General features: G+C 29.9%; 233 protein-coding genes, 8 tRNA genes, 1 other RNA gene, 2 pseudogenes, 1 riboswitch and 1 other annotated feature (2 of these 246 cut by a window edge). Of the genes and pseudogenes, 155 read left to right on the forward strand and 89 right to left on the reverse strand.

The window, feature by feature from the left end; all coding sequences use genetic code 11:
• The 4 genes from BLS00_RS10710 to BLS00_RS00525 all read left to right on the forward strand — a co-directional run.
• Window positions 1-316 carry the 3' end of a hypothetical protein gene (locus tag BLS00_RS10710; RefSeq protein ID WP_218119781.1) on the forward strand. It extends 347 nt beyond the left edge of the window, so only the last 316 of its 663 coding nucleotides appear in the window; its start codon lies off the left edge, out of view; its stop codon occupies window positions 314-316.
• 21 nt (window positions 317-337) lie between these two features.
• The gene (locus BLS00_RS00515; RefSeq protein ID WP_091401826.1) at window positions 338-598 is read left to right on the forward strand and encodes a DUF3783 domain-containing protein; all 261 of its coding nucleotides are present in this window, start codon (window positions 338-340) and stop codon (window positions 596-598) included.
• A 118-nt stretch (window positions 599-716) separates the two neighbouring features.
• Window positions 717-2870: a methyl-accepting chemotaxis protein gene (locus tag BLS00_RS00520; RefSeq protein ID WP_091401828.1), complete on the forward strand. Its 2154-nt coding sequence runs from the start codon at window positions 717-719 to the stop codon at window positions 2868-2870.
• Between the two features lie 195 nt (window positions 2871-3065).
• Window positions 3066-4868, forward strand: coding sequence for a TIGR03960 family B12-binding radical SAM protein (locus tag BLS00_RS00525; protein ID WP_091401830.1), 1803 nt, complete (start codon window positions 3066-3068; stop codon window positions 4866-4868).
• Window positions 4869-4905: 37 nt separating this feature from the next.
• Here the strand turns inward: BLS00_RS00525 and BLS00_RS00530 are convergent, their stop codons facing one another.
• Window positions 4906-6111 (reverse strand): acetate kinase, encoded by a 1206-nt coding sequence (locus BLS00_RS00530; RefSeq protein WP_091401833.1) that lies wholly within the window; start codon window positions 6109-6111, stop codon window positions 4906-4908.
• Window positions 6112-6180: 69 nt separating this feature from the next.
• Complete coding sequence (gene fba, locus BLS00_RS00535; protein ID WP_091401835.1) at window positions 6181-7119, reverse strand: class II fructose-1,6-bisphosphate aldolase; 939 nt, start codon at window positions 7117-7119, stop codon at window positions 6181-6183.
• A gap of 238 nt (window positions 7120-7357) precedes the next feature.
• On the opposite strand from fba, the gene BLS00_RS00540 reads away from it, so the two are divergent.
• Genes BLS00_RS00540 through BLS00_RS00550 form a run of 3 tightly spaced genes read left to right on the forward strand, consistent with a single transcriptional unit; the run spans window position 7358 to window position 19375 of the window.
• Complete coding sequence (locus BLS00_RS00540) at window positions 7358-9280, forward strand: hypothetical protein (protein WP_091401837.1); 1923 nt, start codon at window positions 7358-7360, stop codon at window positions 9278-9280.
• 1 nt (window position 9281) lies between these two features.
• A complete protein-coding gene (locus tag BLS00_RS00545) occupies window positions 9282-14108 on the forward strand; it encodes a hypothetical protein (RefSeq protein WP_091401839.1) in 4827 nt (1608 codons plus the stop codon).
• Between the two features lie 11 nt (window positions 14109-14119).
• Complete coding sequence (locus BLS00_RS00550) at window positions 14120-19375, forward strand: hypothetical protein (protein WP_091401841.1); 5256 nt, start codon at window positions 14120-14122, stop codon at window positions 19373-19375.
• Window positions 19376-19436: 61 nt separating this feature from the next.
• Here the strand turns inward: BLS00_RS00550 and ackA are convergent, their stop codons facing one another.
• Both ackA and glyA read right to left on the reverse strand, forming a co-directional pair.
• Window positions 19437-20651: an acetate kinase gene (gene ackA, locus BLS00_RS00555; protein ID WP_091401844.1), complete on the reverse strand. Its 1215-nt coding sequence runs from the start codon at window positions 20649-20651 to the stop codon at window positions 19437-19439.
• A 110-nt stretch (window positions 20652-20761) separates the two neighbouring features.
• Complete coding sequence (gene glyA, locus BLS00_RS00560; protein WP_091401846.1) at window positions 20762-22033, reverse strand: serine hydroxymethyltransferase; 1272 nt, start codon at window positions 22031-22033, stop codon at window positions 20762-20764.
• A gap of 248 nt (window positions 22034-22281) precedes the next feature.
• Between glyA and BLS00_RS00565 the strand changes: the two genes are divergently transcribed.
• The 9 genes from BLS00_RS00565 to BLS00_RS00605 are packed head-to-tail and all read left to right on the forward strand — an operon-like array spanning window position 22282 to window position 29877.
• Window positions 22282-23517: an aminotransferase-like domain-containing protein gene (locus tag BLS00_RS00565; protein ID WP_091401849.1), complete on the forward strand. Its 1236-nt coding sequence runs from the start codon at window positions 22282-22284 to the stop codon at window positions 23515-23517.
• A gap of 10 nt (window positions 23518-23527) precedes the next feature.
• Window positions 23528-24598, forward strand: a complete 1071-nt coding sequence (gene buk, locus BLS00_RS00570) for a butyrate kinase (RefSeq protein ID WP_091401851.1) — start codon at window positions 23528-23530, stop codon at window positions 24596-24598.
• A 1-nt stretch (window position 24599) separates the two neighbouring features.
• Window positions 24600-25499: a bifunctional enoyl-CoA hydratase/phosphate acetyltransferase gene (locus tag BLS00_RS00575; protein ID WP_091401853.1), complete on the forward strand. Its 900-nt coding sequence runs from the start codon at window positions 24600-24602 to the stop codon at window positions 25497-25499.
• Window positions 25500-25511: 12 nt separating this feature from the next.
• Window positions 25512-26579, forward strand: coding sequence for a butyrate kinase (gene buk, locus BLS00_RS00580; protein WP_091401856.1), 1068 nt, complete (start codon window positions 25512-25514; stop codon window positions 26577-26579).
• A 9-nt stretch (window positions 26580-26588) separates the two neighbouring features.
• The gene (locus tag BLS00_RS00585) at window positions 26589-27254 is read left to right on the forward strand and encodes a cobalamin biosynthesis protein CobQ (protein WP_091401857.1); all 666 of its coding nucleotides are present in this window, start codon (window positions 26589-26591) and stop codon (window positions 27252-27254) included.
• Window positions 27255-27266: 12 nt separating this feature from the next.
• A complete protein-coding gene (locus BLS00_RS00590) occupies window positions 27267-27491 on the forward strand; it encodes a 4Fe-4S dicluster domain-containing protein (protein WP_091401859.1) in 225 nt (74 codons plus the stop codon).
• A 15-nt stretch (window positions 27492-27506) separates the two neighbouring features.
• Window positions 27507-28565 carry a 3-methyl-2-oxobutanoate dehydrogenase subunit VorB gene (locus BLS00_RS00595; RefSeq protein WP_091401861.1) on the forward strand — a complete coding sequence of 353 codons (1059 nt, stop codon included), beginning with the start codon at window positions 27507-27509 and terminating at the stop codon, window positions 28563-28565.
• A 17-nt stretch (window positions 28566-28582) separates the two neighbouring features.
• The gene (locus BLS00_RS00600) at window positions 28583-29338 is read left to right on the forward strand and encodes a thiamine pyrophosphate-dependent enzyme (RefSeq protein ID WP_091401863.1); all 756 of its coding nucleotides are present in this window, start codon (window positions 28583-28585) and stop codon (window positions 29336-29338) included.
• Entirely contained in the window at window positions 29335-29877 is a 543-nt protein-coding gene (locus BLS00_RS00605; RefSeq protein WP_091401866.1) for a 2-oxoacid:ferredoxin oxidoreductase subunit gamma family protein, read from the forward strand. The genes BLS00_RS00600 and BLS00_RS00605 overlap by 4 nt, the downstream gene beginning before the upstream one ends.
• 33 nt (window positions 29878-29910) lie before the next feature.
• Here the strand turns inward: BLS00_RS00605 and BLS00_RS00610 are convergent.
• From BLS00_RS00610 to flgM, 9 genes are all read right to left on the reverse strand, one after another.
• Window positions 29911-29999, reverse strand: a tRNA-Ser gene (locus BLS00_RS00610).
• A 174-nt stretch (window positions 30000-30173) separates the two neighbouring features.
• Window positions 30174-30602: a hypothetical protein gene (locus tag BLS00_RS00615; protein WP_091401869.1), complete on the reverse strand. Its 429-nt coding sequence runs from the start codon at window positions 30600-30602 to the stop codon at window positions 30174-30176.
• A 73-nt stretch (window positions 30603-30675) separates the two neighbouring features.
• Window positions 30676-31479: a hypothetical protein gene (locus BLS00_RS00620; protein ID WP_091401871.1), complete on the reverse strand. Its 804-nt coding sequence runs from the start codon at window positions 31477-31479 to the stop codon at window positions 30676-30678.
• Window positions 31476-31724 carry a carbon storage regulator CsrA gene (gene csrA / locus BLS00_RS00625; protein WP_091401873.1) on the reverse strand — a complete coding sequence of 83 codons (249 nt, stop codon included), beginning with the start codon at window positions 31722-31724 and terminating at the stop codon, window positions 31476-31478. Before csrA ends, BLS00_RS00620 begins: the two co-directional genes overlap by 4 nt.
• A 1-nt stretch (window position 31725) precedes the next feature.
• Window positions 31726-32193, reverse strand: coding sequence for a flagellar assembly protein FliW (gene fliW / locus BLS00_RS00630; protein WP_091401875.1), 468 nt, complete (start codon window positions 32191-32193; stop codon window positions 31726-31728).
• Between the two features lie 71 nt (window positions 32194-32264).
• The gene (gene flgL / locus BLS00_RS00635; protein ID WP_091401877.1) at window positions 32265-33149 is read right to left on the reverse strand and encodes a flagellar hook-associated protein FlgL; all 885 of its coding nucleotides are present in this window, start codon (window positions 33147-33149) and stop codon (window positions 32265-32267) included.
• Between the two features lie 16 nt (window positions 33150-33165).
• Window positions 33166-35670, reverse strand: coding sequence for a flagellar hook-associated protein FlgK (gene flgK / locus BLS00_RS00640; RefSeq protein WP_091401879.1), 2505 nt, complete (start codon window positions 35668-35670; stop codon window positions 33166-33168).
• A 2-nt stretch (window positions 35671-35672) separates the two neighbouring features.
• A complete protein-coding gene (flgN, locus tag BLS00_RS00645; protein ID WP_091401881.1) occupies window positions 35673-36152 on the reverse strand; it encodes a flagellar export chaperone FlgN in 480 nt (159 codons plus the stop codon).
• Window position 36153: 1 nt separating this feature from the next.
• Entirely contained in the window at window positions 36154-36417 is a 264-nt protein-coding gene (gene flgM / locus BLS00_RS00650; protein ID WP_091401883.1) for a flagellar biosynthesis anti-sigma factor FlgM, read from the reverse strand.
• Between the two features lie 319 nt (window positions 36418-36736).
• Between flgM and BLS00_RS00655 the strand changes: the two genes are divergently transcribed.
• Both BLS00_RS00655 and BLS00_RS00660 read left to right on the forward strand, forming a co-directional pair.
• Window positions 36737-36813 (forward strand) — tRNA-Arg (locus BLS00_RS00655).
• 60 nt (window positions 36814-36873) lie between these two features.
• Window positions 36874-37143, forward strand: coding sequence for a stage V sporulation protein S (locus BLS00_RS00660; RefSeq protein WP_091401885.1), 270 nt, complete (start codon window positions 36874-36876; stop codon window positions 37141-37143).
• Between the two features lie 23 nt (window positions 37144-37166).
• On the opposite strand, the gene BLS00_RS00665 is transcribed toward BLS00_RS00660, so the two are convergent.
• Window positions 37167-38360 carry a hypothetical protein gene (locus BLS00_RS00665; RefSeq protein WP_091401887.1) on the reverse strand — a complete coding sequence of 398 codons (1194 nt, stop codon included), beginning with the start codon at window positions 38358-38360 and terminating at the stop codon, window positions 37167-37169.
• Between the two features lie 148 nt (window positions 38361-38508).
• Between BLS00_RS00665 and BLS00_RS00670 the strand changes: the two genes are divergently transcribed.
• From BLS00_RS00670 to rpmB, 10 genes are all read left to right on the forward strand, one after another.
• Window positions 38509-38793, forward strand: a complete 285-nt coding sequence (locus BLS00_RS00670) for a hypothetical protein (protein WP_091401889.1) — start codon at window positions 38509-38511, stop codon at window positions 38791-38793.
• 9 nt (window positions 38794-38802) lie between these two features.
• On the forward strand, window positions 38803-39108 hold the full coding sequence (zapA, locus tag BLS00_RS00675; protein WP_091401891.1) for a cell division protein ZapA: 306 nt from the start codon (window positions 38803-38805) through the stop codon (window positions 39106-39108).
• A 5-nt stretch (window positions 39109-39113) separates the two neighbouring features.
• Window positions 39114-39920 carry a glutamate racemase gene (gene murI / locus BLS00_RS00680; protein WP_091401893.1) on the forward strand — a complete coding sequence of 269 codons (807 nt, stop codon included), beginning with the start codon at window positions 39114-39116 and terminating at the stop codon, window positions 39918-39920.
• Complete coding sequence (gene rapZ, locus BLS00_RS00685) at window positions 39913-40767, forward strand: RNase adapter RapZ (protein ID WP_091401895.1); 855 nt, start codon at window positions 39913-39915, stop codon at window positions 40765-40767. The genes murI and rapZ overlap by 8 nt, the downstream gene beginning before the upstream one ends.
• Before the next feature lie 4 nt (window positions 40768-40771).
• Window positions 40772-41707 carry a gluconeogenesis factor YvcK family protein gene (locus BLS00_RS00690; RefSeq protein WP_091401897.1) on the forward strand — a complete coding sequence of 312 codons (936 nt, stop codon included), beginning with the start codon at window positions 40772-40774 and terminating at the stop codon, window positions 41705-41707.
• Between the two features lie 2 nt (window positions 41708-41709).
• Window positions 41710-42630 carry a DNA-binding protein WhiA gene (whiA, locus tag BLS00_RS00695; RefSeq protein ID WP_091401899.1) on the forward strand — a complete coding sequence of 307 codons (921 nt, stop codon included), beginning with the start codon at window positions 41710-41712 and terminating at the stop codon, window positions 42628-42630.
• A gap of 15 nt (window positions 42631-42645) precedes the next feature.
• On the forward strand, window positions 42646-43101 hold the full coding sequence (gene nrdR, locus BLS00_RS00700) for a transcriptional regulator NrdR (RefSeq protein ID WP_091401902.1): 456 nt from the start codon (window positions 42646-42648) through the stop codon (window positions 43099-43101).
• A gap of 17 nt (window positions 43102-43118) precedes the next feature.
• The gene (greA, locus tag BLS00_RS00705; RefSeq protein WP_091401905.1) at window positions 43119-43595 is read left to right on the forward strand and encodes a transcription elongation factor GreA; all 477 of its coding nucleotides are present in this window, start codon (window positions 43119-43121) and stop codon (window positions 43593-43595) included.
• Window positions 43596-43620: 25 nt separating this feature from the next.
• Window positions 43621-45135 carry a lysine--tRNA ligase gene (lysS, locus tag BLS00_RS00710; RefSeq protein WP_091401907.1) on the forward strand — a complete coding sequence of 505 codons (1515 nt, stop codon included), beginning with the start codon at window positions 43621-43623 and terminating at the stop codon, window positions 45133-45135.
• Between the two features lie 120 nt (window positions 45136-45255).
• Complete coding sequence (gene rpmB, locus BLS00_RS00715) at window positions 45256-45447, forward strand: 50S ribosomal protein L28 (protein ID WP_091401909.1); 192 nt, start codon at window positions 45256-45258, stop codon at window positions 45445-45447.
• Window positions 45448-45597: 150 nt separating this feature from the next.
• Here rpmB and BLS00_RS00720 read toward each other — a convergent pair.
• Window positions 45598-45675, reverse strand: a tRNA-Ile gene (locus BLS00_RS00720).
• Window positions 45676-45786: 111 nt separating this feature from the next.
• Between BLS00_RS00720 and BLS00_RS10545 the strand changes: the two genes are divergently transcribed.
• Window positions 45787-45957 (forward strand): hypothetical protein, encoded by a 171-nt coding sequence (locus tag BLS00_RS10545; RefSeq protein ID WP_167848898.1) that lies wholly within the window; start codon window positions 45787-45789, stop codon window positions 45955-45957.
• Window positions 45958-45965: 8 nt separating this feature from the next.
• On the opposite strand, the gene murJ is transcribed toward BLS00_RS10545, so the two are convergent.
• Together murJ and upp are read right to left on the reverse strand one after the other, a co-directional pair.
• The gene (murJ, locus tag BLS00_RS00725; RefSeq protein WP_167848936.1) at window positions 45966-47450 is read right to left on the reverse strand and encodes a murein biosynthesis integral membrane protein MurJ; all 1485 of its coding nucleotides are present in this window, start codon (window positions 47448-47450) and stop codon (window positions 45966-45968) included.
• Window positions 47451-47492: 42 nt separating this feature from the next.
• Window positions 47493-48122 (reverse strand): uracil phosphoribosyltransferase, encoded by a 630-nt coding sequence (gene upp / locus BLS00_RS00730; protein ID WP_091401913.1) that lies wholly within the window; start codon window positions 48120-48122, stop codon window positions 47493-47495.
• Window positions 48123-48237: 115 nt separating this feature from the next.
• Here upp and BLS00_RS00735 point away from each other — a divergent pair, with 115 nt between their 5' ends.
• From BLS00_RS00735 to BLS00_RS00745, 3 genes are read left to right on the forward strand one after another with little or no spacing between them, the layout of a single operon-like run.
• Window positions 48238-48945: a hypothetical protein gene (locus tag BLS00_RS00735; RefSeq protein ID WP_091401915.1), complete on the forward strand. Its 708-nt coding sequence runs from the start codon at window positions 48238-48240 to the stop codon at window positions 48943-48945.
• Window positions 48946-48990: 45 nt separating this feature from the next.
• Window positions 48991-49962, forward strand: a complete 972-nt coding sequence (murB, locus tag BLS00_RS00740; protein ID WP_176759804.1) for a UDP-N-acetylmuramate dehydrogenase — start codon at window positions 48991-48993, stop codon at window positions 49960-49962.
• A gap of 9 nt (window positions 49963-49971) precedes the next feature.
• On the forward strand, window positions 49972-50727 hold the full coding sequence (locus tag BLS00_RS00745) for an N-acetyltransferase (protein ID WP_091401917.1): 756 nt from the start codon (window positions 49972-49974) through the stop codon (window positions 50725-50727).
• Between the two features lie 16 nt (window positions 50728-50743).
• Here BLS00_RS00745 and BLS00_RS00750 read toward each other — a convergent pair whose 3' ends face one another.
• Genes BLS00_RS00750 through BLS00_RS00775 form a run of 6 tightly spaced genes read right to left on the reverse strand, consistent with a single transcriptional unit; the run spans window position 50744 to window position 57290 of the window.
• Window positions 50744-51925, reverse strand: a complete 1182-nt coding sequence (locus BLS00_RS00750; protein WP_091401920.1) for a M20 family metallopeptidase — start codon at window positions 51923-51925, stop codon at window positions 50744-50746.
• Window positions 51926-51974: 49 nt separating this feature from the next.
• Entirely contained in the window at window positions 51975-53501 is a 1527-nt protein-coding gene (locus BLS00_RS00755; protein WP_091401922.1) for an ABC transporter substrate-binding protein, read from the reverse strand.
• Window positions 53502-53517: 16 nt separating this feature from the next.
• Window positions 53518-54495 (reverse strand): ABC transporter ATP-binding protein, encoded by a 978-nt coding sequence (locus BLS00_RS00760; protein WP_176759805.1) that lies wholly within the window; start codon window positions 54493-54495, stop codon window positions 53518-53520.
• On the reverse strand, window positions 54480-55442 hold the full coding sequence (locus BLS00_RS00765) for an ABC transporter ATP-binding protein (RefSeq protein ID WP_091401925.1): 963 nt from the start codon (window positions 55440-55442) through the stop codon (window positions 54480-54482). The genes BLS00_RS00760 and BLS00_RS00765 overlap by 16 nt, the downstream gene beginning before the upstream one ends.
• A 13-nt stretch (window positions 55443-55455) precedes the next feature.
• On the reverse strand, window positions 55456-56361 hold the full coding sequence (locus BLS00_RS00770) for an ABC transporter permease (protein ID WP_091401927.1): 906 nt from the start codon (window positions 56359-56361) through the stop codon (window positions 55456-55458).
• Window positions 56362-56363: 2 nt separating this feature from the next.
• Window positions 56364-57290, reverse strand: coding sequence for an ABC transporter permease (locus tag BLS00_RS00775; RefSeq protein ID WP_091401929.1), 927 nt, complete (start codon window positions 57288-57290; stop codon window positions 56364-56366).
• A 934-nt stretch (window positions 57291-58224) separates the two neighbouring features.
• Between BLS00_RS00775 and rpmE the strand changes: the two genes are divergently transcribed.
• The 11 genes from rpmE (at window position 58225) to BLS00_RS00830 (ending at window position 69434) form a co-directional block, all read left to right on the forward strand.
• The gene (gene rpmE, locus BLS00_RS00780; RefSeq protein ID WP_091401931.1) at window positions 58225-58437 is read left to right on the forward strand and encodes a 50S ribosomal protein L31; all 213 of its coding nucleotides are present in this window, start codon (window positions 58225-58227) and stop codon (window positions 58435-58437) included.
• A gap of 206 nt (window positions 58438-58643) precedes the next feature.
• Window positions 58644-59012: a S1 RNA-binding domain-containing protein gene (locus tag BLS00_RS00785; protein ID WP_205742404.1), complete on the forward strand. Its 369-nt coding sequence runs from the start codon at window positions 58644-58646 to the stop codon at window positions 59010-59012.
• Between the two features lie 98 nt (window positions 59013-59110).
• Window positions 59111-60373 (forward strand): histidine--tRNA ligase, encoded by a 1263-nt coding sequence (hisS, locus tag BLS00_RS00790; protein WP_091401933.1) that lies wholly within the window; start codon window positions 59111-59113, stop codon window positions 60371-60373.
• 20 nt (window positions 60374-60393) lie between these two features.
• Window positions 60394-61212: a hypothetical protein gene (locus tag BLS00_RS00795; protein WP_091401935.1), complete on the forward strand. Its 819-nt coding sequence runs from the start codon at window positions 60394-60396 to the stop codon at window positions 61210-61212.
• A 10-nt stretch (window positions 61213-61222) separates the two neighbouring features.
• On the forward strand, window positions 61223-62473 hold the full coding sequence (locus tag BLS00_RS00800; protein ID WP_091401938.1) for a DegT/DnrJ/EryC1/StrS family aminotransferase: 1251 nt from the start codon (window positions 61223-61225) through the stop codon (window positions 62471-62473).
• Entirely contained in the window at window positions 62457-64295 is a 1839-nt protein-coding gene (locus BLS00_RS00805) for a polysaccharide biosynthesis protein (RefSeq protein WP_091401940.1), read from the forward strand. Before BLS00_RS00800 ends, BLS00_RS00805 begins: the two co-directional genes overlap by 17 nt.
• A 16-nt stretch (window positions 64296-64311) precedes the next feature.
• Complete coding sequence (locus BLS00_RS00810; RefSeq protein ID WP_091401943.1) at window positions 64312-65223, forward strand: glycosyltransferase family 4 protein; 912 nt, start codon at window positions 64312-64314, stop codon at window positions 65221-65223.
• Between the two features lie 16 nt (window positions 65224-65239).
• Window positions 65240-66520: a hypothetical protein gene (locus BLS00_RS00815; protein WP_091401945.1), complete on the forward strand. Its 1281-nt coding sequence runs from the start codon at window positions 65240-65242 to the stop codon at window positions 66518-66520.
• Window positions 66521-66587: 67 nt separating this feature from the next.
• Window positions 66588-67199: a DUF8042 domain-containing protein gene (locus BLS00_RS00820; protein WP_091401947.1), complete on the forward strand. Its 612-nt coding sequence runs from the start codon at window positions 66588-66590 to the stop codon at window positions 67197-67199.
• Window positions 67200-67212: 13 nt separating this feature from the next.
• Complete coding sequence (gene fliS, locus BLS00_RS00825; protein WP_091401949.1) at window positions 67213-67647, forward strand: flagellar export chaperone FliS; 435 nt, start codon at window positions 67213-67215, stop codon at window positions 67645-67647.
• A gap of 44 nt (window positions 67648-67691) precedes the next feature.
• Window positions 67692-69434: an LVIVD repeat-containing protein gene (locus BLS00_RS00830; RefSeq protein WP_091401951.1), complete on the forward strand. Its 1743-nt coding sequence runs from the start codon at window positions 67692-67694 to the stop codon at window positions 69432-69434.
• Between the two features lie 16 nt (window positions 69435-69450).
• On the opposite strand, the gene BLS00_RS00835 is transcribed toward BLS00_RS00830, so the two are convergent.
• The 9 genes from BLS00_RS00835 to BLS00_RS00875 are packed head-to-tail and all read right to left on the reverse strand — an operon-like array spanning window position 69451 to window position 80564.
• Window positions 69451-69750, reverse strand: a complete 300-nt coding sequence (locus BLS00_RS00835; protein WP_091401953.1) for an STAS domain-containing protein — start codon at window positions 69748-69750, stop codon at window positions 69451-69453.
• A 47-nt stretch (window positions 69751-69797) separates the two neighbouring features.
• Window positions 69798-71753 carry a glycoside hydrolase family 13 protein gene (locus BLS00_RS00840; protein WP_091401955.1) on the reverse strand — a complete coding sequence of 652 codons (1956 nt, stop codon included), beginning with the start codon at window positions 71751-71753 and terminating at the stop codon, window positions 69798-69800.
• A gap of 2 nt (window positions 71754-71755) precedes the next feature.
• A complete protein-coding gene (gene abc-f / locus BLS00_RS00845) occupies window positions 71756-73555 on the reverse strand; it encodes a ribosomal protection-like ABC-F family protein (protein ID WP_091401957.1) in 1800 nt (599 codons plus the stop codon).
• A gap of 13 nt (window positions 73556-73568) precedes the next feature.
• Complete coding sequence (locus BLS00_RS00850; RefSeq protein ID WP_240724313.1) at window positions 73569-74255, reverse strand: pseudouridine synthase; 687 nt, start codon at window positions 74253-74255, stop codon at window positions 73569-73571.
• Window positions 74252-75163, reverse strand: coding sequence for an ABC transporter ATP-binding protein (locus BLS00_RS00855; RefSeq protein WP_244885722.1), 912 nt, complete (start codon window positions 75161-75163; stop codon window positions 74252-74254). Before BLS00_RS00855 ends, BLS00_RS00850 begins: the two co-directional genes overlap by 4 nt.
• A gap of 11 nt (window positions 75164-75174) precedes the next feature.
• A complete protein-coding gene (smpB, locus tag BLS00_RS00860; RefSeq protein WP_375338209.1) occupies window positions 75175-75630 on the reverse strand; it encodes an SsrA-binding protein SmpB in 456 nt (151 codons plus the stop codon).
• On the reverse strand, window positions 75627-76718 hold the full coding sequence (disA, locus tag BLS00_RS00865) for a DNA integrity scanning diadenylate cyclase DisA (protein WP_091401962.1): 1092 nt from the start codon (window positions 76716-76718) through the stop codon (window positions 75627-75629). The genes smpB and disA overlap by 4 nt, the downstream gene beginning before the upstream one ends.
• A complete protein-coding gene (locus BLS00_RS00870; RefSeq protein ID WP_091401963.1) occupies window positions 76711-78072 on the reverse strand; it encodes an ATPase domain-containing protein in 1362 nt (453 codons plus the stop codon). Before BLS00_RS00870 ends, disA begins: the two co-directional genes overlap by 8 nt.
• Entirely contained in the window at window positions 78069-80564 is a 2496-nt protein-coding gene (locus BLS00_RS00875) for an ATP-dependent Clp protease ATP-binding subunit (protein ID WP_091401964.1), read from the reverse strand. The genes BLS00_RS00870 and BLS00_RS00875 overlap by 4 nt, the downstream gene beginning before the upstream one ends.
• Before the next feature lie 302 nt (window positions 80565-80866).
• Between BLS00_RS00875 and BLS00_RS00880 the strand changes: the two genes are divergently transcribed.
• The 15 genes from BLS00_RS00880 to BLS00_RS00950 all read left to right on the forward strand — a co-directional run bounded on the left by BLS00_RS00880 (window position 80867) and on the right by BLS00_RS00950 (window position 98114).
• A tRNA-Thr gene (locus BLS00_RS00880) sits at window positions 80867-80942 on the forward strand.
• 7 nt (window positions 80943-80949) lie between these two features.
• Window positions 80950-81036: transfer RNA gene (locus tag BLS00_RS00885), tRNA-Tyr, on the forward strand.
• Between the two features lie 29 nt (window positions 81037-81065).
• Window positions 81066-81230 (forward strand): 50S ribosomal protein L33, encoded by a 165-nt coding sequence (gene rpmG / locus BLS00_RS00890; RefSeq protein ID WP_091401965.1) that lies wholly within the window; start codon window positions 81066-81068, stop codon window positions 81228-81230.
• A 78-nt stretch (window positions 81231-81308) separates the two neighbouring features.
• A complete protein-coding gene (gene secE, locus BLS00_RS00895; RefSeq protein ID WP_091401966.1) occupies window positions 81309-81536 on the forward strand; it encodes a preprotein translocase subunit SecE in 228 nt (75 codons plus the stop codon).
• 21 nt (window positions 81537-81557) lie between these two features.
• A complete protein-coding gene (locus BLS00_RS00900) occupies window positions 81558-82625 on the forward strand; it encodes a transcription termination/antitermination NusG family protein (protein WP_091401967.1) in 1068 nt (355 codons plus the stop codon).
• Window positions 82626-82736: 111 nt separating this feature from the next.
• Window positions 82737-83165 carry a 50S ribosomal protein L11 gene (gene rplK / locus BLS00_RS00905; RefSeq protein ID WP_091401968.1) on the forward strand — a complete coding sequence of 143 codons (429 nt, stop codon included), beginning with the start codon at window positions 82737-82739 and terminating at the stop codon, window positions 83163-83165.
• Between the two features lie 16 nt (window positions 83166-83181).
• Window positions 83182-83883, forward strand: coding sequence for a 50S ribosomal protein L1 (gene rplA, locus BLS00_RS00910; RefSeq protein ID WP_135402557.1), 702 nt, complete (start codon window positions 83182-83184; stop codon window positions 83881-83883).
• Between the two features lie 6 nt (window positions 83884-83889).
• Window positions 83890-84035, forward strand: a sequence feature (ribosomal protein L10 leader region).
• A gap of 10 nt (window positions 84036-84045) precedes the next feature.
• Window positions 84046-84585 (forward strand): 50S ribosomal protein L10, encoded by a 540-nt coding sequence (gene rplJ / locus BLS00_RS00915; RefSeq protein WP_091401970.1) that lies wholly within the window; start codon window positions 84046-84048, stop codon window positions 84583-84585.
• Between the two features lie 20 nt (window positions 84586-84605).
• Window positions 84606-84989, forward strand: coding sequence for a 50S ribosomal protein L7/L12 (gene rplL / locus BLS00_RS00920; protein WP_091401971.1), 384 nt, complete (start codon window positions 84606-84608; stop codon window positions 84987-84989).
• Between the two features lie 160 nt (window positions 84990-85149).
• Window positions 85150-88713, forward strand: a complete 3564-nt coding sequence (gene rpoB / locus BLS00_RS00925; RefSeq protein WP_091401972.1) for a DNA-directed RNA polymerase subunit beta — start codon at window positions 85150-85152, stop codon at window positions 88711-88713.
• A gap of 89 nt (window positions 88714-88802) precedes the next feature.
• The gene (locus BLS00_RS00930) at window positions 88803-93731 is read left to right on the forward strand and encodes a DNA-directed RNA polymerase subunit beta' (RefSeq protein WP_091401973.1); all 4929 of its coding nucleotides are present in this window, start codon (window positions 88803-88805) and stop codon (window positions 93729-93731) included.
• 85 nt (window positions 93732-93816) lie between these two features.
• The gene (gene mtnA / locus BLS00_RS00935) at window positions 93817-94869 is read left to right on the forward strand and encodes an S-methyl-5-thioribose-1-phosphate isomerase (RefSeq protein ID WP_091401974.1); all 1053 of its coding nucleotides are present in this window, start codon (window positions 93817-93819) and stop codon (window positions 94867-94869) included.
• A gap of 151 nt (window positions 94870-95020) precedes the next feature.
• The gene (locus BLS00_RS00940; protein ID WP_091401975.1) at window positions 95021-95923 is read left to right on the forward strand and encodes an ABC transporter ATP-binding protein; all 903 of its coding nucleotides are present in this window, start codon (window positions 95021-95023) and stop codon (window positions 95921-95923) included.
• A gap of 6 nt (window positions 95924-95929) precedes the next feature.
• On the forward strand, window positions 95930-97066 hold the full coding sequence (locus BLS00_RS00945; RefSeq protein ID WP_091401976.1) for an ABC transporter permease: 1137 nt from the start codon (window positions 95930-95932) through the stop codon (window positions 97064-97066).
• A complete protein-coding gene (locus BLS00_RS00950; protein ID WP_091401977.1) occupies window positions 97059-98114 on the forward strand; it encodes an ABC transporter permease in 1056 nt (351 codons plus the stop codon). Before BLS00_RS00945 ends, BLS00_RS00950 begins: the two co-directional genes overlap by 8 nt.
• 10 nt (window positions 98115-98124) lie before the next feature.
• On the opposite strand, the gene BLS00_RS00955 is transcribed toward BLS00_RS00950, so the two are convergent.
• The 9 genes from BLS00_RS00955 to BLS00_RS00995 all read right to left on the reverse strand — a co-directional run bounded on the left by BLS00_RS00955 (window position 98125) and on the right by BLS00_RS00995 (window position 106625).
• Window positions 98125-100530 (reverse strand): helix-hairpin-helix domain-containing protein, encoded by a 2406-nt coding sequence (locus BLS00_RS00955; protein WP_091401978.1) that lies wholly within the window; start codon window positions 100528-100530, stop codon window positions 98125-98127.
• A gap of 10 nt (window positions 100531-100540) precedes the next feature.
• Window positions 100541-101461, reverse strand: coding sequence for an RluA family pseudouridine synthase (locus tag BLS00_RS00960; protein WP_091401979.1), 921 nt, complete (start codon window positions 101459-101461; stop codon window positions 100541-100543).
• Window positions 101433-101885 (reverse strand): signal peptidase II, encoded by a 453-nt coding sequence (lspA, locus tag BLS00_RS00965; RefSeq protein WP_091401980.1) that lies wholly within the window; start codon window positions 101883-101885, stop codon window positions 101433-101435. Before lspA ends, BLS00_RS00960 begins: the two co-directional genes overlap by 29 nt.
• A 1-nt stretch (window position 101886) precedes the next feature.
• Window positions 101887-102699: a CheR family methyltransferase gene (locus BLS00_RS00970; protein WP_091401981.1), complete on the reverse strand. Its 813-nt coding sequence runs from the start codon at window positions 102697-102699 to the stop codon at window positions 101887-101889.
• Window positions 102700-102714: 15 nt separating this feature from the next.
• Window positions 102715-103428 (reverse strand): hypothetical protein, encoded by a 714-nt coding sequence (locus BLS00_RS00975; protein WP_091401982.1) that lies wholly within the window; start codon window positions 103426-103428, stop codon window positions 102715-102717.
• 90 nt (window positions 103429-103518) lie between these two features.
• Window positions 103519-104274, reverse strand: coding sequence for a YebC/PmpR family DNA-binding transcriptional regulator (locus tag BLS00_RS00980; RefSeq protein ID WP_091401983.1), 756 nt, complete (start codon window positions 104272-104274; stop codon window positions 103519-103521).
• 11 nt (window positions 104275-104285) lie between these two features.
• Window positions 104286-105683 carry a PP2C family protein-serine/threonine phosphatase gene (locus BLS00_RS00985; RefSeq protein ID WP_091401984.1) on the reverse strand — a complete coding sequence of 466 codons (1398 nt, stop codon included), beginning with the start codon at window positions 105681-105683 and terminating at the stop codon, window positions 104286-104288.
• Window positions 105676-106044, reverse strand: coding sequence for a response regulator transcription factor (locus BLS00_RS00990; RefSeq protein ID WP_091401985.1), 369 nt, complete (start codon window positions 106042-106044; stop codon window positions 105676-105678). The genes BLS00_RS00985 and BLS00_RS00990 overlap by 8 nt, the downstream gene beginning before the upstream one ends.
• A gap of 5 nt (window positions 106045-106049) precedes the next feature.
• Window positions 106050-106625, reverse strand: a complete 576-nt coding sequence (locus BLS00_RS00995; protein ID WP_091401986.1) for a TIGR03936 family radical SAM-associated protein — start codon at window positions 106623-106625, stop codon at window positions 106050-106052.
• Window positions 106626-106785: 160 nt separating this feature from the next.
• Here BLS00_RS00995 and BLS00_RS01000 point away from each other — a divergent pair, with 160 nt between their 5' ends.
• The 53 genes from BLS00_RS01000 to rnpB all read left to right on the forward strand — a co-directional run bounded on the left by BLS00_RS01000 (window position 106786) and on the right by rnpB (window position 142559).
• The gene (locus BLS00_RS01000; RefSeq protein ID WP_091401987.1) at window positions 106786-108879 is read left to right on the forward strand and encodes a transglycosylase domain-containing protein; all 2094 of its coding nucleotides are present in this window, start codon (window positions 106786-106788) and stop codon (window positions 108877-108879) included.
• Window positions 108879-109673 carry a cyclic nucleotide-binding domain-containing protein gene (locus BLS00_RS01005; RefSeq protein ID WP_091401988.1) on the forward strand — a complete coding sequence of 265 codons (795 nt, stop codon included), beginning with the start codon at window positions 108879-108881 and terminating at the stop codon, window positions 109671-109673. The genes BLS00_RS01000 and BLS00_RS01005 overlap by 1 nt, the downstream gene beginning before the upstream one ends.
• Window positions 109670-110149 carry a hypothetical protein gene (locus BLS00_RS01010; protein WP_091401989.1) on the forward strand — a complete coding sequence of 160 codons (480 nt, stop codon included), beginning with the start codon at window positions 109670-109672 and terminating at the stop codon, window positions 110147-110149. The genes BLS00_RS01005 and BLS00_RS01010 overlap by 4 nt, the downstream gene beginning before the upstream one ends.
• Before the next feature lie 133 nt (window positions 110150-110282).
• Window positions 110283-110597 (forward strand): 50S ribosomal protein L21, encoded by a 315-nt coding sequence (gene rplU / locus BLS00_RS01015; protein WP_091401990.1) that lies wholly within the window; start codon window positions 110283-110285, stop codon window positions 110595-110597.
• Window position 110598: 1 nt separating this feature from the next.
• Window positions 110599-110889: a ribosomal-processing cysteine protease Prp gene (locus tag BLS00_RS01020; protein ID WP_091401991.1), complete on the forward strand. Its 291-nt coding sequence runs from the start codon at window positions 110599-110601 to the stop codon at window positions 110887-110889.
• Window positions 110886-111152, forward strand: coding sequence for a 50S ribosomal protein L27 (gene rpmA / locus BLS00_RS01025; protein ID WP_091401992.1), 267 nt, complete (start codon window positions 110886-110888; stop codon window positions 111150-111152). The genes BLS00_RS01020 and rpmA overlap by 4 nt, the downstream gene beginning before the upstream one ends.
• 2 nt (window positions 111153-111154) lie before the next feature.
• Window positions 111155-111691, forward strand: a complete 537-nt coding sequence (locus BLS00_RS01030) for an ECF transporter S component (RefSeq protein ID WP_091401993.1) — start codon at window positions 111155-111157, stop codon at window positions 111689-111691.
• Window positions 111692-111705: 14 nt separating this feature from the next.
• Window positions 111706-112155 (forward strand): 50S ribosomal protein L13, encoded by a 450-nt coding sequence (rplM, locus tag BLS00_RS01035; protein WP_091401994.1) that lies wholly within the window; start codon window positions 111706-111708, stop codon window positions 112153-112155.
• Between the two features lie 12 nt (window positions 112156-112167).
• Complete coding sequence (rpsI, locus tag BLS00_RS01040) at window positions 112168-112575, forward strand: 30S ribosomal protein S9 (protein ID WP_091401995.1); 408 nt, start codon at window positions 112168-112170, stop codon at window positions 112573-112575.
• A 61-nt stretch (window positions 112576-112636) separates the two neighbouring features.
• Window positions 112637-114385, forward strand: a complete 1749-nt coding sequence (dnaG, locus tag BLS00_RS01045) for a DNA primase (RefSeq protein ID WP_091401996.1) — start codon at window positions 112637-112639, stop codon at window positions 114383-114385.
• Complete coding sequence (gene rpoD / locus BLS00_RS01050; protein ID WP_091401998.1) at window positions 114372-115619, forward strand: RNA polymerase sigma factor RpoD; 1248 nt, start codon at window positions 114372-114374, stop codon at window positions 115617-115619. Before dnaG ends, rpoD begins: the two co-directional genes overlap by 14 nt.
• Window positions 115620-115638: 19 nt before the next feature.
• Window positions 115639-117609 (forward strand): ATP-dependent helicase, encoded by a 1971-nt coding sequence (locus BLS00_RS01055; protein ID WP_091402000.1) that lies wholly within the window; start codon window positions 115639-115641, stop codon window positions 117607-117609.
• A gap of 118 nt (window positions 117610-117727) precedes the next feature.
• On the forward strand, window positions 117728-118099 hold the full coding sequence (rpsL, locus tag BLS00_RS01060) for a 30S ribosomal protein S12 (protein ID WP_091402002.1): 372 nt from the start codon (window positions 117728-117730) through the stop codon (window positions 118097-118099).
• An 18-nt stretch (window positions 118100-118117) separates the two neighbouring features.
• Entirely contained in the window at window positions 118118-118585 is a 468-nt protein-coding gene (gene rpsG, locus BLS00_RS01065; protein WP_091402004.1) for a 30S ribosomal protein S7, read from the forward strand.
• 17 nt (window positions 118586-118602) lie between these two features.
• A complete protein-coding gene (gene fusA, locus BLS00_RS01070) occupies window positions 118603-120690 on the forward strand; it encodes an elongation factor G (protein ID WP_091402005.1) in 2088 nt (695 codons plus the stop codon).
• Between the two features lie 82 nt (window positions 120691-120772).
• Complete coding sequence (tuf, locus tag BLS00_RS01075; protein ID WP_091402007.1) at window positions 120773-121972, forward strand: elongation factor Tu; 1200 nt, start codon at window positions 120773-120775, stop codon at window positions 121970-121972.
• Window positions 121973-122070: 98 nt separating this feature from the next.
• Window positions 122071-122379 carry a 30S ribosomal protein S10 gene (gene rpsJ / locus BLS00_RS01080; protein WP_091402009.1) on the forward strand — a complete coding sequence of 103 codons (309 nt, stop codon included), beginning with the start codon at window positions 122071-122073 and terminating at the stop codon, window positions 122377-122379.
• A gap of 36 nt (window positions 122380-122415) precedes the next feature.
• A complete protein-coding gene (rplC, locus tag BLS00_RS01085) occupies window positions 122416-123045 on the forward strand; it encodes a 50S ribosomal protein L3 (RefSeq protein WP_091402011.1) in 630 nt (209 codons plus the stop codon).
• Between the two features lie 35 nt (window positions 123046-123080).
• Window positions 123081-123746, forward strand: coding sequence for a 50S ribosomal protein L4 (gene rplD / locus BLS00_RS01090; RefSeq protein WP_091402013.1), 666 nt, complete (start codon window positions 123081-123083; stop codon window positions 123744-123746).
• Complete coding sequence (gene rplW / locus BLS00_RS01095) at window positions 123746-124042, forward strand: 50S ribosomal protein L23 (RefSeq protein ID WP_091402015.1); 297 nt, start codon at window positions 123746-123748, stop codon at window positions 124040-124042. Before rplD ends, rplW begins: the two co-directional genes overlap by 1 nt.
• 16 nt (window positions 124043-124058) lie before the next feature.
• Window positions 124059-124886 (forward strand): 50S ribosomal protein L2, encoded by an 828-nt coding sequence (gene rplB, locus BLS00_RS01100; protein WP_091402018.1) that lies wholly within the window; start codon window positions 124059-124061, stop codon window positions 124884-124886.
• Between the two features lie 13 nt (window positions 124887-124899).
• Complete coding sequence (gene rpsS / locus BLS00_RS01105; RefSeq protein ID WP_091402020.1) at window positions 124900-125184, forward strand: 30S ribosomal protein S19; 285 nt, start codon at window positions 124900-124902, stop codon at window positions 125182-125184.
• A 13-nt stretch (window positions 125185-125197) separates the two neighbouring features.
• On the forward strand, window positions 125198-125638 hold the full coding sequence (rplV, locus tag BLS00_RS01110) for a 50S ribosomal protein L22 (RefSeq protein ID WP_091402023.1): 441 nt from the start codon (window positions 125198-125200) through the stop codon (window positions 125636-125638).
• 17 nt (window positions 125639-125655) lie between these two features.
• Complete coding sequence (gene rpsC / locus BLS00_RS01115) at window positions 125656-126288, forward strand: 30S ribosomal protein S3 (RefSeq protein WP_091402025.1); 633 nt, start codon at window positions 125656-125658, stop codon at window positions 126286-126288.
• Window positions 126289-126309: 21 nt separating this feature from the next.
• Window positions 126310-126738: a 50S ribosomal protein L16 gene (rplP, locus tag BLS00_RS01120; protein ID WP_091402027.1), complete on the forward strand. Its 429-nt coding sequence runs from the start codon at window positions 126310-126312 to the stop codon at window positions 126736-126738.
• The gene (gene rpmC, locus BLS00_RS01125) at window positions 126735-126935 is read left to right on the forward strand and encodes a 50S ribosomal protein L29 (protein ID WP_091402029.1); all 201 of its coding nucleotides are present in this window, start codon (window positions 126735-126737) and stop codon (window positions 126933-126935) included. Before rplP ends, rpmC begins: the two co-directional genes overlap by 4 nt.
• A gap of 6 nt (window positions 126936-126941) precedes the next feature.
• Window positions 126942-127244 carry a 30S ribosomal protein S17 gene (gene rpsQ / locus BLS00_RS01130; protein WP_091402031.1) on the forward strand — a complete coding sequence of 101 codons (303 nt, stop codon included), beginning with the start codon at window positions 126942-126944 and terminating at the stop codon, window positions 127242-127244.
• A complete protein-coding gene (gene rplN / locus BLS00_RS01135; protein ID WP_091402033.1) occupies window positions 127244-127612 on the forward strand; it encodes a 50S ribosomal protein L14 in 369 nt (122 codons plus the stop codon). The genes rpsQ and rplN overlap by 1 nt, the downstream gene beginning before the upstream one ends.
• Window positions 127613-127628: 16 nt before the next feature.
• Window positions 127629-127946, forward strand: coding sequence for a 50S ribosomal protein L24 (gene rplX, locus BLS00_RS01140; protein ID WP_091402035.1), 318 nt, complete (start codon window positions 127629-127631; stop codon window positions 127944-127946).
• A gap of 16 nt (window positions 127947-127962) precedes the next feature.
• Complete coding sequence (gene rplE / locus BLS00_RS01145; RefSeq protein WP_091402037.1) at window positions 127963-128514, forward strand: 50S ribosomal protein L5; 552 nt, start codon at window positions 127963-127965, stop codon at window positions 128512-128514.
• A gap of 17 nt (window positions 128515-128531) precedes the next feature.
• On the forward strand, window positions 128532-128717 hold the full coding sequence (locus tag BLS00_RS01150) for a type Z 30S ribosomal protein S14 (RefSeq protein ID WP_091402040.1): 186 nt from the start codon (window positions 128532-128534) through the stop codon (window positions 128715-128717).
• A 14-nt stretch (window positions 128718-128731) separates the two neighbouring features.
• Window positions 128732-129136: a 30S ribosomal protein S8 gene (rpsH, locus tag BLS00_RS01155; protein WP_091402041.1), complete on the forward strand. Its 405-nt coding sequence runs from the start codon at window positions 128732-128734 to the stop codon at window positions 129134-129136.
• A 15-nt stretch (window positions 129137-129151) separates the two neighbouring features.
• On the forward strand, window positions 129152-129706 hold the full coding sequence (rplF, locus tag BLS00_RS01160) for a 50S ribosomal protein L6 (protein WP_091402044.1): 555 nt from the start codon (window positions 129152-129154) through the stop codon (window positions 129704-129706).
• Between the two features lie 25 nt (window positions 129707-129731).
• A complete protein-coding gene (rplR, locus tag BLS00_RS01165; RefSeq protein ID WP_091402046.1) occupies window positions 129732-130100 on the forward strand; it encodes a 50S ribosomal protein L18 in 369 nt (122 codons plus the stop codon).
• Between the two features lie 17 nt (window positions 130101-130117).
• Complete coding sequence (gene rpsE / locus BLS00_RS01170) at window positions 130118-130651, forward strand: 30S ribosomal protein S5 (RefSeq protein ID WP_091402048.1); 534 nt, start codon at window positions 130118-130120, stop codon at window positions 130649-130651.
• Between the two features lie 4 nt (window positions 130652-130655).
• The gene (gene rpmD / locus BLS00_RS01175; protein WP_091402050.1) at window positions 130656-130841 is read left to right on the forward strand and encodes a 50S ribosomal protein L30; all 186 of its coding nucleotides are present in this window, start codon (window positions 130656-130658) and stop codon (window positions 130839-130841) included.
• A 19-nt stretch (window positions 130842-130860) separates the two neighbouring features.
• Entirely contained in the window at window positions 130861-131307 is a 447-nt protein-coding gene (gene rplO / locus BLS00_RS01180; RefSeq protein ID WP_091402476.1) for a 50S ribosomal protein L15, read from the forward strand.
• 2 nt (window positions 131308-131309) lie between these two features.
• Complete coding sequence (gene secY, locus BLS00_RS01185; protein WP_091402052.1) at window positions 131310-132587, forward strand: preprotein translocase subunit SecY; 1278 nt, start codon at window positions 131310-131312, stop codon at window positions 132585-132587.
• A gap of 5 nt (window positions 132588-132592) precedes the next feature.
• Entirely contained in the window at window positions 132593-133249 is a 657-nt protein-coding gene (locus BLS00_RS01190) for an adenylate kinase (protein ID WP_091402054.1), read from the forward strand.
• Window positions 133236-134003, forward strand: coding sequence for a type I methionyl aminopeptidase (gene map, locus BLS00_RS01195; RefSeq protein ID WP_091402056.1), 768 nt, complete (start codon window positions 133236-133238; stop codon window positions 134001-134003). The genes BLS00_RS01190 and map overlap by 14 nt, the downstream gene beginning before the upstream one ends.
• A 20-nt stretch (window positions 134004-134023) precedes the next feature.
• Window positions 134024-134272, forward strand: a complete 249-nt coding sequence (gene infA / locus BLS00_RS01200) for a translation initiation factor IF-1 (protein WP_091402058.1) — start codon at window positions 134024-134026, stop codon at window positions 134270-134272.
• A 13-nt stretch (window positions 134273-134285) separates the two neighbouring features.
• A complete protein-coding gene (gene rpmJ / locus BLS00_RS01205) occupies window positions 134286-134402 on the forward strand; it encodes a 50S ribosomal protein L36 (protein ID WP_091402060.1) in 117 nt (38 codons plus the stop codon).
• Window positions 134403-134418: 16 nt separating this feature from the next.
• A complete protein-coding gene (rpsM, locus tag BLS00_RS01210) occupies window positions 134419-134784 on the forward strand; it encodes a 30S ribosomal protein S13 (protein WP_091402062.1) in 366 nt (121 codons plus the stop codon).
• 14 nt (window positions 134785-134798) lie between these two features.
• Window positions 134799-135182, forward strand: coding sequence for a 30S ribosomal protein S11 (gene rpsK / locus BLS00_RS01215; RefSeq protein WP_091402065.1), 384 nt, complete (start codon window positions 134799-134801; stop codon window positions 135180-135182).
• 27 nt (window positions 135183-135209) lie between these two features.
• Window positions 135210-135839 carry a 30S ribosomal protein S4 gene (rpsD, locus tag BLS00_RS01220; RefSeq protein WP_091402067.1) on the forward strand — a complete coding sequence of 210 codons (630 nt, stop codon included), beginning with the start codon at window positions 135210-135212 and terminating at the stop codon, window positions 135837-135839.
• A gap of 94 nt (window positions 135840-135933) precedes the next feature.
• Window positions 135934-136986: a DNA-directed RNA polymerase subunit alpha gene (locus tag BLS00_RS01225; protein WP_091402069.1), complete on the forward strand. Its 1053-nt coding sequence runs from the start codon at window positions 135934-135936 to the stop codon at window positions 136984-136986.
• Window positions 136983-137372: a 50S ribosomal protein L17 gene (gene rplQ, locus BLS00_RS01230; protein WP_091402072.1), complete on the forward strand. Its 390-nt coding sequence runs from the start codon at window positions 136983-136985 to the stop codon at window positions 137370-137372. Before BLS00_RS01225 ends, rplQ begins: the two co-directional genes overlap by 4 nt.
• A 226-nt stretch (window positions 137373-137598) precedes the next feature.
• Entirely contained in the window at window positions 137599-138831 is a 1233-nt protein-coding gene (gene rho / locus BLS00_RS01235) for a transcription termination factor Rho (RefSeq protein ID WP_205742407.1), read from the forward strand.
• Between the two features lie 24 nt (window positions 138832-138855).
• On the forward strand, window positions 138856-139587 hold the full coding sequence (locus BLS00_RS01240; protein WP_091402076.1) for an alpha/beta fold hydrolase: 732 nt from the start codon (window positions 138856-138858) through the stop codon (window positions 139585-139587).
• 48 nt (window positions 139588-139635) lie between these two features.
• The gene (locus BLS00_RS01245; RefSeq protein ID WP_091402078.1) at window positions 139636-140913 is read left to right on the forward strand and encodes an amidohydrolase; all 1278 of its coding nucleotides are present in this window, start codon (window positions 139636-139638) and stop codon (window positions 140911-140913) included.
• The gene (locus BLS00_RS01250; RefSeq protein ID WP_091402079.1) at window positions 140861-141349 is read left to right on the forward strand and encodes a hypothetical protein; all 489 of its coding nucleotides are present in this window, start codon (window positions 140861-140863) and stop codon (window positions 141347-141349) included. The genes BLS00_RS01245 and BLS00_RS01250 overlap by 53 nt, the downstream gene beginning before the upstream one ends.
• Before the next feature lie 6 nt (window positions 141350-141355).
• The gene (gene mnmL, locus BLS00_RS01255) at window positions 141356-142261 is read left to right on the forward strand and encodes a tRNA modification radical SAM protein MnmL/YtqA (protein WP_091402082.1); all 906 of its coding nucleotides are present in this window, start codon (window positions 141356-141358) and stop codon (window positions 142259-142261) included.
• Window positions 142255-142559, forward strand: an RNA gene (rnpB, locus tag BLS00_RS01260) — RNase P RNA component class A. Before mnmL ends, rnpB begins: the two co-directional genes overlap by 7 nt.
• A gap of 29 nt (window positions 142560-142588) precedes the next feature.
• On the opposite strand, the gene thrS is transcribed toward rnpB, so the two are convergent.
• Genes thrS through prfA form a run of 3 tightly spaced genes read right to left on the reverse strand, consistent with a single transcriptional unit; the run spans window position 142589 to window position 146004 of the window.
• Complete coding sequence (thrS, locus tag BLS00_RS01265; protein ID WP_091402084.1) at window positions 142589-144508, reverse strand: threonine--tRNA ligase; 1920 nt, start codon at window positions 144506-144508, stop codon at window positions 142589-142591.
• Window positions 144505-144909, reverse strand: a complete 405-nt coding sequence (locus BLS00_RS01270) for a hypothetical protein (protein WP_091402087.1) — start codon at window positions 144907-144909, stop codon at window positions 144505-144507. Before BLS00_RS01270 ends, thrS begins: the two co-directional genes overlap by 4 nt.
• Window positions 144910-144933: 24 nt before the next feature.
• Complete coding sequence (prfA, locus tag BLS00_RS01275) at window positions 144934-146004, reverse strand: peptide chain release factor 1 (RefSeq protein WP_091402089.1); 1071 nt, start codon at window positions 146002-146004, stop codon at window positions 144934-144936.
• A gap of 197 nt (window positions 146005-146201) precedes the next feature.
• Here prfA and BLS00_RS01280 point away from each other — a divergent pair, with 197 nt between their 5' ends.
• From BLS00_RS01280 to miaB, 7 genes are all read left to right on the forward strand, one after another.
• On the forward strand, window positions 146202-146759 hold the full coding sequence (locus BLS00_RS01280) for a YceD family protein (protein ID WP_205742391.1): 558 nt from the start codon (window positions 146202-146204) through the stop codon (window positions 146757-146759).
• Window positions 146760-146792: 33 nt separating this feature from the next.
• Complete coding sequence (gene rpmF, locus BLS00_RS01285; protein ID WP_091402091.1) at window positions 146793-146975, forward strand: 50S ribosomal protein L32; 183 nt, start codon at window positions 146793-146795, stop codon at window positions 146973-146975.
• Window positions 146976-146977: 2 nt separating this feature from the next.
• Window positions 146978-147955, forward strand: a complete 978-nt coding sequence (plsX, locus tag BLS00_RS01290) for a phosphate acyltransferase PlsX (RefSeq protein WP_244885723.1) — start codon at window positions 146978-146980, stop codon at window positions 147953-147955.
• Window positions 147956-147971: 16 nt separating this feature from the next.
• Window positions 147972-149798 carry a glutamine--fructose-6-phosphate transaminase (isomerizing) gene (gene glmS, locus BLS00_RS01295; RefSeq protein ID WP_091402096.1) on the forward strand — a complete coding sequence of 609 codons (1827 nt, stop codon included), beginning with the start codon at window positions 147972-147974 and terminating at the stop codon, window positions 149796-149798.
• Window positions 149799-149809: 11 nt separating this feature from the next.
• Window positions 149810-150157, forward strand: a complete 348-nt coding sequence (rsfS, locus tag BLS00_RS01300) for a ribosome silencing factor (protein ID WP_240724318.1) — start codon at window positions 149810-149812, stop codon at window positions 150155-150157.
• A gap of 99 nt (window positions 150158-150256) precedes the next feature.
• Window positions 150257-151075 (forward strand): 30S ribosomal protein S2, encoded by an 819-nt coding sequence (gene rpsB, locus BLS00_RS01305; RefSeq protein WP_091402098.1) that lies wholly within the window; start codon window positions 150257-150259, stop codon window positions 151073-151075.
• Between the two features lie 66 nt (window positions 151076-151141).
• Complete coding sequence (gene miaB / locus BLS00_RS01310) at window positions 151142-152512, forward strand: tRNA (N6-isopentenyl adenosine(37)-C2)-methylthiotransferase MiaB (protein WP_091402100.1); 1371 nt, start codon at window positions 151142-151144, stop codon at window positions 152510-152512.
• 31 nt (window positions 152513-152543) lie between these two features.
• Here miaB and BLS00_RS01315 read toward each other — a convergent pair whose 3' ends face one another.
• The 11 genes from BLS00_RS01315 to BLS00_RS01365 form a co-directional block, all read right to left on the reverse strand.
• The gene (locus BLS00_RS01315) at window positions 152544-152816 is read right to left on the reverse strand and encodes a hypothetical protein (RefSeq protein ID WP_091402102.1); all 273 of its coding nucleotides are present in this window, start codon (window positions 152814-152816) and stop codon (window positions 152544-152546) included.
• Window positions 152817-153794 (reverse strand): flagellar basal body P-ring protein FlgI, encoded by a 978-nt coding sequence (gene flgI, locus BLS00_RS01320; RefSeq protein ID WP_091402104.1) that lies wholly within the window; start codon window positions 153792-153794, stop codon window positions 152817-152819. It abuts the gene before it with no gap.
• Window positions 153795-153814: 20 nt separating this feature from the next.
• A complete protein-coding gene (locus BLS00_RS01325) occupies window positions 153815-154375 on the reverse strand; it encodes a flagellar basal body L-ring protein FlgH (protein WP_091402106.1) in 561 nt (186 codons plus the stop codon).
• Window positions 154376-154421: 46 nt separating this feature from the next.
• The gene (flgA, locus tag BLS00_RS01330) at window positions 154422-155333 is read right to left on the reverse strand and encodes a flagellar basal body P-ring formation chaperone FlgA (protein ID WP_091402107.1); all 912 of its coding nucleotides are present in this window, start codon (window positions 155331-155333) and stop codon (window positions 154422-154424) included.
• A 13-nt stretch (window positions 155334-155346) separates the two neighbouring features.
• The gene (gene flgG, locus BLS00_RS01335) at window positions 155347-156132 is read right to left on the reverse strand and encodes a flagellar basal-body rod protein FlgG (RefSeq protein WP_091402109.1); all 786 of its coding nucleotides are present in this window, start codon (window positions 156130-156132) and stop codon (window positions 155347-155349) included.
• A 12-nt stretch (window positions 156133-156144) separates the two neighbouring features.
• Window positions 156145-156861: a flagellar hook-basal body protein gene (locus BLS00_RS01340; RefSeq protein ID WP_091402111.1), complete on the reverse strand. Its 717-nt coding sequence runs from the start codon at window positions 156859-156861 to the stop codon at window positions 156145-156147.
• A 17-nt stretch (window positions 156862-156878) separates the two neighbouring features.
• A complete protein-coding gene (gene mreB, locus BLS00_RS01345) occupies window positions 156879-157880 on the reverse strand; it encodes a rod shape-determining protein (RefSeq protein ID WP_091402113.1) in 1002 nt (333 codons plus the stop codon).
• A gap of 22 nt (window positions 157881-157902) precedes the next feature.
• Window positions 157903-158538: a Holliday junction resolvase RuvX gene (gene ruvX, locus BLS00_RS01350; RefSeq protein WP_091402115.1), complete on the reverse strand. Its 636-nt coding sequence runs from the start codon at window positions 158536-158538 to the stop codon at window positions 157903-157905.
• Window positions 158535-158795, reverse strand: coding sequence for a hypothetical protein (locus tag BLS00_RS01355; RefSeq protein WP_091402117.1), 261 nt, complete (start codon window positions 158793-158795; stop codon window positions 158535-158537). Before BLS00_RS01355 ends, ruvX begins: the two co-directional genes overlap by 4 nt.
• 1 nt (window position 158796) lies before the next feature.
• Window positions 158797-161916, reverse strand: a complete 3120-nt coding sequence (gene recJ, locus BLS00_RS01360; protein WP_091402119.1) for a single-stranded-DNA-specific exonuclease RecJ — start codon at window positions 161914-161916, stop codon at window positions 158797-158799.
• Between the two features lie 96 nt (window positions 161917-162012).
• Window positions 162013-162510: a dihydrofolate reductase family protein gene (locus tag BLS00_RS01365; protein ID WP_091402121.1), complete on the reverse strand. Its 498-nt coding sequence runs from the start codon at window positions 162508-162510 to the stop codon at window positions 162013-162015.
• Between the two features lie 78 nt (window positions 162511-162588).
• Here BLS00_RS01365 and BLS00_RS01370 point away from each other — a divergent pair, with 78 nt between their 5' ends.
• From BLS00_RS01370 to BLS00_RS01380, 3 genes are all read left to right on the forward strand, one after another.
• Window positions 162589-163563 (forward strand): asparaginase, encoded by a 975-nt coding sequence (locus BLS00_RS01370; protein WP_091402123.1) that lies wholly within the window; start codon window positions 162589-162591, stop codon window positions 163561-163563.
• A gap of 75 nt (window positions 163564-163638) precedes the next feature.
• Window positions 163639-164970, forward strand: a complete 1332-nt coding sequence (locus BLS00_RS01375; protein WP_176759806.1) for a hypothetical protein — start codon at window positions 163639-163641, stop codon at window positions 164968-164970.
• Window positions 164967-165611, forward strand: coding sequence for a tRNA threonylcarbamoyladenosine biosynthesis protein TsaB (locus tag BLS00_RS01380; RefSeq protein ID WP_091402126.1), 645 nt, complete (start codon window positions 164967-164969; stop codon window positions 165609-165611). The genes BLS00_RS01375 and BLS00_RS01380 overlap by 4 nt, the downstream gene beginning before the upstream one ends.
• A 30-nt stretch (window positions 165612-165641) precedes the next feature.
• Here BLS00_RS01380 and BLS00_RS01385 read toward each other — a convergent pair whose 3' ends face one another.
• The 13 genes from BLS00_RS01385 to BLS00_RS01445 all read right to left on the reverse strand — a co-directional run bounded on the left by BLS00_RS01385 (window position 165642) and on the right by BLS00_RS01445 (window position 175940).
• Window positions 165642-166175, reverse strand: a complete 534-nt coding sequence (locus BLS00_RS01385; protein WP_176759807.1) for a metal-dependent hydrolase — start codon at window positions 166173-166175, stop codon at window positions 165642-165644.
• Between the two features lie 60 nt (window positions 166176-166235).
• Window positions 166236-166877 (reverse strand): redox-sensing transcriptional repressor Rex, encoded by a 642-nt coding sequence (locus BLS00_RS01390; RefSeq protein WP_091402130.1) that lies wholly within the window; start codon window positions 166875-166877, stop codon window positions 166236-166238.
• Between the two features lie 4 nt (window positions 166878-166881).
• Window positions 166882-169365 (reverse strand): leucine--tRNA ligase, encoded by a 2484-nt coding sequence (gene leuS / locus BLS00_RS01395; RefSeq protein WP_091402132.1) that lies wholly within the window; start codon window positions 169363-169365, stop codon window positions 166882-166884.
• 74 nt (window positions 169366-169439) lie between these two features.
• Window positions 169440-170048 (reverse strand): hypothetical protein, encoded by a 609-nt coding sequence (locus tag BLS00_RS01400; protein WP_091402134.1) that lies wholly within the window; start codon window positions 170046-170048, stop codon window positions 169440-169442.
• Complete coding sequence (locus BLS00_RS01405) at window positions 170045-170656, reverse strand: sigma-70 family RNA polymerase sigma factor (protein WP_091402480.1); 612 nt, start codon at window positions 170654-170656, stop codon at window positions 170045-170047. Before BLS00_RS01405 ends, BLS00_RS01400 begins: the two co-directional genes overlap by 4 nt.
• A 112-nt stretch (window positions 170657-170768) precedes the next feature.
• Window positions 170769-170843, reverse strand: a tRNA-Gly gene (locus BLS00_RS01410).
• Window positions 170844-170850: 7 nt separating this feature from the next.
• Window positions 170851-170927 (reverse strand) — tRNA-Thr (locus tag BLS00_RS01415).
• Between the two features lie 53 nt (window positions 170928-170980).
• Entirely contained in the window at window positions 170981-171571 is a 591-nt protein-coding gene (gene pduL / locus BLS00_RS01420) for a phosphate propanoyltransferase (RefSeq protein WP_091402136.1), read from the reverse strand.
• A 14-nt stretch (window positions 171572-171585) separates the two neighbouring features.
• Window positions 171586-172695 carry a ribosome biogenesis GTPase YqeH gene (gene yqeH, locus BLS00_RS01425; protein WP_091402137.1) on the reverse strand — a complete coding sequence of 370 codons (1110 nt, stop codon included), beginning with the start codon at window positions 172693-172695 and terminating at the stop codon, window positions 171586-171588.
• Window positions 172685-173770, reverse strand: a complete 1086-nt coding sequence (locus BLS00_RS01430) for a YqeG family HAD IIIA-type phosphatase (protein ID WP_091402139.1) — start codon at window positions 173768-173770, stop codon at window positions 172685-172687. The genes yqeH and BLS00_RS01430 overlap by 11 nt, the downstream gene beginning before the upstream one ends.
• Window positions 173745-173990: a DUF4911 domain-containing protein gene (locus BLS00_RS01435; protein ID WP_091402141.1), complete on the reverse strand. Its 246-nt coding sequence runs from the start codon at window positions 173988-173990 to the stop codon at window positions 173745-173747. Before BLS00_RS01435 ends, BLS00_RS01430 begins: the two co-directional genes overlap by 26 nt.
• A 92-nt stretch (window positions 173991-174082) precedes the next feature.
• Complete coding sequence (locus BLS00_RS01440) at window positions 174083-175372, reverse strand: PhoH family protein (RefSeq protein WP_091402143.1); 1290 nt, start codon at window positions 175370-175372, stop codon at window positions 174083-174085.
• 1 nt (window position 175373) lies between these two features.
• Window positions 175374-175940, reverse strand: a complete 567-nt coding sequence (locus BLS00_RS01445; RefSeq protein ID WP_240724319.1) for a 3'-5' exonuclease — start codon at window positions 175938-175940, stop codon at window positions 175374-175376.
• 180 nt (window positions 175941-176120) lie between these two features.
• On the opposite strand from BLS00_RS01445, the gene BLS00_RS01450 reads away from it, so the two are divergent.
• A complete protein-coding gene (locus BLS00_RS01450) occupies window positions 176121-177317 on the forward strand; it encodes a pyridoxal phosphate-dependent aminotransferase (protein ID WP_091402146.1) in 1197 nt (398 codons plus the stop codon).
• A gap of 20 nt (window positions 177318-177337) precedes the next feature.
• On the opposite strand, the gene BLS00_RS01455 is transcribed toward BLS00_RS01450, so the two are convergent.
• From BLS00_RS01455 to BLS00_RS01465, 3 genes are read right to left on the reverse strand one after another with little or no spacing between them, the layout of a single operon-like run.
• Window positions 177338-177730 carry an ATP-binding protein gene (locus BLS00_RS01455; protein ID WP_091402148.1) on the reverse strand — a complete coding sequence of 131 codons (393 nt, stop codon included), beginning with the start codon at window positions 177728-177730 and terminating at the stop codon, window positions 177338-177340.
• Window positions 177727-178950: a DUF5693 family protein gene (locus BLS00_RS01460; protein ID WP_091402150.1), complete on the reverse strand. Its 1224-nt coding sequence runs from the start codon at window positions 178948-178950 to the stop codon at window positions 177727-177729. Before BLS00_RS01460 ends, BLS00_RS01455 begins: the two co-directional genes overlap by 4 nt.
• A gap of 2 nt (window positions 178951-178952) precedes the next feature.
• Window positions 178953-179852, reverse strand: a complete 900-nt coding sequence (locus BLS00_RS01465) for an RluA family pseudouridine synthase (RefSeq protein WP_091402153.1) — start codon at window positions 179850-179852, stop codon at window positions 178953-178955.
• A gap of 112 nt (window positions 179853-179964) precedes the next feature.
• Here BLS00_RS01465 and BLS00_RS01470 point away from each other — a divergent pair, with 112 nt between their 5' ends.
• Window positions 179965-180657 carry a hypothetical protein gene (locus BLS00_RS01470; RefSeq protein WP_091402155.1) on the forward strand — a complete coding sequence of 231 codons (693 nt, stop codon included), beginning with the start codon at window positions 179965-179967 and terminating at the stop codon, window positions 180655-180657.
• 134 nt (window positions 180658-180791) lie between these two features.
• Window positions 180792-182963 (forward strand): methyl-accepting chemotaxis protein, encoded by a 2172-nt coding sequence (locus BLS00_RS01475; protein WP_091402156.1) that lies wholly within the window; start codon window positions 180792-180794, stop codon window positions 182961-182963.
• 35 nt (window positions 182964-182998) lie between these two features.
• Here BLS00_RS01475 and BLS00_RS01480 read toward each other — a convergent pair.
• Window positions 182999-183073 (reverse strand) — tRNA-Val (locus BLS00_RS01480).
• A 298-nt stretch (window positions 183074-183371) separates the two neighbouring features.
• On the opposite strand from BLS00_RS01480, the gene BLS00_RS01485 reads away from it, so the two are divergent.
• The 19 genes and pseudogenes from BLS00_RS01485 (at window position 183372) to BLS00_RS01570 (ending at window position 203751) form a co-directional block, all read left to right on the forward strand.
• Entirely contained in the window at window positions 183372-185237 is a 1866-nt protein-coding gene (locus BLS00_RS01485) for an ABC transporter substrate-binding protein (RefSeq protein ID WP_091402157.1), read from the forward strand.
• A gap of 93 nt (window positions 185238-185330) precedes the next feature.
• A complete protein-coding gene (locus BLS00_RS01490) occupies window positions 185331-186368 on the forward strand; it encodes an ABC transporter permease (RefSeq protein WP_091402158.1) in 1038 nt (345 codons plus the stop codon).
• An 11-nt stretch (window positions 186369-186379) separates the two neighbouring features.
• Window positions 186380-186517, forward strand: a pseudogene (locus tag BLS00_RS10880) (ABC transporter permease); the annotation flags it as partial.
• A gap of 447 nt (window positions 186518-186964) precedes the next feature.
• Window positions 186965-187711: pseudogene (locus BLS00_RS10885) on the forward strand (ABC transporter permease); the annotation flags it as partial.
• A gap of 11 nt (window positions 187712-187722) precedes the next feature.
• Entirely contained in the window at window positions 187723-188754 is a 1032-nt protein-coding gene (locus tag BLS00_RS01500) for an ABC transporter ATP-binding protein (protein WP_244885724.1), read from the forward strand.
• On the forward strand, window positions 188747-189922 hold the full coding sequence (locus BLS00_RS01505; protein ID WP_091402160.1) for an ABC transporter ATP-binding protein: 1176 nt from the start codon (window positions 188747-188749) through the stop codon (window positions 189920-189922). Before BLS00_RS01500 ends, BLS00_RS01505 begins: the two co-directional genes overlap by 8 nt.
• 62 nt (window positions 189923-189984) lie before the next feature.
• Window positions 189985-190512, forward strand: coding sequence for an RNA polymerase sigma factor (locus tag BLS00_RS01510; protein WP_091402161.1), 528 nt, complete (start codon window positions 189985-189987; stop codon window positions 190510-190512).
• On the forward strand, window positions 190509-190937 hold the full coding sequence (locus BLS00_RS01515) for a SoxR reducing system RseC family protein (RefSeq protein ID WP_091402163.1): 429 nt from the start codon (window positions 190509-190511) through the stop codon (window positions 190935-190937). Before BLS00_RS01510 ends, BLS00_RS01515 begins: the two co-directional genes overlap by 4 nt.
• 220 nt (window positions 190938-191157) lie before the next feature.
• Window positions 191158-192435, forward strand: a complete 1278-nt coding sequence (locus tag BLS00_RS01520) for a Glu/Leu/Phe/Val family dehydrogenase (RefSeq protein ID WP_091402165.1) — start codon at window positions 191158-191160, stop codon at window positions 192433-192435.
• Window positions 192436-192533: 98 nt separating this feature from the next.
• Window positions 192534-192971: a hypothetical protein gene (locus BLS00_RS01525; RefSeq protein WP_091402168.1), complete on the forward strand. Its 438-nt coding sequence runs from the start codon at window positions 192534-192536 to the stop codon at window positions 192969-192971.
• Window positions 192971-194260, forward strand: coding sequence for an adenylosuccinate lyase (gene purB, locus BLS00_RS01530; protein ID WP_091402171.1), 1290 nt, complete (start codon window positions 192971-192973; stop codon window positions 194258-194260). Before BLS00_RS01525 ends, purB begins: the two co-directional genes overlap by 1 nt.
• Before the next feature lie 16 nt (window positions 194261-194276).
• A complete protein-coding gene (locus tag BLS00_RS01535; RefSeq protein ID WP_091402173.1) occupies window positions 194277-195536 on the forward strand; it encodes an adenylosuccinate synthase in 1260 nt (419 codons plus the stop codon).
• A 62-nt stretch (window positions 195537-195598) separates the two neighbouring features.
• A complete protein-coding gene (locus BLS00_RS01540) occupies window positions 195599-197053 on the forward strand; it encodes an NAD(P)H-hydrate dehydratase (RefSeq protein WP_091402176.1) in 1455 nt (484 codons plus the stop codon).
• The gene (locus tag BLS00_RS01545; protein WP_091402179.1) at window positions 197050-197697 is read left to right on the forward strand and encodes a thiamine diphosphokinase; all 648 of its coding nucleotides are present in this window, start codon (window positions 197050-197052) and stop codon (window positions 197695-197697) included. The genes BLS00_RS01540 and BLS00_RS01545 overlap by 4 nt, the downstream gene beginning before the upstream one ends.
• 5 nt (window positions 197698-197702) lie before the next feature.
• Complete coding sequence (locus BLS00_RS01550; RefSeq protein WP_091402181.1) at window positions 197703-198179, forward strand: metallophosphoesterase; 477 nt, start codon at window positions 197703-197705, stop codon at window positions 198177-198179.
• A gap of 12 nt (window positions 198180-198191) precedes the next feature.
• Window positions 198192-200567 carry an endopeptidase La gene (lon, locus tag BLS00_RS01555; protein WP_091402184.1) on the forward strand — a complete coding sequence of 792 codons (2376 nt, stop codon included), beginning with the start codon at window positions 198192-198194 and terminating at the stop codon, window positions 200565-200567.
• On the forward strand, window positions 200560-201138 hold the full coding sequence (yihA, locus tag BLS00_RS01560) for a ribosome biogenesis GTP-binding protein YihA/YsxC (protein ID WP_091402186.1): 579 nt from the start codon (window positions 200560-200562) through the stop codon (window positions 201136-201138). Before lon ends, yihA begins: the two co-directional genes overlap by 8 nt.
• A 93-nt stretch (window positions 201139-201231) precedes the next feature.
• On the forward strand, window positions 201232-203004 hold the full coding sequence (locus BLS00_RS01565; RefSeq protein WP_091402188.1) for a phosphoenolpyruvate carboxykinase (ATP): 1773 nt from the start codon (window positions 201232-201234) through the stop codon (window positions 203002-203004).
• Between the two features lie 9 nt (window positions 203005-203013).
• Window positions 203014-203751, forward strand: a complete 738-nt coding sequence (locus tag BLS00_RS01570) for an NAD-dependent protein deacylase (RefSeq protein ID WP_091402190.1) — start codon at window positions 203014-203016, stop codon at window positions 203749-203751.
• A gap of 42 nt (window positions 203752-203793) precedes the next feature.
• Here BLS00_RS01570 and tig read toward each other — a convergent pair whose 3' ends face one another.
• Window positions 203794-205086: a trigger factor gene (gene tig / locus BLS00_RS01575; RefSeq protein WP_167848942.1), complete on the reverse strand. Its 1293-nt coding sequence runs from the start codon at window positions 205084-205086 to the stop codon at window positions 203794-203796.
• 315 nt (window positions 205087-205401) lie between these two features.
• Between tig and BLS00_RS01580 the strand changes: the two genes are divergently transcribed.
• Window positions 205402-206118 carry a WecB/TagA/CpsF family glycosyltransferase gene (locus tag BLS00_RS01580; RefSeq protein WP_091402194.1) on the forward strand — a complete coding sequence of 239 codons (717 nt, stop codon included), beginning with the start codon at window positions 205402-205404 and terminating at the stop codon, window positions 206116-206118.
• Between the two features lie 15 nt (window positions 206119-206133).
• The gene (locus tag BLS00_RS01585; protein ID WP_091402196.1) at window positions 206134-207426 is read left to right on the forward strand and encodes an amidohydrolase family protein; all 1293 of its coding nucleotides are present in this window, start codon (window positions 206134-206136) and stop codon (window positions 207424-207426) included.
• Between the two features lie 25 nt (window positions 207427-207451).
• Here BLS00_RS01585 and BLS00_RS01590 read toward each other — a convergent pair whose 3' ends face one another.
• The 4 genes from BLS00_RS01590 to BLS00_RS01605 form a co-directional block, all read right to left on the reverse strand.
• Window positions 207452-208402: a hypothetical protein gene (locus tag BLS00_RS01590; RefSeq protein ID WP_091402200.1), complete on the reverse strand. Its 951-nt coding sequence runs from the start codon at window positions 208400-208402 to the stop codon at window positions 207452-207454.
• Complete coding sequence (locus tag BLS00_RS01595) at window positions 208399-208911, reverse strand: hypothetical protein (protein ID WP_091402202.1); 513 nt, start codon at window positions 208909-208911, stop codon at window positions 208399-208401. Before BLS00_RS01595 ends, BLS00_RS01590 begins: the two co-directional genes overlap by 4 nt.
• A complete protein-coding gene (locus tag BLS00_RS01600; RefSeq protein WP_091402205.1) occupies window positions 208908-209903 on the reverse strand; it encodes a DUF4097 family beta strand repeat-containing protein in 996 nt (331 codons plus the stop codon). Before BLS00_RS01600 ends, BLS00_RS01595 begins: the two co-directional genes overlap by 4 nt.
• Window positions 209904-209979: 76 nt before the next feature.
• Entirely contained in the window at window positions 209980-210354 is a 375-nt protein-coding gene (locus BLS00_RS01605) for a DUF2089 domain-containing protein (RefSeq protein WP_091402207.1), read from the reverse strand.
• Between the two features lie 255 nt (window positions 210355-210609).
• On the opposite strand from BLS00_RS01605, the gene BLS00_RS01610 reads away from it, so the two are divergent.
• The 10 genes from BLS00_RS01610 to eno all read left to right on the forward strand — a co-directional run bounded on the left by BLS00_RS01610 (window position 210610) and on the right by eno (window position 220117).
• Window positions 210610-211890: an alpha-amylase family glycosyl hydrolase gene (locus tag BLS00_RS01610; RefSeq protein WP_091402209.1), complete on the forward strand. Its 1281-nt coding sequence runs from the start codon at window positions 210610-210612 to the stop codon at window positions 211888-211890.
• An 85-nt stretch (window positions 211891-211975) separates the two neighbouring features.
• Entirely contained in the window at window positions 211976-212884 is a 909-nt protein-coding gene (ftsY, locus tag BLS00_RS01615; protein WP_091402211.1) for a signal recognition particle-docking protein FtsY, read from the forward strand.
• Window positions 212877-213542, forward strand: coding sequence for a DUF2225 domain-containing protein (locus BLS00_RS01620; protein ID WP_167848943.1), 666 nt, complete (start codon window positions 212877-212879; stop codon window positions 213540-213542). The genes ftsY and BLS00_RS01620 overlap by 8 nt, the downstream gene beginning before the upstream one ends.
• Window positions 213539-215326, forward strand: a complete 1788-nt coding sequence (locus BLS00_RS01625; protein WP_091402215.1) for a 3D domain-containing protein — start codon at window positions 213539-213541, stop codon at window positions 215324-215326. Before BLS00_RS01620 ends, BLS00_RS01625 begins: the two co-directional genes overlap by 4 nt.
• 2 nt (window positions 215327-215328) lie before the next feature.
• Window positions 215329-215784 (forward strand): RrF2 family transcriptional regulator, encoded by a 456-nt coding sequence (locus BLS00_RS01630; RefSeq protein ID WP_091402217.1) that lies wholly within the window; start codon window positions 215329-215331, stop codon window positions 215782-215784.
• Window positions 215774-216874, forward strand: coding sequence for a tRNA 2-thiouridine(34) synthase MnmA (mnmA, locus tag BLS00_RS01635; protein WP_091402219.1), 1101 nt, complete (start codon window positions 215774-215776; stop codon window positions 216872-216874). Before BLS00_RS01630 ends, mnmA begins: the two co-directional genes overlap by 11 nt.
• 2 nt (window positions 216875-216876) lie before the next feature.
• Entirely contained in the window at window positions 216877-217365 is a 489-nt protein-coding gene (coaD, locus tag BLS00_RS01640; RefSeq protein ID WP_091402222.1) for a pantetheine-phosphate adenylyltransferase, read from the forward strand.
• 80 nt (window positions 217366-217445) lie between these two features.
• A complete protein-coding gene (gene tsf / locus BLS00_RS01645) occupies window positions 217446-218039 on the forward strand; it encodes a translation elongation factor Ts (RefSeq protein ID WP_091402224.1) in 594 nt (197 codons plus the stop codon).
• 47 nt (window positions 218040-218086) lie between these two features.
• Window positions 218087-218785: a UMP kinase gene (gene pyrH / locus BLS00_RS01650; RefSeq protein ID WP_091402226.1), complete on the forward strand. Its 699-nt coding sequence runs from the start codon at window positions 218087-218089 to the stop codon at window positions 218783-218785.
• Window positions 218786-218818: 33 nt separating this feature from the next.
• A complete protein-coding gene (eno, locus tag BLS00_RS01655; RefSeq protein ID WP_091402228.1) occupies window positions 218819-220117 on the forward strand; it encodes a phosphopyruvate hydratase in 1299 nt (432 codons plus the stop codon).
• A 42-nt stretch (window positions 220118-220159) separates the two neighbouring features.
• Here the strand turns inward: eno and BLS00_RS01660 are convergent, their stop codons facing one another.
• From BLS00_RS01660 to BLS00_RS01715, 12 genes are all read right to left on the reverse strand, one after another.
• Window positions 220160-220927: an ABC transporter ATP-binding protein gene (locus BLS00_RS01660; protein ID WP_091402231.1), complete on the reverse strand. Its 768-nt coding sequence runs from the start codon at window positions 220925-220927 to the stop codon at window positions 220160-220162.
• Entirely contained in the window at window positions 220924-221940 is a 1017-nt protein-coding gene (locus BLS00_RS01665) for a FecCD family ABC transporter permease (RefSeq protein ID WP_311044498.1), read from the reverse strand. Before BLS00_RS01665 ends, BLS00_RS01660 begins: the two co-directional genes overlap by 4 nt.
• On the reverse strand, window positions 221937-222815 hold the full coding sequence (locus BLS00_RS01670) for an ABC transporter substrate-binding protein (protein ID WP_091402233.1): 879 nt from the start codon (window positions 222813-222815) through the stop codon (window positions 221937-221939). The genes BLS00_RS01665 and BLS00_RS01670 overlap by 4 nt, the downstream gene beginning before the upstream one ends.
• A gap of 66 nt (window positions 222816-222881) precedes the next feature.
• A riboswitch (cobalamin riboswitch) is annotated at window positions 222882-223042 on the reverse strand.
• 30 nt (window positions 223043-223072) lie between these two features.
• A complete protein-coding gene (locus BLS00_RS01675) occupies window positions 223073-225319 on the reverse strand; it encodes a POTRA domain-containing protein (protein ID WP_091402234.1) in 2247 nt (748 codons plus the stop codon).
• Between the two features lies 1 nt (window position 225320).
• A complete protein-coding gene (locus BLS00_RS01680) occupies window positions 225321-225872 on the reverse strand; it encodes an ATP-binding protein (RefSeq protein ID WP_091402236.1) in 552 nt (183 codons plus the stop codon).
• Entirely contained in the window at window positions 225860-226525 is a 666-nt protein-coding gene (locus BLS00_RS01685; RefSeq protein WP_091402238.1) for a PHP domain-containing protein, read from the reverse strand. The genes BLS00_RS01680 and BLS00_RS01685 overlap by 13 nt, the downstream gene beginning before the upstream one ends.
• 49 nt (window positions 226526-226574) lie before the next feature.
• A complete protein-coding gene (locus BLS00_RS01690) occupies window positions 226575-226919 on the reverse strand; it encodes a hypothetical protein (RefSeq protein ID WP_091402241.1) in 345 nt (114 codons plus the stop codon).
• Window positions 226920-226921: 2 nt separating this feature from the next.
• Window positions 226922-227878: a CBS domain-containing protein gene (locus BLS00_RS01695; RefSeq protein WP_091402243.1), complete on the reverse strand. Its 957-nt coding sequence runs from the start codon at window positions 227876-227878 to the stop codon at window positions 226922-226924.
• Window positions 227875-228243: a hypothetical protein gene (locus BLS00_RS01700; RefSeq protein WP_205742392.1), complete on the reverse strand. Its 369-nt coding sequence runs from the start codon at window positions 228241-228243 to the stop codon at window positions 227875-227877. Before BLS00_RS01700 ends, BLS00_RS01695 begins: the two co-directional genes overlap by 4 nt.
• Window positions 228244-228253: 10 nt before the next feature.
• Entirely contained in the window at window positions 228254-228937 is a 684-nt protein-coding gene (gene thyX / locus BLS00_RS01705) for an FAD-dependent thymidylate synthase (protein WP_091402245.1), read from the reverse strand.
• Entirely contained in the window at window positions 228927-230051 is a 1125-nt protein-coding gene (locus BLS00_RS01710; RefSeq protein WP_176759808.1) for a tetratricopeptide repeat protein, read from the reverse strand. Before BLS00_RS01710 ends, thyX begins: the two co-directional genes overlap by 11 nt.
• A 37-nt stretch (window positions 230052-230088) precedes the next feature.
• A protein-coding gene (locus BLS00_RS01715) for a flagellar assembly protein A (RefSeq protein ID WP_091402249.1) crosses the window boundary here: on the reverse strand, window positions 230089-230686 show its 3' end. It continues 776 nt past the right edge of the window; the window shows 598 of its 1374 coding nt (coding positions 777-1374); its start codon lies off the right edge, out of view — the gene reads right to left on this strand; it ends in the stop codon at window positions 230089-230091.

Consider the following 230686-nt stretch of genomic DNA (forward strand, 5'->3'; position numbering starts at 1 on the left):
AAAGACTATCAAATCACATGAAATTGAAAATAGAATAGGTTTTTTTGGAATGTTGACAGGTACAATTTCTACAGGCATGTCTTTGCTTAGAGAAGTAGACCCAACTTTAAAATCTGGTACTGCAGAAAATCTGATTTATGGATCAGGTATGTCTCTATTTTTGGGAGCCCCATTGCTTGCCATTTTGACGTTTCCTGCTTTAGCTTTGAAATCAGGGGATTCTATGCTCAATGTTTATGCTTTATTTAGTTTATTCGGATATGGGATTTTTTTATGGGTTTTATGGTTAGTAAACAACAGAAAAAGAAATAAATAATGTTTAAAAGGAGTGATATAAATGTATGAAAGCATAAAAGATAAACCTACAATTATAGTAAATGGTTTGTCAAATAAACAGTTATTGGAAGTAATGAAGAAAGTTAAAGAAATTGAAGGCTTACCAGAGATCGTTTTTGCATCTGTAACTCCAACAAGTTGTCAATGGACTGTTACCGATTTGATCAATGAACTTAATGCAGAACATGAAGAAATGAAAAAAGTAAATAAAAACTTAAAAGAAGGGGTTTATAAGAATCAAAAAGAAAAAGATAAAAAATGAAATATCATAATAAATATTAAATTAATATATCAAGCGTTATATTAATTATTGAATTTATTTGTTACTACTGATATAATTTTTATATATTATATAGTTTATTATCCTGGAGGTGGGCTTTTTGAAATTTTCTCAAAAGTTTATTTTTGTAGTACTTTTGTTCTCGATAGTACCTTTGCTGATATTTTGGTATTTCAGTTATAGCACTGCTGAAGAAGCCATAACAGATTTAACAATAAATCAACAAGAATTGGTTACACAAAATCTGGCTTCTAATGTTGAGTCTTACTACTTGGATTACTCAAAATCATTAGAAAGTATTGGAAAAATAGATTTTATAAATTCTTTTGTAAAATCTTTGTCAGGATATTTTAATTCAGCAGAAAATCCAACAGAACTATTCAAATATTCTTACAACGACTTAAATCCAGAGGAAAACTATGAGGATTTAAACAAACTCTCGAGAGATGATTATCAGACGCTTAATGATAAATTTGGTGATGAGTCTTACAAAGTAGAAGATTACGATCTTTTCCATTCAAGATACCATTCTTCTATGAGAGATTTTAAAGATGTTGAAAACTTGGAAGATATATACCTAATAGATAAAAATGGGTATGTTGTTTATTCGGTTAACAAGGCTGAAGATTATGGAATAAATGTAACTCAATCAAATAACCAACTATCTGAAATGTTTAATTTATTAAAACAGCAAAATTCAGAAAATCTAATGCCTCAGTTAATTGATTTTTCATATTATGCTCCAAAAAACAAGTATTTAGCTTTTTATGGAATGGTTTTATATAACTACGCAGTTGATGGCTATTTAGTTGTTTCTAAAGACGTCAGTACCTTGCAGTCTTTAGTTAGATTAGGAAGCGATTCAGAAGACAAGCTATTTTTAACAAAATTAGATGGAACTTTACTTAATAATGTGGGAGATAAAACAGCTTTCGAATCAAAGAAAGACGTTTCTTTTGTAAGTGGAGATAACGGCACACTTGATTATGAATCAGATGGTGAAATGGTTCTTGGAGCATATCAGAGGATTTCTCTTAACAAGGGCTATGATAAACTTGTTATAATGGAAAAATCTGAAGAAGTTGCTTATGCATCAATAAATAATTTGAATAGAATAAATATAATTTTAATTCTTATAGTTATTATTTCAGTATTCGTATCTATTACTTTATTTGCAAGATACTTGTTGAGACCAATAAAAGATATTCAAACAAATGTAGAATATATATCCAACGATGATCTATCTCATGAATTAAAAACAGATAGAAAAGATGAATTTGGTTTGATAAGTAGGCTTTTTGAAAACATAAGAAAAACTATTAGAGAGATTATTGAGAAAATAAGAAATGAATCTTCAACTATAAATAGAGGTGCAGATAGAATAGAAGAAAGTGCTGTTAAAAATGTTGAAGAAATTGAAGGAATAAGAAATTCTATCGAATCAATTCAAAGAAATACTGAATCAGTTGCGGCCTCCGTAGAAGAAACAACAGCATCAATTGAAGATGTTTCAGCTGGAGCTAAGAGTATATCTCAATCTGCAAATGAATTATCCGAAAGAACATCCAACATAGTTGAAAAAATTGATGGTTCTAAAAAAGAAATTAATTCAATGATGGAATCTGTTGATAAAATAGAAACTCTTATGAGCACAAATAACAGAAGTATACAACAGCTATCTGGTCAAACTGATTCAATAAGAGATATTACGGAATCAATACATGATATTGCCGAACAAACAAATTTACTCGCACTAAATGCTGCAATAGAAGCAGCAAGAGCTGGAGAAGCAGGAAAAGGTTTTGCGGTTGTTGCCGATGAAATAAGAAAATTGGCTGAAGAAAGTTCCGTTGCTGCAGGGAAAATTGAAAATAATATAGATGTGTTGGTAAACAATTCTTCAAAAGTTGCAGATGAGAGTAATAAGGTTACAAATAATGTGAAAGAGATGACAGATAGTATAAAAAATGTTGCGAAAAGTCTGGAGGATGTAATTACTTCTGTTGAAGAGATATCAACCATGATAGAAAACACTACAGCAAGCTCTCAAGAACAAGGAGCCTCAATTGAACAAATTAATGATTCAATAAATATGATAAACAAATCTGTTCAAGCAATTGTTGGCGAGGTAAACGATATTTCAGAAAAAGTTGAAAATCAATATGGTTCAATGAAAGAATTGCAAAAACTTTCAGCAGATCTAAATAACTCAATAGACGTTTTAGAAAATTATTCTAAGAAATTCAAATTCTAAGGAAATAGTTAACATTAGTAAATTATATAGTTACCCATTTCAATAAAAAGGTAACGTAGAATAGTTGAAGGTTAACACAATTTATTGTATTATATAAACAGAGATAGATCCCCCTATCCCCCCTGAAATAAACCAGAACATTATTTACCGGATCCCGCGATTAGGATCCGGTTTTTTTTATGGAGGTGTAATAGAATGACTATTCCACAATTTCTTTTCAATACAGGAGTTCTATATAAAGTTCAAAAACCAGGTAGATATCTTGGAGATGAATACAATCAAATAAATAAAAAAGGTAAACACACAATATCTCTTTGTTTCCCAGATTTATATGAAATAGGAATGTCTCATACAGGGTTTCAAATATTATATGATTATTTCAATAAATCAAATGACAGAGTTTCATGTGAAAGAGTTTTCCTTCCGTGGAAAGATATGATATATGAAATGGAGAAATCAGATATTGAACTATTTACTTTAGAAAGTTTTAAATCTGTAAAAGAAACTGATGTACTGGCTTTTACACTTCAATACGAACTGAGTTACACGAATATGCTTAAAGTTATAGAACTGTCAAAAATCCCTATTTATTCTAAAGAAAGAAAAAATGAGCACCCCATTGTAATTGCAGGGGGCCCCTGTACCACTAATCCTGAACCAGTAGCTGATTTTATCGATGTGTTTTTCATTGGCGATGGTGAAACAGTAATTGATGATATCACTTCTATAGTAGCAAAAGATATTTCCAGAGAAGAAAAGATAAAAGCTTTTTCAGAAATAGAAGGTTTTTATGTGCCTAAATATTATGAAACTTTCGAAAGCAAAAGAGGGTTAACCATACCTAAAATAGATGAAAATAGCAAAAGAGTAAAAGCTAAAAAAGTGGTAGATTTAAACGATTATGATTTTCCAACTGAACAAATAGTTCCTAATATTGAAGTAATTCATCACAGGGCAAACATTGAAGTAATGAGAGGGTGTAATAGAGGCTGTAGATTTTGCCATGCTGGTATGTTTTATAGACCAGTTAGAGAAAGAGATTCAAAATATATTTCAAGCAAAACAAAAGAAATAATTGAAAATACTGGATTTAATGAAATTTCTCTTTTATCTTTAAGTACTTTAGATTTTTCTGATCTAAACAATGTTTTGGATAGTATTCAAGATTATCTAAAAGATAATAGAATAAGTATATCCCTTCCTTCATCAAGAGTAGATAAATTTGGATTAGAGATTAGTCAAAAAGTCCAAAGCGGAAGAAAATCTGGGCTAACATTTGCTCCTGAAGCAGGAAGTCAAAAATTGAGAGACGCCATAAATAAAGGGATTTCCGAAGAAGATATAGATGAAGTTATGAAAATAGCAGTTGAAAATGGTTGGAGAAAGGTTAAACTATACTTTATGATAGGGCTCCCCAATGAAACTGATGAAGACGTAGAAGCTATAGTAGAATTAGCCAGAAAGATAAAAAAAGAATACAAAATTAAATCATTAAATGTAAATGTATCTATATTTGTTCCAAAAACTCATACCCCGTTTGAATATGCGGAATTTTTGGATATGGAAACTATAAAAAGAAGGATGAAGATTTTATACCAGATGAAAAATTATAAGATCAAATTGAGCATACATGATCCTTATGAAAGTTATATTGAAGTCATTTTGGCAAGAGGAGATAGAAAATTATCAGAGCTTATAAAATATATAACTTTTGAAGAAAATGGAATTTTCCAACAAAATGACAGAAATTTTAACTTCAATTCTTGGGGAAGAGGATTGCAAAAACTACATATCGATGCAAGAAAATATACAAATGAATTTGAGATATCAGAAGAAATGCCCTGGAAAGTCATTGATACATTAATCGAAGATAAATTCTTGCGAGATGAATGGGTAAAATCAAAGGAAAATTCTTTAACTCCAGATTGTAGATGGGGTAAATGTTCTATTTGTGGTGTGTGTATAAATAAAGAGTACAAATTAAAACTCAACAAATAAAAAAGTCCAGCCTTAGGCTGGACTTTTATATATATAATCATTTATTGTTTTCATCTACGATTTTTTTAGTATCTCTTGCGATCATGAGCTCTTCATTAGTTGGAATTATCATAACGGTGACTTTTGAATCTTTTGTAGAAATTATCCCCTCGCTACCGTTCAGTTCCTCATTTTTAAAATCATCGATTTCTACTCCAAAAACAGTTAAATATTCACAAACTCTCTTTCTAATTTCTGCTGTGTTTTCTGCTACTCCAGCAGTAAAAATCAATACATCTATTCCCTTCATAGCTGTAGCATATGAGCCTATATATTTAGCCATTCTATAAATATAAACATCTAAAGCCATAGCAGCCAATTTATTTCCTTCATCTCGAGCTTTTCTTATATCTCTCATATCTGAACTAACATAATCAGAAAGGCCGTAAACTCCACTTTTTTTGTTGAGCATTTCATCTACATCATGTTCAGAATACCCATGTCTCATCAAAAACAATGGTATTGCGGGATCAATATCTCCGCTTCTTGTTCCCATTACCAAACCTTCCAAAGGGGTTAATCCCATTGAAGTATCAATAACTTTAGCATGATCAATGGCGGCAATTGAAGCGCCGTTACCAATGTGAGCAGAAACAATTTTTAAGTCTCTTTTTTTCTTATTCAACAATTCCCCAGCTCTTTTACAAACGTATCTATGAGATGTACCGTGGAACCCGTATCTTCTTATTTTATATTTTTTGTACATTTCGTAAGGAATTGGGTACATAAATGCCCTTTCTGGCATTGTTTGATGGAATGCCGTATCAAAAACTGCAACTTGGGGAACTCCAGGCAATAACTTTTCTGCTGCTTTGATACCTGTGATATTAGCAGGATTATGCAAAGGTGCAAGATTTGAATTATCTTCCAGTGCTTTTATAACCTCATTATTTATCATAACTGAAGAGGCAAAATCTTCTCCGCCGTGAACAACTCTGTGGCCAACTGCTTGTATTTCTTTTATGCTTTTTAAGCATCCGTGATTTTCATCTGTTATTAAATCGATTACTACTTTCAACGCATCTTCATGATCTTTTACTTCTACATTTTTTTCGATTTCTTTTTCGCCACATTTTTGTTCAACTTTTGAATCTTCTAATCCAATTTTTTCTACAATACCTTTGCAAAGGAGTGTTTCATCCTCCATTCCCAAAATTTGATACTTTAGAGAAGAAGAACCACTGTTAATAACAAGTACTCTCATTTGACAACCTCCTAAAAATGTACAGTCCCCCTAAAAATAGGGGGACTGTAGGTTTTATTTAATACAAAATTATATTTTGTTTGCAGAACCAAGGATGTCAATTCTTTCCATTACCACTTTTTTAACATAGTCCATAGCTTTTCTTTGATATTTTCTTGGGTCAAACTGTTTAGCGTCATGGGCTAAGAATTCTCTCAATCCAGCAACATAAGCTATTCTTAAATCGGTATCTGTGTTAACTTTATTGATACCGTATTCAACAGTTTGTTTCAATACATCAGCAGGAACACCTTTAGAACCACCAAAATCTGCTCCGTATTCTTCAGCTATCTTAACGTATTCTTGAACTACGCTTGAAGCACCATGAAGAACAAGTGGTTTTCCAGTGACTTCTTTAACTTTTTTCAATCTGTCATAATCCAATTTTGCTTCACCTTTGAATTTGAATGCACCATGAGAGGTTCCGATTGCAGGAGCAAAAAAGTCGACCTCTGTAGTTTCACAGAATTCTTTTGCTTCGTCTACATTTACAAGAACATTTTCAGCAGCTTCTACGTTATCTTCAATTCCTGACAACTGCCCAAGTTCTGCTTCAACAGATACTCCAGCTGCGTGAGCAATTCTAACGATATCTTTTGTAATTCTCATGTTTTCTTCAAATACTTCGTGGGAAGCATCGATCATAACTGATGAATAACCTGCTTTGATTGCAGCCATAATGATATCAAAATTATTACCATGGTCTAAATGTAAAGCGATAGGAATATCAACTGTGTTAGCCATATCCTTGATCATGTTTACAAAAAACCTAGCCCCTCTGTAAGGGTCATTCATACCAGCGTATTTAATTGCACCTTCACTTGTTTCAATAATAAGTGGAGATTTCTTTTCAAGAGCACCTTCTAAGATTGCATGGAAAAACTCCATATTGTTAATGTTAAAAGCAGCAACACCATAATAACCTTCACTTGCTTTATCAAGAATATCTTTTGTATCGACATAAGCCATTTTTGATACACCCTCCCTTTTTATACGTGTAAAAATTTATGAGTTTAATTATTAATATTTCTTCCAATGTAATTATATCATTAAAACACTTAAATTTCTACAATACAATGTAAAAGAAAATCTTTATATGGTAATCAGGAATTTCGAATAAGAATATAGAAGAATTAATTGTGTTTAATAAAATTAATATATCAGTCGATTAATTAATAAAGAAAAATAAAAATTTTGGAGGGGTAATATGAAAAAAATAATTATTTTCTCAGCATTGATCATTTCAATAATTTTAGTCTTTAATAGCTGCACTACAGGGTTTAACAATGATTCTATAACTCTTAGTTTATCACTCACAAACGATGATTCAAAGTCTTATGTGACAGATATCCCTTTAGAATTCATATTGAAAATTAATTTACCACTCGCTAATAATTCTTTAAGCGGTTTTTATTTAGAAGTTTCATCTGATAATGGAGTTGTTAATAATGAAAGATATACAACTACAAGTTATAACCTTGGGGAGACTGCTGTTGCAACAGAAATAAATGCACAGGTTATAGACAGCAAAACAGTAAAGATTACTTATACCCCTGAATTTTCAGGTAAATATATATTTACAGGATATTACCAGTTGGCTAATAACCCAGAGATCTCTTCGAATTCTTATGAAAAAGATATTATTGGGGTAAACAACAAAATAGGCGATATTGAATTATTAACTCCAGAAAACAGTAAAAAAAGAGTTCTAGAAAATGAAACGGAATTTACTTGGGTAATTGGTGTAAATGAAAATCCGAAAATTAATTTAGATTTAGATTTAGAAGATTCAGTTACTGGAGATATCAGAATTGAAAAAGAAAATGGTGAACAAAAGAGAATTAATGAAGTGTCTGATCATCAATATACTTTAGATAGTTTTGAATCTGCGGGTTTTTATAGATTGAAAGTGAAATTATTTGATAGTAATAGTGAATATTCCAATATAGTGTATGATACAGAAGATGTTATTTTCATAGTTTCTGATGATCAAAACAAACCTGAAATAGAATTTGTTAGAAATGATAAAAATGAGATAATTGAAGAAAACAACATTACTGTAGAGACTTTATCTGATTTATACAATGTCACTTTTAATATTCTTGATGAAGAAGATTTTGGCAATTCAGGTATCTATTCAATCAAAGCAACTGTAGCCTCTGGAGACAGCACAGAAGTCGTATTTAAAAATGAGATTTATCCATATGGGACCTTCAATGATACAATCAGTTTAAATTTGGATACTGATATACAAAATCATAATATAAAAATTATCGTTGAAGATTATGTAGGCGAAAGAACAATTGAGAATTATTCAATAAATATTAAAAAAATAAGTTCTGAAACAAATTTAGAACCCCGATATTTAGATAATGAAATTTTAGAATATGACTATTCTAACAAAGTTTATAATTATGAAGGTGGGCAAGACAATTTAGTAAACCTTGTTTCTGAAATAATTACTAATAAAGAAATAAATGAAAATCATAAATATTTTTTCAAAATAACCGATAGATATGGTGAATTGATAGGTAGAAAAGATAGAGATGGAAATATTGTAGAGACTTTTGAAGCAACTAGACTTAGCCAAAATAGTTATACTTTTTCTGGATATCAATTGAGTGAGGGGTATAATTTGCTAAACTTACAGGCTAGTATTTATTCACCTGAAACAGGAGAAATATTTGCAAGGAATCAAGATAGTATTAATGTATTTGTAGAAGATATCACTCCTCCAAAGATTTATAATGCAATAATAAAAGTTGAGGGACAGCAGTTTGAAATTGATCCACCAAACATTGGAAATGTCAATTATATAGAAAATAAAGTGTGGAGGTTCGAGATAACAATTCAAGACACATCAGATATTGTTGTAAATACCGATGAATTGATAGCTGAAATCATAGATCCTAATGGCAACAATATATTAGACAATCCCCTTAGTTATACTTTGGAAGGTAATAAATTAATAATAACTCAGCCAAATACTTTTAGTAATACTTTGGTTAAAGGTATGTATGAGATTAAAATTTCTAGAGAATCTTATGATGGCACAGTGCAAATAGAAGATGAATATGATAATTCTATAGATGTTAGACAAAATTATATAATTAAATTTGAGGTGAACTGATATGAAAAAAATATCTTTGTATATACTTCTCCTCACATTATTTATGTTAGTTTTTAATAGTTGCATGCTTTTTGAAGATGATGTAAGTCCTGTATTCCTAGAAAATCCGCAATTGGTTGATGAAACAAGTTCTACCTTTTCAAAAGGATTAGGTTCTCAAGCAACTATTAAAATAAATGTTGAAGATAATAATGGTATAGATGAAATCGCATTGTTTAAGAGCAAAGAAAGTTCGCCGTTTCTAAAACTTTTGGAAAAATCCAATAGAAGTAAAATAAATGATGTTTTTTCATTTAATCTTCCTCCTTCAGATAATATATACAATATTTTTGTTAGAGTTATTGACACTAATGGAAATGCAGTGATGAAAGAAGTAACATTATCAAATAAAAATGTACCTGCATCTTTTAACACTAAAGATGATGTAAAACCATCTTTAATACAAGATCCTTATATTGAAAAATCAGAGTTAAAAAATAATAATGATTACATAATTTTCAGACTGGAAGACCAAGGTTTTGGCTTCCAGTCTGTTAAAGTATCTATTGCTGATCAAATAATAGACTTAAAAATTTCAGATCAAAAGAATTCAAACTCTTTTGTTATCGAAGAAAAAAATTATTGGAGAGAATCGGGTGTAGCTTATATTGAGAATAGATTTCCTCCTGGTGATTATAATATGAGAATAACTGCTACAGATAAGAAAAATAACCAATTTTCAGATGTAAAAAAATTGGAAGTTAGTCCTGATTATGATTTATTTGATGTTTTAGAAGTAGATTTAAATTATAAAAAGAATGTTTTACCAAACGAAGTTTATACATTAACAGTAATTGCAACTAGTATGAATTATGTTAAAGAAATATTAGTCGATGATAGGGAAATTTATCCAAAAGATGGCTTAACAAAAACACATGTAATAGCTAGAGAAAATAAAAAAGCACCGGGAAGTGTTCAAGATTTGCCTATTACTCATAATATAGAAGTTTCTACTTTTTTAACAAATAGTACTACTAATTATACTGCTGAAATTTTTGTTAAAGAAGACCAGATGCCAGAATATGAGTATTTCAATGTTTATAAAATAGATGGAGAAAATTTGATTCCATATGATGAAGCTGAAATATATGAAAACGATAAAATATTAGTTGATTTTAAAGTTTATGATGATATAGCACTTGAAAAAGTTTTTCTTAGATATGGTGAAAATAAATCAAAAGAATACAACACTTTCCAAAAAGAAATTTCGTCTAATAATTACAATGAGTTTTATAAAGGTGAAGAAACGATTATTGTTGATTATAATAACTTTCCTATTGAGCTTGAAGTTATTGATAAAAGTGGAAATAAATTGGACTATAACAGTGATAACAACTTGAAAAAAGAGATATCAATAAAAGATGAATCATTGCCAGTAATTGATGAGGTTAATATTATTGATGGCAATAGAAAAATAACAGGAAGTAAAACATTTAAAGTTGCAAAGAACAATGAAGTGTTTTTTAACGTCAGTATAAAAAGAAAACAAGCTTTGATAAGTTCTGTAAATATATATATAAAAGATAGTTCAGGGAATGTGACTTCAACATTAAATACTGAACCATCAAGTAATCCTTTTGTTTTTAATACAATCAACGGTTATCCAGTTCCAGATACGAATTCCATTTTTTTCGATATAGAAGTGGAAGATGTTGAAGGTAATAATGTATTAAAAGAAAATTATGAACTTATGATTTTTGATAATGAAGAGGATATATATGTTCCAAAAATTACTACAAATGATTTTAGCAAAATTATTGTTCCTGGAAACGAAATAGGTCCATTCAGTGCAAGTTTTACAGATGATGAATCTCTTAAAAATATTTATATACAAATTAAGAAAAAGAATATAGATGGAAGTACTTCTAGTATATTAAACGAAGAAGGAAATATTGATCCAGGCACTATTGTTAGTGATGGATCTGATGAAAATCCATTGAGATTAAAAAGAGCTTCTTTGTCCCTAAATAATTGGATTCCAAAAGAAGATGGTGAGTATATTGTCGAATTCTATGCAAAAAATATACAGAATTATAATACGAAATTACAAGTTGATTTAGAAGTCAGGGATATTTCTGTAGAATTAATAAATCCACCAGACCAAAATGCTTATTTGTATGGTGGTAACATCGATATTCAAGTTAACACAATACAGAATTCTAATAACAAACTCATAATTGTTTACGATAGTAATAATAACGGTTTATACGAAGAAACAGAAATAACTTACACAGAAAATTATGAAGAAATACCACCTGATGGGATTATTGAAGACAGACTAATCACAGCTAATTACAGTATATTCCCAAATGTTGGTAATTACAAAATTATGATAGAAAGAGAATATGCAGGTTTTGAAACAAGCGATCAAGTTTTTATAACTCTGGAAGATTTTGATGATTTTGAATTTTCAAGGAACGGAGTTATTTTCACAAGTGATGTTGGCATCAACAATTCTGTTGATAGTGGTGAATATAAACCAGATAATGACAGATATTATATTCCAATTACTTATGATGGACAAAATCAATCTCAAATAGATTTACAATTAACTATTAAAGGATATAGCTTGATCGACACTGTAAGTGTTAATGTAAACGGTAATAGCTATCAAATGAATCATATATCTACTAACACTCCAGATAATTTTGAAAAGAGAGAATTTGTATATGAAACATCTATTGATAAAGAAGATATAGATATTGAAAATAACAATATAATAATTACAATGGAGAGTTATTTTAGTGACGATTTCAATAATGAAACACAAACAAGTTTAAACCTTATAGCTATAGGTTTGAACAAACCTCGTGTTAAAAATTTTAATTTCAATATTTCTGATAATACATCGGAATTCATTTTAAATGAAGAAAATTACGAATCACCAGAAGATGAAATAATTTTCGAACAGGGGACTACTTATCAATTGGTTTTATCTAATATTTTATTTGAAGATGATTATAAATTATCTGAAGTGCATTATTATTGGAGAAACAAATCAAACAATCAAATAATTCCAATTAATGATTTTAATTTTAGTGGAAGTCCTTTAGTAAGCACTTCTCCTACTGATTTTGGAGGTTCAAGTTTTGATTTTAATGCCCCAGTAGAACAAGGAACTTATGAATTTGTTATGGAGTTGAGAAATGGTAATTATGAAGTAATTGATAATTCATCTTTATCAAGTTATATGGATACAATTAAAGAATATAACAATACGAAAATAATAATAGATTCTCAAGTACTTCAATTCCTTGATATGATAGCTAATATAGTTCATACAAAGGATAATATAAATAATGAAGGCATTGGAGTAATACCATCATCAACTTATGACATAGATTTGATAATACAAAATTCAGAATTTTTGAATGAAAAATCATTCAATGCTTACATAGATCAATTGGGTAAAACTTATAATTTATCTATAAACAGTGTTATAAATGCTGGTAAGAACGATACTCAAAAGAATTATACAGTTCAAGTTAATATTCCTACAAATGTTTTAGATGGCTATGCCGACTTGAGGGTTACTTTTGAAAATACCAAGGGAGAAACTTTCGAGACAACTGATAAAGTAATACTTGATAAAAAAACTGCATATGCTTTACCTAAACCTTATTATGAAAACGAAACAAATTCGATTTACTTATATTTGAACAAAGAACTAATAGAAAATGATATAAAAAATATATATTTCGAAGTAGAAGGGTACGGAGTAATTGGTAAGGATTATCTTGACAAGGAAGTAACCTCAAGTGAAATAATATATAGTTACAGATTAGATGAATTTTATCCTGGAATTACTTACAATATTAGGGCGCTAATAAGAGATATGAACTCAAATATATTTATTGGCGATAAACAAGAGATATCTGTTCAAACAAATAAGACGGTGATTAAAGGGTTAAACAATCTTGGAGTATATAAAGATATTTTGGCTATTGATGATTCAGACGAAATCATTGTCTATGATAATAATGAATTTGACTATATTAAATTAGAATCTAATGATGGTAATATGATTTTTGGAGCTTTAAATGAAAAAGAGTATGTAACAGATGTGAGCACTATAAGCTCTTCAAATGATTTAACTTTGACAGTTAGGGATACTATTGGTAATAAATCTATATTCAACTTTGATTTTTATAAGTATTCTGACAGTATAAATCCAAATTTAGTTTATGATGATATGCTGATTTATTCAAACAAAAATACTGGTATTTATCCATTAGAAGTATTTTTCGATACTGGAAATAAGTTGAGATCAGTTTCTGTCTATTCAAATAAATTCACAAATATTTTAGAACCCATATATATGAATAGAACTGCAGAAGATAATACATATGATTTGATACTACCAAAATTAGAAGAGGGATTGTCTGAAAAAGTTACTTTGACTGCTTCTATGATAGATATATCTGGTTATACTGAAGAGATTAATATTGATATAGAAGTAGACACAAAAGCACCAAGTTTTACATCATTTAGTCTTTCTGGAGCTGCAACACAAGTAGACAACAATTACGAAGTGTCTTATTCCAATGTAGATGGATTAGAATTAAGCTGGGAAATAAATGAGGATAACATATCAGATTCTTTAGGTGAAGTATTCGTTGTAGTGAATAATAATTATTATGAAATAACAAGCAGTAAAAAAGACAATACTTACTCTTTTGATGATGTTGACTTGTTTGTAGATAACGAATACGAAGTCTATGTTTACAGCAAAGATTCTGTTGGTAACTTCAATACCAGTGAAAAAATCATAATAAAAGTAGTCGAATAGGAGGTGGAGTTATGAAAAAAACAGTATATTTAATATTAATAACATTAATATCTCTAGCATTAACAAGCTGTATGATGTTTAACGATACTCAACCTCCTGAATTCTACGAAAAACCTACAATAGAAGGAAGCACTAGGGGGACTACTTTTTCTGATGCTGGGGATGAAATAATTATAAATTTTAAAGTTAGAGATAATCAAGCGATCAATTATATTCAACTTTATAAAAGTACTGATTTATCAAAGCCAATCCAAACAATATTAAACAATTTTCAAAAAAATAAATTTGAAGCAAATGGATTAAGAGTTAATCTGCCGTATGATATTCAAAAATATAAATTGTACCTTGTGGCTGCTGATATCGAAGGTAATAAAGTAACTCAACAAATCGGTGAAAATCATTATTTTGATGTAAAAGATAGTAATTCTCCAATTTTAGAAGAGAGATTTGAAGTTGAAAAAATAACCGATGAACTATATAAGATGAAATTCTTCTTTGAAGAAATTGGAAGTGGAATTGAAAACTTTACGGTTAATTATAAAAATAAAAATGTTATAACTAAAAAGTATAATTCGGCTGATGATTTTGAGGACATTACAGATAATTATTATGTTATAGAAGAAAGTAACAGTTGGAAACAATCTGGGTATTTAGTGTTTTTTTCTAATCTTTCTATCGGTAATAATAATTTTAATGTGTTTGCGAAAGATAAATATGGGAATACATCAGACAGCTATTTATTTACTGAAACAATTGAATCTGAAAACCCAGATTCTCAAATAACATTAGATATTAATTATCAAGAATTTTATATTATGGATGAAAGAACTAATGAAACGGAAGAAATTAATTTTAAAATATCAGCTTCTGATGAAGATTCATATATATCTAAGTTAGAAATTATAGAAAATGGGAGAAAGAAAGAAGTTCCCGTAAACCCAGCTGTACCTAGTTATAACTATGAGTACACCATTGGTAGAAAGTCCTCAATACAAAATATAAATCTAAAAGTCATAGCTTATAACACTAGCGATAATCAGGTGGAAAAAGATTTCACAATATCAGTTATTGAAGAAAAGAAACCGAATATTAGTTTAATTTTAGAAGAAATAGAAAAATCAGCTGGTTTTGTTCCTCCAAAAGATTTTATTATTGGAGACAATGTTTTCATAGAAAATGGAGATTCATTACATTTTTCATTAAAGGCGGAAGATCTTTTAGGATTAGATAACATAGTAATATATACAATAAAGGATTTTAATAAAGAGATAATTTACACTAGAGATTTTGTTGAAAATCCAAATCTTTATGAAGAAGATATTCAGATAACTTTTGATAGCAAAGGCGTGTATAAAATCTATGTATCTGCGGTAAATAAAAATGATTTATCAACAACTTATCAGTATGACAAAAACATAGTATACAGTGATGAGAATTATACAGTTGGAAATATAAAATTAAGAGCAAATTTTTATTATAACGGAAACGAAATCGATCAAGATATATTCTATAAATCTGTAGGTGGAGAAAAAACATTCACCGTCTCTGATAAAACAAATATCGAAATTGCTTCTGAAATAATTTCTAAGTATCAAAATATAAAGGCAGTATATTATCAATTAGATGCAACGGAGTTGCCTGCAGAGAATTATGATAGTAATTCTCTGGAATGGAGAAGTATAGATTACTACGAAGTTGATATAAATGAATCAACAAAATACCAATTATCAATAAAAATAGTGGATACTTTTGGGAAAGAATATCTTTTGAGCGACAATTATTATGTTAAAGTTTTGAATACTCCTGAGGAAGCTTACGGATCAGAAATTAACATTTTTGCGGATAACTATAATCCTGGAACAGGTGACGAAATAAATATTAGTTACAGCATAGACGATGATTTTGGTGTAGATAATTATAAAGTAGAACTATATGAAATTACAGAAGATGCATCTATTTTAATAGATGGGAACCCTTATATAAATAAAAAATTAGACGAGAGAAAAACTTATGACAATTCAAAGAATTGGACCCCATATAGAACATCAATATATAAATTCAAATTAACAGTTGAGAATATTTTGGGCGTAGTTAAAGAATACGAAACCAAAGAAATTGTTGTATCGGAACTGTATATAAATATTATTGAACCTTTACAAACTCAAATTACAAAAAGAAGATCAGATAGTTTAGTACCTTTTAAAGTAGACACTTCTGGAGGAGCAACTCTAAATGTTTATGTTGAAAATTTAGAGGGTAATAAGTATCAGATTATGAATAGATATATAGAAAACAATGAAAATATATTTACACGATACGATTTCACTCTTAATCTTGGTATGGAGTATCCTGATTACTCTTCGGGGAATGGAATAGTATTTGATAAGCCAGGAGAATATAGATTATTCTTCCAAGCAAAATATTCTGACAAAATCAAAGAAATTCAAAAAACATTACTTATAAGAGATGATACAGATACTATACTCGAGTCGTTTGAAATAACACCTGATTTTACTGGTTCATCTACTCCTACTGATAGCGAATTTGCTAGTTTAGAAAAAGGTGTTTATGAAGAATATGAATTTTCAAATAACAAATACTATATACCAGTGGATTATGACGGAGCTAACAAAACTAGGGTAGATATAGAAATAAAATTAATTGATTACAATGTATTGGATGATGTAATAGTTGAGATCAATGGTAATTCATTTACATTTGAAGCACCAACAAACATAGAAAATATTACTAGTGGAGCAAATGAAGGTAAAAAGATATTTACTTATCAAATTGGTCTAGCGAAAGAAAACATTAACGTTGGAATAAATAACATTGTTTTTTGGGTTGAAAAAGAAATCTATGATGAACCAAAGAATATTCTTGAATTAGATTTGGTAGCTCTTGAGTGGGAATCTCCAAACATTAATGATTATGATTTTGACATATCAAATGTAAATATTTCCAAGGGACAAACTTCAAATAAATATTTTGTTTTAGGACAACATAGAGTTAATTTTAATGAGGTAGATTTTTCAGATAACTTTGGGATAGGAGCTTTTGATCTTAGACTTTTTGAAAGAGATGGAAATAATAATTTTATTGATCTAGATAAATCTCTTTATGGAGTTATGAGAATTAGAAATGACCAAACTCAAAGTAAGCAAACTAATGTTTCCGAATCTGATCTTGAAACAGTTTTTGGGAGTAATGGCTTGAATCTTTCTAATTTCTCGTTTAATGAAAGCATAGGTTATTATAGATTAGAAGCAACTTTATACGATGAAACATATGTAATCGCTATGGAATCTGAAAAAGATGCAGTTAAAAATTATATAGAAAAATATAACAAAAAAACAGCACCAATTTATATATATTTAACAGAAAATGTTAAGGCAAAAAAGATTACTTTGTTACCAGGAGATATTGATTATATTAGAGAAAAAACTTTTAATTATGATCTTGAAATTGAATTATCTGAGAGTTTAGATGTTGAAGAAGTAGTGGATATAGATTCAATTGATGCTAAATTGATTGGTCCAAAAGAAATCCATTTGGATACAACTGCTTCATATGCTGGTGAGAATGTTTATAAAATAAAATCAATCATAGCCCAGAGTGAATCAGTATATGATGGTTTATATTCACTAGTTATTAATTTTAAAACAAAGTATTCAGATAAATTAGAAGAAATAAAAAAATCTGTAATTATTAATTTAGACCAAAGTAGAAGTTTAGGGAGAATTCAGAGAAAATACATTAATGGAAAAGGAAATACCAGTTTTGAAATAGAAATCACAACTCTGTACCCAGAAAATTTAATATATGATGTGGAGAACTATTACTTTGAATATAATGGAATTATTAAACAAGGAGTTTTGAATCCGAACAAGAAAACCGCTTCAGTCGATTTTTATGATGTTCCTAATGGAACTTATGAATTACAATTTCATCTGATTGACAAAATGGGTGAAGAATTAATAAGTACTCCAATCGAATTTGTTGTTGAAGAAAATCCTCCAATAATAGAAAATATAATAACTGATACCAAAGATAGAAATAGAAATGTATTGGCTTTAAATACTGATGAGAAATTTACTGATAAAAACATAGCTATCAATGATGATGTGAACCTTTATAAATCTATATTTACTTCTAATAATGATTTTATATCTATAAACGATAGATCAAGAGAACACATTGTAAATATCGCTTCTATGTTGAGTAATGTAGGAGATACAAATTCTTATACAAATGGAGCAAGTTTTTCTTTAAACTTAGATATTACAGACATTAACTCTAATGATACATATGAAAACATTACAGTATATAGAGATATAACAGCGCCATCTACAGTTATAGATAATGGAATACCAAATCTAATTGTGGAAGATGATAAAAATATTGAATTGCTTGTGAATGATAATGTTGCTACAAAAATTGCTGAATTAAGCATTTTGAATACTACAATTTTGGAAAGAACCATGGACCAAGCCGGCAATGATTTCGACATTCATGATTTTGAATATGAAATACCAAATTTACCAGCAATAGAAGGGGAATTTACATTAGAAGTTTTTGCAGAAGACTTAGCAGGTAATTCAACAACAATGCAACTACCAGATAAAATTAGAATAGATAATCAAAAGCCTTCTATAGAAGATTTCAATGTTACTGACAATGCAAATTTAAATGGAGGAAAATATTATATTAATGATACTAACAAGCACTTATTAGAATGGCAAGTATCCGACTTTACCATAGATGACTCTCAAGGTAAATTAAGTTTTTATGTAAATGGAACTTCAACTTTTGAAGCAACAAATACTAATAGAAATTCTGGATTCCTTAACTTAAATAGCCTTGGGATTAATTCAGAGAATGAATATGAAATTTATATGATCGCTACAGATGAAGCAGGATTAACAGATGAATCCAATTCATATAAAATAGTATATGATAAGACTGTGCCTAATATAATTTCAGCTTCTGCTGATAGCACTCCTATAAGTGCTGGAAATTCTTATTCTCTTGGAGAAGAATTTGTAAATATAGAAGTTCAATTTGAGGATATAAATTTTGGAACCTATAATGTAACATATCAAGGTAATAATCAAAATGCTACAGTCGATTTTAATCAACAAACTGGTATTGGTATTTTGAGAATTCAAAATTTAGAAATATTTAATACTCCTTATAATTTAGTTATCGAAATACTAGATTATGCTGGAAATACTACTGGAACAGTAACTTACACACTAAAAAAATAAAAAATTTGTAAAATAAAAAAAGAGACGGATTTTAATCCGTCTCTTTCATTTATGAGTTTAATTATTTTAATTCGTTAAGATTATTTTCAACGATTTCTTTTGTATCTCTTGCGATCATTAATTCTTCATTAGTAGGAACAACCATTAATTTTACTTTGGAATCGTCAGTAGAAATAATTTTTTCTTTACCTTTAAAATCATTAACTTCTTTATCTATTTTAACTCCTAAATAGCCAAGATATCTTTCTGCAATTTCTTCTCTCATTATTGGAGAATTTTCTCCAACTCCTGCTGTAAATACAATTGCGTCTACACCATTCATTGCAGCTGCATAAGCACCAATATATTTAGCAATTCTATATTCATATATATCAAATGCCATTCTTGATACTTTTTCTCCTTCAATTGCATTATCTTCAATATCTCTCATATCAGAATATTTTTTTGTAACTCCTAACATTCCAGATTTTTTGTTTAGGATATTTAGCATTTCTTTTGGAGTTATATTTTCTTCTTTGCAGATAAATTCAATTATCGCTGGATCCAAATCTCCACTTCTTGTTCCCATTGCTAGTCCTTCTAAAGGAGTGAACCCCATTGAAGTATCAATTGATTTTCCATTTTTAACTGCAGCAACAGAAGCTCCATTTCCTATATGACAAGTGATTATTTTTAAATCTTCAGGTTTTTTGCCTAATACTTCTGCAGTTCTTTTTGCAACATATCTATGAGAAGTACCGTGGAAACCATATCTTCTTACTTTATATTTTTCATAATATTCATATGGAATAGCGTATAAATAAGATGTTTGTGGCATTGTTTGATGGAATGAAGTGTCGAATACACCAACTTGCTCTGCATTAGGTAATAATTCCATAGAAGCTTTTATTCCCATTACATTTGCAGGGTTGTGTAAAGGAGCTAAGAAAGACATCAATTCAATAGTATCTAATACTTCTTTGTTGATTCTAACAGAAGAAGCAAATCTTTCTCCACCATGAACAACTCTGTGACCTACAGCATCTATTTCTTCTAATGATTCTAGCACTCCGTGATCTGAAGAAACTAATAAATCTAAAACCATTTTTAGACCTTTTTCATGGTCTGGAATGTTGTCTTCAATTATATTTTTTTCTCCATTAACTTTGTGTACAATTCTAGAACCATCAATACCTATTCTTTCAACTAAACCTTTGGCTAAAACATTTTCATTATCCATGTTTAATAATTGGTATTTAATTGAAGAACTACCTGAGTTTATTACTAATACTTTCATTTCAAAACCTCCTTAAAATTTTTTCAATAAAGTTTATCATATTTTGTTTAACTTAATTTTACTTAATCGTTTATTAATAAGAAAAAAGGGAGAAAATCTCCCTTTTTAAATTAATCTAATAATTCTTTATATAATGGAAATTTGTCAGATAATTCTTTAACTTCTTTAATTATTTCATTTTTTATATTTTCATCAATTGTACCTTCATCATCTTTAACATTATTTGCAACTTTTACTATTAATTTAGCAATAATTCTCATTTCTTCTTCTTTCATTCCTCTTGTTGTTAATGCTGGAGTTCCAACTCTGATACCTGAAGTAACAAAAGGAGATCTTTTTTCTTTTGGAACAGTATTTTTATTAACTGTTATATGACATTTTTCTAATCCTTTTTCTAAAGCTTTACCAGTAACTTCCATATCAGATAAATCTAATAATAACAAATGGGAATCAGTACCCCCAGAAACAATTTTCATTCCATTTTTTTCTAATTCATCTCCTAAGGTTTTTGCATTCATAACTACTTGTTTTTGATAAATTTCGAATTCAGGTTCTAAAGCTTCTTTAAAAGCTACAGCTTTTGCTGCAATTACATGTTCTAAAGGTCCACCTTGTATTCCTGGGAAGATAGCTTTGTTTACAGCTTTGTATATATCTTTATCATTAGTTAAAATCATACCGCCTCTTGGACCTCTTAAAGTTTTGTGAGTTGTTGTTGTAACTACGTCAGCATAGTCCAAAGGGTTAGGATAAATGCCTGCAGCTACTAACCCAGCAAAATGAGCCATATCAACCATTAAATAAGCACCAATTTCATCAGCAATTTCTCTGAATTTTTTGAAGTCTATGATTCTTGCGTAAGCACTTCCGCCCGCAACAATTATTTTTGGTTTGTGTTTATGAGCTACCTCTCTAACTTCATCATAATCTATTATTCCAGTATCTTCATTAACTCCGTAAGAAACAACGTTATATATGTTTCCTGAGAAATTAACTGGAGATCCGTGAGTCAAATGACCACCATGAGACAAAGACATTCCCATAAATGTATCTCCTGGTTGTAATAAAGCGAAATATACTCCCATATTAGCTTGAGAACCGGAATGAGGTTGTACATTTGCATATTTGGCGTTGAATAATTCTTTTGCTCTATTTCTTGCTAAGATTTCACCTTTGTCTACAACTTGACATCCACCATAATATCTTCTTTTTGGATAACCTTCTGCATATTTATTTGTTAAAACACTACCCATAGTTTCCATAACTGCTATTGATGCAAAATTTTCTGACGCAATAAGTTCTAAACCAAATTCTTGTCTTTCTAATTCTTCTTGGATAATTTCATAAATTTCAGGATCGGAATTTTTTACATTTTCCCACATGGTTTTCACCCCTTCTTATTTAATATAGATTATTCATTATTATTATAAACCAAAGGTTAAAAAAATAAAACTACTGAATTAATGTGAATATGAAATCTCTTTCATGAAATTTTTTTCATATCGGGTTTATTTAACCATAATCCTATTTAATTCCCCGTATATAATCTACATGGCTTTTGTGATTTAATGTAAATTTGACTATAATAAATATAGTAGGGAAAAAATATTCATAAGGAGGTAATTCTATAATGAATTATGAATCAAAATTATCATGTGTGGCTCGTGGAATTAAATCAAGTATTATCAGAGAACTATTAAAGGTAGCAAATGACCCTGGTATGATCAGTTTTGGAGGAGGAGTACCTGATCCAGATACTTTTCCAAGACATAAAATGGCAGAAATTGCAAAAGATATCATTGAGAACGAATATAAATTTGTTCTACAATATGGCACAACAGAAGGCGATCAAGAATTAATGCAAGGATACATCGATTTATTGAAAAAATACGAAAATATCGATTGGTTAAACTATGACAATATGGTTATAACTGTTGGTTCTCAACAAGCATTATACCTTATTGGTATAACCCTTTTAGATGAGGAATCATATTGTGCCGTAAGTAGACCTATTTATCTTGGTGCTGCGAGTGCATTTGTTCAAAGAAATCCTCATTTTATAAACGTGCCGTTATTAAAAGATGGTATAGACCTTGACTATTTGGAAAACGAATTAGAAAAACTTAAAAAAGAAGGAAACATAGACAAATTTAAATTTACATACGTTGTGTCTAATTTTCATAACCCTGCTGGAGTATCAATGGGCTTAGAAAAAAGGAAAAAATTGGTTGAGTTGGCAAAAAAATATGACTTTTTAATTATTGAGGATGACCCTTACGGTGCATTGAGATTTGAAGGAGAAAAGGTTGATACAATTTATTCACTAGCTCCAGATAGAACTATTCTTTTGAACACTTTTTCGAAAGTGTTATCACCTGGTTTAAGACTGGGGGTTGTAATAGGTCCAAAAGAAATAGTTAGAAGAGTTACTATGGTTAAACAAGCAGCTGATTTGGCAACACCATCTTTAACACAAAGATTGGCGGCTAAATTTATAAACGAAAACGATCTAATGGAAGAAATCAAACCAACAATAAAACTTTACCGAGAAAAGAAAGATTCCATGATGAAAGCTATGAAAAAGCATCTTGGAGATATCAAAGGAATAGACTGGACATATCCTGAAGGTGGATTGTTTACCTGGGTAACCCTTCCAAAAGAATTTGATACTATGGAAATGTTTGAAATAGCAAAAAAAGAAAAAGTTTTATACATACCGGGTGTAGCTTTCTATGTTGACGAACCAGATAAAAATACTATGAGAATATCTTTCTGCTTACCAACTCATGAAGAAATCGATGAAGGAATGAAGAGATTGAGAAACTCCATAAATAAATATGCTGAACAAAAAGGAATTGAATTATAGGAGGTCAACAATGTATAAAATTCTTACAATAAATCCTGGCTCAACCTCAACAAAAGTTGCTTTATTTGAAGACAATAATATGATAGCTTCAGAAAATTTGGAGCATAAAGCAGAACAACTAAAAAAATATGATGATCTAATTGACCAAACTGAATTTAGAAAAAAAGCTGTTATTAATTTTATCAATAAAAATGGTATAGAAATAAATGATTTACATGCAATAGCTGCAAGAGGTGGTATCTTACCACCTCTTAAAAGTGGTACTTATAGAGTTAACAATGAGATGGTCCATTATTTAAAATATGACGCTGAAGTTGAACATGCTTCAAATTTAGCTGCCATTATTGGTTTTGAAATGGCGAAGAACAATATCCCTGTTTTTATAACTGATCCTGTTTCTGTAGATGAATTTATAGATGAAGCTAGAATTTCTGGAAATGCTAATTTGGAAAGATACAGTCACCTTCATGCTCTTAATATGAAAATGGTGGCAAGAAGGGCTGCGGACGAAATTGGCAAAAATTATTATGACTCCAATTTTATTATTGTACATCTTGGAGGGGGTATATCTATTGGAGCCCAAAAAAAAGGTAGAATAATAGATGTAAATAATGCTAACGACGAAGGTCCATTTAGCCCTGAAAGAAGTGGAGAACTTCCTATGGGGGATGTTGCTAAAATTGCATTTTCAGGGAAATATACATATAAAGAGTTAAAGAAAAGGTATGTTGGAAACGGGGGACTAGTAGCTTATTTGGGAACAAATGACTTGAGAAAAGCCTTTGAGAAATCTAAAAAAGATGAAAGGGCTAAACTTGTTATTGAAGCAATGGCCTATCAAATTTCAAAAGAGATAGGGGCTATGGCAACAGTATTAAAAGGTGAAATAGATGCGATAGTTATAACAGGGGGTTTAGCTAATTCAGAAAGATTTGTTTCGATGATTAAAGAAAGAATTTCAAAGTTGGGATTGATTATGGTTTATCCTGGTTCTTATGAAATGGAAGCTTTATGTCAAGGTGCTTTAAGAGTGCTAAACAATTTCGAAAAACCGTTAACCTGGAATAAAGAGGTGAAGTGAAATGATAAAAAAACTTAGAGAACTCATTGATTTAGCTTCAAAATTTGAAAGAAAAAGAAAGGTTGCAGTTGCAGTTGCTGAAGATGAAGTGGTACTTCAAGCACTCAATGAAGCTGTGGATCTTAATGTTTGTGAAGCAGTACTTTTTGGTAATAAGGACAAAATCAGAAGCCTTTTGAAAGAAATGAAAATAAATGAAAATAAATTTGAAATCAGAGGATATGAAAATAAAAAAGAAACTATAAAAGCAGCTATAAAATCGGTATCAGACGGTGAAACTGATCTTCCTATGAAAGGTAAGATAACAACTGGAGAATTACTTTCAGTTTATCTTAAAGAGGAATATGGGTTAAGACAAAAAGGAACTATGAATTTGGTTAGTGTTTTTGAAATCCCAACTTATCCTAAACCAATTATTATGACAGATGGAGGAATGGTTATAGCTCCCACATTAGAACAAAAAGTTGATTCTATAAATAACGCCGTAAGCATTTCTCATAAATTAGGACAGGGAAATCCAAAAGTAGCTGTAGTAGGAGCTCTTGAAAAAGTCAACCCAAAAATGCCAGCAACCTTAGATGCTGCTGTTTTAGCTCAAATGAATAGAAGAAATCAAATAAAAGGTTGTATAGTTGATGGACCTTTTGCTATGGATAATGCTATTTCAAAAGAAGCAGCTGAACATAAAGGTATAGTTAGCGAAGTAGCAGGAGATGCCGATATACTTATCATGCCAGATATTGAAGCGGGGAATATCTTTTATAAATCTATGGTTTTTTTAGGTAATGCTAAAATTGCCAGCACTATTCTTGGAGGTAAAAAACCTGTCGTTTTAACTTCCAGGGCAGATTCTAATGAAGCAAAATTATTGTCTATAGCCTTATCAGTGGTTATGTCATGAGGAGTGATTTGAATGTTTAAAATTTTAGTTATAAATCCAGGTTCAACGTCTTCAAAAATTGCTATTTATGATGATGATCAAGAAATATTAAATGAAACAGTGAGGCATTCAAGTGAGGAAATAGGCAGATTCCATGACATACCAAGTCAATACGAATTCAGAAAAAAAGTTATTGAGGAATTTTTAAATAAATCGGGTTACCCTTTAAGTAGTTTTTCCGCAATTATTGGCAGAGGAGGGCTTTTGAGGCCTATATCAGGTGGAATATATTCGGTAAACGAAAATATGATTAAAGACTTGAAGTCTTCAAAATATGGAGAACATGCCTCTAATTTAGGTGGATTAATAGCTTATGAATTGGCAAAAAGTGTTGATATAGAAGCTTTTATTGCTGATCCTGTTGTTGTGGATGAGATGATGGATATAGCAAGGATCTCTGGGCACCCCGATATTGAAAGAAAATCTATATTTCATGCTTTGAATCAAAAATCAATAGCAATGCAATTAGCTGAAAAGCTGAACAAAGATTATAAAGATTTGAATTTGATAATTGTTCATATGGGTGGAGGTATATCTGTTGGAGCCCATAAAAAAGGGAGAGTTGTTGATGTCAACAACGCTTTAGATGGAGATGGCCCTTTTACCCCAGAAAGATCCGGAACTTTGCCTTTAACAGGATTTATGAAATTATGTTATTCTGGGGAGTATGAATTAACAGAAGTTAAAAAAATGCTGAAAGGCAAAGGGGGTCTTGTTTCATATTTAGGTACTAATGATGCCCAAGAAGTTCAAAAAATGATAGAAGCTGGAGACAAAAAAGCAGAAACTATTTACAAAGCTATGGCTTTTAAAATATCAAAATGGATTGGTAAAATGTCTACGGTTCTTAACTTTGAAGTTGATGCTATAGCTTTAACTGGTGGAGTTGCTTATGATCAAATATATATGGATAAATGGATAAAAGAAAGAGTTGAGTTTATAGCACCAGTTTACATCTTCCCTGGAGGAGATGAAGAAAGAGCTCTTGCCATGTCAGCTTATAGAGCGTTAAAAGGTGAGCAAGAGATTAAATCATACTGAGGTGTTTAAATGATCAATAAACATAAAGTTAATGTATTCATTGGAATGTTTGGTTCTGGTAAAACTGAAATTTCAATAAATACAGCATTAAAGCTTAAAAGTGAATTTGAAAATGTTGCTATAGGTGATATAGATACTATAAGCCCTTATTTCAGGACAAGAGATGAAATAGATTATTTAACAAATCAAGGAATAAAAGTTATTACTCCACCAAGAGAATATATGCATGCAGATGTTCCAATAATTCCACCAGCAGTTGGAGGATATATACAAAACCCTGATTTTAAAATGGTTTTAGATGTTGGAGGAAATGATGATGGAGCAATTGTTCTTGGGTCATTGAATAATTTTATAAAAATGGTTGATTCAGCAGTGTATTTTGTTGTTAATACCTATAGACCTTTCACAGATGAAAAAAATAAAATAATAGGACATATTGAAAGATTATCGGCCAAAGCAAGATTAAACATCGACTATTTAGTATCTAATTCAAATGTAATGGAAGATACAAATGAGGAACATATTCAAAGAGGTGAAAGTATATTGGGAGAAGTTTCCAAAGAGTTGAATATTCCAATAGCTTTTACTGTTGTAGAAGAATGGGAAGAAAATATAAATACAAAATATCAAAAATTTACAATAAAAAGGTTTATGAAAAAAACATGGGACCTATAAGGAGGGAAAGCAATGGAGCATAAATTTCTCGTTGAAGTTGACCAAGAAAGATGTAAGGGTTGTAGTTTGTGTATAGATGCTTGTCCAACAAATGTTCTTGGTTTTTCAAAAGGGTTTAACGCTAAAGGTTACCATCCGGCTGAAGTACAAGCACTGGATGATTGTATAGGATGTGGATTTTGTTATCAAATGTGTCCTGATGTTTGTATAGAAGTAAAAGCTTTAGCTAAACAATAAGGAGGGGACATTCAAATGGCTGAAAAAGTAATGGTAAAGGGTACAGAAGCGATAGCTGAAGCTGCTCTTAGAGCAGGATGTAGATTATATTATGGTTACCCTATAACACCACAAAGTGAACTAACTGAATATATGGCAAGAAGAATGCCAGAAATTGACGGAACTTTTTTACAAGCAGAAAGTGAAGTAGCGGCAGTCAACATGATTTATGGTGCAGCGTGTACTGGAAAAAGAGTAATGACATCAACTTCTTCACCAGGTTTCTCTCTTATGCAAGAAGGAATATCTTATATTGCTGGAGCCGAACTTCCTTCAGTTTTTGTAAATGTTGTAAGAGGTGGACCTGGTCTTGGAGATATTCAACCAGCTCAAGGTGACTATTTTCAAGCAACAAAAGGAGGAGGACACGGAGACTATAAATTAATAGTTTATGGGCCAGAATCACTTCAAGAAGCAGTGGAATTAACAGGTAAATCCTTTGATGTAGCGGATAAATACAGAACACCTGTTCTCATCTTGGCAGATGGTATGTTAGGCCAAATGATGGAACCAGTAAGCTTTCCGGATTTTGTTGATGAAAAAGAATTACCTGATCATTCAGATTGGGCTATGACTGGTACAAAAATGGAAAGAGATGCTCATAGAGTTACTTCTTTTAATATAGACCCTTATGGTTTAGAAGAAATGAATAAAAGGTATCAGGCTAGATATAAAGAAATAATAAAAAACGAAAAGATGTATGAAGAATATATGTTAGAAGATGCAGATGTAGTTATTGTAGCTTATGGAACAATTGGAAGAATTGCAAAATCTGTTGCTAAGATGGCAAGAGAAAAAGGAGTAAAAGCTGGCGTATTTAGACCAATTACTCTATGGCCATTCCCTTATGAAGAATTGGCAAAATACAATGATCAGGCAAAATTGTTCTTCACTGTGGAAATGTCAGCAGGGCAAATGATTGAAGACGTTAAATTAAGTGTGAATGGTAAGAAACCTGTTGGATTTTATGGAAGAATGGGTGGAGTTGTACCAACACCAGGTGAAATTTTTGCTAAATTAATGGAATTAGTATAATTAAGGAGGGGAAAATAATGGCTTATATAGATAGATTTAAAGGCCCTCATGCATTAAGTGGTAAAGAATTCACTTATTGCCCAGGTTGTCATCACGGAATTGTACATAGACTTGTGGCAGAAGTTATAGATGAATTGGGTATAGAGGGTAAAACAATGATGGTAGCACCAGTTGGCTGTGCAGTGTTTTCTTATGAATTTTTTAATGTAGACGGAACTGTTGCTGCCCACGGAAGGGCTCCAGCTGTAGCTACTGGAATGAAAAGAGCAACTCCAGAAAAAACAGTGTTTACATACCAAGGTGATGGAGATTTAGCAGCTATAGGTACTGCAGAAATAGTTCATGCTGCAAATAGAGGAGAAAAAATTACAACAATATTTATAAATAATGCAATTTATGGAATGACAGGTGGTCAAATGGCACCTACAAGTTTATTAGGTATGAAAACAACCACGTCGCCATATGGAAGAAGGGCTGATCGAGAAGGACATCCCATTCATGTATCAGAAGTTTTAAAAGAATTAGATGGTGTAGCATATCTTTCAAGAACAAAAGTAAACACTCCGCAAGATGTAATAAAAACTAAAAAGGCGATAAAAAAAGCTTTTTTAGCTCAAGAAAAAGGCATTGGTTTCGGAATAGTAGAAGTTCTTTCAACATGTCCAACAAATTGGGGATTAACCCCTGTGGAATCTAACAAATGGTTAGAAGAAAACATGACCAAAGAATATCCTTTAGGTGTTTTTGTAGATAAAGTTGGTGATGGCAAATGAGTATGCATAATTCAATAATTGCAGGGTTTGGTGGTCAAGGTGTAATGCTTTTTGGTCAGATATTGTCTTATTCAGCAATGATTGATTCCAAATATACAACATGGTTACCTTCATATGGTCCAGAGATGAGGGGTGGAACTGCTAATTGTACGGTTGTTGTTTCTGATGAGTATATAGCTTCACCAGTTGTAGATAAACCAAACGAAGTTGTCGCATTCAACATCCCTTCTATGACTAAATTTGAACAAGAAATGGAAGAAGGAGGGCTTTTGATTATAAACTCATCGGTTATTGACAGAGAGCCAAAAAGAACTGATATCAAAACAATAAAAGTACCTGCAAACGAAATGGCTGATAAATTGGGAAATACCAAGATTCAAAACATGATTATGTTGGGGGCTTATTTGGGAGCAACTAATGCAGTTTCTTTAGATGCGGTAAAAAAAGCATTAGAAAAGAAATTAACAGGTAAAAAAGCAGCACTAATTGATATAAATATGAAAGCTATTAAAGAAGGAATGTCAATAGCTACAAAATAAAAAATGGATGTGCTAAGCACATCCATTTTTATTTGGCGGAGAGAGTGGGATTTGAACCCACGGATGGGGTTGCCATCACACGCGTTCCAGGCGTGCGCCTTCGGCCGCTCGGCCATCTCTCCCAAACAGAGATTATTATACCATATTTATAGAGAATCGTCAATAAAAAAGGACATGCAAAAAAATGCATGTCCAATCTTCAATCTATAAAGATCCCCTAAAATCCCCCTGTTTCAATAATATTAATTGCTTACCTTATTGTAATAATTTTATCATTTTTTGTAATAAATGTCAAACTAAAATAGAAAATTTAGACCTAAAACAATATCTGGTTTAAACCCATCATTGGAGAAAGTATCAATAGATTCTTTCATAGAAGCTTCAATGAGGATATTATTTGTAAAAAATGCACCCACTCCAAATAATAACTTGTACTCTTTATAATCAAGTAAATCAATAACAGAATTTTCTACAGCAAATTTTAATTCTAAAAATGAAATTTTTTCTCTAATGAAATAAATCCCCAAGTGCACATCATCTAATTTGAATTCGTTATTTGGATAAATTGTGATTGATTCAAAGTTTTCTGTAATTATATTATCTTTTCCTACAGGAAAATATGTATATAAAAAGCCAAGATCAGCCCTTAAATTTAAGTTGAATTTAGATAATTGCTCAATTTCTGAATTTTTAAAATCACTTTCAAAAGCGATTCCCCAATCCATTGAAAAAACGATAAACTCATAATTAAAATAATAAATAAAACGATGAATCGTTTCATAGTTATCACTCCTATTTTTATATTTTCCCTTCTTTTAGAGTTTTTTTATAAGCATCAAAAGCAAACTCATGAGATTTTTTAATATTTCTTTTAGTTATAATATAATACAAAAAAACTGTTTGATAAGCAGAAATAGCTTCTTCGTAATATTTACCCACTAAATCTAAATTATATTTTTCATCATTTATTTGAATATTTTCCTTGTTGAAGATAATTTTATAATCTGAATTAATGTTTTCTAAGACTGAAAGCTCTTTATTTTCAAAATTTGATACAAATAAAAAGTTACATCTAAATGAAGAGTTTGATTTTATTTCTGACAAGTCTATATCTACAAAAGTTTTTTTATCAGTATAAAAAAGAACATCTATTAAATTATCCATCCACTTTTCATAAGCAAAAAATAAGTTATTAACATTACAAACATATTCTTCTATATATATAGGGTCTACTCTTGAATCTTGGGAGTAATTAGTTGTGTAACATTTGTTTTCATCAATGATTCTTATCTTTCTTTTATTTTGCTTACCATTTGGGCTCCATGTTAGCGGGATGTTATTAACTTCGTAAGTGCTTAATATGAAATTTAGAAATTCATCTTCAGCTAAAAAGGAAAAAGCAATGGGGTTTAATTTATATTTTTTCAAATAAAATGATAGTCTTCCACCTCTACCACCTATTTCGGTTTTTATTTCAGATTTTTCACGGATTTTTTCATGAATATGTTCTATCACTATTCCACCGATTATAGCCAAATCAGGAGAATGATCTTGAGAAAAAATTGAGAGAGTTTTTTCTTTATACTCATATTTTATTCTCAATCCTTGTCACCTCTTGAAAAAGCGTTTTTGAACTCTTTAACTAAATCGAAAGATGAATTTATAGACGATTTATTCTCTTTAGCAATTTCTTCGTAAAGTTCGCCTCTATAAATTTTAATTTCTTTTGGTGCATCAAATCCTAATTTAATATGTCCCATTTGATTTTCTAATAACTTAATTTTTATAGTTTTATTATCCATTTTTATGACAATATCTTCTCCAATTTTTCTTGATAAAATAAGCAAATCAATCGCCTTCTTTATCTTTTAATAGCTTTTCATTTCTTTTCATTTCATCTTTTATATAATGTCTTGTTGAATATTCTTCCGATTCAACCATATATTGTATTCCTTTATTGTTTATAGTAGAAATAATTATAGGCGCCACTAAATTGGCTGTTATTTTTGACTGATCTTCTGGTATTGACAAAATAGACAAGGTGATAGCTTGATCACTTTTTTCTATTTGTAGGTAATCTACAATGTCTGAAGGAACATCAATATGATAATCATATCTAATCATTTCTGGATGTATTACAGGGAAAGCGACTTCTTTATCTTCTAAAGAAACTAACCACATTATAGGTTTTGTTTCCTCTGGAGTTATAAGAGAAAATTTAGTCAAATCATCAAACCCAGGTAGTCCAAATTCAAATTTCAAAACTTTGTCGTTATCTATGTTTATTTCACCAATTTTTGTTTCATATTTTGCCATAAAATTACCTCCTTGATAAATTAAAAGGGAGGAAATCATCCTCCCTTTAATTATATCAGATTATTTATTTTTTATAAAAAGTCTACAAGTGTTGGCGGTATGATTTTAGCTGTAGTTTTCAAAGCGCTTTGCATAACAACTTGTTGCATTGATAAATCAGTTAATACTTTTGCTAGATCCGCATCAGATTCTTTTGATAAAAATTCTGTGTTAAATTGTTCAAAATCTTCCATTCTGCTTTCTGACAATTCTAATAATCTGTCATTTCCACCTACTTCAGCTAAACCTTTTAAAGCTGATCTTTGAATATCCTCAATTGCTCCCATTTCTCTATCAATTGCGTTGTTGTTTCCACTTGCTATAGCGTCTTTCATCCTGTCTAAGTGCTTAAATACTGACGTCCCAGAATTTGTAGTAAAAACATCATAAACAGTTAATCCATAATCAACTTTATATCCCCCAACGGAGACAGATTTTTTAATATTGGCCTTGGGAGATGTTTGTATTTCACCATTTTTATCAACAGGGGCTTTATCTGATTCTGCACCACCGTAAATATATTTACCACTAACTTGAGAATTAGCTAATGATTTCATATGATCGTTTATTTTATCTATTTCGGTAACTATTGCTTGTCTATCTTCATCGCTTAAACTATCGTTAGCTCCTCTAACTGATAATTCTTTCACTCTTTGATAGATAGAGCTCATTTCCTGTAATGAAGAATCATACATATCTGTATAACTTCTGGCAAGAGAAATGTTTGATTTATATCTTTGAACTTCTCTAATTCGCGAATCAAGGTCTGAAACTCTTGCAGCAACAGTAGCGTTATCTGAAGGATAACGTACTTTTTTCCCTGTTGTTAGTTGTTCGTTTAATTTGCCATATCTTCTCAAAACATTTTGAATATCGTTTAGTGCTTGAGTATTCATTAAATTACTGGTTACTCTCATTTAGAATCACCTCTTATTATCTTCCGACTATTCCTAAGCTATTTACAACTTTGTTCAACATTTCATCTACCGCAGTGACTACTCTTGCAGAAGCATTAAAAGCTTGTTGATATTTAATCATATTTGACATTTCTTCGTCTATTGAAACGCCCTTTACTCTTTCTCTTTCTATATCAATTTGATCATTCAAAGCCTTAGAATTTAGATGCATTTTATTCGCTGTTTCTCCCCTAATACCCATTTCTGCAATTAAATTGGATAAAAAACCGTTGAATCCATCTTTTCCATCATTCAATAAAGGAGTGTCTTTTATGTTAGCCAATTCTTCCCATACAGAAGGATTATTTGGGCCAGTAAATTCAAATTCTCCGGTAGTATAATCAAAACGTCCCAAGTCTATAGCAATGTTTGAAGGATTATTTCTTATCCCATCAACTACACTCAATTTGTTAACAATACCTATTTCCGGATCTAGTTTTAAAATATCAGCATTTTTTAATGTTGAATTTATTGAATCTAAATTCATATCAGGAGATACCAAAGTCATTTTTGTATTAGCTGGGTCTGTTGTATTATTTGTTATTCCTAACGCGTTAAAAAAACCAACAGAACCTTTTATTGTTGAGTTCCTTAAATCCATATCAATACTTTGGCTACCTTTTAGTACGAATCTTCCATTTGGAGTGATAAAAGCAGATACACCAGTATTAGAAGAGTTTATTTTGTTTACTACATCATCAATAGTGTCAGTATCTAAATTTATATCAATTCCTATTCCGTTAATTTCCAGTTGTGGATCTCCACCATATATATTTCTCATTGGAGGATTACTAAAGTCTAAAACATCCACTTCTTTTTCCTGTATATTCATTGAAGAAAAAGCTCCATCTGGATCATCAAAAACAATATTTGATATATCTCCATTTTCTACTCTTTCAGTTGCGGATATATAAACTGCTCCATCATGTCTAAAAGCTCTGATAAAATTATTACTTGGAGCATTATTAATTGACGATACAAAATTATCGGCACTTGAACCGTCTAAATTTATAGTTATATTAGAACCATCTATATTAAAATTAACAATTCCTGATTCTATGTCACTTTGTTCAATTCTGTAAGCACTAACAGATTTCGTGTTAAAACCATAATCGTTCAAAAAACTTTTGTCAACATCTATAATCATTTTTTCTGATAAAGGATTTCCACCACTGTTTTCAAAAGTTAATAAGTCTTCACTTGTATTATAAGAAAAAAGATTTTCTGTAAAATTTGTATTAAATTCGTCTAACCCATTTCCAGCTAAAGCACTGGATATATTTACGCTATTAGCTGGAGGGGTGTTCGAACTATCTATTGCCACTAAAGTAGCATCTCTTAATAATTGTATATCTGATAAACTACCAGCATTGAATTTTCTATTACTTGATAACAAATTAACTTCTGGGTTGTTCAAATGTGTTCTAAAAGTAGATGCTATTCTGTAAAGCCTCGACATTTCCGTTTCTTTGTTTGTTCCTATATCTTTGAAAAATTGAGCTCCAGTTATGCTGCCAGAACCGTCAAAACCTTCTTCATGCACAAGGTTCATTGTGTCAGCTAATGTTATTGCAAATTCATCTATTTTACCCCGGTATTGAGGAACTATAGAATCTCTTAGTTCAAAAAGTGCAGCCATTTTCCCATCATTGAATTTCACTGGATTGTTGTTAGCGAATATATTATAAAAACCCTTTGTACCTGGGACAGTATAGGCTTTTAATTCTTGATAAGTATTCCCGTTTAATAAAGTTCTATCGCCTATTCTTATAGAAATATCTCCAGATGAATAATGGTTAACATGAATGTCAGCTAATTCAGATAATTGATCTAAAATTCTGTCTCTTTCATCTAACAAATCGTTTGGAGAAGATCCAGAAACTTTTATGGACCTAATTTTCCCATTTAAATCAGTAATTCTTTTAAAGTAGTTATTTATTTCAACAACTCTATTTCCTATTTCTGTATTGAAGTCTTCTTGAAGCTGTGAAAGTCTAAAATCCAAATCTTTTAAAGTATTGGCTAACTCATCAGCCCTTGAAACAATTTGACCTTTCGCTCCTTCGTTTGTTGGATCTGAGCTTAGTTCTTGCATGGCTCCCCAAAGATTGTCAAAAAGATTTCTTATTCCAGTTTCACCAGGTTCACCAAATAATTGTTCTACGTAATGCATATTTCCATATATGTTGTCCCAGTAAGAAACTCTGTTGTTGGTTTGCCTATACTGTATATCAAGAAATTGATCTCTAACTCTTTTAATGTCTTCTATTTTAGAACCAGTCCCAAACTGCATTGGAGCTGAAGTCTGGGTAAGCGTATTCATTGGTAAAGATGGAGTTGATACAATTTCAGGCCTTTGCCTGGAAAATCCTGGTGTGTTAGCATTTGCAATGTTGTGTCCAACAACACTCATCGCAGATTTTGCTGTATAAACTCCTAATAATCCTGTGTTCAGTAATCCGTATAATGACATTCCTGGCATTATTATCCCCTCCAACCAGTTGAACTATTATCTGAGCTGTTATTAAAGCCGTTTCTTCCATAAGTTGATTTCCCCGTATTTTGTACATTAAATAGCTTAAAAATACTGTTGTTTAAATTGTTTTGAAAAGAAATAATTTCTCGTAATTCGTCTAATTTTAAAGCGAATTGGTTAAGTTTTTCTATAAATTCAGCTATTTCAATAGCTCCTTCCTTATTATATTTCGAGAGATAGTCGACTATATCCTTAAGACTGAATGCTATATTATTTTCTTCGCAGTATTCTTTTGTAAGTTTGTCTCTTTCGATATCTATCTTTTCAAATTCAGAGCTACTTTTAGAAATTTCCGTTAATTTAGCATTGATTTTATCAGTAGATTCTTTTTTTATCAAAAGATCTTCCAATTCGTTTACCATATCAAAAAAATCCGAAAGGAGTTTTTTCTCCTTACGGATTATATCTATTAAATTATTAAATTTCATATTATAATCCTCCAAGCATTTTCTTGCTAATTTTTTCTGCATCTATTTTGTATGTCCCATTTTCAATTGCTGATTTCATTTCATTGACCAATTTTTTCCTTACACCAGGGAGCTTAGAAGCTAATTCTAAATATTTTTTTGAATTACCTTCTAATTCAAAAACATCTTTGTTATTTACTTGGGCTTGTTTTTTATTATTTTTTATATTTTGTTGTATTTTTTGTATGTTGACGTTTGCATTGTTGTTTATTTTGTTTATATCCATGTTAATCCCTCCTTGTCATTAAAATTATCGTCTGCTACCAAATAAAGATTAACTTTTAATATGAATTATTTTTTAAAATAACATAAATATAAATATACTTTTAAAATGCAAAAAGAACTGCTATTATACGAAAATAGGCAATAATTTTTAAATTTTGAGTCAATACCGATTTAAATACAAAAAACTTTGATATTTTTATATGGCAATCCAAATGAAGTGTAAAAAATATAGTAATTTATGTGTTTAAACTAAAGAGTATTTAAATATATATAAACTTGATAAAAACTTTAAATTAATGTATAATTTAATATGGCTTTGAGCGTTTGTAGCTCAACTGGATAGAGCGTCGGACTTCGGATCCGAAGGTTGTGGGTTCGAATCCCGCCAAGCGCGCCAAGATAGACAGATTGACTATTAATTACTCCAAACATCAAAATATCAAAGGGGGTAGTATTCATGGCAGAATTAGAAGTACTTAAAGTTGCAGCAAATTCTAAACCAGTTGCTGTTGCCGGGGCATTAGCAGCAATTATTAGAGACAAACACCAAGCTGAACTACAAGCTATAGGGGCTGGTGCTGTAAACCAAGCTGTGAAAGCAGTTGCTATAGCAAGGGGGTATGCGGCTCCAAGTGGTGTTGATTTAGTTTGTGTTCCAGCTTTTTCAGATGTTGAAATAGAAGGAGAAGAAAGAACCGCAATTAAATTTGTTGTAAAGCCTAAATAAGAATACATAAAAAAGAAGGGAGTTTATATCCCTTCTTTATCTATATTAAGTAATGTTTCATAACTTTCCAAGATCAAAGAAAATAAATTCATCAATTCTAAATTATTTTCCCTTATACTTTCGTTCAAATTAATACACATTTCTTTTTTGTGCTCAATATTTTCTTCAGAAGGATAAATTATCAAAAAATCACATTTTATATCTTCGATTTCTTTATTAGAATATACACCTACTGGTAAGTTTTCATCATGATCATATTTTGTTAAAGAATGTACTTCTGATAAATTTTTTATACCGCTGACGAATTTATTTTCTATCTCTGTTGGATCTTTGAGCATTTCCAAAAGCTTGTCAAAAATTTGGAATAGTCGTAAGGTTTTTAAATTTATTTGTTCTTTAAAATCTATTAGTTCTAAAAATTGTTTGATATAAAAATGTTCTATTATTTTATGTATAGTGCTTATAAAAAGTCTTTCTTCTTGCTCGATAAAGGTGTCTCTCAAAATAAATATTAAATAAGCATCATTTTCTAAACTACCCACAGGGAAAACTGCTTTGATTTTTTTATCTTTATATGCATCCAAACCATCGACATCTTCAAGCAGAAGGATGCTTCCCATTTCAACTGTAGAGAGTAATATTTCATCTAAACATATAGAATTCCAATCGAGTTCATAAAAACCTATTTTAGAAAATAAATTAGCCTGCATTCCTGATATTTTATAAGTATAAACCCCACCAAAAAGCATTTCTGATAAAGTGCTTTGTATTATTTCGATAAAATCGTCTTCTTTTAGAGGTTCAGATAAATTAAGTACCAGAGATTTTATTGCTGATAATTGATACGATAATCTGTCGATTACAGTTTCTAATCTGTTTTTTTCATATAAATTTTCTTCTTTTGCAAAAGCATTGTTTAAGTACTGGATATTGTTTTCATCTTCAAATCTACCATCACACAAAATAAAAGTACTAAAAGAAAATTCAAAAGGAAACAAGTCAGGATATTCTTGAAGTAATTCTTCCAAGTCATTGAATTCAAGTTTTTTAGGAGTCACATCTTGAGCATCTAATATTACCCATGATTTTTCTATATTCCTAACAATTAATAATTTAGAACTTTTAGTTTCTGTAATCAATAATTCTCCCAAAAGAGAGTGAAATGAAGGTGTGCCTATTGTTGAAACTAACTCAAGAATTTTGTTGATATATTTCATTATCCCCCACCCCTTTAATAAATTCAAAACAATTATATCATATACAAAGGCTTTTATTCTTATTTTTAATTAATTAATTAAAAAAAATAATATTGTTTATGATATAATAATAATATGAATATTGTATATAAGCATTGGGGGGTTAAAGATGGAGATAATTAAGGAATTAGAAGAAATGATTGAAAATTTAGCTCAAAAATACAACAAACTAAAAAGTGAAAAAGATGAATTAAAAACTGAATATGATGAATTATTTCAAGAATATGAAAAAGTAAATGAAGAAAAGGACAGATTAAATGGTAAAATAGAAGAACTTTCAAATAAAAACAACCAAATTGAAAGCTCTTTAAAACAAATTAAAAATGATTTAATGAGTAAATTTGGAGATGCAATTTCAAAAGAAGAAAACAATCATAATTCGTTTAACCAGTAGGTGTTTTAATTGCCAAATTTTAGAGATGTACAAATTGAAATATTAGGTGAAAAATATAAATACAGAGTTGATGAACCCGAAGAAATTATAAATAAAATACTTAATGAGATAAAATCTGAAGTTGAGAATATGGCAACTAACTTTGGAAAAGATAAAATTAATTATATATTATTATTGTTATTATTGAATGAGCGGCTAAATGTAATAAAGACAAAAGATGAAATCAAAAATATAATAGATAAGTTTGAAACTATTATTAAAGATGGAGATTATGAAGAGCAAAAAGATACAGACAGTTTTATTTCTTGGGAGTGAACAAGATGAAAATAGGGTTCTTTGATTCTGGAATAGGTGGGCTTACGGTGTTAAAAAAAGTGGTTAGGAATTTCAACAACCACGATTTTTACTATTTTGGTGATACTTTGAATGTTCCTTATGGTTCAAAACCAGAATATTTTTTGGTTAATATGCTAGAAAATATTTTCGATTTTTTTGAAAGCGTAGATGTAGATATTCTTATTTCAGCTTGTAATACTACGGATTCTCTTGTGAAAAAGGGTTTAGTTTCCTTGGACGATAGAAGTTTTAAATATATAAGTATAATAGATAATGGTATAGAACAGATCAATAAAGGAGAAGAAGTTTTGTTATTGGCTACTTCTAATACTGTAAGATCTGGCAGTTATAGAGGACTTCTTGTTGATAAAGTAAAAGTAAAAAAAGTTACTGAAAAGGCGTGTCCGTTATTTGTACCACTTATTGAAGAAGGTTATTGGTATGGGCCAATGGCTGATTCTATTATAAATTATTATTTGAGAGATTGCGAAGGTCGTTATGATAAAGTTATACTTGGTTGTACACATTATCCTATATTGAGCAATCATATACAAAAAATAGTCAAAAGTAAAATAGTTGATCCGGCGGATGGAATAGTTAAAACACTTTTAAATATGAAATTACCTTATCTAAAAGGTTATCCGGAAATTAATTTCTATATAAGTGGAAGCTTAGAACAGTTTAAATGTTTATCCAAGAGATTTTTAGGCAGAATGAGATATAAATCTAAATATACCCAATTAATTATGTATTCTTATTACGAAAAAGAGGATGTAGATATTTATGAATAAACCAATAATATTTTTAATTACAGGTCTTTCTGGCGCAGGAAAGACCTTTTTATTAAAAACTTTAGAGGATGAAGGTTATTATACAGTTGATAATGTTCCCCCTCATTTGATCAAATATTTTGTTGATATGATCTGTTCAAGTGATGTTGATAAATTGGCAATAGTTAGTGATCTAAGGTGGAAAAAAACAGAACAGTTAAGAGAAGCTTTTTACGATATTGGTGAAAATTTACCTTGTAATTTGCAATTAAAAAAAGTATTTTTAGAAGCCGATGCCACTTCGCTAATAAACAGATTTAGAAAGTCCAGAAGAAGTCATCCTTTAGATTTACCTATAGAAGAGGCTATAGTAAAAGAAAAAGAAATTTTAAAAGATATTAAATCTATCAGTGATATTATAATTGACACATCCAACACAGAACCATATGAATTCAGAAAAAAGTTTTTTCAAATAATAAAACAGAAAGAAAGACCTTTAAAATTAAATATTGTTAGTTTTGGTTTTAAAAATGGAATTCCAAATAGTGCCGATTATGTTTTTGATGTAAGGTATCTGCCTAATCCTTTCTATATCTATGATATATATAAATTTACAGGGTTAGATCAAGAAGTATCTGAATATTTAAAAGATTTCGAAGATACAAAAAAAACGATAAATAAATTAACTTCTTTTGCAAAGTTTGTCCAGGATAAGTACTCTGAATCAGGAAGAGTAGAAGCTTATTTTTGTATAGGTTGTACTGGAGGGAAACACAGATCTGTTTACATTGCTCAACAATTATATGAAAGATTATTGGATGAAAAAAGAGACGTAAGTATTACTCATAGGGATATTGAAAAGGAGTGATACTTTGAAAAATATAGTTGTAATAGGTGGGGGAACTGGATTAAGTCAACTCCTCAGGGGATTAAAATGGTTAAAAGAAGTAAACTTAACATCTATAGTTGCTGTGACTGATGAAGGAGGTAGTTCCGGAATAATAAGAAACGATTTTGAAATTCCACCCCCTGGCGACATACGGAACAACATAATTGCTTTAGCCGAGAAAGAATCGTTAATAACTGAATTATTAGGGTATAGATTTAATGAAGGGTTTTTGAAAAATCATAATCTTGGTAACATTATTTTGTTAGCATTAACCAGAATCAATAACAATAATTTTCCGTTGGCAATTAAATCATTATCTGAATTCTTGAATATAAAGGGTAGAGTTCTACCCTCGTCTTTTGAATTGATAAGAATAGTAGGAGAATTTGTAGATGGAACAGTTGTTTTTGGGGAGAAAAACTTAGTTTCACAAAATAAAAAGATATCGAGAGTATGGCTTGATGGTAACTCTGAAGCGTATGAAGAGAGCATAACTGCTATAAAAAATTCAGATTGTATTATATTTGGCCCAGGTAGTCTTTATACAAGTATAATAACAAATTTGCTGGTAAAAGGGATAAAAGAATCCATAAAAGAAAGTAAGTCAAAACTAATTTATATATCCAATATAATGACTCAACCAGGAGAAACAAATGAATACAATCTTTCAGACCATGTAGAACAAATAGAATACTATTTAGATTATGAAGTTGACTATATAATTGCCAATTCTGGAAAAATACCTAATTTCATTCTAAATAGATATAAAAAGAGAAATTCTTCGGAAGTAAAGATAGATATGATTGATGACAGAATAATAAAAGATGATTTAGTTTATTTTATCAATGAAGAAAAAACTATAGTCAGGCATGATTCCACAAAATTATCAAAAATAATAAAAAATATAATCGGTGATTAAAAATGGCTACATTTTCTGAAGAAGTAAAGATGACTTTAGTCTCAACAAAAATGGAATTTCCTGAAATTGAACTCTACGGAGCAATAAAAGGGAAGGGAGACTTTGTAATAGATGGTTATAGAAAGTATATAAAAATAACTGTTAACTCACTCAGCTCAATGAAGAGAATCTACAAATTGAGCAAGCTTCTTTTTGGTGATTATATTAGCGCATATGTTAAAATGGAAAGAAGATTGAGACTGGGAAGGGTAGGAGAAATACTTCTTGATTTGCCCTCTGTAGAGAAGATAGTTGGCAGGGAAAATATTGATATATATTCTTCAACACTTCCTAAAAAGATAAAAAACGATCCATTTTTATTTGGAGTTTTTTTAAAAGGGATGTTCTTAACGACTGGTTCGGTATCTTTCAAGTCTTCTTATCATTTGGAATTCTTTTTAGATATTTCAGAAGAGTTTGCAGACGACATTGTTGAAACATTTTACAATTTATTGGGCATAAAATCCAATTATATAATAAAAAACAACAAAGTTAAATTATATATTAAATCCAGTAGAGATATTTTGAATGTTTTAGAAGTAATGGATTCACACGAATCAGTTGAAAAATTAAATGATATAATAAAGGTTAGAGAATTGAAAGGAAATGTGACCAGAACAATAAATTTTTTAACAGCAAATGCGATGAAGACAGCGGAAAGTTCTTCAAAACAAATAAATGATATACTTCTTATACAAGAAAAAATAGGATTGGATAATTTGGATAAGAATTTAAAACAGATAGCAGAACACAGACTTGAAAATGAAGATCAAAGTTTGAAGGAAATGGCAGAAGACTTGAATATAAAAAAATCTACTCTTTATAGCAGAATTAAAAAGATAAAAGAAATTGCAAAGGATTTAGAACAAGGGGATAAAGAATAAGGTGGGTGGTTTTCTTTGAAATGTCCATTTTGTGGAAATGAAGAAACAAAAGTCCTTGACTCAAGACCTGCAGGAAATGGCAATTCTGTAAGAAGAAGAAGAGAATGTTTAAAATGTGATAGTAGGTTCACAACATATGAGAGGTATGAAGAAAATAAGATAAGAGTAATCAAAAAAGAAGGAAAAAGAGAATTATTTGATAGAGAAAAAATAAAAGATGGATTAATAAAAGCTTGTGAAAAAAGATCAGTTACTTCAGAACAAATTGAAGAAATAGTTGAAAATATAGAAGATGAAATAAGAAGAACTGGAAAATCTGAGATACCTTCAACAGAAATTGGAGATAAGGTAATGAACAGGCTAAAAGATATTGATCATGTATCTTATGTTAGATTTGCCTCAGTTTATAAAGAGTTTAGAGATGTTGACAGTTTTTTAGAAGCTATAAAAGAGTTAAAAAATAATAGATAGATTGGGAGGTATATAAAATGGTTGAAGAAAATTATCAATTAACCAAAGAAGGATATGAACGTTTAAAAAAAGAAAAGGATGAATTAAAGAAAAAACTCATGGGAGAAATTGCCGATAGAATAAAAGAAGCTCGAGAGCTTGGTGATCTTTCCGAAAATTCTGAATATGAAGAAGCAAAAAATGAACAAGGTAGAATTGATTCAAGAATAAAAGAAATAGAATATATACTTGAGCATGCTGAAATTATTGAAGACCAATCAGACAATTCGGAAGTTAGACTTGGAAAAGTTGTGAAAATTTATGATTTTAAATTAAAACAAGAAAATGAATTCATGCTTGTTACTCCTCAAGAAGCGGATTTAAAAGATAACAAATTGTCTTCAGATTCAGCAATAGGAAGCGCTATTTTAGGTAGAAAAATAGGAGAAAAATTGACTATAAAAACTGCCAAAGGTACTACAAAAAAAATAGAAATTAAAGATATAATTTCATAAGATTAAAGAATCAAACGGAGGTGTACTGGTGAGTGAAGTAAAAAAGCAAAGGTTACAAATGATAAAAGAATTGAAAGAACAGGGTATTAACCCTTATCCTTATAAATTCGAAAAAGATTTTAAAGCTCAAGAAATTAAAAATAAATATTCTTCTAAACTTGAATCAGGTCAATTATTAGAAGATGAAGTTTTTTCTTTTGCCGGTAGAATAATGACTATAAGAAGTCATGGTAAATCAGCATTTATGCATATAAAGGATGATACAGGAAGGATACAGGCGTATATAAGGAAAGACAAGATTGGAGAAGATGCTTTTAATATTTTTAAAAAATATATTGGCAGTGGTGATTGGGTTGGTATTAAAGGATTCCCATTTAAAACAAAAACTGGAGAATTAACTATTTTAGTTTTAGAAATCCAGTTGCTAACAAAAACAATCAGACAAATGCCAGAAAAATGGCACGGGTTAAAAGACAAAGAAATAAGATATAGGCAAAGATATGTTGATATGATATCAAATGATAACGTTATAGAAGTATTCAAAACAAGATCTTTAGCTATCAGATATATGAGAGAATATTTAACAGAACAAGGCTTCTACGAAGTTGAAACCCCAATCCTTGAAAATATCATGGGTGGCGCAAATGCAAGGCCGTTCATCACTCATTTAAATGTTTATGACCAACCTATGTATTTAAGAATAGCAACCGAGTTACATTTAAAAAGGTTAGTTGTAGGTGGAATGGAAAAAGTTTACGAAATTGGAAGGATTTTTAGAAATGAAGGAATAGACTATAAACATAATCCTGAATTCACTACAATAGAGTTATATCAAGCATATGCAGATTATAACGATATAATGGAGTTAACTGAAAATTTGTTGGCATATGTAACAGAAAAAATTCACGGGACGACTAAAGTTAATTATGGTGAATTAGAAATAGATTTTAAACCACCTTTTAAAAGAGTTGATATGAGAGAATTCATCAAAGGACATTTGGAAATAGACATATTAGAAGATTCAATGGAAACAATGGATCAATACTTGAAAAAGCAAGGCATAGAAGTTCCAATAAAAGAAAGAGGGAAATATATCGATGAACTTTGGGATCTCGTAGAAGATAAAATAATTCAACCAACATTTGTTATGAATCATCCTGTAGAAATTTCTCCTCTTGCCAAAAGGCATAGAGAAGACCCAAGATTATCAGAAAGGTTTGAATTAATTGTGAATGGATCAGAACTTGCAAATGCATTTAGTGAATTAAACGATGCAGAAGACCAAATGTCCAGATTTAAAGCCCAAGCAGAATTAAAAGATTTAGGAGATGATGAAGCTCAGTTGATGGATATGGATTTTTTAAGAGCATTAGAATATGGGATGCCACCAACAGGAGGACTTGGGATAGGTATAGATAGATTCTGTATGTTTTTAACAAACACTCAAACAATAAAGGATATAATCGCTTTCCCACTTTCAAAACCAATGAAGTTCGAAGAAGAAGAGAAAATGATGGATGAAGAACAAGATCAAGATTAATATTAAGTTTAATTAAATTTAAAGTAAAAATATTTTAAGTACATATAATGTTATTGTATAATAGAAAAGGCTTAATAAAATATAATATTATTTTTTATAAAAATGGGAGGAGGAACTGATATGGCTAAAAGATGTGCTATATGTGGGAAAGAGCCTGTTGCTGGTAATAATGTTGCCCATTCTAAAAAGGCAACAAGAAGATGGTGGAAACCAAATGTACACAAGGTAAAAGCTGTTATGAAAGATGGATCAGTTAAAAGAATCAAGGTGTGTACTTCTTGCTTGAAAGCAGGAAAAGTTAAAAGAGCATAAAATTATCGACTCTGATTTTTCAGAGTCGATTTTTTTTATGTTATAAAATATCTTAATGTTAATAAATGATAAATATATTTGACAAATATAATAAATGGTTATACAATTATATTTGAAAATAAAAAATACCAGGAAAATCCTGGTATTTTATGGTGGGCTCGGGTGGACTCGAACCACCGACCACTCGGTTATGAGCCGAGGGCTCTGACCAAACTGAGCTACGAGCCCAAATCCGTAAATAATTATAACACGGCACATCATTATTGTCAACTACTTTTTTATACAAAATAAAAATATAATAAAATGTTTATAAATTTGAAAAAAAGTGGGGTGTTAATTTTGAATATCCAAATGAAAGATAGAGTGGACAGAGATGACCCGGTTCAAAAATTAATGAAAATTTATCCAAGATTTTTTGTTATCAAAGCAGTATTAAAAACATTACAGTCAAAGGAAAGAATAGAAAGAAAAATATTAGAAGAAAAAATCATAGAAGAATTGAAAAAATAAGGAAGTGATCACTTCCTTATTTTTATAACTCTTAATGCTTTATCTATATATTTTATTTTTGTAATATAAGCGAACAAAAAGTAAATTAATATACTACTCAAAACTAAGAATATTGTGTATATTCTTCCTTCTGTTAAATTCCTCATCAATAGAATATAAAAGACCATTGCTATTGTCGACGCCATAACTTTCATTATTTCCAATATGTCATTTGGTCCCAGTGATTTAAAGGCTAAGTGTCCCGACATGACCATCCCTACAAATCCCGAGATTGCTGTTGCCATTGCTATTCCTTCTATGCCATAAAGTCTAACTAATAAAACATCTAAAATGGCATTAATTGCAAGCATAACAATCGAAACAATTGTTGGAAATTTTGTATTTAGATCTGAATGAAAAGTTCTTACAAAGATGCCATGTAAAGAATAAAAAGGTAACCCAAATGAGTAAAAAGCCATTGTACTTGCAGTTATTATTGTATCTTGTGAAGTAAAGCTTCCATGTTGGTAAATTAAAGAAATTAATTGATTATTTAAAAAGATCAAACCAGCCATAGAAGGAAGTGAAAAAAATAGAGTTAGATGTATGCTTTCTTTTAAAAAATTATTATACTCATTTTTATCATTTTTTTCAATTGCTTTAGATAATTTTGGTAATAAAGCATTTGCAACACTTACTGCAAAAATTCCTAAAGGTAATTGGTACAGCCTCAAGGCGTACTGAATTGTAGATACTCCTCCTGTTCCTGTCCATGTTGCTATATTGGTGTCTATTAAAGTATTAAAAGTTGAGACCGCAACACCTAATAAAGCTGGTCCAAATAAACCCATAATTTGTTTCACATGTTTTATGTTAAAATAAAATTGAACTTTAAATCCAGTTTTCTTTAGAAAAATAAAAACAAATATAAATTGAGCTATACCTCCAAGAGTGAACCCTATAGTAGGTCCTAAAATTCTTGGTAAAAATAAAAAAGATAAAAAAATGAAGATGATAGTTAATATATTGGTCAAAGCCGGTGCCAAAGCAGGTACAAAATATATATCTTTAGTATTTAAAACTCCTGAAATAATTGCCCATAGGGAGATAAATATTATGAAAGGATATGTAATCTTCATTAAACTTCCTGTTAAGGAAAGAGTTTCTTCGCCTAACCCTGATCCTAATAAAAAAGCAAATCCATCAGAAAACAAAAAAACTGGAATATATAACAAAATTGTAACAATTAAAGTTAACCAAAAGGTGGTACTTAAAAAATTTTGAGCTTCTTCAGGCTTTTTTCTTGAAAAAAGTGGTATGAAAGAAGACGACAAAGCACCTTCGGCAAAAATTCTTCTTAAAAAGAATGGCAAAAGAATTGCTATTAAATATGCATCATATTCTGAACTTCTTCCAAAATAATGGGCAAAAGTTGCATCTCTAAAAAGTCCAAGCACCCTACTAATTAAAGTTGCTAGCGCAAATAAAAAAGAATGCTTAAAAAGTAAAGACATTAACATCATCCTTTAAAAATGAGGATGCAGAAAAGCACCCTCTTATTTTGTCCTGTATAATCTATCTCCTGCATCACCTAACCCAGGTATTATATATGCTTTATCATTTAGCTTTTCATCTAAAGATGCCGTATAAATATCTATTTCAGGGTGAGCTTCGTTGACTACTTTTATCCCTTCCGGTGCTGAAATCAAACTCATGACGGTTATGTTTTTTGCCCCATGTTTTTCAACAACTTCAATTGCGTAATTCATTGAATGCCCAGTAGCTAACATAGGGTCTACTATATAAACATGATGGTTTTCAGTAAACTCGGGAAACTTGACGTAATACTCAACTGCATTCAAACTATCCGGATCTCTGAAAATACCCAAAAAGCCAACACTTGCATTTGGAACTAACGATAATATTCCATCCAACATACCTAATCCTGCTCTTAAAATAGGAACAATAGTTACTTTTTTATCGTCAACCATTTCACCTTCTGTAAGTTGAATTGGCGTTTTTACTTCTGTTTTGTAAGTTGGGAGTTTCCTTGTTGCCTCATAAGTTAATAATGAGGTTATTTCTGTAAGGAGTTCTCTGAACTCCTTTGGACCAGTATCCTCGTTCCTCATAATAGATATTTTATGTTTAATAAGCGGATGATCAACCACATGAACTTTTTCCATTCAAAAGACACCTCCATTTCTTTATTATTTTATCATAAATAAACATCCATTGCCATGAATTTACATTATTTTATTATAAAATATTTTGAGTTATAATATTTATGAGGTGAGAAAAATGAGCAAAAAAATATCAATGTTATTTGTGATCCTTACGTTTGTCGTGTTAACTTTTGGAGAGGTTACTACCGAATTTAAATTCTATTTCGTTTTTGGTGACAAGATTGATTCTGGAATAAAAGCTAATATCAATTACCAGTATTCTTCAGAAGAATGGGCGTTTTTAAGTATTAAGTCAAATTTTTATCCAGTCACTATAAAAATCAACGATCAAAAATTAGTATTAAGATCAGATAAACAAACGATTGTTGTAAGGCCCGGAAAGATCAAGATAACATATAACAACAATTCATTTTTTTACCAAGCAAAAAGAGGTGATAATGCAATTTCATTGGTAAAAAATATTCAGTTGAAACCTAATATAACATACATAGAGTTTCGAGATGAAGTATCTCCAAACGGTGATTGGGACAGAGATAAAATGAAATTAGTTATTAATTCGAACACTTATGCAAAATTAAGGCTTGATGTAGGCAACGAGTCTTTTGAAAAAGAAATATTTCCCGGAGATAACCAGTTGTATTTTGATTTTAAAAATATAGATGATGGAATTTATAAGGCATACGTCAAAATATACAATGAAAAGGGTAGTGTTGAAAAAGAAAAAAATATTTTGATAGATAGAACCCAAAAAAGTTATGGTAAAGAAATCTTATTTGGTTTTATAGCTTTTTTTGCTGGATTAATTATATGGGATTCGCTATGATATTTATGTTATTATATAATTAAAAATAGTTAAAGGAGTTTTTTTATGATAATTGATGAAAACTTGTTAGAAAATTTATATTGCAATGGGTGTGATATTCGTAAAGATGAGCCACTTAAAAATCACACCAACTTTAGAATAGGGGGTCCCACTCCATATATGTTTTTCCCCAGAACTAAGAAAAGTTTTGTATATACTTTAAGAACTATTAGAAAAAATGGAATAGATTATAGAGTAATTGGTGGGGGAGCAAATATATTAGTTAAAGATGAAGCTTTGGATTTTGTAGTTATATCAACAAAATATCTTTCCAACCTTTCTTTGAGAAATGAAGATATAACGAAATATTTGTTAATGGAAAACTCAAAGTTAATTAATATTGGATTCAAAGACGAAGATGTATACGCTGAAACAGGAGTAAATCTTTCAAGAGTGGCAAATTGGTGCTCAGAAGATGGATTATCTGGCTTGGAATTTGCTTCAGGAATTCCTGGTACTGTTGGTGGGGCTGTATTCATGAATGCTGGAGCTTACGAAGGTGAGATGAAAGATATCGTTAAAAGTGTTGAAGTGTACGATGTTTACAATGACAGTGTGGAAATTTTATCCAATGAAGCTTTAAATTTTTCTTACAGACATAGCATTCTGCAAGAAAAAGAACTGATAGTATTATCAGTAATTTTTAAACTTGAAAAAAAAGATATAAATGAAATTTTTAATAAAATAGAAGAACTATCTCAAAAAAGATGGTCAAAACAACCTTTAGATTTGCCTTCAGCTGGCAGTATATTCAAAAGGCCTCGACAAGATTTTTATGTTGGCACAACTATAGATAAATTAGGTTTGAAAGGTTTTAGTCTTGGAGATGCAATGATTTCAAAAAAACATGCTGGATTTATAGTTAACAAAGGTAATGCTACTTTTAAGGAAGTTTTAGGAGTTATTAACGAAGTTAGGAAAATAGTAAAAGAAAAATATGATACAGAATTAACAGTTGAACCTGAAATATGGGACTAGGAGGATTAAATGAGCTATATATCAGATAAATCAAAGATTGGGGAAAACTTAAAAGCTGGAGAGAATGTTGTAATAGAATCTGACGTTCAAATTGGAGATAATGTTACAATAGGTAATAATGTGGTAATTAAAAAAGGAACTGTTATAGGAAATAATTGTGTTATAGCAGATAACACAGTTCTTGGGAAAGAACCTTTTAAAGCCTCTAATTCTGCTGTAACTGAAAAAATTGAGTTACCTCCTCTTGTAATTGGAAATGCTGTTACAATAGGAGTATTATCTGTTGTATATAGGGGAGCAAAAATATCTGATGAAGCTTTCATTGCGGATTTAGCAAGTATTAGAGAAAATGTAGATATTGGTATAAAAACTATAATAGGAAAAGGTGTAACTGTTGAAAACAAAACAAAAATAGGAAAGTATGTAAAAATTGAGACAGAGGCATATATAACAGCCCTATCAGAAATTGGGGATTATTGTTTTATAGCCCCTCAAGTTACTTTTACCAACGATAACTTTTTAGGGAGGACCGAAGATAGGAAAAATCATTTCAAAGGACCTGTTATTAAAAAAGGAGCAAGGATTGGTGCAAATGCTACAATACTTCCAGGAGTAGTAATAGAAAAAGATACCCTCATTGCTGCTGGGTCTGTAGTAACAAAAAACACCGAACCAAAAAAAATATATTTAGGTTCACCAGCAAAATATTTTGGAGAAGTTCCCGAAGAACAGTTGCTTAAAAATCAAACATATTATAAAAAATAAAGAAGTTTAGCAAAAACTAAACTTCTTTATTTTTTTCAAAATCTTCTTTAATATTTTTAAGCAAATTTGGTTCATACAATAAATCTATTGTTGTAAAAGCAATCGCTTTAGCAGCTTGTAAAGTAGCTTCTTTACCCTTTTTAGATAAAGTTGCATCCCTAAATTCAACAGTATGACCTGATATGGAGTGCTTGGGAGCTATAGAAATATACGGATGAACTGCTGGAATCCTATGACTTACATTTCCAACGTCTGTAGACCCTCCCCCTTCTGAATCTGGTTCTATATTTTTTATACCGAGTTCCATGTAATTTTTTCTGAAAGTTTCTGATAATTTTTTTGAAGGTCTTAAATCATCGTTTGAAAGTTCATAATAATCCCAAGATAATTCCGCTCCAGTCATTTTAGAAGCTCCTTCAGCTATGTTTATACCTTTTTTCACTACATCGTCTAAATATTCTCTCGTTTTTGCTCTGAAGTAGAATTTAGCTTCTGCATAGTCTGGAATTACATTTGGAGCTTCGCCACCATTTGAGATTATCCCGTGAATCCTTGTTCCATCTTTTAAGTATTGTCTTAAATAATTTATTCCGTTAAATAGATGAATAACAGCATCTAAAGCGTTAACTCCTTTTTCTGGAGATGCTGAAGCATGAGTTGTTTGACCTTTGTAAGAAAACTTAATTGCATCTAATGCCAAGGAGGTTGAATAAACTTTATTTTCTGTTGAAGGATGAATCATCATGGCAACATCAAAATTGTCAAAAATTCCTTCATTGGTTAAAATAACTTTTCCTCCCCCATTTTCTTCACCCGGACACCCAACAACATAAATATCCCCTTTTAAATCATCAATTTTGGATAATGCGAGAGAAGCACCGTAACTAATAGCTGAGATCATATTATGTCCACAACCATGTCCTATTGTTGGTAGTGCGTCGTATTCAAATAAAATTGCTATTTTTTTGTAATGGGATAAACCAGACTTCTTCCCAAGAAAAGAAGTTGGAAGTTTCTCTGTTGGGTTGTCGATTTCAAAACCTAAACTACTTAATTTTTGTGTGAGAAAATCATATGCTTTTTCTTCTTTGAAACCTATTTCTGGATTGTCTTTAAGATATTTTGAAACACTAAAAATATCTTCTTTATTTTCATCTATTATTTTAGATATATATTTTTTAATATCATTAATATTCATTCTAAAACTCCTTTATAAAAAGGCAGCAATTAAGCTGCCTTAAAAATAATTATTTGAATGACCATTCATTTACATAGTAAATAGGTCTTTTGAATACATTCCAAAGGTACTCTGGTATTTTTATTTCATTGTTATAAGCTTCTCCAGCAATTGGCCAGTATAAAGGAACACACACAGCATCTTCCATCGCAATTCTTTGCACTTCTCTGTACAATTCCCATCTTTTTTCAGGGTCAACAGTTACTTTGATTTGGTCTACTAATTTATCAACTTCATCATTATGATATGTCCCAAAAATTGAATTCCATGAAGATTCACTGTGCCAACTTTCTACAAAACTAAATGGAGAAGGTGATGTAGCAGACCATCTTTCTCTAAACATAGGAGCTTCTCCTTCAGCTGTTACGTCTAGATAAGTTCCCCATTCTATAGCAACCACTTCTGCTTGAATTCCAACGTTTGCTAATTGCCTTTGAATTTGTTGTACTTCTAAAACTCTTTCTCTATAGTTTGAGGGCGCAAAAATTTTTGTGGTAAAGCCGTTTGGATAACCAGCTTCTTTTAACAATTCTCTTGCTTTTTCCGGGTCATATTCATATGCTGGTATATCAGGTGAATAAGCTTCGTGGAAGTTAGGAATTCTTCCAACAGCTGGAACAGCCATATCCCCCATAGTCAAAGTTATTATTTCCTCTCTATTTATAGCATAAGCAACAGCTTGTCTAACTTTTACATCTGAAAAAACTGAATCTGGTCTTCTGTTAAATACAATTCTGTGATCTTCAAATTTTTGATAGGTTCCATACCCTAAATCTAAAGAAGGGTTGTTTTGAAGAGCTTTAAATTCTTCTGCTGGTAATTCTGCTATAAAATCAATTTGTTTTGCTTGTAAAGCCATTATAGCTGATGTTAGTTCCGGGAAGAATCTAAATTCCAAATTAGGAATTTTTGCTGGTCCTTGCCAATAATCATCAAATCTTTTCAAGACAATTCTCTGTCCTGGGTCATGTCTAACGAATTCATAAGGTCCTGAGCCTATTGGATGTTGTTCATAACCTTCCCATCCTACTTCTTCAATATAATCTTTTGGAAGAACCTTGTTCCTTAATCTTGCTGAAGTTAAAAACGTAACGTTTCTGTTTTTAAGTCTTACTTCAACAGTGTAATCATCTATAACAACTACTTCATCAATATCAGAATAGTAATCTCTATGGGGAGATCCTAAAGTTTCATCCATAAAAGACTCGTAACTGAACTTAACATCTTCGGCGTTTAATTCTTCTCCATTATGGAATTTAATACCTTTTTTAATCTTAAAAGAATATGTTTTACCATCTTCTGATAAAGAATAAGATTCTATTACAGCACCTTCAGATGTATAATCTCCACTCTCAGTTAGTTCTACCAGTGGGTCATGGATTTGGCTGAGTACAAAATCGGCTTCTGTATCCTGATAAGTTATAGGATTAAGCTTGGATGGCTCTGCTTGTATAGCGATTAATACAGTATCTCTTGCCAAACCAAGTGTTGATAACAACAAAATAGACAATAAAAATACAAAAAATAATTTTCTCATGTTTTACCCCCTTAATTTATTTTAAATAAAGGTGGCAGGCAATTAATCTACCATCTTCATAACTTTTTAATTCTGGTTCCTTTTCTTTACAGATAGACTTTGCATATGGACATCTCGGATGAAAGTTACAACCGTTCGGTGGGTTTATTGGAGATGGAACCTCTCCAGTCAACATATCTTCAGGAAGCTTTTTGTCAGGGTCGGGCTCAGGAACTGATTTAAATAACCCTTGTGTATATGGATGTAAAGGTTTTTCAAATATTTTTTGAGTTTGACCAGTTTCAACCATTTTTCCTAAATACATAACCCCAATTTTGTTCGAAACTACCCTTATCAAGTTGATATCATGCGAAATATAGAAATAGGTTAAATCTCTATCTTTTTTGGCTTGTTCCAATAATTTTAATATTTTGGTCTGTACAGAGACATCTAAAGCAGAAGTTGGTTCATCCAAAAATACTATTTCAGGTTCAACTGCTAAAGCACGAGCTATAGCTATTCTCTGTTTTTGTCCACCACTCAATTCGTGAGGGAATCTTATCATATGCTCTGCTTGTAACCCCATCGATTTCAACAATTCGACAATTTTTATAGTCGTATCTCGTTTGTTTTTAGTAATTTTATGAATTAACAAAGGTCTAGAAATAGTGTCGTATACTGTCATTCTTGGGTTTAATGAAGAATGAGGATTTTGAAAGACCATACCCATAATCTTTCTTAGTTTTCTTGAAGTATTCTTATCAAAAGATGATATGTCTTCATTTCTAAAGAAGATTTTCCCATCTGTTTGATTAATTAATTTCAGAATAGTTCTGACAAAAGTCGATTTTCCACAACCAGATTCTCCAACTAATCCAAAAGTATCGCCCTTCTCAATTTCTAAAGATATGCCATCAACGGCTTTTACTATCCCTTTGGTACTTTTAAAATATTTTTTGAGATTCTCAATTTTTAAAATAGTATTATTTTCCACATTAATCACCTTCTGTGACATGCTACAATATGATTTTCTGATATTTCTTTTAAATAAGGTCTTTCTTTAGAACAAATATCTACAGCTTCTTCGCATCTTGGATGAAATCTACAGCCTTTAGGGGGATTTATAAGCCTTGGTACTGATCCTGGAATTTCTTCAAGGTCCTCCAAAGTGGTTTCAACACCAAGTATACTGTGTATCAATTTATTTGTATAAGGGTGCTGTGGGTTTTTAAATATATTGTGTACAGAAGCTGTTTCCACAATTCTTCCTGCATACATAACAGAAACCGTATCGCAAATTTCACTTACAACGGCTAAATTATGCGTAATATACAAAATTGTCATTTTAAATTTTTCTTTTAATTCTTTTATTACTTTTAAAAATTGAGATTGTATAGAAACATCTAATGCTGTTGTTGGTTCGTCAGCAATGAGAAGCGAAGGACTGCAAGCCAACATCATGGCGATCATAACTCTTTGTTTCATTCCTCCTGAAAGCTCATGGGGATACTTTGATAAAAGATTTTCAGCATCAGGTAATTTAACTTTTTTAAGTTCTTCAATGACTATATCTTTAAATTCTTTTTTAGAAGCTTTTCTATACATTTTTAAAACTTCTTCAATTTGATTTTGAATTGTGAATACTGGATTTAAAGAAGAGGAAGGATCTTGAAAGATCATAGCTATTTCATTTCCTCTTATATTCCTTTGAAATTCTTTTTCTTTCAAATGTAAAATATCTTTACCTTTATAATAAATAGACCCTTTTTCTATCTTTGCATTATTGTCTAATAAACCAATTATTGTTTGGCCTGTTACACTTTTTCCACATCCTGTTTCTCCTATTAACCCGTGAAATTCACCTTCTTTTATTGAAAGGTTAACTTCGTCTAAAGCTTCTACTTTACCCTCTTCTGTATCAAAAGACAATTTCAGATTGTCTATTTTTAAAATATCATTCATGGCTATAACTCCTTTAATTACGTTTAGTTGTTGGGTCAAGTGCATCTCTTAAACCATCACCTATAAAATTAAACCCAAGTACGGTTACCATGATGAACAAACCTGCACTTGTAGATATCCAAGGAGCTCTTATTAAATAATCTCTTCCTGCAGATATCATAGAACCCCAATCAGGTGTTGGAGGTTGTACACCTACTCCTAAAAAGCTTAAAGTGGCTGATGCTATCAATGCAGTTGGCATCATTATAGCCATCATTATAATTGCAGTTGGGATTGCATTTGGGAGTACATATCTCCAAATTATAGATGGTGTTGATTCTCCAATAGAATAAGCGGCTTCTATATAGTCTGAATTCTTAATGGTTAAAATTTTACTTCTAATCATTCTTGCGTATGTTGTCCATCCGACGATTCCTAAGGCAATAACAACGTTGTAAACGCCTTGCCCCATTATTCCTGCAATGGCCATGGCAAGAATAATAACGGGGAATGATCTTAATATGTCCACTAATCTCATTATAATCCAATCGGTCAATCCTCCAAAAAATCCTGCTAAAACACCCAAAAATATTCCAATTGCCCCTTCAAATAAGACAATTAATAGACCTATTTGTAAAGCAATTCTTGAACCATAAAAAGTTCTTGATAATACGTCTCTGCCTAATTCATCAGTTCCTAACCAATGCTCTTTTGAAGGAGCTTGTAATCTGTTAATAGGATCGGTATCTAAAGGATCATAGGGACTTATAAGAGGAGCGAATATAGCTATAAAAATAATTATAAAGATAATAATAAAGCCTATCAGAGCTAATCTATTCTTCTTGAATCTAGCCCATACTAAAGAAAGTTGGGAGCTTTTTTGTTTTTTTAAATTACTTATATCATTAATAATTTCATTATAATTTTCGCTATTAGCCATATTCATCCCTCCCCTTTTATTCTTGGATCTACTACTGCGTATATTATGTCAGCTAATAAATTGGCTAAAACGACGGTAATCGAAATCAGTAATAAAATTGATTGAACTACAGGATAATCTCTGGCTAAAACACTGTTGACTAATAGACTTCCTAAACCTCCCCATGAAAAAACTACTTCTATTACTACTGCTCCGCCTATTATCCAAGGGAGTCTCAAAGCAAGCATAGTTACTATTGGTATAAGAGCATTTCTTAAGGCATGTTTCATTACAACTACGGAATATTTTAATCCTTTTGCTTTGGCAGCTTTTATATAATCTTGATTCAAGACCTCTAACATTTCAGATCTCATTGGTCTAGCAAACCAAGCTTCTTCCCTTAATCCTATTGACAAAGCAGGTAAAATTAGTGAAGAAAACCCCATTAATCCAGCGATTGGAACCCACCGAAGCTGTAACCCAAATATATATAATAAAAGAATACCAAGCCAAAAAGATGGAATTGATATCCAAAACATTGCTTGAAAAGTAGTAAAATAATCAAGGAATGAATTTCTCTTTAATGCTGCTAAAATTCCCAGAAGAACACCAAAAATTACAGCTATTAAGAGGCCACTCCCGGTTAAAATCAAGGTAGGACCAGCTCTTTCTGCAATCAATTGACCAACATCTCTGTTATATCTTATAGATGTTCCAAAATCACCCTTAAATACATTACCCATCCAGCTAATGTATTGAGTATATAAAGGTTGATCTAACTTATATTTTGCTCTTACCGCAGCTAAATTTTCTTCAGAAGCATAGGGGCCTAGCATTATCCTTGCAGGGTCTCCAGGCGTAAGATGTAAAATCAAAAATGCTATTAAAGTTACACCAAAAGCTGTAATTATGGTTCTCAAAATTCTCATTACCCAATATTTATTCTTCATACTTATCCCCCTTGAACGTTAACTACATTTATTTTAATACAGAAGAAACCTATATTAATAAGACATTTATTATGTTAATATTAATATATATTATATAAAATGATTATTTTTTTATGAATAAAATATTACTAAAATTATTATACCATTTAAAAATAGAAACACAAAATTAATAATATAGGAGTTTTTAGTTATGAAATATCCATTATTTGAAGAAGAAAAAAATGAAGTAGTTGAATTAACTAAAAATTTGATAAAAATACATAGTCCAGTTTAGGGATGATGAAAGTATTTACTCTTATGTATTTAAATATTAGCGGGATAAAAATCTCCTCCAAAAAATGGAATAAAGATGAATATCCTCTGGATAAAAGTAAAAATTTTTTATATACTAAGTGAATATTAAAATGAAAGGGTTTAAAATTAATAAAAGGCAGATTAGATATTTTTACTACAAAGAGAGAATGGTTTTACCATAAATACTCTGCAAAAGGAGTAGAAGGTAAAATATATGGACTTGGTGATGCAGATATGAAAGCAGCTTATGCAATAGAAATTTCAGTTTATGAAAAGAAAAGAATAACAGACGAATTGCAAAAGTATCAATCAGAAAACAACTTTGCATAAGCGAAAAACTTTCTACTGTTGAAAAAAAGTTCCAGTCTATATCCTGTAGTGTTGGAATTTTGAATCTTTTTAGAGTCAGAACAAATAATGTGAATATACGAATTATAAAATAACATTTAATATAATGTATATATTTTGTAGGGTTTTTTATGTTATAATTGTTTTTGTAAAATAAATAAATATAAAATAAAGTAATTTCTACTTAATTCGAGGTAAAATAATTATTAAAATAATCTTTTGCCTTGACAGTAGATTTTGTAATATGCTATAATAATTCAGAAATAAAATAGATATAAGAGGTGGAGTAAAGATGAAAAAAGGAATTCATCCTGAAATGAAATTAATAACAGTAAAATGTGCATGTGGAGCTGAACACAAGATTTATTCAACAGCAGACAATTTTAGATTAGATGTTTGTTCTGAATGTCATCCTTTCTACCAAGGAGAAGGATCAGGATACTTAGATACAGAAGGTAGAATTCAAAAATTCAAGAACAAATATAAAGATTATCTTAAAAAATAATTTTAATAAAAGGGAGCTTTGCTCCCTTTTAAAAAATATAAAAGAGGTAGGCGGATGGGCCTTGCTCCCTAGTGGAATCCATCTGTCAAATTAAAAGAAATTTTCGGAGGTGAAGTCCATAGCCTGGACCCGGGCCGTCAAACGACGATATCACGACTTAGCAAGGTTATCGTGAAAAATCTAAAAAATTGGAAGGGCGGGGTATTATTGTGAGCGAAAGTATTGCCCAAGGAACAGTAATTAATGCCAAAGTAAAGGATATAAAAAAATTTGGCGCTTTTTTGGAAATTGAAAATGGAGAAGAGGGATTTGTCCATATTTCAAAGCTATCCAAAAAGTATGTAAAGAACGTGTCAGATTTTTTAGAAGTAGGACAAGAAGTTAAAGGTAAAGTTATTGGAAAAACAAAAGATGGGAAATACGAAATATCTTTAAAAGACACTGATGAAGACACGGGAAGAGAAAATTCAGAAAATTTTGAAAAAAAATTGAGCCGATTCTTAAAAGATAGCGATAGAAAAATATCCGAATTCAGAAAACATATGGATAAAAAAAGAGGAAATAAAAGAAGATAAAATTACAGGGGAGCCATTGGCTCCCTTTTTATTATTATATGTATGGTTTTTTGTGTTAAAATATAGATGGAAAAACAAAATCAAGGGAGGTTTCGGGCTTGAAATATTCTAAAATCAAAGGCACACAGGATATTTTTGGTGATGATATTAAATATTGGAATTTCTTAGAAAAAAATTTGAGAGAAATTTTAATAAAATATGGTTATCATGAAATAAGAACCCCGATTTTTGAAAATACTGAATTATTCTACAGAAGTATTGGAGAAAATACTGATGTAGTACAAAAAGAAATGTATACTTTTAAAGATAAAGGCGAGAGGTCAATAACTTTAAGACCCGAAGGTACTGCTCCAACTGTAAGAGCTTATGTAGAAAACTCTATGATAAATTTTGGGCAACCTTATAAACTTTTTTATATTGGGCCAATGTTTCGTTATGAAAAACCACAAAGTGGTAGATATAGACAATTTCATCAAGCAGGAGCAGAAATATTTGGGACAGACTTTCCCGTGGCTGATGCTGAAGTTATTGCTATGCTTGATAAATTTTTTAAGAAAATTGGGCTTAGAGAATATTCTATAAAAATAAATTCTATAGGATCTTTAGAGAGTAGAAATAAGTATAGGGAAGTCCTTAAAGAATATTATTCAGATAAAATAGATAATATGTGTGATGACTGTAAAAGGAGATACAATACGAATATAATGAGACTTTTAGATTGTAAAGTTGATAAGGAGTATTCTAAAGATGCTCCCTCTATTCTTGATTCATTAACGGATGAGGATAAAGAGCATTTTGAAAATGTAAAATCTTTTTTAGATTCTTTTGAAGTTGAATACGAAATTGATTCATCAATAGTTAGAGGTTTAGATTATTATAATTTGACGGCTTTTGAAGTTGAACACAATAAGCTTGGAGCTCAATCTGTAATTGCTGGAGGAGGAAGATATGATGGTCTTGTCAAAGAATTAGGCGGTCCAAATACTCCAGCTATAGGTTTTGGTATTGGCATTGAGAGAGTTATATTGGCAATAAAAGAAGAAAAAATAGAGATAAACAATCCTGAAGAGGTAGATGTTTATATAGCTTATATTGGTAAAAAATCTGCTAAAACAGCTATAGAAATTGCCAATATTTTAAGAGATAGAGGAATAAAAACATATTTAAACATTTCAAAAAGAAATGTGAGCGGCCAACTAAAACATGCAAATAAAGTGAACGCAAAATTTTCAGTTATATTTGGTAACGAAGAAATTGAAAAAGATATAGTTACGTTCAGAGATATGGAAAGTGGAGAACAAACACAAGTAGAAAGAAGCTGGTTTGTCGATTTGATTATAGAAAAATTAAACAATAGATAAAATTAATGGAGTTGTTATAAATGATTTTAATAAGACCTTTTTTAGTTTTTATTGCATTAATGCTTTTTTATATACCAAATTTACAATTTATTGGTATAGCCATACTGCTTTATATATATCATATATTAACAAAAAACAGGAATTCACATATTGAAAAGATGAAAGAAGTATATAAAGCAAATGGAATTGATTTTCCAATAAAAGATAGTGGCAAAAAAACTTTTGTTTGGTTGTATTTATATATATTTTCATTAACTGTTTTGTTTTATATGGCAAACACTTTAACATCGGAAGTGTTGGCTTTAGACATTAATCAAATTGAGCAATTTCAAGTGGAACCATGGGAAAGTTATCTTTTAATAGGAAGTTTTATTTTAATGTGGGTTTCATATACTTTTATGATAAATAAAATAATTAAAGATCAATGGATTTTACAAGAGTCAGAAATCAACAATAATATTGTTAAATATAGGTTTATAAGCTTAAGAGAAGGGAATTTTTCCATGCTTTTAAGAATATTGACCTTCAATCTGTATGAATGGTATCTTATATACATGCTATTAAGAGAAACTGCAATGCACTATATTGAAGATGGAACTGCGACAGGGGTATACAAAAAACATATAGAAAAGCCTAAAAAAGAAGAAATAAAAAAAGAAAGTCCTTTTGAAAATTTAATTAATAAAATAAAAAACTTGGATAAGGAAGAAAAGTATTCAGTTATATTTTATGAAGTTACAAATATGCAAGCAGAAAAAGCAGAAGAAGTTTTAAAAAAGTTGCTTGAAGAAAATTATATAGATCAAGAAGAGTATGATAAGATAAAGTCATTTTTATAGGGGGGATTAGATGATTCCGTTATCCTCTCCAAACATTGGAGAAAAAGAAATAGAATATGTTAATAATGTCCTTAAATCAAGGCATTTGGCTTTAGGACCTTATCTTCAAAAATTTGAAAAAACATTTAAAATTTTTATAGATTCTAAATATGCAATAGCAGTAAACAGTGGTACGTCTGCTTTACATCTTCTTTTAAGAGCTATAGGATTTCAAAGAGGTGATGAATTAATAACATCTTCTTTTACGTTTATATCCTCAGCAAACATTGCGGTTTTTGAAGGGGGAAAGCCCCTTTTTATAGATATAGATCCCTTTGATTATAATATTGATATAAAAAAATTAGATAACTACATAAAAAATAAAGATATACAGAAAGTAAAAGCATTTGTAGGCGTAGATATTTTTGGGCAACCAATAGATTGGGATTTTGTTGAAAAAACACTAAAAAACACCAAAATAAAAATTATAGAAGATTCATGTGAAGCGATAGGCTCAGAATATAATGGTAAAAAAATTGGGAAGTATGGAGTAGGTGGAACATTTGCATTTTACCCTAATAAACAAATAACTACCGGAGAGGGTGGGATGATAGTAACCGACAATGAAGAAGTCTATGAACTTACTAAATCCATGTCAAATCAAGGACGTAGTTTGAACTCAGAATGGTTAGAACACGAAAGGCTGGGTTATAATTATAGATTAGATGAAATGTCTGCAGCAATGGGCGTGGCTCAGATGGAAAGGATAGAATGGATATTAAATGAAAGAAGCAAAAAAGCAGATTATTATAACAAACTCTTTAAAGAAAATAAAAACATTGTTATTCCTAAAATAAACTATTTTACTACAAGAATGAGCTGGTTTGTTTATGTTTTAAGATTAGATTTAGACTGGGTATCTAAAATTATAAAATTACCTCAATGGGTAAAAAATTTTGATTTGCCAAATACTTTAAAAAATGAAAATGTTGAAGAATGGGATGGTATATTAACTTCAATAAAAAAAATATTGAATACTTTAATAGAAAGGCTAAATGAAAAAGGTGTTCAATGTAAAAACTATTTTTCTCCCGTTCATTTACAACCTTTTTATAAAAAAAATTGGGACTATAGTTTAGGCGATCTTCCAGTTACAGAGCTAATATCCTGCTTAACAATAGCAATACCTTTTTACACTTCAATAAATGAAAAAGACCAAAATACAGTTTATAAAATGATCGTTGAAACCATGGGGGAAATAGAAAATGAATCAAAAAAATAAAAGAGTTGCTTATTTAATTTTAATAGACTGTTTTTTATTTCTAATATCCTATGGATTGGCATTGCTAATAAGGTTTCAAACGGACTTTGAAGAAATGAGTAAGTATGTTTATCCAGCCTTATTAGTCCCGGTTATTAATGTTGTGATTTTTTATTTCAATAATATTTATAAGTCAATTTGGAGGTTTGCGACTTTAAAAGATTTGTCTCCTATACTTTATTCGTCAATTATCGGTTTTATGATGAATATTTTTATATTTGTTTTTATTCAGAGATATATTTTTGATTTTGTCATATTGCCTTTTAGTGTTGCAGCGATAACTTCCTTAATGGGAGCATTTTTGATAATTTTAAGTAGGGTTATATGGTTTTCAAGAGCCAACACTACCAGCAACATAAAAATTAACAACAAAAAAAATATATTGATAATTGGCGCAGGAGATGCTGGAACAGAACTTTTGGGAGAATATTTAAGGAATCCTAATCAAGGACAAGTTTTAGGCTTTTTAGATGATGATTCATCTAAAATTGGCAGAAATATAAGGGGTGTAAAAGTTTTAGGCAGTATAGACAAAGTGAAGCATTATTCTGATAAATATAATGTAGACGAGATTATTATAGCCCTACCTTCTGCAAGTTCTGAACAAATGAAAAGTATTATGGAAAAATTAAAAAATTTAAATTTGAAAGTAAAAACATTACCGCCAATTATAGAAATAATAAACAATAAATTATCTTTAGGTGCTTTAAGAAAAGTTAATATCTCTGATTTATTAGGTAGAAAAGAGGTTGAAGTAAATACAGAAGAAATTAGAGAATATATTTTTAATAAGAATATAATGGTTACAGGGGCCGGTGGAAGCATAGGTTCAGAAATTTGCAGGCAAGTCGCTTCTGTAAAGCCTAAAAAAATATATCTTCTTGGAAGAGGAGAAAATAGCATCTTTAAAATCAGCAAAGATCTAAAAATGAATTACCCTGACATCGAAACTGTTAATATTATTTGTGATGTAACAAATAAAAAAAGAATAGATTATATTTTTAAAACTCTGAAAATTGATGTAGTTTTTCACACTGCTGCTCATAAACACGTCCCATTAATGGAGGAAAATCCGACTGAAGCTTTTAGAGTTAACTCATTAGGTACCTACAATGTTGCTAAGGCGTCAGGAGAAAATAATGTAGAGAGATTTATATATATTTCTACAGATAAGGCTATAAATCCAACTTCTATTATGGGATCTTCAAAAAGGTTAGGTGAAATAATAGTTCAAACTATTTCAAGTTCATATAATACAAAATATGGGATGGTTAGATTTGGTAATGTTCTTGGAAGTCGAGGAAGTGTTGTGCCAATATTCAAAGAGCAAATTAGAAATGGTGGCCCTGTTACAGTTACTCATCCTGAAATGAAAAGATATTTTATGACAATACCAGAAGCTGTTTCTTTAGTTCTTCAATGTGGTAAATATTCAAATAAAGGAGAAATTTTTGTTTTAGATATGGGTGAACCGGTAAAAATAGTTGATTTAGCGAAAGAATTAATCAGATTATCTGGTTTGATTCCAGATCAAGATATAAAGATAGAGTTTACAGGAATAAGAAAAGGAGAAAAGCTTTACGAAGAATTGATGCATGAAAAAGAGGAAAAGCTTAAAACTCCAAATGATAGAATTATCATATTAAAAAACAAAAAAATACTTGATAATAAATCACTTGAAACTTTATTAGAGCTTTTATATCAAGGAACTGAATTTAACAATTTAGAGCTATTAAAAGCAATAATCAAAAAACACATTCCAGAAGCAAAAGTAATTTTATAAATAGAGGTAGGCAATTATGGAAATAAAATACATATTGGTATTTTCACTTTCAATAGTTTTAACTTTTTTGATGATGAAAGTAGCTAAAAAATTCAATATAGTAGATAAACCAGATAAAATATTAAAGCAGCATGAAAAAGCTACTCCTTATTTAGGTGGAGTGGCTATATTACTATCATTTTCTTTATTTGTAGATCATGGGTTTTATTTTTTGCTTTTTTCATCGATAATAACTTTATTAGGTGTGATTGATGATATAAAAGGGATATCGGCTTTATTCAGATTTATTTCTGAATTTATAATATCCTTTTTCACTGCATATTATATTCTTGATTATTCAAACATAATTTTGACTTTATTTTTGGCTTTTGTAGGGGTTAGTATGATAAATTCTTTCAATATGATAGATGGAATGGATGGATTGTCATCGGGATTAGCTATGATAAGTTTGATGATTTTTTATTATTTTCTTGGATTTCAATCAATTATAATAATAATATTAGCAATTTTAGGCTTTTATTTTTATAATTATCCCCCAGCAAAAATTTTTTTGGGAGATGGTGGTTCTTACCTAATTGGTTTCATATTGTATTATTATATATTACTGATGACAAATAATTTTGGATATGGAGGTTTTTTCGTATCGCTCGTTATACTGGGTTTTTTCTTAACAGATTTAGTATGGGCATTTATAAGAAGAATTCTAAACTCGGGTAAAGTGTTTGAGGGGGATAAAGACCACATATACGATAAAGCAAGGGTTTTCTTTAAAAATGATAAAAGAATTTTAACTTTGATGTATTTAATAAACATTGTTTTTGGATTATTCTCAGTTATCACATGGAATTTTAAATATTTTGGTGTTATAATTTCATTGATAGCATTTATTTTAATCGGGTACCTATTTAAATTATATAAGAAAACTTGAAAAGAGGTGTTTTTAATTGGCTTTTTTAAAAGGCCTTAATAATACAAATTTAAAAATCAAGCCAAAATCGGTAGAACAATTATTTTTTGACGAATATGAAGATTCAAAAAACACTATAGAAATCTATGAAAATTATTCTTATTCTGTAGATTTTAAGTCAGGGAATTACAAATGGTTTGATGATGAATTTAATTTGTTAACAAATGAAAGTGAAGATAAACTAAGTATAGAGATAGAATACATACCTCTTATTTTAACTTACATGAGAATTAATGAATTTATGGAATCAGGCAAAAGGTCAATGCTTTCTTTTTTATCTACTGAGCTTACAAAGGTAACCAATGAATTGATTAATAAAGAAAGTATTGCCTATACTTTTGATCAAAGTGGAAGAAATGTCATGTTGTTTATCAAAAAGTTAGAAAAAGATTTATATGAACATCACATTATTGTTAATTTTGATGGTCATGATAATTATTTTGATTTGATGGCTCTTTCAAATGAACAAAAAATAAAAAAATTTTATTCAGATTTGATAGATGAAACAAATAAATTGAGGATAAAAATATTACCAACAATAATAGAAAATATGACACAATTTTCTAACAACATTATAGAAAAAATAAATGTTATAAAATCTCAAGATATAAAAGACATTAGAGACAAATATTTTAATATCTTTGATTTTGATATACTTGAATTTATTGAAAGAGAAGTTCACAGAACAATATTAGATGATTTAAACGAGTACATTTATTATGTGAAAACTAATTCTTATGATGAAGATTCTGAATTTAAGCCCAAAGTAGAACTTGATTTTTTAATTGAAGATATGGATTCTTTGGAAAAAGAATTAAGACAGGTTATAAATGATGCACATATTTTTAATAACAGCGAATCAGAAGAAGTTAACTACGAATTATACGATGAAATTGAGGAAGAACTTATGGAACATATGGATAAATTAATTTCAGATGAGATAATTGATGAAGATGATTTTATCATTGAAGGAAAAAGTATAATAGAAAGTTTGCAATTTGTTTACGATGATATAGATGCGGAAAAAGTAGAAATAGAAAGAAAGATACTTTTAAATATAATAAATGCTTATGGTATATCAATTATAAATGAAAATTTTAACTTGATACAAAAAATCTTTTACAAACTCAATTTAGAAGAAGAACTTGAAAAGTTGTATGAAGTTTCAGAAGATAAAAAAATCAGTGATTACAAAAAATGGTATAATAAATTATTTGAATTAACAGGTAGAAATTTAAAAAAAGAAATCAACAATTAAAGCCTTTTTTTAAAGGCTTTAATTTTTTAGACGATTAATATAATGAATCTTTCCAAGGAGGATTAATATGAGTGAAGAAAATATAAACTTATCTATATCAGGAATAATTAATGAGAAAAAAGAGATCCCAAAAGAAGAATATAAAAATTTTGATACAATGGTACAAAGCTACATTAATGAAACACGTGGTATTTTGACAAATATAAAGATAAATGGGAAAGAAATTCCTTTAAATTATTATAATGAAATTAAAGGTGCTTTTTTTGAAGGAGGAGAAACTGTAGAGTTAGAGTTTTCTTCTAAAAAAGATGTTTTAAAGGATTTGATTACCCAAGGATTTGAATATATTGAAAAACTTGAAATGAATTTAGAAAATATATCAAAAGAAGTATTGATGAACACTGAAGAAGGCCATAAAATGCTAAACAGTATAGCAGAGGGCTTTGAAGCTTTATTGAATATTTTATCCCAAGTTACAAAATTTACTGAAGATAAACTTTATACAGACGAAGATTTAGAGAAGATAAAAGAAGTAGTAACTACTATAGTAAAAGCTCAAGAGGATCAGGATTATTTAGAAGTATCAGATATAATAGATTTTGATCTTCCAGAAGTAATTAAAATTTTTGAAAAAGGATTTAAAGAAGCTGACAGAATTTTAAACGAAACATCAAATTAAGAGGTGGTATAAAATGTACGAGAATCCCAATTCATCAAAATATTTAGAAAATTCGGTAAATACTGCAAGCCCTGCAAAATTGGTAGAAATGTTATACCAAAATTCTATTGAAAGATTAGAAAAATCAAAAAATATGATTAAGAACAAAAATTTTTCAGAGGCAAACAAACAAATAATCAGAGTGCAAGATATTATAACAGAATTAAATGTTTCTTTAGATTTAAAAGCTGGAGGAGAGATATCTCAAAATCTTAGAGCCTTATATAATTACATGAACAGAAGACTTATAGAAGCTAATTTGAAAAAAGATGTTGACATCTTAGATGAAGTTAAAACAATGATAAAAGATCTTTTAGAAACATGGAAAGAAGCAATGATAAAAGCAAATGAGACAGTAAAAGATTTAAATAAAAATTCTCATCAATCAAAGTTTGATGTTCAAACATAAGGGACTTAAAAAGTCCCTTTTATATTACTATAAGGAGTAGAAAAATGAATATAAAATTTAAAAATATACTCTTTCTAATAATTTCTGTAATTCTTTTATTAATATTTTTAACAATTTCTTTTAATGGAACAAAATCTCAGCCTGATAAAGTTCTTGCAGAAGATATAAATAATTTTGGGGTTATAAATGGTGGCTATGAAGGATTTTATTTATTCGATTTAAATACGAATGAAATAATAAAAAAAATATCAACAGGAAACTATATAAATAAAATAGAGTTACATGAAAAATTAATATACCTAACTGATTCTGAAGGCTTGAAGATTTATTCAATCACTGATGATTTTGAAATTGAACTTGTCAACACATTTAAAACATATGGTGAATCACTTTCATTGGTTAAAAATGATAAATATATTTATTTGGCAGATGGAAATAATGGAATAGTAATTTTTGAATTGGATAAAGATATATTTATAAGATTTTTGCATCATATTAAGATTGATGGAATAGTCATAGATTTAATAAAAAAGGACGACTATATTTTTGCCTTGGGTCCTAAGTTTGGTTTAAAAGTATATGAAATAGTGGACAATGGCTTAAAAGAAATCACGTCTTATAATTCTCTAATATCCCCATCTAAAATTTATACAAATGAAAATACTTTGTTTATAAAAGATGATATTTTAGGACTATTGGCTTTTGATATTCAAAGTATAATTAACAATATCAATTTCAAAAGTTTGTACAAATTAAACTTTCAAATAGGAGATCTTTCACCTATATCAAGAGATATTTTCTATTTCACAGATTCTGAAGGCTTGAAAAAGTACGATGCTGGAAATATAGAATTAATTCATTCGGATAATTTATTGAGAGCAAATATCAACTATAAGAACGAAAGAATATATATATCTAAAAAAGAAAAAGGATTTGAAATTTTTGATCTAAAAAAAGAAAAAATTATTTACGAACATAATGTTTTATCTTATATCAACAATTTTAATATAAACGAAGAAGGTATTTATGTTGAAGATAGCGGGGTAATTCATTTTTTTGATCGAAAATATAATTTAAAATGGAGTAAAGAAATAGAAGGGAAAGTATTAAAAGTTGATGATGGTTTGATTGTTTATAAAGGTGACTCTGTTTCTGTAATTAAGAACGAGAATATTAGTACAAAAAATTTTGGCATCCCAATTTATAAAACAGTAAATGATAATGAAAAAATATGGATATTGTCTGAAAAAAGTATAATTTCATTTGACGAAGAAAAAGTTATTTTGAATGGATTTTATACAGATATTATGACTTATAATGGTGAAACGTATGTAACTGATCAAAATTATATGTACAAAATGGATCCTTTAACTAAAAATCTGAAAAAAATATTTTACAGTGCTAATGAAATAAAATCTATAGAAGCTTACAAAGGGAATATTTTTATAATGACTGAATATGGAATACAATATTTGGATAAAGAATATAATCCAACAAAATTTTTTTCTTACTCCTACTATCCAGATAATTATGTTTTTGAAAATGGTATTTTTTACATGACTATTCAAAATAAGGTCATACTGTTAAATACACAAATCAATAATCTATTTTCTGAATACGAATTTAAAATCCCAATTGTAGATATAGATATTTTTAAAGGTGAGGTTTACATATCCCATTCTTCATATGGTATTGAACGTTTTAAAATAAACGATAATCTGGAATTAGAATTAATAGATAGCTTTCAAATTTTTAACGCAAATAATTTTTATTTACAAAAAAAATAATGGTGCTTAAGCACCATTATTTTATAGTAATAATTTTATCTAATTTTACAATTTCTACCACTTTTTTGACATTTGGGTTGTTAATATTGTGTATTTCCATTACACCATTTTCTTTTTTATAATCTGCAAAAAAGTAAAAAATCCTTCCTAAACCACTACTGTCAATGTATTCCAAATTACTCATATCAAGAATAATTTTTCTAACACCAGCTTCTTTTAATTCGTAAAGTTTTTCTTTCAATTCGTTTGAGTTTGTTATGTCAATTCTACCATCGAGAACAATTTTACCTGTATTTCCTAAAATTTCTTTTTTCATATTATAACCTCCTGAAAATTATTTTACCCATCATATTATAGCATAGATTATATTTTTACAACAACTCCAATTTTTTCTGGTAGGTTTAAAGACAAAATTTCGTTTTCATTTTTTATATTTATATTTTCGTTTCTTGTTTGAAAAACAATTTCTGGATTTCTTATCTCACCAATTAAATTATGATGTATTTTTATTTCTTTTTTATGATTTGAATTAACCAATACCAAGTAAGATTCTTTTTCATTCCATAAAACAAATGATACATAGCCATCAAACCATTGTATAAATTTAAAGCTACTGTATTTAAAGACATCAGAACTTTTATAAAATTTAACCAAACTTTTTGTAAAATCAAGATTTTGCTTATTCAATTCATTCATATTATCCCAAGGATAAGGCCTTCTATTATCGGGATCTGTAAATCCTGATAGACCTATTTCATCTCCATAATAAATCCCAGGTGAACCAGGTATTAAAAACATTAGCAATAATCCCACTTTAAAAATATCTATATCATAACCTGCTGAAGCTTCATCATGATTCCCTTCTTTTAATCTTTGAACTTTTTGAGTTGTTCTTGTTAACCATCTGGAGTGATCATGATTGCTTAATTGATTTAGAGCTGCATATTTACTGTTCATAGGAAGCTGTGATAAAGCCCAGTTTACAGCTGAAACGAAATATTCTGAGTTTTGATACAAATCTTTTCTGAAATTATCATTATGTTTTTCGACTCCTGTTAAAAAATAACTTATAGGGTCCATTGCAGTTATATAATTCATTATTGTATGCCAACTTTTTTTCTCCAACCATGGTAACGGCGACTTGTATATTTCTGAAAAGATGAGTTTATTTGGTGAATTTTGTTCGACTTTTTTCCTAAAAAAATTCCAGAAAGATGAATTTGTCTCAAAATCCTTAGCTAGCTCGTCTGCTACATCTAACCTCCAACCGTCTACGTTATATTCTTTTGTCCATTTTATTCCGACATCAGCAATTTCATTCCACAAATCCATATTTTCATAATTCAACTTTGGTAAAGTTGCGTAACCCCACCAACCTTCATAAAAATCCCCATGCCAATAAAAGTACTTTTTAAAAGGGGAATCTTCATTATTCATAACACCTTCACCATAGAGATTTTTCTCATCTATCCATTTATTGAAAGAACCACAATGATTGAAAACACCATCAATTATTATTTTGATGTTTTCTTCATGAAAAGCATCTACTAAATTCTTGAAAAGCTCGTTGCTTTTATTAAGATTTTTTTTTGACGTTGTTCTAACTTTATATTTATCCTTCCCATCAACATCTTCTTCTATAATTCCAAAATGGGGATCTATATTATAATAATCCTGTGTATCGTATTTATGAGGTGAAGGACTTACAAAAAGTGGATTAAAATATATAGCTTCTATTCCCAAATCTTTTAAATAATCTTTTTTATCTAAAACGCCCTGTAAATCTCCACCGTAAAATTCTCTATGTCCATTTAAGTGGTCAGGCATTTCATTCCATTCCTTTTTTACTATAGGTTTTCCGTCATAAATATATTCATTATTTACTGGATCATTGTTTTTATCACCATTATAAAATCTATCCACAAATATTTGATAATAGACTCGACCATAAGACCATTCAGGAACTTTAAAATCAGGTATTAAAATAAAATCATGTAGTGATCTATGCTCACAAATGCCCATTGCATCATATTTTATTTTCTTTTTCTGATCTATACTATTAATTTCAAAGTGATACCTCATTATTCTATTCGGCATTTTAAAGCTATAAGAGAAATAGTTAAAAAATTTGGTACTATATTCTTTTATCATTTCAGCGTGAGAATATCGTTTAGAATTCTTTTCTGGGGTAAAGAAAACATTTCCTTTTACTTGCCCCAATATTTTAGGAACTCTTATCTTTATCTTTACTAAGTCACCAACTTCTGGCTCTGTTGGATCCATAAAATTTATAGTTTGATCAGAATGTATGTTATACATAGTTACCCCTCCGAATTTTCTATTTCAGCTAATTCTTTAATAATTTGTTCTTCTCTAATTTCGTAATAATTTATCTTTTTTTCGATTTTTATTTTTTCATCCATTAATTCTTTCACTTTAGTATAGTTATCGCCTCTTTCTATCATTTCTTTTTCTAAATTATCTAATTTTAAAAAAAGTGTCTCACTTTCATTTCTAAGTTTATCTAATTCTGAATTTAGCGATTTTATTCTATTCCTTAGTTTCTTTTCTTTTTCATAGTCTTTATTTGGTTTATTTTTCTTTTTAATTTTAAAAGAATCATTTTTTATGTTCGTTAATATATTATTTAAGTCATCTGTTATTAAATTTTTTCCATTTTCTATTAGCATGTATTTATCAGATATATTTCTTATAAGTTCTTCATCATGAGATACCATTATTATAGATCCTTTGAATTCTTTTAATGTATCTTCAAGAACTTCAACAGTTAGAATATCCAAGTGATTTGTTGGCTCGTCTAAAATGAGAACATTAGGTTTCTTTAGTAATACTTTGGCTATAGCCAGTCTTGTTAACTCTCCACCAGATATTGTATTGATTTCTTTAAAAACATCGTTTTGAACAAATCCAAATTTTCCAATATACCGTCTTACTTCAAAATCTTTCCAATCAGGAACTAAAGACCACATTTCAGTGAGAATATCGTTTTCTTGGTTAAAAGATGATATTACTTGGTCTATATAGCCTATATCTATATTGTATCCCCATTCAAATTTTCCTTTATAATTTTTTATCTTACCAGTTAATATTTTTAATAAAGTACTTTTACCAGATCCATTTTTACCAAGAATTGAAAGTTTTTCCCCTTCTTTTAAATTGAAGCTTATATCTTTTAAAAGAGGTTGCGACTCATAGTATGAAAAAGATATATTTTTTACATTGATAACTTCATACCCTGTTTCCCTTGGTTCTGGTATCTTTAGTTTTATTGAATTTTCTTTTTCTATATTTTTTATTGATTCATAATCTTCTTTTAATTTTGATAAAGTTCTCTCTCTAATAATGGCCTGCTTAACCATTTTTTCAGTACCCCATTTTCTATATCTTTGAACCATATCTTCCAGTCTCTTTATTTCTTTTTCAAGATTTTCTTTTTGAGCTTGAGTTGAATTGATTAAATTTTCTCTATTAGATAAATATTTTTCGTAATTTCCCTTGAAATCCCAAACTTTGAAACTGTTGATTTCCCAAAATCTATTACAAAGACTTTTTAAAAATTCTCTGTCATGAGAAACAAGAATAATAGCACCTTTGTAATTTTTTAAATAGTTTTTCAACCAATTTATAGAGTATAGGTCAAGATGGTTTGTAGGTTCATCCAATAATAATAAGTTATGGGTTCCTACTAAAGTCTTTCCAAGAGATAATCTTGTTAACTCTCCACCACTTAAAGTACTTACTTTTCTATTCCATTCATCATCCTTAAAACCTACACCAACTAAAGTGCTTCTGACTCTTTTTTCCAACATAAATTCATCTATATCTTCTTTTATTTCTTCTCTAACAAAATCGTATAAATTTATATGAGGATCATCCATTCTGAACTGTGTTAAAAAGTTTATTTTTAATTGGTTGTTTTTATGTAATTTCCCTTCAGTAGGCTCTAATTTATCAGAAATAATATTTAATAAAGTTGTTTTACCTGATCCATTTTTCCCTATTAAAGCTATTCTATCTCCGGGGTATACTGATAGATTCACGTTATAGAACAAATCTTGATCAGCAAAATTATGTGAAACATCTTCCAATCTTAGCAACATATCTTTCCACCTCTTACTTCATAAAAATCTTTTCGATATCTTGATTGTCTAGAAGTCTCCATTCCCCAATATCAACGTCTAATGATAAATCACCAATGCTTTTTCTGTGTAAATTTACAAGTTCTAAATCAATATAATCAATCATTCTTTTAATTTGATGAAACTTGCCTTCACAAATTTCTATTTGTAAAAAATTATCGCTTAATTTTTTTACCTTAGAAGGTTTGGTGATAAAGTCTCCTAAGTCAATTCCTTCAATTAGTTTATTGATCTTGTCTTCTGTTATATTTCCTTTGTATTCGACTATATATTTTTTAAAAATTTTGTTTTCTGGTGAGATGACTTTGTGTATAAAGTCTCCATCATTTGACAATAAAATTAAACCAGTTGTATCTATATCAAGTCTACCAGCAATTGAAAGGTCATTTTTATAAGGATGATCAATCAAATCTGTTGCTATAGAATGAAATTTATCATCTGTAGCTGAGACATAGTTTTTTGGTTTATTCAACATTATATATATATTATGATAAGGAATAATTCTTTCATCATTATAAAAAACTTCATCCTTCTTAGTTATTTTATAAGAAGTTTTTTTAATAATACTGCCATTAACTTTTACTTTTCCTTTGTTGATTAATTTTTTAACTTGGCTTCTTGTTCCAATTTTTGCATTTGATAAAAATTTATCCAATCTCATAATTTCTTATCTTTTTTTACTATATAAGAATAAACATCTTCTAAATTAGGTGTTATTTTTCTCTTTTCAACATAATCAGGAAAAACAAAATCATTATTCTTTAATTCAACGATAATTTTTTTAGTTGATATAGTTTTGAAAGATAAAATTTCATCTTTAAATCCTTCAAGATATTTAACTATATCTTCAAATTTATCTTTTGGGATTAAAATTTCATAAATAGACATTAATTTTTGAAATTTGTCGTATATATTTTCTGTATTATCTTTAAAAGCTATTTTGCCATCAACTATTACTCCTATAGAATTGCAAATTTGTTCTACTTCCCAAATATAATGTGAAGATATTATAATTGTGGTATTGTATTTTTTGTTGTTTTCAATTATATATTCTCTAATAAACCTACTGGTTTCTACATCAATGGCATTTGTAGGTTCGTCCAATAACAATATGCTTGGTTTTTTTATTAGAGCTCTGGCGATATTGAGTTTTTGTTTGTTTCCAGACGAAAGATGTTTGGTTAACTTGTTTTTATAAATATTAAGTCCAAAATCTTTCATCAAATCGTCTAAAGTATCTTTATAATTTTTAATATTAGAAATTTCTGCAAACATTTTTAAGTTTTCAGTTGGAGTTAAATCATCTTCTAAAACATTGTAATCAGATACCAATGATATGGACTTTTTTACTTTATAAAGGTTTTTGTTAATAAAGTTACCGTTAATTTTTATGGTACCCAAAGTAGGTTTTAACAAAGTTGATATCATTTTCATAATAGTAGATTTTCCAGCACCATTAGGCCCAAGAAGACCGAATATTTCTCCTTCTTTTATCGTCAAGTCAACATCTTTAACAGCATAAAAATTACCAAATTTTTTGGATAAATTATTTAATTCTATTGCATTCATAATCATGCTCCTTACAACCTATCATATTTTTTGACTTTTCTCATTTTTCTATCAAAGTCTCTTTTTGCAATGGTTTCTCTTTTATCAAATTTTTTCTTACCTTTTGCTATAGCTATATCGACTTTAATTAAACCTCTATCATCTACATAAACCTTTAAAGGTATAATTGTACATTTATCTTGCTTTATTTTTTGATTAATTTTTATAATTTCATTCTTATGTAATAATAATTTTCGTGGTCTCTCAGGTTCGTGGTTAAACATTGCAGATTGCTTATAAGGTGCAATGTTTACATTATATAGAAATATTTCATTTTTTTTTATTTTTGCATAAGAATCTTTGAGGTTTATCCTTCCATCTTTAATGGACTTTACTTCTGATCCCAATAACTCTATTCCAGCTTGATAAGTTTCTTCTATAAAATAATCATGCCTTGCTTTTTTATTATTTACAATTATTTTCATTATTGTTTGTTCACCTCTTTTTCTTCAAAATCGTTCTCTTTTTTCTTCCTATTGAGAGCTCCTAAAATTATTTCAGCTCTTCTTTTACCTATTCCAGTTACATTTGTTAGATCTTCAAAGGATGCCTCCATAAGATTTGGTAAATTCTTAAAGTTTTCAACGACATTTTTAACTGCCACAGGGGGTAATTTTGTTGAATATAAAATTCTGTATCCCCTTGGGACAATGTTCCTTTCTTCAAGTTCATCATCAGAAGAGACCTCATATCCAAGCATTCTTGATATAGTATAGAGATTTACCAAATCATCTAATTTTATATCTTTGAATATTTCTATTGAATCTTCAGATTTTTGATATTTCAAGTCCTCAATATGATAATCCATTATAATTGCCCCAACAAATTTTGGAATAGATCTTAATATTTCTTCATATTCAAGTTTTACACTTCCTGATATTTCTCCTAATTCACTTAAATATTTGTCAACACCTTGTGTAATTTTTATTGTCAACAAACCTTTAGATAAAATTTCTGCAACGTCAGATAAAGAAACGGTCTTTCTTGATTCTTCGTTATTTAAATATTCAATTTGGTTAAAAAAAGACTGTTTATACCTTTGAGCAATTGTTATTTCTTGATTTAACCTTTCAAAAATTATCCCTTCAGGTAATAATTCGTGTTTCTTCTTCTTATAAAAAACTGAAACAGAATTTCTTCTTTTTGAAACAGCTATGGTTAAATCATCAGTTTGATTTGAAATTTTTTCTGCAGTTCTATGTCTCATTCCAGTCTGAGAACTGGCTATATTTTTGTCGGGATTAAGTTGTACGTTAGCAAAGAGAATTTTATTAGCCTCACTATTGAGGACGATTGCACCATCCATCTTTGCTAATTCATACACTTTTTCAGGTAAAAAGTCAGAATTTAAATTGAAGCCCAACTGAATAATACCATTTTCTAAATATTGTTCAGGCTTAGACGCTAAAAAAATTAAAGCCCCTAAATTTGCCTCTATAATTCTATCAATACCTTTTCTTAGCGGTTTTCCAGGAGCTAAGAAGTCCATAATCCTATTGAAGCCCTCATCAGTCATAATATTGTCCCCCTTTAAACATTTTAACAATATCTGAAATATTATCGAGTTTAATTATGTTCTTACCATTTATTTTTGCTCTCTTAGATATGCAAATATTTTCTATTCCTATTTTTTTAGCCATTTCAACTCTTTTTTCAATATGAGAAGTGTTCCTTATTTTTCCATCTAGTCCTATTTCACCTATAAAAATAGTTGATTTATCTAAAGTTTGTTCAAAAAGAGATGAAATTATTGTAAATGCAATAGCAGAATCTATGGAACTATCGGATATTCTAAATCCTCCAGATGTATTCAAAAAAATATCTTTTGATTCAACAGGGAGTTTTAATTTTTTAGATAATACAGCTGTAATCATAAATACTTTATCAATGCTAATTCCAGAACTCACCCTTCTTGGAGATCCATAAACGGGTTTTGATACTAAAGATTGAATTTCAATTGGTATTAATTTGTTACCTTCTTTTATTATTGACAATGTATTTCCTGGCTCATTGGAATAATCTGATAAAAAATAATTGGTTAAATCGTTTATTGGATAAAGCCCTCTTTCAGTCATTTCCATCAAAACAATCTCGTCAGTTGGACCATATCTATTTTTATTAACTCTAAACATTCTTAACCCAGAAGTTTTTTCAAGTTCAAAAGAAATTACACAGTCGACAACATGTTCCAACAACTTTGGCCCTGCTACATTACCTTCTTTTGTGACATGACCTATCAAAAGTGATGAAGTTTCAGTTCGTTTAGAATATTCTACAATTTTTCTTGTACTTTCCTTTACTTGTAAAACACTTCCAGGGTTAGAATCTACGTCATCGCTTTTAATAGTCTGTATAGAATCAAAAATAAGAATTTCGGGTTTTTCTTTTAATTTAGAAATAGACTTGAAAATGCCTTCCAGTGAATTTGAAAAAATCAAACCAATATTTTTGTTGTTTATTCCTAATCTTTTAAACCTTTGCATTACCTGACTTTTTGATTCTTCAGCAGAAATATATACAACACTGTTTTCCGAATCAGAAAGTTGAGAAACCAATGTGCTTTTACCTATACCAGGCTCACCACTCAGTAAGTAAACAGCACCTTTAACTAAACCATCGTTGAGAGCTTTGTTAATTTGAATTGATTTTATTTTTAATCTTTCAGGTTCCTCAATTTTAGAATCTAAATAAGTTATTTCATTACTATTAATTTCATCATCATTTGAAGAATCCATATAATTAATATCCGCGGTGAATTCCACCGCGGATCCCATTTCATTACATATTGGACATTTAGCAAACCATTTATCTGATTCATATCCGCATTCGTTACAAACATAATATTTTTGTTTTGCTTTTTTCTTGCTCAAGTCTTAACCACCTTTTTCTTTCTACCAGGTGATTTTCTAAAAGTCAACTCATCTTTTTTAATATCAATGATAATCTTATCCATTTCTTCAAATCTACCTTTTAAAATTTCTTCTGAAAGAGGATCTTCAATATATTTTTGAATGGTTCTTTTTAAAGGCCTTGCACCAAAAATTTTATCATATCCTTTATCCAGAATAAATTCAATGGCTTTTTCTTTTATTTTTATATCAATATTTTTTTCATTAAGCCTTTCCTTTAACTCATCTAGCTGAATTTGAATAATGTTTTTAATGTTATCTTTTGTTAAAGGATGGAAAACAACAACATCATCTAATCTATTGATAAATTCAGGTTTAAAAGCCTTTTTAATTGCAGAGTCTACCTCACTTTTAATGCTTTTGTACTCTGATTCTTCGTTTTCCCCTTCAACAAACCCCAAAGATCTTTTTGACTTGTTTATGTGTTCTGACCCAAGGTTTGAGGTCATTATAATAATAGAATTTCTAAAATCAACAGTTCTTCCTTGTGAGTCAGTCAGTCTTCCTTCATCCATTATTTGTAATAATATGTTAAAGACATCTGGATGGGCTTTTTCTATTTCATCTAATAAAATTACTGAATAAGGTTTCCTTCTTACAACTTCTGTTAACTGACCTCCTTCATCATAACCAACATAACCTGGGGGAGCTCCAACTAATCTTGAAACGTTAAATTTTTCCATATATTCACTCATATCAATCCTTACAAGAGCAGTTTCATCACCAAATAAATATTCAGCTAATGTTTTAGCAAGTTCCGTTTTACCAACTCCTGTAGGGCCTAAGAACATGAATACACCGTTTGGCCTTTTAGGATCTTTTAGGCCACTTCTTGATCTCCTTATGGCTTTTGAAACCGATACAATAGCTTCGTCTTGGCCAACAACCCTCTCGTGCAATACAGCTTCAAGATTGAGTAGCCTTTCCATTTCTGAACTTTCAAGCCTTTTTAGAGGGACGCCAGTCCAGTTAGAAACAACATCAGAAATATCTTGTTCAGTGACAATTATTCTTTCAGTTTCGGCCTTTTTTCTCCATTTAGAATATTTGTCTTTGTAATCCTTTCTTAGGTCTTCTATTTTTTTGTTAAGTTCTTCAACTTCATCAAATTTATTTTTAGAAATCATAAGATTTTTTTCTTCTTCAAGTTCTTCTATTTCTTGATTTTTCTTCTTAAGATCATTTGGTAGTGTTAATGCTTTTAATTTAGACCTAGCTCCAGCTTCGTCTATAATGTCTATAGCTTTGTCTGGTAGAAATCTATCTGTTATATATCTCAAAGATAAATTTACCGCATTTTCTAAAGCTGCTTTTGTGTATTCAACATTATGATGTTCTTCATATTTAATTTTTATACCTTTTAAAATATTTATTGCGCTTTCAAAATTAGGCTCATTTACATATATTTTTTGGAACCTTCTTTCTAACGCAGGGTCTTTTTCTATAAATTTTCTGTATTCATTAGAAGTTGTTGACCCAATGACAGTTATTGTTCCATTTGCTAAAGCTGGTTTTAATACATTAGCGGCGTCCATTGAAGATCCCTCAGCAGCACCGGCTTCAACAATCATATGAAGTTCATCAACGAATATTATTATATCTTCTGTCTTTTCTAATACTTGCATTAGTTTTTTCATTCGTTTTTCAAATTCGCCTCTGTATTTTGTTCCAGCTACTAACGAAGTAATATCTAAAGCAAAAATTGTTTTAGTTTTTAAAACCTCGGGTACATCACCAGAAACTATTCTCATTGCTAATCCTTCAACTATGGCAGATTTTCCTACTCCTGCTTCACCAATTAATACTGGGTTATTTTTCTTTCTTCTTGCCAATATCTCCATAAGTCTTGTAATCTCAACTTCTCTACCAATTACAGGATCCAATTTGTTTTTTCTGGCTTTTTCTGTAAGATCTGAACCAAAATCTTCTAATTGTCTTAAAGCTGTTTGTTTTTGCCTTTTTTTCTCTTCTGAAACTTCGCTATTTTGTTTTAATTCTTCATTAGGTTTAATATCACCTTTCATCATAATATCAGCAAGTTGTTTTCTCATATTTTGAAGATTAATCCCCAATCTTTTCATTATATGAGAAGCAATGCCTTCAGCCTCTCTACAAATGGCTAAAAGAAGATGTTCGGCATCAATTCTTGAAGAACCCATAAGTTCTGATTCGTCATAAGCCAATTCAATTATTCTCTTTGCTCTAGGAGTTGGCTGAGGAGAACCAATAATTCCTTGAGATGAGTTGGTCCCTACAACATTTGTTATTTCAGCTTTCATCCTATTATAAGAAATATTGAAATCACCGAATATTATGTCAAGATATTTTCCTTTGACTTTCAAAAGGCCTAAAAGAATGTGTTCAGTGCCAACATATGGGTGCCCCATATCTTTTGCATCATTTTGAGCTTCTATGAATACTTTTGCAGCTCTTTCTGTAAAATTATCAAACATATAATACACACCTCCAAAACGAGGGAATTAAAATAATTTACCTCATTTATATTTTATCATGAAAACGTATGAAAACAAAAAAATATTTAAAGAAATACATCTTTAATTATATCAGATAAATATTATCTTATTTTAATTAAAAAAAGATTAATGATATAATAAGAACAAGGGTGAGTTTTTTGTAATGTATTTTCAATTTTGTATTTAATTTAATTATTTGTTAACGTAAATGCAATTGACAACAGTCTTGTCGTTTGATATAATCATTCACGGTTGTCGAAGAGAATAATAAAACATGTGATGCCGATGTAGCTCAACTGGCAGAGCGGCTGACTTGTAATCAGCAGGTTGGGGGTTCAAGTCCCTTCGTCGGCTCCATAAAAGTGGTGAGATGCCCGAGTGGCCAAAGGGGGCGGACTGTAAATCCGCTAGCAGATTGCTTTCGAAGGTTCAAATCCTTCTCTCACCACCATAATTTTATACCATTGAGAGGTGAAACAAATGGCTACAAAAAGTCAAGTAATTAACTTTTCTTTAAAATGTGAAGAATGTGGCACTAAAAACTATTACAAAAAGAAGAATAAAACAATTAAAGAAAAAATTGAGCTAAAAAAATATTGTCCAAAATGTGGAAAACATACTTTGCATAAAGAAGCAAAATTATAATAAGAAAATAAAAAAGCCCTTCTTCTACAGGAGGGCTTTATTTCTTTAAAGAAACTTATTTTACAGGAGGTACTAATTATGTCAAAATTCTGGATCTTTTTGAGTTCGGTATGGCAAGAAGCTAAAAAAGTAAGTTGGCCATCAAGGAAAAACTTATTTAAATCAACAGGGATAGTTCTTATCATTATAGCTTTCGTTGCTGTATACCTTTTTGCAATTGACTTTGGTTTACTCAATGCATTCACAAAACTTGTATACCCTATATTCTTGGGAGGGTTAGCTGGTACTTCTACACCAAGTCAATAATAAAAAAGTCGGTGATATAATATGAGAAAAGAATGGTACGTATTACAAGCTTTTTCAGGGATGGAAAACAAAGTAAAAGAATTAATAATTGAGAAATCCAAAGTTTTGGATCTCGATCGTTATATAGGGAGAATAATAGTTCCTGAAATAGAGGAACTAGATTATTCTAATAGAAAAGTTGAAAAAATATTTGTTAGTCAAGATTCTACAATATATGTTAAAAAAGGAAAAGATGTAAAAAAAGGCGATATTATAGCTAAAAATCCTGAAACAACTATTAAACATTCTGGAGTTATAAAAGAAATGAAAAACTACAGAAGAATAATAGTAGAAACCAAAGGTAAAAAGTATTCAAAAACATTTTTAATACCAGAAAGTGCAAAAGTATTATCTGGGTTAAGAATTGGTAAGACGGTTAAACCTGGTATGCCTTTTACAAATGATGGTTCTTATGAATGTGATGTAGAAGGCGAAATAGGCACGGTAGAAAAAGTAAAAAGAATTATTGTTGAAAACAGTAATTCAGAAGAAGATGTTTATATTGTTCCTGTAAAACTCTTTGATTCAAGGACTTATAAAACCGGGGTTGAAGTTAGCGAAGGTGAAGCAATAGCTTCAGGAAAAGAGTTCAAGTCTAAATCTTCAGGTAGAGTTGATATAAAAGATATGCCTCTTAGAAAAGAAATAAGGATCATTAAAACATCCAGAAAAAAACTTTTTCCGGGTTATATTTTTATTGAAATGATGCACGTAAAAGAAGTCGAGAAAATGATAGTCAATATTCCTTATGTTTCTTCCTTTTTAAATGTTGGCGGAAGGCCTTTAAAGTTAAAGAGAAAAGAGATCAGGGTTATTTTAAGACTTATTGGTGAAGAAGAATATGATTCAGCTAAACCAAGAAAAGAAATTAGAACTGATTATGAATTAGGAGAACATGTGAAAATAATCAGCGGTCCATTTGAATTTTTTACTGGTAAGATTAAGTCAATAGACTTGGAAAAACAAGAAGTAAAAGTTTCTGTTTCTATGTTTGGTAGAGAAACTGAAGTTGAATTGGGTTTAACTGAAATAGAAAAGATTGTGGATTGAGAATAAAAATATTAACTTTATATTCTTTTCCAATTAATAATAATGGTTTAAAATAATTTTGTGAATACTGTGGGAGGGTTATCCCGCTATAACCACAAGGAGGTAAATTATATGGCTAAAAAAGTATCAAGAATTTTGAAGTTACAGTTGCAAGCTGCTAAAGCTACTCCTGCCCCTCCGGTAGGACCTGCGTTGGGACAAGTTGGAGTAAACTTGATGGAATTTTGTAAAAGGTTTAATGCTGAAACTGCTGATAAGGCAGGACAACTCTTACCAGTTGAAATTACAGTGTACGAGGATAGATCGTTTACATTTAATGTAAAAACCCCTCCAGCTTCATTTTTGATCAAACAAGCTGCTGGTGTAAAATCTGCTGCTAACAATCCTGGTAAAGAAATAGTTGGTAAAATCAAAAAGAGCCAGGTAAAAGAAATAGCAGAAACAAAAATGCCGGACTTGAATGCTATGACAATTGAAGCTGCGATGAAAATAATCCAAGGTACTTGTAGAAATATGGGTATCGAAGTAGTAGAAGGATAAAAGAGAGGGGGTAATTATAATGGCAAGAGGGAAAAAATATTTAGAAGCTAAAAAAAATATTGATGCAGAAAAGACCTATTCTATTGAAGAAGCAGTAGATTTGGTTAAAAAAGTTTCTTATACTAAATTTGATGGAACTGTTGAAATTCATGTTCAATTAGGAATAGATTCGAAGAAAAGCGATCAAAATGTTAGGAATACAGTTTCTTTACCTCATGGAACAGGTAAAGACGTAAAAGTTTTAGTATTTGCTGAAGGTGATTTAGCAGAAAAAGCTAAAGAAGCAGGAGCAGATTTTGCTGGTGATGATGAACTTATTGAAAAAATAAATAATCAAAATTGGTCAGATTTTGATATTGCTATTGCAACACCAAACATGATGAAAAAAGTTGGTAAATTAGGTAGAGTTTTGGGGCCTAAAGGTTTAATGCCATCACCTAAAGCAGGAACTGTGACTGAAGATATAGAAAAAGCAGTAAAAGAATTCAAAGCAGGAAAAGTTGAAGTAAGAAATGATAAAAGTGGAAATGTGCATTTCCCTGCTGGTAAGGTTTCTTTTGATAATTCAAAATTAGTTGAAAATATCAAATCAGGAATGGAACAATTATCTAAATTGAAACCTCAAACAACAAAAGGTAAATTCTTTAAAAAAGTTGTAGTTGCTCCTACAATGGGTCCAGGAGTAAGACTTGACATAAACGAATTTCCTGTTGTATAATAACTTAGAAAAATAAATATTGTACCAGAGACGGTAGGTTCACGAGAGTGATTAAATAAGCCTGCTTAGGTACGTGGATAAAATAACGATGATGTTTTTATAAACATTATTGTTCTAACCACGGCCTAGTGCCGTGTTTTTTATTTAAGGAGGTGTACGTTTTTGCTAACTAGAGCTCAAAAAACAGAATTAGTAAAAGAATTTGTTGAAGCTTTTAATGATTCTCCAATAATTGTTTTCACTGATTTCAAAGGATTGGGAGTGGATGAATCCAATGAATTAAGGCAACGATTGTTTAAAGAATATGGAGATAAAGCTTTTTATAAAGTAATGAGAAATTCTTTGTTAAAAACAGCCATAAAGCAAGCGGGAATGAATTTAGAAGATTATGAAACATTTTTAGAGGGGTCAACAGCTATTTTTTATATTAAAGAAGGAGATCCCATTTCAGGGTTAAAAGTATTAACTGATTTTGCAAAAGATCATAATGAATTACCCGCTATAAAAGGTGGAGTACTTGAGGGTAAAATATTTGATGCTGAAAGGGCAGAAGAGCTTTCAAAATTACCTTCGAGAGAAGAACTTATTACTATGTTTGTGCGTGGCATAAACGCCCCTATTTCAGGCTTAGTTAATGTATTATCAGGTTCAATAAGAAACTTTATTAATGTTTTAAATTCTATAAAAGATGAAAAATCATAAATTTTCGGAGGTGTCTTTAAATGACAAAAGATGAATTAATTCAAGCAATTAAAGAAATGACAGTTTCTGATTTAGCAGAATTAGTGGAAGCATTGGAAGAAGAATTTGGAGTATCAGCATCAGCACCAGTAATGGCAGCTATGCCGGGAGCAGGAGCAGCAGCAGGAGCAGTTGAAGAAGAAAAAACAGATTTTTCAGTTGTTCTAAAAAGCTTTGGAGCTAAAAAAATCGGCGTAATAAAAGTAGTTAGAGAAATTACAGGATTGGGATTAAAAGAAGCTAAAGATTTAGTAGAAAAAGCTGGAACTCCTGATGCAGTGATTAAAGAAGCAGCACCAAAAGACGAAGCTGAAGAAATCAAGAAAAAATTAGAAGAAGCTGGAGCAGAAGTAGAACTCAAATAATTAACTTAAAACATTGATTTCGTTAATAAAAATTTTAGATAATAATGATAAAATTGTATCCGCATTGGACTTTTTAGTCTGATGCGGTTTTGCTTTGCAATAAAATAGAAAAAATTTGTAACATTTTACATATATATTTTTTAAAGCCGAGGTGATTCCATTGAACACCCGCACATTAAAAGTGGGAAAAAGAGAAAGAGATTTTTTCGGGAAAGTACATGAAGATTTTAGAATGTATGATGATTTAATCAAGATTCAAAAGTCTTCATTTGATGAATTTTTAAAGCACAGATTGAAAGAGACAATTAAAAAATTCATGCCTTTAACTATTCCTGTGAAAACCTCTTCAAAAAAGACTAAAGAAATTTTATTGGACTTCACAGATGTAAAACATGAAGATCCAATCATGAGTGAAGATGAATGTAAGGCAAAAAACCTTACTTATTCTGGCAGAACTTTTTTAACAGTACAATTGACTGACACATCAACAGGTGAAACATTAGAAAAAGAAGATGTTTTTCTTTGTAATGTACCATATATGACTGATAGAGCTGTTTTTATAATTAATGGTGCTGAAAGAGTTGTTGTTAACCAATTGGTGAGATCTCCAGGAATTTATTTTGTTAAAGAAGAAGAAAAAGATTCAAATAAAGAGATGTTTATTGCTCATTTTTTACCTGTAAAAGGGGCATGGTTAGAAATAATTTTTAATCCAAATCCAGGTAAAGAAGTTTTACAAGTAAGAATAGACAGAAAAAGAAAATTTAATTTTTTCTTATTTTTGAAAGCGTTAGGATATGAAAATGATTTGGATATATTAGATTTATTTCCAAAGAAAATTTCATTAGATGATGAATTCGATGTAGAAAATTATGCTGATTGTACAGTTTTATCTGACCATCATTTTAAAGAATTAGAAGAGATGGAACCTGCTAGAACTACGATTAGAGGAATGAAATTATCAGAAGCAAAAGAATTATTAAATAATTATGGAATAGAAGAAGTAAAAGTTTCTCATAAAGTTGCACAATTGACTTTAGATAAGATGAAAAAAAGATATGAAAAAGAAGGCAACTTAACTTCATTAGAAGCTTACAAAGAAATGTTTATAAAGTTAAGACCCTCAGAAATACCAAGAGGTCAAAAGGCAAAAGAAGAAATTGATGAAATGTATTTCAATACAGAAAAGTTTGATTTTTCTGAAATTGGAAGGCAAAAAGTAATAACAAGCTTAAAAGAAGAATACTACAAATATATTAAAGAAGTAGAAAACAGAGATTTATCTGAAGATGAATTAAACAATTTAAAATATCCAGTAGAATCAATGGCTATAGAAACCATAGACATTATTTTATCTGCAAGACATCTATTGGAATTAGAAGAAAATTCTGAACTTTTAGATACAAGAGACCATCTTGGAAATAAAAGAGTTAGATCTGTAGGTGAATTAATGCAGCTTGAATTTGAAAAAGCTTTCTCAAAAATGATACAACATATTCCTGAAAAAGTTGCTATGTCGCAAACACTTAATAAGATAAACCCTCAATCATTAATAAATTCAAGAGCTATAATGACTGCATTCCACCAATTTTTTGCCACTTCTCAGTTGAGTCAATTTATGGATCAAATAAATCCTTTATCCGAATTAACTCATAAAAGAAGACTTTCAGCAATAGGACCTGGCGGTTTGAAAAGAGAGCATGCCAAATTCGAAGTTCGTGATGTTCATCATTCGCATTACGGAAGAATGTGTCCTATTGAAACTCCTGAAGGAGCTAATATAGGTCTTATTACGTCATTAGCTATACTCGCCAAAACTGATGAATATGGATTTTTAAAATCGCCTTATTTTAGAGTAAAAAAAGGTAAGGTTTTTGATGATAAGATAATTTATCTATCTGCTGATGAAGAGGAAAATTATAAAATTGCATCTGCTTCAGCTGATAAAGATAAAAATAAAAATTTAACTTCAGAATTTGTAGAATGTAGATATCAAGGAAAAGTTTCTTTTTATCATAGAGATGAAGTTGAATACATAGCTGTTACTCCAAAACAGATAGCTTCAGTTTCTGCATCGTTAATACCGTTTTTAGAACATGATGATGCTAATAGGGCATTAATGGGTTCTAATATGCAAAGACAAGCTGTACCAGTTTTGTATCCTGACGCTCCTTATGTAGGAACAGGTGTAGAATGGTTGGCAGCAAGGGATTCAGGTTATTTAATTTTAGCAAAACATAAAGGTATTGTTGAGAGTGTAGATGGTAAGCATATTGTAATAGCAAGAACTGATGAAAAAGATGAATACATAACAGATGAAAATGGCGAAAAAGTTTTCGATGAATATAGAGTTGTTAAATATACAAGATCAAACCAAGATAGCTGTATAAATCAAAGACCTATAGTTGTTCCGGGAGAGAAAGTAGAAGAAGGGTCTGTTTTAGCAGATGGCCCATCTACAGACATGGGTGAATTGGCTTTAGGCCAGAATATACTCGTGGCATTTGTTCCATGGGAAGGATATAATTTTGAGGATGCTATCGTTGTTTCTGAAGAGTTATTAGAAAAGGATAAATTTACTTCAATCCATATAGAAGTTTATGAAACAAAATCTATGGATACACAATTAGGACCTGAAGAAATAACGGCAGATATTCCAAATGTTAAAAAAGAGCTATTAAGAAACTTAGATGAAGATGGAATAGTTAGAGTAGGTTCTTATGTTTCGTCTGGAGATATACTTGTTGGTAAAGTAACTCCAAGAGGAGAGTCAGAAACGTCACCAGAAGAAAAATTGATAAAATCAGTATTTGGAGATAGAGGTAGAGATGTAAAAGACTCATCTTTAACCTTGCCACATGGTATTGAAGGAAGAGTTCTTGATGTACAAGTTTTTGATAGAAGGGACATACCTAATTTAGATATAGGGGTAAATAAATACGTAAAAGTTTATATAGCAACTAAAAAGCCACTTTTAGCTGGGGATAAATTGGCTGGAAGACATGGTAATAAAGGTGTTGTTTCTAACATATTACATAAAGAAGATATGCCTTTTCTGCCTGATGGAACTCCTGTACAAATGATGTTATCTCCTTTGGGTGTTCCTTCACGTATGAATATAGGACAAGTATTAGAATTGCATCTTGGATGGTTATCAAAATTAACTGGAAATGTATATGCTACACCTATTTTTGATGGGGCTTCTGAAGAAGAAATAATGAATGAATTACATAGAAAAAGGAAAGAACTGGGAATAGATTTAGGCGAAACAGATGATGATATCACTGGAAAAGTAGTATTAAGAGATGGTAGAAATGGGGAACCATTGGATTCTCCTGTTGATATAGGCTATATGTATATGCTCAGATTATCTCATATAGCTAAAGATAAATTACATGCAAGAGCTACCGGCCCTTACTCTTTAATTCATCAACAACCATTGGGTGGTAAAGCCCATTTTGGTGGACAAAGATTCGGAGAAATGGAAGTTTGGGCTTTAGAAGCATATGGTGCCGCACATACTTTAACAGAAATGTTAACGTATAAATCTGATGATATCAGAGGTAGAAATGAAGTCTATAAAGCAATATTAAAAGGTGAAAATCTACCGGAACCTGGGATTCCAGAAAGCTTTAAAGTTTTGGTTAAAGAATTACAAGGACTTATGTTAGATGTTAAATTATTTGATGAAGAGGGTAATGAACTAGACGTTGATAAACTTTAAAAAATTCAATAAGTTGCCATGGACTTTTCTATGGCAACTATTTATATAAATTATAATATATGAATAAAAACCCTCAAGGAGGGAAGAGAATGGCTAAAGTTTCTTCATTTCAGAGAAAAATTGCAAAGGTAAAAGTTGGATTAGCTTCTCACGATACAATAAAAAGTTGGTCAAATGGTGAAGTAAAGAAACCAGAAACGTTAAACCACAGAACAAGCAAACCAGAAAAAGATGGATTATTTTGCGAAAAGATATTTGGTCCTACAAAAGATTATGAATGTTCATGTGGAAAATACAAAGGTAAAAAATATGAAGGTACAGTATGTGAAAGATGTGGAGTAAAGGTAGAGTCAAAAGATGCAAGAAGAAGAAAGATGGGACACATAGAATTGGCAACTCCAGTATCACATATATGGTATTTAAAATCATCACCTTCAGTATTATCAATAATATTGGGAAATACAGTAAAAGATTTAGAAAACATAATATACTATGGTTCAAAGAGAATTATAGAAAGAGCATACTTAACGTTAGTAAATGAAAATCAAGAAAAAGACCTGGATTATTATCCAGGAGAGATATTATATCAAAGAGAATATGAAATATATTCTCAATACATAGACATAGCAGTAGCTCCCGCTATAAAAATAGCGAGAGTAAAAGGTATGCCAACATCAAAAATAGCAGGTACAGTAGAAATCAAAACTGAAATGACTCACACAGATAGAGAACTAACCTGGGTTATAGTAAAGGGAGAAGATGGGACAGAAATTAAGTACCCTATTTTTGAAGGTGCATCTCTAATGGTAGAAGATGGACAAGAAATAGAAGAGGGAACGCCACTTGCAGATAGATTTCTATTTGAAGAAGATTTTCTAACACACGATGAATACACAATATTTTCAGAATACTATCCTGGAGACATTGAAATAGAGAGAGACATAGAAAGAGATACACCAATAGTTGTAATAACGGATATAGACAGGAGATTCTCAAAAAGAATAGGTAAAAAAATAGGTGACATCCTATTAGAAGATGAAGCAAGGGCATATGACGAGATAATGAGAATCTTAAACACAAAGATAAAAAACCAAAGAGAAGATATAGTTGGAAAAACAATAGTAGACGATATAAAAATAAAAGACAAAATAGTAGAAAAAGGAACTGAAATCACCCAAGACTTGTTGGAAGAATTTCTCGACTTTGGAATAAAAGATGTATATGCAAAAGATGAAAACAATGTAGAAAAAATATACCAGATAAATAGATATGACACATTCAAAGCATATTATGGAGCAGAAGCTATACAAGATTTGTTGAAAAAAATAGACCTTGAAGTTTTAAAAGCAAAACTCGAAGCAGAAATAGAGAAATTAGACAAAAGAAGTCAAAAAGCTTTAAAACTATTAAAAAGACTTAAACTAATAAAAGACTTTATAAACTCAGGCAACAGACCAGAATGGATGATAATTGACTTACTACCGGTAGTTCCACCAGATCTAAGACCTTTAATACAAATAGATGGTGGAAGATTTGCTGCTACCGACTTAAACGATTTGTACAGAAAGGTCATAAACAGAAACAACAGACTAAAAAAATTAATAGAGATGGAAGCTCCAGAGATCATAGTAAGAAATGAAAAAAGAATTCTACAACAGGCAGTAGATAGTCTAATTTACAACGGTAGAGTAGGAAAGGCCATGACAGATAGATCCAAAAGGCCACTCAGATCACTTACAGACTTGTTAAAAGGTAAAAAGGGTAGATTCAGAAGAAATCTTCTTGGAAAACGTGTAGATTACTCAGGAAGAGCTGTTATAGCAGTCGGCCCAGATTTAAAGATACACGAATGTGGATTACCTAAAAAAATGGCTCTTGAACTATTCAAACCATTTGTACTTGCAGAACTACTTAAAGATTCAAACGTTGCAAGTAAAAACGCGAGAAAATTGAAAAAAACAATAATCGAAAAAGAAATGCCACAAGCATGGGAAATACTTGAAGAAGTAATAAAAGGCCACCCGGTAATGCTCAACAGGGCACCCACACTTCATAGGATATCAATACAGGCATTTATTCCAAGGCTTATAGAAGGAAACGCGATAAGATTACATCCATTGGTATGTCCACCATTTAACGCAGACTTTGATGGAGACCAAATGGCAGTACATGTACCATTATCCACAGTATCACAAGCAGAAGCAAAATTCTTGATGTTATCCAGATACAACATCATATCGCCAGCAAATGGGAAACCAATTTCCATGCCAGGTAAAGATATGATAGCAGGATCATTCTATTTAACAATGCATGAAGATAAAGTATTCAACAAAGCAAAATTACCAAAAAAACTCAGTGACATTGGCAAAAAAGGTTATGTAAAAAGATTATATTCAAACGCATCCGAAGCAATATATGAACATGAATACTCAAAAGTAGTTGATTCTGGAGTATATTACAACGACGGTAAATTTGAATGGAAAAAACCGAGAGTAACATTGCACGATGTAATAAGTTTCAAATCAGATGAAGGAAAAGTAATAAAAACAACAACAGGTAAGATAATATTCAATTCATTTGTTCCTGAAGAAATGAAAGACTATGAAACAAAGATGGATAAAAAGGGATTGAAAAACTTAATATTCAAAACATTTAAAAAGTTTGGTATAGATAGAACAGCAGATCTATTAGACGATATAAAATCATATGGATTCCATTATTCAACAATATCTGGATTAACAATATCCATAAGAGATGTATTGGTATCACCAGAAAGACAAAAGATCATAGACAGTTCACAAGAAGAAGTATTCAACATAGAACAACTTTTTGAAGAAGGATACTTAACAGATAATGAAAGATATAAGGAAGTAGTAAAAGTATGGGAACAAACAACTTCTAATGTTACAGATGCAACCGCAAAAGAGTACAGAAAACATACATACAACCCAATATGGATGATGGTTGATTCTGGTGCAAGGGGTAACATTGACCAGCTAAAACAACTTGCAGGTATGAGAGGACTCATGGCCGATCCATCTGGTAAAATCATAGAAGTTCCTATAAAATCCAACTTCAAAAATGGATTATCTGAACTTGAATTTTTTACATCCACACACGGTTCAAGAAAAGGATCAGCAGATACAGCCCTAAGAACGGCTACAGCTGGTTATTTAACAAGAAGACTTGTAGATGTTGCACAATCAATGACCATAAACGAAACAGATTGTGGAACACACAGGGGAATTGTTGCCGAAGAATTATGGGCTGATGATTCGAGAATAGAAAAACTATCTGATTTCTTATTTGGTAGAGTTCTTTCAGATAATGCTTTAGATCCTGAAACAGATGAAATCATAGAAAATCCTGAAAATGGGAAATCATATGTTAGAGACACAATGTTGGACGAAGACGACGCTATTTTTCTATCAAATTATAAAAAAGAAATAAAAGTATCAGAAGAAAAAGAACTAAACCTTAAAAATCTAAGTCAAAATCTTTATTACGAGTCTCTTGAAGAAAAAGAAGTAGATGGAGAAGTAATAATAGAAAAAGGTGAACAACTAACCAAAGAAACGGCAAATGAGTTAATGATGCATGGAATTAAAACATTAAAAGTAAAAGAATACAAAGCAGTAGACTTTGTTTACGTTGGAGAAAATATAAAGGTAAAAGACGAAAACGATAACGAAATAGCAATACTCAAATACCAAGAAAAGATAGATATAAAAACTGCAAAAATACTAGAAAAATACAAAGTACAAAAAGTTGAGGTAAGACCTCTTGTTTACATAAGATCACCTTTAACTTGTGAATCAGAAACAGGAATCTGTGCAAAATGTTACGGTATGGATTTAAGTAACCATGAAATAGTAAGTATAGGTGAATCTGTTGGAGTAATAGCAGCTCAATCAATTGGAGAACCAGGAACACAACTTACAATGAGAACATTCCATACAGGTGGAATAGCAACCACATCAGATATTACACAAGGGCTTCCAAGGGCTGAAGAATTGTTTGAAGCAAGGAAGAAACTAAAAGGTCCTGAGGGAATATTTGCAAATATAAAAGGTGTGGTAAGAGACGTAACAAGGGAAGACACAGATAAGAGAAGTAAAAAACTAAGATTTATTGTTGAAGGAATAAATGGAGAACTCGAAACTTACGAAGCAGATTACAGGACAAAACCAGTAGTTGCAATAGGAGATAGAGTACTTCCAGGAGAAAGGTTGACATCTGGAAACATAAAACCAAGAAGAGTATTGGGAGAACTTGGAGTAGAAGCAGTATCAACATACTTACTAAAAGAGATCAAAAAGATTTATGCAGAACAGGGTGTTGATATCCACGACAAACATTTTGAAATAATAATAAGACAAATGTTGAACAAAGTAGAGATAACAGATGGTGGAGATACAGACTACATGCCAGGAGACCTAATCTCTTATCATAAAGCAAGAAAGACAAATGAAGCAGTATTAGAAGAAAATTCATACATAAGTGAAAATAGAAAAGAAATAATTGGTAAAAAACTTTCACGAAGGGTAATAATACCAACAGAAAATGAAGATGAAGAAGACATAATCTATTCAGTAGGTGAAGAGATAACAAAAGATATATTAGAACAAATAATAGACGCCAAAATAAAAGAAGTAGAAGTTTACGAAGAATACGAAGAAATAATAAATGAAGACGAAGAAATAGAAATAGTGGGAACTAAAAAGACCTATTTGGTAAATCCAAAAAATACAGTGAAATACGATAGAAAGCTTTTGAGAATAACAAAAGCATCACTTGAAAGAGAAGGATGGTTGTCAGCAGCTTCATTCCAACAAACAGTTCAAATATTGACAGAAGCAGCTATAGAAGGGAAAGAAGATTCCTTAAAAGGGCTAAAAGAAAACGTAATCGTTGGACAACCGATTCCTGCTGGTACTGGTTTGAAAGTTTATTCTGATTTAGGATATGAAAATGTACCAAAAAAAGACATAAAAGAACAACAAAAAGATGTAGGATAAAATAAAGAAAGGGGCAGCGAATTTTAGCTGCCCCTTTTTGTTATGATATAATATTTTTAGTTGCAAAAAACAAGGAGGTTATTATATGAATGAACATATTAAAACAAAAACTATGGAATGGAATGGGGATGAATTAATTTTAATTGATCAAAGATACTTACCTTTAGAAGAAACGTATGTAACTTGCAAAAATCATATAGAAGTTGCTGATTCTATAAGAGATATGGTCGTTAGAGGAGCTCCTGCGATAGGTGCTACTGCTGGATTTGGTATGGCTATTGCATCTTCAGAATTTGAGAGTTTGGACAAAAAAACATATGTTGAAAAAATGAAAAAAGCTGAAGAACTTTTGGCTTCAACTAGACCAACTGCAGTTAATCTTTTTTGGGCTTTAAAAAGGATGAGTAAAATAATAGATGAAAATATAGAAAAAACTAATTTAAATGAATTAACAAGGTTATTAAAAAAAGAAGCGCTTGAGATTGCATATGATGATATCAAAATCAACAGAAAAATGGGTCAAAATGGAGCTAAACTATTGAAAAATGGAGACACAGTTTTAACCCATTGTAATGCAGGGGCCTTGGCAACAGTTGATTATGGTACAGCATTAGGGGTAATAAGGGCAGCAATAGAAGATGGTAAAAAGATATCTGTTTATGCTGACGAAACAAGACCTTATTTACAAGGAGCTAGATTAACTGTTTGGGAATTGGTTCAGGATGGAATAGAGACTACTTTAATATCAGATAATATGGCTGGTTGGGTTATGAAACAAGGCAAAATAAATGCTGTGATAGTTGGAGCTGATAGAATAGCTGCTAATGGAGATGTTGCCAATAAAATAGGAACTTATTCAGTTGCTATTTTAGCAAAAAAACATGGTATCCCCTTCTATGTTGCTGCCCCATTATCTACAATTGATTTGGAAACACCTACAGGAGAAGAAATACCTATTGAAGAAAGAAATAGAAATGAAGTTAGATACTGTCATAAATCTCAATTAGTGGATGATTCAATTAACGTATACAATCCAGCTTTTGATGTTACTCCAAATGATTTGGTAACAGCTATAATAACTGAAAAAGGCGTTGTTAAGGATAATTATAAAACCGAACTTCCAAAATTATTTGAATAAAAAAATTCTTCCTTCGGGAGGAACTTTTTTTATTCCTTGTAATGACGGTTCATTTATTTATAATACATTTTATTATATAATAATAGAAATTAAAAAAATATTATAATATAATATACAGATATGTGTTTTTTAAAAAAAGGGGGGTGTAAAAATGGGAAAAGTGATAGAAATTAAAAATCTAAAAAAATATTATAAAAATGTCAAGGCAGTTGATGATGTAAGCATTGAAGTTGAAAAGGGGGATATAGTAGCCATTTTGGGTCCAAATGGTGCAGGGAAAACCACTACCGTTGAAACTTTAGAAGGACTTAGAGAAGCTACTTCTGGGGATATATATTATTTTGGCAAAAAAGTAAAAAAAATAGATCACGAAATAAAAGAACAAATAGGGGTTCAACTTCAAAATAATTCATTCTTTGAAAATTTAACCGTTAAAGAAATAATAAAAGCTTTTGCTGGATTGTATAAAAAATCTGTACCAGTTTCATCACTTTTAGAAAGATTTAAATTAGAAGAAAAAAAGAATTCCAAAATTAAAAATCTATCTGGTGGGCAATTGCAAAGAGTTGCTTTAGCGGTATCAGTTGTAAATGATCCTGAAATAGTTTTTTTAGATGAACCCACAACAGGCTTAGATCCCCAAGCCAGAAGAAACTTATGGGAAGAGATAGAAAAATTAAAAAATGAAGGGAAAACAATAATTCTTACAACGCATTATATGGAAGAAGCAGAAAAGTTGGCTGATAAAATATACATCTTTGATATGGGAAAGATTATTGCCGAAGGAACACTTAATTCTTTAATTGATTCATTGGAAATGTCTTCAGTAATACAGTTTGAAACTGAAGAAAATAATAATCTAAAAAAATATTATCCAAAAATAAAAATTATTGATAACAAATATGAAATAGAGACAAATAATGTTGAAAAAGATTTGATAAAAATAATGGAAATATCAAAAGAAAAAGGCCTCAGAATAAATAATATTTTTATTAGAAAACCCAACCTTGAAGATGTTTTTCTGCATTTGACTGGCAGAAGCTTAAGGGAATGATGTCATATGAATAAAATAATTAATTTAACGAAGACTTTAACCAAAAATCTATTTAGGCAACCAGATATTGTTTTTTTCACTTTAATTTTTCCGTCCTTATTACTTATGTTTTTTATATATGTATTTGGAGGGCTTTATGAAGCCGAAAGTAATATACAGGTAACTGTTGGAGTAGTTTATCGAGAAGAATTGAATGGATTTACAGAACAAATTTTTGATAATGTTTTTTCGGAATTTAAAAAAAATATGAGCAGTTCAAAAATTGAAATTTTAGATTCAGGTGAAAATATTGAACAGATTATTAAAGATGGAGATTATGACATAATAATCGAATTTCCAGCCAATATAAATAATTTGAATTTAAAGATGATGACAGGGTTAAGTGAAGTAGATAAAATAAAATTTTATCACTCACCAAATTCTCAATCTATTCTTTCAAGAGATATAATGAGTTCTGTTTTTGAACAAATTAATCTGATGATTAATGCTCAGGGAAAAGATATTGATTTGGTAACACAGTACAAAAACATAAGTACAGAGAATGATGATTTTGATTATAATCAATTTATATTCCCAGGTATTATAGTTATGTCGATATTTACAGTTTCAATTTTTAATTTACCTATTGCATATGTATCTGATATAGAAACAAAAATTATAAAAAGAATAAAATCAACACCAGTTAAAGGATATCAATATTTCCTTTCTTTATTGATTTCAAATTTATTCATATTACTTTTGTCTTTTATAATAATATATGTTGTAGGATACTATAATGGAATTGAAAATATATTCAATATAAATTTTATGATGCTAATAATTTACTATTTGATATGTGGAATTTCATTTGGGCTTTTAATAGCTTCATTTTTTAAAAAAATAGCATCCGTTTCTGTTTTTACAAATATTATTTATTTTTTAACAATATTTCTAAGCGGATTATATTTCCCTGTTAAAGATGTTCCATGGGCAATAAGATGGTTTGTATATTTTAATCCTGGAACTTATATGGTAGATGGTCTTAGAAATTTTCTCGATAATAATATGATAGATTTAAACCAGATTGTCATTCCACTTATATGGGCGATATTAGGAGTAACTATTTTTAGTGTAAGTTATAGGAGGCTAATAAAAGATGAATAAAAACATCCATTTATTAAAAACATTTATTAAAGAAACATTTAGCAATAAAGTAGATGTTTTTTTTACTATAGCTTTTCCACTACTTTTTTTGCTTATTTTTGGAATGGTGTTTGGAAATACTTCTGCTTCATCTGAAAACATAGTAAATATTGGACTTTATAATATTGAAATTGATAATTTAAAAGCTTATTTTGAAAATTCGGAATTTGTTGAAAGTAACAACTTAGAAGATTTAAAAACTCAACTAAAATCACAAAAAATCGATGCCATAATAACAAAGCCAGATAATTACGAAATTTTTATTAGAGAAGGTAGCATAGATCCTCAAGAAACTAGTTTTATAAAAAATACTATAAGCAATGGTTTAAGTTATGCTAAATTAAACAGAAAAGAGATCTTTTTAGAGCAAGAATTTATTTCAGTAAGTCTTGGAGATACAGATTCTGGTCAGACGGAATATTTATTAACAGGAATTTTATCAATATCTCTCCTTTCTGGCGGGATGTTTTCTGTAATTGGAATCTTTGGGAGATACAAAAAAAATGGAATTATAAAAAAGTTCATGTCAGCTCCTGTTAGCCCGTCTTCTTTTGTAGTGAATGCAAGTATAAGCAAGTTGATATTAAATATTTTTTCAGTCATTATATTAATTATTTTTGCAAAATTAATGTACAATTTAAATTATCAATTTAATTGGGCTGAATTTTCTTTGGTCATATTGACATCTTCTCTCGGAATGATGGGATTTGGTGTCATTTTGTTAATCATTTTTAAAAGAATAGAGACAGCATCTACTGCAGCATCATTATTATTTGTCATTATGACTTTTTTCTCTGGGATATATTTCCCTTTAACTTTAATTCCAGAACAAATTAGATGGATATCCTATTTTATGCCTGTTACTTATGTTGTGAATTTGGTGAGGCATTCTGCAAACGTTGAAAATATTGGTAACATAGAATTTTTATTGACAAACTTAGTTCTTTTAACAATAGGGGTTGTATTTTTAATAGTAGCTTCTAATAAATATGTTAAACAAGAGATATAAAGGTAGTTCTTTATATCTCTTTTATAATTTTTTTTGGTTTTTTATAATAGAAATTGTTTTTAATTATTCCAGAGTTGTCAAATAGATAGTTATTATAAGCATATCCATTAAAATAAATATTTTCATATCTATTAAAATATTTTTTTATGATCGATTTAGATAATTTTTCGTTATTTATTATTGAAAGTGGATATTTTATTGATTCGAATTCATATTCTATAATTAAATATTCATTAGTATTAACTTCTTTATGCTCTTGGCTTCTTTCACCAAAAACACTGTTTTTAAGGTCTTCTATTTCTGGAAGCTGTCCTTTTTTATACGCAGTCATTTTTCTGAGAAGATTTCTTCGATTGTTGTTTAGTTTATCTAGAGCTCCAGATTTTATGATATTTTCTATTAGGGTTCTACTAAAATTATTTCCATATACAAAGTGAAAAAAATCATCTATTGAATGAAAACTTTCTTTGTCAAATATGGATATTTGTTTTTGAGATACTCCGTTTATAAAAGTCATTGGGATGATAATATATTTTTCTTGAAAATCACCTTTAGGTTTTTGTATGTCGGGGTTTAAAATTGTAATTCCCAAATAATTACATTCATTTATAACATCTATATCAATACCTTTGTGTAAGATATAGTTGAAGAAAAACTTTGAAGGATTGTTAAATTTTTCCTCTAAAAGCCATTTTAAAATATAAGAATAGGCAACTGAATGAGACTTATTAAAAGAATACTGAGAAAAATTTTCTATTTTTTCAAATAAATCTAAAGCACTTTTTTTACCTATTTGTTTTGAGGCATTAAATATGAATTTTTCCTTTAGTTTTGATATTTCTTCAGTTTTTTTCTTTGATAGAGCTCTTCTAAGAATATCTGATTCTTCAAAGTTGAGATTTCCTAATTTTTTTGCCAAAAACATTATTTGTTCTTGATACACGATTACACCTTTTGTCTCCGGAAGGATTTTTTTTAAGAAATCTTCAGAGTGGGAAGTCACATAGTCTTCAACCATTCCACTCTCTAAAGGCCCAGGTCTATTAAGAGCTATAGAAATGGAAATTTCATCAAAATTTTTTGGTTTTATCTTTTTTACAATATTTTTTCCCGAATAAGAATCCAATTGAAAAATTCCTTTCGTAAGTCCATATGAAAACTTTTTTAACAATTTTGGTTCAATATGTTTTTCATAGTTTTCTTTATAATCCAATTTTTTTAAAAAAGTAAGGGTATCTAAAGATAAAATATCAAATTTTTCAACCCCTATCTCTTTCAAGTCTTCCATTGTCCATTCAATTATTGGTATTTCTTTAATTTCCAAAGGTATATAATCTATTAAAGAATTTTTTGATATTATAACACCAGCGGCATGAGTACTTTCTGCTTGTTCCATGCCTTCAAAAAAATAAGCTACTCTGAAAAAAACATTGTCCTCTTTAGAGGCATTTTTAATTTTTTTAAAGTTTTCTTGATTTCTTATTGGCATTGATATTTTTATATTTGGTTTGTAACCCAACAATTCTTGAGCTTTTTTAATAGAAGATTTGTATTTCATCGTGGAGAGGGTTCTTATAAAAGCTACATTATATCTGCCATAAAAGCCTTGTAATTTTTCAATTAATTCATTTCTTCTTTCTGATTCTATATCCAAGTCTATATCAGGCAGCTGTTTTCTATTGATGTTTAAAAACCTTTCAAAATAAAGGTTAAAATCCAAAGGGTTAATTTTATTTATTCCCAATTTAAAAACTACTAAAGAACCCACGGAGGATCCTCTTCCTGGGCCTATAATTATTTGATTTTCTTTGGCTATATCAACAATTTTTTTAACATTTAAAATATAGTTGGGAACTTGCATTTGTTTTATAACTTTTAATTCATGATCAAGTCTTCTTTTTTCATCTAATGATATTTTATTTTTTTTAATTTCATTTTCTAATTCTTCATCTCCACCTAAATTAGGAAAAGAAATTTTAAATTTGTTTAAATCAATATTGCTAATTATATTTTCAAAGTACTTCATTTTTTTTGTTAATTCTTTTGAATCAGCTAATACATACCCTTCTTTTTTAATTAATTCCTTCAAAATTCTATGCGGATAGATGATATTTCCTGTGTTCATTCTTATTTTTTTAAGGTCTAAAATTTCGTTTTTATTGTAAGCTTTAATTGCTTTCATCATTGAAACATTATCTGTTATAAGATATGAAGTTTTTCCAGAATTAAGTAGAATGATAGGATCTATATCGTTTATTTTACATAGCAAAATGAACCTTATCCAAGATTTTGGATGAGGTTCATTTAATATTATTTTTTGAAAATTATTTTTTTTTGCATAAGAAATAGCATCTTTTAATTGTAAATAAGATTTCCCTATAGTTCTAGAGGTAATAATAGGTCCAAGTATTTTCATAAACAAAACCTCATTTATATAAGTTGTTAATTACTCTCTTAAAATCATCTTTCAATGGGGCTATTAAAGTCATTCTTTCATTTGTTATAGGATGGAAAAAACTTATTTTTGCTGCATGAAGCATTTGCCTGTATGCTTCTTTTTCACCAACAGTTTTAGAATTATAAACGAAATCTCCTATTATTGGGCTTTTAATATACTTCATATGAACTCTTATCTGATGAGTTCTTCCCGTTAATATTTTTAACCATAATAAATTGTAGTTTTCTTTGAAAGATTTAAGCACTTTATATTTAGTTACAGATTCTTTTGCTCCGCCTATAATAGCCATTTTATGCCTTTGATTTGGATTTCTACCAATAGGCTTGTTGATAATTCCCTTCGAGTTTTTTATTTTTCCCTTGGTAATTGCAAGATAATATTTATCGGTAACTCTATCTTTAAATTGTTTTGAAAGAATTTCTCTTACTTTTGGGTTTTTTGCAATTAAAAGGATGCCAGATGTATCTTTGTCTAATCTATGAACTATACCAGGCCTTTTTTCATCATCAAAATCATCTGTAAAATCGTAGTTATATTTTAAGCTATTTACTATAGTCCCTTTCCAAACATTTCCAGCTGGGTGTACTATTATGCCTGGATCTTTGTTTATAGCAAGAATTGAATCATCTTCATATATAACGTCCAAATTGATATTTTCTGGTAATATTTCCTTTTCTGTTGTATCATTTTTTTCATATTCAAAACTAACAACATCATTTTTTTTTAACTTATAGTTTTGTTTCTTTATTTGGTTATTAACAAGAATTTTTCCTAATTTTATTGCTTCTTGTATTGAGGCCCTGGAATAACTACTTGGGCTTATTTCTGTACAAAACTTATCTAATCTTTGATTCAAAAAATCATTTGAAACGATAAATTCTTCTTTCATATTTATTGCTCCTTAAAAAATAAATAGCCAATAAAATTCCGCCTACTGTAACGAAAGAATCAGCAACATTAAATATAGAAAAATATGGTATATAAAATATATCAACCACATAACCAATCCTGAGTCTATCAAATATATTACCCATAGCCCCAGATATTATAAAAATCATACCAACATCTAAATACATAGATCTTATCTTTTTAGTATAAAATTCTCTTACAAAAAACAAAACACTTACTATTATAGAAGAAATAATACCAAGTAAAAAAGAATTATCCTGGAACAAACCAAATGCCATTCCAGTGTTTTCTGTATATGTCAATTTAAAAAACCATATATCTATAGAATTATTAACTAAATATTTTTCCCCAAGTATTTTTGTTATTTGATCTAACAAAATAATAAGTGGAATTAAAAAACTCATATTAACCTTCTTTTTGATAGAAGAATGGAGCAACGGTTTTCAAGCCAATTTCTCTATAATTAAAAATTCTCTCAGTTGATCCAACAAAAAGAATTCCCCCAGGTTTTAAAGCTTCAGAAAATTTTCTGTATAGAGTTTCTTTTGCCGGGTTATCAAAATAAATAACAACATTTCTACAAATTATTAAATCATAATCTTTATCAAACCTATCTGTCAATAGGTTAATTTGTTTAAACATAACGTTTGATTTCACTAATTGTTTGACTTTAAACTTACCCTCCGCAGTTTTTTCAAAATATTTATTTCTGAAATTAGGAGAAAGATTTATCATTGATCTTTCTTCATAAATTCCATTTTGAGCTTTTTTTAACACAAATTTATCTAAATCAGCTGCTATAATATCAGCTTTATTAGACTTGTTCATTTCTTCAAGAACCATTGACAATGTATAAGGTTCTTCACCAGTAGAACAACCAGCTGACCATAATTTTAATCTATTCGATCTTGTAAACAAATCAGGTAAAATATTTTTTTGAAGATACTCCCACTTTTCTGGATTTCTAAAGAATTCTGTAACGTTTATAGTTAGTTTATCGAGAAATTCATCCCATAGTTGCTCATCATTCTTCAATTTATCGAAATAATCTGGATAAGTATTAAAAGCATGTTTTCTCATCAACATATCAATTCTTCTTCTTACTCTATGCTGTTTATAACCAGTTAAATCCATTTGAAATCTCTTTATTAAGTTCTTCAAAAACTCTTCATAGTCTTTATCATCATAAGGTGATGAATATATGATTCTATCTGACACCTGTGCACCTCCGAGTTAAATTTTTATTCTGAAAGATATTCCTGGGCCGTATGTAGAGTAAACTAAAAATAAATTCTCGTTAATTGGTATTCTAAAATAAAAAACATCGTCATATTTTTCAAAGTAAATAGATTCTACATATAATTCTTCTTTTTCATCATCATATTTTAATATATAGTCATCTGATCTTATATATATTTTATCAAATAAGGGATATAAATTTAAATAAAGATTTTTATAATTCATTAAAATTCTTTTATCATCACCAAGTTGTAAGCTAAACCAAAAATCATTAAATTTATAACCTATTGAATAATAGGAATCAATAAAATCATTTATTTTAAATGTAAAGGATGAGATAAGGTTGTTGTTTTCAAAATAAATCCCAGCATATAAGTTTTTCAAAGTAATATAAATATATTGATCTATTGTGATTGTAAAACTGGAAGAGTTGCTATATACAAACATTTCATCTTTTATGTATTTTGGCTTTTGATATGAAATATTAAAACCAGGTTGGTCAAATTCAAAATAGTTGATAACTTCATCAATTTCTGATGTATAAAAGTTTTTTTCATCCAAAATAAAATTGTATTTTATTGAAGTCTGGTAAACATCTTCTATAGAAAAGTCAAATAAGAATTTACTTTTTAAATTTTCTGTATAATCTTGTATTAAAAATTGTTCTGAAAAAGATATGGATATAGATATCAATAAAATTATAAACAATACAATTCTTTTAATAAAGATCAACTCCCATATATAAAATTAAAATGGGGCATACACCCCATTTTAATTTTATCAGATAAACTATATTTTTTAAAGTGACTCGGAAATTCTTTCAAATTCTGCATCATCAATGTCGTAATTTCCATAAACATCTTGGACATCATCGTTATCATCTAAAACATTTAATAGTTTTATTAACTTTTCTGCGTCATTCCCTGTAATTGTAACTGTATTTTTTGGTATGTAAGTTAACTCTTCGTCTGCCGAATATCCAGCTTCTTTTAAAGTATCTCTCACTTGAGCCATTAAATCTGGATCTGTGGTAATTTCTACTGGGTCACTGTTTTCATCAATGTCTTCTGCTCCAGCTTCGATAGCTTCCATCATGAATTCTTCAAAATCTTCAACTTCTTCTTTTGGAACTTTGATTAAAGCTTTTCTTTCAAAATTCCAAGATACAGCTCCATTTTCTGCTAAAGAACCACCATGTTTTGATAGAATATGCCTAATTTCTTGAGCAGATCTATTTTTATTGTCTGTTACAACAGAAATGATCAATGCAATACCTGCAGGGCCGTAACCTTCATAAAGAAGTTCATGTAGTTCTTCTCCTTCTAATTCTCCGGTACCTTTTTTTATTGCAGTCTCAATTTTATCTTTAGGCATGTTCGCATCTTTAGCTTTATCCATAGCAGCCCTTAACCTTGGGTTTGCATCAGGATCTCCACCAGCATCCCTCGCTGCTATAGTTAGTTCTCTGATAATTTTCGTAAAGACCTTAGATCTTTTGGCGTCTTGAGCACCTTTTCTGTGTTTAATGTTGGCCCACTTATTATGCCCGGACATTTATATCCCTCCTAAAAACCTTTTATTATAAGTAAAGTTATATCATCGTGTTGAGGTGTTTCTTTTACAAATTGGTCCACAGAGTCTATTATACTTTTAACTATTACATTGGTATTTTTTTTACTTATCTCTTTTATTACATTTTCAAGTCTTTTTTCTCCATACTCCTCTTTATATTCATTTCTTGCCTCTGTTACACCATCTGTGAAATTTGCTATTAAAAATTCTTTTTCGTACTCGATTGCTTCTATTTCATAACCAAAATCTTCTGAAACTCCTAATGGCAAACCAGTTGAATCAATATAATGCACTTTACCATCTTTTAAATATGGAGTTGTGTTATGGCCTGCGTTTATTACTTGTACTTTTTTAGTTTTTGAATTTATCAATACAAAAATAGCGGTTACAAACCTATCATCTGGAATATTTTTGTTTAAATATTTGTTTAAATAATTTACCATTTCCATTAAGCCTTTATTTTCTTCTGCTTTGCTTCTCACTATAGCTCTAAGAGAGCTCATTATTAAAGCCGCTGGAACGCCTTTACCGGAAACGTCAGCAACTAATCCTAAAATTTCGTGATTACTTATCTTTATTATATCATAATAATCTCCGCCCACTTCGTAAGCAGATCTATAAAAAGCAGATGTAGAAACATTGGCTATTTCTGGAATTTCATCTGGAAGTAAAGATGATTGGATTTCTCTTGCAAGTTTCATTTGTTCGTTTATCTTTTGTTGTTCAATTTTTTCATCTAAATAGTTAATTGTATCAAAGCCAAAAGCTATTTGTTCTGTAACTGATTCCATTATTTTTTTATCAGAGGCTAAATAAAAAGAGTTATCAGTTTTTCCGTACAAAAGAATAAAACCCCATGTTTTTATTTGTGACTTAATAGGCAAAAGTATAAATGATGTATCTTTAGAATTTATCTCATCAGTCTCTTTTAAAATAGTTTTTGGTTCTTCGTTTTTTTTAAATAAATTGATCAATGGGTTGATGTTTTCATAATCTAAATCAACCAAATCAAGAAACAAAGGCTTGAAGTCCAATGATTTGTCAAAGTTCACAAATTCTCCGACTACAATATTTTTAAAAATTATTGAGCTTTTTAATCTTTCTACAATTGTTTCTATCGATAATCGAGGGTCTTTATTGGCAAAAACAAGCTTAGATATCTCTAAAACGGTTGTAAGTTCTTCATAAATTCTTGATATTTCTTCGTATTGAGCTTCTAAGATCAAAGTATTTTCTTCCATTTGAATTTTGTAGTTGTTCAATTCTTTTAAATACTTATCAATTAAATATTCACTTCTCTTTTTTACTATTTTTTCATCAGAAACTTTATCTTTGTATATATTAAGTGTTTCATTTAATTTATTATATATTTTATCATAGAAATTATCCATCGTTATCTCCAAGAAGTTCTGACACGGTGTCTACTAAAAATTTTGGACTAAAAGGTTTAGTTATAACTTTTTTGGCCCCAAGGTTGAGAGCCATTTCTTCATCTGATTCTCCACCTTTTGCAGTCAAAACAACTACTGGTATTTTACAATTGATTTTTTTAAGTTCTTTTAAAACAGTAAAACCATCCATAACAGGCATCATGATATCCAAAAAAATCATATCAGGATTTTCAGACTCAATTTTATCTAACCCTTCTTTCCCGTTAACAGCTTCCATTACTTCATAACCAGCTGATTTTAAATTAAAAGTTATTATTCTTCTTAAAACATTAGAATCATCGACAACTAAAATTCTTTTCATGAATATTACCTCCAGTAAGTCTTATCACAAATTGGAAAACATAAAAATTCTTTATAATCTTGTATATTAAATATCTTTAAAATGTTATAAATCATATTGTAATCTTGATAATATTTTAACATAAAAACATTATTTTTATTTTTATGTATTCTTAGTTCTTCAAAAATAGCTTCCTTCTTGTATTCTGACTTCCCTTTTTGAATAACTTTTATATTTTCAAAATCATAGAAAAGATTTTCAGATAGATATACTTTAAAGTCAAAACCTTTAAGTGCTTTTGAAAGCCTGAACTTATCGTCTACTTCCTTATAAAAATTTAGATTTAAACCCCTTGGTGTATAAACATCAAAAGATGAAAAATCAAATGATTTTTTAGTCTCAACAGTTAGGAAAAAATTTCTATTTATATATCCGAATGGAATGGGATTTGAAAAAGAAAATAAAGGCTTGGGGTTGAATCCTTTAGAAAATTCAAAAGGGCATTTTGCTCGTCTCAATGATTCTTCAATTATTCTTATAGTATCCAGATGACCATTGTAAATCAATTTCCCTGATTTTTTAAAGCTTAAAAGATATTTCATTTATACCTCCATATAAAATGTTTTGATATAAATATATTAACTTAAATATGTATTTTTGATTTAAATAATATATTATTTTTATTTAACAATTAAAATTTTTTATAGTAATATATGATATAATTTTTTTGATTATGTTTACTTAGTTTCAGGAGGAAATCAGATGAAAAGTTTTTTATTTGGATTTATAATAACAATTTCAATATTAATGATTGTATTTTTTTATTCTAAAGATTTTTATGAAGATACTTCTTCAATATTTTTGGTTAACTCAAATTATAATACATATCTTTTTGATGATGGAGATATGATACTCCCCACAAAATATAAGTATGAATATTTAGAAGATATACCAAACGATCTCTTGTATTTGTTATTATGGAGCGAAGATAGAGATTTTTATAAACACAACGGTATAAACCCAAAGACTATGATGAGGGCTATGTTGATCAACCTAAAAAATTTTAATATTTCTCAAGGAGGGTCAACCTTAACTCAACAATTGGCAAAAACACTATATCTAACTTATGAGAGAACGGCAAAGAGAAAAGTTCTTGATATAATGCTTTCATTTTTTATAGAGAGAAGCTATACGAAAGATGAGATTTTAGAAGCTTACGTAAATAGTGTTTATTTGGGGAACGATATTTCTGGGTTTGCAGCAGCATCCAGAAGATATTTTGAAAAAGATGTTGATGAATTAAATATATATGAAAAAGCACTCTTGGTTGGCATTATAAATAGGCCCGTCTATGCAAACCCATATAAATACCCAGAAGAAGCAAGAAAAGAAGCCAAGATATTACTTGAATCATTAGATGAGAATAATCCTATATTTAAGCCAGAGTCAAATTTTGAATCACAGGTTAATGCCATAGATATATATCCTCTTAACTACAATGAAGAATATTTAGATTTAATATATTCCATAAAAGAAAAAGAAGAAGAATTGAATTTAAAAGGCGGAGGTTATACTATAAAAACCACTTTCAATAGAGATCTTTTTAATTCTATTACTCCTAATTCAAGTCAAACAGCTATAGTAATTAACAATAAATCTGGAGAGATAAAAAGCTTTTGGGGAGGAGAATATTCAGTATACCAGTCGAAAAAACAAGTTGGGTCTAGTATAAAACCTTTTTATTATGTTCTTGCGTTAGATAAAGGCTTTAACTTAAATACTATACTACCTGATAAAGAGATGTCTTTTGGTGGTTGGAAACCTGAAAACTTTGATAAGCAGTTCCGTGGAGAAGTTGAACTAAGTCAAGCTTTAATACATTCTATAAATATTCCTTCTATATATTTAGCTTCTCATATAGAAAATTCTCCAACAAAATCAGTTGAAAGAATCAAAAACTTTTTGAAAGAGGATCTGGAAATCGAGGCAAATTATCCAGATGATTTAACAATAGCTTTAGGTACTTTAGAAACTAACCCCTTCAATATGGTTAGAGCAATAAACATTTTTCCGAATTATGGTATAATTCCTGAAATATATGCTATTGAAGAGATATATGATAGAAAAGGCAATTTAATATATAAAAATTATCCTTCTATTCAAAAAAGGATAGATGAAATATCTGTTGAAACATACTCGGCAATGAATCAACTTTTGAGAAGGGTGGTAACAGAAGGATCCGCACAACGAGCCAATGCTGAGGGAATTGACTTGCACGGTAAAACGGGTTCTCCAGAATTATCTACATGGTTTGTTGGTTATACGGGAAATAAAAGTATTTCTGTAAGAATTGATGGGAAAGATTTATTATCTTCAAGTTCTTCCGTTCCATTTGCAAAGCAAATAGCAGAGAATTTTATATATACTGGATACAATTCAGAAGTTCCAACTTACATTAATACGTCAAACTTTGAACAAAAAGCTGATTTCTTCAACGAACCTGTTATCTTTTTAAGTAAAGGATACGATTTTGAAGAATATCTCGAAAAGAAAAAATTTCAAGAAGATCCAGAAGTTTTAAAAGAGAAAATAGAAAATATTATTGATGAATTAGAATATATTTATCCTGATATTTCAAAAAAATTAAAGGATTGGATGAATTTAAATTTGGTAGATTTTATAAAATCACCGTATTCTTTTATACAAAACGGTTATGATCTTGAAACTTATTTAGAAAATATTGAGATCAATCCAGAAATAGTTCACAAATTAAAACAACTCTCAAATGAATTAAGCTATGTATATCCATATGAATCTCAACTAATAAATAAATTTTTAAAAGAGAAGGGATATTGATGAAAGAAGTTAAAAAAAATGAAATTCTTATAAAAAAAGATGAGATTCCTAAAAAGTTTTATTATATAGTAGATGGAGAAGTTGAAAACAACAAGAAAATATATAGAAAGGGTAATTTTATCGCTCTAATTCATTGCTTAATTCAAACAAAAGTTTCAGATAATTATAAAATCCGAAAAAACGCCAAATTGATGGAATTTTCAGACATAAATGATATTGATAAGGATTATATTGATGATTTTCTTAAATATGTTTCTAAGTATACAAACAACATAATCTTTAAAAATTCAATAGGTGAAAAAATTTCAATTAACGAGTTGGTAAAAAATAAGGAATCCTTCATAAAAGGTGATACTGGAGATTTAGATTTTTCAAATGATGAAGAGTTGAACGAACTTTTAAATACTTTTGATTATTTCGTTAACGATAAACAACTGCAAATTACTTTACCTGAATCATTTGAAGAGTATAAAAAAGAATTAAAAGATGCCATTATAGAATTAAACATATCAAAATTTATAAATTATTCTAAAATGGGGCTTTATAACTACGAAGAAAATTGGGATGACTTTTTAGATGAATTGATCGATATAGCAATAACGATAAATGATAGAGCTCTTGTTTTATATTTGCTATATATTGCAGGGATGAAAATGAGAGATTATAAAAAAATAAATGATTTGATAAAAAAAAATTGGGAATTTTTAAGATTTAACAACAACAACATTTGGATAGATTATGCAATGAGATTTGTAAATAATCAACTCCTTTTTGAAGAGGTGTTGAAAAAGTGACATATCCATACTTAAAAAATTTTGCAACTAAAAGCAACAGCATTTACTATATTAAAAGTGGTATAGTAGCAGCCTTATTATATTCTAAGAAAAAACCTTTTTTATGCCATATATATACAACTGGGGACTTTGTTGGGATTGACAAATATCAAGATGATGTAGGTATTATAGATTACTACATGCTAACTGAATGTGATTATGAGATAGTTTCTGATGATCAATTAAATAGCGAAAAATACAAAGAATCATTCCGAGAATTTATGAAAACTTTTTTACAAGAAATTACCGCATATAGGACAGAGGATTACGATAAAATTTTGGAATATAATTTAGAAAAGATATCAAGATTTTCTAACGAAATTGAAGGGATACCTTTGTCTTTTGTAAAAGAAATGGGCATTAAAAATGATTTAGATAAATTATTAGAAAAAGATAAAGTAGTTCTTGAAAATCAGGTATATAAAATAATAAAATAAAAAAGTAACATACAATTAATCAAAAAAATCAGTAAGAATGATAAAATACTGAAATGGATTAAGGTCTTAAAGCTTTGATTTTTTCAAGGTACCTATAATCCGGGCTTTTTATTTCAAAACAGGAGGTGACAGTATGTACGCTATTATTGATTTTGGTGGAAGACAATACAAAGTAGAAGAAGGCCAATCATTATTAACTGAAAAAATCAATGGAGTAGAACCAGGAACAGACTACGAATTTGATAGAGTAATTTTAGTTAAAAATGATTCTGAAGCAAAAGTTGGGAAGCCTTACGTTGAAGGGGCAAAAGTAGTTGCTGAAGTTGTGGAACATGGAAAAGATAGAAAACTTAAGATAATTAAGTTTAAAGGAAGAAAACAATATAGAAAAGTTAAAGGCCACAGACAGCAATATACTGAAGTAAAAATAAAAAAAATAGACATGTAAGATGGTTAAAGTTTCTTTCTATAACAAAAAAGTTATTTTAAAAGGTCATGCCATGCATGGCGATTATGGTCAAGACATAGTTTGTTCAGCTATAAGCTCTATTTCTCAGTATACAGCTGAATTTTTAAAAAAAGAAAAATTGGGTTCCTATAAGAAAAAAAATGGATATTTAAAAATCGAATATTCAAATGATGAATTGTCTTTAAAAATAATAGAGCACATGAAAGAAGCAATGATCAGTATCGAAAAAGATTATCCTGGAAATGTTAAGGTGGAGGTGAAAAACAAATGAAATTAGATCTTCAACTCTTTGCTAAAAAAAGTGGTTCAGATCAAAATAAACACGATAGCAATCCAAAATACTTAGGAATAAAAGCTGGAGAAGGTAGAAAAGTAAATGCTGGCACAATAATAATGAGACAAAGAGGAACTAAAATTCATCCAGGTAAAAATGTAGGATTGGGTAGAGATTTTACATTATTTGCCACAAAAGATGGAGTAGTAAGATTTACTACTAAAAATAATAGAAAATATGCAAACATTTACGATGAGTAATCATGAAAGCTAAAAGAATTGCAACCTCTGGAATTTTTGGAGTAATTGCTTTTTTAATAACATTTATAGAATTTCCTATATTTCCAGTGCTTCCATTTTTGAAATTTGATGCAAGTGATTCCATAATAATTTTTTCAAATTTGGTTTATGGTTTTGTACCTTCGTTACTAACTTTAATAGTAAAGAGTTTTTTGTTCTTGTTTAAAAGTGGTGACGGTGGACCAATTGGAATTCTAATGAATTTCATTTCTGGATTTGTATTTATAGGAGTTTTTCAACTAATAAAGAATAAGATCAATATTTTTATTTCTTATTTTATAGCGTCAACATTTGTAGGGTTAGCAATGTATATTGCAAATTATTACATAGCAATTCCAATATATACAAATGCCAAAACACCAGATTTTATTAACTCATTAGGTTTAACCATTACAAATTTTTTTATACTAATAATATTATTTAACATAATCAAATTTATGGTTGACTCGTTAATAGCTTATTTTTTTGACAAAAAATTAGAAAAATATATAAATCCGTGAAAGGAGGATGAGAAATGAACTCAAAAATGATTCAAAAATCATATATGGCTAATCAAGAAGATTCAAGGAACAAAAAATGGTTCATAATAGATGCTGAAGGGAAAACTTTAGGTAGATTAGCTGGACAAATTGCAAAAGTTTTACAAGGCAAACACAAACCTACATACACTCCACACATAGATATGGGAGATTTTGTAGTTGTAATAAACGCTGAAAAAGTTGTTTTAACTGGAAGAAAAATGGAGCAAAAAACATATTTCAGACATACAGGCTACCCAGGCGGAGGAAGAACATCTCACATAAAGGATGTAATGGAAAAACATCCTGAAAGAGTTATCGAACACGCTGTAAAAGGCATGTTACCTAAAACAATATTGGGTAAGAAAATGATCAAAAAACTAAAGGTTTATGCAGGAGAAAAGCATCCACACGATGCACAAAAACCTGAAAACCTTGAATTATAGGAGGGTAGTTAAATGGCTGAATTTGTTGATTACTACGGAACTGGGAGAAGGAAAACATCTGTTGCTAGAGTTCATTTAAGACCTGGCACAGGAAAAGTAAAAATTAATGGAAAAAATTTCGATAATTTTGTTGAATATTTTAATGGAAATAAAGTTTGGGCTCAACACGCTCATGAACCAATTTTAACAGCTCAATCAGAAGGTAAATTTGATTTTGTTATAAGAGTTCATGGTGGTGGTTACAATGGACAAGCTGGAGCAGTAAGATTAGGAATTGCAAGAGCCTTATTAGAATATGATCCTGAATTAAGATCAGAACTCAAAAAAGAAGGTATGTTAACAAGAGACCCAAGAAAAGTAGAAAGAAAAAAGTACGGTCTCAGAAAAGCAAGAAAACACGCTCAATTTTCAAAAAGATAATTCTTTTTTATACAAAAACGGCTCATTTGGGCCGTTTTTTTTCTCAAGATGGTGATTTTTTATGGCAGAGAAATACAATAATTTTAGGCAAATAACTGAAAAAATAAAAGAGAACCTTAGTATTGAAGATGTTTTGTCTTCTTATATAAATGTAAAAAAAGCTGGGAAAAATTACACAGCTTTATGTCCATTTCACGCTGAAGACACGCCTTCTTTTTATATTTTCCCTGAAACACAAACATATCATTGCTTTGGCTGTAGTGCACATGGAGATGTAATTAATTTTATAAAAGAATATGAAAATTTGAGTTTTGTTGATGCATTAAAAAAAGCTGCTTCCTTAGCTGGTGTTAAATTAGATTTAGATATAAAAACCAAGCCTAAAGAAATAGAGCTAAACGAATCATATCTAAAAATCACTCATGAAAAATTATTGAGCTTAAAAAAAGGCCACAAAGTTTGGAGATTTTTGGAAAAAAGAGGGATAAATGAAAATACTGTAAAAGAATTTGAACTAGGATTCTCTTCAGGTAATGAAGTTGAAAAATCATTAGATGATACATTATTCGAAACAAAGATGGCTGTTGAAATGGGATTGATGAATAATGGTAAAGAATTCTTTTACAATAGATTAATAATACCTATAAAAGATCCAAAAGGAATGATAGTTGGCTTTGCGGGAAGAGCTATTGATGAAGACACAAAGCCTAAATATGTTAACTCAAAAGAGAATAAATTTTTTAAAAAATCCAAAATATTGTATTTATTTGATAAATCAAAAAAATACATCGAAGAAAATGATATGGCTATTATAACAGAGGGCTTTTTTGATGCTATTGCTATGCATAACTCTGGTTATAAGAATACAGTTGCCGTATTGGGATCAAACTTAACAAAAGATCATGCCTTTGAGCTTATGAAAAAAACAAACAAAGTAATAACTATGTTTGATATGGATTCAGCAGGAGAAAAAGCAACTTTATCTGCCATAGATACTTTATTTTCAAAAAATTTTCAAATAGCTGTAGCTAATTATGAGGCAAAAGATCCTGATGAACTCATAAGGAAAACAGGAAAAAAAAATCTTGCAGAAGTTTTAAAAAAATCCTATAAATTTCATGAATATATTATAGATGTTAATAAAAAACATTATAATCTTGATAATGAATTTGCCATGGAGCAGTATCTGAAAGAGATGGCAAGATGGTATAAAAAATTTGAAACCTATAAAAGATATGAAATTATGGATGCATTTATAACAAAAATTTCAAAAGATTTTTTGAAAGATAAAGAGTTAATAGAAAAAATATTGCGAGAACATTCAAAAAGATTAAGAGATAGCAAGGTAATCATAAAACAAAATACACATAGTCCTCAAAATATCGAAAAACAAATAAGATATGATTTAGGTAAGTCTTTTATATATTTATGGTTAAAATATCCTGAATATAGAGAAAAAATAATGGAAATTGCCGACGAAGAAATGCCTGAAAATCCGCTCAGAGAATTTATTTCTTTGTTAAAAGAAGGGAAAAAACTTCCAGAAATATTAGAAGCATCTTCAGATGAACTATCTGAAATTGTTTCTGAAATTTGGAAAGTTGATTATTCATTCAATCCTGAAAGGATAATGTACGAATTAGAAAAAACTTTTAAAAAGATAAAAACAAATCGAGAGATAGAAAAATTAAAATCTAATCTCAAAAATGAAGAAGATTATACTAAAAGAGCAGAGTTGACTAAACGAATTATTAAATTATATTCAAAAATAAAGAATAATGGAGGGAATAACCCATATGGCCAAAAGTGAGCTAAAACAACAGAAAGTAGATGATGCAATTAAAAAATTAGGAAATATTGAAATTGTTGATGATGATAAAGTTAAAATCAAAAGAGAAAAAGAAAAATACACAAAAAAACTTTCAAAAATGCTTCAAGACATAAGAAAAAAAGCAAAACAAAACAATAAAACGCTCACATATGAAATGATAGATAAATACATCCCACAAGAAATGTCAGATATAATAGATAGTGATTTTATAGAAAAACTATATACTATATTAGAAGAAGATGGTATAGAAATAATTGAGGATGACAATATTGATGAAGCTAAAGAACAATTAGATAACGAGGATGAGGATGATTTAAAAAAGATATTTGGAAATACATTAGAAATGTATGATAATATATCATTAAACGATCCTATAAAAATTTATTTAAAAGAAATTGGAAGAATAGGACTTTTGACTCCAAGGAGAGAAAGACTCATAGCTCAGAGAGCTAAAAAAGGAGATAAAAAAGCAAGAGATCTTTTAATAAAGGCTAACTTAAGATTAGTTATAAGTATTGCTAAAAGATATACAAATAGAGGTTTGAGTTTTTTAGATTTAATACAAGAGGGAAATATAGGTTTAATCAAAGCAGTAAATAAATTTGATTGGAAAAAGGGATTCAAATTCTCTACATATGCAACTTGGTGGATTAGACAAGCAGTTACAAGAGCAATAGCTGATCAAGCTAGAACAATTAGAATACCAGTACATATGGTTGAAACTATAAACAGGCTAAACAAAGTTATAAGAGAATATTTACAAGAACATGGAGAATATCCTTCTAACGAACAACTATCAAAACTAATGGATAAACCAGTTGAAAAGATAGATGAAATATTGATGGCTGCCAGAGAAACCATATCAGCTGATTCTCCCATTGGAGGTTCTGATGATGATGACACATCTATAGGTGATTTTTTTGCCGACAACAATGCCGATCAACCAGAAGAAGCTGCGGTTAAAATGATTCTTAGAGAAGAAATAGAAAAAATATTAGATACATTACAGCCTAAAGAAGCGACTGTCTTAAAAATGAGATATGGTTTATTAGATGGTAAAGTAAAAACACTTGAAGAGGTAGGAAAATTCTTCAACGTTACAAGAGAGAGAATAAGGCAAATCGAAGTAAAAGCTCTCAGAAAATTAAGACATCCAAGTAGAAGCACACAATTAAAAGAATTGAGCAATATGTTAGGAAGGAAAATACTTTGAAATAAAGGGGCTTTTCTAAATGGAAGAAGACAAAAAAATATTTGAAATAAAAAAAGAGATACCTAAATTTTTAAAAGATAATCTGGATGAAGAACAGCTTGATGCCGTTATTAATTCTAATGGTAATTCTTTAATAATAGCAGGTCCAGGCTCAGGAAAAACAAGAGTAATCACTTATAAAATTGCTTACTTATTATCTCAGGGAGTAAAACCAAGTGAGATAATGCTTGTGACATTTACAAGGGCAGCAGCAAAACAGATGACTGATAGAATTAGAAATGTAACAGATCAGGATTTAACAGGCATAACCGCAGGCACTTTTCATCATGTATGTAATGGGATTTTGAGAAGATATGCTAAAGCAATAGGTTATGAAAACAATTTTTCTATACTCGATTCAGAGGATTCGAAAGACTTGTTAAAAATCATTAGAAATGAATACAAAGAGGGGATGGGAGAAGACGCCAAAAAATTCCCGAAGGAGTCTGTAATTCAAAAAGTTATATCTTATGCATCTAATACTTTGAAGTCTATTAGAGAAAGCATTTTAGAAATAGCCCCTTATTTAATTGATTATGAAAACGATATAGAACACATTTGGGGTAATTATCAAGAAATGAAAAAGAACATCAATGCAATGGATTATGATGATTTACTTGTTAATACTGCCCATTTGTTATCTTTTAATAAAAAGGCTTTAAATGATATTGCTTCTAAATATAAATATGTTTTAGTTGACGAATTTCAAGATACCAATAAAATCCAGCTTGAAATAGTTCAAGCAATAAGTTCTTATTCAAAGAATTTGATAGTTGTTGGAGATGATTCTCAAAGTATTTATTCATTTAGAGGAGCAAGATACGAAAATATCGAAGAATTTATAAAAAGAGATGATACAAAACTTTTCAAAATACAAACGAATTATAGGAGTACACCTAATATTGTTTCTTTTATAAACAATATGCTTCCAAATAATTCTGTAGAAAAAAATCTTAAATCTGTAAGAAAAGAATATGTAAAACCAAATATCATAGAAACTTTTGATGATTTAGAACAATCGGAAGCCGTAATAAAGATCATCGAAGAAAAAATAGATCAAGATGTTGATCTAAATGAAATAGCTGTTTTATATAGATCGCATGCTTTATCTATGACTTTACAGCAAAAATTAGATTCTCAACAAATTCCCTACAGACTTTTATCGGGAAAAAGGTTTATAGAAACTAAACATATTAAAGATGTTTTATCTTTCTTAAAAATATTATACAATCCCTATGATAATATCTCTTGGAATAGATCACTGAAATTGTTCAGTGGCATAGGTGTGAAAACTGCAACAGATATTTATAAATCAATAACCTCACAATTTAAAGAGGGAATAAATATGCTGGAAGCATTTAAAAATAGTAAGTTGAAAAAATTCAAAGAAGCCTACGAATTTTATAAAAAGCTTTTTGAAAAAGATAAAAATAAACCCGATGAAATAATAAACTTCATATTTAATGAATTTTACAAAGAGTATTCTAATTTGACATTCAGAAACTCTGCCTCAAGAAACATGGATATAGAAAGGTTTCAGGATATATCTTCTCAATACGAATCTTTGATGAAATTTTTAGAAGAAATGACTTTAAGCGAAAATATAACTGTCAAATCTGCTGAAAGAGACCAAAAAGAAGATCAAATAACATTGACAACAGTTCATGGTGCAAAAGGATTAGAATGGAAAGTTGTGATATTGTTATCGGTTAATCCAGGGGATTTCCCAAATGGGATGGCCATAAAAGAGAAGAAATTAGATGAAGAAGAAAGGTTGTTCTACGTAGCTATAACAAGGGCTAAAGACGAATTATATATTCTAAAACAAATAACTGGATCGACAAATCCATTCATGAGTAATTCCTATGTATTTGTAAAAAAGGAATACGATTTTATCAAAAATATTCCAGAAAATTTAGTAGAAACATTCAAAACAAGTTATAAATATTAATTTCTTTACAAACAATTAAAATATAATGTTAACCCAATTTAATTGAAATTTAAAATTTAATAATGTAGAATATAAGTTGGTATTTTAAAAATAAAAAAGGAAGGAGGGCAAATATTTAATGCCTACAATTAATCAATTGATTCGTTTTGGTAGAAAACAATCAACAAAAAAAACAAAGTCACCAGCTTTGAAATCTAATCCTCAAAAAAGAGGAGTTTGTGTTAGAGTTTCAACAATGACTCCTAAAAAGCCAAACTCTGCTTTAAGAAAAATAGCAAGGGTTAGACTATCAAATGGAATTGAGGTTACTTCATATATTCCGGGTGAAGGACACAATCTTCAAGAACATTCTAACGTATTGTTAAGAGGTGGAAGAACAAGAGATCTTCCAGGGGTAAGATACAAAGTAATCAGAGGAACATTGGATACAGCTGGAGTGGAAAGCAGAAGACAATCAAGAAGTAAATATGGTACTAAGAGACCTAAATAATAAGGAGGGTTGAACTGAATGAGAAGAAGAAGAGCTGAAAAAAGGAAAATAATTGCTGATCCAATTTATAACGATGAATTGATCACTAAATTAGTAAATAGAATAATGTTAGATGGGCAAAAATCAAAAGCTCAAAAAATAGTTTATGGAGCGTTAGAAATTTTGCAAGAAAAAACAGGAGAAAATGCAGTAGAAGCTTTTCATAAAGCTATAGAAAACGTAAAACCATTAGTTGAGGTTAGATCAAGAAGAATTGGTGGTGCAACTTATCAGGTTCCATTCGAAGTGCCTGAAAGAAGAGCATTATCATTATCTTTGAGATGGATTGTTACTTCAGCGAGATCAAAACAAGGGAAATCTATGATTGATAGATTATCACAAGAATTATTGGATGCTTACAATGGTGTAGGTGCTGCTGTTAAGAGAAAAGATGACGTTCACAAAATGGCGGATGCTAATAAAGCATTTGCTCACTACAGATGGTAATTTAGGAGGGAGTAGACTTGAAAGAGAGAAAATTAACCCTCGATAAAATAAGAAATATCGGGATAATAGCACATATAGATGCAGGTAAAACAACTACAACAGAAAGAATATTATACTATACTGGGTCAAAACATAAAATTGGATCTGTTGATGATGGAACTGCAGAAATGGACTGGATGGAACAAGAAAAAGAAAGAGGTATTACAATTACATCAGCTGCAACAACTGCTTTCTGGAAAGACCACAGAATAAATATTATTGACACACCCGGTCACGTGGATTTCACAGTTGAAGTTGAAAGAGCTTTAAGAGTATTAGATGGGGCTGTTGCAGTATTTGATGCACAAGTTGGAGTTGAACCTCAATCAGAAACAGTTTGGAGACAAGCCGATAAATATAGTGTACCAAGAATAGCCTTTATGAACAAAATGGATAAAATTGGTGCAAACTTCTTTAACGCAGTACAAACAATGATTGACAAGCTTGGAGCTAATCCAGTTCCTATTGTTATTCCAATTGGTGCAGAAGCTGATTTTAAAGGTGTAGTTAACCTTATTGAGATGAAGGCTTATTTATGGAATTCTGATGATGGAATGGATTTTGAAATTACAGATATTCCAGAAGATTTAAAAGAAATAGCAGAAGAAAAGAGAGAAGACTTAATTGCAGCTGCTGCTGAATTTGATGAAGAATTAATGGAATTGTATATTGGAGAAGAAGAAATTAGTAATGCTCAATTAAAATCAGCAATTAGAAAAGGTACATTAGATAATAATCTTATACCTGTTTATTGCGGAAGTGCATTTAAAAATAAAGCAGTACAACCAGTTTTAGATGCTATAATTGATTTTTTACCTTCTCCTTTAGATATGCCTCCAGTAAAAGCTTTTGATGAACAAACAGGTGAATTTATTAAAGAGATAGAACCGACTAAAAATGAAGATTTTTTAGCCTTAGCTTTTAAAATAATGGTGGACCCTTACGTAGGTAAACTTACTTTTATGAGGGTTTATTCAGGTTCGTTGGAAAAAGGAAGCTATGTTTTAAATACAACAAAGGGTAAAAAAGAAAGAATTTCAAGATTGATGTTCATGCATTCAGATAAAAGAGAAGAAGTGGATTATGTAAGAGCTGGAGATATAGTAGGTGTTGTTGGATTGAAAGACACAGCTACTGGTGATACTTTAGCTTCAGAAAATTCAGACTTGATTCTTGAAAAATTAGAGTTCCCAGAACCAGTTATCAGTGTTTCTATTGAACCAGAAACTAAAAATGATGAGCAAAAATTGTCAAAGGCATTAGCAGCTTTAACTGATGAAGATCCAAGTTTAACTGCTTATGTTGATCACGATACTGGGGAAACAATTCTTTCAGGCATGGGCGAATTACATCTTGAAATAATTGTAGATAGAATAAAAAGAGAACATAAAGTAGATGTTAAAGTTGGTCAACCACAAGTAGCTTACAAAGAAACTATAAAGCAAACCGCAGATGTTGAGACTAAATATATAAGACAATCTGGTGGTAAAGGTCAATACGGACATGTAAAAATCAAAATTGAACCTTTAGTTACTGAAGAAGAGAAAACCTTTGAATTTGTAGATAAAATAGTTGGTGGAGTTATTCCTAAGGAATACATCCCAGCAGTTGAAAATGGAATTAAAGAAGCAATGCAAACTGGTGTATTAGCAGGATATCCAATGGTTAATATTAAGGCTACACTTTATGATGGTTCATACCATGAAGTTGACTCTTCAGAAATGGCGTTTAAAATAGCTGGTTCTATGGCTTTTAAAGATGCTGCTAAAAAAGCAAAACCAGTTTTATTAGAACCAGTTATGAAAGTAGATGTTACCACTCCTGAAGAATATATGGGAGATATTATAGCTGATTTAAATTCAAGAAGAGGTAGAATTGATGGATTCGATAATGTTAGTGGTTCAAACACCAGAATAGTTCATGCTATTGTTCCATTATCTGAATTATTTGGATATGCTACAGCCATGAGATCTTTATCTCAAGGAAGAGCTACCAACTCAATTCAATTTGCAAGATACGAAGAAGTTCCAGCTAATGTCGCTGAAAAAATTATTAATAAAGACTAATCAGCTTGAAGTCTATATAAAAATAATGTATAATTTGTGATGATGTAAAATTTTTTATTAAATATAAGGAGGGAATCCTAGAATGGCAAAAGAAAAATTTGTAAGAGACAAAGTCCATATGAACATTGGTACAATTGGACATATTGACCACGGTAAAACAACATTAACAGCAGCTATAACAAAAAGCTTATCTTTAAAAGGTGGAGCTGATTTTACTCCATTTGACATGATCGATAAGGCTCCTGAGGAAAGATCAAGAGGTATTACTATCAACGTTACTCACGTTGAATATCAAACAGAAAAAAGACATTATGCACATATAGACTGTCCAGGACATGCTGACTATATCAAAAACATGATTACAGGTGCAGCTCAGATGGATGGTGCTATATTAGTTGTTGCAGCAACTGACGGTGTAATGCCACAAACAAGAGAGCACGTTCTTTTGGCAAGACAAGTTAACGTACCTGCTATAGCAGTGTTTATCAATAAAGTGGATATGGTTGAAGATGAAGAATTAATTGAATTAGTAGAAATGGAAGTTAGAGAATTATTATCAAGCTATGAATTCCCAGGTGACGATGTTCCAGTAATTAAAGGTTCAGCTTTAAAAGCATTAGAAGAGCCAGATGATGTAGACGAATGGAAATCACATATTTATGAATTAATGGATGCAGTAGACGATTACTTCCCAGAACCAGAAAGAGCTGCAGATCAACCATTCTTAATGCCAATAGAAGATATTTTCACAATAACAGGTAGAGGAACAGTAGTTACAGGAAGAATTGAAAGAGGTAAAATACACACTGGAGATGAAATTGAACTTATAGGTGTAGGTAAAGAAATTTCTAAAACAGTTTGTACTGGTGTAGAAATGTTCAGAAAAGAATTAGACGAAGGTACAGCTGGAGATAACGTTGGTATACTTTTAAGAGGTAAAGGAAAAGATGACGTTAAAAGAGGACAAGTCTTGGCAAAACCAGGCTCAATTACTCCTCATAAAAAATTTAAAGCCGAAGTTTACGTTTTAAAGAAAGAAGAAGGCGGAAGACATACTCCATTCACAAAAGGATATAGACCACAGTTTTATATCAGAACAGCGGATGTTACTGGTACATTAATTGATTTTGATGGTGGAGCAGAAATGGTAATGCCTGGAGACAACATAACAATGACAATTGAATTAATCTACCCAGTTGCTCTTGAAAACAACATGAGATTTGCTATAAGAGAAGGCGGAAGAACTGTTGGTGCTGGTGTTGTTACAGAAATAATAGAGTAATAAAACAGAATTGAAATAATTTAAAGTTAAAATAATTAAGGATTCCGGGGAGCGGATAGCTCCCCTTATTATTGCAAAAAGGAGGCATAGAATACCGTATGGGTAAAAAATTTATAAAAATTAGATTGAAAGCTTATGATCATAGATTGTTGGATGATTCTTCTAAAAAAATAATCGATGCAGTAAAAGATTCAGACGTAAAATTATCTGGACCTATTCCATTACCAGTAGAAAAAAGTGTTTATTCAGTAATCAGATCACCACATAAATATTCATACTCAATGGAACAATTTGAAAAAAGAGTTCATAAAAGAGTTATTTACATATATGATGCTTCATCTGAAACTGTTACAAAATTATTGAAAGTTAAATTACCAGCAGGTGTTGCAGTAGATATAAAAGCGTAATAAAATTTAATAGATCGGGCTCTGGAGGTGTAATTAATGAAAGGTATTTTAGGAAAAAAAGTAGGTATGACTAGAGTGTATAAAGACGGAAAGGCTATCCCGGTCACAGTTATAAAAGCTGGACCTTGTTTTGTCGTTCAAAAGAAAAATGTTGACAACGATGGATATAATGCTATTCAAATTGGTTTTGAAGAAATTCCTGAAAGAAAAGTAAAAAAACCTCTCGCAGGACATTTCAAAAAAGCAGAAGTTAAACCAATGAGGCACTTACACGAAATTAAAGTTGAAAACATTGACGATTATGAAATTGGACAAGAAATTAAGGTTGATCTTTTTGAAGAAGGTGACAAAATTGATGTTATTGGTACTTCAAAAGGAAAGGGAACAGCTGGTCATATAAAAAGATGGAATTTTAGTGGAGGAGAAAAAACTCACGGGTCTAAATTTCATAGAGCATTAGGATCAACTGGTAACGCATCATATCCTGCAAGAGTATTCAAAGGTAAAAAGATGGCAGGACAATACGGTAATGCAAAAACAACAGTTCTAAATTCAGAAGTTGTATATTTAGATGTAGAAAATGATATAATAGCGATCAAAGGTGGAGTTCCAGGAGCGAAGGGCGGATTAGTGTTTGTAAGAAACGCTGTTAAAGTTAAAAAATAATAAACGCCCGAAAACGTGATAAGGAGGTAAGATGTATGGCTAAAGTTGATATATTGAATACAAAAGGCCAAAATGTTGAAACTTTAGAATTGAATGACAATATCTTTTCATTAGAGCCTCACAAAGATCTAATGTACAGATACTTGGACATGCAATTAACAAACAGTAGAGCAGGAACCGCTTCTACTAAGACAAGGTCTGAAGTAAGAGGTGGAGGAAGAAAGCCTTGGGCCCAAAAACATACTGGTAGGGCAAGAGCTGGATCAATAAGATCTCCTTTATTCAGAAAAGGTGGAGTTATTTTTGGTCCAAAACCAAGAGATTTTAACAAAAAACTAAACAAAAAGATGAAAAGATTAGCTCTTAAATCAGCATTAAGTTTAAGACTAAGTGAAGGGAACATGATCATTTTAGATGATATCAGTTTTGATACACCAAAAACAAAATCAATGAAAGAAGTTTTGTCTGCATTAGATTTAACAAGTAAAAAAGTACTAATGCTTTTACCTTATAAAGAAGAAAAATATGAAAATGTTAAATTATCTGCTAAGAATATCTCTAAAATAAAGGTAATTATTGCTGATAATCCTAATCAAGGTAAAACAAATGTCGATGGTTTAAACCTTTTTGATTTAATTAACAATGAAAAAATCATTCTTACTAAAGATATGGTTAAGAAAATTGAGGAGGTGCTCGTCTAATGGAAAAAACAAGAGCATATGATATAATTATAAAACCTATCCTCACAGAAAAAAGCTATATGATGATGCAAGAAAATAAATACACATTTAAAGTAGCAAAAGATGCAAATAAATTAGAAATAAGAGAAGCAATTGAATTATTATTTAATGTTAAAGTTGTTGACGTGAAAACTATGAACTATAAACCAAAACCTAAGAGATTGGGTAGAAGTGAAGGTTATAGAAGTAGTTGGAAAAAAGCAATAATAAAACTTGCGGATGGCTATGTAATTAGAGAATTACAAGGCAACATGTAATGAGAGGTGATAAATAATGGCTCTTAAGAAGTTTAAACCATCAACTCCTTCTAGAAGATTTATGGTGATGGTAGATCAATCCGACTTAAGTAAAAAAGGACCAGAGAAATCTCTATTGGCTCCTCTTAAAAAATCTTCCGGTAGAAACAATTACGGTAGAGTAACTATGAGACATAGAGGTGGAGGTCATAAAAGAAGATATAGAATAATTGACTTTAAAAGAAATAAAGTTGATGTTCCTGCAAAGGTAGTTTCTATTGAATATGATCCAAACAGAAGTGCAAGAATTGCATTGTTATATTACATTGATGGCGATAAAAAATATATTTTAGCACCAAAAGGATTAAAAGTTGGATCAACAGTAATGAATGGCCCAAATGCAGAAATCAAACCTGGTAATGCGATGCCGTTAGAAAATATTCCTTTAGGTTCTATCATACACAACGTTGAGTTTGAACCTGGAAGAGGCGGAAAAATAGCAAAATCTGCTGGGACTTATGCTCAGTTAATGGCAAAAGAAGGTAAATATGCATTATTAAGAATGCCATCAGGAGAACTACGAAGAGTAAGAACTACTTGTATTGCTACATTAGGGATGGTGGGAAATGAAGACCACATAAACGAAGTAGACGGTAAAGCAGGTAGAAAAAGATGGAAAGGTTGGAAATCTAAAGTTAGAGGTATGGTTCAAAACCCAGTTGATCATCCAATGGGTGGTGGTGAAGGAGCTTCAAAAGGACATCTTCCAAGATCACCATGGGGAACACCATCAAAAGGATTTAAAACAAGAAGAGGAAAAAAACAAAGTGATAAATTTATAGTAAGAAGAAGAAAAGGTAAATAAGGGGGTGTAATGAGTGAGTAGATCATTGAAAAAGGGACCATATATACATAAAAGTCTCATAAAGAAAATAAGTTCAATGAACGAAAAAGGCGAAAAAAAAGTAATAAAAACATGGTCAAGAGCATCAATGATAATCCCTGAAATGGTAGGACATACAATAGCTGTTCATAATGGAATGAAACATATTCCAGTTTATATAAGTGAACAGATGATCGGACATAGATTAGGTGAATTTGCTCCAACTAGAAGATTTGGGGGTCACGTAGACAAAAAAGCAGCTAAAGGAAAGATGAAGTGAGGAGGTAATTCAAATGGCTTCTAATGTTTCAAGAGTTAAAGACGGAAAAAGATTAAAAAGATCCGTTTATCATAAATTGAGAAAAGAAGAAGAAGCAGCAAAACCAAAGGTTGAAGCAAAAGCAGTTGCAAAGTACATAAGAATGTCGCCAAGTAAAGGTAGATCAACTGCAAATGCAATAAGAGGAAAAGATGTTTCAGAAGCACTTCAAATATTAATGTTCAGTCCTAAAAAAGCGGCCAGAATAATATATAAAGTTTTAATGAGTGCTATTGCTAACGCTGAAAACAACTTTGGTTTGAAAGCAGAAAACTTAATCGTATCTGAAATAATGATAAATGAAGGTCCAAGAATGAAAAGACTATGGGCCAGAGGAAGAGGAAGAGCCGATATTTTACAGAAGAGAATGTCTCATATACAAATTACAGTTAGGGATAAAAACGCTGAAGAATAATAAGCGAGGTGAAATTTGTGGGTTCAAAAGTACATCCATACGGGTTCAGAGTAGGTGTTTCCAAAGAATGGAAGTCAGTTTGGTTCAGTGAAAAGAACTATGATGAATACCTAAGTGAAGATAGACAAATTAGAGATCACATATATAAAAAATATGAAAGAGCAGGAATCGCTGATGTTATTATTCAAAGACCTGGTGATTCTTTAGTAAAAATAGATATACATGCTTCAAGAGTAGGCATGGTTATTGGTAAAAAAGGTTCTGAAATTAAAGCACTTAGGGAAGAATTAAGCAAGATGATAAACAACAGGGCAATAAAAGTCTATGTTGAAGAAGTAAAAGTGCCTTACACATCTTCACAATTAGTAGCTGAAGATGTAGCTGGACAGCTTTTAAGAAGAGTTTCTCATAAAGTAGCTATGAAAAGAGCTATATCTAATGCTATGAGAAGAGGAGTAAAAGGAATCAAAATAATGGTTTCAGGAAGATTAGGTGGAGCAGATATTGCTAGAACTGAATGGTATATGGAAGGAAGACTACCTTTACAAACTTTAAGATCCGATATAGATTACACATCAAAAGAAGCTCAAACAAAGTATGGAACCATTGGAATAAAAGTGTGGATCTATAAAGGTGACACACACTTATGAACCAAAGGAGGTAAATAAGCAATGTTAATGCCAAAAAGAGTTAAATATAGAAGAGTTCATAGAGGAAACAACACCGGTATGACAAAAGGTGGAAGCTTAGTTCATTTTGGTGAATATGGGTTAAAAGCTTTAGAAGGGCAATGGATAACAGCTCAGCAAATTGAAGCATGCAGATTAGCTATGGTAAGAACTTTAAAAAGAAATGGAAAAATATGGATTAGAATATTCCCTGATAAATCAATTACTTCCAAAGGAATTGGTACAAGGCAAGGTAAAGGTAAGGGAGATGTAGAAGGTTGGGTTGCAGTAGTAAAACCAGGTAAAGTTCTTTTTGAAGTTGGGGGTGTAGACTCAGCAACAGCTAAAAGAGCACTTCATTATGCAGCAACAAAACTCCCAATAAGAACCAAGATTGTGCCCAGATATAAAATAGGGGGTGAAAAGTTATGAAGGTAGCTGAGTTAAGAAACTTAACAGATGTTGAATTAACCCAAAAATTTGAAGATACAAAAAAGAAATTATTCGAATTAAGATTTCAAGCAGAAATGGGTCAACTAACAAATACATCTTCTATTAAGGAAGTAAGAAGAGATATAGCAAGGATAAAGACGATTTTAAGAGAAAGGGAATTGGGCATAAGGAGGTAATGTGCAATGCCAAAGAAAAAAATAGTTGGAAAAGTAATCAGCGATAAAATGGATAAATCTATAACTGTAGAAGTTAAAGATTTGGTAAAGCATCCTGTTTATAAAAAAACAATTAGAAGAACCAAAAAGTACCATGCACATGATGAAAATAATGAAGCAAGCATTGGAGATATAGTTCAAATTCAAGAATCCAGACCATACTCAAAATTAAAAAGATTTGAATTAATAAAGATTGTTAAAAAATCAATCTTTGGAGAAGAAGAGGAAACACCCGAGTCTGTGGATGAAATTCTCGGAGGTGAAAGCTAATGGTTCAAGTAGAGACAAAGTTAAGAGTAGCTGATAACTCTGGAGCAAAGGTTATAAAAGTTATTAGAGTTTTAGGTGGGTTTCACAAAGCTACAGGATCATTAGGAGAAATAATTGTTGCTGCAGTTCAAGAAGCTATTCCACATGCTGATATAAAAAAAGGTCAAGTGGTAAAAGCTGTAATAATTAGAACCAGTAAAGAAGTAAGAAGAAAAGACGGATCATACATTAGGTTTGATGATAATGCTGCTGTATTGATTGATAAAAACAACTTACCAATTGGTACAAGAGTTTTCGGACCCGTTGCAAGAGAAATAAGAGATGCAGGTTACACAAAAATAGCATCACTTGCAAAAGAAGTTTGGTGACGAGGTGGTGAATTCAATGAGGATAAAAAAAGATGATACTGTGCAAGTTATATCTGGAAAAGATAAAGGTAAAAAAGGTAAAGTTTTAAGAGTTATACCAAAAGCGGAATCGGTTATTGTTGATAATGTTAATGTTGTAAAAAAACATCAAAGGCCAACTCAACAAATGAGAGAAGGCGGCATTATAGAGCAACCTTCCCCAATTCATGTTTCAAAAGTCCAAGTAGTATGTCCAAGTTGTGGTAAAAAGACAAGAGTTGGATATGAAACATTGGATGACGGTAAAAAAGCAAGATACTGTAAGAAATGTGAAGAAATAATCGATAAAGTGTAATTGAGGAGGAAATAAAATGGCTGAATATATCCCACTCAAAGACAGGTACAAAGAACAAGTTGTTCCTGATTTGATGAAGAAATTTCAATATAAAAATTTAATGCAAGTACCTGAAATTGTAAAAATAGTTGTTAACATGGGTATATCAGAAGGTGCAAGAAATAAAGGTGTTCCTGAAAAACATGCGCAAGAATTATCAACTATAGTTGGACAAAAGGCAGTAGTAACAAAAGCAAGAAAATCTGTTGCTAATTTCAAACTAAGAGAAGGAATGCCAATTGGTGCAAAAGTCACTTTAAGAGGGTTAAATAAATACAATTTCTTATACAAACTAATTAATATTGTATTACCTAAATTAAGAGACTTTAGAGGATTACCTTCTGATTCATTTGATGGAAGAGGAAATTATACATTTGGTCTAAGTGAACAAGTGGTTTTCCCAGAAATAAGACATGATGATGTGAATAGAATTCAGGGAATGGATATCACAATAGTTACATCTGCTAATTCAGACGAAGAAGCAAGGGAACTTTTAGCAGGCTTTGGATTCCCATTCAAAAAACAGTGATTGGAGGGATTTTTTAAATGGCTAGAAAGGCGTTAATAGAAAAATGGAAAAAACAGCCTAAATATAAAACAAGAAAATACTCAAGATGTAAAGTTTGTGGAAGACCAAGAGGTGTAATAAGAGAATTTGGTCTATGTAGAATATGTTTCAGAAAAATGGCATTAGAAGGTAAACTTCCTGGTGTCAAAAAGGCTAGCTGGTAAGGAGGGAAACGTTAATGTGGTCTGATCCCATAGCAGATATGCTAACAAGAATCAGAAACTCAAATTCAGTTTTTAAAGAAAGTGTTGAGATTCCTGCATCTAATATGAAAAAATCAATTCTTGATATATTAAAAAGAGAAGGATACATTACTGATTATAAATTTATTGAAGATGGTAAACAAGGAGTACTCAAAGTAAATTTGAAATACAAAGGTGAAAGAAGAAATAAAGAAAAAGTAATAGATGGCATATTAAGAGTGTCAAAAGCTGGTAGAAGAGTATATGTAAAATCAGATGAAATCCCATCAGTAAAAGGCGGCTTAGGTATAGCTATAATTTCAACTTCTAAAGGAATAATTACAGATAAAGAAGCCAGAGATTATAAAGTTGGTGGAGAGGTAATCTGTTATGTTTGGTAAGGAGGTGTTTTAATAATGTCTAGAATTGCAGATAAACCAACAACTATCCCTAATGGTGTTGATATCAAAAAAGAAGGTATGAGCATCATAGTAAAAGGGAAAAATGGCGAACTAAAGATTGATTTAGACGAACAATTTGATATTGAAATAAATGAAAATGAATTAATGGTTGTTTCAAAATCATCAGAAAGCAAAAGAAAATCAAACATGAAAAAACAAACAGCTTTAAGAGGAACTTATACATCAATAATCAGAAACATGATAAAAGGTGTAACAGAAGGGTTTGAAAAAAACTTAGAAATATTAGGAATTGGATATAGAGCACAAATGCAAGGTAATAAATTAATATTAAACCTTGGGTATTCTCATCCAATTGAAATAACACCTCCAGAGGGAATAACTATTGAAGTTCCACAGCCAAATAAAGTTAACATAAAAGGCATAGATAAACATGCAGTTGGTCAAGTTGCAGCAAAAATAAGAAAAATAAGAGAACCTAATGCATATTCTGGTAAAGGTGTCAAATACTTAGATGAAGTGATAATCAAGAAAGAAGGTAAAAAGGTTTAATAGTTAAAGGAGGGCTGTAAAAGAGATGATAAAAAAAGCCAATAAAAAAGCTCTTAGAAATAAAAGAAGAACAAAAATTAGAAAAGTTCTAAGGGGCACTGCTGAAAGACCAAGAATGGTTGTTAATAAATCGGAAAAACATATTTATGCTCAAATTATCAATGATGAAGAAGGTAAAACTTTAGTATCAGCTTCAACTTTAGACAAAGAGTTAAAAGATAGTTTGGAAAAAACATGGAATATTGACGCTGCTAAAAAAGTTGGAGAATTAATAGGTAAAAGAGCAAAAGAAAAAGGAATATCAAAAATTGCTTTTGATAGAGCTGGATATAAATATCATGGAAGAATAAAAGCCCTTGCGGATTCAGCCCGTGAATCAGGGCTAGAGTTTTAGGGAGGTGCGGAAAACACATGGCTAAAGATAAAAATATTAAAGCTACTGATGTTGCTCAGGAATTTGAAGAAAGAATTATAGAGATCAGGAGAGTTACCAAAGTAACCACTGGTGGTAAAACTATATCTTTTAGAGCTGTATCAGTTGTAGGAAATAAAAAAGGTAAAGTAGGAGTTGGAATTGGGAATGCAAGAGAAGTTCCTCAAGCAATTAGAAAATCAATTGACGATGCAAAAACCAATTTAACAGAAATACCAGTTAAAAATTCTACAATTCCATTTCAGGTAATGGGAGTTCAAGATGCTTCAAAAATATTGTTAATTCCAGCTGCACCAGGTACAGGTATTATTGCATCAGCTCCAGTTCGTGCTGTAGTAGAATTAGCAGGGGTTCACAATATTTTGACAAAAGCACTTGGATCTACAACAATTTTAAACTTAGCTCAAGCAACATTGAATGGTTTAAAAGAGTTGAAATCTATTGAAAAAATAGCTGAACTTAGAGATATCTCCGTAAAACAAGTTATCCACGGCGCACACGGGGAGGTTTGATTTTATGAGTAAAGTTAAAATTAAATTAGTTAGAGGAAGAGCAGGAAAAACCAAAAGACAATTGGCTACTTTAGATTCATTAGGTTTAAATAAGCCAGGAAAAGAAGTAGTAAAAGAAGTAAACGATGCAATAAACGGTATGATAAAAAAAGTAAAACACCTTGTTGCAATCGAAGAAATTGAAGAATGAGGGGGTAAGAGTAATGTCAATGAATATAGAAGATCTCAGACCCACACCAGGTTCAAGATTTAAAAAGAAAAGATTAGGAAGAGGGCCCGGTTCTGGCTTAGGTAAAACAGCAGGCAAAGGTCACAAAGGTGCAAAAGCAAGATCAGGTGCTAGTCAAAGAGCAGACTTCGAGGGTGGACAAACACCTTTATATAGAAGAAGTCCAAAATTTGGATTTACAAACGCACCTTTCAAAAAAATACATTCATATGTAAATATTGAAACTTTAGAAAAGAGATTTAATGATGGTGATGAAATAACAGTAGAATTGTTATTAGAAAAAGGAATCATCAAAAAAGTAAATGATGGGTTAAAAGTTTTAGGTAAAGGAGAGCTTACAAAAAAATTAACTGTCAAAGCCAACGCTTTTTCTGAATCAGCAAAACAAAAGATTGAAGCGAATGGCGGTAAGGCAGAGGTGATATAATAATGGCTAATGCTTTCAGGAATATATTTAAGATCCCGGAACTCCGGGATCGCGTCATTTTCACACTTTTAGCCTTAATTGCATTCAGAGTAGGTATATATATTCCTATTCCTGGCATTAATGTAGAAGCATGGCAAGGTGCTTTAGGTGGAGCTCAAAGTGGCGCTGCAGGGGGATTTATTGGTTTTTTTGATGTATTTGCAGGAGGAGCTTTGCAGAATTTTTCTATTTTTGTTATGAGTGTTACTCCTTATATTAATGCATCAATTATTTTGCAATTACTTTCTTCTGTACTACCAAGTTTAAAAGAAATGATGAGAGAAGGAGAAGCAGGGAAAAAGAAATTTGCTTCATTAACAAGAAGGCTTACTTTGGCAATTGGTGGAGTTCAAGGATTGATGTTATCAATCGCTGCTTCTAATTATAGTGCAAAAGCTTTACCAAATGTTATATTTGTTTTATTATCAACAATTTCTATAATGGCTGGAACTATGTTTTTGTTATGGTTAGGTGAAATGATAACAGAAAAAGGTATAGGTAATGGTATATCTGTACTAATATTTGCTGGTATAGTATCAAGATATCCAAGTTATGCTGCACAAGCCTTTGTTGGTATGACACCAATTGAATGGATTTTATTATTAATCATTGTAATAGTAATCGTTGTTGCTACAGTTGCTGTTCAAACGTCTGAACGTAGAATAAATATCCAGTATGCAAAAAGAGTAGTTGGTAATAAAATGTACGGTGGTTCATCTACTTACATTCCAGTAAAAGTAAATGGTGGAGGAGTTATTCCTGTAATTTTTGCTTCTGCTATAATGACATTACCAAATTTAATTTCAGAAATGACAGAAACTACTGTTGATAATACATTATTTGGAATTGGTGCACCATTGTATTTGATACTATATGGATTATTAGTATTTTTCTTTACCTATTTTTATAGTTCAGTGGTATTAGATCCAAACGAAGTGGCTAATAATGTTAGAAGCTATGGAGGATTTATCCCTGGTATAAGGCCAGGTAAACCTACACAAAGATATATAAGAAATGTTATGAATAGAGTTACTTTTATAGGTGCTTTATTCTTGGTAATTATAGCATTACTTCCTTATATTATAAGAAGTGGAGCAGGAGTTAACATTTGGATTGGAGGTACAAGTACTCTCATTGCAGTAGGTGTTGCTTTAGATATTTTACAACAAATGGAACAACATATGATTGCTAGGCAATACGAAGGATTTATGAAAAAAGGGAAACTTCGCGGAAGGAGATGAACCAAATGAAGTTAATTTTTTTTGGGCCTCCAGGAGCTGGTAAAGGCACACAAGCACAGAAAACATCTGAAGAATTTGGTATTCCACAGGTTTCTACAGGCGATATTTTAAGAGAAGCTGTTAAGAATGAAACTGAATTAGGTAAAAAGGTTAAAGACATATTAGAAAGAGGCGATCTTGTTTCTGATGATATAATAAATAAATTAGTAAAAGAAAAAGTTGTTCATATGGATTCATTTATTTTAGATGGTTATCCAAGAACAATAGATCAAGCTAAATTTTTAGATAAAGCTTTAAGTGAAGCGAATAAAAATATAGATTCTATAATATTGATAGATGTATCAGAAGAAGAGGTTGTTAAAAGGATTTCTAACAGAAGAGTATGCCCAGTTTGTGGAAAAGTCTATAATCTTATTACCTTAAAGCCAAAAGAAGATATGAAGTGCGATATAGACGGTGCTAAGCTAATACAAAGAGAAGACGATAAAGAAGAGACAGTAAGAGACAGATACAGGGTTTATAAAAAGAACACCGAACCCGTAATTGAATATTATAAGAAAAATAAAAAAATATTTACAATAGACGGCTCGAAAGATATAAATACTGTAACAAAAGAATTGTTTAATATACTCAGAGGAGCATCATCTGATGATAATAATTAAGACAGATAAAGAAATTGAGAAAATGAGACGGGCCGGAGAGCATTTAGCCCGTCTCCTTGATGTGGTTTTACCACAGATAATTAAACAAGGGAACAACGCAGAACAAGTCGAAGAATTTGTTTTACAATTTATTGATGAAATTGGAGGAACTCCAACGTTTAAAGGATATAATGGTTACCCTTATGCAACTAACGTTTCAGTGAATGAAGAAGTTATACATGGTTTTCCTACAAAAGATAAAATTTTTAAAAATGGTGATATAGTTTCTGTTGATTGTGGAATTACCCTTGATGGTTATATTGCTGACAGTGCCAGGACTTATTATGTTGGTGAAATTAGCGAAAGTGAAAAAAAATTAATCAATACTACATATGAAGCACTATTAGTAGGAGTAGAAAAGGCCATTATTGGAAATAGAATTGGAGATATAAGCAATGCAATACAAAAGTATGTAGAAGATAAGGGTTTTTCCGTAATAAGAGACTTTGTAGGTCATGGTGTTGGTAGAAAGCTTCACGAAGATCCTCAAGTTCCAAACTTTGGAAAAGAAGGTAAAGGTCCAAAGCTAAGAAAGAATATGACTTTAGCAATTGAACCTATGGTTTCTATGGGTGATTTCAACGTTCAGATTCTTGAAGATGGATGGACTACAATCACTGAGGACAAAAGTAAAGCAGCACACTTTGAATATACAATAGTTGTTACAGAAGAAGGACCTGAAATTTTATCTGGATCTCCAAATCTAAAGCCCTAATTAATAAAAGGGGGAATATTATGGCTAAGAAAAAAGATGTAATTACAATGGAAGGAAAAATATTAGAATCTCTTCCGAATGCAAGATTTCGTGTTGAGTTAGAAAATGGTCACGAAATTTTAGCTCATATATCTGGTAGAATGAGAAAAAACTTTATAAGATTATTACCAGGTGATAAAGTTACCGTAGAAGTTTCAATATATGATTTAAATAAAGGTAGAATAGTGAGGAGAGAAAAGATTAAAAGAACTGATGATAACAATAACTAAGGAGGAAACTATTATGAAAGTTAGAGCATCAGTAAAAAAAAGATGTGAAAATTGTAGAGTTATTAGAAGAAGAGGAAGAGTTTGGGTTGTTTGTGACAAAAATCCAAAACACAATCAAAGACAAGGTTAATAAAGGAGGTATATAGATGGCTCGTATTTTAGGTGTTGAAATACCAAATAATAAAAAAATATTTGTATCATTACAGTCAATTTATGGTGTTGGAGAAAAAACAGCTTATGATATTTTAAATGCTTTAGAAATAGATCCTGAAATGAAAACTAAAGATTTAACAGATGATCAAATTTCTAAACTATCTCATTACATCAACGAAACATATTTAGTTGAAGGTGATTTAAGACAAGAAATAAATAAAAATATCAAAAGATTAATCGATATTGGATCTTACAGAGGAAAAAGACATAAAGCTAAGTTGCCTGTTAGAGGTCAAAAAACTCATGCAAATGCAAGAACAAGAAAAGGTCCAAGATTAACAAAAATAAGGAAAAAATAAGGGAGGTTAACTGAATGGCTAAAAAGAAAGCTAGACCAAAGAAAAAGAAGATATCTGTTGAAAAAGGTGTTGTTCATATAAATTCAACGTTTAACAATACAATAATAACATTAGCTGATCCTAATGGAAATACCGTAACTTGGTCAAGTGGAGGAAACGCTGGTTTCAAAGGCACTAAAAAAGGCACACCTTATGCATCTCAGCTTGCAGCCGACAAAGTAGCAAAAGAAGCGATGAAATTAGGAGTTAAAAGAGTAGATGTAGAAGTTAAAGGGCCAGGTTCTGGAAGAGAATCTGCAATTAGATCAGTTCAAGCTGCTGGTTTAACTGTAGAAGGAATTAGAGATGTAACTCCTATTCCTCATAATGGATGTAGACCTAAAAAGAAAAGATTTTAATTAGAGATTTAAAGGAGGTTAACAATAATGGCAAGATATAGAGGCCCTCTTGAAAAACTTTCAAGAAGAGAAGGAATCAATCTTCTTTTAAAAGGGGAAAGAAGTTATTCAGAAAAGTCATCAGCTGTTAAGAGAAATTTTGCTCCTGGACAGCATGGTAAAGAAAATAAAAAATTAACACAATACGGAAAACAATTAAGATCAAAACAAGCAGTAAAAAGAATCTATGGAGTTTTAGAAAAACAATTTAGAAGATATTTTGAAGAAGCTGCAAAAAAAGAAGGTCAAACTGGTGAAATTTTAATGCAAATATTAGAATCAAGATTAGATACAGTTGTATTTCAAATGGGATTTGCAGTAAACAGAAGAACTGCCAGACAAATGATACGACACGGCCATATTTTGGTAAATGGTTCGAAAGTTGATATTCCTTCTTACAGAGTTAAAGAAAATGATACAATTGAAGTTAAAGAAAGTAGCAGGAATATTCAACAAATTAAAGAAGGTGTTGATTTAGCTGAAAGATTAGGTAGAACACCAGCATGGATCGATGTTAACAAGGATCAATTTAAAGGGATATTTGTTAGAATACCATCAATTGATGAAATGGACGTACCTGTTGATGTACAGGATATTATCGAACTTTATTCAAAATAATATTTTTGTTTTGGATATACTAAAGAGGATCACCTCGTCCAAAATCAAGGAAAGGAGGTGTACCCGGTTAAAATAGTTTAATCCGGGGAAGCATATGGAATTATTAATTAAGCCAAACAAATTTGAATTGGTTGAGGAAAGGCAAGAAAAAGATTATAATTTTTCAAGATATGAATTATATCCTTTAGAAAAAGGTTATTCTATAACCATTGGCAATGCTTTAAGAAGAGTGTTATTATCTTCTATACCTGCAATGGCGATAACAGGATTAAGAGTTCCAGGGAAATTACATGAATTTGATACCATAGAAGGTGTAAAAGAAGATCTTTTAGAAATAGCTCTTAATTTAAAACAAGTGCAAATAGCTGCAGAAAATATTGAAGAAATTAAAGAGTTAGAAGAACCAGTAACTTTTAATGTAAGCAAAACAGGACCTGGTGAATTACTTGCAGGTGACATTGACACTCCTGCTGGTATTGAGATAGCTAATCCAGATTTTGTTATTGCAACAATTACTAAAGATATTGAAGTTGAAATGGAACTATTCGCTGAACCAGGTAAAGGATTTATACCTTCAAATGAATTAGATCATCCAACAGATATAGAATATATCTTTATCGATGGAGTTTTTAGCCCTGTTACAAAAGTTAATTATCTAACTGAAAATATTCGTGTTGGTAAAAGGACAGATTACGATAAATTGATTTTGGATATTTGGACTAAGAAAAATATCACTCCTGAAGAAGCTTTAAAAAAAGCTACAGAAATACTAATGGAGCACTTTCTTTTTATAACTAAACTTTGGAAAGATACAAACATTCTTGAATCGCTCGAACCTGTCCAGGATATGGGTGGAGCTGAAAAAGAGGAAGAATCTGAAGATTCTGAATCAAACATGTTTGGTCTTTCTACTGAAATTGTTGAAACATCTATAGATAATTTAGACTTAACAAAAAGAGCTAAAAATTGTTTAAAGAGAGAAAGGATCAACAATGTTGGTGAACTATTAAATAAAACTCCTGAAGAATTAATGAAAATTAAAAACTTTGGAAGAAAGTCTCTTGAAGAAATAAAAAAAGAGTTAGAAGAAAAATTTAATATTGAATATGAAAAATTGTATGAGGAAGGGAGGAACTCTGAAGAATGAGACATAGAGTAAAGAGAAATAAACTCAATAGATATGCTTCACATAGGAAAGCCCTTGTTAAAAATATTGCCAGAAGTGTTTTTGAAGAAGGTTCAATAGTAACAACTACCGTAAAAGCTAAAGTTGCTAGAACTTTGGTAGAAAAAATAATTACAAAGGCAAAAAAAGCTAATGCTGCAGAAAATCCAGTAAGAAAAATGGCTTTAAGCAGAGAAATAAACAAAAATTTCAACGATAGAAAGTTAGTAGATAAAATCGTAAATGAAATTGCTCCAAAATACCAAGATAGAAATGGCGGATACACAAGGATTTTGAAAATAGGTTTCAGAAGAGGAGATGCTTCTGAAATGTCATTATTTCAATTATTACCTGTAGACGAAAAGTAATTTTTTTAAATATGAGAAGGGGGTTATTATAACCCTCTTTTTTTACATGAATAAAGATTTATCAAGTCAAAAATTTATTTAATTATGATACAATATTAATAGTAGCCTTTCCATAAATTTCTTTCCAAATTCTTCAATAAAAACTACGGAGGTGTGTTTTTTGTCAGATAACACAAAAAAAGATGATATTAGAGCTGTTGATTTTGATATAGCCAAACTTAGTGAAATGACAAGAAAAGAATTGTATAACTTTGCAAGGCAGTTCAATATATCAAATTATTCAAAAATGACTAAGAATGAACTTATGTTTTCAATATTGAGAAAGCAAACTGAATCGATAGGTTATTTTTTCTATGAAGGGGTAATAGAGATACTTCCAGATGGATATGGCTTCCTTAGAAATGTGGATAATTCACTTCTACAGGGTCCTGATGATGTTTATGTTTCTCAATCTCAAATAAGGAGATTTAATCTCTTCACTGGAGATGTTGTTGCAGGACAAGTTAGACCACCAAAAGAAGGGGAAAAATTTTTTGCCCTATTAAGAATAGAAGCTGTAAATTCACAAAAACCCAGTAGGAGTAAAGATAGAGTCTCTTTTGAAAATCTAACTCCAGAATATCCCACTAAACTGATGGATCTTGAATATGAAAATGGCCCTGTAAGTTCAAGAATAGTTGACATATTTTCACCTATAGGATATGGACAAAGAGGATTAATAGTTTCACCTCCCAAAGCGGGTAAAACTACTTTGCTAAAAGATATTGCCAATTCTATTGCTAAAAATCACCCTAACACAAAAAGATATGTATTGTTAATGGATGAGAGGCCTGAAGAAGTTACAGATATTAGAGATACTGTAAACGCAGATGTTATAGCTGCTCCATTTGATATGGATCCAAAAAATCAAATAAAAGTTTCTGAAATGGTTTTGAATTTGGTAAAGAGACAAGTTGAATTTGGGCATGATGTAGTAATACTTATGGATAGTTTAACAAGATTTGCGAGAGCTTATAATTTACATGTACCTTCTAGTGGAAAACTTTTGAGTGGCGGTGTTGATCCTGCTGCTTTGACATTCCCTAAAAAATTCTTTGGTGCAGCAAGAAAAATACGTGAAGGTGGTTCATTAACAATTATAGCCACAGCATTAGTTGATACAGGATCAAAAATGGATGAAGTTATTTTTGAAGAGTTTAAAGGGACTGGCAATATGGAACTTATCTTGTCAAGAGAAATTGCAAACGACAGAATATTTCCGGCCTTGAATATTAAACAATCTGGGACAAGAAAAGAAGAACTATTAATTGAAGAAGATAAATTAAAAAACATTTTTGTTTTGAGAAAGATAATTAATGATCTTAACAATAAAGACGCATTAGAGTATGTTTTAAACATATTCAAAAAACATAAAACAAATGAAAAAATGTTTAAAGCTATAGAAAAGCAAAAGATATAAAAATATTTTTTTGGGGGGACAGCTATGCTTTATAAAAAAACATATTTAGTCGATGATCCAGTGAGTAATTTGTTTTTAGTTCATGGATTGGGAGAGTATTCAGGTAGGTACATTGATTTCATAAAAAAATTAAACGATTTGAATATCAATGTATATACTTTTGATCTACCAGGACATGGTAATTCTCCAGGTAAAAGAGGTGATATCAAAAGTTTTTATGAAATTTATTCTTTCATTGATGAATTTGCACCTGATGACTTTATTCTTTATGGGCATTCTTTAGGTGGATTAATTAGTGCTAGATATAGTGAAATGAATTTAAAAAAGCCAAAAAAATTGATTTTATCTTCTCCAGCATTAGGGGATATTGCACAAAAGAAGTTACTTTTAACAATAATGTCTGTTTTCCCTTCTTTAAGTTTTTCTAATGGTATACCACCAAAAGAAATATCAAGCGATGATACAGAAAATAAAAAATATATTGAAGATCCAATGATTCACGATAGAATAACTGTAAGAACTGCAAAGCAGATGTTTGATGAAGCTGAAAAGGCTTTAAAAGAAATAAAAAAAATAGAAATTCCAACAATTTTGCTCTATGGTGAAGAAGATAAAATCATTAACAAATTTGAATACGAAAAAATTAATAATGATAAGATAAAAATATTCAATTTCAGACTTGGTAAACATGAGTTGATGAATTGTAAATATAATTCTGATAAGTATTTTGAAAAAATTAAAGATTTTATAATATAGAAGATCGGGATAAAATCCCGATTTTTTGAATGATTGGAGATGAAATTTTTGAAATATACAATTTTTAAAAATCCTTATATTTTAAAAAGTGCTGATAGTGAAATAAAAATTAAATCAATTGTTTTAAAAGATGATGAAATATATGAAATAATGGATTTTCAAGATATACCTCAAGAAATAATAAAACAATCAAAAATAATAGATTTACAAGATAAATTGGTACTACCTGGGTTTATAAACACTCATTCACATTCGGTAATGTCATTTTTTAAAGGTATGGCTGATGATGTTGATTTTGAATCCTGGTTATATAAAAATATGCTGCCAAGAGAGGAATTATTGAATGAAGAAATGGCATATTGGGGAAGTTTGTTATCCCAAATGGAAATGGTGAAAAATGGCATAACTTCTTTTGCAGATATGTATATGTTTACTGACCAAATTGCAAAAGCCACAATAAAAACGGGGATGAGAGCTTTTATATCCAGAGGGCTTGCTTCTGATAATGACGAAGAATGGAAGAGAAAAATAAAAGAAAATATTGATACAATAGAAAAATATAATGGTTTTGAAGATAGAATAATTATAGGGTTTGGACCTCATGCACCATATACAGTTTCTGAAGAACATCTAAAAGAAACAGCAAAATTAGCTGAAAAGTACAATACTCACATTCAAATACATCTTTTAGAATCTAAAAATGAGAATTACGATTTATCATACATAGAAAAAACCCATATTTTTGATGTTCCGGTGATTGCTGCACATTGTGTTCATGTATCGGATGAAGATATTAAAATACTTTCAAAACACGAAGTAACTGTTTCTCACAATCCATCCAGTAATTTGAAATTAGGAAACGGAATGATGCCTATGAAACAAATGTTGGAAGAAAATATAAACATAACTGTTGGTACAGACGGAAGTGCAAGCAACAATTCTTTAAACATACTGAAAGAAATTCAGCTTTCTTCTCTTTATTATAAATCTAAATATAAAACCGATAGCATAAAAAACGAAGAGTTTTTGAGAATGATGTGGGAAAATGGAGGGTTTGCATTTAATCAAAAAATTGGTAGACTGGATGAAGATTTTAAAGCCGATTTGATAGTAGTAAATTTAAATGCTCCTGAATTCAAACCATTTGATTTACAAAGGCTCAAATCACATATACTTTATTCCATGAACACTTCTAATATTGAAGCTACCATGGTTGGTGGAAAATGGATATATAAAGATTATGAGTTTGTTAATATAAAGGAGGATGAGGTGTATGAAAACTTTAGCGAATGTTATAAAGAAATGGAAAATTCTCTTAATAATTAACCTTTTTTTAGTTTCTACACTGTCTTTTTCTGCAAATTTTGAAGAATATATTGAATTCAATCCTGCTTTATATGAGGTAAAAAGTAGAGAAATTACCTCTGAAAGCACTTTTTTACATTTTGAACTTCCAGAAGAAACAAGTAAAATGACCATTTTATTGGAAAGAAACAATTCAACCTATAAAATTTACATTCTTAATTTCAAAAGTATATACAAGTTAAATAGCTTCTGGTATAATTTTGTAGAAGAATTATCATCGGAGTTTAATTCTTTTTTATCTACAATACCGGTTTTTTATGGAAGATATAATGGCCTTTTAGACGAGGATGTTTTATATAGTTGGTTTATAGGTATTGACAAAAATATGTTTGTGATAATAGGTCCAGACAAAAATATTGTAGAAGATTTAAAATATAAGGTTGATAAATTTAGGTGATTTTTAGTGAAATACTATAACAATTTAAGTTCCTATTTAAAAAAAAGATATGGACAAAGAGTACAGAGATTACCAATAAATGCCGGGTTTTCTTGTCCAAACAAAACTGGAGAAAAAGGTTTTGGGGGTTGTATTTTTTGTGAGAAAACAGGTAGTGCTTTTTCTTCAACCAGTGCGGATGTGTCAATTTCAAAACAGTTAGAGTTAATGATGAAAAGATATGAAGGCAAGGCGTCAAAATACATGGCTTATTTCCAATCTAACACAAATACTTATGCAAAAGTTGAAAAACTCAAAGAATTATACGATCATTCACTAATATCTGAAGACATTTTGATTTTGGATATATCCACAAGACCAGATTGTGTCGAAGAAGAAAAGTTAGATTTAATAGCTTCTTACAAAGAAAAAGTCGATGTGTTTTTGGAATTTGGAGTAGAATCAACCAATACAAGAACTCTATCTTACATGAATAGAGGACATTATCTATCAGACGTCATAGATGCAACATTGAGAGCTAAAAAGAGAAATATAGAAATTATATACCATTATATTATAGATTTTCCTACAGATGATAAAAACGATGTTGTTGAAATGGCTAAATTTGCTAATGTAATGAAAGTTCAGGGAGTTAAATTACATTCACTCTATATCACAGAAAACACTGTTTTGGGCGAAAAATATAAAAATAATGAAATTAAAATTTTGACTTTAGAAGAGTATGTTGAAAGGATTATTTTATTCCTCGAATATTTAAACCCTGAAATAGTAATTCATAGATTAGCTGCTGATCCACCAAAAAATGGTACCTTACATGGTAATTGGGGAAAAAGGAAAATAGAAATTATAAATATGATAGACAAAGAAATGAAAGAAAGAGGAACATATCAAGGTATAAAATACAAAGAGTAGAACGATCGATCGCAATTTTTTGAGGAAAGTCCAGACTCCATAGGGCAGGATGCCAGGTTAAATCCTGGAGAGAGAAATCTCTGGTATAGGGCCATAGAAATCAAACCGCCTTATATTAGGCAAGGGTGGAAAGGTGAGGTAAGAGCTCACCAGTGTCAGGGTAACCTGATAGCTTGGTAACCCCCATCTGGAGCAAGACCAAATTTGAAGGTGAGTTGCCCGCTCGTTAACTTCAAGGTGGGTCGCTTAGATAGATGATCGATTAATACAGAATCTGGCTTATAGTTCTACTTGAAAAATCCCCCCTAAAAAAGGGGGGATAATATTTTAGTAACTTAAATTAAGAGCTCTGTTTTTAATTTCTTTTTTTATGGTATTAATGAAATCTTCTATTTTTACATCGTTGATATTTTTATTGTTTCGTGTTCTTATGTTTATTGTGTTTCCTTCGGCTTCCTTTTCTCCATAAACAATCATATAAGGGATCTTTTTCATTTGTTCTTCTCTTATTTTATAACCAACTGTTGCATTTGTTGTGTTAAGACTAACCCTTATACCTTCTGATTTTAATTTGTTTGCAAACTTTTCAGCTTCTTCATTGAATTTTTCAGATACGGATATAATTGATACTTGTTCTGGAGATAACCAAGTTGGGAAAGCACCTTCAAAATTTTCAATGAGAATCCCAAAAAACCTTTCAATTGAACCAAATATAGCTCTATGCAACATAACTGGTCTTACGTGTTCATTGTTTTCATCTATATAGGTTATATCGAATCTCTCTGGCATTTGAAAGTCGAGTTGTAGTGTAGCACATTGCCATTTTCTTCCCAGTGAATCTGTAACATAAAAATCTATTTTAGGTCCATAGAAAGCACCGTCTCCGTCATTTATCACGTATGGGACATTTTTTTTCTTTAAGGCCCCTTTTAATGCATCTATTGCTTTATCCCAAGTTTCTACATCTCCCATATGATCCTCAGGCATAGTTGAAAGGTTTGCTTCATATTCAAAACCAAAGGTGGAATATAACTCTTCTGTTAAATCCATCACACTAACTAATTCTCTTTCTATTTGCTCATTAGTACAGAATATGTGCGCATCATCTTGAGTAAAGTATCTAACTCTAAATAACCCATGTAATACCCCACTTCTTTCATATCTGTGCACTTTTCCAAATTCAAACATTCTAATTGGTAGGTCCCTATAGCTTTTCATATCTCTTTTGAATACGACAATATGTCCAGGGCAGTTCATGGGTTTTACAGCCATTTCAACGTCTTCTTTTTCGGTAAAAAACATGTTTTCTTTATAATGATCCCAATGACCAGATTTATGCCATAAATCAACATTCATTATTAAAGGAGTTTGTACTTCAAAGTATCCATATTTTTCGTGAATTTCTCTTGAAAAATTCATCAATTCACTTAGTGCCCTTGAACCTCGTTTTAAAAAGAAAGGCATACCAGGAGCTACTTCTGGATCAATCATGAAAAGTCCTAATCTTGGCCCAAGCTTTCTGTGGTCTCTCTTTTTAGCTTCTTCTAAAAAAGTTAAGTATTCATCTAATTCTTTTTTCTTTGGAAAAGCTGTTGCATAAATTCTTTGTAACATTTTATTGTTTTCATCACCTCTCCAATAAGCTCCAGATACAGATAAAATCTTGAACTGTTTTATAAAACCAGTTGAAGGTAAATGAGGACCTTTACACAGATCAACAAATTCTCCCAACCTGTAAATACTAACCAAATCATCATCAATGTCTTCTATTAACTCTAATTTATAAGGTTCATCTTTGAAAAAATCTTTGGCTTCCTCTTTAGAAACTTTTTCATGAGTTATTTCGTAATTTTCTTTCACAATTTTTTTCATTTCTTGTTCTATTTTTGGAAAATCTTCCTCGACTATTTTTTCTTCAAGATCAAAATCATAATAAAAACCATTTTGAATAACTGGGCCAATGGCTACTTTGACTTTATCATGTCCATAAATTCTTTTAACAGCTAAAGCCATTATATGAGCCATTGTATGTCTATAAATTGTAGGGGCTTCTTCATCTTTTAATGTTATTATTTTTAAAGAAGAATTTTCATTTATCTCTGTGTCCAAATCGACTAATTTTCCATTTATTAAAGCACCTATTGAGTTTCTAAATAATCCTTCAGAAATAGACTTTGCTATATCTGCAGGAGTTACACCTTTTTCGTACTCCTTTAAACTACCATCTGGTAATTTTACTTCTATCATTCGTCATCACTCCTGTCTTCTTTGTATATAATATATGGTTTTAAATTTAATATATTTTTTAAACACTGTTTTTTATTTTTATACATAAACTCTATTGTGTTATAATTTGCATAAATTAACAGTAAATTTTGAAATATCCAAACTGGTATATTTGTATTTAAAAAATAAATCATCAATAAAAAACCCACTGATAATATCAACGAATATGCTATTGTATTTTTTAGCGTCCTGTCTTTTAACTGTTCATTGTACAAAATATAAATACCTGTAATAAAAATAAATTGCGTTAAAAAGTAAAAAACTATGGTTAAATAGGAATTATTCCCACTAATATTCGCATCTGTAAAACTGCTAAACAAAGATAGCAGGAAAAAAACAGAATATATCTTGTTGAAAATCATGGAATCCCTCCAATATATTCAAGATTAAATATCTACTTTTTCTAACCTTTTCGACAAATCTCTTTCAGTTAAAGCATCTATTAATTCATCGATATCCCCATCCATAATCGCTTCAATTCTATGAGTAGTGTAGTTAATTCTATGGTCCGTTACTCTATTTTGAGGAAAATTATAAGTTCTTATTTTTTCACTTCTATCTCCAGTACCAATTAGAGATCTTCTTTCTGTGGTTATTTCTTTTTTTTGCTTTTCTAATTTTTGCTCGAAAAGTCTAGTTCTTAGAATATTCATGGCAGTATCTTTATTTTGATGTTGCGATCGCCCGTTTTGACAGGTGACTACTATACCGGTGGGTTTGTGAGTTATTCTAACAGCAGAATCTGTTTTGTTGACATGTTGACCTCCTGCTCCACCCGCCCTATAAGTATCAATTCTCAAATCATTATCGTTTATATGTACATCTATATTTGTAACTTCTGGGAAAACAGCTATAGTTGCAGTGGAGGTATGGATTCTTCCAGAAGATTCTGTTTGAGGGACACGCTGAACTCTATGTACCCCAGATTCATATTTTAATTTTTCATAAACATTCTTACCTTTTATTTTCAAAACAGCAGTTTTAAGACCACCAATTCCATTATCTGTCATATCCAATGTTTCATATTTCCAATTTTTCCTTTCAGCATATCTAATATAAAGCCTCATCAATTCTTGAGCAAATAATCCAGCCTCATCTCCACCAGCTCCCGCACGTACTTCCATCATGATATTTCTATCATCATATTCCCCTTTTGGGACCAAAAGTTTAACAATCTCTTTTTCCGATTTATTAATATTATTTTCTAAGTCTTCTTTCATAGATCCATATTCTTCATCAGAAATATCATTTTGTGTATGCATTTCATGGAGAGCTTCTAAATCTTCCAAATATGTTTCATATTCAGAATATTTTTTATTCAATTCTGTTAAATTGTTATGTTCTATACCTAATTTCTGTAATTTTTCTGGAGAATTTGCAGTTTCTGGATTGGCAAGTTCTTTTTCTATATTTTTAAGTCTGTTTTTTATTGTTTCTTTGAAAGTCAATAAATCCAATTATAATCCCTCCATTTTTTATTTAATTATACCATAATAGTGAATACTGTTATATAAGAAAAGAAAAAATAATTGTAAATTATAATTGTTATTTTATAGTATTATATAATACATGAAATCTTCTCGAAGAGTTTACAAAAAATTATTTTCATTTAAAAAAATAAAAAGTAAAATAGAAAGAGCCGAGGTGATAACATTTGTACAATGAAGAATTGAACAGCGAAAAACTTATTTTCGAAATAGATAAAATTGAAAAAAAATTAAATAAAGAGATTGAAATAACAGATTGGAGGGAAATTGATACATTAAACGACACAGCAAAGGTGATGTCTCCTGTTAATGTTGATTTAGAACTAAAAAAAACTTCTAAAGGATTTGACTTGAATGGAGAAGTCAATACAAAGTTGATGATAAATTGTTCAAGATGTTTAAAACCTTTTGAGTTTGATATAGTTAGTGAAATCACTGCATACTACATAAATAAAGAATTCGAGAAAGAATTAAACAAAACAGAACATCTTTCATCTTTAGAAAATATAATTTACTATAAAAATGACTCTATCGATTTGACAGATAGAGTTATAGAAGCTATAATATTAGCTGTGCCGGAAAAACCTTTATGCAAAGAAAACTGTAAAGGGTTATGCCCTATTTGTGGTGAAGATCTTAATGAAAATCCTGATCATTCTTGTGAAAAGGAAGAAGTAGATCCGAGGTTAAAGGATCTTTTAAAATTGATTGAAAAAGAAGATTAAATTATACATAAAATATCGGAGGAGGTAATATAAATGGCTACACCAAAACAAAAACCATCCAGAGCGAGAACTCACAGGAGAAAAGCAAAATTTTATTCAGCAATTAAGGTGAACGTTGTGAAATGCCCTAGTTGTGGAGAACCAAAATTGCCACACAGAGTTTGTCTAAATTGTGGGCAATACGGTGGGAAACAAGTACTTGAGATTGGCGAATAAATATGATAAATAAAATTGGGTTAGACTTATATGGTGGCGACAATGCACCCGAATCAACGATTCAGGGTGCAATTTTTGCTTTAAAAAATGGAATTTTAAAAAATTCTGAACTATATATTATTGGAAATTTAGAAGATAAAACTGTTTTCCAAGGGCATGAAAACGTTCATTTTATTGAAGCTGAAAATACTGTGACAAATGAAACAAAACCTACACAGGTAATTAGATTGAAGAATTCTTCTATATACAAAGGTTGTGAAATGTTAAGAACTGGAGATTTAGATGCTTTTGTATCAGCAGGTAACACAGGCGCTTTGTTGAGCGCTGGTACTTTTATTGCTGGTAGATTAGAAGGTATAAAAAGACCAGCTTTGGCATTGGCTTTACCTGGTAAAAATAATAAGCCGAGAATATTGGTAGATGCAGGAGCAAATTCAGAAGTTAAAGCTGAACATTTTTATGATTTTGCAAGAGAAGGAATTGCATATGCAAAATTTATGGATATCAAAAATCCAAGAGTTGGGATTTTGAATATTGGAACCGAAGAAGAAAAGGGCACTTCTACGGTTAGGGATGCAGCGGAAATTTTGAAAGAGAAAGAAGATATAGACTACGTTGGTTTTGTAGAAGCAAGGGAAATATTTGGGAACAATTTTGATGTTTTATTAACTGATGGTTTTACAGGTAATAATATATTAAAGACCATAGAAGGAACAGCGTATTATATTTTGGATGAATTAAGGTCTACTGTTAATAAAGGCGGATTGCTTACTAAAATAGGGGCCTTGTTAATGAAAAAATCTCTTTATTCTTTAAGATCAAAAATTGATTATAGACAATATGGTGGGACTTTCTTTTTAGGGGTTAATGGGCATTTAGTTAAAGCCCATGGTTCTTCTGATTCAGAAGCTATTTCAAATGCTATATATGTTGCTCAAAAAGCTTCTTCAGAGAACTTAGTATCAAAAATAACCCTTTAACGAGGAGGATATCAAATTGTGTGGGATAGTAGGATTCGTTGGAAAAGAAATTAAAATAGAAGATCTCATAACAGGTTTAAAAAAATTAGAATACAGAGGATATGACTCTGCTGGAATCGCTTACAATAATGGTAGTAAAATTGAAATCGAGAAAAAAGAAGGAAAAATAGAAGTTTTAGAACAGCATCTTCATGAAATTATGAAAAAAGATATAAAATCTGGGTTAGCTCATACAAGGTGGGCTACTCATGGTGCAGTTTCTGATATAAATTCACATCCACATTCTGGGCAAAAAGATGAGATTGCAATAGTTCACAATGGAATTATTGAAAATTATCAAGAGTTGAAAGATGAATTACAAAAAAGTGGCGTGAAGTTCAAATCTGAAACAGATACAGAAGTGATAGCACAAGTACTTGAAAGAGAGTACAATGGTGATTTATTCGATACGGTTAGAAAAGCAGTAAAATTATTTGAAGGAGCTTATGCAATTGGTGTAATGCATAAAGACGATCCTAACACAATAATTGCAGCCAGAAAAGGAAGCCCCATGGTAATTGCGAATAATGGGAAAGTTTCTATATTAGCTAGTGATGTAACTCCTATTCTTAAATATTCGAGAAAAGTAGTATTTTTAGATGATGGTGAAATTGTTAGATTAAAGCCTGATGGTTATAAAATATATAATCTTGAAAATGAAGAAATACAAAAAGAAATTATAGACATAACATGGGATGAAACGCTTGCAGAAAAGGGCGGATATGACCATTTTATGGAAAAAGAAATAAATGAACAACCTCAGTCGATAAAATCTGCGTTGGCTGGAAGAATAGAAAATGGATATCCAACCATTAAAGAATTGGATTCAATAAAAGATTTTATCAAAAATGATCTTGAAAAAATCTATATAGTTGCTTGTGGTACAAGCTATCATGCTGGTTACTCTATGAAATATTTTGTAGAAGCATATTCAAACATAAACATTTCATTAGAGGTGGCTTCAGAATTTAGATATATGAACCCACATGTCGACGATAAGACTCTTGTGATAGCAGTAAGTCAATCAGGAGAAACAATAGATACTTTAGAGGGAATAAGGTTAGCAAAACAAAAAGGAGCTCATGTGTTAGCAATGAGTAATGTTGTTGGCTCAACTATTCCTCGAGAATCACATTCTGTTGTTTATATGAACACAGGGCCAGAAATAGGAGTTGCAGCAACAAAAACTTATACTGCTCAGATATCAATTTTATATGCTATTGCAGCACAAATAATGAATTGGAAAGGTTATTATACTGAAGAAGTCAAAAAAATAATAAGTGAATTAGAATTAATACCTGATATTTACAAAGAAATATTATCTAAAAAAGATCATATTTTAGAGCTGGCAAGAGAGTACACTCACTATAAACACATGATGTTTATTGGCAGAGGTTTTGGATACACTGCATCATTAGAAGGTGCTTTGAAATTAAAGGAAATCAGTTATATAAATGCAAATGGATATCAAGCTGGAGAATTAAAACATGGACCTATAGCTTTATTGGACGAATCTTTTCCAGTTTTTGCAATAGTCCCTTTCAATGGTTTAAGGGAAAAAATGATTAGCAACATAATGGAAGTAAAGGCAAGAAAAGCAAGAGTAATTGCAATTAGCACAAAAGGCGATGAAAAAATAAAAAAAATAACGAATGAATATATAGAAGTTCCAAAAACTTCTGAGGCTATTTCTCCTTTGACAGTTGCTCCAGTTACACAATTGTTTGCTTATTATGTAGCTATATTGAGGAATCTTGACCCAGACAAACCCAGAAACCTTGCAAAAAGTGTAACTGTTGAATAGGAGGTGTGATTTTGATAACAAAAGATCAGATAAGAAAACATGTTGAAGCTATTAAAAATCTATTGGACGACAAAGATGCTAATAATATAACAATAATAGATATGGAGAAAACAGCATTGATGGTAGACTTTTTCATAATTGTAACAGGAAATTCAGATACACACATGGCTGCTTTGAGGGATTATGTGATACAATACCTAAAGGAACAAGAACTGCCAATTGTTAACTACGATAAAGGTAAAGGATATGACTGGATGACAATTGATGCAGGTTCAATTTTAGTTCATATTTTCTCTGAAAAAGCAAGAGAATTTTATGATCTTGAAGGACTATGGGCAGAAGAAGAAAGAATACAGTAAATTACTCACAACTTTTTAAAATTTTACCTCGGTGTCTAAATATTAGACCGGTGAAAGTATGAAAGTTGGAGGCAAAAACCAAATGGAGGTGTATTTTTAGTGTCAGTAGTAAGTATGAAACAGTTGTTAGAAGCAGGTGCTCATTTTGGGCATAGAACAAGAAGATGGGATCCAAAGATGAAACCATATATTTTCACCGAAAGAAAAGGTATTCACATCATTGATTTACAAAAGACTTTACAATCTATTGATGAAGCTTATAACTTCGTTAGAGACAAGTCAGCAGAAGGTGCTGATGTTTTATTTGTTGGTACAAAAAAACAGGCCCAACAAATTGTAGCTGATGAAGCTAAAAGATGTGGAGGATATTACGTTAATAACAGATGGTTAGGTGGTTTATTGACTAATTTCAAAACAATCAAAAAAAGAATTGATAAACTTGAAGAATTAGAAGAATACATAGAAACAGAAGATTTTGAAAAATTGCCTAAAAAAGAACAATCAGCTATTAAGAGACAATTGGAAAAACTAGAAAAAAACTTGGGCGGTTTAAGAGGATTAAACAAAATGCCTGAAGTTATGTTTTTAGTAGACCCTAAAAAAGAAGAGATAGCTATTGAAGAAGCGAATAAATTGGGTATTACTACAGTATCTATGTTGGATACAAACTGTGATCCAGATGTAATAGACTATGTTATTCCTGCAAATGATGATGCAATAAGAACAATCATGTTGATCACTTCTAAAATAGCAGATGCTGTTATAGAAGGTAGAGAAGGAAGAGCTGACAACTTAGAAGAATCTGAAAATTCAGAACAGAAGACAGAAGAAATCCCAGAAGAAATAAACAAAAAATTAGAAGCAGAAGACAAATACGAAGAATTTGTTGAAGATATTGAAGAAGAAGAAGAAGAGTAATATTAAAATTAAATAACATTTCCGGCCGCATATCTGTGGCCGGATTTTTAATAAGGAGGCCTCATTATGAAGTTTTACATAAAAACATTTGGATGTCAAATGAATGTGAATGAAAGTGAGATAATGACAGGGTTATTGGAAAACGAAGGACACGAATGGACTGAAAATCCAAAGAATGCCGATGTTATTCTAATCAATACCTGTTCAGTAAGAGAGAAAGCTGAAAATAAAATGTATGGAGCTATAGGGAGTCTTGGAAAAAGTAAAAAAGATGGTAAAAAAAATGTAATTATAGGAGTTGGAGGATGTTCTGCAGAAAAAGAAAAAGAAAAAATATTGAACAAATTTTCTACAGTAGATTTTGTATTTGGGACCAGAAATGTAACAGATATAGTTGATTTGGTAGAAAGAGCCAAAAAAGGTAAAAGATTTTTAGATTTTAGCGACAAATTAGATGATTTTACAGCTCACTTACCAATAAGGCCATCAAGCAAGCACCATGCTTGGATTACAATAATACATGGCTGTAATAAATATTGTACATACTGTATAGTTCCATATACAAGAGGTTTAGAAAAGAGCAGAAAAATAGATGATATACTTACTGAAGCGAAAAATTATTCTGAAAAAGGCTATAGAGAGATAACTTTTCTCGGTCAAAACGTAGACTCCTATGGGAAAGATTTTGGGGATAAAAAACCAAAATTACACCTTTTGATAGAAGAAACGTCAAAAATGGATAACATAGAAAGAATTTGGTTTACAACATCTTACCCAACAGATATAACTGACAAATTAATTCAAACCGTAAAAAACGTTCCCAAGGCAGCCAAATACTTTCATTTACCAGTTCAAAGTGGTAGTGATAAGATATTAAAAAAGATGAATAGAAAACATACAAGAAAAGAATATATTGAAATGGTTAAAAAAATTCAAAGCGAAGTTCCATATGTAACAACTACAAGTGATTTTATTGTTGGGTTCCCTGGAGAAACAGATGAAGATTTTATGCAAACTGTAGATTTAGTGAAACAGTGTAGGTATGATAAGATAAATATTGCAGAATACTCCCCCAGGGAAGGTACTATTGCAGAAAAATATATGGAAGATGATATACCAAAACATATTAAAAACAAGAGATTTCAGTATCTTATGAATATACAAAAAGAAATTAACAAAGAAGAAAATTTAAAATATAAAGATCACATTCTTAGGGTTATTCAAGAAAGTAAGACTAAATCTGGGAAATTCCTTGGGAGAACTATAAACAACAAAGTCGTTATGTTTGATAGTACAGAAAATTTAAAAGGGAAATTTGTAGACGTATATATAGAAAGAGTTTCTGCAGGTCCTTTGTATGGTAGGATAGTTAAAAGTGAAATTGAAGAAGACTTTGAAAAAGAAGAAAACTATTTAAAGGAAGTATTTGGATATTAATAAAATGAGTTCTCGTTGAGAACTCATTTTATTATCTTTGAGGTTTATTAAAGCTGTCTATTATTTGTTGAGTTAAAGGCTTTAAACTTGTTTTTGCTATGCTCTTTGAATATTCTGCGTTAATCATTTCATTAAACCATTTTTCGGTATTGGATTTCGGAATTAACCTATCTTCTTCAAATAGGGGATTTTCATTCATTTGATTTAAAATTTTACTAAAAATACTACTAACAAGTTGTTCTGAAGTTTCTTCAATATTTGTATTTGTATAAGAAATATTTGTATTGTAAACTGCACCTATCATCTACATCACCACTATTTCAGCATATATATGTGGTTCTATTGCTTCTATAATAGAAATTATATCTTGCGGAAGAGCGCCTGCAGCTTTTAAAGCTTGGATTAAATTTTGGATATTTGCTTTTTGTTCTCCAATTTTTCCATTTTCAACACTTATAACAAAATTTCCATAGCTAACCGTGAAATCTTCTATCTCTATATTTCCCCCAAGAACTACTGTTCCAGTTCTTTGGTTGATGATAATTTTTGATGCTTGATCAGGTTTAACTTCGATTTCTTCAAGCATAGCTAAAAAAGAAATGACATCATCTTTGAACATTGCCGGTATTTCAACTTTAATCGAAGCAGCGTCTTGTGCTTTGGAAATATCTCTGGATAAAGTATTATTTATTGCCATGGCAACTCTTGAAGCAGTTGTGAAGTCAGGTGCTTTTAAATTAAGGGTAACACTGTCTTCGTCGATAATATTTGAAGGAATCTCCCTTTCTATTATTGCACCTTCAGGAATTGAGCCAACAACTTGGTATTTGTCTTGTAAATTTGAACTATTATTTATATTTGCCCCACCTGTTAGAACATTTCCTTGAGCAACTGCATAGACTCTATTATCAGCCCCATACAACGGAGTTTGAATTAAAACACCATTTTCTAAAGAATCAGAATCACCAATAGCAGCAACATTAACATCCAATCTCATTCCTTGCTTATAAAAAGGAGGTATATCTGCATAGACCATTACTATTGCCGTATTATCTGATTCTATTTGTTGAGTTAAATTAATACCCAAGTTATTAATCATATTATCCAACATTTCAGAAATAACTTCTCCACCGTCCCCGGTTCCATCTAAGCCAGTTACTAAACCAATTCCAAAAAGTTGGTTATCTCTTGCACCTCTGAAATTTGAAATATCTTTAAGTCTAACTGATAAAACTGTCAAACTTAAAGCCATCAAAATTATAATAATCAATTTTTTCTTCATTTTAAAATCACCTCATAGAATCAAAAAAATACGTTAGATATACCTGATAAAAGCCAAGAAGTCCAAGATGGTTCTGAAGGATCCTGTTGAAAAACGATATCACCATCATACCAAATTTTTGCATTTGCTATATCAGCAGAATTTACAACTCCAGATCTATCTATTGAATTTTCCGATATAAATCCTTCAATAATCATTTTTTGTCTTTTATTCCCTACTTTCAATTCTTTTTCGCCTCTTAATTTGTATAAACCATCTTGTTTTTCTGTGATTATTGATGATATTAATAGGCTGACATTTGCCTGTGAAGAAGATTCTTCGGTTTTATTTTGAACATTTAAATCATTTGGATTAGTTGAGCCCAAAGGCAAAAAGTTTTTTAAATCTATGCCTCCCAAAGTGTTAAAAACAGAACCAAGTGTATCTAAAGAAGCTCCTTTATAATCATTAACATCGTCGCTTATAGAAAAATTTGGGTTTTCTAATACTTGCACAGTTATAGTGTCTCCAACTTCATAATTTGTGTTGTATGTATAAATAGATTTATTATCTTCATTCCAAAGTGATCCTGAAAAAATCATAATGGAAAATTCCAATAAAATTATAAATATACTTAATTTTTTAATATCACTCACCTCCCAAGTTTACAAAAACTGAGGGACCTTTTTTCAAAATTCCAGAAACCATTTTACCAGTTTCTATATTTTTTACAGTTATATTATGCTCGTATGTTCCATTTTCTGTTGCTTTACCTAATGTATGTATGCTAATACCACCAATATTGACAAAAATATTTACCACTTCGCCTTTAAAAACATCTGGGATCATTTTTAAATATGTTTTGTTTATCGGTTCATCTTTATGGAAAATTTTTGTTGATTCATATTTTTCAAGAAAAATATCCCCGTTTGATACTGTTTCAAAATTAAATTTAAGAATGTTTATTGTAGCTTCGTAAGTGTTCTCTGTAGTGAGCTTTTCACCTGTTGATATAATATCTTTTGAAATTAAAACAGATTCAAGCTTTTCAACAATGATTTTTATAGAAGAAAATTTATAAATATCTTCTGTTTTATATTTTAGAGAAATAAAAACATTATCTTTATTCAAAAAACTGTTGACTACTTTTATTTCACTCACATCAAATACATTGGGTAAATTTTCATAACCAATTATCGTTAAATTTGGATATTCTCTTTGCATAAAAGAATTCAAAAAAGGTTTAAAATCATAAAAATTTTCATAAGTTTCATTATTTCCCCTTTTTATTAAGATTTCCTCTGACTCAAATTGCAAATCATAATCATCATAATAAATGTTTAGAAAGGGTGTTATAAGATTTGTTAACTGATCTTTAGAATATTTTACCTCTTGAGTATTCAAAAATGTGATAGTTCTATCAAAAGGAATATCAGAGAAAAAATCTTTTAGAGACAGCCTATTGTCGTTTGTTATAACAGAACTTTCTATTATAAATGTGTTTGAGAAAATAAATATTAGAGATATCAGAAAGACTAATATCATTAATTTATTTTTCAACTTTTATTACCTCTTATCTTTTTAAGTTGGAAACAGTTTGTAGCATCTGATCTGATGTTGTGATTGATTTTGAATTAATGTCATAAGCTCTTTGAGCAACTATCATATTTACCATTTCTTTTACAACTTCTACATTTGACTTTTCCAAATAACTTTGTCTTATTCCACCAAAACCATCTTGGTCTGGTATTCCTTCTACAGGATCACCAGAAGCAGGAGTTTGAGCGTATAAGTTATCGCCTAAAGGTTTTAAACCAGATGGATTAGAAAACCTTACAAGACTTATATTCCCAAGGTTTTGTATGTTTCCATCGGCTAATTCAACACTTACAATTCCGTCTGTTGAAATATTTATTCCTGTGGCATTTTCTGGGATGACCATATTTGGAACCATTAACAAACCATTGCTGGTTACAAGTCTACCATCAGCATCTCTTTTAAAAGAGCCATCTCTTGTATAAGCAATTCTTCCATCTTGCATTTGAACTTGAAAGAAACCGTCACCCATTATTGCCATATCAGTGGATACACCTGTTTCTTCGATGTTCCCTATTGTAAAAATTCTATTGGTAGCAGCTAATCTCGTACCATGACCAATATAAAGGCCTGTTGGTAAGGTAGAATTTTGAGCTGTTGGAGTTCCAGCCTCTCTAACAGATTGATATAATAAATCTTGAAATTCGGCTCTTTGTCTTTTGTAACCTGTTGTATCAACATTTGATAAATTATTTGATATGATATCCAATTTTGTTTGTTCTGCATTCATACCAGTTGCAGCACTATAAAGAGATACTAGCATATTTTAACCCCCTTAAATATTTTGAGCAATTTCGCTTATTTTTGCGTTTAAACCATCATTAGAAGTTACAGCTTTCTGTAAAATATCGAATTTTCTATTTGCATTAATCAAATTAACCATTTCATTTAGGGCGTTTACATTAGATTTTTCTATTGAATATTGTCTCAATGTAAAATCTTGAGCTTCAATTTCATCTCCCTGAAACAGTGTATAACCATGTTTTGTGTGGTTTTCTAAGTCTACTACATTAATATATTCATTAGTATTGTTTATGTTTCCATTTCCGTTAACAAAAAAATCTTCGTTTACTTCGATTCTTTCATTATCTACATTTAAAATGTAATCTCCTGAATTGTTTACAAGGTATCCTTCTGAATTTCTTTTAAATTCTCCATTTCTGGTGTAAAAAAATTCTCCATCTCTTTCAACTTTGAAAAACCCCTTGCCTTCTATGGCAAAATCATATTTGTTACCAGTATCAACTATTTCTCCTTGAGAAAAAGTTGGAGAAATATCATCTAAAACAGTTCCTGCGTAGAGATTACCTAAGGTTTCAAGTTTTTGCTTTTTTTGGTTATAAGAACTTATTTCTCTTTCATAAACAGCTCTAAAAGAATTAATATCTTTTTTATACCCAGTTGTATCAACATTAGCTAAGTTATTTGATATTGTATTTAGATCTGCTAATGAGTTCAGCATGCCATTTCCAGCAAAATAAATTCCTCTCATTTTTAATCCTCCTAGAATTATTCAACATTGACTCTGTTTAATAATTCTACATCTTCAAGCAAAATTCCTGTTCCTTTTGCACAAGATAGATGAGGATCTTCTGAAACACTAGTATCTACAGATATTTTCTCAGTTATTAATTTATCTAAACCTCTAATTCTTGAAGCTCCACCTACCAAAACAATTCCATTTTGGCTAACATCTGCAGCCAATTCAGGGGGAGTTTGTTCTAATACATTTTTAATCTTTAATATTATTTCGTTTAAAACAGGTTTTATAGCATTATATATATCTGTTGAATTTATTTTTATTGTAGAAGGTAAACCTGTTTTTATATCTTGACCTTTTATATCCACCTCTATGTCTTCTTCATTTTCATAAGCTTTACCTATTTGAATTTTTATTCTTTCAGCAGTAGAGTCTCCAATCAGGAATCTATAATGTTTTTTTATAAATTTTACTATTTCTTGATCCATAGCTTCTCCAGCAGTTTTTATTGATTCTGATTTAACACTGCCACCCAAGGAAATCACTGAAATATCGGTGGTCCCACCACCAATATCTACAACCATATGACCGTTAGGTTCTGTTATCTTCATGTTAGAACCTATAGCTGCAGCTAATGGTTCTGAAACTAAATAAACTTTTGATGCGCCAACTCTTTGAGCAGCTTCTTTTACAGCTCTTCTTTCAACATCAGTAGTTAAAGCAGGAATACCTATTATCAATTTTGGTTTGGAAAAACTAACTCCTTTTTTGGCTTTCTTGAAGAAAAATCTTAAAACTTCTTCTATTATCATAGGGTTTGTGATTACACCATCTTGAACAGGTCTTATGACTTGTATTTGATCGGGTGTTTTACCAATCATATTTTTAGCTTCTGTACCTATAGCTATTATTTTTTTCTTTTTTTTATCTACTGCAACAACTGAAGGCTCTTCTATTATTATTCCTACACCTCTTTGATATACAACGAAAGTTGCTGTTCCAAGATCAATGCCTAAATCATGTCTTGACATAAAAATACCTCCCGGTAAAAAATTATTTTATAAAATCATTTATGTTTTCTGAATTTAGTATAACATCAAATGTATCTTTGTTTTTATAACTGTATTCTGATATTATATTTCTATTAAAATAATACCAAAACAACCACGGATCTTTTATTTCGTAACTAAAATCATTTTTCGGATTTTTCAATGCTATGTTTTCAACTAAAACATTTTTGTTAGAAAATTTGGATTTATCCACTGTATATATTTCTTTTTTGCTTAGTTTATATCCTATATTAGGGTTATTTAAATAAATTGAAAGGATCAACACGGCACTGTTTTGATCCTTTGTTTTTTTAATCTTTTTGGAATTTACTTTTCCTTTCATCTCATTGTATAATGACTGAGTAGTAAGCCTTTCATCCACTAAAAATAAATTATTTGAGAATTTCTTTTTTATTTCTATGGCTTTATCTATTGTTTTAAAGCTTTGCTTCGAATAATTAAAAGACATTGATTTAGGTAATCCAAAAACAATAACATCATCTTTATTAAGTTCTTTATCAAAAAATGAAATCAAATCTTTCCTATCAACTGTTGTATACGGAGATGCAATTTTAATAATTTCATTTGCTTTTGCAATCCCGCATTTTTTATCTCCATAATCAATTCCAAAGTAATTCATTTTTTTAACAACTCCTGAATTATATCAAATTCAAGTTTTTCAATTTCAAAATCAATTGCAGTTTGATTTAACTCTGTTTCTATTTTTTTAGCATCTTCACTACAAAAAGTTATTATAGGAGCACAGCTTTCTAAAATAGACTTTGGAGCAGGGTATATTTTAGAAAATATACCCTTTTTATCTAACATTTTTTTTATTGATATTAATTTATAGTTTTTAATTATTAAAACACTATCCAGATCTAACGTCGTTTTCATCTTAACCATCTCTATTTCTTGAGTTAGTTATATCGTTTTTTAACATTTCCATAAAAGCTTTTGTATCAACATTTTTATAAAAATGAGTAGTTTCTTTTATTAAAGCATTATCTATAATACTCTCTTTATTTCTCACAGTTTTATGTAGTGATTTCAAGTTAAAATCCTCAATTATTTCTAATTCATTAGAATTATTTATCAACAAACCAGAGTCTAAAAGTTCATCGATAACAACTTTCCCAAATTCTTGGTCTCCTTTAAAGAGTTGATCAATAAGCTCATTTTCTTTTTTTATCTTCTTATCTCTTATAAAATCATAAGTTTGTTTTAAAATATTACTTGAAGGATAAACTCTTGAATAATCGTACAATAATCTTGTTTTGAATTTATCATCATATCCGAGAACTATGTCAAGTGGTCCTTTTTTAGAATTCCAAGATGAAAATAAATCTATTAGTTCTAATCGACTTTTTGGTGGGTCCAATAATATAAAAATTGGGTTTTTATTATGATTTTCCAAGGGTAACCCATTATTTGAATAAGAAGTAATTAAGATATTTGAAGGATATTTTTTTATGTTCTCTCTAGTAATCAATTTTGATGAAAAATCCATCGTATGGTTAAACTGTTTAATTCCGTCATTTATGAAACCAAATTTTTCTTTTAAAATGTTGGATAAAATATCCTGTTTCCTTTTGTCGTTAAGAACGATTATTTTTTGTTTTGGTTCTTTTAGATATTCTTTCAAGACCAACATCAAATTTTTCTTTTCTTTAATTATTTCATAATTTGATACGTTCACATTGGAAACAAGAGTTTTAAAGCCAGCTCTCTTAAAAAATTCTTTTAAACTCGTGTGAAATAAAGTACCAAAAACTGATATGTTATTTTTTTTGTATACAATGTATTTTCTGAACTCCTTATATTCTCCTACATTTTTAATTGCATTGTGGGAAATTGAATAATAAGGCTCATCAATTATTATTTCAAATTTGTCAGAGTTAAATAGTTTTGCATTATGGAAAAAAGCAGGTACTGTCAACATAATGATTTTTTCTTTATTAATAATGTTACCATTCAATCTACTCTTTTTGTTGTAAAAAATATTATTTGGTGAAATATAAGAAGACATAATATTATAAGTATGTTTCATAATAAGATGAGAAGAAGATATTATAACTACTTTTTTGCCTTCTTTTAAGCTATCTAAAGTTTTTTTGAGAATTGCTGCGTATTTTAATTTACTTGGCAAAAACATTGCTATTTTCTTTGCATTCAAGTTTCTTTCTATTACTTCCATTTTAGAGAGCTTAAATAATTCATCTTTTAAAAGAGTGTTTGTATCCAGGTTTTCAGATTTTTTATCAAAAGATTCATTATTCTTCAATTCCAAATCTTTTAAATAAAATTTTAGAAATTTGTGTTTGAGATTGTAAGAATATTCTTCTCTAAAATTGCCTACTATATCTATATAGACACTATTTGGATTATTATATCTTATATCTTTAAGTTTTGGTGCTAACCCGTAACCAATAATATCCATTATAAAATCTTTTTTATTTCTCATTTTCCCAGCAAAACTTTCTACCGCATTACCAAAAAACTTCAAGTTATCCGCTCTAACATTTTTCATTAAAAAAACTGGTTCAGGGTTTTTATAGCCATATGGTTCTAACTGAGCTATTTCATCAAAAAAATTTGGCCATATCTTGTCTATTTCCATATCAATGGTAATTTCGTTAACTGGAATAGAATTACCGTATATTTCTTTATAAGAATTATTTATGGAATCTCTTAATTTTTCAATATTTTCGTTACTCAAAGAAAAACCAGCAGCCAATTCATGCCCACCAAATTCGTCAAAAATTTCATCTTCTGAACTTTTTTTGAATATATTCATAAGACTTATTCCTTGAAGGCTTCTTGCAGAACCTTTACCATAATCTCCTTCATCTGAGACCATTAAAACTGGCTTGTTGAATTGCGATGAAAGTTTTGAAGCTACAATGCCAAGAACCCCAAGGTGCCAATTTTCTCCATGAAGAACTATTACTTTATCCTGTTTATATTCTGGATTAACATCAATTAAACTTAAAGCAAAAAGGTAAATTTCTTTTTCTTTGCTTTGCCTTTTTGAATTTAATCTTATCAATGCAGAAACATTTTTATCAATTTCTTCGCTATTTTCAGAAGTTAGAAGTTTAAAAGCGGTAAAAGCGTCAGCCATTCTACCGGCTGCATTTATTTTTGGGGCAACTTTATATGCGATTACGTGAGATTTTATTTCAGAAGGTACAATTCTCAGTTGCTTTAATAAAGCAGCAACACCCTTTGTAGGATTTGTTTTAAGTTTTTCTAAGCCCCTTTTTACAAAATATCTATTCTCTGACAACAAAGGGACTATATCTGCTATAGTACCTATTGCCACTAAATCAATAAGGGTATAAGGGTCAAAATCAGATTTTAAATATTCTGTCAGAGCCAACAAGAATTTAAAAGCAACCCCTACACCTGCCAATCCTTGAAAAGGGTAATCTCCATCTTTCCTTTTTGGATTTATTGTTGCATCTGCTGGAGGTAATATTTCTTTCTGTTCGTGATGATCAGTAACTACCACCTTCATACCAAGTTCTTTAGCATATTTAATTTCATCTACAGAAGTTATACCGCAATCAACAGTTATAATATTTTTGAATCCTTGTTTATATAGATCGTCTATAGCTTCATTGTTAAGACTATACCCCTCATCCATTCTACTGGGAATATATGCGTCAACATCAAACCCCAGTTCCTTTAACCCCAAAAACAAAGTTGAGGCAGCTGTTACTCCATCTACATCATAATCTCCAAAAACTACAATTTTTTCTTTATTTTCCAATATTTCAGATAAAACCTTAACTCCTTTTTCCATATCTTTTAGTTTAAAAGGATTAATCACTTGATTTTCATTCGGATTTAAAAATTTTTGAGCTTCTTTAACGTCTGTTATTCCTCTTGTTACCAATAATTTAGATATAAATTCTGAACAACCTAAATTATCAGATAGGTTTTTAGCTATTTTTAAATTTTTTTGATAATCCGAATCTTTTGGGTCCCAAAAGACCCTCCAGATATTTTTCATATAGCCCTCTCTCCTTTTTTTCTTTTTGTATATATTATACTAAAATAATGTTTAAATAACAATAAGAAAAGGCGGCTATAATTTTAATTAAAGTGATCATTTTTTTGCATAAACTGTTAAAAAAGAATTTTGGTTAATTTTCTTGATTTCTTTTATTGTAAAAAATTTTTTATCTTTTATGTTTTCGTTATCAAAGATATTTTTCTTACCATTAAAAACAACAGGTTCAATAGTTAGAGAAATTTCATCTATTAGACCGTCGTTTAATAGAAAAGTATTTATAGTTGGCCCTCCAAGCAATAGAGTTCTTTTGTATTTGTTTTTTTTAATGAAATTAGTTATATTTTCTTTTGAATAAAACGAATAAATTAAATAACCTTCGATTTTTTCAAAATGTTTATTCAAAATAAGGCACGGTTTGGATTCATACAATTTTTTATTCAAAATAAATGTTTCCCGACTAATTATTAAGCTGTCTGATTTTTCAATTTCAGATTTGAGATAATCAAAATCTTCTTTTGAATTCCATTTTTTTCGATCTTTTTGGTTTACAATTCCGTTAAGAGATTGAACCATGATCATTTTTATAAACATAAAATTCCCCCTTTTGGTTTTAATGAACCATACTTCATGATATAATTTACTTGAAAATATTATACAGGAGGAATGTTAATGAAAAAAATTGCAGTTATAACTACTGGTGGAACAATTGCCATGACTTCAGATCCTATTTTAGGAGTTATTCCATCAGATAAAGTCAATAGAAAACTAAATGAAATTCCAGAGATAGATGATATTGCCGAAACAAATTTAATAGAATTTTCAAATATACCAAGTCCACATATGACTCCGAAGAAAATGTTTGAGTTATCAAAACTTGTTAAAAAAATTATAGATTCAGATGAATATGATGGAGTTGTAATAACACATGGTACGGATACTCTTGAAGAAACATCTTATTTTTTAGATTTGTTAATAGATAACAAAAAACCAGTTGTTATGACGGCTGCCATGAGAGATTGGAATGAACCTAATACAGATGGGCCAAGGAATCTAATAGCTTCAATTAGGGTTGCAACAAAACCTGCTTCAATTGAAGAGGGCGTTTTGGTGTGCCTTAATGATGAAATACATGCTGCAAGAGAGGTTACAAAAACTTATACATCAAATGTAGCAACTTTTGATTCCCCTGGTTATGGACCGTTAGGTATTGTTGATAATGACACTGTTATTTTTTATAGAAGATCTCTACTAAGAATGCAAATAAACACTGAGAAAATAGAAGATAGAGTGGCTCTTATAAAAACGTATACCGGAGATGAGGGAGAGATAATAAAAGAGTTACCAAAATTAGGTTACAAGGGTATTGTTATAGAAGCTTTTGGCAGGGGCAATGTTCCAGAAGGGGTTGCAGATGCGCTGCAAGAAGTAATAGAAAAAGGAATACCAGTCGTGTTGGTGTCAAGGTGTTATAAAGGAAGGGTTTTAGGGGTTTACGGATATAAGGGTGGTGGAGCAGATTTAAAATCAAGGGGTGTCATATTAGGCCAGGAGATTTCTGGACCTAAGGCGAGAGTTAAAATGATGGTAGTTTTAGGGAAAACTAATAATAGAAATATCATCAGATCATATTTTGAATCGAAATGAAGGAGATGATTCCAAATCATTAAAAAAATAGGATTAGTCTCTTTGATATTATTTATTTTTGTAAATCTTTTTTCAATGAATTTGGAAGAGATCTATACTTTATCGTATAGAAAAGAGACCTTAAATCAGAGTTGGGCTGAATTGCTCAATTATATAGAGAAAAATGAATATACAGAAAAAGTAATTGAATATGGAGAAATAATTTCTGCAAAAAAAGAGCTTTTAAATAATTTTAAAAATTCAAATTTTATAGATCATATATTATCAGAAGATCTATCAAAGTTCTTATCTTCTCTTTCTGTTTTAAGTGAAAATCTTTCGATAAATGAGGAAAATACAGAAAATATATTAATAATTTTTCCCTATCTAATACGAGATTTGAACGAAATATTTATTAAGGGATATATAGAGGAAGATTATTATAAATCTCTGTATAGATTAAAAGGACTAAAAGAAAAGTTAAATGTTCCTAATTTTGAGGCTTTTTTAAATAATATGGTTAAAGAGGTAATGAAAAATTCAGTCTATTTGGATCAAGAAATGAAAAATTTTGTAAAAGAATTTATTCCAAACAATATATTGGCAAATATTAACGAGATTATAGCAGAAAATAAATTTTATTTATCTGAAGAAAACTTTGTAAGTGCTTATAGACTTTTAAATTTTTTAAACGATAATAATGTCATCAGTTCAGAGAATTTAACGGTCTTGAAGAAACTTGAATCTTATTTTAGCTTGAAATCCAGGTTGACTGACATGAATAATAGAGTTTATTTTTTAGAAAAATCCGAAATGAATACTTTTATAAAGGACATATATCAAACAGGTATAAAATTGTCTGAAATGAGTTTAGAGAATAGTCTTTTAAAAGACTTGTATTTATCTTCTATAAAAACTATGAACAATAGAATGAATACTGTAAATGAAAATATTATAAGTGATATAGATTTTAATAAACTAATGGGGATTTTTGGTAAAGACATCGAAAATGAATTGATTAAGTTGAGTAGCAACTTGGAATTAACCGAACAATCAACCGATATAAGAAATGTAGAAATTACAGAAGAGTCTACTGATCCTGTATTGCTTGAAACTGTGCAAGAAGTAGAAAGCAAAACTAATAATTTTATGGTATATGTGTACTTTGCGATAATTGTAGCTTTTGTATTATTTGTTGTTTTGATTTTTGAACTTTTTCCAACCATAAAAAAAGTTGATTTTTTATGTAAGATAGGATTTGGTAGATATGCGTTAAGAATTTCGGAAAAACTTGTTATGAAAGAACCAAACAATTATAAGAGTTATATGGCAATGGCAAAATCTTTTGAAGCTATAGGGGAATATAATTCATCTATATCTTCTTATAAAAAAGCCATGAAATTAAAAGAAAAGGGTGAAATAGATTGATAATTATATCGTCTTCTCAAAGTGATGTGTACATAATTTATAAAGGTAATAAAAGTATTATTAAAAAGATAAGTGGGAGAAGTTCTGGATCTAAAATAGTTTCAGCAGTACAAGAAATATTGGTATTAAATAATAAAACTTTAGGCCAAATAAAAGAATTTGGAATAGATGTTGGTCCAGGATCTTTCACGGGTATAAGAATAAGTATAGCAGTAATTCAAGGATTTTTATTTGGTAGAAATGATTATGAATTGAAAAAATTTTATTCTTCTGATGTTTTGGGTTATGGTTTTTTAAATAAAAAAATAGCTGTGTTGAATAAGGCAAGGGATGATGCAGCATATGTATCTTTATATAATTATGGTGTTAGAGTTTCAATGCCAGAAATGATATTTGGTAAAAATTTAGACGGTATTTTACAAGATAGAACTTTGATAGGTGCGCAATCAAAACATTTTAAAGATAAATATTTACTGAAAAATGAAATTTTAATTCCAGAAATATCTATTGATAATTTTATTTACGCTTTTAAAGTTGGTGAAAAAATAAATGCGGAAGATTTAGAACCACTTTATATACAAAAACCAATTGCTGTTGAAAATTATGAAAAACAAAATAATAAGAAAATTGAAGACATATAAAAAATAAGCTCAAAATCGAAAGATTTGAGCTTATTTAATTTTAATATATTTATCCAACAATAAATGCACATAAAAACCAGATATTAAAGATAAGCTGTAAAAAATTCTTATTTCTATTTTAAACTTAGTGTTAAGTAAAAAAAGTATTATCCCTATTATTATTCCTGTATGTATTTTATGCCAGGCTCCTCTGTGACGAGTTAGAGAGTTAAAAACAATACCAAAGGCATATCCTAAAATAATACCTAAATAGATAATAATTATATTATATATCAAAAAATCGTCTATGTTTGTTATATGTCTTAGTAAGTATTCGTATTCAAACAAATAATAAACAGAAAAAATAACAATCAGTATTCTAAAAATTTTGTTTATAATAGATAAATCGTGATCAACATCTGGCAAATCCGTTCCTATAACAAATAATAAAAATGAAAATATCAACTCGTTGTTATTGAATAAGGGATAATGATCGAATAATAAAGTAAAAACTATAGAAAAAACTAAATAATAAACTGGAAATAACAATATTCCAGATGTTATATGATGTTTGAAATTTGGCATATAATCCCCTTTCTCATAAGCTATATAAAAAGGGAGCATTTAAGCCCCCTTTATTAAATGTTATAAATCATTTTTAGAAGATGCAATTTCAAAAGTCAAAGATTTTAAAGAAATCACGAAATCAACATCTTCTACCTCTATGTCTTCTGGAGCGTATATAGAGGTAGGTGTGAAATTTAAAATACCCTTAATACCACAATTTATGAGCTTATCTGTAACTTCTTGAGCAGCGTTCACTGGAACTGTAAGAATAGCTATTTCAATATTGTTATTTTTTATTCTTTCTTCAATATCGTCTATTTTTTGTATTGTTACACCAGGAACTATCATTTGACCTACTTTTTTTTCATCAACGTCAAAAGCAGATACTATTTTAAATCCATTTTTTTCAAGGCCTGCATAATTTGCTATAGCAGAACCAAGGTTACCTGCTCCAACAATTGCCACGTTCCAATTCTTTTTCAGCCCTAAAATTTCTTTTAGTTTAAAAGAAAGTTTATCAACATTGTAACCTACACCACGTTTACCAAACTCTCCAAAGTAAGATAGATCTTTCCTTACTTGAGAAGCTTTGATTCCAAGAAGATCTGCCATTTCTTTAGAAGATGTTTTATCTACGCCGTTGTCTTTTAACTTAGTTAAACATCTATAATAAATAGCTAGTCTTCTTATTGTTGGTTTAGGAATTTTTGGAGTTCTCACAAAATCACCCCTCTACTACTATATTAACTAATTTTTTTGGAACATAAATAGTTTTTATTAATGTTTTTCCTTCGATAAACTTTTGAACTTTTTCTTCTTTTAAAACTATTTCTTTTATTTTTTCTTGAGTTGAGTTAGAAGGAACCTCAACTTGTCCTCTGAGCTTTCCATTTACCTGAATTATTATATTAAGCTCATCTTTTTTAAGAGCCTCTTTGTCAACTTCTGGCCATTTAGATTCGACGATCAAATTTTCATTACCCATCTCATGCCATAACTCTTCAGCAATATGTGGAGCAAAAGGTGAAAGCATGAGAACAAAATCTTCAGCGACTTCTCTTAATAAATTCAAATTCCATTTGTTTTCATCTATTGAATTAATATATGAGTTTAACTCATTTGATAATTCCATCATAGCAGAAATAGCAGTGTTAAATTGGAAATTACCTTCAATATCTCTGGTCATTTTTTGTATCATAGAGTGTAATTTCCTTCTCAGAGATTTTTCTTCTTTTGTTTTAATTTCTATTTTTACTTTATCAAGAGAAATACCTTTAATTTTGTCTATGAATAAATAATAATTATTCCATAGTTTATTTAAAAATCTATAAACGCCTTCAACACCTGAATCATTCCATTCAGCATCTTTCTCTGGAGGTCCTATAAATAAGACATAAGTTCTTAAAGTATCAGTTCCGTATTTCTTAATAATTTCTTCTGGTGAAACTACATTTCCTTTAGATTTAGACATTTTAGCACCATCCTTGTATAACATGCCTTGAGTGAACAGGTTTTTGAAAGGTTCGTCAAAATCTATGAGATCTATATCTTTCAAAAATTTAGTTACAAATCTCGAATACAATAAATGCAAAATAGCATGTTCTACCCCGCCTATGTATTGATCAACAGGTAACCATTCGTTTACATCATTAGAATCAAAGATCTTGTCTTGCATGTTTGGGTTTATATATCTTAGATAATACCAAGAACTATCTACAAAAGTATCCATTGTATCTGTTTCTCTTCTTGCAATTCCACCACATTTTGGACAGGTAACGTTGTTAAATTTTTTGTGGTCAACTAAAGGGCTTTTTCCAGAAGAGTCGAATTTGACATCTTTTGGTAATTCAACTGGTAAATCTTCTTCGGGTACTGGAACTGTTCCACAATTATCACAATATATTATAGGAATTGGAGTTCCCCAATATCTTTGTCTTGAAATTAGCCAATCTCTAAGTTTAAATTGTACTTTTTTAGACCCTATCTTTTTATCTTCTAACCAATTAACTATTTCTTTTAAAGCTTCTCTGTTTGACATACCATTGAATTTGCCAGAATTCACCATAAAACCATCATCTGTGAAAGCTTTTTCTAAACGGTCTTCACCATTTTTAGCTTTAATTACTCTTCTTATATTTATATTGTATTTTTTTGCAAACTCAAAATCTCTTTCATCATGAGCTGGGACAGCCATTATAGCCCCAGTACCGTATTCATAAAGGATATAATTAGCTACATAAATAGGTATTTTTTCGTTGTTAACTGGGTTGATTGCATAACTTCCTGTGAAAACCCCTTCTTTTTCTGCACCTTCAGCAGATCTTTTAAACCTATCTTGAATGCTGATTTTTTTCAAAAATTTCTGCATTTCTTCTTTTTTGTTCTCTTTTGTTAAGGAATCTACTAAAGGTGATTCAGGAGCAACAGCCATGAATGTAACTCCCCATAAAGTATCTGGCCTTGTAGTGAAGACTTTAATTTTTTCTTCACTGCCTTCAACAGCAAAATCTACTTCAGCACCTACACTTTTTCCTATCCAATTTTTTTGCATAATTTTAACATTTTCTGGCCAATTTTCCAGCTTATCTAAATCGGTTAAAAGTTTATCTGCATAGTCCGTTATTTTAAAATACCATTGATTTAGTTGTTTTATCTCAACATCAGTATTACATCTTTCACATTTCCCGTTAACAACCTGTTCGTTTGCTAAAACAGTTTTACAGCTTGGACACCAATTAACTGGTGCATTTTTTTTATATGCAAGTCCCTTTTCATACATTTTTAAGAAAATCCACTGAGTCCATTTGTAATAACTTTCTGAAGAAGTCATTAATTCCCTACTCCAATCATAACTAATACCTGTGGATTTTATTTGTGTTCTTATAGTTTCGATATTTTTTAATGTCCAAGTTTCTGGATGAATATTACCTTGTTTAATAGCTGCATTTTCTGCAGGTAATCCAAAAGAATCATAACCAAAAGGATGAAGAACATTAAAACCTTTCATTTTTTTGTATCTGGCTACAACATCGCCTATAGTATAATTCTTAACATGTCCCACATGAATTGTTCCCGAAGGATAAGGGAACATAATAAGGTTATAAAATTTTTCTTTGTCACTATTTTTTTCAGCTTCAAAAACTTTTTTATCTTCCCACACTTTTTGCCATTTTTTTTCAAAGTCTTGTGGTGTATATTTTTCCTTCATTTTAATACCTCCACTATGTTATTTTATATTGTTAATTATACCACAAAAGCACATTTTCACAAAAGAATTAATCATCAATTGCCAGTTACTGTAGGTATGTAAAGATTTAGGTCTTCTGATAAATTATCAATTGCAATATCTGGATGTTTTAAGATTCTGGATTGTCCGGTTTCTTTTATCAAGAAAAAAACTCTTGAAGGATCTCCTGCTTTAAAAGATCCATTATAAGGTACTTTGAAAGTATAACTTGTTTCAATTTCAGGTTCTTTAAAAAAGAAGAATTTGTTTTCATTTAAACCAGGGCTTATGTTTCCCTGGAATATATAGTGATTGCTATCTCTAAAAGAAACCCAAACATCTTCATGTCCAGTTATATATAATTGAATATAACCGCTATCATTACTACCCTGAAAATAAGTTAAAATTCTATCCAAATCTTCCATTTGGTTTTTAAGAAACTTATTAGAAACTATATACTTTTCAACTAAACCGTTGGGTTGAAAGTATGTATTCATCTTTTCTAACTCTTTTTCAAGCGAATTTACCCTTTCGTTTAGCTCAGCACTAAGCCGATTTATCTGGCTTTCTGTATTTTTTTTGAATATTGTCATTCTTATTTCGGTTCCAAGTGCCAAAAGCAAGGCAATTATACTGATAATAATCAATATTATTTTTAACTTCAAATTGCACCTCCTGTAAACATACGAATTTTTTCATATAACTCTTGTTTGTCATTGACAATTCTTTTTATTTTTTGTATAGTGTTATCCACTTTTTTTCTTTTTATGTTCAATTTTTTTGATATTTCTTTGTAAGTATAGTTTTCAAACCACAAATCTATTATTTCTTTTTCATCGTTGTTCAAATCTTTAACACATTGTTTTATGAAATAATCGTTTAAAATATCAGGTTCAGTTGATTCTGGAGCTTCGATATAGTATTCAGAATTTTCATTGAAGTCTTCAAAAGTATTTTCTATATTCATAGCTTCGGTCAAAACCTTGTTTTTTTGTCTATTTAAATAGGTTAAAAAAGATTTTATTTCACTTGAAATATTTAGGTAAGCAAAAGTTGAAAATTTACTTCCAGAATTCTCTTTATAGTTATAAACTGCTTGCATTAGCCCTACATAACCAATTTGCATAAAATCTTCAAAATCAGCCCAAGCTCCATAGTATTTTGATACAACAGATTTAACCATGGGCTCAAATTTTTCTAAAATCATTCCCATGGCTTCCATGTCTCCAACCTTTGATAATTTTACCAACCTGTTAACATTTAATCTTCGCATAATATAATAATTTCTATTCATTAAAATTCAATCCCGTCTTATATAACTTATAGTGATATTTTATCATCAATTTATAAAAATATAAAAAACCCCCACAACAAAGTGGGGGGAATGGAGCGAAAGACGGGATTCGAACCCGCGACCCCTTGCTTGGCAAGCAAGTGCTCTACCACTGAGCTACATTCGCAAAAATATGGAGCAGGTGATGAGACTCGAACTCATGACCTCCGCCTTACCAAGGCGGCGCTCTGCCGACTGAAGCTACACCTGCACAAACATCAAAAAATATTATACTATAATAAAATTATTTCGTCAATAATAATTTTAAAATTTTTCTATTATTTCGATTTCATCGTTATTTTCAAGAAACGCTGCATTAGCTTCATCTGTATCAACGTGAAACTCTAAAGCATATTTGTCTGATACTCTAACTAAAACATCTTGGAAAATTAACTTTCTTCCGTCTTTATTAGCCAAAACTGAAACCAAATCTTTGTCTTTTAATCCATATTTTGCTGCATCATCTGTGTGCATGTGAATATGTCTTTTTGCTATTATAACTCCTTCTTTCAATTCTACTTCGCCTTTTGGACCAACTAACTTTATAGAAGAACTATCAACTATGTCTCCTGAATCTCTTACAGGAGGGTTAACTCCCAACTTAAATGCGTCAGTTCTTGAAACTTCTACTTGTGTGGCTTTTCTTGTAGGTCCAAGAACTCTAACTCTTTTGATCGTATTTTTTGGGCCTACTAAGTCAACAGTTTCTTCTGAAGCGTATTGCCCCGGTTGACCTAAATCTTTAATAGGATTAAGTTGATAGCCTCTTCCAAAAAGTTTTTCAAGGTCTTCTTGAGATAAATGTAAATGCCTATTCGATACTCCTACTTTTATACCTGGTTTTTTTGTAACCATAAAAACACCTCCGTTTATCTGATTTTTGGTTTTATCATTGATTTTCTTATATAAATATTTAATTTTTTTGGTTTTTTAATAGTAATAACCAAAGGACCTCTTTTTACAGAAAGCCACCCAAATCCTGGTATAGAAAGATCGTAACCTTCTTTAATTGTTAACTTTTGTTCGTTGAACTCTATTTCATCAAAATTATAATCATCAGTATATGGTGGGAAAGTCACGTCTCTATTTTTCATAACGTCTTCTATTTTTTCAATGTTTGTTTCATGTACAGATATATTGTTTGAAGCAAAAACTGTAAAAATAGGTTTTAGATCACCTTCTCCTCTTTCCTCAACAATAAAATAAACCAGTGAACTTATGAAAAAGACCCTTTCTTTTTCCAGTTTATAAGTACCAATTTCAATGTTTTTATTTGGTACCATTTTTACTTGAGTGTAAATATCAAAAAAATCATATAACCTATCATCTGGTTCAATACCAGGGGTATCATAAATTTCAATATTTGATTGTGATAAATAAGTTTTGATTAAACTCAAAGTAGTGCCTGGATAAGAAGATACTGTAGCGTCGCCTTCAGATATTTTATTTAACACTGAAGATTTCCCTGTATTTGTAACTCCAATAATCAAAGCCTTTTCTTTTTCAGTCATTGTGATAATCTTTCGTATTTTGTTAAAACCAAATCCGGTTTTAGCTGAGATCATCCTAATATTTTCTTTTTTTATTCTTAATTTATTCCTAACTTTTTTAAATAACCATTCTTTTACTTCTGATAATGCTGAAGTTTTCGGCAAAAGGTCTATTTTATTAGCTAATAAAATTACTTCTTTACCTTTTAATTTTTCAGCTATTTCATCTCTGAAAGTGCCTTCAAAGTCCATTATATCAATAACCCAAATTATAGTGTTAAAATCTTTTACAACTTCTTCTAATTGAGGTAAAAAATCTGAGTCTAAATTAAATGGCATTAAGTGATTATAATTTTTTAATTTAAAACACCTTTGACACAAAATTTTATCGTTTTCTATTATTTTTTCGTCTAAAACATTTTGCGGGATATAACCAGCTTTTTCTTTATCTAAAGATTGTATTGTAACTCCGCAACCTTCACATTTCATTATTATTTCCCCCTTTTTCTTTAAAAAGTTTGGGTTTTTTTCTCATCATTTTAATACTCAACTTTTCAAGTTTTCTAACAAATTTAGTCCAACTACCTTCTTTTTTACTCAAAGGTTCAATCTTTATTGTATAAAATCCAGAAATATTTCCAGCTAAAATATCTGTGAAAAGTTGATCTCCTATTAAAACGCATTCATTAGGCTTCTTATTTAAAGATCTTAATTTTCTTTTTATTTTATAGGTTAAGGGTTTTAGCGACAAAGGGTGAATGCCCACACCCAAATCGTACAATTCCTCTTTTAAGTTGTTGAATCTTGAAGCTCTTCCGTTCGTAGCTATCAAAATTTCAAAGCCTTTTGATTTTAGTTTTATCATCAAATCTTTAACTTTTTCAGGGATTTGCTCTGAATGCCAAGGTACTAAAGTGTTATCAAAATCAAAAATCAAAAGTTTGTGATTTGTATTAAAAATATGATCGTAATCTATATCAAAAATAGATTTTTGAAATTCATTTGGTACACCTAAGTCCATCAATCTGAAAAACCACCCTATCGTATAAAAAAATATGAAATACATTAATCTGGAAAAATTTGCCATAAATTTTTTTGATTTACTTTCAATTTCATACATATACGGATTTATCAATATTGTGTATAATCCCAGTTTATTTCCAGCGAATATATCTGTTATGAATAAATCACCAATCATCAAAGCATGTTCTGGTTTTGTTTCCATAATATCCAAAACTTTTGAAAGCTTTTTTGTTGAGGGTTTTTTCATGTTAGAATAAACTTTGACTTTACCCATAGTTTTTTCTTCAATATGTTTTACCCTATTATCATTAGCGTTTGTGACAATTGCAACTTGAAAACCTTGAGCTAAAAGACGCTCGAATAAATCGAGCGTCTTTTCATTTATTTTTTTTTCTTTCCATACGGTTATTGTGAAATCATAATCGAATAATACCGTTTTAAACCCCCATTTTTTGAGTTTCTCAAAATCTATGGAGTAGATATCTGGTTTATGTTCTCTGGGGATTGGGATGTATTTATACAATCCCGTTGTGTGGTTCAACTTTTATAACCTCCATTTTAATAGCTTCTTCTTTAACAGATCTAATTAGTTTCAAAGCATCATCTAAGTTATCTTTAGGAACAATAATTTTCAAGAAACCATTTTCTTGCCTGTTTCTTACACTCATCAGGTGTGCTTCTCCTTCTAAAAGATAAGTTATTAGATGAATATCATTTTTATCTATATCAACATAAACATCATATTCTAATATATCGTTCATTTTCTCCTCCAAATAAAAAATTACAACATTATTATATAGTTTTTTTTTTAATTTAATAGTAATAAATATTAAGAACACTTGACAATAATTTATTACAATATTTCTGCTGCCAAAGTCGCCAATTCGGATCTTTCTCCTTTTTTCATTGTTATATGTGCAGCTATACCTGAGTTTTTAAATTTAGAGGCTGCATAAACCAAACCATTAGAGCTGCTGTCTAAATAAGGGTTATCTATTTGATAAGGGTCCCCTGTCAAAATAATTTTTGTATTTTCTCCAACTCTGGTCAATATTGTTTTTACTTCTGCAGGAGTAAGATTTTGTGCTTCATCTATTATTATAAATTGATCTGGTATAGATCTGCCCCTAATATAGGAAAGAACCTCTATCTCTAAAATGTCCCTTTTTTCTAAATAATCATCCGGTTTTTTCCCTTTGCCTGAAAACAAAAAATCCAAATTATCGTAAATAGGTTTTAACCAAGGTCTCATTTTTTCTTCGATACTGCCCGGTAGATATCCTATATCTTTGCCCATAGGTATTACTGGTTTTGAAACCATTAATTTTTCATATTTTTTTAATTCAACAACTTGGGTTAAACCGGCGGCCAAGGATACCAATGTTTTACCCGTGCCTGCAATTCCGACAAGTGTAACAAATTTTATTTTTTCATTAAATAAAGCGTTAAAAGCAAAAAGTTGTTCTATGTTTCTGGGTTTAATACTGTAAAATTCATTGTCATAACTCAAGTTTATCTTTTCGAATCTTTCATTTTCGTTATAAATGTAATAACTTTTTCCATATTTTAGATAAGAGTTTGGGTTAATTTCTGAACCTTCTGGTAGTAATTTTAGGGCCTCGTCTTTTTCTAAATATTCTTTCTCATTTAAAAATTCTTTTTTTTCGGCTTCAAAATATCCATCAGGAAGAATTTTAATATCCACTTTATCGGTTAAATAATCTTCTGATTTCAATCCAATAGCACTTGCCTTAACCCTAACATTCAAATCTTTACTCACTACTATTGTTTCAATGTCTTTATCTCTTTCATTTATATATTTAGCGTAAAAAAGAATATGATCGTCTTTAGACTGACCAAAATATTTGGGTATATCAGCATCTTTTCTATCTATGACCTCAATTTTCAAAAAGCCACCGTTGTCTAAATTCACTCCATCATGAAGATTCCCGTTATTTCTATAAGAATCTAATAATCTATTAACATCTCTTGCAGATTTGGCAACTTTGTCATTTCTGGTTTTCAATTTGTCAATTTCTTCAATAACTGGAAAAGGAATTATAACATTGTTATCTTGAAAATTAAAAATACATTCAGGATCATGAATTAGTACATTGGTGTCCAAAATATAATTTTTTACCATTTTATCCCCTCCATTTTTTTAAAAAATCCTGCATTTGTGACATTGAAAATTTTTTAACCAATTTCAAAAATAGTTTTGCAGTTATTATAGCATCATCCCTGGCTCTGTGTGGGATGAATTTTCCAAGTTTCAATTTCTTTGATAGGCTTTCCAAATTATAAGGGCCATTTTTAATAAAAAATCTCGAAATTTCTAAAGTATCTAAATAATAGTTATCAACAGAATAAATTCCTGATTCCTTTGCGGCAATATCCAAAAAGTTTAGGTCCATTTCTACATTGTGTGAAATCAAAACAGAATTGGATATGTAATTTTTGAATTTGGGCATGATATCAGTTAAAAGAGGTGCAGTATCTATATCAGAATTATTTAACTTGTGATAAGAAGAAACTTGTGCAGGGATTTTAATTTCAGGATTTACAAGAGATTGAAATATATAATCATATTTTATTTTGTTTTCATAGATTGGTACAGCGGCTATTTCTATAATCCTATCTCCTTTATATGGAGACAAGCCAGTAGTTTCAAAATCAAAAGCTACGAATACAGCTTCTTTCAAATTTATCATTAGTCTACCTCCCTTTAAAATTATAACATAAACTCTTTTATTAAATTATTTTAATTTTGTTTGTTATTTGTTGAAATTTAGTTTTATTTATCTTAGAATAAGTTTATTTAAACTTTATAAAAAGTATATTATGAGTTATGATTATTATGAAAAAAATTTCATGATAGCGAGGTGTTATAAATGAGATATTCTGAGAGAGTCTTAAACATGCAGGAATCACCTATAAGAAAATTAATTCCCTTTGCTGAAGAAGCCAAGAAAAAAGGGAAAAAAGTATACCATTTAAATATTGGCCAACCTGACCTTGAAACACCAAAAGAGTTTTTTGAAGGCATAAATAATGCCCCAAAAGTTGTAGCTTATTCTCATTCTGCTGGGATTATAGAGTTGAGAAATGCATTTTCTGAGTACTACAGAAAATGGAATATGAATTTGGATCCAGAAGAATTAATAATCACAACAGGTGGTTCTGAAGCGATAATATTTGCTTTGGCATCTGTTGCAGATCCAAATGATGAAATAGTAGTAATTGAACCATTTTATGCAAACTACAGGGGCTTTGCCGAAATGCTTAATTTAAAGTTAGTTCCTGTTCAAGCTTCACCTGACAATGGATATGCTTTGCCTTCAAAAGAAGAATTTGAAAAAGTAATTACAGATAGAACAAAAGCCATTATATACTCAAACCCTTCCAATCCAACTGGAGCTGTATATACAGAAGAAGAGATTAAAAGAATAGATCAAATTGCTGTTGAAAATGATTTATATATAATATCAGATGAAGTCTATAAAGAATTTACATTTGATGGAAGAAAACATATTTCAATTATGAACTTTGAAAACAAAGATAGGTACATTGTTGTAGATAGTATTTCTAAGCGATATTCTGCGTGTGGAGCCAGAATAGGAGTGTTTGCAACTAAAAATAAAGAATTATTAGCTCAAGCTATGAAATTTGCTCAATCAAGGTTATGTTCTCCTGTTATGGCACAGTACGGAACTGTTTCATTGTTGAAAAATTTGGACGATTCTTATTTTGAAGAGATGATAGAAGAATATCAAAAGAGAAGAGATGCTGTTTACGAAGAATTATCTAAAATTGATGGAGTAACTTTCAAGAAGCCACAAGGATCTTTTTATGTGTCCGCAGAAATTCCCGTTGATGATAGCGAAGAATTTATAAAATGGATGCTTACTGACTTTGATTTAGATAATGAAACTGTTATGGTTGCACCTTTAAATGGTTTTTATGCAACAAAAACAGCAGGTAAGAAAGAAATAAGAATTGCTTATGTTCTTGAACCAGAATCGTTAAAAAAAGCATGTCAAATATTGAGAAAAGGCATAGAAGAATACAATAATATCAAGACAAGATAAATAAAAAGATGGTTGAAATTTCAGCCATCTTTTTTTAGTTTGACTATTATTTTATTTTTTCCATCATAATATTCGTATTCAAAGTGATCTGCCAGATTCTTGACTAAATGTAAACCCAGGCCGTGTCCTTCTTCAATACACTTTTCTACTAATTTTTTAGTGTCTTCAATATCAATATAAAAAGGAGGTATTTCACCACCTTGACTGTAAACCTCTATTTTTAAATGATCCTCAAAGTCTTTTATATGTAAGACAGAATTATCTGCATATTTAATCGAGTTACTTCCCAATTCATCAAGTATAATTTCCAATTTAAAAAAAATATCCTCGGAGATATTTTTTATAGACTTTTTTAAATTATCTATATCTTCTATTAATTTTTTAGGTTGAGTTAATTTCAATTCATAATTCATGATTTCCCCCTAAAATAAATTAATTTTTTAATCATTATTATAAACACAAGAATAATCAAAGCTATTAAAAATGCATTAACTGTTCTCAAAATTCCGAGATATATAGGAGTATGAAAATGCAAAAAAGTGTTAATTATACTTACAGGCAATATAGACTTTCCAAGAATCCATATTAGCTTACCAAAATAAGTATCAAAAGGTTTTGTGAAAAAGAAAAAATAAGAAATCAACTCTTTAGTTCTTGGCCTTGCAATTAAATATTGATCTAAAAAATCTCTTATTTGTCTTTCGATATCTAAAACAAATCCCCAGTTATTGCTTCTTATTAAATAAAGAAAAACACCTAATAGACCAATGATTAAAATAATTATATCACTTTTATAAAATTTATCAAATTTTTTGGAATAAAGGTATTTTATGAATATAAAAAAAGGTAACCCCAACAAAACGATCTTTACTCCTCTAATAGTATTCAATTTGAATATAAAGTTGAAATCAAATCCACTCGCATAGATTAATATACCAAAAATTATACTATATAATACAATTTTAAAAACGTTTTTATTCGATATTTTAAAAAATATAATATAACTTAAAAACAATCCCGCAATTGTGAAAGACCAATTGTAGAAGAATAATAAAGATACAAAGTACAGCATAAAAAATATTGGCATATAAATAAGTAAATTAGCTGAAATCAAAATATTAGAAATGTATTTCAAGTATTCACCACTGTACGATTGTTCTATATCCTTGTAGTAGGCTGGTTCTCCTAAATATTTCTCTATATTTTCTACTAAAGAAGCTTTTTTTTCATGATCTGGTATATAAAAATATTGTATCTTTCTTTCTTCAAAAGCTCTAATAAATCTTCTGACTACTATATCATTAGAATATTTATCTAATTCTTCTGGTTTAATATAGTGTACATATTTTATCTTTTTCAAAAATTCATCTGTTAAAGAATTTTTAACTTTTAAAAAAACTTCATCGCTTGGAGAGAATTCAGCGATAAAAATATGATCATAGTTTTTTATATTTTCCAAAAATTCTTTTTGATTGTCAACTTTTATCATTATAATAGAATTCTTTTCGATTACTTCTTTGTTTATAAAAGAGTAATCTTGAGTATTTTTAAAATCATAATATGAAATAAAAATTGTAAAAATTATTGAGAATATAATATTGATGTATAAGAAAATCTTCTTAAATTTTTTCATGATTAGTTATCCTTTAAATCTTCTAATCGTTTAAGAACATCTTCCAAATCTTTATACAAAGGAGCTTTTATATCATAAGTTTTTCCGTTCATTTCAAAATAAAATCTAAAGGAATGTAAGAAAAACCTTCTTAATCCCACTTTTCTTTTCAACATTTTGTTTATTTCTTTATCTCCATACAAATTATCCCCCGCAACTGGATGGGATATATCTGCAAATTGTTTTCTTATTTGATGTTTCCTCCCTGTTAAAAGCTCGACTTCTACAAAAGAAAGGGATATATTATCGATTTTGAAATTATCTATTTTTTTGTATTTTAAAACAGCTTCTTTCCCTTCAACTTGACTTTTTAAAGTCCCAGAAGAATCTATATTGCCTATCAGTAAAGTAATATAGTATTTTTTAGTTTCTCTGCTCTTTATTTTTTTGGATAAGATTCTTGACATAACCTTGTTTTTGGCTATAAGTAAAGCTCCAGAGGTTAGTTTATCGAGTCTGTGAACAAGATGTGGTTCATATTCATCTTTTGAATTATATTTAGCTCCTTCTATAATTGTTACCATTTCTTCACCTGTTCCTGGATGCATAGATACTTTTGGTGGTTTGTTAATAGCAAAAAAATCGGCATCTTCGTATAACACATCATAATCTAAAGGCCTTTCTTTCATAGTTGGCTTTAATGGTCTTTCCATTTTTTTATCTATAAAATCTTCGTCGATTTCAACTAAATCACCTAAATTTAATTTGAAATTATTATTTTTAATTGTATGTCCATTGACTTTTATTTTACCCTTTCTAATCATTTTAAAAATAGATCCTAACTTGACTTTTTTCATTTCATTTCTCAAAAATTTGTCCAGTCTATTATAGTAATTAGTCTTATCTACAATAACTTTTTTCATAAAAACCTCCATTTGCAATTGTATATAGTTGAATATATTGAAAAATAAATTTATAATATATATATAATAAATATATAATTATCCATAAATATTATATCATGAGGTGAGTGAAATGTATAAGGAAACATTATCTACTCTGTTAAGCTTTGTTGGAAAAGATATTTTAAAGGAAAAAAATATTAACAAACTTGAAGAAAGTATTTTTTCAAAACTCAATAAAAAGGAGGAGTTTATAGAAATAGTTGATTATTTAGAAGGACTTGAAGACTTCTCTATAAAAAATCAGTTATATGAAATGTTGAAGATAAAGGCCTTTGATTTGTTGAAGATAGTATATTCTGAAGATTTAATCAAATATGGAGATATGAAATACGAAATTTCAATAGATTTTGAAGATTTCCGTTCTATAATTGAATTTATAGATGTTGATGAAATTAAAGGAGAAAAAATATTCAACATCTTATCTCCAAAAATCTCTGTTAGATTATCAACCCTGAATGAAATAGTTAATGGAGAGAGCTCATCAAATAGAATTTGGTATGAAAATGAAATTAAAGGGGTATTAAATAGGTTAAAACCACTAACAAAAAAATTTTTAAAAATGCTGATTGAAAAAGGTAAGATGGACTCTGATGAAATTGTAAAAGAGTTAGATCTAAAAAATTATCGTTCTATTTCAGCTTTAGTTAGTGCTATTTCAAGAAATTCTCCAAAAGATAAGGAAAAACTGGTGTTTAAAGATGGAAACAGTATAAAAATAAATCAAAAATATATCGATTTAATTTCAAAACATGTAAATAACTAAAATTATTTGTTCTATTCAAAGATAACCTTAATATATCTTTCTCTGAATATTTGTCATCAACTTGATAAATATAAAATGAATATGTATAATTAATTTATAAATTGATAAAAAAATGTTAATTTGGAGGAGATAAAATGAAAATTTCTCAAAAGTATTTGGTAACTTTTTTACCCATACTTATAGTAGTAGTTATATTATTTATTTTTGTTTCGCAAAGCATTAGTTCTAATTCTTTAGAAACCAGTTATACAGAGGGGTTTGAAGCGACCATATCCCTCAAAAAGCAGCTGCTAACAAATTATTTCAAAGATTATGAAAGATCCACAAAAATCATTGCTCAAGATCAAAATATAGTTTATTTTCTTGAAAGTGAAACAGATACATTTGAAGATGATACGGAAAAAGTTAGAGAAGTATTGAAAAAGTATTATATAGAAATGAATCCTCATCAACAAAATAATGAAATGATTTCTATTAAAGAAGTCCCAGAAAGCAACGAAGACCCAGATGCAAGTTATATATATTCATATGATTTTATGCACGAAAGTTTCCATAATTATTTTATTAATTTGGCCAATAATTACGGATACGAAGATCTGTTATTGATAGATAATAGTTACAACGTTATTTACTCAATTAATAAAACTGGTGAATTCACCATGAATGTTGAAGAATCTATGAAGGATACCCCCATATATACGTTAGTCCAAGCAATAGAAACTAAATCAAGCACTCAAACACATTTTCATGATTTTGAAAAATATCAATATTCTAATGAACCTTATGCATACTCTGGTACAGCTGTTTATCAAATGGATCAAAAGATTGGCTATTTAATTTTAAAAATTGGTAATGATAAGTTCAATGAACTTATGTTGGATAATACAGGAATGGGAGAAACGGGAGAAACATATATAGTAAACAATGGAAATCTAATGGTTAGTAATTCTAGATTTTTAGAAGAAGGATTTTTAAATAAAAAAATAGAAACCAAACAAGTTAATGAAGCTTTAAATGGTTTAGAGGGAAATCTAATAAGCGAAAATTATAATTCAGAAAAAGTATTAACAGTTTATTCTCCGTTCAATTACAAAGAAATTGAATGGGCCTTGATTGGTGAAAAATCTTATAAAGAAGTAAATCAGCCTGTGCGCAATTTAATAAACCTTTTACTCATTATAGGTGCGATAACTTTTATTGTTTCAATAACAATAGTATTAATAGCTTCAAATAGGATAGTAAAACCTCTATACGAATTGGTGAAAAAAATAAATGAATTTGGTAAAGGAAATTTAAAAGTCAAATTCAATCCAAAAGGGAAAGATGAAATAGCTGAAATCACAAAATCATTAAAAGAAATGTCTGGAAATTTAAACAAATCTATTTCTTCAATTTTCAAGATTTCAAACATATTGAAAAGTTCTTCTATTGATCTTAAGAATTATAGTGAAGAATCAAACGAAATCTCTAATAAATTAATGGATAAAGTTAGTGTAATTAGCGAAAATGCAGAAGACACTTCTTCTTCTGTTGAAGAAATAAATGCAAGTGTTGAAGAACTATCTTCGTCTGCTCAAAATGTATCTTCTACAGCTAATTTACTGTCTGAATCTGCACAAAACACGTCTGATTCAGCTGGACGTGGAAGAACAAAAATGCAATCTATAAAAGAAATGATAGAAAACGCAGTTGAAAATTCTCGAGAGACAAAAACAAAAGCAAACGAATTATCTGAAAAGGCAAAAAATATAGAAAATATTATAGAATCAATAGACCAAATAACAGAACAAACCAACTTATTAGCACTGAATGCTGCTATAGAAGCTGCAAGGGCGGGAGAAGCCGGAAAAGGTTTTGCTGTAGTAGCAGATGAAATAAGAAAGTTAGCAGTTGAGAGTAAAAATGCAACAGATAAAATTGCTGATATTCTAAAAGATCTCACATTAAGCAGTGACGAAGTTAACGATTATACTGAGAGAACATCTGGTATAGTTGAAAAAATATCCAATTTCAACGTAGAAGTATCACAACAGTTTGAAGATATTTTTGACAAGGTTAATGATATTAATTCAAAAATAGAGAACATGACAGCAACTTCTCAAGAACAAAGTGCCAGTACTGAAGAAATGAGTTCTGCGATTGATAGAATATCTAAAACCGTAAGCGAAATAGCACAAAAAATAAACGATTCTTTTGAAGACATTAAACAACAAAACGACAGTTCAGAAAAAATAAGAAATTATTCAAAAGAGTTGGAAAAGTTATCTGAAGATTTACAAGAAAACATAAATAAATTTGAAATATAAAAAGAAAAAGTCACTTGATTATCAAGTGACTTTTTTGGTGGGTCTAGTAGGGATTGAACCTACGACCTATTCCACGTCAAGGAAGCGCTCTCCCGCTGAGCTATAGACCCAATATAAAAAAGTATATCATAAAGAAACTTATTCGTCAATATTTATAAATATGAAAAATATTTCATGATTTATAAATCTAATTAACTTTAATTATCTTAAATGTTTAATGGACAAAGTTGATTTATTTTTTATTATGATATACAATGTATTCTGTTAATTAAAAAGAAATATTACAATCTGCTATATTAACATACTTGCTTTTTTAGAAATATTATGATAAAATTTTTCTGTAGCTGAAAATAAGCAAAGATATTCTTTTTAATAAAAAAATTCATAACTTCATAAGGGGGGAAAAGAATGAAGAAGATCTTAGTGGTATTATTTGTTTTATCAGCTTTGGTTTTTTCTTTTGCAGAAATACCAAATTCTGATACAATTATTAAAAGAGAGATTGGTGAACCAGAAACATTGGATCCAGCATATGCATATGACACAGCTAGTGGAGAAGTTATTTTTAATATTGCAGATAACTTAATTGCTTATGACGGTGAAGCATTAGACAAATTTGTTCCTATGCTTTCTACAGTAGTTCCTACAGTAGAAAATGGTTATTTAAGTGAAGATGGTTTAACTTACACTTTTGTTATTAGAGAAGGAGTAAAATTTCATAATGGAAATGATTTAACTCCTGAAGATGTTGAATATTCATTTGAAAGAAACATGTTAGCATCTCAATTTGGTGGACCTACATGGATGTATCTTGAACCATTAACTGGATATCAATATTTAGAACAATCAGTTCCTGAATTTATTGGTGTTGGAAAATGGGCAGATCTTTTCAATGAAGATGGCACATTAAAAGAAGAATACAGAGAAGATATGATTGCTTTCTATGAAGAAGTAATTGATCCTGCTGTAGAAGTAAACGGAAATGAAGTTACATTCAATTTAGCAATTCCTTATGGTCCTTTTTTAAACGTTCTTGCTCATTTTTCAGCATGGTCAGTTATCATTGATAAAGAATGGTCAATTGAACAAGGTGCATGGGACGGAAATCCAGACGGATGGTGGAAATGGCATAATTTAAGAACTGAAGATGCAGCATTTTATGACAATTTAATGGGTACAGGTCCATACGAATTAGTAGAATGGGACAGAACACAACAACAAGTTATCTTGAAAAGAAACGATAACTACTGGAGAGAACCAGCTCCTGTTGAAAATGTTGTTCTTAGAACAATAACTGAATGGCCTACTGCTAAAACTGCATTTGAAGCTGGGGATGTTGATATTATGACTCCTGACCAACAGTATATGTCTCAATTAAGAGGAAGAGAAGACGAAGGTATTATCACAGTTGAAGGGTTAACAACAATTAGTACGGACGTTATTGGATTTATTTGGGAAATAAATCCAGATTCTAAATATATTGGCTCAGGAAGATTAGACGGAGAAGGTATTCCTACCAACTTCTTTGCTGATGAAAATGTTAGAAAAGGATTTCAGCATGCTTTTAGCTACGACGCTTATATAGCAAGTGTATTGGAAGGACAAGCTATTCAACCTGTAAGTGCCTTGCCAAAAGGATTATTAGGTTATAGTGATGACATAGACAAACCATCATTTGATGCAAATGCTGCTACTAACTATTTTAGAAGAGCATTCAATGGTCAATTATGGAACAGAGGCTTTAAAATGACACTTGTTTATAATTCCGGTAACGATGCAAGACAAGCTGCTATGGAAATCTTAAGAGATAATTTAGCACAAATAAATCCTAGATTCCAAGTTGAAGTTAGAGGAGTTCAATGGCCAGATTATGTTGCTTCAAGAAGATCATACACTAACCCAACTAACTTCTTTTCATGGTTAGCAGATTATCCAGATCCACATAACTTTATTTCAACTTATTACAATTCAGACAGCGGATACTATGCTGCTTACATGGGAGATTCATATGCAAGATTTGCAAGTTTACCACAACCTGAATTTGGTGGTGTTTCCTTAAACGATTACATAATGATGGCGTTAGAAGAATCAAATACACAAAAAAGAGCTATGATGTATGAAAAAATCTCTGAATTTGCTGTAGATCACGCTATAAATTTACCAGTTGCTCAAGGGTTGGCAAGAAAAGCTTATAGAGATTGGTTAAAAGGTTGGGAAAGAAACCCAATGCAAGGTAGTAGCGATTACTTCTATATTTTATCAAAAGAAGAATAATATCATTAAACTAAAATTATTTAAAAACTAAATATCAGAGGGGGGACGCTTAGAAGCGTCTACCCTCTTATTTTTATGTGGAGGTGAACTTTTTTGACTGCCTACATAATAAGAAGACTATTGTTATTACCTTTGATAATTTTTGGGGTAACATTAATAGTTTTCAGCATGATGCAATTATTAGGTACAGATAAACTGGTTACAGCTTATATACCTCAGTCTCAAATTGATAGAATGACTGATGAACAGATTGAAAGTGTAAAAGAAAGATATGGGTTAAATGATCCTTTGCCTCTAAGGTATATTAATTGGCTAGGAAAAACTTTATCTGGTGACTTAGGTTGGTCTATTGTTGGTAAACAACCAACTTTAACAGCTATTTTACAAAGGGTTCCTTATACAATTGAATTGGCATTATATGCAATCGTGCCCATTATATTTGTTGGTATTTGGCTAGGAATAAAATCTGCAGTAAACCATAATTCTTTTATAGACAATTTCATAAGGATTTTTGCTTTAGTTGGTTATTCCTTACCAGATTTTGTTTTTGGATTAATAATTTTAATGATTTTTTATGGAGTTTTAGGGTGGTTTCCACCGGGTAATTTATCTTTATGGGCTGATCAAGCAGTTTCATCAGATTCTTTCAATACAATAACTCATTTAATATCTATTGATGCACTTTTAAATGGTAGATTCGATATATTTTGGGATGCATTAAGGCATATTATCGCTCCTGTTATAACTCTTGCATATTTATGGTGGGCATTCTTATTAAGAATTACCAGATCAGCCATGCTTGAAGTCATGAAAAAAGATTACATTAGAACAGCAAGGGCAAAAGGATTATCTGAAAAAGTTGTAATCAATAAACATGCAAGAAGAAATGCATTAATTCCGGTTACAACGGTTGCTGGTTCCATGATTATTGGACTGTTCATAGGTACAGTTTTTGTCGAAACCATATTTAACAGAACAGGTTTAGGAAGATTTGTTGCTGATGCTGCAACCCAGTTAGATTATTCGTCAATAATGGGAAGTCTTCTTTTTTATTCAATGATTCTTGTAATTGGAAATCTTATAATTGATATTTTATATGCAGTTATAGATCCAAGAATTAGACTTGAGTGAGGTGAATATTTGTGAATAAAGAAGAGCTCAAAAGAACGCTGAAAAAATTATTTGGAAATACTGGGGCTATAATAGGGTTCATTTTATTAGGATTCTTTATAGTTATTGCAATTATTGCTCCTTATATTGCTCCACCAGATATTCCTCAAGATATGGACCTTGAACAAGCAAATAAACTTATAGAAGATTACGAACCTTCTAATAAAGAAGAGATATTATCAGCTTTCGAAAGTTTTCAACAGTTTAATTTAGGATTTTATATGCAAGATTATCCTATAGTTAAAGAAGTTTATGAATCTTTAAAAGAATTTGACAAAGGAAATATTTCGTTAGAGGAAGCTAAGATGAGTTTACAAAAATTGACAAACTATTATATTGTAGACATATCTTTATTAGAGCAAATAGAAACTGATCCTAATGCAGTTATTTCTGATGTTGAAAAAGTTTATAAAAAATATAAGGATTATAATGAAAAGGGAAAAGTAGTAAAAGAAGAATTAGAAGAACTAAGGACTTTAGAAGGCGATGATTTTTTAAAAAAAGCAAAATCAATGTATAATGATTTTCATGATTTTTATATTGATAGTATAGATTTCGATCCTTTTATCATGCCAAAAGAATCCTTAGAAAATGCCCCTCAACCACCTTCAAGAGAATATCCTTTTGGTTTATCAAATGGAAGAAATATTTATTATGGCGTAGTATGGGGTACGAGAACTGCTTTTCAAATTGGTTTTTCAGTAGTTGCTTTTGCAACGTTTGTTGGCCTTTTAGTAGGATCAATAGCTGCGTACTTTGGTGGTTGGGTTGACGAAATATTGATGAGAATAACTGATATATTTCTAAGTATTCCTTTTATTTTGTCTGCTATGGTATTGACAACGGTATTAGGAACAGGAATAGATAAAGTCATGATAGCTATGATGACTTTTACCTGGATGTCTACAGCAAGACTTATAAGGGGAAATATTCTTCAAGCCAAAAATGAACAATATGTACTTGCTGCTCGAGCCTTAGGAGTCCCTGATTGGAAAATTATCATAGTTCATATATTACCTAATACTATTTTCCCAGTTATTATTCAAGCTACTATGAGAATAGGTACAATGGTTATTACTGCTTCTGGATTGAGCTTTTTAGGTTTAGGTGCTCCACAGGGCTATGCTGATTGGGGTTCTATTTTATCGTTTGCCAGAAACTGGATGCTTGGTGGAGGAGAAAATGCTTTTCAATATTGGTACACTATAGTATTCCCAGGTACTGCAATGGTTCTATTCGTTTTAGGGTGGAATTTAGTTGGCGATGCACTAAGAGATATATTTGACCCTAAAAATAGAATGTGAGGTGGAAATAATTGAATACAAAAAATAAAAAAGCAGAACCTTTGTTAAAAATAGAAAATTTAAAAACATATTTTAGAACTGAAGATGGAATTGTAAAAGCTGTCAATGGGATGGATTTTGAACTATATCCTGGTGAAACTTTGGCAATTGTTGGGGAATCAGGTTCAGGTAAATCTGTTACTTCATTAAGCCTTATGCACCTTTTAGACGAAAATGGTTTTATACCAGAAGGGAAAATTATATATAAGGGCCAAGATATTACCAAACTTTCTCAAAATAAGATGAGGAAAGTTAGGGGTAATGAAATATCTATGATATTCCAAGAGCCTATGACAGCTTTGAATCCTGTTTATACTATTGGCGAACAAATAATGGAAATGATCAAACTTCACTTAAAAATGAATGAAAAAGAAGCTAGAGCTAGAGCAGTTGATTTACTTCAAAAAGTTGGAATTCCAGAACCAGCAAAAAGAATAGAACAATACCCTCATGAATTATCTGGTGGAATGAGACAAAGGGCTATGATTGCAATGGCTTTATCTTGTGATCCTTCGGTACTAATAGCTGACGAACCTACAACAGCGCTCGATGTAACCATTCAAGCACAAATTTTAGAATTAATGAATAAATTACAAGATGATTATGGTATGGCAATAATATTTATTACTCATGATTTAGGAGTAGTTGCAGAAATGTCAGATAGAGCTATTGTAATGTATGGTGGAGAAATATTTGAAAAGGGAGATATAGTAGATATTTTCAAAAAGCCAAGAAATCCTTATACATGGGGACTCATGAATTCAATTCCAAGAATAGATGTTGAAAAAGAAAAATTATGGGCAATTCCCGGATCCGTTCCAAGCGCTATGAACTTTCCAAAGGGGTGTAAATTTGCTAATAGATGTTTTTTAGCTACTGAAAAATGTGAGAATGACGAACCAGAATTAAAAGAAGTTGGGAAAAATCATTTATCAAGATGTTTCTATGTTGACAAATTAGTAGAAGAAATTGATAAAGTAAAGGCCGGTGAATCAAATGGATAAAAAAACGCCATTACTTGAAGTAGAAAATATGAAAAAATATTTCCCTGTTAGAGCAGGTGTTTTTAAAAGAGTAGTGAACCAAGTTCAAGCTGTTGATGACATTTCTTTTAAAGTGAATTATGGTGAAACACTTGGTTTGGTTGGAGAATCTGGTTGTGGTAAAAGTACAACTGGCTTGTCAATTCTTAGGCTAATTAATCCAACAGCAGGAAGAATTATGATAGAAGGAGTGGATTCCACTCCCTGGTATATGAACGGAAGAGAAGCAAAGAAGTATATAAAAGAAACATATGAAAATAAATTTGAACAAATGTTGTTGGAATTTAAAACTGAGGATGAGGTAATTAAGAATTTAGAAAAAGAAATAGATAAAAAAATGGCAAAAATATATTTTGAGCACGGATATTCTGGTTTAAAAAAGGAATTATTAACCGATTTAAAAGAAAAAAGAAAATTTTTTAGAAAAGATGCTCAAATAATATTCCAAGATCCTTATTCTTCTCTTAACCCAAGGATGAGAATAAAAAACATAATAGGTGAAGGAATAAAAACGCATAATATAGCAAAAGGAAAAGAAGTAAATGATATCGTTGCGGACTTACTTGAAAAGGTTGGACTTTCTTCTGAATACTTGTATAGATATCCACATCAATTTTCAGGAGGTCAAAGACAAAGAGTTGGGATTGCCAGAGCATTAGCATTAAATCCTAAAATGATTGTTTCCGACGAAGCTGTTTCTGCACTTGATGTTTCGGTACAATCACAGGTTATAAATTTGATGGATGATCTAAGGGATCAATTTAATTTAACTTATATATTTATAGCCCATGATTTGGCTGTTGTAAAACATATAAGTGATAGAATAGCTGTTATGTATTTGGGTAAAATTGTTGAAATAACGGGGAAAAAGAAATTATTTGAAAATCCGTTACATCCTTATACAGTATCATTAATGTCGGCTATTCCTGTTCCGGATCCAGAAAACAAATCAAAAAGAATTATTTTGCAGGGTGACGTTCCAAGCCCATTAAACCCACCAACTGGTTGTAGGTTTCATACAAGGTGTCCTATTGCAAAAGAAATTTGTTCTAAAGAAGAACCACCATTAAAAGAATTAGAAGATGGGCATCATGTAGCTTGTCACTTCGCTGGTGATTTCAAAGGTTAATTATTTATAAAAAGTCGGCTGAAAAGCCGACTTTTTTGTTATAATTGATTAGGAGGGAAACAATGCCAGAAGAAAATAAAGATTCAGGTCTATATAAAAAAATATACAACGAAAACTATAAATACGTTAGAAATATTCTTAGAAAATCCATAAATAATAACGATTTAGAAGATGCAACACAGGAAGTATTCTTAAGAATATTTAAAGGTTTGGATAATTTTAAGGGTAATTCAAAAATACAAACTTGGATTTATAAAATAACAGAAAATGTAGCTATTGATTTTAAAAAGAAATATGTAAAAGAAAATAAACAAAATAAAAAAATAGCTCAACATAAAATTTATAAATCATACAATTTTACAAAACATATCTTTGATAAAATGAACTATGATCAGCTACTAAAATATATTGATAAACTTAGTCCAAACGATAGAATAATATTAAAGTTACGAGAGATAAATAATTATGATTATAAAAAAATATCTAAATTATTAAACATTCCAATTGGAACCGTAAAAAGTAGGATTTTTTATTCCAGAAAAAAAATAAAGAAAATGATAGAGAGTGATAATGGGGGTGAAGAATTATGAGAGAATTAATGACTGTAAAAAAAATGGATAATAAATATGTATATTTAAAAACTAATAGAGCTTCAGAATGTTCAACTTGTTCTATTAGCGGAGCTTGTAGTTTAACAGGTACTCCCGATATTGAGTTAAAAGCTATGAGAGAAGAGTCATACATACCAGGTGAAAAAGTATTAGTTGAACTACCACAAGTCCCATTGGCAAAGATAGCTATGTTGGTTTATGGTTTTCCATTATTAGTTTTCTTAGCTTTGGCTATTTTAAGTTATGGAATTGGATTAAACGATCTTTTTTCTTTTTCTATCGCTATAGGTGGTATGGCTGTTAGTTATTTTATACTATCTATTTTAGACAAAAAGAAGTTTAAAGATATGTACTTGCCTAAAATAATTAAAAAAGTAAAAAACGAAATAAAAATAAACGATTAGAAGAAGCTGTTTTCATAGCTTCTTCTTTTTTTGAAAAATTTTTCGTGAAATATTTTTCATAGTAATGGGGAATATAAATATAAATCAGTTTAATTAACTCTAATTCATTATAAATGATATACATTAAATTTAATCGAACTTTATTTTTTATATAAAAAGTTCTAAAATAAAGGTGTATGAAAAAATATTCCCCAACCATTATTAAGGGAGGTTATTGAGTATGAGCTTATATGAAAATGCAGTAAGGCAGTTTAACAAGGCTGCTGATATTATGAACTTAGAAAAAGATCTAAAAGACGTTTTAACAAAACCAAAAAGAGAACTAACTGTTAATTTCCCAGTTAGAATGGATGACGGTACAGTAAGAGTATTTACCGGGTATAGAGTTCAACATAATGTTGCAAGAGGTCCCGCTAAAGGTGGGATAAGATTTCATTCAGAAGTTACTCTTGATGAAGTAAAAGCATTAGCATTTTGGATGACATGGAAAGCGGCAGTTGTTGATATTCCATATGGTGGAGGAAAAGGTGGAATAACAGTTAATCCTAAAGAACTATCAGATGGTGAATTAGAAAGAATGTCAAGAAGATTCTTCTCAGAAATTCAAATAATAATAGGAGAAGAGAAAGATATTCCTGCTCCAGATGTCAATACAAATGGTCAAATAATGGCTTGGTTTATGGATACTTATTCAATGAATGTTGGAAGAACCGAATTAGGTATAGTTACTGGTAAACCTTTAGAAATTGGTGGATCAGAAGGAAGAACTGAAGCCACAGGAAGAGGAGTTAGAATTTGTATTGAAGAAGGAATAAATTACATGAGAAAACTTGGGAAAATTACTAAAGAAAATAAAGATTTAACAGTTGCTGTCCACGGTTTTGGTAACGTAGGAACCTATGCATCTATTTTAACAGCAGAAGAAGTTGGAATGAAAGTTGTAGCTGTTTCTGATTCATCTGGTGGGCTTTATAATGCAGAAGGTTTTTCACCAGCTGAATTAAAAGAATTAAGTGAAAAGACATTATCAAGAAAATCCAGCTTACATGATGTTAACGATGGTAAATACAAAACAATAACAAATGATGAAATAATTTCTTTAGATGTAGATATTTTCTCTCCTTGTGCTATAGAAAACACTATTACTATGGATAATGTTGATAGTGTAAAAGCAAAATTAATTGTAGAAGGTGCTAATGGACCATTAACACCAGAAGCTGATGAAAAATTAACAGAAAAAGGAGTATTTATTGTTCCGGACTTTTTAGCAAATGCCGGTGGAGTTACAGTATCTTATTTTGAATGGGTACAAGGCTTGCAATGGAACTTCTGGGAGTTAGAAGACGTAAGAGAAGCTTTACATAGAAAAATGACAAAAGCCTTCTATGATGTTATTGAAACAATGGAAGAATACAAAACAGATATGAGAACTGCTGCTTATATTAATGCTGTTAGAAGAGTAGCAACGGCAACAAAATTAAGAGGAATCTATCCTTGATCAAAATTATAATTTAAAGGCCCTTTTTGGGGCCTTTTTTAATTTTTTTATTTATGATAAAATAGATTGTCAATATTCTATTTTAAAGGAGAGAGAAAATGGCTTATTTAATTGCTTCTTTGCTTATCAACTACATTGCTGGTTTCATTTTTATCAATTTGAATTTTTGGTATTTTATGTTGATCATACCAATATTAATGATTTTTTTATCTTTAAAAACTAAAAAAGAAAGTAATATAACCAATATATTTTTGATTATTTCAGCTTTATTTACAGCAATTGGATTTATTCAAGATTTTGATCCAACGTATTTTTATTTGATTATGAATTTTTCTGCTTTTCTATCTTATTTAAATGCTATCATGTCTAAAAAAATATTGTTATTTGTTTCTTGGTTAATGAATTCATTTGGAATAGGATATTTAATAGCTGAATTGAGGACTTTAAATTTAGGGATTATATTTGGGGTCATAATTTTTGCCATTGGTTTTAGAGAAATAATCTCTAAAAGCATTAAAGAAAAGGGAGGCCAATAATGATAGAAAGATATTCTTTATCTCCAGTGAGGGATATTTGGACTTTGGAAAAACAGTATGAAAGATGGTTGAAAATTGAGATTGCAGTTGTAGAAGCTTTTGAAGAAAAAGGAATTGCCCCTGAAGGTACCGCTAAAAAAATTAGGGAAAAAGCAAAAATAAATGTTGAAAGAATTTTAGAAATTGAAGAGGAAGTTGATCATGATGTGATTGCTTTTATTAAAGGAGTTACAGAAAATATGGGAGATGAAGCGAGATACTTTCATATGGGGTTAACTTCATCAGACGTTGTAGATACTGCGTGGGCAATAGGTATGAAAGAAGCAACAAAAATGATTTTAGAAGAGTTAAAATCATTTATAAAGTCTTTAGAAAATATTAGCTTGAAACACAAAAAAACTTTAACAGTTGGAAGAAGTCACGGAGTTCATGCAGAGCCAACATCTTTTGGATTAAAAATGTTGACATTTTTGGCTGAAATGAAAAGAAATTATACAAGGTTAAAAAGAGCGTATGAAGGAATAAAAGTAGGTAAATTAAGTGGAGCTGTTGGTAACTATGCCAATATCTCACCAGAGATAGAGAAATTAGCCTTAAATAAACTTGGACTAAGACCAACTGAAATATCTACACAGATTGTTCCAAGAGATATTCATGCTGAATTATTTTCTGTTTTTGCATTAATAGGATCTGGGTTAGATAGACTGGCAACAGAGATAAGGCACCTTCAAAAAACAGAAGTTCTTGAATTACAAGAACCTTTTAAAAAGGGACAAAGAGGGTCATCTGCAATGCCACATAAAAAAAATCCAATAATTTGTGAACGGTTATCAGGAATGGCTAGATTATTAAGATCATACACAATACCGGCTTATGAAAATATTGTATTGTGGCATGAGAGGGACATATCCCACTCATCAGTAGAAAGAGTAAACATTCCAGATGCAACTATGATTATGTTCTATATGTTAGAAAAATCAATATATTTAATAGATAATTTGGTCGTTGACAAAGAAAGAATGCTTGAAACATTTAAAAGAAGTTATAATTTAGTGTATTCTCAAAGAGTTTTATTAGGATTAATTGGGAAAGGCCTTTCAAGAGAAGATTCATATAAAATAGTGCAAGAAAATGCTTTAAAAGCTTGGGAGGAGAAAAAAGATTTCAAATTATTTATTAATTCAGATAAAAGAATAACTGATCATATGTCAGAAAAAGAAATAGACGAACTATTTTCAAACGAGTATTTTTTAAAAAATGTAGATGAAGTGTATAAAAGATTTTTCTGATTAGGAGGAATTCATTATGAAAAGAGTGGCAATTGTTGGTTCTCAATGGGGAGACGAAGGAAAGGGAAAGGTAGTAAACTACTTTTCAAAAAATTACGAATGGATAGTCAGGTATTCTGGAGGTGCCAACGCTGGTCATACAATTTATATTGATGGGAAAAAATATGTAAATCACTTATTACCTTCAATAACTCCTAATGGTTATTCAAAAGGGTTTTTAGGGGCTGGTATGGTGATAGACCTTGAACAGTTAATCAACGAATTAAAAATATTGGAAGCCGATTTTCCAGGAATTTCTTCTAAAATTTATATAGATTATGAGACTTTTTTAGTGCTGCCATGGCATAAAGAAGAAGATGAGTTGAGAGAAAGTATGAGGAAAAATCCGATTGGAACCACTAAGAAGGGGATAGGCCCGGCTTATACAGATAAAGTTTCAAGGGAAGGCATCAAACTTTACAATATTTTCGATGAAAAACTGTTAAAAGAAAGGTTATCAGAAATATATTATCTCAAAAACAAAATATATTCAGGAAAAATAAAGAGTACTGATAAAGACGTGTTTGAATATCTTTTAAAAGTTAAAAGAGACTTAGATAAATTAAATGTTAATTTTGCTAGCGCAGTAAAAATGGGAGATGTTTTTAGAAGCACATCAGTTCTTTTTGAAGGAGCACAAGGAGTACTACTTGACCTTGATTTTGGTACGTATCCTTTTGTTACCTCTGGTTCAACCATGGCTCACGGTGTATCTTCTGTAGGGTTTTCAACTTTTGAGCTTGATAAAGTTATGGGAGTTCTAAAAGCCTATACGACAAGGGTTGGTTCAGGGCCTTTTCCAACAGAGCTGTTTGATGAAACCGGGGGAAAAATAGCAAAATTAGGAAATGAATTTGGAGCTACAACTGGAAGGCCAAGAAGAGTCGGTTGGTTAGATCTGCCTGCTTTGAGATATGCCAAAATAAGAAGTGGCTTGAATGAATTTGTTATAACCAAAGCGGATGTACTGGATGGTTTTGATGAGGTGAAAATATGTACAAAATATGATGTAGAAGGTAAAATAAAAGAAATCCCTGACTCATCATATGATTTTTATAAAGCTAAACCAATATATGAGACTTTAAAGGGTTGGAAATCTACGAATGATGTGAACTTCTTGAAATATATGGCCTTTATAGAAGAATTTACAGGTGTGAAGATAAACTATATTTCATATGGTCCAAAAACAGAAGAAATGTGTACAAAAAATAATATGATAATGAGAATAAAAGGATAAATTAATCGGGCTTTTTTAAGCCCGTTTCTTTTTGTTATAATATAACATTAGGGGGGATTTTTATGTATATTGTAAATTCAAAAGAAATGAAAAATATTGATGAATTAACAATTTCAAAAGGCCTTCAAGAAAGTATTTTGATGGAACAAGCAGCTTTTTCAGTTAAAGAAATAGTCGAAGATTTAAATCCAAAAAAAATTTTGGTTATGGCTGGTACTGGAAATAATGGGGGAGATGGACTTGCTGTAGCAAGACTTCTGAAAAATGATGGTTATGATGTTCAGGTTTATATAATAGGAAATGAAGAGAATGCATCTTACGGCTTTGTTAACCAAAAAGACATATGTAAAGAATATCAAGTAGATTTTATTGATGAAATTAAAGATTTAAATAATTTTGATGTTTTAGTTGATGGCATAATAGGTGTAGGATTGGCTGGTGAGATAAAAGGAGAACTTTTGGACATAATAGATCATGTAAACTCTTGTAATTGCAAAGTAGTTTCAATAGACATACCAACTGGAATTTCTTCTGATACAGGAAAAATAATGAAAAAAGCAATAAAAGCTGATATAACTGTAACTTTTGGTTATTTAAAAATAGGACATCTACTATATCCGGGGAGGAGTTATTCTGGAGAAATCAAACTTAGCCAAATGTCTTTTTATAAAGGGTATGAAAAAAATTTAAAAAGGTTTTTATTAACAGAAGAAAAGATTAGAGATATTTTACCAAAAAGGCCAAAAGACTCACACAAATATAACTTTGGTTCTATTGCAGTAATTGCAGGGAGTAAAGAGTATTCAGGAGCTCCTATATTATCAGCTTTAGGAGCACAATTAAGTGGTGCAGGAATGGTCTATTTAATCACCCCTTCTTATACTCCCATATTGGAGCATGAGCCTTCAGTAATTTATACAGATTTTAACAAAAACTACTTTGAAAAAAACGATTTGATAAAAATAAAAGGCAAAATTGAAAAAAGTGATGTAATATTAATAGGGCCTGGTATAGGGCAAAATTCAAACGATTTTATAAAAGAAATATTAGAAAAATATTCTCATAAAAAGATTGTGATTGATGCTGATGCAATAGGAGTTATAAAAAAAGTAAAGACTAATAAAAATATGTTAATAACACCTCATGCTGGAGAGTTTCAAAAATTATTAAAAAAAGAAATAGAAAGTATTGAAGATATAGAAAATTATTCTTTAGAAAAAAATATAAACGTTCTCTATAAAAGCACAACATCGTTAATAACAGATGGTGATAATAGTTATTTTAATGTATTTGGAAACGACGCCCTTTCAAAAGGTGGAACCGGTGATCTTGTTTCAGGAGTTATTGCTTCTTATATAGCCCAAGGTTGTACTGTAATAGATTCTACATTGATTGCCACATATTTAGTTTATAAAACAGGGTATGACTTGGGAATAGAAAACACCAATTTTACTGTAACTCCTTTACAAATAGCAAAAAATTTAAACAGAGAATTAATAAAATTAAGAGGTGATTGAAAATTAAAGCGTATATAATTTCAGGAGGGGATAAAACAAAAGATTTATCTTTTTATGAAGAAAATTTATTAAAAACAGATGTAAAAATCGCCTCTGATTCTGGGATAAAAATATTTAAAAAATTAAATATAAAGCCTGATTATCTAATAGGAGACTTAGATTCAGCAAGTAATGAAGATATACAATGGGCAAAACAAAATGACGTACAGATTTTAAAATATCCCGTACAAAAAAATGAGATTGATTCTGAACTTGCAATAATGAAAGCCCAACAGCTTGGATGTAAAAAAGTATTTTTATCCTCAATTACTGGATCCAGAATAGACCACACCTTAGCGGGGATTTACCTACTTGGTAAATATTCAAAATTAGATCCAGAAATTATTGAGGAAGAGTATAGTATAGGTATAGTAAAAAAATATAAAAACATATTAACAAAAAAGAATAATTCGTGGGCCATACTACCTTTGGGTGAAAAAGTAGAGGGACTTACCTTAAAAGGGTTTAAATACAATTTATTTGAAAAAAATATAGATAAATACGATTCCATAGGAGTTAGTAACAAGTCTAAAGAAGAGAACGTCACTATATCTATAAAAAAAGGTATTGTTTTATACATACATTACAAAAAAACAGTGAGGTGAAAAATATGTGGATGATTATTTCAGATACTCACGATAACGTTGAAAAATTGAAAAAAGTAAAACAAATAGTTAAAGAAAATGATGTAGATACAATATTTCATTGTGGTGATTATGTTGCGCCTTTTAGTTTACCTTACATAATAATTGATGGTGTACAATTTTTTGGTATTTATGGAAATAATGACGGTGAAATTTTGGGGTTAAATAAAAAATCAAATGGTATTATCACTCATGGGCCTAAATCTTTTGAACATCAAGGACATAAAATATACATGATGCATGAGCCTTATTCACTAAAAGCCGCTGAAAATTCAAGTTTATATGATTTTATATTTTTTGGGCATACTCACGAGATAGTTACCAGAAAGTCTGTTAAGAGTTTGATTATTAACCCAGGAGAAGCATGTGGCTATTTAACTGGTAAGTCAACTTTATGCATCCTAAATCCAGAAAATAAAGAATACAAAATAATTGAATTATAAATGGAGGAAAATATGGTTGAAAAAAATGATTATATAGAAAAATTTATAGATGAATCGAACAAAAAAAACATTCCCGAACAATTGCCAGCAATAGCAACAAGGTCAAAAATGATAATATATCCTAATTCAGTGATACCTATGTTTGTTGGTAGGGAAAAATCTTTAAAAGCATTGGAAGTAGCTTTAGAAAAACATGATAACTATATTTTTTTAGTTTCACAAAAGAAACTTGAAGATGAAAAACCAAAGGTATCTGATCTTTACAGAGTTGGAACAATTGCAAAGATAGTACAAGTTTCTAAACTTCCAAATGGGGATTTAAAAGTTGTTGTTGAAGGAGTAAAAAGAGGAAAGATAAAAAAAACAGTGCAAGATAAAAAATATTTTATGTTCAATGTAATTCAAATAGATTTAGAAATAAAAAGTACTAAAAAGTTAGAGGCTTTGGCTAGGAAGATAAAAGATCTCTTACAAAATTATATGGAACTAACTAAAAAGTTTCCCCAAGAAGCTATAATGGCTATAGAAGAAACTTCTGATCCAGAAATTATAAGTGATCTTGTTGCTTCAATTATGCCTTTAGAATTAAAAGAAAAACAAAACTTATTAGAAATAACCGTTACAGAAAAAAGATTGAAAACCGAATTAGAAATATTAACAAGAGAAATAGAACTTTTAGAAATAGAGGAAAATTTAGAAACTACAGTAAAAGAAAAAATACAAAAAAATCAAAGAGAATATTATTTAAGAGAAAAGATGAACGTTATTAAAGAGGAATTATCAGATGAAGATGATGAAGATATAAAAGAAATAAAAGAAAAAATTAAAACGGGAGACTATCCAAAAGAAGTTAAAGAAAAAGTAGAAAATGAAATAGAGAGGCTTAATAAAATGTCTCCGTATTCTCCTGAAGCCAATGTAATAAGAACCTATTTAGATTGGTTGATAGAAATACCCTGGAATAAAAAAACAGAAGATAACATAAATATAAAAAAAGCTGAAGAAATTTTAGAGAAAAATCATTATGGATTAGAAGAGCCAAAAGAAAGAATTATGGAATTTTTATCAGTCAGAAAACTTGCAAAAAATTCAAAGGCCCCTATTTTATGTTTTGTAGGAGCTCCTGGTGTTGGCAAAACAACCCTTGGAAAATCAATTGCAGAAGCTACTGGGCGAAAGTTTGGCCGATTGTCTCTTGGGGGTGTAAGAGATGAATCAGAGATAAGAGGGCATAGAAGAACTTATGTAGGGGCTATGCCAGGTAGAATAGTTCAAAAAATAAGGAAGCTACAATCCATGAACCCCGTTATTGTTTTAGATGAGATAGACAAATTAGGAGTCTCTTTTCAAGGGGACCCAGGTGCGGCTTTGTTAGAGGTATTAGATCCTGAACAAAATGTTGATTTTGTAGATCACTACCTTGAATTACCTATAGATCTATCTGAAACGATATTTGTTACAACAGCAAATGTAATGCATACTATTCCACCAGCTTTAAAAGACAGAATGGAAATAATATACATATCTGGTTATACTGATATAGAAAAGTATAAAATAGCACAAAACTATATAATTCCAAAGTTACTGAAAGAACATGGACTTTCCGAAAAGACTTTTAATATTTCTTATAAAGCAGTAAAAGATTTGATATCAAAATATACAAGAGAAGCTGGAGTTAGAGAGCTTGAAAAGAAAATAGCAAAAATAATGAGAAAATCCGCATTAAAATATTCAGAGAATGAAAAGAGAGTTAAAGTCGGGGCTAACAATCTTCACAATTTTCTTGGAGCACCTCCTTATTTCGATTCGGAAAAAAATGAAAAACCTGAAGTAGGTTCTGTGACAGGCTTAGCTTGGACTGCTTATGGTGGTACAATATTACATGTGGAAGTTCTTTCTTTATCTGGGAAAGGAAGGCTTATAACAACTGGACAATTAGGAGATGTAATGAAAGAATCTGCAAAAATAGCCCTATCTCTTTCAAGAAAATTAGTTGAATCAAAACACACAGAAAAGGGAACCTTATTTGAAAAAAAAGATTTTCATATTCATTTACCAGAAGGGGCAGTACCAAAAGATGGCCCATCAGCAGGGGTCACTTTAACGACAGCCTTGATTTCTGTAGTTTTGAATAAAGAGATAAGAAATGATATAGCTATGACAGGTGAAACAACATTAAGAGGCAAGGTTCTGCCAGTGGGAGGAATAAAAGAAAAAGTATTATCAGCTTACAGATCAGGTATTAAAGAAGTTATTCTTCCTAAAGCAAATGAAAAAGATGTTGAAAAAATACCTGAAGAAATTAGAAAAAATATTAAATTCGATTTTGTGAGTCAAATAGAAGAAGTGTTAAAAATAGCTTTGATAGGTAGTGATTTTAATGATTAAGAAAGCAGAACTTTATAAAACAGTTTATAGAATAGACCAATTACCACCAGAAGACAAACCAGAAGTGGCGTTTGCAGGAAGATCAAATGTAGGTAAATCAAGTCTTTTAAATTCTTTAATGAAAATAAAGATAGCAAAAACAAGTTCAAAACCAGGTAAAACTCGTTCTATAAACTATTATTTAGTCAATGATAATTATTATTTTGTTGACCTACCTGGATATGGATTTGCTTCTGTAGCTAAGACAGAAAGAGAAAAGTGGAATGAACTCATGAACAATTATTTTATTAACAGAATGAACCTAAAAATGGTTTATGTTTTGATAGATCATAGGCATAAGCCACAAAAAAATGATCATATGATGATTCAATGGCTAAAAAGCCTCAACATGCCTTTTATGATAGTTTTAACAAAATCAGATAAATTAAATCAAAGTGAAAAAATAAAAAAATTGAATGAAATAAAAAATGAATTATCAGTTTATGGAGAATACATCTATTTTCAAACATCTGCTAATAAAAATAAAGGAATAGAAGAATTAACTAATTCTATACTAGCATTCTTGAAATAAACCGGCTTAATGTCGGTTTTTTCTTTATAGTTGGATTTGTGATATAATGTTTAATGGAAGAAGTTTTATATATTTTACATTGGAGGGAAAAGTATGAGAAGTGTAATGATTGACGGAAGTATATCTTATAATTCTAATTCTCAAATTCTTAATTCTGAGTACTTTAAAGAAATAATATGTGAATTGATTCTCGATAGCGAAGAAAAAAGAACTTCTTTACTTCCTTTTTTTGAAAAATTCAAGAAATCAAATGATGTAGTTGATGTTAGAAAGAAGTACGACATTGATGCATTGATTCAATTGATGATAGCTTTATCAGTTAATAGTGTAGAACATGTTGATGCATCTCCATATTATGGGTTTCCTAAAATGAGCAATAGAAAAGAAACTTTAATAATTTTTATTGAAAGTATTTTTAATATTTGGAGAAATAAACATAGATTCATGATAAAAAATGATACGTTTACACAGACCTCTTATAATAGAATTAATAAACAAATGATGCTTGTAAAAAATAATTCCGATTTGAAAAGTTTAGTCTTAAGCCTTTATAGACAAATTTTAGTTAATATTTCAGATACAAAATTAAAAGTTTTAAGACAATTACCATCTGGGGCTCAGGTGGGTTTTCTTATAGATCATCCTAATATTAAAGATGAAGCAAAATTAAATTGTGAATGGATATACGATACTAAATTTGTTTGGAGTACTGTATTTGAACCTCCTGTAATCTTTTATACAAGATCAAATAAAAGAAGAGGGTTATTCAAAGTAAAAGACAAACCAATATTAAATAATATAAAAGTTGAAAATCCTGAAGACTGGTTGATGTTTCCCATACACGTTAATTCAAAATTAATATATATTCTTGTATATAAGGAATATTTATCTTTAGCAGCAGGATTAGGTAATCTTTTTGAGTTTGCAAGCTTTAATATAGTTGAAAACACAAAACCAGATGGAATTTATTTTTTTGGAGTTTCAAAAGAAAATTTTGAATCAGAAGAAGATTATAATGGAATTATATATAAAGAAAAAGATGGCACATATGTTGGAATGGTTGGCGATGATCCTTCTATAGACTATTTTGGCTATATGAAGAAGATGATTCTTACAATCCATAATTTGACAGTTATTGATGAGTCAAGATTACCAATTCACGGAGCATTAGCTCAAATTAAATTAATGGATGGTAGATCTGCAAATGTTATGATTATGGGAGATTCTGGCGCAGGTAAATCAGAAACATTAGATGCTTTGAACAGATTAAAAAAGCAAGTTTCAGAAGTAAATATATTAATAGATGATATGGGATCTCTTGACATATTAGCAGACGGTACAGTTGTTGCATATGGTACAGAAACCGGAGCTTTTGTAAGACTGGATGACTTACAACCAGGATACGCTTACTCTGCTATGGATAGAAGCATATTCATGAATCCGAATGAAGTTAATGCAAGAGTAATTGTTCCTTATTCAAATTATGACGAAATAATAAAACCAACGAAAGTAGACTACTTTTTGTATGCAAATAATTATGTTGAAATCAAAGAAAACGAAAAGCCTTTACATTTTTTTGATAATGCAGAAGAAGCTTATGAGATATTTTCTAAAGGGGCAAGAATGGCAAAAGGAACAACAGCCGAAAAAGGACTAACATATAGTTATTTTGCGAATCCTTTTGGGGCAATTCAAAGAAAAGAAAAACATGAAAAAATTGCAAAACATTATATGAGCCAAATGATTAAAAATGGAGTTAAAGTAGGAGAATTAAGAACTCAACTTGGAATAAATGGCTTTGAAGAAGAAGGGCCTATTATAGCGGCTAAAAATTTATTATCGTTATTGACTGAAGAATTAGAATGAGGATTTAAATTGAATAAATATGAAAAATTAAAAGAATTTATAAATAAATCAGAGAAAATCGTAATTTTGTCAGGTGCTGGTATATCTACTAATACAGGCATACCGGATTTTAGAGGTAAAAATGGGATTTATACAAATGCAGAAATTGAAAATCCTGAACTAATATTTGATTATTATTATTTTAAAGATAATCCTGAATTATTTTATAGATTTCATAAAAAATTTTTAGAATATGTTGAAAAAGCTGAACCCACATTTGCTTACAGAAAGATTTATGAACTTGAAAAGCAAAATAAATTGTTAGGAATTATAACTCAGAATATAGATTCTCTACATAAAATAGCTGGAAATAAAAAAGTATACGAAATTCATGGCGGTTTATACGATAATCATTGTTTAAATTGTGGAAGAAATTATAGTTATGATCAAGTAAAGAAGAAAATGGATAAAAGTATTGTTGCAAGATGTGATATATGTAATTCAATAATAAAACCAGACATAGTTTTCTTTGGAGAAGCTGTCAAACATTTGGATGAATCAGTAGAAATTATGCAGAAATCCGATCTACTATTAATATTAGGTTCTTCCCTTATGGTTACTCCAGCTGCTTATTTACCAATGTATTCAGATGCAGATATAGTGATTATTAACAAAGGCGAGTTTTCTAAGTCGTATTTAAAAGAAGAGAATATTAAATTGATCTTCAACGAAGATATAGACGAAGTTTTCAAAGAGATTTATAAATAAAAAATGCCAAAACTAAAAGTTTGGCATTTTTTATTTATAGAGTTATTCTTCTTCGTTAATACCATTATTGTCATTTTTTTCAAATTTTTCAGCATCAACTTCTTCAATTTTTACCTTATCTTTGATCACATCTACAACTTTATTTTTTAATGTGTCCCATACTACATCGTTTAATAATTTTTGGTTTGAATAAATAGCTTCTCTTGTCCTTTCGTATGGCATTTGCCACATTTGAGAAATATTTTTTATCGCGTTTGTTATTTCTTCATCTGAAACTTCTATGTTGTTTTCTTTTGCAAGTTCATCAACTACAACCAATTCTTTGATCCATCTTAAAGAAGAGTCTTTTACATTCTCTTTTAATTTTTCCACATCATTGTCATTTTTTTGTAATTCTTCTTCGTATTTTTCCTCTTTTTTTAATTGGGCAATATAATTTTCACAATATTCTTCTATTGTTTGGCCTGATATTTCAATTTCTGTATGGTCAGGCAATTCACCGATAATGTAATTTCTTATAAAATCCTGATTCCAAGATTCATATTGTTCTTTTCCTTCAGATCTGAATTTATTTTTTAAATCTTCTAATGATTGCACATCTGAATCTAACTCTTTAACAAATTCTTCTGTCAATTCAGGCATTTTCCTTAAATAAATATCTTCCAAGTTAACTTTATAGAAATATTTTTTATCTTCAAACTCTTTTTCATATTCTATTACATCGCCTTTTGACTTTCCAACAACCTCTGTAACTATAGGTCTATTGTCATCTTCTCTTAAAGTATATTCATTTTCTTTATCTTCTTGAAGAACTTTACCATCTTGATTTTTAACAGTATATGTTACTCTTACAAAATCTCCATATTCCGCATTGCCTTCTTTAGGTTCTAAAATTGCGTTTTGTTCTAAAAGTTCATTGATTTTATCTTCAACAAATTTTTCGATTATTGATTCTGATTTTGGTATTTCTACTTTTATATTTTCAAAATCTGTACTTTTTACTTTAGGGTATGTATGAACAGTGATTTCAACTTCAAAAATTCCTCCGTCGTTTGCTGTTGAATCAACTTTTGGTGGGAATAAAGTTTTTTCATTGTTTTGAATTTCTTGAATGGCATCTTCTAAAAGAATGTCGTTAACCCAATTATCATAATTTTCACCCAATTTCATTTTTATTATACCTACAGGGGCTTTACCCTTTCTAAAACCTGGAAATTTGTAATTTTTATTAACTTCTTTTACAACGTCATTTTCTGCTTTTTTGTACTCATTTTCTTCAAACTTTACTAAAAACTTTTTTAAATTTTTATCTTCCGATATTAACTGCTTATCCATTTCGATACCTCCATAAACTTTTTTAATCAACATGCTTTAAATATTATACATTTTTAATACTTTTATTTTGTTAAAATAAAGTCAAATTTAATTTATAAGGTAAAAAATAGGTGTCAACAGTACAAAAAAATTTCTAAGTATGATTTTTTATATGCCTATCAAATATGGTATGATTTATATATAAAGAGTTTTTACTTTAATTTTAATTAATTATAATGTTTAGTTATAATTAAAAATGGTAAAATATTAAGTGATAATAAAATTTATCCTACTTTATGATTAACGTTTAATATAATTTTGAGGTGAGTCAATTTAATGATTACAGAAAATTTTATAGAGGGAGCAAATGTTCTTTATGGTGAAAAAAATGAGATTTTAAATTCAATTTATAAACGTTTTGAAAATAATCAAAAAACTTGGATAATTACTTTGAATACTTTAATGTATATGGAATATTTTAAAAACGATGTTTATAAGAATTCATTTCATAAAGCTGATATTTTAATCCCTGATGGAATAGGTATAGTTAAATATATGAATAAAAAAGGTTTGAAAACAGAAAGATGTCCAGGTATTGAAACTATGAAATATTTTTGTGAAATTTCCGGAAAGAACGACAAAGGTATTTTTCTTTTAGGAAGTAGAGACGAAGTATTAAAAAAGGCAAGTATAAATATAGAAAAAGAATTTGTTACAAAAATTAATGGTTATCAAAATGGTTACTTTTCTAAAGAAAGAGATAGTGAAATAGTAGATATAATAAATTTTTCAAATGCTGATTTTCTCTTCGTTGGCATGGGAATACCAAGACAAGAAGAATTTATTTTGAACAATTATGAAAAACTTAAACCAAAAATCATAATGGGGGTAGGAGGAAGTATTGACGTTTTTGCTGGAGAAGTTAAACGAGCGCCTATACTATACCAAAAACTTGGTATAGAATGGTTCTATAGAATGCTAAAAGAGCCAAAGAGATTTAACAAATTTCCAGAGTTAATCAAATTTTATTTAAAGTATTATTTAAAGAGATAAATCGGAGGTGTTAAGGTGATTTTAAAAAATTGTACACTATTAACTGGGGCTATTGGTGAAGTGATAGAGAATGGTGCCGTATATGTTCAAGATGGTAAGGTTATAGATGTTGGTTCTGCAGAAAAAATTCTAGAGAAATACGGTGTTGAAGAAAAAAATATTAGGGATTTAAATAAAAAAATATTATTACCTGGGTTAACAAATCCATATACAAGCTACTATATTAACGAATTAAATTTAAATAGCAAATTGAGAGATTCAAATTTACCTCCATATGAAAAATTTTCTAAAATAGTTAATTTTGCACTAAATAAATCAGATGAAACTGAATTGTTCAAAGACATAATGACATTGGGAAGTTTCAAATCTTTGATAAATGGTGTAACTTCTTCAATTGTATCATTACCATACAGTAAGAATATAACCTATGTTAAAGAAATTGCAGAACAAATAGGAGTAAGGGTAAAACCATCACCAATTTTACTAACAGAAAATGGAATTGCAAGGAATATAAGAGACGATATCTTGGAGAACAGAGATATAAAATCTTTAACAATTTTGGGCGTTTGGGGGTTAGAAAAAGAAGATTATGACTTCCTTGAGAAATTTTTGAATGATGACAGAAGGTTGAGAATTGCCATCGTTGATTTTCAACAAGAAGAAAGATACGCTATGCTCAAACATGGTAAAGAACTAATGAACATTATAAGAGAAAATAATTTATTATCAAAAAAAGTTGATGTTATCTATGCAGGTAATGTCACTGCTGAAGTCATGGATTATTTTGCTTCTAAAGGAGTAAGGCTTATTAAAAGTGTAAGAACGGAATTAATGGAAATAAACACATCTCCTAATCTCTTGGATATGTTGGGAAGAGGTATGAAAGTTGCTATTGGTTCAGGCCTTATTGATTATTCTTTATTCAATGAAGCCAAAACACTTTTAATAACAGAAAAATTCAACAACAAAGCTAAACACAATATTTTGTATAACGAAGTAGAAAGAACTATATTTATGAGCAATTATCAGTTTTCCTCAGAAGAGTTTGATTTGCAATTAGGTCAAATTAGTTCTGGAAAAGAGGCAGATTTTACTATTTTAAGTTCAAGAACAGGTGACTATATTTTCAACACTAATACACCTTTTACCGAAATATCTTTTAGAATGGGAAATGAAATAGAAGTTTCTGGAGCAGTTGTAGGTGGAGAAATAAGCCTATGGGATAGGGAACCTCAAAAAGCGGACACAAAAGAAATAAGGAGAATACAAAAGAAAATAAATGATTACGTAAGAAATTTGGTTATATAAAAAAGCGAGCTTAAAGCTCGCTTTTTTATATAAGCTGAATACTCAGTCTGCTCATATCTGAAGAAATATTCAAATAGCAAGTATACTCTGCTTCTGAAAAATTTGCTGAAATATAAGAACCATCTTCTCTTTCAATTAACCCTTCAAAAGTTCTGAGATTAAGTTCACCTACTTGATTCAATACAAGGCCAACATTATCAGGTAACTTTACTGTTAAGGTAGATATTTCAAGGTCGGCATCTATTGAACTATCCTTTGTATTTGAAGGGATTAGCACTATTTTTGATGCTGTAGAATTAATAATAACATTATCGGGAAAAGATTTTCTCATATCTATAAAAACATCAGAAACACTTAAATTCAATAAATAATTGTATTTTAAATCTTCTCTTATCCAAGAAGTCATTTTAGATCTTTCTGGAACTTTTATATTAGAAACTTTTAATTTGTTTTCAACCTTAAGCTCGTTGTCATTCCAATCAAAGGATCTTTTAAAAATATCTCCATCTGATAAAGAATCAATTTTAACGTTATAATTTTCAGATGAAGCAGAAACCAAAGATAACTTAGTCCAGTCAAGGTTGTAACTCAAATTATATTTATTTCTATTAAATGGTACTTTGATTTTCATGTGGTCATCTTTTATCTTGTTACTTTTAATACTTAAAAATCTGTTAGATGTAAAAATTGAATATATGCCCCAGCCTATTAGGTAAGAAGCTATAAGTAAAAGAATTATTTGCCAAAATCCAATATTTTGTTTAAATATTCCAAAGGCATCTATCAAAAGAATTGAACCAAAAATGATACTTCCTACCTTGTCACTTTTAGGATTTTTAAACACTTTTAACCCATCAGCTAAAAATATTACACCAAAAAATATTTCGACAGCTATTGAAAAGCTTATGGTTATTTCAAATACAACACCTAATAAAATAATTATACCAATTAATATTGAAACTAAAGCACCACTCAATTTTTTCTCCTCCTATCTGGTATTAATGAGCTTATTCCAGAAGTCAAGAGGAATGAACCGATTAATACTAAAAGAAATTCCCAAAAATTGAAATTTAATCCAAATAATGATAATGAATCCAGAAAAAGAATGACTCCTGAAGTTAATCCAAAAAGTGTTCTTCTTACTATTTTTTTAATATCTTTTCTCTTTATAAAACTATTTCTTGCTACATGTATTGAACCTTTGGCTATTTTTCTTGCAAATTCTGGCATATCTTTTTCAGATTCTATTTCTTCTTCCGCATAATTTAGTTGCTCGTTTGCATAATGTATTTCATTTTGATCAGAACCATCAATTACTTTTCCATTTATATTTATTGATGGTTTAATTAATCCAATACCACTTGCAATTAATATTATTGATATGATAAGCTCTAAAATTCTCCAAAAACTTAAAGACAGGTCCAAGAAAACAGAAAGAAACAGCAATGTACCAACAACTATCATTATAACAGCAATTTTTCTCATTTGCTTGCACCTCTTTTTTTCAAAAATTTTTCGGCGTCATCCTTATTATATCCAATTTCTGATAGGAGTTCTATGGCAAAATCATAAGATATTTTTTCTTGCTTAAAAAGTTCCAATATTTTCTTTTCTTCTTGTGTTAAAAAATCATCAGAAATAATTTTTTCTTCAGTATTAGTAGAGTTAAAATGTTTTTCATCATTCTTTTGTTTTGTAAAGTGTTTAGATTCTATACCTCGGATCTTTAGGTTACCTGTAATTACTTTAACAACCATTCTCCTTTTTTCAAAAGATAACTCAACATCTTGTTTTTCTATGAGATCTACATTGGATTTTAAGGTTGACGAATAAGGAGTTAATTTTTTTGTTATGTAAATAGGTTCTTTACCACAAATATTAACCATAGCCTCACCTGTAATTACTGTAATTTTCATCAAATCAAAGTCAGAATTCATTTTACTTATATCTAAATTACCTGTTATTAGGTGGCAATCAATATTTTGTATTTTAGAATCCTCATATTTTATATTACCTGTTGTAACCGATATTTCATCATTTAAAAAGTCAGAGTTTTCAGAAAGAAAATTTCCTGTTATTAATTTTGATTTATGGTTTTTTATCTTAGATTTTTTAATCCTCGTATTTCCAGTAATTATCTTATTTTCAAAATAATTTAAATTTACATCTTTAATGTTCACGTCACCTTGAACAAAATTGACTTTTAATTCTTCAAAATTATCGGCCAAATATAGGTTAACATGTAAAGTTTTATTAGATATAAACCCAAAAAACTTGTTGAGAAAAGAATCGTTACTTCTTGAAAATCTTATAAAATAGCCATCTTCTCCAATTTTTCCGTGTGGGAAACCTTCTTCAAGATCTTCTTCTAATTCAAAATATGATTTTTCTGATTTTGTGACATTTAACTTTATTTCATCATGTTTTGATTCAATGTTTATTCTTTTTATTCCTTCTAAATTAATAGTTTTAGACATTTTAAAATCCCCCTTATTTTAAAATTATTAATTGTCCCTCATATTTTTGGTTACTTTATCTTATTGTTGATGAAGTTTAGTTATTTTTGTATTTTTTCAATATGGTTTTAGCTTCTTCAGGAGTTATTTCTCCTTTTTCAATTTTTTCTAAAATTTCCATAGTTTTTTTTCGGTTATCCTCTTCAGATTCATATCCTAATGCTTTTACCAATTCTTCTAATCTGGCTTTAGCTGTTGGATATGAAATACTTAATTCTTTTTGAAGCTCAGATAAATTTCCTCTGTTTTTTATAAAAATCTTCAAAAATATTAGTTGTTCGTCTGTTAATTGTGCGAATTCTTCTATTTGGAAATTCCCGGTAATTTCAGTTGCGCATTTTTCACATTTATACTTCTGAATGTTTAACCTTCCCCCGCAAACTGGACAGGTAGTTAATCTTCTTTTATACATTTTAATCCTCCTCATATATTTAATTTTTATATTAAAAATATTGAATAAAATACAAAAATATTTAATCTCAAAAAAATTATACAACATAAAATTAAAAATGTCAATAATAAATTAAAAATAAATTCAATAATATCAAATTAAAAGTTAAAAATATTAATATGTATATAAAATTTTATTATTAATCATTTCCATTATGTTATTAAAAAAGAAGAAATAATAAAATAGTATTATTGTAGATGAGAAAGGAGGATTAATATGACAAATAAGTTTAACGAACTGAAAAATAAAGTAATATATGAAATATTTCTAAGAAATTATTCAAAATCTGGAACATTTAACGAAGTTTACTGCGACCTTGAAAGAATTAAAAAACTTGGGGTAGATATTATTTGGTTTATGCCTTTTTACCCTATAGGAAAAAAGAATAGAAAAGGTAATTATGGATCTCCTTATTCTATTTCAAAGTACGACGAAATATCTTATGAATATGGAGGTATAGATCAATTCAAAAAAATAATCAAAAAATCAAAAGAACTTGGTATGCAAGTTATGATAGATATAGTTTTTAATCATACTTCGAATGATTCATATATTTCAAAAAATCATAAAGATTGGTTTATTTTGAATGATGATGGGGATTTTTTTAGGAAGGAGCCAGATTGGTTTGATATAGCTGATTTGAATTTTAAAAATAGTGAATTGTGGGATTATTTGATAAATATTTTAAAATTTTGGAAAGATATTGGTGTCGAAGGATTTAGATGTGATGTAGCCTCTCTTATTCCTTTAAATTTTTGGGAAAAGGCCAGAAGTCAAGTTGATCCAGAAAAAAAACTTATATGGTTGGCCGAAAGTATGGAACCAGAGTATCTACGGGCTCTTAGAAAAGAGGGATATGATGTAGTTTCTGATACAGAATTATATAGAGTTTTTGATTATACTTACGATTATGATGGATACGAAAAAATACATAAATATTTTAAAGGTGAAATAGAATTATCTGGTATAGTAGAATATATAAAAACACAACAAACAATTTACCCAAGGGAATCTTTGAAGATGAGGTTTTTAGAAAATCACGACAAACCCAGAATAGCAAGTTTAATTTCTTCCAAACAGAGATTAAAGAATTGGACGACATTTTATATGACTTTACCTGGATCTTCCTTAATTTATGCTGGACAGGAAATAAAAGATGATAAGTACCCAGATTTATTTGAAAAAACGTCTATAAATTGGGATGATGGAGATTACGAATTTTTAAATTTTATAAAAAAAATAATAGTTATTTCAAAAGAAATTAAAGCTGAATCAAAATATTTTGAAATCAATGAAGTTAAAAAAGGTGTTGTAGAAGTTAAATGGACTGGAGAAAAATATGATTATCTTATTATTTTGAATTTAGAAGAAAAATATGGAAATATTTTTTTAAATAATTTTTATGAAGGATATGATATGATTAATAAAGAAAAAATTAAATTAAATAAAAAATATAAATTACAAAAAGAACCACTGATTATAAAGTCTATAAAATAGCTTCTAAAACTGATAAAAGTTTTATTTTTCAACCAAAAAATGTTATAATTTTTAAAGTATAAATAATTTTCTTCGGAGGTGTATAATGGGGCTTTTTGATAAATTAAAAAAAGGGTTATCTAAAACAAGAGAAACATTTTTTGGAGGGATAAAAACCCTTTTCGCGGGTAAAAAATTGGATGATGAAGTCCTTGAAGAGTTAGAAGAGATATTGATAATGTCAGACATGGGTATGGAAACCGTTGAAAAAATATTAGATGATCTAAAAAGTGAATATAAAAAACAAGAACCAGATGATCCTTTGTTATTGTTAAGAGATATTATGGTGTCTAACCTTGAATCAGAGGGATTTAATGCAAATCCACAGCAAAATCCATACATCATTTTTGTAGTTGGAGTGAATGGTAGCGGGAAAACCACTACAATTGCAAAGTTGTCTAAAAAATATATAAGTGAAGGTAAAAAAGTTGCTATAGCGGCTGCTGATACCTTTAGAGCTGCTGCTATTGAGCAAATAAAACATTGGGGAGAAAAAATTGGAGCTACCGTTATTGCACACGAACATGGTTCTGATGCTGCAGCTGTGGTTTTTGACACTCTTAAACATGCAAAATCAAAAGGTAAAGAAATCGTTATTGTAGATACAGCTGGAAGACTACATAATAAGAGCCATCTAATGGAAGAATTAAAAAAAATTAAAAGAGTTATAGAAAAAGAAACAGATGGCCCACATGAAACCTTGTTAGTTTTAGATGGAACGACTGGACAAAATGGTGTACAACAGGCGAAAGCTTTCAAAGATTCTGTCGATATAACAGGCGTTGTTGTTACGAAGTTAGATGGTACTGCAAAGGGAGGAATAGCTTTTTCTATAAATAATCAGTTAAATATACCTATAAAAATGATAGGTGTAGGAGAAAAAGAAGACGACCTTCAAATGTTTGACCCAAAATCTTACGTAAATGCACTTCTTGGGGTTGAAGATGATGGCTGATTTTTGGAAAGATACAGTCAAATGTCCGATTTGTGGAAATGAATTTATGTTTAGTAAGGTATCTAGTCAAGCTATAAAGGTTAAAGAAAGGGATATAGATTTAAAACCTATTTATAAAGGCGTCAATCCATTAAAATATTCTTTGATAACTTGCCCCCACTGCTACTTTACATTTAATGAAAAAGATGCCGAAAATATAAAAAATGAAATCAAGGAATTACACTTTTCAAAAATACAGGATTTTTTGAAAACTCTTTCTGAAAAAGATATGAAGGGTTTAGATAATTATGATACAAAGGATTTGGATTTTTATAAAAAGCAAATAGTGATAGCTTCAGAGATATATTCTATTTTAGAAAAACCTTTTGAAGTTTCCAGATTGCTTTTAAAATTATCTTGGGTTTATAGGGAAGAAAACGATGAAAAGAGAGAACTAAAGATTTTAAACAACATACTCAAAATAAATAACAAATTCTATGAATCAGCAGATAACGATAGGGAAACAATATTTTTACTATTTTATGATTCATATATTAATTATAGATTAGGTAAAAAAGAAGAAGCTGCGAAAAATATTGAACGATTAGTGAGAAATTATTCTAAAACCAAATCTCCTTATATAAAAGCAGCAAAAGAATTACGGGGTGAACTCAAATGAAAAAGATATTATTATTTTTGGTATTAATTATGATTATCTTTATTTTTTCTGGCTGTTCTATGTTTTCACAACAAGAAGAACCAAAATTGCCAGATCAAGATATACAAGAGTTACAAGAATCGATTAATCAATTAAACGAAAAATTAACTAAAATGGAAAAAGATATTAACCAATTATCCGACGAATTTTATCAGAATAAAAGGAAAGAGAGTTATGATTATAGTGTAATAACCGATTTGAAAACTCAATTTTCTTCCATGAAAGAAAGGTTGACATTGATAGAAGGCTTAATTTATAAAGGTGAAAGTTCTGATAAAGTTGAAAAAATATTGAATTTAAACAAAAGAGTTGAAAACATAGAAAAATCGATAACTTCTATTGAAACTGGTGGGACTTCAAGTTCTTCAACAGTTATAGGTGAAAAAGTAGGAAATATTGAAGAAGAAATAAATATGTTGAAATCTGAAATTTCAGATATTAAAAATAACCAAGAAGATATATACATATTAAACAAAATAAGTGAAATAAATGAAAGATTGGACTCTATAGAAAAGCAAAAATCTTCATCGAACATTGAATTTAATGAAGATGAAATAAGAGCTTTAATTGACAAAACGATAAAGAATATGGATTTGAGTACGTATCTTGAAGATACTATAGAGTACAAAGCTGAGCAAGCTATATCCAAGCTCTATTATGGGTCTCAAAGTGAAAGCCTTATTAAAATAAACGAATTATCAGAAAATGTTTTAAAGCTTGAAGAACAAATTCAAAATCTTGAATATCAATTTCAAACATTGTCTTCAAAACCTTCAAATAGCTTACAAGAAAGGTATTTAAGTGAAATTACTGATTTGGAAAAAAAGATAAATGCAGCACTGTTTTCAATAGGTGATTCGCAGTTAAGATCATTGTATGAAAACCAAGAAGAAATAGTTTATACTGTTAAATCAGGTGATTATCTTGGAAAAATATCAAATGCATTTTCTTTAGGTCCTAATGGCGTTGATATAATTATGGCTGCAAACAACATTGAAGATCCAAAATATATAAGAGTTGGTCAAAAATTGACAATTCCTGTTGGAAATATTGAGAATTATATAGAATGGCCTTTAAAATCCACAAAATCATCTGAATATAATAGAATAGTTATAAAGTTTGGCCAAAGGACAGAAAATGGGATTTCTTCCGGTATAGGAGTTCTGCCAGCAAAAAATGAGCAGGTTTACCCTCTATTACCAGGAAGAGTTATTGAAACTGGCACTGCTATGAATGGCAATTGGTATGTAAAAATAGATCATGGAAATTCTATTGTTAGTATGATTAGTAATATAAGGACTATATATGTTAAAGAGGGAGATTGGGTTAATAACGAAAGCTCTCTTGGCTTAGTTGAAAAAGATAAAATCGTATCGCTTGAATTGTGGAAGAGTGGAGAACCGAAAGATCCGTTAAAATTATTCTTCAAAATTTCAGGAGATTTTATGGCTACATATTATACTGAGTGGGACGATAAGTACGTTCACTATCCTACTTTTAGAATAACTAAATCAGGAAAAATTCCAACTGTTTGGAAAACCATTGCTGCTGACCCTGATGTATTACCTATAGGAACCGTTGTTTATATACCAGAGTTAAAAGAACTGCCTAATGGCGGTTTTTTTGTAGTAGAAGATACTGGTGGAAAGGTAATCGGAAAAAAAATTGATATTTATGTTAATGATGTAAGACTCGCCCAAAAAACAGAAGACGTTACCATATATATAGTTGGTAAGGAGGGTTAATGATGGGATTAACGGTAAAAAGTAGCTATGCAATGAGAGCTCTTTTTGAATTGGCTCTTTTGAATAAAGATGGTGTTAAAAAAGTTTCCATATCTGAATTATCTCAGAGACAACAAATACCAAAAGACTTTTTGGAAAAGATTTTTTCAGAACTTAGAGATGCAGGTATTTTGAAATCTATAAGAGGTAGATATGGTGGTTATGTTTTATTAAAAGAACCAAAAAATATTAGATTAAGTGAAATAGTAAATATATTAGATAAACCGCTACAATCTTATGAATGTGTTAGTGGAGAATGTAATTTAGAAATTAGTTGTGCAGTAGAGTTTGTATGGAAGAGGGTTCACAATATAATGATGTTGGAACTGGACAAGATGACTTTACAAGATATTATGGATTATGGAATGAAATTGTCAAAATTGAGCAATAATGGAGATGTACAAAAAAATGTCGAATAAAAGAGCAATTATGTTGATGAGTGGAGGTGTGGACAGTTCAGTCGCAGCATATTTACTAAAGAAAGAAGGTTATGAAGTAATAGCTGTTCATTTTAAAACAGTCAAAGATGAAGTGTTTTCATTGATTCCAGAAAAAAAGAAGGTATGTTGTAGTCCTTCAGATACGATAGATGCTATCAATGTTTCAAAAAAATTAGAATTGGACGATTTTAAAATTGTAGATATACAACAAGAATTTAAAGAAAAAATTATAGATTATTTTATAAAAGAATACAACGATGGTAAAACCCCAAATCCTTGTATGCTGTGCAACCGTTTTTTCAAGTTTGGTAAGGCAATCGAAATGGCAGAAGAAATGAATGCAGATGTTGTTGTAAGTGGCCATTACGTTATTTCTGAATATTCTAATGAGCATCAAAATTGGGTTATTAAAAAAGGAGTTGACAATTACAAGGATCAATCGTATTTTTTATCAATGGTTAAACCTGAATATTTGAAAAAAATGTACTTCCCTTTGGGAAAAATGAAAAAGGTCGAAATAAGGAAAATAGCTGAAGATCTAAACTTATCTGTTGCGGACAAACCTGATAGTCAAGAGCTATGCTTTATACCCGATAATGATTACAAAAGATATTTAGTAGATGCTGGAATAGAAACTTCTAAAGGGAAAGTATATGACTTTAAAGGTGAACACATAGGATATCATACTGGTTATACTGATTATACAATAGGTCAAAGAGCCGGTATTGAATATATAAAAAATCAGAACCAAAGGTTGCATGTATACAAAATAAACTCTCAAGATAATTCAATAACAGTTGCACCAACTGAAAAAGTTCATTTTAAAGGCTTAATTGCAAAGAATATGAACAAATTTGTAGATTTTGAAGATGAGTTTAGCGCTGTTTGCAGGATTAGAAAAAGATCTGAAGAAAAACCAGCAAAAATAAAAAAAATTTCTGAAAATGAATATCAAATCGTATTCGAAGAACCTATATTTGCAGTGACTCCAGGTCAATTTGCAACAATATACGATGAATCAGGAATTGTTTTGGGATGTGGAGTTATAGATAAATATTTGGAGGATTGACTATGGATAAAAGAACAGCAGTTTACCCAGGAAGTTTTGATCCAATAACATATGGACATATTAATTTAGTCGAAAGAGCATCTGAAAGGTTCGATAAAATATATGTCTCTGTAATGAACAACATGCAAAAAAAATATTTATTTGATTTAGATGAGAGAGTTGAGATGACAAGACAAAATCTTTCTCATATACCAAATATTGAAGTAGATAGCTTTTCTGGCCTTTTAGTTCAATACTGTAAAAAAAAGAAGATCTATACTGTATTGAGAGGACTAAGAGCCGTTACAGACTTTGAATACGAATTACAGATGGCTAATGGGAATAGATCTTTGTTTCCTGAATTGGAAATATTTTTTTTGATGGCTGATATAGCTCATTCATTTATATCTTCTTCTATGGTAAAAGAAGTATCGAAACATGGAGGAGATGTGAGCACTTGGGTTCCACCAAATGTTGAAGAAGCATTGATTAAGAAATTTAAAAAACATTAAAAATATCTTTATTGAATTGTACTTTCTTATATGATACAATATATTGGTTTAATTAAAAAACACACAAGGAGGGACAACATATGGCCGTAAGCACGGAATTGATCAAAAAATTAAGATCACAAACTGGTGCAGGAATGCTTGATTGTAAAAAAGCATTAGATGAAACAAATGGAGATTTAGATGCTGCAGTTGATTATTTGAGAAAAAGAGGTGCAGCAAAAGCAGCTAAAAAAGCTGATAGAGAGACAAAAGAAGGTATTGTATATTCATATATTCATCATAATGAAAAAATTGGAGTATTATTATTATTAGGTTGTGAAACTGACTTTGTTGCTAAAACGGATGAATTTCATGAATTAGCAAATAAAATCAGCTTACAAATTGCATCAATGAATCCTAAATATATTTCAAGAGAAAATGTACCAGAAGAAATTATAGAAAAAGAAAAATCCATTTATGTTGATGAAGTAAAATCTTCAGGTAAGCCAGAACATATTGTAGAAAAAATAGTTGAAAATAAAGTAGAAAAATATTTTGAAGAGAATTGTTTATTAGAGCAAGAATATGTTTTTGGAAAAGGTGAAAAAATTAAAGATATGATCACACAAGCAATTGCTAAAATTGGTGAAAATATTACTGTTGATAATTTTTCAAGATTTGCAATTGGTGAATAATTAAAGGGGGGGTAATCCCCCCTTTTTTTTGAGGGAGGGGTAAAAAAATGTATAGAAGAATAATGTTAAAACTTAGTGGAGAAGTTTTATCTGGTATAGGTAACAAAGGATTTAATTCTGAAAATGTAAAATACTTATCTGAAGAAATTAAAAAAGTATCTCAGCATGGAATGAACGTGGGAATGGTTATTGGTGCGGGTAATATTTTTAGAGGCAAAGAATTAACTGGTGTGACAAATAGCATTGCAGATCATATAGGAATGCTTGGAACAGTTAGCAATGCATTATATTTAAAAGACTACTTCGAAAAAAATGGAATCAAGACAATTGTTGTTTCGCAAATTGTTAACTTGCCATCAGTTAGAAATATATACTATGATGACATAGAACTTTATTTTAACTCTGGCTATGTTGTTATTTTTGCTGGGGGAACTTCAAACCCTTTTTTTACGACAGATACTGCTGCAGCACTAAGAGCTGTAGAAATGAAAGCAGAGGTGCTGATAAAAGCTACCAAGGTTGAAGGAATATACGATAAAGACCCTAAAATATTTACAGATGCTGTGAAATATGATACAATTAAATATGATGACGCAATCGCTAAAAGTTTAAAAATAATGGATACAGAAGCTTTTGCTATTTGTCAAAGGTATGAGATGCCTATTACAGTTTTAGACTTCTTTAAAAAAGATAATCTTTTAAATGCAGTTTTAAATAAAAATGTGGGGACAAAAGTTATACCTTAAAGAAATGAACACTTATGGGAGGTGTATTTATTTATGGAACTTTTTTACAACGAAATAGTTTCTGTACATGCAAGAGAAGTATTAGATTCAAGAGGTAATCCAACTGTTGAAGCAGAAGTAGTATTAGGCGATGGTGCCAAAGGAAGAGCTATTGTTCCGTCTGGAGCTTCTACAGGTAAATTTGAAGCTTTGGAATTAAGAGATGGCGATAAAGACAGATTTTTAGGAAAAGGAACAACAAAAGCAGTTGAGAATGTAAATGAAAAGATAGCAGAAGAATTGTTAGGATTGAATGCATTTGACCAAGCTTTAGTAGACCATGTTATGTTGGAATTGGATGGAACTGAAAATAAAGAAAAATTGGGAGCAAATGCAATCTTAGCTGTATCAATGGCAGTTGCAAGAGCTGCCTCTGAATCTTTGGGTGTCCCACTTTACAAATATTTAGGTGGTCCAAATTCAAAAGTATTACCAGTTCCTTTAATGAATATAGTAAATGGTGGAGAACATGCAGACAATTCATTGGATATTCAAGAATTTATGATCATGCCAGCAGGCTTTGCAACATTTTCAAGGGCTTTAAGAGCAGGAGCTGAAATTTTCCATAATTTGAAAAAATTATTACAATCAAAAGGCCATCAAACTGCTGTTGGAGATGAGGGCGGTTTTGCTCCTAACTTTGAATCTAATGAAGAAGCACTTGAATTCATAGTAGAAGCAATAAAAAATGCCGGTTATAAACCTGGAGAAGAAGTATTTATAGCATTAGATTGTGCTGCATCAGAATTTTTTAATGAAGAAAATAAAACATACCATATTGACAAAAAGGATATTTCAGGCGAAGAATTGGCCGAATATTATTTGAACTTAATCAACAAATATCCTATTAAATCAATAGAAGATCCATTTGACCAAGATGATTGGGATGCGTATACCCTATTCACTGAAAAAGTTCAAGACAAAGCCCAAGTAGTTGGAGACGATTTGTTTGTTACTAACGTAAAAAGATTACAAAAGGGAATAGATCTTAAAGCTGCCACATCGATTTTGATAAAATTAAATCAAATAGGTACAGTTACTGAAACTTTAGATGCTATAGAATTAGCAAAAACATACAATTTAACAAATATAATTTCACATAGATCAGGCGAATCAGAAGATACTTTTATAGCAGACTTAGCTGTAGCTACTAATGCTGGTTTTATTAAAACTGGTTCATTATCAAGAACCGATAGAATTGCAAAATACAATCAGTTATTGAGAATTGAAGAAGAACTTGGAGAAATAGCAATATATAAAGGATTAAATTCTTTTTACTCAATAAAAAAATAAAGGATAAAAATTTCCCGGCTAGTTAGATAAGCCGGGATTTTTTTAAAATAAAATTTGTGGAACGTGTTTAACAGGATGATCTATTATATGTCCTTCAAAATCATATGCCTCTTTAATAACTCCTTTTGTAATAACTTCTTTTGGTGAGCCATCCTTAAAAACTCTACCATTTTTCATTACTATTATTCTTTTTGAAAAAATGGAAGCTAAGTTTATATCATGAAAAATAGAAATAACAGTCTTATTCATTGAATCAGAAAATTCCTCAACTAATTTCATCAAAAGGTCTGTATGTCCTGGATCAAGATGTGAAGTGAATTCATCTAATAACAATATGTCAGCTTCTTGGGCAAAAGCTCTTGCAATCATAACCCTTTGTTTTTCTCCTCCAGAAAGATTAGAAAATATTTTATTTTTCATGTTTTCCAAATCTGCATATTGTAAAGATTTTTCTATAATATTTCTATCTTCATAATTTTCAAAAAAAGAAAATCTTTTAGAGTATGGAAGCCTAGCTGTAGATATGATGCTCTCCACATCGTAATTAAATATTGTGTTAAATTCTTGTGGAACTACAGCCAAATACCTCGATAATTCTTTATTAGTATATTTGTTTAGATATTTTCCTTTTATTGAAATTTTTCCTTGATAATTTGAAATCAACTTTGAAATTATTTTTATTAAAGTTGATTTGCCAGAACCATTAGGGCCTATTATAGAAACTCTTTCTCCACTTTTAATAAGCAAATTGTTAATTTTTAAATTAAAATTATCACCATAAGTAAATTCTAAATTTTCAATTTTAATCATGATTTATTCCTACTTTTTTTCATAACGTATATAAATAAAGGAGCTCCTGCTAAGGAGGTAATAACCCCGATTGGGAGTTCAGAAGGAGCAAAAATTGTTCTTGAAATATAATCACAAATCATCAAGAATATTCCACCCAAAAAAAGGTTGTATAACGATGAAAGTCGGGAATGAGGTCCCTTTATCATTCTAACTATATGTGGAATAATCAATCCTACAAATCCTATTATTCCAGCTTTTGCAACAGCTGCTGAAACAGCAAGCACACTTATAACGATCAATAAAATTTTAATTTTTTCTGGATTTATTCCAGAAAAAACTGCTAAATTATCTCCCATAGAGAGTACATTTAACTCTTTAGAAAAGAAAAAAATTGTTGATACTAAGACTGTTAAAACAATAAAAAGAATAATATTATCGTTCCAACCTATGTCGCCTGTAGATCCCATAAGCCATAAATTAACATGAATTAAGTTACGCCAATACATAACAGTTAACAAAGTGGATAGTGAATTAAATAAGAAGCTGATTATAACACCACTTAATATCAATGAGAGAATAGGTATTTTCTTTCCTTCACGGGAAATGTACAATACAATGAAGGTAGTTGCCATTGCAAATGCAAAAGAGAAAAATTCTATTCCAAATATTAATGTTATGCCGAAAACAGAACTTAATGCTGTGTATAAAACTGCTCCAAAACTTGCTCCAGAAGATATCCCTATTATATAAGGATCTGCAAGCGGATTTTGTATTATTAATTGTAAAATATTTCCAGATATAGCCAAAATACTACCAACTAAAAAACTTCCTATGACTCTTGGTAGTCTTAAATCTAATATTAAAGTTTTATACATGGGGTTGGCTTCATCGGTGAATATTTTTATTATTTCTTCAAAAGGTATTTTTACAGATCCAAACGATGTAAAAATAATCACTAAAATAAAACTTATGATTATGGTTAATAGTAAAAGAAGGGGAGAAAATCCCCCCATATGACTTTTTTTTGTCATTTTGTTTCCTTAAAATATTCATACATTTTTTCTATCACATCTAAAATTGATGGCGATGCTTGTGAAGCCTTATCGTTATTTATAGTTAAAATATTTTCATTCTTAACAGCCTTTAAAGAACTGAATTGTTCGGTTCTGTTGATTGTATCAACTAAAGAGTTGTCTCCGGTAAAATAAGATGGAACTATTATTATATCTGGATTTTCTTTTAAAAGATATTCTGGCCCAACAGATAGCCACCCATTATTTCCCGTTAAAGGAGCGGCCACGTTTAAACCCCCAGCCAGTGAGATTGCCTCATTTAAAAATGAACCAGTTCCAGTTGTCCAAATCTCTGATATGTTTTGAACTGAGATCATGGCATAAAAAACTCTTGGTTTATCTTTCCATAAAGAAGTTTTTTTACCAATATCACTTATAGTTTTTCTGAAATCAGCTGAAATGTTTTGAGCCAAATTTCTTTTCTCAAGTATTATTCCCAACTTTTGAACTACTTGTGGGATATCGTTTAAAGAAGTTGGATTAACTACGAATGTTTTAATTCCAAATTCTTCAAGTCTTTCAACTTCCGGTTCTTGGAATCCCCCTGTTAAAAAAACTACATCTGGGTTTAAAGAAATTATTTTTTCCATATTCAATGGGTAAACATTTCCAATTTTTTCTGCTTCTATGTGTACATCCCAATCTGTAACCCCAACGACTTTATCTTCGCTTTTTAAATGCACTAAATAGTCTGAAACTAAAGGAGCAGCAGAAACTATCCTTTCAACAGGGCTTTCGAATTCAACCACTCTTCCAAGATCGTCTACCAATGTGATTGAAAAAGAAAGAACAAAGAACAAGCTTAAAATACTAACCAACAAAAGTTTTTTCATAAAAATCCTCCTAAAAATGTATTACGCCATAAAAAAATCCCCATCATCTTTGGCGCGAAGAGATGAAGGTATCCTATTTTTTTGGAGAATATCCCGACTTATGAGCTGCCTACTAACTGAACCTTCCCAGTAAAACCAGTGGTCTAAATCAGCTTTCGTTCTCAATCACGGTGGCGCGACCGTAACAGATTTTCACTGTTTTCCTCTCCAAAAAAATGGAGGAATTATTAACTTATATATCTTATATAAAAATTATATCAGAATACTTGTCCAAATCCAAATGTAAATCCACCTATTAATTCTTTATTCCAGCCATACTCAAATCTTAATTGGCCCAAGAAAGGCACTGTTAATTTTACACCGGCTCCAAAGGAATAAAGAGGATCGTTTAATAGTTTGGTGAAGTCATTTTCAGCATTTCCGTAATCAAAAAATGTAAAAAGGTCTATTGGTACAGGAGTTTTAGCAACTTCATACATGAGCTCTGTGTTGAATAAGAAATTCGTATCCCCTCTTTTTGCAGAGGTATAAGTTCTAACAGAGTTCATACCACCTACTAAGTATCCAAATAAGTCGTTAGCTGTAGAGTCGTTTGCGTATCCAACTTTTAACCTTGTACCACTTGTAAATTTATAGAAACTTCTGAAGAATTTTCCTTCCAAGTTTAAACCATAATAGTTGTTAGAAAAATTTTCAAAGTTTGCAGCACCAAAAACACTTGAAGAGAAATACTCTCCATTATAAGGCCTATAAGGACTATCCAAACTATTATAGAGATAACCAATGGATCCACTACCCTGGCTTATATCACCTTTATCTTTTGTGTTGTAATAATCATAAGAAACACTATTTGTGATATATGAAAAATCAGAAATCTGATATCTTGGTGAAACATTAAAAGAGATTTGATTTGTAACTGTTGCATTCAAAGTATCGTTGAATAGTCCCTTAGGTGTATATTTGTAATCAAATCCTACACCCAAATTGACATCAGATTTAAACAACTTTATAACGTCATAAGTTAGTCCAACTTTATATTCTTCTTTTAAAGGGTTGATTTCCGTATTGATACCAAAGGTTTGGCCATAACCAAAAGGATTAGGCATATTAACTTCAGCATAACCCGAGAAGCCATAATACCATGGTTTTTCTTTTGGCATTTCCCAGTTTATTCCCCCCATGAGTTTACCTCTCTTAGTAGATTCTATAGGTTTTAAAGAGAAGTTGACATATTCTTCTTCCATGGAAGTTGGGAGTAATTCTACATCTTCGTAAAATCCTGAGCCTGTAAAAGCTGTAACTGTATTTCTGAGATATTTAGAGTTGGCAGGGTCATCTTTTTTCATGTGTACAAAAGAATCAACAATATAATCTTGAGTTTTTGCTGTAGCTTCTTTTGTTATTTCCACATTTCCAATTTTTTTCTCTTTTATATTAAAAGTAAGTATTTTATCCAAATAATCTATTTGTACTTCTGTAAATAAATATTCATTTTCTTTGTAAAGTTGGTTGATTTTATCTATAGATTTTAAAACATCTAAGTTTGAAATTGTTGCATTATCTGTTATTTCTAAATTATCTCTAATTCTAAAATCTTCAATGTAATTGTTCCCTTCTATATTGATAGAATCGAGTTGTTTTTCTCCATCTAAAAATTTTGGCATTTCTCCGCCAATAACAAGCAAAAGCTCTCCTCCAATATTGTCTTCAATATCTATTTCTTCAAAATTTATAGTTGTATTTTCAGAAAAATATGGCATTTCCCTTAATGTACCTATTAATTTTTGCATTGATTCATTTGAAGGGTATGTTTCTTTTTTTGGAGACCTAAAAAGGAAGAATTTGTCCTTCCAGTCTTTTCTGAAATTAAACTGAACTCTATTTTTTATCTCTTCTTTGTCCAAATATTGAAAATCATCTGTTAATTTTAAATCCCAAAGAGAATACTCTTTGATGATTAAAACCAGTGTGTCAGACGAATATTTTGTGTCTTTTGTCTCATATTCATCAAGTGATAAGTTGTCTCCTGAAAGATTTAAGTTAGAATCTATAGAAATATATGGATATCCCTTACTACTATATAAATTGTTAATTTGTTTCAAAATATCCTTATAATTATTGACATTTAATGGTAGTCCAGTCTGAACTTCTATGCTATCTTTTATGATATCTTTATTAACTAATTTATCACCATCTATTTCAATTGCATAATCTCTTATGATGGGATTATAAGTTATTAAAAATTTTAATAAGCCTTGCTCTTCATTTAATATAAAATCAATAGACGAAAAATATCCCAAATTCCCCATCTGCCTTATAGCAAGTTTTATATCGATTTCACCAACATATTTTCCTTCTTCAATATCGTAATCTTCTAAAATAGAATTAACACTTGTGGCTGTGAAGCTTATATCTTTGTCAAATTCAATAGTTTCAAGTTTTGTGATTGAAAATGATATCACTACAACCATCAATAGAGTTAAAAGCAGTAAAAATTTCTTCATTTTATATATCCTCCCTAATTTTATTTTCTAATGAAATTATTAATTCTTTAATTTCTTTCATAATTGATATTTTATTTAAATCATCTATAAATTTTTTCAAATTTTTAGTATTCAGATTATATTCATTATCTTTATAACATCTTTTAATAACCCAATCTACATCATTATTTAAATATATTACACTGAATATAGTAGAACCCAAATCACCAATTGGTTGACAATCTATATGATTTTTTTTAAACTTACATTTTATAGTTGTTCCCTTGTCTTTTTTTGAATCAATTTTGAAATAACCTCCCGTTATCTCTGAAGAATATTTTAAAAAAGGCAGTCCAAAACCAATTTTTTTAACTCTTTCTTTTTTAGTTGTAAAAAAAGGATCTAAAGCCAAATTTTTAGTTTCGTCATCCATCCCTTTTCCATCATCTTCAACAATAAATTCAAAATTTTCTTCATCCTCATAAATTTCGAGTTTACAATTGCTGGATTTTGCATATGCAGCATTTTCACAAATATCCAAAATATGATCTGATATGTTAGTTAGTGTTGCCATATAGGGTACACCTTCTTATTGTATATCGCTTCTTTTAACGCTATAAAAGATCTATTTTTAGCTCTTACTTGGCATGAAAAATGGTTAAGTTCATCAGGAGTATGCGCATCATTTCCAAAGATAAAATTGCTAAATCCAAGGTCTTTTGCAAATTCAATTTCTTTTTCATTTTTAACTTCTACTGCATCAAATTCAATATCTTTTGGTGGTAACCCTAATTGAGTTATAAGTCCAAAAGCTCTGAATATGTGGGCAGGAAAAACAATAGTTTCATATTTTTTTGCTTCCATAACAAGTTTATTTATACTATATTTTGAAGAACTACCCAAATAAGGGTTTTCTAATATATATTCAAAATCACCTTCACCATTTAAACAAATTTGATATCCAAATTTTTCAGGATCGTATTTGTTAATAATGAGAGAACTTTCTATAAATTTTCCGAATTTTTCTGCTTCATCCAGTTTGTTAAAAAGAATTATTACATGAACCTCTTCAATAGTCTGTACTTCTATTCCAGGAACTATTTTAATATCAGTATTACTAAAATAATTAATAAATGGCCTGATATTTCTAGTAGAGTTGTGATCTGTAATAGCTAACCAATTAATATTGCTTTTTAGCAACAACTCTTTGTATAGATCTGAAGACATTGAGATATCAGCGCATGGAGATAATACTGTATGATTATGAAATGAACAATTAAATAGAGCCATTATCTTTTAAAATTTTGTATATTTTTCCAGTTATTTCAAAACCAGATAATTCGGTTTTTAAAAGATTAATTCTCATATCCTTAGCTCTTTCTAATGTTTCTGGCAAGTAATTAAGATTTTCAGGAATAAGAATCGCTTTTGCCCCTATAACTTCTGCTACTGCTATTATATTTTGGTGAGTTTGATGGGTTATCCATATGCAATTTTCTTTACCATTTCTCATTACTTCAGATAATAGATCGCCGATAACTCCAGCATTTATTTTAACTTTTAAATTACCTTCATTTACTAATTCCAAGTTAAACTCAGAAATAATGTCTTCTAATATCAATGTTATCCCCCCTGATCATTTAAATAAAATAACATTTCAAGTTTTACCCCTTTATTCAGACTCGATATCAAGGTCATCCTGTCAGAAAATCTTTTCATATTTGGTAATCCCATGCCAGCTCCAAATCCTTTTTCTCTTACGTTTTCTGGTGCCGTTGAATAACCTTCAGTCAATGCAGTTTCAATATCTTCTATTCCTTTACCCCTATCTTCTATAAAAACCTTTATATGGTCTTCATTTATCCAGCAATAAATACATCCTTCAGAGTTAGAATGTATTACTATATTTGCCTCGCCCTCATATGTTGAAATAGATATTTTTCTAACTAAATCTTGTTTTATACCTTTTTCAATCAAAAATTTTTTCAATTTTGTAGCACCTAATCCGACCATTTCAACAGATTTATAGTTAACTTTGAATTTAAAATCAGAATTTTCTCTATTTACTTCTTCACCTGTAATAGAAGAAACAAATTGTTTATTCAAAGTTTTATACCTTCGGTCATCATGAACATATATATATCCAAGTTTCTTGAACATCCACTCTAAAATATCCAACTTGGTTACTACCCCAACAACTTTACCCGAATCATTACAAACTGGGTATCTACCAAATTTTTTTGAATCATTTAATTCCAAAAACTTCATTATAGTGTCAGTGTTAGAGAGGTAAACAACATCTTTTGTCATCCATTTATCAACACGATCGTTTAGATCCCCACTTTCAAAAACTTTGATTATATCTTCAATGGAAAGTATACCAGCTAACTTTAAATTTCGCTTAATTACAGGCATGCCAGAAATACCCTTTATTCTCATAACTTCCTTAGCATATTTAATTTTGGTTTCTTCAGTAACTACTATGGGAGGAGAACTCATAATATTTTCTATTGAAGTATTAGAGAAAACTTTTGATAAGATATTCACAAGCTTATCTACATCATTATGAGGGCTGATCATTTCAATGCCTCATCTGTTCCCATAGAGTCTTTAAGACCATTATTATAAAGAACTGCACAAGCTACATACATAGACAAATTTGATTTTAATATTGTAATATCAAGATCTTTAGCAATTTTAATAATATTTTCTTTTATTTCTTTACCTCTAACAAATATTATTCCTTTTGCTCCTATTACAGCTGCTGTAGTAATTGTTTGAGGGCTAGTTAATCCTGTTATAAGGAACATATTCTCTTTTGAAAAAGCAAGAAAATCTGACATTAAGTCAGAAGCCCCAGCGTATTCTATGTCAAATTCATTTATATTATCAGATTTGGTAATTACTTTGGATTTTGTTAGTTCTATAAGTTTGTCTAAATTCATGTTTCACCCCTTAATCTAATATATTTCCTTTGTAATCGTTTTTAATGAAAGATTCATAAGTCCAAGGGCATTTTTCTTTAAAAACCTCGGCAATTGCTTTGGCGTATTCCTGAATTTCCCATTGTGCATGTGAATCAGCCCTTAAATCAAGAAAATGCATTATAGCCCTTGCATTTGTAGTAAGATAAAATTCAGTATACTGACCAACAGGCAATACAGTTCTTGCCATTTCTCTCGCAACTCCCATATCCAGTAATTCTTTGTACACTGAATAAGTTTCATCGTAAATCTTTTCAATTTTATTTATGGCTTTTTGAGTTAGTTCTTTATCATCGGTTTTAAAACTTCCCTGTTTATTTTTTGTGTCCTGTATTCTAATATGATCTGGAAGATAAAATTCATCTGCTTGCTTGCTGGTATATCTTCTACTTATTTCATTTGGAGACATTCCTATTCTATGTCTAAACCATTGTCTGACAACAAAAATAGGGGCTTTGACATGGAAAGTAAAAGAAATATGTTCAAAAGGTGAAAAATGTCCATGTTTTAAAAGATAATTGATCAACTTTTTATCTTTTTCTTCGGTAGATAGTTCTTTTCCATATGAAACTCTTGCAGCTCTAACGGCAGATCTATCATCTCCCATACAATCTACAAGATGTACAAAACCTTTATCTAAAACATTAATTTTCATGTTCTTCATCAGAGATTTCAGTCCTTTCTTTTGGTGATTTTTTTATCAATAAATAGTATGTAAAGAAAAAAACAAATGAAAAAAATAAAAAATAAGGTAATATGTTGATTAAAAAATTTTCAACCATAAAATCAAAATTTATTTTTTTTAACAACAATTGAGCTTCCTTGTTGTCTTTATTAAAATGTAATGATTTTTGAAGTAATATTCTTACCATATTCAAATTTTTCTTTTTATCCTCTTCATAATAAGAATTGGCCAATTTAAAAAGAGAGTTTGGATTTTGTGGGTCATAATCTAAAGAAGTCTTATAATATAATATTTTTTGCGAATTGGTATTTGATATGTCTCCCATTAATTCATAAGAAGAAGAAAGGACATACTTATTATTTGATTGTTCTATTACATTTTCCAGAATTTTAATAGATTGAGAGTTGTTTTCTAACTTTTGAAATCCTTTTGCAAAAATCAACATAGTTCTATCATTCTTTTCTATGAAGTTTGTGTAAATTTCGTATAGGTTTTTTAAATCTTCATAGCGTTGAGATTCGAAGGATATAGTTGTCAGAAGCTCTATTATAGATTTATTTTCAGGAAAATTTTTGTATATATTGTTTAATTTTGTAAAAGATTCTCCAGGTTCGGCTATATATTTTGAATACCATTTTATGTAAGAAAAATAATATGCCGATAAAGGGTTTAATCCTATATTTTCTTCAATTTTTTTTGTTTTTTCTATTATAGTTTGTTCCAAAGAAAGGCTTCTTTCTTTTTCCCAAATTCTAAAAGAGAAAGTAGTGAAAAGAGAGTTTAAAATAACCGAGTTATCATAATTGTTCAAGGCATTTCTCAACCTATTTTGTATAAAACTATAGTTATAAGGCATACTTTCAGAAAGAATATTTAAAGCTATAGAATCATCTGAACTCAAACTTTCCATATTTTCTGACCTTAACATATTAGCAGTATTTTTATAGGCTTGATTCCCCGTTTCTATGTATTTCAAATACAATCCCAGGGCATTTAAGTTTTTATCTGATTTTCTTATTAGCTCATCAGGTTCAAAAGAATAAACATAATTATCCAATTTTGTAGAAAATAAGCTGACCGACATTAAAAGAATAATAAAAAAAATAAAAATATGTTTTAGTTCATTCATTTTCCTCATTATAACCTCTCATAATAATTTTGTCTTCATGTAAAACAAATCTGACTTTTGTTATCTCTTTGTTTGGGAAAAACTTTTTCTTATGTATCATTATTTCTGCACCAGGATATATGACTTCTTTTGCTATGATTTCTCCACCTTCTTTAGAATTATCAATAGATTTTTGAAGTCTTTCTAAATGTATTTCATTTTTTGATAAATTGCTTTTTAATTCTTTAGCAGTTTGTACAGTTTTTCTATATTGTTCAACCTTATCTTCTGTAAGCTTATTTTCTTTTTTCAATTTCATCAAACCCTTTAAGATAATTGATAACTTTTTTAGATTTTGAACATCTAAGGCTATTTGACTTTCCAATACCGTCATTTCTTCATTTAAAGTTGGAGGGACCCCTACCTCACAGCTTGTTTTTACACTCATTCTACTCCCAATATAGGGGGCAGAAATTAAATTTCCTGCCATTAATGTTCCTCCAGATATTCTGCCATTCTTATCAATTATTTCTATTTTTTCTCCAGCTTTTATCAGGGAATTTATTGAAGACTGATTGATTATAACATCTTTTTCAACCTCAATATCTGCA

This window comes from Geotoga petraea, from assembly GCF_900102615.1.
Taxonomy (GTDB): Bacteria; Thermotogota; Thermotogae; order Petrotogales; family Petrotogaceae; genus Geotoga; species Geotoga petraea.

What these genes read in the sequence shown, in the direction of transcription:
- rplL (WP_091401971.1), top strand. Translation starts at nt 84,606, where the DNA reads ATGACAAAAGATGAATTAATTCAAGCAATTAAAGAAATGACAGTTTCT.
- BLS00_RS01250 (WP_091402079.1), top strand. Translation starts at nt 140,861, where the DNA reads ATGAAAACTTTAGCGAATGTTATAAAGAAATGGAAAATTCTCTTAATA.
- BLS00_RS00800 (WP_091401938.1), top strand. Translation starts at nt 61,223, where the DNA reads ATGATTCCGTTATCCTCTCCAAACATTGGAGAAAAAGAAATAGAATAT.
- mnmA (WP_091402219.1), top strand. Translation starts at nt 215,774, where the DNA reads ATGTCGAATAAAAGAGCAATTATGTTGATGAGTGGAGGTGTGGACAGT.
- BLS00_RS00540 (WP_091401837.1), top strand. Translation starts at nt 7,358, where the DNA reads ATGAAAAAAATAATTATTTTCTCAGCATTGATCATTTCAATAATTTTA.
- BLS00_RS01625 (WP_091402215.1), top strand. Translation starts at nt 213,539, where the DNA reads ATGAAAAAGATATTATTATTTTTGGTATTAATTATGATTATCTTTATT.
- purB (WP_091402171.1), top strand. Translation starts at nt 192,971, where the DNA reads ATGATAGAAAGATATTCTTTATCTCCAGTGAGGGATATTTGGACTTTG.
- BLS00_RS01485 (WP_091402157.1), top strand. Translation starts at nt 183,372, where the DNA reads ATGAAGAAGATCTTAGTGGTATTATTTGTTTTATCAGCTTTGGTTTTT.
- pduL (WP_091402136.1), bottom strand. Translation starts at nt 171,571, where the DNA reads ATGGTTACAAAAAAACCAGGTATAAAAGTAGGAGTATCGAATAGGCAT.
- BLS00_RS01515 (WP_091402163.1), top strand. Translation starts at nt 190,509, where the DNA reads ATGAGAGAATTAATGACTGTAAAAAAAATGGATAATAAATATGTATAT.
- rpmC (WP_091402029.1), top strand. Translation starts at nt 126,735, where the DNA reads ATGAAGGTAGCTGAGTTAAGAAACTTAACAGATGTTGAATTAACCCAA.
- rpmG (WP_091401965.1), top strand. Translation starts at nt 81,066, where the DNA reads ATGGCTACAAAAAGTCAAGTAATTAACTTTTCTTTAAAATGTGAAGAA.
- dnaG (WP_091401996.1), top strand. Translation starts at nt 112,637, where the DNA reads ATGGCAGAGAAATACAATAATTTTAGGCAAATAACTGAAAAAATAAAA.
- rplB (WP_091402018.1), top strand. Translation starts at nt 124,059, where the DNA reads ATGGCTCTTAAGAAGTTTAAACCATCAACTCCTTCTAGAAGATTTATG.
- eno (WP_091402228.1), top strand. Translation starts at nt 218,819, where the DNA reads ATGGAACTTTTTTACAACGAAATAGTTTCTGTACATGCAAGAGAAGTA.
- BLS00_RS00660 (WP_091401885.1), top strand. Translation starts at nt 36,874, where the DNA reads ATGGCAGAATTAGAAGTACTTAAAGTTGCAGCAAATTCTAAACCAGTT.
- BLS00_RS01620 (WP_167848943.1), top strand. Translation starts at nt 212,877, where the DNA reads ATGGCTGATTTTTGGAAAGATACAGTCAAATGTCCGATTTGTGGAAAT.
- BLS00_RS00930 (WP_091401973.1), top strand. Translation starts at nt 88,803, where the DNA reads ATGGCTAAAGTTTCTTCATTTCAGAGAAAAATTGCAAAGGTAAAAGTT.
- tuf (WP_091402007.1), top strand. Translation starts at nt 120,773, where the DNA reads ATGGCAAAAGAAAAATTTGTAAGAGACAAAGTCCATATGAACATTGGT.
- BLS00_RS00940 (WP_091401975.1), top strand. Translation starts at nt 95,021, where the DNA reads ATGGGAAAAGTGATAGAAATTAAAAATCTAAAAAAATATTATAAAAAT.
- BLS00_RS01525 (WP_091402168.1), top strand. Translation starts at nt 192,534, where the DNA reads ATGGCTTATTTAATTGCTTCTTTGCTTATCAACTACATTGCTGGTTTC.
- BLS00_RS01700 (WP_205742392.1), bottom strand. Translation starts at nt 228,243, where the DNA reads ATGAATTTAGACAAACTTATAGAACTAACAAAATCCAAAGTAATTACC.
- rpsG (WP_091402004.1), top strand. Translation starts at nt 118,118, where the DNA reads ATGAGAAGAAGAAGAGCTGAAAAAAGGAAAATAATTGCTGATCCAATT.
- rpmE (WP_091401931.1), top strand. Translation starts at nt 58,225, where the DNA reads ATGAAAAAAGGAATTCATCCTGAAATGAAATTAATAACAGTAAAATGT.
- fliS (WP_091401949.1), top strand. Translation starts at nt 67,213, where the DNA reads ATGTACGAGAATCCCAATTCATCAAAATATTTAGAAAATTCGGTAAAT.
- BLS00_RS01445 (WP_240724319.1), bottom strand. Translation starts at nt 175,940, where the DNA reads ATGATAAATTTGAAAGAAGCTGTATTCGTAGCTTTTGATTTTGAAACT.
- upp (WP_091401913.1), bottom strand. Translation starts at nt 48,122, where the DNA reads ATGGAAAAAGTTCATGTGGTTGATCATCCGCTTATTAAACATAAAATA.
- rplV (WP_091402023.1), top strand. Translation starts at nt 125,198, where the DNA reads ATGGCTTCTAATGTTTCAAGAGTTAAAGACGGAAAAAGATTAAAAAGA.
- rpmA (WP_091401992.1), top strand. Translation starts at nt 110,886, where the DNA reads ATGAAATTAGATCTTCAACTCTTTGCTAAAAAAAGTGGTTCAGATCAA.
- BLS00_RS00840 (WP_091401955.1), bottom strand. Translation starts at nt 71,753, where the DNA reads ATGTATAACATACATTCTGATCAAACTATAAATTTTATGGATCCAACA.
- BLS00_RS00525 (WP_091401830.1), top strand. Translation starts at nt 3,066, where the DNA reads ATGACTATTCCACAATTTCTTTTCAATACAGGAGTTCTATATAAAGTT.
- BLS00_RS00590 (WP_091401859.1), top strand. Translation starts at nt 27,267, where the DNA reads ATGGAGCATAAATTTCTCGTTGAAGTTGACCAAGAAAGATGTAAGGGT.
- BLS00_RS01710 (WP_176759808.1), bottom strand. Translation starts at nt 230,051, where the DNA reads ATGTCGGTCAGCTTATTTTCTACAAAATTGGATAATTATGTTTATTCT.
- BLS00_RS01005 (WP_091401988.1), top strand. Translation starts at nt 108,879, where the DNA reads ATGAAAGAAGTTAAAAAAAATGAAATTCTTATAAAAAAAGATGAGATT.
- whiA (WP_091401899.1), top strand. Translation starts at nt 41,710, where the DNA reads ATGGCTACATTTTCTGAAGAAGTAAAGATGACTTTAGTCTCAACAAAA.
- disA (WP_091401962.1), bottom strand. Translation starts at nt 76,718, where the DNA reads ATGACTGATGAGGGCTTCAATAGGATTATGGACTTCTTAGCTCCTGGA.
- BLS00_RS00745 (WP_091401917.1), top strand. Translation starts at nt 49,972, where the DNA reads ATGAGCTATATATCAGATAAATCAAAGATTGGGGAAAACTTAAAAGCT.
- rpoD (WP_091401998.1), top strand. Translation starts at nt 114,372, where the DNA reads ATGGCCAAAAGTGAGCTAAAACAACAGAAAGTAGATGATGCAATTAAA.
- BLS00_RS01680 (WP_091402236.1), bottom strand. Translation starts at nt 225,872, where the DNA reads ATGGCAACACTAACTAACATATCAGATCATATTTTGGATATTTGTGAA.
- glyA (WP_091401846.1), bottom strand. Translation starts at nt 22,033, where the DNA reads ATGTGGGAAAATGTAAAAAATTCCGATCCTGAAATTTATGAAATTATC.
- flgI (WP_091402104.1), bottom strand. Translation starts at nt 153,794, where the DNA reads ATGAAGAAAAAATTGATTATTATAATTTTGATGGCTTTAAGTTTGACA.
- rapZ (WP_091401895.1), top strand. Translation starts at nt 39,913, where the DNA reads ATGAATAAACCAATAATATTTTTAATTACAGGTCTTTCTGGCGCAGGA.
- rplO (WP_091402476.1), top strand. Translation starts at nt 130,861, where the DNA reads ATGAATATAGAAGATCTCAGACCCACACCAGGTTCAAGATTTAAAAAG.
- BLS00_RS00515 (WP_091401826.1), top strand. Translation starts at nt 338, where the DNA reads ATGTATGAAAGCATAAAAGATAAACCTACAATTATAGTAAATGGTTTG.
- BLS00_RS01315 (WP_091402102.1), bottom strand. Translation starts at nt 152,816, where the DNA reads ATGATAGGTGCAGTTTACAATACAAATATTTCTTATACAAATACAAAT.
- BLS00_RS00950 (WP_091401977.1), top strand. Translation starts at nt 97,059, where the DNA reads ATGAATAAAAACATCCATTTATTAAAAACATTTATTAAAGAAACATTT.
- fba (WP_091401835.1), bottom strand. Translation starts at nt 7,119, where the DNA reads ATGGCTTATGTCGATACAAAAGATATTCTTGATAAAGCAAGTGAAGGT.
- rpsE (WP_091402048.1), top strand. Translation starts at nt 130,118, where the DNA reads ATGGCTAAAGATAAAAATATTAAAGCTACTGATGTTGCTCAGGAATTT.
- murB (WP_176759804.1), top strand. Translation starts at nt 48,991, where the DNA reads ATGATAATTGATGAAAACTTGTTAGAAAATTTATATTGCAATGGGTGT.
- BLS00_RS00755 (WP_091401922.1), bottom strand. Translation starts at nt 53,501, where the DNA reads ATGAGAAAATTATTTTTTGTATTTTTATTGTCTATTTTGTTGTTATCA.
- BLS00_RS01685 (WP_091402238.1), bottom strand. Translation starts at nt 226,525, where the DNA reads ATGTCTTCAGATCTATACAAAGAGTTGTTGCTAAAAAGCAATATTAAT.
- rplN (WP_091402033.1), top strand. Translation starts at nt 127,244, where the DNA reads ATGGTTCAAGTAGAGACAAAGTTAAGAGTAGCTGATAACTCTGGAGCA.
- tig (WP_167848942.1), bottom strand. Translation starts at nt 205,086, where the DNA reads ATGGATAAGCAGTTAATATCGGAAGATAAAAATTTAAAAAAGTTTTTA.
- BLS00_RS00945 (WP_091401976.1), top strand. Translation starts at nt 95,930, where the DNA reads ATGAATAAAATAATTAATTTAACGAAGACTTTAACCAAAAATCTATTT.
- rpmF (WP_091402091.1), top strand. Translation starts at nt 146,793, where the DNA reads ATGGCTACACCAAAACAAAAACCATCCAGAGCGAGAACTCACAGGAGA.
- BLS00_RS01405 (WP_091402480.1), bottom strand. Translation starts at nt 170,656, where the DNA reads ATGCGAAGATTAAATGTTAACAGGTTGGTAAAATTATCAAAGGTTGGA.
- BLS00_RS00760 (WP_176759805.1), bottom strand. Translation starts at nt 54,495, where the DNA reads ATGTCACAGAAGGTGATTAATGTGGAAAATAATACTATTTTAAAAATT.
- rpsM (WP_091402062.1), top strand. Translation starts at nt 134,419, where the DNA reads ATGGCTCGTATTTTAGGTGTTGAAATACCAAATAATAAAAAAATATTT.
- BLS00_RS01190 (WP_091402054.1), top strand. Translation starts at nt 132,593, where the DNA reads ATGAAGTTAATTTTTTTTGGGCCTCCAGGAGCTGGTAAAGGCACACAA.
- pyrH (WP_091402226.1), top strand. Translation starts at nt 218,087, where the DNA reads ATGTATAGAAGAATAATGTTAAAACTTAGTGGAGAAGTTTTATCTGGT.
- rho (WP_205742407.1), top strand. Translation starts at nt 137,599, where the DNA reads ATGACAAGAAAAGAATTGTATAACTTTGCAAGGCAGTTCAATATATCA.
- BLS00_RS00530 (WP_091401833.1), bottom strand. Translation starts at nt 6,111, where the DNA reads ATGAGAGTACTTGTTATTAACAGTGGTTCTTCTTCTCTAAAGTATCAA.
- lspA (WP_091401980.1), bottom strand. Translation starts at nt 101,885, where the DNA reads ATGAGTTTTTTAATTCCACTTATTATTTTGTTAGATCAAATAACAAAA.
- BLS00_RS01325 (WP_091402106.1), bottom strand. Translation starts at nt 154,375, where the DNA reads ATGATTTTTTCAGGATCACTTTGGAATGAAGATAATAAATCTATTTAT.
- BLS00_RS01695 (WP_091402243.1), bottom strand. Translation starts at nt 227,878, where the DNA reads ATGATCAGCCCTCATAATGATGTAGATAAGCTTGTGAATATCTTATCA.
- BLS00_RS01435 (WP_091402141.1), bottom strand. Translation starts at nt 173,990, where the DNA reads ATGAACGATATATTAGAATATGATGTTTATGTTGATATAGATAAAAAT.
- BLS00_RS01470 (WP_091402155.1), top strand. Translation starts at nt 179,965, where the DNA reads ATGTATAAGGAAACATTATCTACTCTGTTAAGCTTTGTTGGAAAAGAT.
- BLS00_RS00750 (WP_091401920.1), bottom strand. Translation starts at nt 51,925, where the DNA reads ATGAATATTAATGATATTAAAAAATATATATCTAAAATAATAGATGAA.
- rplC (WP_091402011.1), top strand. Translation starts at nt 122,416, where the DNA reads ATGAAAGGTATTTTAGGAAAAAAAGTAGGTATGACTAGAGTGTATAAA.
- BLS00_RS01505 (WP_091402160.1), top strand. Translation starts at nt 188,747, where the DNA reads ATGGATAAAAAAACGCCATTACTTGAAGTAGAAAATATGAAAAAATAT.
- mtnA (WP_091401974.1), top strand. Translation starts at nt 93,817, where the DNA reads ATGAATGAACATATTAAAACAAAAACTATGGAATGGAATGGGGATGAA.
- tsf (WP_091402224.1), top strand. Translation starts at nt 217,446, where the DNA reads ATGGCCGTAAGCACGGAATTGATCAAAAAATTAAGATCACAAACTGGT.
- rpsJ (WP_091402009.1), top strand. Translation starts at nt 122,071, where the DNA reads ATGGGTAAAAAATTTATAAAAATTAGATTGAAAGCTTATGATCATAGA.
- flgK (WP_091401879.1), bottom strand. Translation starts at nt 35,670, where the DNA reads ATGCCAGGAATGTCATTATACGGATTACTGAACACAGGATTATTAGGA.
- BLS00_RS00775 (WP_091401929.1), bottom strand. Translation starts at nt 57,290, where the DNA reads ATGAAGAATAAATATTGGGTAATGAGAATTTTGAGAACCATAATTACA.
- BLS00_RS01580 (WP_091402194.1), top strand. Translation starts at nt 205,402, where the DNA reads ATGATTACAGAAAATTTTATAGAGGGAGCAAATGTTCTTTATGGTGAA.
- BLS00_RS01365 (WP_091402121.1), bottom strand. Translation starts at nt 162,510, where the DNA reads ATGTTTATAAAAATGATCATGGTTCAATCTCTTAACGGAATTGTAAAC.
- BLS00_RS01675 (WP_091402234.1), bottom strand. Translation starts at nt 225,319, where the DNA reads ATGAAGAAATTTTTACTGCTTTTAACTCTATTGATGGTTGTAGTGATA.
- ftsY (WP_091402211.1), top strand. Translation starts at nt 211,976, where the DNA reads ATGGGGCTTTTTGATAAATTAAAAAAAGGGTTATCTAAAACAAGAGAA.
- BLS00_RS01465 (WP_091402153.1), bottom strand. Translation starts at nt 179,852, where the DNA reads ATGAAAAAAGTTATTGTAGATAAGACTAATTACTATAATAGACTGGAC.
- BLS00_RS00850 (WP_240724313.1), bottom strand. Translation starts at nt 74,255, where the DNA reads ATGAGATTGGATAAATTTTTATCAAATGCAAAAATTGGAACAAGAAGC.
- BLS00_RS01055 (WP_091402000.1), top strand. Translation starts at nt 115,639, where the DNA reads ATGGAAGAAGACAAAAAAATATTTGAAATAAAAAAAGAGATACCTAAA.
- BLS00_RS00585 (WP_091401857.1), top strand. Translation starts at nt 26,589, where the DNA reads ATGATCAATAAACATAAAGTTAATGTATTCATTGGAATGTTTGGTTCT.
- fliW (WP_091401875.1), bottom strand. Translation starts at nt 32,193, where the DNA reads ATGGCAAAATATGAAACAAAAATTGGTGAAATAAACATAGATAACGAC.
- rpmD (WP_091402050.1), top strand. Translation starts at nt 130,656, where the DNA reads ATGAGTAAAGTTAAAATTAAATTAGTTAGAGGAAGAGCAGGAAAAACC.
- rplW (WP_091402015.1), top strand. Translation starts at nt 123,746, where the DNA reads ATGGAAAAAACAAGAGCATATGATATAATTATAAAACCTATCCTCACA.
- BLS00_RS00735 (WP_091401915.1), top strand. Translation starts at nt 48,238, where the DNA reads ATGAGCAAAAAAATATCAATGTTATTTGTGATCCTTACGTTTGTCGTG.
- infA (WP_091402058.1), top strand. Translation starts at nt 134,024, where the DNA reads ATGGCTAAGAAAAAAGATGTAATTACAATGGAAGGAAAAATATTAGAA.
- BLS00_RS00960 (WP_091401979.1), bottom strand. Translation starts at nt 101,461, where the DNA reads ATGAAAGAAGAATTTATCGTTTCAAATGATTTTTTGAATCAAAGATTA.
- lon (WP_091402184.1), top strand. Translation starts at nt 198,192, where the DNA reads ATGGTTGAAAAAAATGATTATATAGAAAAATTTATAGATGAATCGAAC.
- BLS00_RS01385 (WP_176759807.1), bottom strand. Translation starts at nt 166,175, where the DNA reads ATGCCAAATTTCAAACATCATATAACATCTGGAATATTGTTATTTCCA.
- map (WP_091402056.1), top strand. Translation starts at nt 133,236, where the DNA reads ATGATAATAATTAAGACAGATAAAGAAATTGAGAAAATGAGACGGGCC.
- BLS00_RS01000 (WP_091401987.1), top strand. Translation starts at nt 106,786, where the DNA reads ATGAAAAGTTTTTTATTTGGATTTATAATAACAATTTCAATATTAATG.
- BLS00_RS00875 (WP_091401964.1), bottom strand. Translation starts at nt 80,564, where the DNA reads ATGTTTGATAATTTTACAGAAAGAGCTGCAAAAGTATTCATAGAAGCT.
- miaB (WP_091402100.1), top strand. Translation starts at nt 151,142, where the DNA reads ATGAAGTTTTACATAAAAACATTTGGATGTCAAATGAATGTGAATGAA.
- BLS00_RS01605 (WP_091402207.1), bottom strand. Translation starts at nt 210,354, where the DNA reads ATGTATAAAAGAAGATTAACTACCTGTCCAGTTTGCGGGGGAAGGTTA.
- BLS00_RS00545 (WP_091401839.1), top strand. Translation starts at nt 9,282, where the DNA reads ATGAAAAAAATATCTTTGTATATACTTCTCCTCACATTATTTATGTTA.
- BLS00_RS01460 (WP_091402150.1), bottom strand. Translation starts at nt 178,950, where the DNA reads ATGAAAAAATTTAAGAAGATTTTCTTATACATCAATATTATATTCTCA.
- rpsQ (WP_091402031.1), top strand. Translation starts at nt 126,942, where the DNA reads ATGCCAAAGAAAAAAATAGTTGGAAAAGTAATCAGCGATAAAATGGAT.
- greA (WP_091401905.1), top strand. Translation starts at nt 43,119, where the DNA reads ATGGTTGAAGAAAATTATCAATTAACCAAAGAAGGATATGAACGTTTA.
- BLS00_RS01670 (WP_091402233.1), bottom strand. Translation starts at nt 222,815, where the DNA reads ATGAAAAAACTTTTGTTGGTTAGTATTTTAAGCTTGTTCTTTGTTCTT.
- BLS00_RS00820 (WP_091401947.1), top strand. Translation starts at nt 66,588, where the DNA reads ATGAGTGAAGAAAATATAAACTTATCTATATCAGGAATAATTAATGAG.
- rpsK (WP_091402065.1), top strand. Translation starts at nt 134,799, where the DNA reads ATGGCTAAAAAGAAAGCTAGACCAAAGAAAAAGAAGATATCTGTTGAA.
- BLS00_RS01665 (WP_311044498.1), bottom strand. Translation starts at nt 221,940, where the DNA reads ATGACAAAAAAAAGTCATATGGGGGGATTTTCTCCCCTTCTTTTACTA.
- rpmJ (WP_091402060.1), top strand. Translation starts at nt 134,286, where the DNA reads ATGAAAGTTAGAGCATCAGTAAAAAAAAGATGTGAAAATTGTAGAGTT.
- BLS00_RS00995 (WP_091401986.1), bottom strand. Translation starts at nt 106,625, where the DNA reads ATGAAATATCTTTTAAGCTTTAAAAAATCAGGGAAATTGATTTACAAT.
- BLS00_RS00575 (WP_091401853.1), top strand. Translation starts at nt 24,600, where the DNA reads ATGATAAAAAAACTTAGAGAACTCATTGATTTAGCTTCAAAATTTGAA.
- rplM (WP_091401994.1), top strand. Translation starts at nt 111,706, where the DNA reads ATGAACTCAAAAATGATTCAAAAATCATATATGGCTAATCAAGAAGAT.
- BLS00_RS01600 (WP_091402205.1), bottom strand. Translation starts at nt 209,903, where the DNA reads ATGTCTAAAACTATTAATTTAGAAGGAATAAAAAGAATAAACATTGAA.
- BLS00_RS01510 (WP_091402161.1), top strand. Translation starts at nt 189,985, where the DNA reads ATGCCAGAAGAAAATAAAGATTCAGGTCTATATAAAAAAATATACAAC.
- BLS00_RS01630 (WP_091402217.1), top strand. Translation starts at nt 215,329, where the DNA reads ATGGGATTAACGGTAAAAAGTAGCTATGCAATGAGAGCTCTTTTTGAA.
- BLS00_RS01355 (WP_091402117.1), bottom strand. Translation starts at nt 158,795, where the DNA reads ATGAAAACGACGTTAGATCTGGATAGTGTTTTAATAATTAAAAACTAT.
- mreB (WP_091402113.1), bottom strand. Translation starts at nt 157,880, where the DNA reads ATGTCAAGACATGATTTAGGCATTGATCTTGGAACAGCAACTTTCGTT.
- buk (WP_091401851.1), top strand. Translation starts at nt 23,528, where the DNA reads ATGTATAAAATTCTTACAATAAATCCTGGCTCAACCTCAACAAAAGTT.
- BLS00_RS01150 (WP_091402040.1), top strand. Translation starts at nt 128,532, where the DNA reads ATGGCTAGAAAGGCGTTAATAGAAAAATGGAAAAAACAGCCTAAATAT.
- BLS00_RS00900 (WP_091401967.1), top strand. Translation starts at nt 81,558, where the DNA reads ATGAGAAAAGAATGGTACGTATTACAAGCTTTTTCAGGGATGGAAAAC.
- BLS00_RS01660 (WP_091402231.1), bottom strand. Translation starts at nt 220,927, where the DNA reads ATGATTAAAATTGAAAATTTAGAATTTACTTATGGTGATAATTTTAAT.
- BLS00_RS01595 (WP_091402202.1), bottom strand. Translation starts at nt 208,911, where the DNA reads ATGAGAAAAATTGCTGTTATAATGATAGTTGTTGGTACATTGCTGTTT.
- BLS00_RS00985 (WP_091401984.1), bottom strand. Translation starts at nt 105,683, where the DNA reads ATGGATAATTTCTATGATAAAATATATAATAAATTAAATGAAACACTT.
- rplK (WP_091401968.1), top strand. Translation starts at nt 82,737, where the DNA reads ATGGCTAAAAAAGTATCAAGAATTTTGAAGTTACAGTTGCAAGCTGCT.
- murI (WP_091401893.1), top strand. Translation starts at nt 39,114, where the DNA reads ATGAAAATAGGGTTCTTTGATTCTGGAATAGGTGGGCTTACGGTGTTA.
- BLS00_RS01030 (WP_091401993.1), top strand. Translation starts at nt 111,155, where the DNA reads ATGAAAGCTAAAAGAATTGCAACCTCTGGAATTTTTGGAGTAATTGCT.
- BLS00_RS00665 (WP_091401887.1), bottom strand. Translation starts at nt 38,360, where the DNA reads ATGAAATATATCAACAAAATTCTTGAGTTAGTTTCAACAATAGGCACA.
- BLS00_RS00600 (WP_091401863.1), top strand. Translation starts at nt 28,583, where the DNA reads ATGGCTTATATAGATAGATTTAAAGGCCCTCATGCATTAAGTGGTAAA.
- BLS00_RS01370 (WP_091402123.1), top strand. Translation starts at nt 162,589, where the DNA reads ATGAAAAAAATTGCAGTTATAACTACTGGTGGAACAATTGCCATGACT.
- BLS00_RS00765 (WP_091401925.1), bottom strand. Translation starts at nt 55,442, where the DNA reads ATGAATGATATTTTAAAAATAGACAATCTGAAATTGTCTTTTGATACA.
- secE (WP_091401966.1), top strand. Translation starts at nt 81,309, where the DNA reads ATGTCAAAATTCTGGATCTTTTTGAGTTCGGTATGGCAAGAAGCTAAA.
- rplQ (WP_091402072.1), top strand. Translation starts at nt 136,983, where the DNA reads ATGAGACATAGAGTAAAGAGAAATAAACTCAATAGATATGCTTCACAT.
- BLS00_RS00805 (WP_091401940.1), top strand. Translation starts at nt 62,457, where the DNA reads ATGAATCAAAAAAATAAAAGAGTTGCTTATTTAATTTTAATAGACTGT.
- BLS00_RS00770 (WP_091401927.1), bottom strand. Translation starts at nt 56,361, where the DNA reads ATGGCTAATAGCGAAAATTATAATGAAATTATTAATGATATAAGTAAT.
- rplR (WP_091402046.1), top strand. Translation starts at nt 129,732, where the DNA reads ATGATAAAAAAAGCCAATAAAAAAGCTCTTAGAAATAAAAGAAGAACA.
- BLS00_RS01540 (WP_091402176.1), top strand. Translation starts at nt 195,599, where the DNA reads ATGTATATTGTAAATTCAAAAGAAATGAAAAATATTGATGAATTAACA.
- BLS00_RS01440 (WP_091402143.1), bottom strand. Translation starts at nt 175,372, where the DNA reads ATGGTAAAAAATTATATTTTGGACACCAATGTACTAATTCATGATCCT.
- rpmB (WP_091401909.1), top strand. Translation starts at nt 45,256, where the DNA reads ATGGCTAAAAGATGTGCTATATGTGGGAAAGAGCCTGTTGCTGGTAAT.
- BLS00_RS01450 (WP_091402146.1), top strand. Translation starts at nt 176,121, where the DNA reads ATGAGATATTCTGAGAGAGTCTTAAACATGCAGGAATCACCTATAAGA.
- abc-f (WP_091401957.1), bottom strand. Translation starts at nt 73,555, where the DNA reads ATGTTGCTAAGATTGGAAGATGTTTCACATAATTTTGCTGATCAAGAT.
- BLS00_RS01535 (WP_091402173.1), top strand. Translation starts at nt 194,277, where the DNA reads ATGAAAAGAGTGGCAATTGTTGGTTCTCAATGGGGAGACGAAGGAAAG.
- leuS (WP_091402132.1), bottom strand. Translation starts at nt 169,365, where the DNA reads ATGAAGGAAAAATATACACCACAAGACTTTGAAAAAAAATGGCAAAAA.
- rplU (WP_091401990.1), top strand. Translation starts at nt 110,283, where the DNA reads ATGTACGCTATTATTGATTTTGGTGGAAGACAATACAAAGTAGAAGAA.
- secY (WP_091402052.1), top strand. Translation starts at nt 131,310, where the DNA reads ATGGCTAATGCTTTCAGGAATATATTTAAGATCCCGGAACTCCGGGAT.
- yihA (WP_091402186.1), top strand. Translation starts at nt 200,560, where the DNA reads ATGATTAAGAAAGCAGAACTTTATAAAACAGTTTATAGAATAGACCAA.
- rplE (WP_091402037.1), top strand. Translation starts at nt 127,963, where the DNA reads ATGGCTGAATATATCCCACTCAAAGACAGGTACAAAGAACAAGTTGTT.
- plsX (WP_244885723.1), top strand. Translation starts at nt 146,978, where the DNA reads ATGATAAATAAAATTGGGTTAGACTTATATGGTGGCGACAATGCACCC.
- BLS00_RS00810 (WP_091401943.1), top strand. Translation starts at nt 64,312, where the DNA reads ATGGAAATAAAATACATATTGGTATTTTCACTTTCAATAGTTTTAACT.
- BLS00_RS00955 (WP_091401978.1), bottom strand. Translation starts at nt 100,530, where the DNA reads ATGAAAATACTTGGACCTATTATTACCTCTAGAACTATAGGGAAATCT.
- BLS00_RS00830 (WP_091401951.1), top strand. Translation starts at nt 67,692, where the DNA reads ATGAATATAAAATTTAAAAATATACTCTTTCTAATAATTTCTGTAATT.
- BLS00_RS00595 (WP_091401861.1), top strand. Translation starts at nt 27,507, where the DNA reads ATGGCTGAAAAAGTAATGGTAAAGGGTACAGAAGCGATAGCTGAAGCT.
- BLS00_RS01475 (WP_091402156.1), top strand. Translation starts at nt 180,792, where the DNA reads ATGAAAATTTCTCAAAAGTATTTGGTAACTTTTTTACCCATACTTATA.
- recJ (WP_091402119.1), bottom strand. Translation starts at nt 161,916, where the DNA reads ATGAAAAATATCTGGAGGGTCTTTTGGGACCCAAAAGATTCGGATTAT.
- BLS00_RS01610 (WP_091402209.1), top strand. Translation starts at nt 210,610, where the DNA reads ATGACAAATAAGTTTAACGAACTGAAAAATAAAGTAATATATGAAATA.
- ruvX (WP_091402115.1), bottom strand. Translation starts at nt 158,538, where the DNA reads ATGAATTACTTTGGAATTGATTATGGAGATAAAAAATGCGGGATTGCA.
- BLS00_RS00670 (WP_091401889.1), top strand. Translation starts at nt 38,509, where the DNA reads ATGGAGATAATTAAGGAATTAGAAGAAATGATTGAAAATTTAGCTCAA.
- BLS00_RS01565 (WP_091402188.1), top strand. Translation starts at nt 201,232, where the DNA reads ATGAGAAGTGTAATGATTGACGGAAGTATATCTTATAATTCTAATTCT.
- coaD (WP_091402222.1), top strand. Translation starts at nt 216,877, where the DNA reads ATGGATAAAAGAACAGCAGTTTACCCAGGAAGTTTTGATCCAATAACA.
- BLS00_RS01520 (WP_091402165.1), top strand. Translation starts at nt 191,158, where the DNA reads ATGAGCTTATATGAAAATGCAGTAAGGCAGTTTAACAAGGCTGCTGAT.
- thyX (WP_091402245.1), bottom strand. Translation starts at nt 228,937, where the DNA reads ATGAAAATTAATGTTTTAGATAAAGGTTTTGTACATCTTGTAGATTGT.
- BLS00_RS01550 (WP_091402181.1), top strand. Translation starts at nt 197,703, where the DNA reads ATGTGGATGATTATTTCAGATACTCACGATAACGTTGAAAAATTGAAA.
- rplD (WP_091402013.1), top strand. Translation starts at nt 123,081, where the DNA reads ATGGCTAAAGTTGATATATTGAATACAAAAGGCCAAAATGTTGAAACT.
- BLS00_RS01020 (WP_091401991.1), top strand. Translation starts at nt 110,599, where the DNA reads ATGGTTAAAGTTTCTTTCTATAACAAAAAAGTTATTTTAAAAGGTCAT.
- flgN (WP_091401881.1), bottom strand. Translation starts at nt 36,152, where the DNA reads ATGAAATTTAATAATTTAATAGATATAATCCGTAAGGAGAAAAAACTC.
- BLS00_RS01455 (WP_091402148.1), bottom strand. Translation starts at nt 177,730, where the DNA reads ATGAATTATGAATTGAAATTAACTCAACCTAAAAAATTAATAGAAGAT.
- rpsD (WP_091402067.1), top strand. Translation starts at nt 135,210, where the DNA reads ATGGCAAGATATAGAGGCCCTCTTGAAAAACTTTCAAGAAGAGAAGGA.
- buk (WP_091401856.1), top strand. Translation starts at nt 25,512, where the DNA reads ATGTTTAAAATTTTAGTTATAAATCCAGGTTCAACGTCTTCAAAAATT.
- flgG (WP_091402109.1), bottom strand. Translation starts at nt 156,132, where the DNA reads ATGCTAGTATCTCTTTATAGTGCTGCAACTGGTATGAATGCAGAACAA.
- BLS00_RS00990 (WP_091401985.1), bottom strand. Translation starts at nt 106,044, where the DNA reads ATGAAAAGAATTTTAGTTGTCGATGATTCTAATGTTTTAAGAAGAATA.
- thrS (WP_091402084.1), bottom strand. Translation starts at nt 144,508, where the DNA reads ATGATAGAAGTAAAATTACCAGATGGTAGTTTAAAGGAGTACGAAAAA.
- BLS00_RS01340 (WP_091402111.1), bottom strand. Translation starts at nt 156,861, where the DNA reads ATGAGAGGAATTTATTTTGCTGGAAATGGCATGCTGAACTCATTAGCA.
- BLS00_RS01375 (WP_176759806.1), top strand. Translation starts at nt 163,639, where the DNA reads ATGAATTTGGAAGAGATCTATACTTTATCGTATAGAAAAGAGACCTTA.
- yqeH (WP_091402137.1), bottom strand. Translation starts at nt 172,695, where the DNA reads ATGAAATGTGAAGGTTGCGGAGTTACAATACAATCTTTAGATAAAGAA.
- BLS00_RS00615 (WP_091401869.1), bottom strand. Translation starts at nt 30,602, where the DNA reads ATGGATTGGGGAATCGCTTTTGAAAGTGATTTTAAAAATTCAGAAATT.
- BLS00_RS00565 (WP_091401849.1), top strand. Translation starts at nt 22,282, where the DNA reads ATGAATTATGAATCAAAATTATCATGTGTGGCTCGTGGAATTAAATCA.
- rpsI (WP_091401995.1), top strand. Translation starts at nt 112,168, where the DNA reads ATGGCTGAATTTGTTGATTACTACGGAACTGGGAGAAGGAAAACATCT.
- rpsH (WP_091402041.1), top strand. Translation starts at nt 128,732, where the DNA reads ATGTGGTCTGATCCCATAGCAGATATGCTAACAAGAATCAGAAACTCA.
- BLS00_RS00605 (WP_091401866.1), top strand. Translation starts at nt 29,335, where the DNA reads ATGAGTATGCATAATTCAATAATTGCAGGGTTTGGTGGTCAAGGTGTA.
- rplX (WP_091402035.1), top strand. Translation starts at nt 127,629, where the DNA reads ATGAGGATAAAAAAAGATGATACTGTGCAAGTTATATCTGGAAAAGAT.
- rplP (WP_091402027.1), top strand. Translation starts at nt 126,310, where the DNA reads ATGTTAATGCCAAAAAGAGTTAAATATAGAAGAGTTCATAGAGGAAAC.
- murJ (WP_167848936.1), bottom strand. Translation starts at nt 47,450, where the DNA reads ATGTCTTTACTTTTTAAGCATTCTTTTTTATTTGCGCTAGCAACTTTA.
- BLS00_RS00980 (WP_091401983.1), bottom strand. Translation starts at nt 104,274, where the DNA reads ATGTCCGGGCATAATAAGTGGGCCAACATTAAACACAGAAAAGGTGCT.
- flgM (WP_091401883.1), bottom strand. Translation starts at nt 36,417, where the DNA reads ATGGATATAAACAAAATAAACAACAATGCAAACGTCAACATACAAAAA.
- rpsL (WP_091402002.1), top strand. Translation starts at nt 117,728, where the DNA reads ATGCCTACAATTAATCAATTGATTCGTTTTGGTAGAAAACAATCAACA.
- BLS00_RS00795 (WP_091401935.1), top strand. Translation starts at nt 60,394, where the DNA reads ATGATTTTAATAAGACCTTTTTTAGTTTTTATTGCATTAATGCTTTTT.
- flgL (WP_091401877.1), bottom strand. Translation starts at nt 33,149, where the DNA reads ATGAGAGTAACCAGTAATTTAATGAATACTCAAGCACTAAACGATATT.
- BLS00_RS01225 (WP_091402069.1), top strand. Translation starts at nt 135,934, where the DNA reads ATGGAATTATTAATTAAGCCAAACAAATTTGAATTGGTTGAGGAAAGG.
- ackA (WP_091401844.1), bottom strand. Translation starts at nt 20,651, where the DNA reads ATGAAAGTATTAGTAATAAACTCAGGTAGTTCTTCAATTAAATACCAA.
- BLS00_RS01240 (WP_091402076.1), top strand. Translation starts at nt 138,856, where the DNA reads ATGCTTTATAAAAAAACATATTTAGTCGATGATCCAGTGAGTAATTTG.
- BLS00_RS00835 (WP_091401953.1), bottom strand. Translation starts at nt 69,750, where the DNA reads ATGAAAAAAGAAATTTTAGGAAATACAGGTAAAATTGTTCTCGATGGT.
- BLS00_RS00550 (WP_091401841.1), top strand. Translation starts at nt 14,120, where the DNA reads ATGAAAAAAACAGTATATTTAATATTAATAACATTAATATCTCTAGCA.
- BLS00_RS00855 (WP_244885722.1), bottom strand. Translation starts at nt 75,163, where the DNA reads ATGAATGCAATAGAATTAAATAATTTATCCAAAAAATTTGGTAATTTT.
- rplF (WP_091402044.1), top strand. Translation starts at nt 129,152, where the DNA reads ATGTCTAGAATTGCAGATAAACCAACAACTATCCCTAATGGTGTTGAT.
- BLS00_RS01270 (WP_091402087.1), bottom strand. Translation starts at nt 144,909, where the DNA reads ATGATTTTCAACAAGATATATTCTGTTTTTTTCCTGCTATCTTTGTTT.